Genomic DNA, 230,686 nt, shown 5'->3' with positions numbered 1-230,686 from the left:
GACGCAGCCTTGAAGGATTACATGTTCATAGGCGCTCTGAGCGGAATGCGTATCGATGAGATAGCGCGGCTGAAGGTGGCTGACTGCAAAGGCGGAGTATTCAACGTCGTTGACGCCAAAACTTCTTCAGGGATTCGCGCCGTCCCGATTCACTCGGCTCTACGCAAACTCGTCGCTCGTCGATCAAAGGACAAGACGTCGGGGGAGTGGCTCATCGAAGATGTTGACTTGGGTGGCGGCGGCCACAAGACGAAGCGCACAGGAAAACGCGGTGATAGGTCTATGCCGGTAAGCAAACGCTTCGGCCGCTTCCGTCAAAGTGTCGGCGTGCATGACCAACGCGAGGACGAGAGGCAATCGGCTGTCGACTTCCACTCATTCCGCCGTTGGTTCACGCAGCAAGCTAAGGACGCCGGGATTCCTGAGCACGTCACCGCCGCCGTGGTCGGACACAAATACGACAAGCTCACTTATGGCCTATATGCGAAGGACGAACTGATGGCGAAGTTGCGTGAGTGCGTAGAGTCCGCCTTATTGCCATCCAGGCCGCGTACTTCGCGCTGACTCCGAAGGCGCTCACTTAATTTAACTCTATTCTCAAAAGCCTTTTGGACAAATTCCACGCGTTTATTGTCCAAGCATGTATTGGCATTGATATCAAAACTCAACGCAATCAAATGCGTGAGCGATTGACCGTAAAACGTTTGGTGTTATCGCATCTTTTCCAAAGTCTTGTGCCGAATGCGAAGTGCTCCAATTATGCTGTCGCCGACGAAATGCGACGGGCATCAGGAGTGATAAATTTGAGCATCCGGGATAACAAAGAACCAACTTGCGCGAGGGGGAGTGGACGTCGAAAAGCCAAGGTCACCGAGACCAAGATGACGCCTGAGAGTGCGGTCAGAATGGAGGCCGTCAAAGAGCGCTTCGCAGGATATAAGCCAAGTTATGTCAACGAGAATGCGGAGCCGTTCTATCGGGAAGAATTTGACAACGGGGATCCGGCCGCCTGCAAAATCCTATCAGGTGAGCCCTGGCCGGGCGAGAGCAAGTTGCCCCGATACGTCTCCTTGAGTCGGTCTCACGCCGAAGAAATTGCCGGGATGCCCCAAAATTATTTCGGCCGCGATTGGGATTGGAGATGGCAAACCAATAACGGCAGCGACTATGTTCTAATTAAACGAACAGAAGCAGGTTCAGTGGGAAGGCATATCGCGGGGTTAATAAGAGGAAAAAAGCTCGTCGATAAGGAGGTGGTTTGGCTTCGCGATCGTAATGCCCTTAATCTCACCAAGTCGAACATTGAGGTGGTAACGAGGGCGATCGCGCGGGCGAGAGGCCGCTCCAGTCAATACGCGAAGCTAAGCGCTAGCAAGATGCCGTTGGACGGCACTGGCCTATATGCAAAAATGAAAAAGGCACAGCTTCGGGCTGAGTCCAATCCCGACAATGAAGGCAAGCCGATCAACCTTCGTGGCGAAATTCCGCTGTTGCCGTGGGTATACGAGCGTATGCCGGATGGTCGGGAGGTCGCGGCGAAGTTTGCAAGTGGCAAACGGCATGGCGAAACTGGTCTTCTGATGTATTTCGTCGTGGATGCTGTCGTCGCTCGTATGCTTGCAGCCGAAGAGAATGCGCGGTTTCGTTCGGATCCAAGAGAATTCAAGCCTACGTCCTGGTCGCTAAACTCGAGCGCTTCGCTGATGTTCGGGAGGACGTCTTGCATTTCCCTTGCTCGCCTCGTTTGGCAGGTTGCGTTTCCTGAAAAGCCTCTCGCGGCAGACGAGCGCGTCACGTGGCGGAATCGGAATCCGCTCGATATGCGCGAAACGAACCTCGTCAGCGAGCCATCGCCTTTCAAAGGTAAGCGGCGGTCCGGATAGGCTAGCGGCGGTCACTTTCTAAGGGCGGTCCCGCTCGCTCTCGCACATCGTTTCAACCAAGGATACATATCCGATGACCCTCTCGTCTCTCGACGAAGCGGCCAGACGCATGGCCCTGCTGTGCGGGGAACGAGCATTCGACGCTCGCAAGCGCTCTAGCGTACAGACCATCCAAGCGCGTAACGCATTTGCGCATAGCCATACTCACGCGTCGGCTGCGGCCGGGCCGTCCCGAGATGCCTGCACCAGCGACGACGACAAAGATGGTGCGCTCCAACAATTGTTTGGCAAGCCTGACCGGCCGAATACATTTTGGCGCGTCAAGCCGTCTGAGGCCGATCCCTATTATGACCAATGGTGCCGCGTCCACCCGAACACTGGGAGCGCTTCGTTAACGGCCATTGTACAGGAGCTGACCGCCGACATTCGCGCTCGGCGACAAGAAGACGGTAAGCCGCCCCGCAAGCGTAAGCCGGATGATCAGCTCACATATGACGTAATAGCCGAAGCCGTCACCGCCGCGCTTGTTCGACGTCACCTGACGCGGCCGGGAGCTTGGACTCGGATAACGTTAGGGCATTCGCGTTACAGTCCCAAAGTCCAACGGGAGCAACCCAAATCTCAGCTTCACAAGACGACCGGCGGTCGCCAATGCCGCTACCACTCTCGCGCAATCGCACCTGTGATGCGAAGAGTAGTGGACGCGCTTGAGGCCACTCGCTTCATCCATTTGCGGGTCGGGAAGATGGAAAAGAAGGAGCGCGAACCTTCGTACATGCGTGCAAGCAAACGGTTCGCCGCACTCATCGAAGAGTATCAAGCAGCACTAAATGACTTCTATCGCGATGCCAAAGAGCCAGTTCTCGTTCTGAAAGATCGCAGGCCGGAAGGCCGCGACGGGCGGGGCCGCGCCCTCCAAGCGCAGAGGGTGGATTATTGCGACACGGACGAGACGGATCGCATGAGTGCCGAACTTCGAGACATCAACGCGTGGCTCTCATCAGCGGACATAAAGTACTTATCCAATGAAGTGCGATTAGACTGCACCAATAATCGCTCCCTGCGGCGCATCTTCAACAACAACTCATTTGAGCAAGGTGGCCGTCTGTTCGGCGGCTTCTGGCAGCAGACGACAATGCGTTTAGCGAACGCAGTGGGCGGCAAGCCGTGGCGCGGTCATATCCGGATCGAAGGCGAACCCGTTGTGGTCATCGACTTCAGCTCTGTCCTCTTGCGATTGCTATACGTGGAAGCCGGGGTACAGCCTCCAGCTGGTGACCTCTATCTGGGATTCGATAATCTCGGCTCCGAGCACCGCGATGCTATCAAGCAGGTCGTCAGCGCAATGCTTTTCCGGACGAGCCCGCTGTCGAAGCTTCCACGCGGAACGGCCGTGCTGTTGCCGAAGGGCTGGGGCGCAAAAAGGATAGAGAAGGCGATACTGAAGCGCCATGCTCTGGTCGCAGATACCTTCTATGCGGCGCTGGATCGTCACTCTACACCGTTAGGTCATCGCCTCTTCTATCGAGAGAGCGAAATACTATTAGCGGCGCTTCGGCAATGCCAAGCAGAGGGCGTTGTCGCCCTGCCTGTCCATGACGCGATCATTGTCAAAGAGAGCAATGCCGAGCGTGCTAGTCGGATCATGCTCGATGCCTTTAAGGCCGCGACCGGATTCGAGGGCCAAGTCGGCGAGCCGAAGCGTCCTGGCGAGCCTGCTGCGCTTCCAGACACTGTGTTCGATGATAGCGGTGAGTTGCCCTCAGAAAAGGACAAGTCCGTTAGATGGCTGGAGCGGAACTATCCTCGTGAAGACGTCGTCCGCGCAGTTCTTGGGGACGCCCAAGCATCCGGAGATGGCTCCTACCCGCCTATCGGAACTGATGATCACGATATTTGGTAGAAGTCGTGGGGCAGCGCCTTTATGGGACGTGCGCCTCGCGGGCCTCCTAACGTTTCGCCGTAGGCCCGCACTGGATGTGACATAAGACCATGATATATATAGTTATATTACTTATGTAACTGCACTAGCCTTTCCCGGTGGCTCCCCTCCCGCGTTCACGGCTCGGGGTTATCCATCAAGAGTCATCACCCTTCCATCATCGTCAACCTACGCTAAGTCAAACTTGGGGGGAGAGAGCAGGAGAGCGGCAAGCTTTACGCTGTCGCGTCGGCTCTCGTAATCGGGCCGAGAACCACCTTGCTTCGTGCTCCCTTGATGCGCGCGCGTGAGACGAACCTCGTCCCGTCAACCTCGATAACCTCTATCCCCGTTCGTTCAAAGAGCGCCGCCATCTCCGCGCCGATCTCTCGGGCTGCATATGGCTCTTCTCCCAATGCCTCGCACCAATTGTGATAGGCGGAGTGCAGCTTCGCGAGGGGAGTGTCTGTAGCGGCGGGAGCGAGAACGTCGCGGCTAAAATGCAAGGCGTGCTCACGAGCTGTAGGCCTCTCAATGCTTTTCACGGAGACGAGCACCGTAGCGGAGGCTGTACTAGGAGAGGAAAGAGGGAGCGACTTGGCCTCCCGCGACGCTACCGCCCGTGGCCTCGCCCGTTTGCGTCTCGCTGTGCTGCCACCGCCATGCGCTCCAAACGCAATGAGAGCCCCGCCTAATCCGTTCACTGCGAGGCTGCGCAACACCGCTGCTAGGAGATCAAGCGAGCTGGCGTCAACGTGAAGCCGATCAGCGAGGGGCGTGGCGGAGCGTGGTGCGGGCATGGCGTTAAACGCAAGTCGAGCAGCATCAAGCTCACGCCGGGCGTCCGCTTTAGCTCCTTCCAAGAGTATCCGGCATTCGTGCCTACAGCCGGGCTTAGGAGCCTCGCTGATGGCAGCGGCGTCGGCACGTGCTTTGGCCTGCTCCGCGTTCGCGACGCGGCCCTGTGACTCAATGCGGGCCTTCTCGGCGGCTTCCAGTGGGGCGGCCGCAGCGTCACGCGTGGCGATCGTCGTCTCAGATGTGGTGATGATCGCATAGCCTTCGCCCGCCGCTAACGTCGCGATGATGAACGCAGCGAGAGGCCATCGGCGGTCGCGTTGGGCGGCCCCTACGCAGAGGCTCCCGACGCAGAGGCCGAGACCTACCGCGATAAAGAGCGGGGCCGTGGGAGCATCATAGCCGCCCGATGCTACGACTGCGACGTGAACCATCGCGCCGATGATCCCAAAGCCGGAGAGTAAGGCGAGTGCTCTAAGTAGCATCGCTCACCCTCTTGTAACCCTTCTGCTTCGCGAGCAACTCGACAGCCTGTTCGAGCATGTCAGCGATCGACACATCTTTGCCCGACTGTGCAGCCATGTGCCCCGATAGGCCCGTCGCGAGACGCTTCAAGCTTGGCGTGCAGCGAAAGTTCATTTGAATGGTGCGATTGCGGCTCTCGCCTTTTGAGCGCTGCTTGTCCGTCATCACAGCCCGCCGCTCCGCCTTCACTCGCGAAGCCGTCTTGCTTGCTGACTTGGGCGAGCCGTAATTGACCTTGCTGAAGGCGTTGGCGAACGCTGTCTCGTCTTCGTCATTCATCGTCACCATCTCAGGCACCCTTCCGCGCACGTGCCCGAGCAGCCTTCAACGTAGCGGCTTTGATCTCACGCCAAAGCGCATCGATCTCTTGCGAGGCCGCCGCGTCCCTCTCGGCTCCCGTCTTGCCGGAGGCCATTGCGGTGATAAACGGTGTGCGGAGCGTGACGGCTGTTTCGGCGAGCGGGACGTGTGCCTTGATCAATCCGGCGCGAGCATCGGTGAGCAACTTGTCTTTCCCCGAGCCGCCCTTGCATTGGTTGAACACAACGAGGTATGGCACATCCGCTGTCCGGCAGTAGCGCACTGCGTCTTCCGATGCGTCGAGATCGATGACGCTAGCCCGCATCGGGATGACGACTAGATCGCTTGCGCGTACCGCGTCTTCGGTCACGGGGAGAGCGCCGGGCGGCCCGTCAATGAATACCCACTCCCAACCCTCGCGTTGTAACGACTCCATAACGTCAGAAGCTCGCTCGGCTTGCTCTTCAAGTCCCGGGTTGTCGTTTTCACCCCTTCGCCGCCACCAATTGGAAAGGCTGAGTTGAGGGTCCAGGTCCATTATGCAGACGCGCTTGCCGTCAAGCGCCGCGCGAACCGCAACGGCTGCACATAAGGTGGATTTGCCGACTCCACCCTTGCTGTTGAGAAATCCCACTACGTTCATTGGCGCCCTTTTTCCCCGATGAATAGCGCGATGTTATGTATAGCAGCGATATATAAACTAGCATTAATAGCATAGCGTTACATGCTTCACATCTAAGGAATGGTTAGCGTTGCAAGGCATGAGAGTGCCATCACTCAACGAGTCGATGCAACTCGGGTTAGCGAAACGTGATGGCGGAGAGGCAACGAGGCCAGGCACTCCGATCCGGTGGGATGCGAACGCCGATAGGCCTCAACGAACACGCGCATCCGGCACGAAGTGATTGGGAACGCAAAGACTGATGATAGCGAGAGTGAGCCCCCGTTTAATCATCGTCGATCCCATCCGTACTCATGACGCTGTTATTCGCTTCATCGTATACGCCGCTCAATCACACATAGCGATTGCCTTATAGAGGCCGCTCTCTGCGCCCGACGCAGTAACTACGCGATCGATCGACTGGACGCGGGTCTAGCGAGTCGGAGCAAGCCGAGCCGCACCTTCGCGATCAACATGACTTACCCCTCGGCCACCGGCAGAACGTAAGTGACGTCGCACAATCTGGATCAGCGCAGGGCCAATGACATCTGACAGGCCGCTCGTATCATGTTGCATCATCCGAAGCGCGAGTTCAGCGTCACGCTTAGACACAGAGCTATCCTTATCTAGCGCCACAGCGTTCAGGTCGTGTAATGCCTCACCGACCGCTGCATCGAGATCAAAGGCACCCATCTTACGGGGGTCCATGGGCCAGAGCAGACGGAGTCTCTGCATCGCGCCATGGAGGCTCACTGTACGCTTCTTCAGCCTGTATTTTATCTTCGCTGTGTCGGTCATTCGCGTCCCTCCCATAGCCTGGGCAATAGGAGAATGCTCCCATAATTACAGCGGTCGAGCAAGCGAGTTAGGATGGAAAATTAAATGATTTCAATGGTTTGCGTGAAGATCGGTTACCATATCCGAGCCGAGATCGGTTTCTCTCTCCTAAGCCGCTGGCTTCGTTAGCCTCATCACTGTGCCGACGCCAACGCCCAACTCGCTAGCGATTCTCCTTATGCCGACGCCCTTCGCTCGCAGCGCGACAATCGCCGCCGCTTTCCTCGCTCCCTCTGTGTCGAGAGGCCTGCCGGACGCGTCGCGTTGCTCCAGCTTGCGACGCCCGAGCGTGACGCCTTCAGCCTTTGCTCTCGCCAATCCCGCATTGACGCGCTCGCGGATCATCGCCCGCTCGAACTCAGCAAAGACGCCGCACATCTGAAAGAGCGCCCGGCCTGATGGCGTCGAAGTGTCGAGTGCCTGCTGATGGAGATAGAGGTCTGTGCTTGTCGCATTGAGGTCGCCGAGTGTCTCCACCAAATGCTGTAGCGAGCGCCCCAGCCTATCGACGGACCATGCTGCGACGAGATCGAACTCCCGTCGCGTCACGCCTTTGAGCAGAGCGTCGAAGCCGGGTCGCTTATCGCGTCCCTTTGCGCCGCTCACGCCCTTGTCTTCAAAGCGAGCGACGATCTCCCAACCGTTGTGCTTCGCTACGGCCTCAAGCTCGTGCCTCTGGTTCGCCGTCGATTGCTCGCCAGTTGAGACGCGGAGATAGATCGCTACCCGCTTCCGGCCGCCGCTCGCGCGTCGCTTGCCACCGCTCTCTTGCTTCGCCATTGCCCGTCCTCAGTCCTCTCACAACTCGGATGTGGAGCGTTTCTACAGCAAATAGAGTGTTCTGTAAACAGGTATATTCGGAACACTTCGCGGCTAATGCGAGGGCTATTGATTTGACTCGCTTTTCTGGATCACTTTGCAGAGGGGTTTTCGGAACACCCTAAGAGGAGAACGGCGAAGAGAGACTACGTGACTAGCGAGATGCTTGACCATGCCTTCCGTCGTCTGAGCAACTCGATCCTATGGGCGTGGTTGTGCAAGGCGCAGGCATTTCGCAAGCGATGGCCGGGCTGTTTGCTCTTGTGTTGTGGTGCGTATATCCGGAAGCGAACCGCCGACGTGTGCTAGTGCGCGATGAGGCGAGGGCCCTCAGTGGGCAACCACAGCGCTCCACGGTGCGTGGTGGCACTGCGCGGGAAAAAGCGCGGCAGGCACACGGGGGGAAATCAAAACGGACGCCTTCCGGGGTAGGTGTTCAAAAGTGCGATCCTTAAATCGATCACGTTGATAGTCAGGTTAGATTGGCGTCGCAGTATTCCACACGGAAGTATAATGAGCGATTTTATCGCCCGCTATCTGCTGATCTGCGACCTGGATGATGGTGGCGGGCGATCGCTTGGCAAATGCGTTCAAAGACTGGGTGAGCATCCAGACTGTCGCGTTGTCCACAATTATGAATCTGTCGTGAAGTTTTCTTGGAGCTGTTAGCCGGGATTCTAAAGAACGGGATTGGGTGTACTGTGTTTTCCAGGTGGTAACCGCGGGTTTGAGGTCCGCATGAACATTCTTAGAATCTGCGAGCAATCGAATTGCTACTTGGTCAAGTGCGGTTACTGCGTAAGTGGTGAGTGCCTGCGAGTCCATGTAAGGGTCTATAATTAGTACGTCAGTTTGGGCTTGCTTTAAGAGCCTGCCAACCGCAGCGAAGGCATCATGTGCATTGCCAGCCGGGATAAATGCTCCTTGTTGGCCGACTGGCAATTGCAGCTCTAATTCATAAAATGTTCTCTGCAGGATGCCGTGGATAGCGCTGCCATCTACGAACATGGACCTAGTGCTCGCGCGGTCAGAGATTTCACGCGCGTTCTTCGTGTCGGTGCCGTCGCCTACCGCCTTAATTAGCGCCGCTGCTCTTTGTATCCAAACCCTCAATTCGGGTGGAAAGCCCTTCGTTGTGTCTGGAAACTGAGCCAAATGCTGGCCGATTTGGTTATATAAGACTTGAACATCAACGCCCATGGATATGGTCACGACTTCGAAACTGTTACAGAACACGAGGCGCTTCTATAGCGCTAGGGTCCCCGAGTAAATCTTCTTTGTCCTTGCCGCTCTGCACAATCCGCATTGCGCTCGGCTCGAAGCTCCTCGCCAACGCAACGCTTCGTCTGTCGATCCCGTAAGCCACGTCTCGAAGTCCCGCTCCTTGCTGAGCAACACGGCCATGCGATCGTGGTTTGATGCTGTCTGTAAGGGCACTCGGAGCGGTTGTCATGAACGAGTACATGTCAAGCTCAACCGTGGGGCCGTCCTTCTTCAAGCGACCTTTCCATCGCCGCCATATGCCGGGAAACGCATAAAGCCTTCGGTCCTCGTCATGCCCGGGCGTCACGTCCTCGCCGTTTACAGCGAACCAGAATCACTTGGCGGGCTTCTCGGCGTTGGGCTCGCAATAGGACGACGCGGGCACGAGGCAGCGTCGCGCGTCGAAGGATGGCCGCCAGAACTTGGACGTCAGAAACTTGTCGTCCCTCACGTTGGTGACGCGGCGTGGCAATTTCCCGTGTTGGAGAAGCACGAAGCCCCAACTCATCGTAACGAGTTCCCGCTCGCGGTCAGCGGCGCGGCGGATCACGGGGGAGTTGTAGCTGGGGAAAATTGAAGGCTGCGGATCGATGCGTGTTGCGCGGTTGTCGGAAACGCGAAGAGGCGGCGTATCGCTTCGACATTGCGGGTCTGGCTGTAGAGGTTACACACGCGCTGGCCCAACTCCTTGCGCCGTGTTCCAAAGGCTGATGGATTCGGCCTCAAGCTCTGCGATGGGCCGCTCGCCGATATCGCCAAAACGGCAGGCCGTCGAACGAGGCTAGTCATGTCACCCTATGATCCAGAACACTATCCCTCCGAAGCCGACATCGACCGGGCATATCGCCCGACGCCTAGAGATGATGCGTGCACGCGTGTCACGGTCCAGCACATTATCGATCGTGAGCGGCGATTGCGCCTTGGGTGCTGCGGCTGTCAGCGCTTCCAAATAGTTTCGCTGCGCGACCAGTATGCCGAGAAGCATGGCGTGCCGGTGGACATGCCGCTCCTAACCCTACAGTGCCGCATTCGCTGCCCCGCTTGCAACGCTCGCGTCATTCACATCACGCCGGAGTCGTATTCCATCGAGCATGACGTGCTCGGGAAGCCGAGGGATTGACCTCGCAATTGGGCTCCGACCCGCTTCAGATTTCAGAACCTAGGATAAGTGGAACAGATACCTATTTCGCCTTTGTAAGAGCAGAGGTATCACCTTACAAAAAGAGAAATCGTCAGGGCGGCTAAAGCACGCGCAATGTTTGAGAAGGCTCTAATCACACGGACTGGCAACACTGACCTGGCCGTAGACGCCGGGTTACTCGCCGAGACGCTGTTCTTTTATGGCTCCACTCAATTGCTTCTAAATCGCGGAGCGCTGATGGGCCTTTGTCAAACGCTTCCACGGGACGATTTGCTAGCGCTCCTGAAACATGAGCGCATGCAGTTATCATATCTGAACACCGCCTTCGTCACACTGTCCAGTGGTCCATTTGCTGCGATGCAATTCACAGCGATGCAAATGGCTAGTGCCGGGAAAGAAAAAAGAATTCCAAACTATCAAGAGGAAATCGAGGAAGTATTGGGAAGAGCTTTGGGAACGGGAGCCTCCACGAGGAATCTCACGAGGGCGCTCACGGACAAAGCAACACCGTTTCGGTTCGGCCAACGAACTCTTAAAATGGAGGAGATACTGGAGGCCGCCCGCGCCGACCTTGCCAACCGCGGTGATCTTGCGAAGGCCGTTCGCATCGCTCTCAACAAATTAGTTCCGACCGCGATACTCCCCCCAACTATACGATTTGAGATGGTTCCGATCAATAGCGGGGGTTTCCTTATCGATACGAATCTCGACTTCAAAATGTTAAACGTCGAGTACCACAAGCTTGTGCCGCCATCCCACAGTACCGTCACCACCGAATTCCTACTCTCCTTTATTCTTGATGCACGCTGCGAGAGCGCATTTGCGGCGAGCTACATGGCTGAGCTGGTCACTGCGCCGCTTTTTAGCGAACTAATCCGCGCAAAGCACTTTAGCTTTTTGAGGCCGCGCGAGGACATTTCGGCCGCCATCGATGAATTTCCTCAGATCGTGTTGCCTGGCTTTCCGACAATCCGAGAGACGATCAACTCTGGCGCCAAAACGATCGTCGATTTCCTGAAGCTCTTAGATCAAGCAGACCAATTCAAGTCGTGGCTTCAGACTGTCAATCCTGATCGCGGGTTAATCGCCGAATACGTCACGAAGGCAACCGAAAAGAGTTGGGCGGATAATTTGCCGACCAAGAGCGTGCGATTTGTAATAGCGAACGGGATCGGGCTAGCAGCCGAGGCGGTCGCGCCAAGCGGGCTGGGAGTTGCAGCGGGGTTAGGTTTTAGCGCGATCGATACCTTTTATTTGGACAAGTTATTGAACGGGTGGAAGCCGAACCACTTTATCGAAGGTCCATACCGGGAATTTGTTTCTCGGAGTTAGCCTTCGATGCAACACTTGCAACGCCCGCATCATTCACATCATGCCGGAGCCGTACTCGGTTGAGCACGATAGGCTTCGGACGCCGCGGGAGTGAGAAGTAGTCGGGCCCGTGGGACAACAGGGTGTGCAAAAGCGTGGCGAGAGCGCATCGCAAATATTGTAGGTCGTTGCGAACCTGTTATTCTCTTGCCATGCAATTTAATTTTTGAGGTTGTCTTTATTGTCTCTCATTTGATGGCCAGCTCCCTCCTCGAAAAGCTGAAGCAGTTGTCGCCGCGGGAGCGCTCAGGCGCCCTAGCGATACAGCGTCTCGACTATCAAATCCATTACACCATTCTTCGCATTGTGGAGATGCTCAAAACCGACCGTCCCTTTGTTATGGCTTTTGATTATTTCGACGATCTCATCACAGTCGACAGCTTAGACAATCCGAACACGATAGAATTCATTCAAGTTAAAACGAGGAACACCGGCAACTGGACCGTCAGGGCAATATCCCGGGAAGTGGGAAGGGCCCCACCAAGTTCCATCGTGTCGCGGATGTATGATCACGTAGTGAAGTTCCAGGGAGAAAATCTGAAGTGTTTCTTCGTCAGCAACGCGCTCTTCATCGTGAAGAATGCGAGTGGCGGTCAAGTGCGCTTCCACAAGTTTGATTTTGGCCAATCCGCCGTTCACGACTCCGAAATCGAACATCTGAACGCCGCCGTAGAAAAAGATTTTAAACCCCCATTGATCGACAATTGGGAAGCTTCAATAGCAGTCGAAAATTGCCCCATGGGCCTTGATGATCAGATAAATTCGACCCGCGGATGCTTGGAGGCCTACCTCGATGAGCTCGCGGATGGTGCGGCAATCAGAGTGAAACCGCTATACGAATCCTTGTTCAACACAATCCATGCAAAATCCGGTGACTGTGAGTGGACCAACGACAACCTACAAATGTTGAAAGATAGAAGCATCGGACGCGGCGAGTTGGAGGCTTTGTTTCGGACGGCGGTTAAATACGGGAAGCCCTCTTTTTTGCAATATTGGGGCGATATCCGTAGCGAACTCTCCAAAAGTATGGGGACGCTACGGCTTATGGAGCTGCATCGAGACGCTGTTGAGTTTCATGCTAAGCGGGTGGCTGGCCGCGCTGATGCACTGCAACTTTCGCTTGGGGTTCGACAAGCTTTTAAAAAGGTCTCGATAGACCCCTCTTTAGGCATCTTGGAATTAGTTCAACAGGTATCGCGCGTGGTTGAGACAGATGGCGTGCAGTCAGTCAATCATGTGAATGCTGCGTGTCTCGTCGAGATTTGCGAGGTGTTTAATGAGACGGAACTATTCGGGACTTCGGAGATTGCTCCGCAGCTTGAGGATGAGCGCGGATGAAACAACTTCGATTTTTGAGTCTCTGCCTACTCTCGCGGAAAGAAAAAGCCGGGTTCAAGATCAACTTAGACAGGCCGAAGACATTGCTCGTCGGAATAAACCACGGAGGAAAGTCCGCGGTCCTGAAAAGTTTGTATAGCACGCTCGGTGCAAAGCCCCACAAGATCGATGAAAAGTGGAGGTCCGCGAAAGTCATTTCGCTTTTGGAGTTTGAAATTGATGACGCGAAGTTTGCCATCATCCGAGACGGCAGTAGGTTCTCGTTATTTGATGCCGCGAAGCGTCGGATTTTCGACACCAAACATATCGTGAGTGAGCTAGGACCAGAGATTGCAAACCTGCTCGATTTTCGGCTGATCTTGAACAAGAGAGCAGGCGAACTCTTTGTACCTCCACCTGCCTTTGCCTTTGCGCCATACTATGTCGACCAGGATCAAGGTTGGTCGCGCCCGTGGGCATCTTTTGAAGATTTGCGGATGGTGAGTCGCGCAACCAAACCTTTAAGCGAGTATCACAGCGGCATACGGTCTAACGCATACTACATTGCCAAGGCTGATAAGGAGCGCTGGTCGGTAGAAAAGAATAAGGTTGCGAGCGATCGTAGAGTACTCGAAGCGGCGTTCCTGAAAGTAAAAAATGAAGTTGAAGCGATGCCCGTGACTCTCACTCTCGCAGACTTTGAGATTGAGATGGCCCAGCTTGTTTCTGAAATGGAAAAGCTTGAGAACGTGCAAGCGAGGTTTAAGCAAGTGATAGGGCGGCTTGCAGAGGAGCGCGCTATTTGGTCGGACGAAGTTAAAGTCCTCGATAGAGCAATCACAGAATTAGCGCAGGATATTGATGTCTCGCTCGTCCTTCCGTCTGCTGTCGACTGTCCGATGTGTGGGCAGCACTATGCGAATGATATCAGCAACCAATTTGAACTTGTTGCGGACCGTTACGACCTCGAAGAGGCTAGGAAAGCGGCCATTGCTCATCTCAGCCACATCAACAGCGAAATTTCAACGCAGAGGGTCGCTCTCGGCCAGACGTCCGATGCATTCTCTCGTATCGCTGAGATTTTGGCGGCTCGCAGAGAAGATGTGTCTGTCCAAGATATTGTTTCTGCGGCCGGGAGAACCGAGGCATTGCGCATTCTGGGCGAACGAATATCAGAGCACGACGACCGGTTGGCAGAGCTGAAGCGTTTGATGGCGGAAGCTGAAGACCGCATGGCGGCTACCGACGACCCCAACCGCGCCGCTAAGATTATGGAGTTTTACCACGCTGCCCTTAGGCAAAATGCCGATGATTTGGATATTTCCGTTGATGACGACACGAGCTTGCAGGGCATTGAGATAGGGCGCGGAAGCGCTGGGCCTCGCGGGCTTGCAGCTTACTATTACGCGTTTTGCGAAACGGCCCGGCACTTTCCAAACTCGGCGTTCTGTCCGCTGGTACTAGACGAACCAAATCAGCAAGGTCAGGATGAAAAGCACTTGCCAATGGTCGTTCGTTTTCTTTTTGACCGCGCCCCGCCCGGTGCCCAAGTGATAGTTGCCGCGGAAAAAGCCGTCCCCTCGTTAGAGGCGGAAGTTATCGATGTCTCATGGCAACGCGATAAGCTGCTACGTCCAGACAAGTATGAAGAGGTGTTGGAAATTATCGAAGGTTATTCTTCCGGTCCCCGGACCACTCCGGAAATTAGGAATTGAAAGCTGCCACACACGACTGCTACACACGCAGCGTCGGGCATTCAGAAAAACGTAATAAAATCAATGCTGAGCAGGGGGCTCGTTCGAATCCAGCCCTCTCCACCTATGCATCACGAAGTTACAAGTACCTATCCGCTATTCACCTAGAAGGCGCCGCACCCCAGCGACGACATGGGTCGCTTGCTCGTTAGTGGCGCGCGCGGGTGTGTGAACGACGCCATTGCGCAGGGCAATCCATTCCTGGACGATATCGCGATCTCTGGCATTAACAAGCCCGTGCCCGATCGCGCGGTCCACAAGCGATCGAAGGGACATAGGATTCGGAACCTCGTCCCATTGGAGTTTATCCAGTCGTTGCCGAAGTGTCGCCTCTAGATGCGCCATAGCTGCGATGACCGCGGCATTGTATTCGCCTTTGCCAATTAGGCGTTCGGCTTCATCCCCTCGGGACGGCTCGCCTTCCGGAACACCGCCTCGCAGCCGCTCGACCAGTTCGGTAACAAATGCATCGGGATTGTCTAACCAACGCGATTGGCGAAAAAGAATTTGGGATTCTCTAGCATCAGAAGCGAGCGGCTGACCCTCTTCGCGCACGATGATCAATTGGAACGGGCCTACGCGCTGCTTATATTCGTCGGTCCCCTTCAGCCGGGCTTGTGCGAGAAGCATTTCAGACACGGTGCCCGTGGTAGTGGGCTCAACCACGACCGCGGTTGCCCGCTCGATGAGTGCTTCCACCTTAGCGCTGACACTGTCGCCAGGCGATACAACGTCGTCCGCCGTAATAGGTACAAACCCCACCGCTTCGACAGAGGGAAATACCTTATCTCGATACTGGGATAAAAGCTCGATCGGTAGCGCGAAGAAGCAAAGTCGCGTGCCAGTATCGAACGGCATTCGCAATTCACGAAGCGGGCGTTCTTCTTTGACCGCGCTTACCTCAATGACGCCCGGAAGCCAATACTCGCGCAACTCCCTAAACGTAGCGGCCAGAATCTCGCCATATCGAGACTTCTGCCCTGGAAGGTTAACCACCCTGACGCCGCGTCGCTCAAACCGCGAAACCTCGGAAGCATTTGCACCGACCATCAACGCGTAGGCCGGACGACGTGCGCGGCCAAGGCGCTGCGTCACCACGTGCCAAATCTGTCGAAAGTCCGGATCATCGAGGCTGTAGCCAATCAACACCGCAGTCTTGGTAATGAGTTGGTTTGAAACGTAGGTTGCCAATAAAGGATACTTTGCGAGAAACCCATCGTAGTCAGCCTCAGTAGCAATCAAGCGCTCCGGATGGTGCATATCGCCGTGAAATTTGAGCAGAAGCGTTGCAGACTGCGGGGGAGTAAGGGACAGCTGGTCCTCGTTTACTACGGGATACATGGACCGGGGCGTCGCCTCGTATTGGCGCTCGAGAAGAAAATCAAAATTAGTCGTGCAGACGATAGAAAACGGTAGGGCGCAAAAACCCCTGTGGGCGTCACCAGGCATCGCATCTCGGATGAGGAGTAGCTCGAATAATCGCTCGACTAGCCGAGTACGGCCAAATTGGTGCTCATACGCGGAAATGGCATCGATCGGATTATTGGATGCGAAATTTTTCATGTCATCTTCGAGCACACGCGCGAGATCAGACCAGACCGGCATCTTCTTTCCGGGCGACGTCCGCGCATTAAGCGACATTCCGGCACCCACAATAGGCAGCCAGCGGCCGTGGACCAAATCGTCCAGCACAGGTTTTGGAAAATGCTTTAAATATGTCATTGTGGCCTCCACCTTCCAAGAGTATGAGCGGCGCCTGCGCAACCGTCGAATACCTGCAGGAGGTGAGTCGCAAATATCCCCATGAAAGTGAGTTCGGCGCCAAGGCCCCCCCGATGCCGGTTTGCCTCGCCGTTCTTGGGCTCTGGCAATAAGGCGTGGGTCTTTCTCGGCGTTGGATTTCGGCGGAGATGCTGCCCTGTCATCGTTACTGCCTCGGAGTTGGTAGGCATCTCCAAATCATCTTGGCTTACGTACTGCTCCGAGCAGCAGTCGTTCAAATTTCCGTCTGATGGGGCATTGATGAAGCGTCTGGATTTAAACGCCCAACAATTCGTTCAGTACGGAATCTCGTCCGAGTTGGCGGCACGCGCGGCAAGCGCGGGCCTTACCGTTTCGAAAGTACGCACACTTTCGCTGGACGATTTGGTCAGCAAATTCTCGCTCACAAGCTCGGAAGCGAAGGAGACAAAAAAAGCGGCCCAGCGGCAACCCGTCGATAAGGAGACCATGTTCACGCTGCTCGAACGCAGTAACTACACCTGCAACGTATGTCACGGCACGAAGGGTTCGTCGTTCATCATCCACCACATCAGACCCTACGCAAAAACACAGGACAACGATTACCGAAATCTGATTGTTCTTTGCCCGAACGATCACGACCTCGCCCACGGCGGCGGCCTTACAATGGGCATCCCGGCCGAAGGTCTGGAGCGCGCCAAGGAAAAATGGGAATTGCAGGTGGAGAAGGCGAATGCTTTGAAGGCAGCGCAGGCCGTAGAGGTCAATGAAAGTGCGATCGATTACATAAATGTTCGCCGGATTGAAGAACTCTGTCTCCAACTGTATGGCAAAATTCCGCTAACTCGCGCGACCGAAAGTCTAAAGGCAAAAGGCATCATCGACGCGCATGGCTCTTTTCAGCAGGCGTATATCCAGTCGCACCTTTCCGGCGGGAAATTCCTATTCGATTACATCAATTCGGGGGAGACGCTACACTACCGCGATTTGATGGCTTTAATCGCTAAGAAGGTCGAATTTGTCGATCTCTCCGAAGCCATAGATCACGGAAAGAAAAAGGTCGCCGCCGTGGAGGGCTGTTATGCATTCTTCATTGGCGGAGTTTACTCAAACCGTCCTGAAATTCCTATCACAGTTATCACGCCAGCGGTTGTGATGTACTACACGAAGAGAAAGATACGGGTGGAGTGGACGCTCGATCCCAACTTCCTATTCTCAATGTCTGCCATCGCACGGCAAGGTTCAAAGAACAGATATATCATTTACTGCCTTGTGCGGACGATGGACGCCGACTCCACGCCGGGAAAAGTCTTGCTGAAGGCCAGTCCTCTACTGATCGCACAACCTTCGACTTTCGCGAACCGCATTCCCGGAGTGGGCTGGACTGAGAGACACGATAAAATCAGCCACGACGAGCATTAGGATTCACTGAAGTGGATGCCCATGAAGCGATTATCCCGTCAAGCCGAGAAATTTGACGCGCTTGAACTCTACTCCGCTGTATCCCGCAAGCAGGGGTACAAGATCGGCGTCGTGCGCGACCTGCAAGACTTTCATAGCCGTATCGGCGTGTCTCTCAAGGCGTCGCTCGACAATCCGGCGATACTTTACGGCAAACGCGTGGAAGCCATGTTCGCGCACGTCCTTGGGGCGCTGGGGAGTTGCAGCCTGATCAAGCAAGAGGACGCTGGTACGATCTTTGCTGACTCGGCTGACATTCGGATCCCCGACTATCGGATCGTCACAGAGGCCGGCGACATCATCCTTATCGAGGTCAAGAACTTTCACATGAAATCACTCGATTCACGGCTTTACCTTCAGCGATCCTATTTGAAGAAACTGCGTGCCTATGCCGACATGAACGGTGCGTCGCTCAAAATAGCTGTGTACTTTTCGCGCATCAATAAGTGGGTTCTCTTGTCTCCAGAGGCATTCGTCGATGCCGGTAGGCGCGTATACATCGACTTAAGTTTCGCGATGGCAAAAAACGAACTGGCACTTCTTGGTGACCGAATGATTGCCACCCTGCCACCTCTAAGCATTGAGTTTCTGGGTGACCCGCACGACGAGAGGGCTATTGTGAAGGAGGACGGCAGCGCGGTCTTCACGATCCGGGAGTTGAGCATGAAGTGCGGGGGCAACACGATTGTTGCCGAGATTGAAAAGAACATCGCGTTCTATCTGATGCGCTACGGAAGCTGGAAAGAGGCCGAGATGCCCGCTCGAATTGTCAATGGGAGGCTAGTGGCATTCGAGGTCGTTTTCGCACCTGATGAGCCCGTCGACGAACAGCCTTTCCAGATTCTCGGCCACCTGAGTTCGATGATCAGCAATGCATTCCGTGAGCTGACCAGTGGAGACACAGGCGTCGTCTCGCTCGATGTGAAGCACGATCCGATGTCGTTTCAAGTGGATATCCCTAAAAAGTACAGAGGCTCTGCAATGCCGCTCTGGCAGTTCGTAATTCAGCCGAACTCGAACTTTCGGCCCTAGACTCTGGCGAGCTGAGGAGATGATTTCTGGGCAAATGACCCTAGGTTGTGAGTGCCCTGGGAGAAGGGCGCACGATGCCCAAATTCGAAATGGTCACCTCATGGTGAACGCCGAAATGATCGTCGATCAACAACTCCATTCTTGGGATAGTCGTAGGCGAGCTAATGTCGTAATTCACGCTCTAGTTATGAGCCGCTTGCCAAAGTGCTTGCCAAAATGCAATTCGAAATAGTCAGCGAAAACAGACACGTCCAGGAATTACAGAGGCTTAGGAGAGCGCGTCAGGGATTCCTGGCATCCCAGCCAATCTTTCAATGGCTTAGATCTCTTCAGGGTCGGCGCCTCCAGTCGCCCGCAAAAGCCGTTTGCATTCCCTTGCAAACCTCTCGACGTTGGAGCAGGGCCGTCGGCGCGGAGAACTGTTTCAGACCATGGCGAGTGATATCGAAACGGTTGTGATCGGCGCCGGCGTCGTCGGGCTCGCCATCGCAGCGGAGCTTGCGGAAGCGGGGCGGGACGTCCTCGTCATCGAGCGCCACCACACATTCGGCACCGAAACGTCGTCGCGGAATTCCGAGGTCATCCACGCCGGCATTTATTATCCGGAAGGATCGCTACGCGCGAAACTCTGCGTCGAAGGCCGCGACCGTCTCTACGCGTTCGCTAAGGCATATCATGTGCCGGTCCATCGCTGCGGAAAGCTTCTCGTCGCCACGACTGAAGCCGAGGTCGCCCACCTCGCGGCGATCGAAGCGAAAGCCGCGCGCAACGGCGTTACCGATCTCCGGCGCCTGACGTTGGCGGACGTCCACCGCCTCGAACCCGACGTTCGCTGCGTTGCCGCGACGCTTTCGCCGTCGACCGGCATCATCGACGGCCACGCGTTCATGGCGGCGCTCGAAGCGCGCGTTTTGAACTCGGGCGGCCAGATCGTATTCAATTCGGACGTCGTCGCCATCTCGGCCGACCCGAGCGCCGAGTTTCGACTCGCGATTTCATCCGGAGGCGACGTTTCCGATCTCTCGTGCGCGCGCCTTGTCAACTCCGCCGGGCTTGGCGCGTCGCGTATTGGCCATATGATCGAAGCCGGTACATCCGGTTATGTCGTGCCCGGCCTCTTTCCCGCCAAGGGACATTATTTTTCGCTGTCGGCGGGGGCGCCGTTCAAGCACCTTATCTATCCGATGCCGTCAGCCGACGCGCTCGGCGTCCACCTCACGCTCGACATGTCGGGCGCGGCGCGGTTCGGTCCGGATATTTATTGGCAAGACGATCTCGATTATGCGTTCGTCGATGCCGACCGGCGGCGCGAGGTTTTCGCCGCAGAGATCAAGCGGTATTGGCCGTCTCTCCCGGAAGACGCGCTGACGCCCGCCTACACCGGAATTCGTCCGAAAATTTACGGCAAGGGAATGCCGCCCGCCGATTTCGAAATTCACAGCGAAGCTCAGCACGGTATCAAGGATTTCGTCGCGCTTTACGGTATCGAAAGCCCCGGTTTGACGTCATCGCTGGCGATCGCAGCGCACGTCACCGGATTGCTCGACCGGTAGGTGTCTCGATTTAAAATGGATTAAGGGACTTTGGTCCCATAATGGTCGCCATGTCATGCTTGGTTCAAAGCAGGAGACGCCATGGAAGAGATCGAGAGACAGACTCGGGATTACCTGAGAGCGCTTTACGGCCTCGGAACGCCGTCCGTCGAAATTCTACCGGTTCAAAACTTGCCCGCCGTTCTGGCTTTTGCTCGCTTGCAGCGATGGATCGTTGAAGGTCCAGATGGCGGCCACGGGCTATCGCCGCTGGGTGTCAAAGAGATTGCGGATAACGCTCAAACGTCCTAGCCCGCGTTGCCACGGGCTAGGAAAAAAGGCGCTACGTTAGGCCCGCGAACTTTGCGCTCTATCGTTAGTGAGCTGCGACTTGGGCTTCGTTCGGTTCGGGCTGATACAAGCCGACCGGGTTGCCATCCGGATCCTGAATGATCGCGATGCGCCCGACGTTGTCGACATCGGCTGGAGCCTTCAGCACCTTGCCGCCCTTCTGCAACGCCTGAACCAAAGCGGCGTCAACGTCACCGACTTGGATGTAGTTCACCCAGCCGGGCTTCGGATCGTTCGGCTGTTTGGCGTCATACGTCGTGAGGCCGGCCTGCTCGGTGCCGTCCGCCGTGAAAAGCGTGTAATCGGACTCGCCCGGCGCCGGTGGCCGCGTGTTGTCATCGGCCGCAACGATCTTCGGCGTCCAGCCGACGACGCTTGCATAGAAATCGCGGCTCTTCTGCGGATTGGCGCTGACCAACTCGCTCCACCACACGCTACCTTTTTCGCTATTGGATGCTTGCGGCGACGGGCTCTCGGCCATGGCGGGAATTGCAGCACACGCCGCGAGGGCGACGGATAGGACCGCGGCTAAGCCGTGGCGGGACTGCGAGACAGTTCGGGACATTGCTTCACTCCTGGATCGGACGAAATCTGCTAGGTCCTAAGCAAGTGAAGTGCCAAGTCGCGGGTGCGGTCTATTTCGGGGCACATTGCAGAATGTACGTGAAGCCCCGAAAGCCGCTGTAATCCTTGCTCTTAATAAAGGGCGCGATCTTAACGCTCTCGCCGTCGCCCGGCGGATCGTTAAGGCCAAGCATATAGAGCGGATCGATCAGCGCGGCGGTCTCGTTCCACCAGTCGGCGGCGCCGTAGCGGTTGGTGCGCCAAGCGATTTTATCGTTATCGACTTCCCACACTTCCCAGTGAACTTCGGGCAGATAAGATTCATTTCCGCCGGGCCGGGTGACACGCGCGAGCCGCTCGCCGCGTTCCACCCGTTGTCCCACTTTGAAATGCTCGATCTCGTCGAAGTCGAGATGATCGAATTCGGAATAGTAATATTTCGGGCCGTTGGAGAGGTTGACGTCGCCACGGTCGTGCTTGATCAGCAGCGCGCCCTCGCGGCCCCACTTCCAGTCGGCTTTCCAGACGGCGCGGACCGTTCCGCCGGCAGGCGCCAAAATCCAATCGCCGAGCTGCCCGGCGTCGACACCGGTGTGGATCTCGTCGCGCCGCGTGCCGTCGACGTCGATCCACGTCGCGTAGGGTGACGTGATCGGCGAGCAATCGTATCCGGCCGGATAAATCGGCTTGAGACCGGTCGGCGTCGTGCCGTAGCCCTTTTTCATCGAGACCTGCATGTCATACGGCGGCGTTTGTGCATTCGCGAGGATCGAGAGCGCCAAACACGCGGCGGCAAGCGGTGCGATGGTTCGTAGAAATGAAAGCACGGCTTAGATCGCGCTCCGATATCCGGACGGCAAGGCCCCGGGCGCGTCTTCTTTGACCGCGATCGCGACGGGGACGAGGGGGCCGCGTCCGTTTACATTAATATCAGCAATTTGATCGGTCATTCCTTAGTGGTCCGTTAATGGGCTGATCTTTGCAGAACACGTCACTGCGTTTGCGCCAGAAAAGGCCAGCTCGGTGATTGGTTTCGAATTCGTTGCAAGTATTGCTCCAATTTTAGCGTTCCGCAGACTGAGCGGATGGCGCGATTCTGCGGGCGTTTCGGAAGCTCGCGTTCGCGAATGCTCCAATCCGGTGTCGGGGCTCGAAATTTCGCCGGGTGTCCGGATTTGGTACGTCCCGCACGGACCTTGGGACAGGAGAGCGGATCGTTGCGCGACATTCGTGGCGGAGGACGTCGCGGAATTTTCCGCGATCCGCGATATCGCCGTACGCCGTCGTTCGTTAACGACGCGCGCCGCGCTGCGCATCGCGCTGTCTCAAACCGTCGACGGCCGGGTCGCTCCGCAGGCATGGCGCTTTGGTCGGACCGAGACCGGCAAGCCGATGCTGATCGGTGGTCCGAAAGCTCTCCATTTCAGTTGTTCTCACACGGAATGGGCCTCTGTTATCGCCGTTTCCGCGAGCCGGGACGTCGGTATCGATATCGAAGCTTCGGTCTTTCCATCGACCGGCCAATGGCTGTCCGACACCTTCACCGCGTCCGAGCGGGCGGCGGTTAACACTTTGCCGAAAGGCGAGCGGGATCAGGCGGTTTCCCGCCTTTGGACGCTGAAGGAAGCCTACCTCAAGATGCTTGGCACTGGAATTGCTGACGCATTGTTAGTTGCGTTCGATCCCCGCAACGATCGCCTCGTGTCGGGACAGCAGGACCGCCGGGCGGCGACATCGTTTCAAACGTGGATCGTGAACTGCCAAGGGCAGCCTCTCTCTGTGGCCATCGCGATGAGCGACGCCACGACGAAAGGCGCCTTCTGGCGCCAGTCGATTGAGGAATGCCGTGTCCGTTTACGAGCCAGATTTGCTCCCACTCGCAATCGAGCGAACCCGGGAACCGCGCTTGTTGCATCACTATTTCGAGGTGCAGGCGCGGCGGCGGCCGGACCATCCAGCGGTTGAGTTCGCGGGCGAGACGGTAAGCTATGAAGAACTCGATCGGTCGGCAAATCGTATAGCCAACTATCTGGTCTCCAAGGGCGTCGGCCCCGATGCGCTCGTCGGCATCTACCTCAAGAAGTCGCCGCGCCTTTACGCGGCCATTCTCGGCATTCTGAAAGCCGGCGGCGCCTATGTCCCGATTGATCCGCGCGCGCCGTTGGAGCGCATCCGCGCGATTGCTGAAGACGGCAAACTGCACTCCATCATCACCGAGGAAGCACTCGCCGATCAGATCGAAGGTGAGCTCGAAACCCCGCTTCTGCGCCTCGACCGCGAGCAGCAGGCTCTTGCCGGGCAACCGGCCGAGCGTGTCCTGCGCATCGACGCAGAAATCAGCAACAAAGCGCTGAGCTACGTGATCTTCACCTCCGGTTCGACGGGGCGCCCCAAAGGCGTGATGATCGAGCACCGCAACGTCGTCGCCTTCGTCAAAACGCTGCAAACCGTTTATCGCGTCAATCTGAACGACCGCGTCTATCAGGGCTTCTCGACCGCGTTCGACGCTTCCGTTGAAGAAATCTGGGCCGCATTCTCGCGCGGCGGAACGCTCGTCGTCCCGACTGAAGACGTCGAACGGTCGCCGGTCGACGTCGCCCAGTTCATCGACGATATGGGCATCACGTATTATTCGACCGTGCCGACGATGCTGGCAATGATCGACCGCGATCTTCCGTCGGTCAAAACCCTCATTCTCGGCGGCGAAGCTTGCTCAAATGAACTCGTAACGCGCTGGGCGAAACCCGGCCGGCGGATGCTCAACACCTATGGCCCGACGGAAGCCACCGTCGTCGCCACCTGGTCGGAGTGCGTCAGCGGCGAACCCGTTGCGATCGGCCAACCGCTGCCCGGCTATTCCGCCTATGTGCTCGATGAAAATTCAAATCCCGTGCGGCCCGGCGAAAGCGGCGAGCTGTTCATCGGCGGCGCGGGCGTCGGCCGCGGCTACATGAATCTTGAAGCTCTCACCGATCAGCGCTTCATTGCCAATACGATCGAGCCAGAAAATAAAGATCGTCTTTACAGGACGTTTGATCATGTCCGCCTCGGCCTCGAAGGCGAACTATTCTTCCTTGGCCGCCTCGACGACCAGGTGAAAATTCGCGGCTTCCGCATCGAGCTGTCGGAGATCGAAGCGATCCTGATGGAGCATCCCGAGGTCAAGGCGGCGACGGTCGCTGTCATCGACCGGGACGACACCAAGGATCTCGCGGCATACGTCGTCACGAACGGCGGCGCGGACGCGCTCAATCGCACGGAAATCGATGCGCTCCTCAGGCGGCGGATGCCGGCCTACATGGTGCCGCAATATCTCGACGTCATCGACAGTCTCCCGATGATGCCGAGCGGCAAGGTCGACCGGAAAAATCTTCCCGCACCGTCTACGCTGCTGAAGGGGCAGAACGATATCGTCGAGCCCGCAACCGATCTCGAACGCCGAGTCGCGGCCGCTTGGAGCGAAGCCTTCCGCCTGGCAAGAGTTTCGGTCACGGACGATTTCTTCCTCGACCTCGGCGGCCACTCTCTCATGGCGTCTCGGTGCGCGAGCCTGCTGCGCGAGCAAATCATCGGCGTGCAGCTCTCGGTCCGTGATTTCTACGAGTACCGCACAGTCCGCCGTCTCGCCGCAATTCTTCAGAAGCGGATCGAGGCGTCCGGCCGAAACACCGTCGCGAACGACAATACGCAAGCGCAAGGCGTCTCGGGCGTTCATCCCCTGACGCGCTGGACGACGGTCACGCTCCAGGCGCTGAGCGTTTCGCTTTACTATGCCATCCTCGCAGCGCCGCTCGCTTATCTGGTGTTGACGACGACCGCCGTTATCGACGGCAAAATGGATTGGGTACAGGCCGCCGAAATCTCGACCTACATCGGCTTCGGGACTTGGCCGTGCATGCTGCTGTTCAGCATTGCCCTGAAATGGCTCGTCATCGGCCGCGTCAAACCGGGGCGTTATCCGCTCTGGGGCGCTTATTATTTCCGCTGGTGGCTGGTCACCCGGTTCCAGGCGTTGAGCTGGGCCGAGATGTTCACCGGCACGCCGTTGATGAGCCTCTATTGGCGCGCGATGGGTGCCAAGATCGGCCGCGACGTGACGCTATGTACGTCACTTTGCGGTGCGTTCGACGTCGTCTCGATCGGCAGCGGCACCAGCGTCGGACTGGAAACCCACATTCTCGGATATCGCGTCGAAGACGGACATCTCGTGATTGCGCCCGTCGAAATCGGAAACGACTGCTTCATCGGCATGCACTGTGCGCTCGGCCTCGATACCCGCATGGGCGACGGCGCCCGTCTTGACGATATGTCGTTGCTTCCCGATGGCACCGCCATGGTGAGCTACGAATGCCGTCGTGGATCGCCGGCGAAGCTCGCCGAGGTCGTTCTGCCCGAAGGCAAGCCTGTGCGTGCCCTGAGACTGAAGCGCTTTGTCTTTGGCGTGCTTCACCTCGCGCTGATTTACGTGATGGGCTATTTCCTGATCGCAACGATGATCCCGTCGATCGTCTTGATCGCGGGGGGGCTCTGGTATGCAGGCCCCATCGGCGGCATCATCGCGGCGTTCGTCGCCGTGCCGGTCGGTATTCTGAGCTACGCTTTCGGCGCGATCGACATGGTGCGCATCATCCGGCCGGTCGCGCCGGGGCGCATGTCGCAGTATAGCGTCAAGTATCTGCGCCATTGGTTCGAGAGCTACCTGCTTGAAAACACCAAGACGATTCTGCAGCCGGTCTATGCAACGATCTACTGCCCGGCCTTCCTGCGCGCGCTCGGAGCCAAGATCGGCGCAGGATCTGAAGTCTCGACGGTCGCGCACATCAATCCGCATCACCTCGAAGTCGGGGAGGGTAGCTTCCTTGCCGACGCCTGCCTTGTCGGCGGCCAGCGAGTGTACGGCGGCGGCGTCGAAATCGGCGCCGTCCGCGTCGGGTCTCGCAGCTTCATCGGCAACAGCGCGCTCGTGCCCGGCGGCTACTCCATTGGCGACGATGCCTTGATCGGTGTGGTCTCGACTCCTCCGGCGAACATGAAAAACGTTCCCGACAACACCCGTTGGCTCGGTTCGCCCGGCTTCGAGCTGCCGCATACTCAGCGCAACGTCTGCTTCAACAACGCCGAGATCTTTGCTCCGACGCGAAAAGCTGTCGTGGCGCGGACATTGACCGACACGGCTCGCATCCTGTTGCCAGGCTTCATCATGGCGGCCGAAGGCGTGGCGCTCGCGTCCTATCTCGTCGTCGGCTACCGCTCGTTGCCGCTTTGGATGGTCATCGCCGGCATCCCGCTGGTGGCGACGGCGCTGGCCGCCGCTTCAGTGCTGATCACGGCCCTCGTCAAGAAGCTGATCGTCGGTCGCATCACGCCGACCGTCAAACCGCTGTGGAGCCGGTTCATCTGGAATAACGAGCTCGTCAACGGTGTTTTCGAAATGAACGCGGCAACGGCGATGACGCCGCTGCTCGGCACGCCGTTCGTCGCGACCTGCCTGCGTCTGATGGGCTGCAAGATCGGCAAGGGGTGCTATCTCGAAACGACACTCTTCTCCGAGTTCGACCTCGTCGAGATCGGCGACCGCTCGTGCTTGAACCTCGGTTCGACCGTCCAGAACCATCTGTTCGAGGACCGCGTCTTCAAGGCGGACCGTATCAAGATCGGCAAGGATTGCTCCGTCGGCAATATGGGCGTGGTCCTCTACGGCACGGAAATGCATGACCGCTCCAGCCTCGGCGCGCTGTCGGTGCTGATGAAAGGCGAGGATCTTCCCCCCGCGACCCGCTGGCATGGAACGCCGTGCGAACCTCTGGCGGCACAGCCGGAGGCCGTCATTCCGATCGTCGGTTTGGCGACCGCTACAAGTTTGTGTGCACAACATTCCGGTCCGCGGCGTCAGATCAAGAAACGCCTGGAATTATTGCCGTTATCGGCGTGATTGCGGGCCGGGTTGTGGCTTTCGGGCAAATAAGTCCGGCCAAAGACTCTTGACTAACGACCTGAGCATCGACGGGTAAGCGCGAATCACGTTCCACTGTCCCCAAACAGAACGCAGCCAAACGGGACGTTAACCCTTTGGCTGCGAAATAGGCCGCGATCGCGGTCATACGCTCGGGGAATGTTGATGAAGAAGACTTTGGCGTTAGTTGCTTTCGGCGCGGCAATCCCCGCTTTGAGCGCATCCGCGTTGGCGGACGGCCCGTTTTCGCTGAAAGACACGCCTGTACAAGTCGAGGTTCCAAGTTGGACGGGCTTCTACTTCGGCGTCGGCGCCGGGTACGGCCACAACCATTCGAAGAACAATTATCACGACAACGCGGGTGATCCGGTGACGTCCAACTCGTCGGTCAATGAATCGGCCGACGGCGGTTTCATCTCGACGATGTTCGGCTACGACCGTCAGATCAACGACCGTTTCCTTGTCGGCGCTTTCGTCGATGTCTCGACCTCCGAGTTCACGCGCGGCAATGAAGATATTCACGACGGTCTCGTCATCGATCGCTCGTGGGCCATCGGCGGCCGTCTCGGCTACCTCGTCAACGATCGTACGATGATCTATGCGAACGCGGGCTATACGCAGGCTCACTTCTCGAACGATGGCTGGTGGGATATCGACGCCAACGGAGTCGGTCCGACGCTCGCAGGCAAGGGCGGCAACTGGTTCAGCGGCTATTTCGTCGGCGGCGGTTTCGAGCGCAAGCTGAACGACAACTTCTATCTTCGCGGTGAAGCGCGCTATTCGGACTTCGGCAGTGAGGTTACCAACACCGGAACCTTTGAGGGCACCCACTACGTCGACCGCGAGGCTCCCTCGATCGTCACCGGCGAGCTGGCGCTTGTTTATAAACTCGACCGTCCGAGGTTCTTAGGCGGGAACGCGACGCCCATCGATGAAAATCACGGGCCGCGCACGATCACCTATCAGGGCATCGATGCCGCGCCGGACTCAGTTTACTATTATGGCGGCACCGTATTCGGTCTGACGAACGACCTCTATCACAACGGCTTGCTCCTCAGAAGTGAGGGCGTCATTGCCGACTACAACTATCGCGAGTCACAGGCGCCGAATTCGAAGATCGACGTCGACGATCGCTCGCTGGATATTATGCTCGGCTATCAGTGGATCTGGGACAACTGGAGCGCGATTGGCTACGTCGGCTACGAGGTGCGCAACGCCCACTTGTCGCCTGACGATCCGAACAGCGACGTCAAGGGCGGCGCCGATGGCTTCAAGGTTGCGGCCGAGCTCGAGTCCGACGACGAACTTCCCTACTACGCCAGCCTTGAAGGTAGCTACTCGACGGCGTTCGACTCCTATTACGGCCAGGCCCGTATCGGCTGGAACAAGCAGACGATCGTCTTCGGTCCTGAAGCCGCGGTCTACGGCGATGGCGCCGATTACGCGCCTCGTGTCGGTGCCTTCGCGACCATCCCGTTCAAGATGTGGTGGATCAACGTGCCGGCCAAGATCACATTTGATATCGGCCAGCAGTTCGCGGGTAACGGCGATGGCGATACGCGCGCCGGCGGCGAAGGCGTCTACGGCGGCTCGATGCTCCGCCTCGATTTCTGATCAAGCGATTTCTAATGCCGACGGGGGACGAGATTTCGTCCCCCTTTTTTTGTATTTAATACCTCACGATCACGCGAACGCGCGTGCCCCGCGGCAGCTGCTGCGGCGAAAGTTATACTGGTATCGTCGGCCCCGGACCCGGACCGGCAGCACATAAATCATATACAACCAACTATTGCGCCAGCTCATGTGGCGCGCCCTTTGCTGATACGTCGCTGAAGCAGTCCAGCGAGTGTCCAACAATGAAACCTGCAAACCATCCGTCGGCCAGAAGGTCGAAGCTCTGCCATCAGAAGCACGTGAGCGATCGCGCCGTTCTAATCCGGGACATGGCCGACGCGCTCGGTATCACTGCGATCGAAATCGAGCTGTCAAATCTGCTTAAGAATACATTCCGCGTTCAATTCGGCGATTGCACCGGTCGAATGCAGACCCTCTTTATTTCAGCCGCCGCGACGCCGGCGAGGGTCAACCAAACCCTCAGATTTGTTTCGGGGCCACGTCTGAAGGCAAGTTGAAGATTCGTGTCATCTGGACGGTCGTCTCGTGGCCTGCCCTTCGGTTTCTACGCGGATGAAAGCGCGTCGCCGGGAATGCGACTGATTCTGCCTAAGCCGCCGAAATTTGCGTTTCTACCTCGATTGAATCCCTATACAAATTGATGCGAGAAGGCCAAATACAAAACAGGTTATCGCGAACTCTGCTCATGAACCATATGGCTCGTATTTCCGCGCAGGATCCGGTGCTCAGCGTCGAGGAAGTAACCGGCGAAGCGGGATTGCGCGACTTGGCCGCGGAGTGGGATTCGCTCCACGAGAAGATCTCGCCGCGGCTGCCCTTTGCGACACAATTGTGGACTTCGACCTGGTGGCAGCATTTCCAGCGCAACAATATTAGAGCGAAAGATACCCCGAGACTTTTTGCACTGCGCAACCAAGATGGGGAGTTGGTCGCGGTTGCGCCAATGGTATTGACCCGGCGGCCGGGCTTTGGACCGTTGACCGCCAAGGAGCTTCAATTTTACGGGGCGGATTCGAATGTCACCGAGCTTCGTGGCCCGCTTTGTCAACCTGAATACATTTCTGCGGTTGTTCGTTCGATTTCTGCATTGCTGGTGGACGCGAATGATGCCGACTGGGTCCAGTGGCGGGGTTTGCGAATGCAAGACCCATCTCAGATACTGCCAGCGCGAATTCGACCAACGCCGCAGTTAGATAAGACACTTCATATTCTCAAACTTCCATCCGACTGGAACGATTTTCGCTCGAACTTGTCCCGGAATATGAAGGAAGCCCTTAGAAAGTGCTATAATTCTCTCGCCCGCGATAACATCTCTTTTCATCTGCGTATCGTGGCCAAAGTAGAAGACACCCCCGCAGCTCTTGATCGGTTTTTTGCTCTTCACGCAACTCGTGCCAGACACGTCACCTCCGTCAAACATCCCGATGTCTTTGTCTCGAGCGTCAGCCGCTCGTTCCTGGTCCAGTACTGCACGGAACTCGCTCTACGTGGAGAACTGCGAATTTTTGAGCTCCTAATCGATGATCAGGTGGTGGCGAGTAGAATTGGCTTCAAATTCGGTGACGAAATATATTTGTATTATTCCGGCTACGATCCCCGATGGGGCCGTTACAGCATCATGACGACGGTCGTTGCCGAGGTTATTAAATGGGCAATCGATAACAAGCTTCACATAGTGAACCTGTCGAGCGGGACAGACATTTCAAAAACTCGCTGGCGGCCGGACATGATTACCTATTATGGAGGATTTGAGGTTCGCAGAAGATATAAGAGCCAAGCTTTATTCGACCTGATCTCCCTTTGCCGGCAGCGGTTGCTCCGGGGATTAACCCCATTTATGCTTGCCGCTTATCATGTGCCAGATAGTCTCCAATTGCTTCCGCTCTGATCGTGAAGGCTGAAGTGCTCCGATGTGCATCTACGTGAAGTATCGGCCAGGTGGCAAACAAATCGTCGCCCTCCGTAAGGCTGCACACACCGTCCGCTAATTTTCGTATCGTCTTTCGTGCTTGCCATTACCCCCGGAAGGCAAAACAAGTACCGAGGTGTGCTTGCAGGATTTGTAGATGACGCTGTCAAACACGACGGAATTTCTCGGCATCGCGTTCGACGGCGGTACGACCCAGTCCGCAATTGATGACATATTGAACAGCGTAGGACAGCCGTTCAGATATGTCGTTACGCCCAATGTGCAGCATGTCGTCGAGATTCACGAACAAGGGGACGCACTGCGTACCAAGTACGCCGCAGCATGGCGAATTTATTGCGACAGTCGTGTGCTCAGCAGATTGGCTCGATTGTGCGGATCGAAGCTCGACGTCGTAACCGGTAGCGATCTGACCGCCGCCCTTCTGTCGCGAGCATCCGGCCTCCGATTGAAAATCGCCATTGTCGGCCCAAGCGCCGCCGATTGTGCCATCCTCCAACGCCGCTTCCCAGGTCTCAACATCGTCTCGTACACGCCGCCGATGGGCTTCATCGCCTCCGATGAAGAGGTGCGGAAGTGCCTCGCGTTTGTATTGGCCAGCGGCGCGGACCTGACGTTCCTGGCCCTCGGAGCGCCGCAACAGGAAACATTGGCATACCGGATTCTGGCGCAACCGGAGGCGAGGGGAGTGGCTCTTTGTATCGGCGCATCGATCGACTTTCTGACCGGCAAGCAGCAACGCGCTCCACTCTGGATTCAGAATTCTGGATTGGAGTGGCTCCACCGCCTTGCGTCGAATCCCAAACGCCTCGCGAAGCGATACCTAGTCCACTGCCCGAAAATCTTCGGGTTGATCGTCACACATGCAATGGGCGCAAGGCTGCGCCCTTGATCGCCGCGAGATCATCTTGGCGCTGCGGTCGTTTGTCGTCCACGTGATACGGTGTTACGAGGGTCCTGTGATGTGAGAGGCCTCTCCCGGCAATCCGGCTCGACTTTGTGAATGAACGATTGATTTGATGGTGTCTCACGAAATGGTCGTTGCCACCGCTGCCGCGTTGATGTCGGGAACTCTAGGTGTGATTGCGTGCCTCCTATTCATTCCTGTTGTCGTCCTGCTGCTCGAAGTGTTGGCTGCGACTTTGCTTCCACAACGAAATTGGCAACGCCAAAGCGATTTCACACGACCCTCCCTGGCCGTCCTCGTACCGGCCCACAACGAGGGCGCAAATATTCTCCCCACATTGGCCGACGTATTGCGTCAGATTAATCCGCGCGATCGCCTGCTCGTAGTCGCTGACAATTGTTCGGATGATACGGCGAGCATTGCGCGCGCCGCGGGAGCGGAAGTTATAGAGCGCCATGACGACGAAAACCTCGGCAAAGGCCATGCTCTCGATTACGGCATTCGACACCTCTCGGGCGCGGCGCCCGAGGTCGTAATAATGGTCGATGCAGATTGTCGTCTCGAGGGCGGAGCCCTCGATTCTCTCGCCGAGCGCGCATTCTCGACGAAGCGGCCAGTACAGGCGCTTTATTTAATGCGCACCCCGGATGACTCGCCCGTTAACGATCAAGTCTCGGAATTCACCTGGCGCTTGAAGAACTGGGTGCGCCCACTCGGTCTTTTTAATTTCAACCTGTCTTGCCAGTTGGTGGGCACAGGAATGGCATTCCCGTGGAGCGTCCTGACCTCCGTAAATCTCGCGACGGGGGCGTTGACCGAAGATCTAAAGCTTGGGCTGGATCTGGCCCTAAAGGGCCACGCGCCGCTGTTTTGTCCTTCAGCGGTGGTAACAAGCCACTTTGCGTCCTCTGAGCAAGGACGGAAAACGCAACAACAGCGCTGGGAGCAGGGCCATCGGGAGCTGATTGTTTCAATGGTGCCGCGCGCTTTTTACTCGGCAATTGCCAACCGCAATTTGCGATTGCTGGCGATGGCATTGGACTTGGCCGTCCCGCCAATTTTTCTACTCGCCATGTTGCTCTTTGCGCTAACGGCCATCACTGGGTTGGCCGCGGCAGTCGGTCTGTCCGTATTTCCCTTCTATGTCATCTGCGCCGCCATCGTCGTTCTGTCCGGAACCATCGTGATCGCCTGGTCCAAGTATGGCCGCGATGCCTTGCCGCCAAGATCTTTGGCGTCCATTGTCCCTTACGTTATCTCAAAATTGCGCCACCACCTTCGCGTTCTCGCAGGCAGACGGGCGACGAGCTGGGTCCGGACAGACCGTAACTGACAGTCCTCGGCTCCGGGCGCGTCCGGAGAATTGAAACCTGAGTTGACAGCTCCTCGTGAGCTGGCCGGAGCCCACCGCCCGTGACGCGAGTCCCGGACAGAACCCCGGCCCGGCGAACTCGACAACGATGTGTTAACGAGTCGGCCCGCGATTTGTCATGAAAGCATAATTTACGTTTTTACGCTTTTTCCCGCGGCACTCACCGTTTCGCAAGTTATGTTGGCGCAACTTGGGGGCTCATTGCCACTAACGGTAAGTGCGCAGGGATCGGGAAGGCGTTGATCTCGGAACCGGAGAACTGCCGCGTATCGAAGGCCATTCGTAAGATCGTGGCACGGAGACCGAAATGAACGTCGCGACCAAAACCGAAACGAATCTATGCTGGCGATACGGCGCGATCATTGCGGGCGTTGCACTGGTCGCGGCATTGGCGATGATATTCGGCGTCTTTCGCGCTCAAAGCCTCGTCGCGAACACCGGCGATCCCTATCACTACGGAGAAATCGCCCGCGGGTTTGTTGAAAACGGTTTTACTAAACTGACCCGCCGCGCGGCCTCGCTCTATCCGGAAGCAATTGCGCTTGTGTACCGCTTCGGAGGCAGCGATTTAGTCGTCGTACTCCTTCAGAGTCTCTTGCACGTCGGCACGTGTTTGTTGGTATTTTCCCTGGGGCGGCACCTCTACAACGCACGAACGGGATTTTTGGCAGGGTTGTTCTGCGCCCTGCATCCTATGCTTCTGCGATACGTTGCGGACCTGCAAATGGAAACGCTGCTGACGTTCCTCTGCGTGCTGACGGTCTGGTTGACTGTGCGCTTCCATGAACGGCCAACGATCGTAAACGGCATCCTGCTTGGCGTTGTTGGAATGTGCGCGACGCTGACGAAAGGCGTGATGCTGCCGGTCGTGGTCGCGTTCGGAATCGTGAGTGCCGTTCTGGCTATCAAGCGGCACTCGATGAGAGGTTTCATCGCTGTTGCCGCCATGTTTGTGACGATGGCGGTCGTCCTGGCGCCTTGGACGTACCGAAACTACCAGGTCACGGGCGGTCGGTTTGTCCTTCTCACGCCGGGCGCCAGCGATTCCTTCCTGCGTGGATACATCTTCACGCGATACGAATTTGCCACGCTGCAAAAGCCGCCGTACACGGATGCTGAGAACGAATCCAATGAATGGTTCCGGAAAATCGCGCGCGACGCGGGCACGGAATGGGAGGCTGACGAAGTCGTTGACGAAGCGAACAACGCTCGCGTCGCGAAGCAATTGATTGTCACGCAACCCCTCGATACCGTTCGGAAGATCGTTGTCGGGTTGTTCACGTTCTGGTACGAAATGACGAGTTTAAAAAATTCTCTAGTTCCGGCTTCATTGGCGATCATTTGCTGGGCGCTAGCATTTATCGGCTTGAAGAGAGCGCACGAGGAGGGGCGGCCGTCTTGGCTGCTTTGGCTTCCTATCGTTGTCATGAATGTGTTCGTCGCAATCTTGATCCCCCTCGGCCGCTACTCGGTGCCCATCCTACCATTACTGATGATATTGGCAGCGTTCGGCGTCGACACGCTCTTGAAGCGGCGGAACGTCGGCGGTGCCATTCGAGAAACATTCGGGGCCGCGGCCTGACGTGACGGTCATTAACTTCTGCTGAGCACACAGGAAAGAGTTCAATCAATGGTATCGTCGGAAAGCGCTATGCCGGGTAACGCGGCCCATCGCGCCGGTTTCAAGGAATACCTTGCGATCGCCCGACTCGATCACAGCACTAAGCATATCTTTATAGTCCCGGGTATTGTTCTCGCTTACTTGTTGCGAGGAGTTCGCAGCGATCACCTTCTGTTATCGCTCGTGCTTGGGTTTGCCACCGCGATCTGTATTGCCTCGGCCAACTACGTCATCAACGAATGGCTGGATCGCGAATTCGATAAGCACCATCCCGCCAAGTCTCAGCGTTCCGCCGTGCAAAAGGTCATGAGCGGCAAGCTTATCGCGCTTGAATGGGCGCTTCTGGTCAGTGTGGGCCTCATCTGCGCGGCGCTGTCGAGTGAGCTCATGTTCATTATCGCTTGTCTCTTCGCTTTGCAGGGAATCGTCTACAACGTCGCTCCACTGAGAAGCAAAGATAAGGCCTATCTCGATGTGATTTCGGAATCGGTCAACAATCCAATTCGCCTGTTGATTGGTTGGGCGATCGTTGATCCCACATCATTGCCTCCAGCATCGATCATCCTATCCTATTGGTTTGGCGGAGCGTTCCTCATGGCCGCAAAACGCCTCTCCGAATATCGCGAGATCGTAGCGGCTCACGGTGTCGATCTCCTGGTGCGCTACCGAGCGAGCTTCGCCCGCTACACGGAAGTATCGCTGACCGCATCCTGCTTCGCTTATTCGCTGCTCTCGGTCTTCTTCCTCACTGTCTTCTTGGTAAAGTACCGCATCGAATTCGTTCTTCTCATTCCGATCGTCGTGCTTCTGTTCACGACCTATTTTTCGATGTCGACGCTCCCCGGATCGTCCGCTCAAAAGCCCGAAAAGCTTTTCCGCGAGTCCGGGCTCATCGCTATTGTTATGGCCTTGGCCGCGATGTTTCTCTTTACGAGCTTCGTCGACCTCCCGTTCCTGAACACTCTCGCGGCGCAACGCTACATTACAATTCAATGACGCCTGAATCCATCGATTGGGACACGGTGCGCCTCGTCGTTTTCGACGTGGACGGCACATTGTACGACCAGCGAGCGATGCGTTTACGCATGTTGAGCGAGATCGTAGGCGATGTGGCGCGAACTCGCAGCCTCGCGACGCTGCGGGTTTTGCGAACCTATCGCAAACTTCGCGAGAGGCTCGGTGACGCGGAGATCGACGGCTTTGACAACGTCCTCGTCGCACAAACGGCAATGGCGAACAAAATCGATCCGGATAAGGTACGCACGATTGTCGCCGAGTGGATGGAGAGACGTCCTCTCGCGCACATCCGCGCCTGCCGCTACCCGAACATTGCCGAGCTATTTTCGGCGCTGAAGCTCAAACGCAAGTCGATTGGTATATTCTCGGATTATCCAGCGCGCGATAAGCTGAGCGCCATGGAACTCGGGGCCGACTACGTAGTAGCTGCGTCTGATGCAAATGTCGGAATTCTGAAACCGCACCCTCGTGGGCTTCAGCTGCTTATGACGACAGCAGGGGTCACCCCCGACGAAACGATTCTTGTCGGGGACCGGATCGAGAGAGACGGCGAGGCGGCCCGCCGCGTCGGAGTAAGGGCTCTCATCCGTTCCGACAGGCCGCTCGATGGTTGGCTCCGCTTTTCGAAGTTCTCTGACGCGCTCTTCGCGCCGTTATTCGAACGATCGCCAGGATGATTTCCAAATTCGTCCGCTACATCGGAACGGGTGGTCTTGCAGCGATTGTCGACGTTTCCGGATTTCATGTCTTCCTGGCGGTGGGAATGCCCATCGCTCTCGCCGCTGGTCTGAGTTGGTTTGTTGCGGCGTTCGTGAATTACTACCTGACGAGCCGATTTGTCTTCAATCAAGCCGAAGGAAGAACTCGACTATCGCAATTTTTGCTTGGCGCTGCCTGCGGATTTTCCGTCAATGTCGGGGTTACGCTAATCTGCGCCTCTCTCATTGGCATATCGCCCACCCCCTCCAAAGTAATCGGCATTGGGATTGCCTTCGTCTTCAATTTTCTGATCAACCTCCTCTGGGTTTTCAGGATTCCACCTGTAGACCGAGGGCGGTGACGACACCGGCGCGCAGCTAGTATCTGGAAATACCAATGCGCTGCCACCGGCTCATGGAACGCCGATCCGGTTGGCCTCACGTCGCCTTCGTCATCTCGTTGCGGATCTTGCCCCTGAGACTGCTGAGGGAGCCCATGAGATTGAGCCCGGCAGACAAGATGCCCTTGGACAGCAGATCCGGACGAATCTCCACGCCGATATCCCCGAGGTGCTTGCGCTGGAATTCCCAAAATCCCTTCTTTTTCTCGCGGCGGACTTTGTCCTTGAGCCACTGCTCGCCGAGCCCGCGGTACATCTCCGAGGTGACTTCGTCATGGCGTATTCGGAATTCGTCCGGGGTCAGGAAATCACGGCCGTATTGCTCCACCATGAGGTAGTGCAACAACGGCCATGAATTGAAATGGCTGGCAGTATCCGTCACTGTGTCAGCTTGATAACGACTATAGGTCAAAACCTGATGCACGAACCCGAAATCGCCGTCCGCCAGCAATCGGAACGCGATATCCACGTCCATGAAGAACCGGTCTTCGGGAAAGAACTTCGGAGCCCGTTTGCGGATGGATTCAGCATTGTACATAACCGTGGACTGGCTTCCGAAAGGGAAGGCGGTGCCGAACAGCTGCCAACGGCAGGGCTCTTTTCCCGGAAACGAGGAGCGCTCCACAGGGACGCCAAAACAATCGGGCCTATCCCCGATCAAGCGGTATGCGCTCACTAGAACGATGCGAGGATTTGACTCTGCCACTTCGACCATCTGCTGGAGGCACTGAGGGTACATCCAGTCGTCCGAGAGCAGCATCTTGCAGTATTTCGCCCGGCTATCGATCTGTCGCAGCGCAAAGTTGAAGTTCTTGGCCTGAGGCACGAATTCCGGCGGGCTCACAACCCGGATACGCGGATCTCTGGCCGCATAGTCTGCCGCGATCTCGCCTGAGCGATCCTTGCTGTGATTGTTGCAAATGATGTACTCGAAATCCTGGTGCGACTGCGCCAGGACACTCTTGATGCACTCCTCAATATAGGGCTCGTCGTTATAGACGGGCGTAACCACACTCACGAAGGGCCCCGGCATTATTCACTCCTGAACTTGATGGATTGCCCAGCCTTTGTCGGGAGGCTGGCTCGAACGTGCGTGGACACGCGATAGTCGATGGTCATGACATATGATGTCGGACGAGGGATTACGCTGAACGACGCGAGCAGATATATCGCTGCAGAATGATTCATCGCACTCCCTTACGGATTAATCCGCAATCGGATTGGGAGACCGATCCAGCGAAGAATGCTTCGGAGCAGTTGTCGGCTGCCCGCGATGCTGTCCCGGACGGAACCGGCCAGCAGCGCCGTCCGCAGCTCCTCGCTCGCCTGGAGAATTACGACGAAGGAATCGAAACGAATTGCACTGCGCACTTTTCGGCGGGTATCGCGACCGAGTGGAGCATTCCACCACTTTCTATCTACAGCCAGCAACCCCTCATACAAGCTATTCTGGTGGGCGGTCGGCAACTGCCGATATTTGACTGTCGGGTTATCGAGGCGGTGAATCTCGCCGGTGAGCGCGAGCTGTATAGTCATGTCCTTATCTTCGGCGTGGAATGGTCGATGAGGCCTGCACAGGTAACTGTCCCAGCCAGTTGTTTTCCTGAACGCCGAACAGCGGATGAGAGACGAAGAGGGTATTGCCCGAAAACGCGACCAGATTGCCTCAAGCGGAGTTTCAAGTTCACTGTCCGCTATCTTCCGCCGGCCATACCTTGTCGATGCCCACCGAACTCGATCCTGGTCGATGCCCAACGACGTGCCGTCTTCGTCAATCAGCAATGGCACACTGTAGCACAGAGCCGCCACGGGGTGCTCATTCAAGTGCACGACCATCGTTTGCAACGCATCCGGCAATAGCACGTCGTCGGCATCCAAAAACAGCACGTACTCTGGTTTCGTCCGGCAAGCTTCGAACCCGAGGTTTCGCGCCCTACTCACGCCGCCATTCGAGAGACGTAGAAGCGTCACATCGGTTCCGAGCGTTGCCGACTGCACAATATCCCACGAACCATCGGTGCTTCCGTCATCGACCACCACAAGCTCTACGGGTGCGTAGGTCTGAGTCAGGACACTCTCGATGCAATCCCGCGCGTACGGAGCTTTGTTATAGACGGTGACGACAACCGCTACCGGGCTTGGTCTTGCACGCTCGCGGGAAGGGGGAATGATCATCGTGTGCAATCCGGGGGCGCGGTATCCTGCGGTGTGAAGCTTAAGCTGATGAAAACGTCTATTCGCGACAGTTTAGCGCCACGTGCCGGTGTCTTCGCAAAGCGGACCAGATACACAATATTCGCCGCTAATTAGCGCCTGATAACTGCCCGGACTATAGCTGGCGGAGCGCCGCTCGGGAAATACGTCGGCCGCACGAGTTGGTTACTCGGGCTGCTCCAAGCGCATCCGCGCTATTGCGCGTCTCACATCCCGCAGGCGTCGCCAAATGAGTTCCTAATCCCAGCAAAGCATGCAAACAGGCCACCACGTAACTCCACGCCACAATTAACTACGCCCTTATTATAGTCAGACGAATAAATGTAAAAATAGATAAAAGTTCGTATTATATTGCTGATACCGTAACATTCTTAAGAGGCAGCATCGTCCCACGAGAAGTTTGCTTCTTCGCCCTTACGGGAATATCCGGAACGCAGTTCAGGCGAATGCGAAAGTGCGGAAGTAGGTCGTAACAACAGAGTAGGCACTCCAGTGCAACTGAGTACTCATCGCCGTAGCTTCGTTGGTACGACAATCGCGGCGATCGTCATCTCCGTCGCCATGATCACCCTGGCCGGCGCGGTCCTTTATGTGCGTTGGCAAGCCGCTGGCCGGCATCATTTGCCCGAGTGGGGAATTCAGCTTTTAGTCGGATTGTTAGCTGTCGCACTGTTTGCGCTTTCCGCGGTTGCTGCGATCGTGGCCTTGGGTGGGCTGATCGTCATCGTTCGAGACATGTACGAAGAGCGCGGAGAGCCATATGTTTCAATTGGGCCTCGCGAGCGCATTTATGGTCCGACGTCGCTTGCAATCCGACGGTTCCTCAACCCCGGTGGGAATCTTCGGCCAGGTGAAATGGTCGAAGTCCGGAGTCTGCCTGAGATTCTCGCAACTCTTGATGAGCGAGGCTGTCTCGACGGGTTGCCGTTCATGCCAGAGATGGCAGCCTTCTGTGGACATTGCGTTGCAGTCCAGCGGCGCCTCGAAAAAGTGTGGGAGTATGCCCACGGCACCGGAATTCGGCGCGTCCGCGACGCAGTGCTGCTGCAGGGGTTGCGGTGCGATGGCAGGAGCCATGGGGGGTGTCAGGCAGCCTGCCAGTTGATCTGGAAAGAATCTTGGCTGAAGCGCCCGTCAACCGATGGCCCCCGTACCCTTCTCGCTCATGGCCAGCCGGTTCTTGACGCGAATACCCACGTCACGGTTGAAGGAGGGCCGCGCTATGTTTGCCAGATGACCGAGATCCAGAGCGCATCAAGTCAGCTAAACATGCGAGATGTCGGCCACTACTGGCGAGATCTCAGGGTGGGCAATCTCCGGCTACTTCCTCTCCTCGTTGCAATGAGCGTCCGATTGTTCAACGGGATACAGTGGCGGCTTGGACGTTCTATTTGGCCTATCATGGAGACCACGAAAAGCGGCCCCACCCCGTACCGGAGTATCGGCTTGCAACCCGGACAGATGGTGCGGGTAAAATCGAAGCATGCCATCGAAGAGACGCTGAATCCGAATTTCCGCAATCGCGGCCTTGAGTTCGGCAAGGACATGATCTTCTACTGTGGCGGCAGCTATCGTGTTGCCGCCAGCATCGACCGCATCGTGCATGAGGGCACAGGAGAGTTGCTCCATCTCAAGACGCCGAGCATTCTTCTTGAAGGCGTGACGGCCATAGGCGGAAGCATCCTGAACCCACAGAACGAGTTCTACTTCTGGCGCGAGACCTGGCTCGACCCGCAGCCATCCGCCACTGAAGTATCTCCCGATAGCCGCTCATCTGTCTCGGGCATCGCGATGGGCGCGGTCGAGGGGGCGATCGCTCTAGCTCCTGGCGCCAATTCCACAAAAGCAACAGCCGCCTGCTCGGCCGACGAACTCGAGCGCCCAGTTACGACGGTCTAAACCTTAATCGCTTTTGGCTGGATATCGAATTGTCATTGACCACAATGCCACGAGTCATCTTGTCTAAAATCATCTGGTGTAGTGCTATGCGAACTTAAACGCGTATGGAGTAGGGGCAATGTCGGCCATTTTGGTGGATCCACAACTTTCAGAAGGTGCGTGCCGAGACGCATTGTACTCAGGCAGCACAGTGATGCTGAAACCCCAAGTCGCGTCTAAGAAGCTTTGCGCGTTTGCATGGCAAATGATTCAAGATGCGTTTTACCCCCTTCATCCTGAGCAAGCGCAACACGAGTTGCCCGTGGAGAAATTTGCCGCGATCATAGCGGCGTTGAAGCCGAAATTTACTCATAGCCCAGAATCGAAGCAGTTCCTGAAGGAGTTATTCGAGGAACTCGGATGGGATCCAGCGAAGACCTATTTCGACGTGCCCAAGCTCCGTATTGTAACCCATAGCTCGTATCTGACTTCGGGGATGGGTTATGCCTACAAGGCACATAGAGACGTTTGGTATTCCGCTCCCCCCTGCCAGATCAATTGGTGGACGCCAATCAACGAAATACAAGAGCGAAGCGCGATGGTCATTCACCCGCGCTATTTTAATCGTGAGGTGCCGAACAATTCTTCTTCATTTGACGCTTACAAATGGAATGCCGAAGGCAGAAAGAATGCCTCGCTTTATGTAAACAATGACCCTCGTAATCATCCGCACCTTCAAGAAAATATTGATCTCGATTGGCAGGTACTTGTGGGGCGCCCTGGATCGCTCATGCTTTTCTCAGCGCAACAGCTGCATTCGACGGTGCCAAATGACTCTGGAAAAACAAGATTTAGCATAGATTTCCGGACCATCAACGAAGACGACATCTTGGCCCACAGAGGAGCCCGGATGGTCGACGCGTCATGCACCGGAACAACTCTTCCGGATTTCATCCGGAGCACGGACCATGCACGCTTTGCGGAAGATATTGTAAAGACATATGAGGTGGGTGGGCGCGCGGAAGATGGCGTACTCGTTTTTGATCCCGGGGCGTAACTGCCGGATCGTCCGTGGCATCCCTACAATCGCTTCCGCCTCCCGCAAGCTCCTCCCTAATTGTCGCCACGCCAGATCGGCGGGGTCACGGGCGCTACAACCAAGTTGTCTGAGACGGTGAGGTCTATGGGAACGCGCAAATTCCGAGAATTTATTGCGGCTGATAGCTCGGAACAGGAATGCCTGCAATCCGCTAGACAAAGTACCGGAATTAATGCATTTCCGTGGGCGTCAGATCTTTTTTGTTTTGCAGTGCACCGCTAGCACCCGGTTTCCGTTGAGAAAAATTTCATGATCGCCTTGGCAACTCGGGTTTTACTCTACTTGGGTTCTGCTTTAGGGTAATCGGAAAAAAAGTCTTGTCGGCGCGCAGCTTACTCGCGCGAATAATTATCGCCGCGAGTTTCACCAAATTTGGATGACGACCCGGTAAGGGAAATTGGGGCGGAAACCCACTCGGCCGCAGTTGAAGTTTGAGTGACCGGAATTGATCGGGAGCAGGGCGTTGAACCAACGCGGCGTGCAGCTAATTTCAGCACTCGTTTGCACATGCAATCGCGGTGAGTTGGTCGTAGACACCGTCTCTTCTATTTTGGCGAATTCCCACCCGAATTTCGAGCTGGTCGTCGTTGACCAAAGTAAAAATGATAAGACTGAGACGGCGCTGAAACAATTTAGCAGCGACCAACGATTTAAATATCTCAAAGTCTCATCGGTTGGCAAAGGTCGAGCACTGAATGCGGGTTTGAGCGCGACCAATGGTGAGATCATAGCAATCACTGATGATGATTGCGTTGTTCCTCCCCACTGGTTGGAGACGTTCGCCTCAGTCTTTGCTGCGTACCCTGATGTCGCGGTTTCGTTTTGCCGTGTAGAGGCTGGCGAACACGATTCAACCGCGGGTTTCATTCCAGAGTACATTCTCGACAGCGATCGAATGTTGACCACGATTCACGACGCGCGAGGCTTTCGCAGTCTTGGAGCTGGCATTGCTGTCCGGCGTAGGATGGTTGAGAATTTGGGGGGGTTCGACCCTATGCTCGGCCCGGGATCTAAGTTTCATGACTGCGACGACCGCGATATAGCCATGCGAGCCCTGCTCGCAAATTACCATGTCTATGAGACATCGGCGATTGGGGTGAAACATTTTGGCTTTCGGACTTGGCAGGATGGTCGCGAACTCGCTCGGAGAAACTTCCTTGGCATCGGCGCGGCGTATTCAAAATTCGTGAGATGCGGCCGTAAAGACGTAATATATATTCCGGCATACGAGTTTATTCGATTTGCGCTATGGCCCCCGCTTCGGGATTTATTTTGCCTGCGGCAACCGCGGGGAGTCGTGCGCATTACCGCCTTTCTAACGGGATTTACCGAGGGACTTCGCGCACCTCTTGATAAGGCGACGATGGTATTCGTTGATGACTAAGGCGTCCTGGACCTCCGATCCGCGCTTGCGATGAGTTTGATCGATCGCCGTTTCACTATTCGCTAGTCCGAACTCCCGGCCGGATAAGCAGCCGATACCGGCAGGACGATCGGTTGCGGCTGCACTCCATGCCGTCCTTGGCATTTCGGATTCTGACGGCGAAGTCCGTCAAATCCAAGAATTGTTCTCGACCGCTTCGAGGCGCGAACGTCCCGATAGGTAGCCGGAGATCTTTGGCGTGACCTCCGTCGAGCATCCCACCCTAACCAATTCTAGAAAAAGTTAGAGCGATCGAGGTCAGAAAGACTTAACCTTCGGAACAATCCGCACCATGAGAAAATCGGTCGATGAGACAGCGTTACCTGACCAAGTAACGCGGCGTGAATAAATCGGCCTTAGGTGTAGGACCAAAGCCCGGCAAAATTGGCACTGAATTTGCTTCGCTCCTGGATAGCTGCATTCTGATCTGGATTTCTGTATGAAAGTATTGCTCACCGGCCACCTGGGTTACATCGGTGTGGAGGCTGTATCAGTTCTTCGGCAGATAGGTCACGAGGTGGTTGGCCTCGATGCCGGCTTCTATAATGAGTGCGACTTCGCGGCCCTTCCTGACGAAATCCCGGCACTGGAAGTTCGCGATTTCCGCGATGTCACATCCGACGATCTTGCTGGGTTTGATGCCGTCGTTCATCTGGCGGCCCTTTCCAACGATCCGCTCGGAGATTTAAATCCAAGCCTTACATATGACATCAACTTGGAAGGTTCGCTCAGACTTGCGCGCGCCGCTAAGATGGCAGGTATTTCGCGGTTCCTGTTTTCGTCATCCTGCAGTTTGTACGGCGCCGGTTCAGACGAATTGCTTGACGAAAACGCGGCCTTCAATCCGGTTACGCCATATGGAGAATCGAAAATTCGCGTGGAGCAAGCTCTCTCGGAACTTGCCGACGAAACATTCTCCCCAACCTATTTCAGGAATGCAACAGCGTACGGACTTTCTCGCCGCCTCCGGGCCGACATAGTCGTAAACAATTTGGTGGGCCACGCGGTTACCACGGGAAAGGTTCTGCTCAAGAGCGACGGCACGCCATGGCGCCCCTTGGTGCACATTCGAGACATTATAGCTGCGCTAGCCGCAGCCCTCGCCGCGCCGCGCCAATCGATTCACGACCAAGCCTTTAATATCGGCAAGAGCGGCGAAAATTATCGGATCCGCGACATCGCGAATATGGTGGCCGAGATTGTTCCGGGATCCGAGGTCGCTTTCGCGGAAGGCGCTTCTCCCGACATCAGAGATTATCGCGTCGACTTCACCAAAGCCGAAAGCCAGCTTCCCGGCTTTGCTCCCGCTTGGACATTGCGAGCCGGAATCGAAGAACTTTACACAGCCTATAAAGAGACTGGGCTGACAGCCGAAGAGTTTCTCGGTCCGCGCTATTATCGTCTGAAGACGGTTCAAGGGCTTATCGATCGGGGCGCCCTGGATCGGCAGCTACGCTGGGTCGCATAACCAAGCCCACACTGCAAAAGAAACTTCGAGGATTTCAGGTTGAGGACGAAAGCATGAAGGCGGTAATTCTGGCCGGCGGTCGAGGTACGCGCATTAGCGAGGAATCGCTTCTTCGTCCCAAGCCGATGATCGAAATCGGCGGCAAGCCGATCCTGTGGCACATCATGAAGACCTACTCGGCAGCCGGCATCAACGACTTCGTCGTCTGTCTTGGCTACAAGGGTTATCAAATAAAAGAATATTTCGCGAATTACTTCCTCCATACCTCCGACGTCACGTTTGACGTCAAGGAAAACAAGATGGAAGTGCACGCGAAACACGCCGAGTCGTGGCGAGTAACACTCGTTGACACCGGCTTGGAAACCATGACCGGGGGACGCATCAAACGCGTGGCGCCTTATATCGGAGACGACGATTTTTGCATGACGTATGGCGACGGCGTCAGTGACATCGACATACCAAAATTGCTGGAATTTCATCGAACGCGCGGCCTCGCCGCGAGCGTGACAGTCGTCCAGCCGCAGGGCCGTTTCGGGTCTGTTTTCGTAGATGGAGAAGAGGGTCGCGTAACGAAGTTTGAGGAGAAGCCAGCGGGAGATGGCCGGTGGGTGAATGCTGGCTTCTTTGTCCTGTCGCCGAAGGTATTCGATTATATCGAAGGGGACTCCACAATTTGGGAGCGTGATCCGCTGGATGGTCTCGCGCGCGACGGTCAACTCGGCGCATTCAGGCATAGTGGCTTCTGGCAGGCGATGGATACTATGCGCGAGCGCGAGCACTTGGAGGAATTGTGGAGTTCCGGGAATGCACCATGGAAAACCTGGTCCACTTGAACAACGATCGGAGCGACTGGTGAAGCCTATCTGTAGACACTGCGGCAGTGAACTGAAAGTGACGTTCTGTGACCTGGGAATGTCGCCGTTAGCGAACTCCTATCTCGAGGCGAGCGACCTCGATAAAATGGAGTGCTTCTATCCGCTCCACGCCTACGTCTGCTCCGAATGCTTTCTTGTGCAGCTCCAGGTCTTTGAAGCGCCCGAGGCCATTTTCAAGGACTACGCCTACTTCTCCTCGTATTCCGATAGCTGGGTCGCTCACGCAAAATCCTACGTCGACAGCATGATTGAGAGATTTGGCTTCGATGCGGCGAGTCAAGTGATCGAGATTGCAAGCAATGACGGATATTTGCTGCAATTCTTCAAGGAAAAGGGTGTCGCCGTTTTGGGCATCGAGCCCGCTGCGAATGTCGCAGAGTTTGCCGAAGGCAAGGGAATTCCGACCCTGGTCAAATTTTTCAATTGCGATACGGCGTTATCGTTAGCGGGTGAGCGTAAGCAAGCGGACTTGCTGATCGGCAATAACGTCCTCGCGCATGTGCCCGCTCTGAACGAGTTTGTTCGCGGCTTGAAGATTGCGTTGAAGCCGCGCGGGATCATCACGATGGAGTTTCCGCACTTGCTCCGGCTCATGCGCGATAATCAGTTCGACACGATTTATCACGAGCATTTCTCTTACTTGTCACTGACCACTGTGGAGCGGGTTTTCGGTGAATTTGGCCTCAAGATCTTCGATGTCGAACAATTGCCGACGCATGGAGGCTCTCTGCGCATTTACGCGACGCACGTAGACAATGATGAACGCCCAACCACGGACGCTGTCCTCTCTCTTAAAGATGAGGAGGATGATGCGGGGCTTCGGGACCTTGGAACTTATGAAGCGTTTGCAGCCCGGGTGAAGACGACCAAACGCTCGCTTCTCCGGCTGCTGGTGAACGCACGTGACCAGGGCAAGACGGTGGTCGGTTACGGAGCGCCGGCAAAGGGAAATACTTTGCTCAACTACTGCGGTGTTCGCGAAGATTTGGTCGATTACACCGTCGATCGTAGCCCGCACAAGCAAGACCGGTTTCTGCCGGGCGTTCACATTCCTATTTACGATCCGGAAAAGATCCGCGAAACGAAGCCTGACTATGTTCTGATCTTGCCTTGGAACCTAAAGGACGAAATCATGCATCAAATGTCGTTTGTGCGTGACTGGGGTGGGAAGTTTGTCGTGCCGATCCCCGAGGCACAGATCCTTCCATGACTGAGCGCATCCCGATCGCGGGCCCCTGGATCACCGAGAAGGAAGTTGGTTGCGCAGCCGATGCCGCCGCCAACGGTTGGTACGAGCGGGCAGGCTACTACGTGCAGCGATTTGAAGACGCCTTCGCGAATTATCTTGGCGTCAAACACGCGATCGCAGTGCCTCACTGCACCTCCGCGATTCACCTTGCGCTCGCCGCGCTAGATATTCGAGAGGGGGATGAAATTATCGTCCCCGATATCACATGGATAGCGAGCGCCGCCCCGATCAACTACGTGCGCGCGACACCGGTATTTGCCGATATTGATCCGACCACGTGGTGTCTTTCCGCCGACTCCGTGCGCGCGTGTGTTACCGAGCGTACCAAGGTAATCATCCCTGTTGGACTCTATGGCCTGATGCCCGACATGGATGCCCTTCGCAAGGTTGCCGACGAGTACGGGCTTCACATCGTCGAGGACGCCGCGCAAACGATCGGAGCGAGATACAAAGGTCGATTGGCCGGGACATTCGGCGATGTCGGAGTGTTCAGCTTTCACGGTACAAAGACGCTGACGACTGGCGAGGGCGGTATGTTCGTCACCGATGACAGTCGCCTATTCGAGCGAGCACAAATACTTCGCGACCACGGCCGGACGAAAGCTAATTTTCAAAATTTCTACAACACGGAAGTCGCTTTTAAATACCGCATGAGCAGCGTCCAGGCAGCGCTTGGATGCGCACAGCTAGAGCGCATTGAGGAGCTTGTCGGGCGTAAACGACAACTCTTTGGATGGTACAAGGAGCGGTTGAGCGATATTCCGGGACTTCAGCTCAATGCGGAACCCGACGATTACTTCAACACATTTTGGATGACGACAATTGTCGTGAATCCTGATCTTGGATTGAACGCTCAACAGCTGATATCTGCGCTCAGCGAGAATGCCATCGATACGCGGCCGTTCTTTCACCCGCTGAGCAGCTTGCCCGCGTATTCGCATCTCCCACGAGTAGCAGAATCTAAAGCACGCAATACGACAGCTTATTCTATTAGCCCACGGGCGCTGAACTTGCCGTCGGCAATGAAGCTCACCGAAGCTCAAATCGACCGCGTGTGTGTGGTGCTGAGACAACTACTGGTCTAGAGCTCCTGCCCCCGGGCGGCGCCAGTATGAATTGCAATGGCCGTTGCGACAATCATCATAGGCGAGATGCTTGGGCCCGGAGGACGCGGTGAAAGTCGAGAGCAGCTAACGGCCCTCGCAAGGGCGGAAAGTCTGCTTAGCGGTCGATCGATCTAATAACTCTCGCAGGCTGTCCGGCAGCCAACGAGTAGGGAGGAATATCGCGGGTCACTACACTTCCCGCGGCGACCACACTATTCGCTCCGATCCTCACCCCACTTAGCACGATGACACGCGCGCCGAGCCAAACGTTCTCCTCCAGGACGACCGGTGCGGAGGACGGTCGCACCCATCGTTTGGCGGGATCGATCTGATGAAAATCATTGTCCATCATCAGTACATCCATACCGAGCTTGCAGTCGGGCCCGATACTGACGAGCTTGGTAGCTAGGATCGAGCACCCGTAATTCATGAAGGTGCGCGCACCTATTTCGAGCGTTCCGTCAGCCTCGGTGGTGAGTTGGATGGGGATGGCGGTCGAAAACAAGGTTACGCGCTGACCTATGATCAGGCTTCCGAGATTACGAATAACCGGCCGTCCCCACACTCGCGGGCGTTCGCCGACTGAAGTTGCACGCCGCAAATACCATCGCGCGCGCATCAGGGCGAGTCCGTCGTTCCATATTTGCGCCGGCGTTGCCCTTCCGACGCTCATAGCCCTCACCTCCGGAAACAGGCGTTCGAAGGGCGGAATCATGCGGAGTTCCTTTGCTCAACGGAAGATGCCGGGTCATAAACTCAGATTGGACTGACGCTTCGTCGCAACGCAAAGCTTTGGCGGTCGGTTACATCTACTTGAAATACGGAGGCACCGACTATACGCGGTAATGTCTCAGCTGGGACACTGGTTAACGGCGCGTCTAGCAAGAACCCTTAGCTGCTGCGGCTTCTCTGTTGCGAGAGTGTCCCATGATATCTCGGTGCCGAAAGGGTTTCACTTGGTCATGGTCGGGCGGGCGAAATGGACTCTCGCAGATGATCGCTCAGAGCGCGATCACTCCATTTTCGTTTTCGAAATCGCAAAGGCAAAAAATGTTGAATTCGCTTGCGAGTCTCGCGTTCGAACAAGCTCGTTCGGCGTCCGCTAAGGGGCGAATAAATTCCATTGTCCGTTTTCGTCGCCTGAAGTGCGGTTTGGCCGTTTTTCTATTCAGTCTCGCAGCGACGGCGGGAGAAGGCAAATCGCAGACCTTGCCGCCTCGGGATGTAGCGTCGAAGGCCAATCTCGTGCCTCCGACAGGCGCTCCAGGCGTTTGGGAAAATGTGACCTCTCCAGCTATGCCCGAGGCAGCTTTTACTGGTCCGGACGGCTTTGGTGTCGGTAACATCGTCGTTGATCCGGTTCGCCCAAGCGACCTTTACGTCGGCGGCTACGGCGCGATTTGGAAGTCGACCGACTTCGGCATAACCTGGACGAAATTGGCCAGCCGACCCAATCCACCGTACTTGCCGCTCGGCCACGTACTGGCCGTTGCCGGTACTTCACCTCCAACGCTTTGGATGGCCAACGGCTATGGAGATAGGAAAGTATTCAAGTCGAACGACGGCGGGTTGACGTTCAGGCTGACGGGTACGCTCCCGGAAAAGTTCGATCAGAGCTTCTATTCGATCGTTGTCGATCCTTACGACCCGACCCACTTAATTACGGGCTTCCATGAAGTTGACCGGCTCGCGGAATCAACGGACGGCGGCGAAACATGGCAGTTCGTGTCCGGTGGCGACTGGCCGAAGGGCGGTAAATCGTGGTTCGCGTTTTTCGTCGACACAGGCGACGCGGCCACAACGCGCAAAAGCTGGTTTGCTATCGCGCAGGATGGTGGCTCGGCAGTTATGACCAGAGACGGCGGCGCGAACTGGACGATTCCTAAAGGTATCGAGGGTCTCACGCACCCGCACGGCAACTCACAGCTTTACCAAATGGGCCAGACGCTTTTTATCGCCGGCTCCGGATCAACTGCAGGAAGCGGAATTTTCCGCAGCACAGATTTCGGCATGAACTGGACGCGCGTTACCGATGGCAATGCGGCGATCGTTTGGGGCTCCGCCAAGACCGTGTACGCCATGTGGGGCTGGGCGTGCGCGAGCTGTGGGGTCAACGAAGGCGGTCCTCAATGGCAGTCGGCGCCGCAACCTGGCGATATCGACACCTGGACCAAGAGGTCGAATCCGACCCCGGGACCCTCTTGGGGGCCCAACAGCGTCGCAGTGACGAAGGATGGTACCCACACGATCTTCGTCGGCTCGATGTGGTCAAAAGGACTATGGCGCTACGTCGAGCCGTAACGCGTGCGCGACCCAATTCGGCACTGCCGAAAGCCGCTTAAGACAAATGCAAAAATTTAACGTCATGCTTATCGAAACCGCGTTCACCATCCAGGAAAAGATGCTGCTCGTCGAAAATGAATACGTGATGAACGTTTTCTTACGCCGTCTATGAACGAGCCGCGCCGATATTGTTCACGTTAGCCCTGTGGCAAGTGTCGCAAGACAGACCCTTGCCTATCGTGAGAGAATGTCGAGATAAAATATTGAATGCCAGATTAAAATGTACGGTCGGTGAGCCTCGGGATATGTCAATCCGCGTACTCTTCCTCAATACTCGCGACCGGTGTGGCGCCGACGTCGCCGTACACCTCACGCTGATGGCCAACTTCGTCCCAGACGAAGCAGAGGTTTTCGTTGTCTCCAACAGCCAGGCGGCAGACGCAGATGAGATGCGGATCCGTTTAGCCGGCATGCCGAATGTGTCGAGCACGTTTCTCCCACTCGGAAGACCGGCTGAGGCGCTCGCAAATAAGAGTCTGCTGAGTAAGGCTCTCGCCTATGGTCCCAGCGTGGCTTCGTTGATCAAGGTCGCGGCGTTCATCCGTCGTAATCGCATACAGATCATTCACTCGACCGATCGCCCTCGTGATGCGAGTTACGTGAACTTGCTTGGACACATGACCGGCGCCGTCTCGATAGTCCATATGCATTCTCACCTCGGGGATTATCATACACTCCCGACGCTCTGGGGGATGCGCAACGCCACCGCGATATTCGCGATCTCAGACTACATAAGGGACGGGCTTGTCCGTATGGGGCTTAAGTTAGAAAAAATACATACGACTTATAATGCGGTCGATACCGATCATTTCGACCCTCAAAAAGAACTCGAATCGCGACAGAGCATTCGAAGGCAGTTCGGTATTCCCGAAAAGGCGCCGCTCGTTGGAATTGCGGCGAGAATGAACCCTTGGAAAGGCCAGATCGAACTCATAGAGGCGGCATCGCTCTTACGTCAGTCGCATGCCGATCTGCACGTGATCATACTCGGTTCGAACGTGCCTGAAGTTCGCGCGGACTTTGAAAAGAGAGCGCGAGAAGGTGGAGTCGCGGACCGTATTCATTTCGGCGGATTTCAGAATGATGTTCGACCGTTTCTTCAGGAATTCGATCTCTTCGTTCATCCCTCCTACGGCGAGCCCTTCGGCCTGGCGATCACTGAGGCGATGGCTATGCGGAAGCCAGTCATCGCCTGCGGGACGGGTGGCGTCCCCGAAATCATCACTCACGGCAAGGATGGATGGCTTGTGGAAGAGCGCTCGGCGAAGGCGGTTGCTGCGGCGATCACCAAATTACTCAACGATCCTGAACTTTGCCGGCAAATGGGCTACAATGCCCGCGAAACCGTCCGCACGCGCTTTTCTCCGCGCCAGCAATGCGCCGCCGTGGCCCAACAGTATAAAAGTCTGGTCGCAGAAGCCCGACGTAAACCGGTTGGATATATTTCTAGTCTATTGCGAACTGATGGAGGTCCGCGATGTTAACGAGCGACATAAATCCAGGCGGAGCAGGGTCGAAAAGCAATCCGCTTACGGAAAAAGAGATCGGCGTTCTGAAGGAGGCGTTTGACCGCGATGGCTACTTTGTCATTCGCAATGTTGTCTCGCCGGAGAGGTTAAGAGAACTGCACACAGCGCTCGAACAGGAATTCGATGCGGCGACAAAGTCCGGCGCTTTATTCTCGGGAGGCGGGGGACTGAGCGGCCATCTCAACTGTTTTCCCGGCGAACGCGCTCGGTTCGTCTACGACACTTTGCAAGAACGAGGAATTATAGACCTGATCAAGCAGCTGGATCCAAAGGTTGTTCGCATGCCGAATGTCGGTTGCAACTTCAATCTTCCCGGCAGCCACACTCAGCATTTCCACCTCGACCGCCCTTTCACGCGTGACTTCATGATCGCCAACGTTGCTGTCGTCGACACCAATATCGAGAACGGCGCGATGGAGGCGATTCCTGGCACGCACAAGCGATTTTACAAATACTCGCAGTTCGTCCTTGATCGCGTCGCGAGCAAGAGTGCGCGCGTCCTATTGAATCGTGGCGATGTGCTCGTTCGGACGTCGAATGTGTGGCACCGCGGGACGGCGAACAAAACGTCTGTCCCACGCCCGATGCTTGCCATGACGTGGGAGGATGGGGGCAACAACCTCGACGATCCGTTTGCGGCCGACGGCGGAAAGATCCGTTTTCTCCCGAACTGGTTCAAGCCGACTAGGGCGGGACGGCTACGGGAGCAGTTGTTCGTCAAGGTTCCGATCACCTATTCCGCACTCCGCTTTGCTCGTTCACTCGTGGATAAAGAGTATTAGGTAGAGCCCGAACGATGAGAGACGGGCTGCCGTGCGGTCGGGGGGGGGGCGTATCCTCTCGCGGATACGTGAACGTCAGGCTCTCTGTGAATATCAGGGATTGGGATACAACTTAATGGCTTGATCGAAAACCGCCGATACCTCGATTAAGGCTGAAACGATGCTCGAGTAATGAGCAATCGGACTCAGTTGCCTAACCATTGGCGTTTTGAATGAGCCTTGCGGATCCGTGACCAAACATCTCATGCCGCGATGACCCAAAAGAGCCAGAAATACCCCCCGTTTGCATCATTGTAACAGGCGCTTACGCATCAACAATTATATTCGTAAACCAACGTTACATGCTATTGTGGGTACCCTGGGGTTCAATCGCTAAAACATCGCGCAAATCCAACCGGGTTTCCCAGGTAGACCAACATCATGCTCGCAGCAGACGACAATTTTTCAGTTCCGGTGGAAGCTCGCCGATCCAGCGCCAATGACCTGAGCGCTTCGGATATCCGGTGGATCTTGCGACGGGGATGGCTGTGGCCGGTCGCCGGAACAATTGCCGGCTTAATCTTGGCCCTCACGGTCATCGGATTTATGCCGCAGCTGTACACGAGCAGCGCACGTATTCTCGTAGACCGAAGCATGAATCGGTTTTTACAGGACAATAAGATTGTCGACGAGCCATCGCTCGATGATGTCGATATGGCAGGCCAGTTTTACGTTCTGTCCTCGGACAGTATTATTGTGCCGGTCATCCGCTCCTTGCATTTGACCAGCGATCCCGAATTTGTTGGCCGGTCTTTAGCGAATGCCAGCGCCCGCGACGGCGATGTTGATCCTTGTTCAACGATTTTCTCTCGCTCGTGCTTTTTCTCCGGCGTCGGCAAAGCGACGGCCTTTGTAAAGTGGGCGATCGGACGGAAACCGCCCCCAGCGATTGATCCCAATACCTTGCTTGAGAGGACCGCCGTCGAAACGTTTCTCCGCCAGCTGAACGTCGAACGGGGAGACGTCAACAACGTCATCAATGTCAGCTTTAGTTCGGAAGACCCCAATAAAGCGGCAAAAATAGCAAACGCGGTCGCCGATACCTATGTCGCAACGGGCGGTGAACGTAGGCTAAAATCCAGTCAGCTCGTAACCCAATTACTTGAGGATAGGCTTGTCGACATCAAGCAACAATCCGTCAATGCCGATAGAGCTCTGCAAGAATTCAAAGCCGAGAACAATTTAAAAGGAGCGGCAATTCCGGATAACGGGCTGATTACGAGGCTACGATCAGAGTATGTCGATTTAGAAAGAAAGGCGAAGGAAATATCCGACGCCGTGGGGCCGGATCATTTAGCGGTAGTCAAAATTCGCAAGCAGATGGAGGGGTTGAATGCGGCGATGCGGAGCGAGGAAGACCGGCTTGCTGGCGCGGAAGGGCTAGGTTCGGCGACGGGCGGGGATGGTACTGACTTTGACCCAGGACAGATTGCCGCGGACAATAGCGAATTGTCCGCCAGTCTGTCCAAATTGGACGGCGATAAACTCGCCAAATACCGCGAGCTCGAAATATCCGCACGTACCCTGCAGACTCTCTACAATGTCGATCTGCGCAAGTTCAATGAACTGAATCAAAATCGGCCCGATACCCAAGATGCCCATATTATTACCCGGGCCGCTCCGCCTTTGCGCAAGAACGCCAATAAATCACTACTGGTGTTAGCGGGAGGCGTTATATTTGGGTTTTTATCTGGCTTGGGAGCTGCGATCGGGAAAGAATGGGTGGCTGGCGTCTATCGGACCTCGGAACAGGTTACGCGGGGCACCGGCATATATTGCGTTATCTTACCGAAAGTCGACATGCGCAAGAGTTCCGGCGGCCGCCTCGCTGACTACGTTTTAGACGCACCATTTTCGCGGTACACGGAAGCAATTCGCAAACTACGAGCGTCGATGCGTGCCTATCCCGGCCCAAATGGTGACAAGGTCATAGGTGTCGTTTCGGCGGTAGCTAATGAAGGCAAATCGACGGTTGTTCATAATTTTGCGGCTCTGCTGAGCGCATATTCCAAGTGCAGTACCCTAATTATCGATTGCGATCTCCACCGGCGAAATTTGACGGCAGAACTTACGCCCAACGCCAGCGTGGGACTGCTGGAAGCGCTGGAAGATCCCTCCAGGTTGTTGGAGTTCGTTTCTAAGCGCGAGCGCTCAGGAGTGGATGTCCTGCCCTGTGCTCTCTCCAAACGCAATCCGAACGTCGCTGAACTGCTCGGTTCGCCCCGGATGGCGAAGCTTCTGGATATTGCTCGCGAGAATTACGATTTTATCGTAATTGAGATCGCCCCAATCATGTCGGTCGTCGACATCAAGATGATTGAGCGTTTTGTCGATAAATTCATCTTCGTCGTGGAGTGGGGCAAGACGAAGCGCAGTCTTGTTGAAGATGCCCTGTCCGAAGCAGAAGTGATCGATGGGCGCATCGCGTGCATGGTCCTCAACAAAGCAGATACTGCCACTTTGCGAACCATTGAATCCTACAAGGGGCGGCGGATCGCGGAGTATTATGAAGAGTGAGGAGCTGCCGGAACCCAGCCGGTAGCGGAGACAAACAATCCGCATTGGAAAAGTACCCCCCGGGAAGGTGGGGAACGGCGTGTTTGATGGGGCTGTATCCGTCGGAATCCCGGCTCCCACGAAACCAGCGCGACGTCAGTTCAGCTCGCTTATTGGTGAGTACGTCGCGAAGACCGGCGCCGCCGAATTGCCAGAATCGACGTCTCAGAGCTTTGGCGCCCCCCGCTGGCGATAGAGTGACGTAGCCAAGCCACACCCGCGTTGCAATACGATACAGACGTGGACACTCCGTTGACGGAATCACTTATAGTGGTCACACGTCGAGGCTTGAATTCAGGGGGCTGATCTGTATTTTGCGTCGTAATCGCAATGGCTTAGTAAAGTGGGGGGCTATGATCTCAAATTGGCAAAAGCTCCTCGTTTCCCTGGGGACCATTTTGGCGACCGGTATTCTTTCCGCGTGCACGCAATTGCCCGTGAATGGACCCAGCTATCGCGACATACACACAGGAGCAACTTCGACGCTCTCGAACGGGCGCGATCCGATGCTGGTCTATACGAGCCGGGACGCCGTCGATTTTAATTATGCACTGATAGATATCAATCCATTCGTCGTTAGCGCGCTCGGCGGCATTGTTCCGGACTCATTCTACGGGAGTTTTGGTGCGCCGCGCGGCCCGGTTCCCGTGATTCGGGTTGGTGTCGGCGATGTGGTGCAGACTTCTATTTTTGAATCGTCAGCAGGCGGCCTTTTTGTTGCCGGAGACGCGACAGGCCGCGTTGGCAACTACATCACGCTTCCACCTCAAACGGTCGCCGGCAACGGGACGATTTCAATCCCGTACGCAGGTCAAGTTAAAGCGGCGGGACGGACAACCTACGAAATTCAGCATGATATCGAGGCAAAGCTCGCCACTCGCGCGATAGAGCCTCAGGTCATCATCAATATAACCGAGCAAAACGCAGATGCGGTTATCGTCATCGGCGACGCCGGACAAAGCAGAATTAAACTGACGGGCGCTGGCGAGCGCGTCTTGGACATGATTTCGAAAACGGAGGGCGGGGCGAATAGCGGGAAACTCGCGCCTTACGACCTCGAAATAACGCTGCAGCGGAAAAATCGGGTTGGAACGGTTCGTCTCTCGAATATCATCGATAACCCAAGAGAGAATATATACGTCACCGCCGGTGATGTCATTTACGTTCACCGAAAGCCAAGAACATTTGTAGCGTTCGGCGCGCTAGGAAATGCCACAGGCGGGACGACGGTCGGTGGTGGCGATGTTATCGGGTTGGACGGTATATTCCAGTTCGGTCAAGAGCGGCTGACGTTAAGCGAGGCAGTGGCTAAAGCTGGCGGTCTCGTGGATGAGCGCGCCAATCCATCTCAGATATTTATATATCGCGGCGAGCGCCGCCAGACGCTCGAAAAAATGAATGTCAATCTCACCAAGTTCGCACCAAATCAACAAACGATACCAACCGTTTACAGAGTGAACTTTCGTGACCCGTCCGCGTTCTTCATGGCGCAGAAGTTCCAGATGCGCGACAAAGACATCCTCTACGTCGCCAACGCGGATTCGATTGAGGTTGCGAAGGCGCTTAACTACATGACGCTTTGGACCTCGTCTGCTGCAGGTTACATGAGCAGTGCTGCGACCGTCCTGACGAGCGCCCAAATATTAGGTGGTAGTAGTAGTGCCGGGACTGCTCTTATCGTGGGGGGCGGCGGGACCATCCCCTGAGCCGGTTCCATCACCAAAGCGATTTTGGGCTCATCGATGAAGCGATCTAGCTGAGTACTTGAGCATTTGCGGCGGTCGAAACAGCGAGTTTTCGGGCGCCGCGATCTTGCTCTGCCGCAAAATACTAAGCCGACGCTAGCGGCGGACCGTCGCCGGCAAGCAACCCGGCGACCAGCGGCTACAATGCTTAGCTCCATAGCTAAGCGAACAAATCTTGCGGCGACGCCACTCGCTTCCTTTTTTGCGGATCATTGTGCAAAACCTTCGCGGTACGGATTGAGAATGGTCAATTCATAAATCGCACCAGCACATATCAAGTCAGCAAACTGCTCGCCAACGGCTATTCAGGACGTCGGGCTTGGGATCTTGCGGCATCAATTCACCCGGGCCCTCACAAGGTCGATTTTGATTGAGTTTGATTCTTCCGGGCTTGGATACAAGTCCGTGCTTCGCGGCCGCCACTGGGCAAAAGGCCGTACTTAAAGTCGGACACAATGGCTATTACACTGAGCATCGAAAGCGAAAGATACTGAGGAAGCTTATGGCCGATGATCGCCGCGTCGTTGTAGTTGGGAGTGGTCCGGCAGGCGCAATGGCCGCGCACGAACTGGTACGCCAAGGTATTCCCGTAACCCTGATTGAAGCCGGGGACGATATCCAACATGGTGCGCTGATTAGGTTGGGGGGAAGAAACCTCTATCGCCGCCTTCCGCCAATGCAACGGGCGGCTGGTTTCGTCGTAACCGGCGATCCGGAAACCAATCTCGAATACACTTACGCGTTGGGCGGCCTTTCTAATCAATGGACCGGAGCCGTGCCCCGCTTCTGCGCCGACGACTTTACGGCTGGTGAACAAGTTCACGAAAAATTCCGATGGCCGGTGAACTACGACGAACTTGCGCCTTTTTACGAGATCGCCGAAAGAACGATGCGCGTAACTGCGGACCCCAGGAACGTCCCAAGCTTGCCTGCTGGCTTTTGTGATTACCAACATCAAATTCCGAGTGATTGGCAATCCGTCGCCCGTTCAGCACTCAAGTATGGTCAAGGGCTCACGACAATGCCGCTTGCCGATGGACCGCCATTCCTGCTGCTTCGCCGCGGTACGGCCTTCAATAGTTTTTCCGTCCTGTTGGATCGGCATCTCAAAAATCCTGCCTTCAGCATTATCACCGGCGCGCGTGTGTTGAAGCTGGAATGGGACGGTGCAAAAAAAAGAATAGGGGCTGCCATCTACCATGACAGCAAGACCAAGTCTCAAAAGCGCATAAGCGCTAAAGCATTTGTGATCGCCTGCGGTCCCCTCAATTCGCCCAAACTTCTTTTCAACTCGGCCTGCAGCGATCACCCGAACGGCCTCGGGAACAATGGTGGGGTGCTCGGAAAATATCTTCACGATCACCCTCGCGAGTGGTGGGCCGTCGACATCGATAGGCCGATCACCTCATTATCACCCCCTGCCTATCTCACGCGTCGGCCGCATGCGACGTCCGATCCGCTCCTTGCGTGTTCCTGGACACTCGGAGCCTTCGACACGATCGGCAAGATCAAGAGTCGCTTTGGACAGAAGTCCAGTTCATTTGGGGTGCAGGTTTTCGGAACGATGATCCCCGACGAGAAATATTACGTCCGCCCTTCGATCAATCAAAAAGACGAGTTCGGGTATCCTACACTGGACGTTCACATCGAATTCGAGCCTAAGGTCCTCGCGAACGTCGTCGGCGCAAGGGAGCACCTGCTCCAACTCATGGACGATGCCGGCCACAGGGCGAAGATTCGTGACATCGTCCCGCAGCTTTTTCCTGGAACGGCCAAGCACTATGGCGGGGCGGCCCGCATGCATCTCTCGCCGAAGTACGGTGTGACGGATGGCTATAATCGCTTGCACGACGTTCCCAATGTTCTCGTGGTCGATGCAAGCTGCTTCACCACCGGGGCTGAGAAAAATCCTACACTGACCGTTATGGCGTTGGCGGCGCGATCTGCCGACCAACTCGCGCGAAATCTGAAAGCCATGTGACAGGAGCCAGCGTGCGTTATCGAGCATTTGGAAAAACCGATTGGAACGTGTCCGAAATCGGATTCGGAGGCGCGCGAATTGGGGGACTCCTCGCTCAAGACGGTGGCCGGGCAACATCACTCAGGACGCTCGCGGCGGCGTTGGACGCGGGAATCAATTTCTATGATACGGCAGACATGTATTCCCAGGGGGAGAGCGAGATCCTTATCGGAAATGCCTTTCGTAAGGCACGAGATAAGGTTCTCATCGCGACCAAGGGTGGCTATTGCATCCCTGCGGGAAAAAAAATCATTCAATTCGTGAAGCCGTTCGCGAAGCCGATTATCCGTGCGCTGAAAATTCGGCGAATGCCTGCCGCGTCGGGAATTGGAGGGTCGATACCGCAGAATTTCTCACCAGGTTATATTCGGAACGCGGCCGAGGCGTCGTTGCGGCGACTGCGGTCGGATTACATTGATCTCTACCAAATGCATAGTCCGTCGCGGGAAGTTTTGCGGAGCTCGCAATTCGAGGACACCCTCGGGGAACTGGGGAAACTTAAGTCGGAAGGAAAAATACGGCAGTACGGCATCGCGCTCGACTCGGTGCACGACGCGCCTCACTGCTTCGACTTGCAGGGAATATCGAGTCTGCAACTCCCGTTTGGCATTCTCGATATGGAAGCTCTCGACGGAGTTTTTGAAGAGACATCGAAACGCCAACTGGGAATTATTGCGCGCGGTTGCTTTGCCGGGGGAGCACTGAAAGGCTCTCTCACGGAGGCTGACCTTCAAGCCTCAGAACCCAAATGGGAGCGCGTGCTAAGGCTGCGACGCATCGCAGAAAAGTTGGGCCGGTCTCCGATCGAAATCGCGCTGCAGTTTTCGCTGCGGGAGCCTCGCATCGGTGTCAATATTATTGGTATGCGAACGCCGGCTCATCTTGCATCCAATTTCCAGCACTATTCTTCGCGGCCGCTCTCGGATGAAGAATTTCAAAAGTTGTTGACGGACGTCTCGGCCGTGGGGGTGTAGAGTGGGCGCTTCGCTGCGCGCGCCGCATCTCTCGCGACGCCGTCGAACGGAAAGCGAAGGGATCTCAGCGGAGAAAAGGCAGGGATTGGGCGTCGGCCATCTCGTCGCGAAGCCCCTTATAATATTGAAGATTAAATAGGGCGCTGTAAGCAACTCTCTCTATTTCATCGGCATGTAGCGAGGTGGCCGTGTTGGCAGCGAGTTTCAGGCTGGACATCGTGAGGGAAGTCAGCCGCTCGCGTCCCCTGCATGCGCGCACGAGCGCACGAATGAGAATGTGACGTTGCCGAAACTCGGTTTCGAGCGCCGAAAGCAGCCATTCCTGGTTGCGATCACGCGCGAAAATGACATCGTTGCGTCCATAGGTATACGCAGCATCGAGCCATGAGCTGAAGCTACGCTCGGCGAAATGCATGCCCGCAGCCTCCATTTTGAAGATGAAATCCAAACCCCTGTCGGCTAGCCGATAGGCCAGCTCGACATCTTCTGCGCGGCGAAAGTATTCATCAAAGCCACCAGCAGCAAGAAACTGAGTCCGTGGTAGCGACGCGTTCCCCGTATAAAATTGCCGGGCCGAGGGCTGCCAAACGCCGCCAATCAAGGCTCTGTACTGCTTCATGAGCATTTCTTGCTCCCAGCGGACCCAAGGCGTCATCACAAAGCCTTCTGGGGAAAGTAACGGACCTACGACGACCACATCACCACTTGCCTCGCGGTGCGCACGCACGTGTTCGGTCAAAAGTTGCGGCCGCGCCACGACGTCGTCATCCACAAAGACGATAAGCTCTCCTCTCGCCTCTTTGACGCCCGCGTTGCGCGCGGCGGCGGGACCTCGATTTTCTTGGGCGAACCATCGCAAGGTCCTCTCCGAGCGGTGGTCTTTCAAGAAGTCGTTCGTGCCGTCCGACGAACCATCGGACACGACGATGACCTCGTAATCTTCCGCGGGAAATTGCTGTTGTTCGAGAGCAGAGAGGACATGCTGCAATCTGCCGACGCGATTGTACGTCGGCACAACAACGCTAACTTCGGGGTGGCCTACCTCCACTGCGTCCTGTCCTGGGGATATGCGCTCGCCGGACCAATCTGTCAGCGAACAACGTTAAGCAACGAGACAAGTGGGCTGCACGGATCATCTTTCATCAATCTTGAATCTGCTACCATGAGATCTCGTGCTCTGTCAGGATTATGCAACGAGCGCGACACTTAATCCGACATTCAGAATTTGATGGAAGGCGATACAAACGTTAGTCCGCACGGCGTGGTGGTACAACCCAGGTAACATCAGAGATTAATCAACAACGCGAGCCAACGAAATCGAACAATGCTCGAGCATTCTGGCGTGCGTCGAAGCGAGCAAGTGCCGCCTGTCTGCCGAGCAGCCCCATCCGGTGGCGCGTTGCCGGATTCGTGACAAGCTCGAAAAGAGAGTCGCCAAGAGCGTCTGCGTCATCAACGTTTAGCAAATGCCCGGTCGCACCATCATCTACGATATCGGGAATACCGCCAACTTTCGTCGTCACCACGGGCAGCCCCGACGCTAAGGCCTCCATGCAAACGAGCGAGAAGCAGTCGGCTCGAGTTGGGAGCACGAATATGTCAGCTTCACGGTATAGCTTGAGGAGAGCGGGAGAATTCGGCGCCACATCGTTGTGAACTCGAACTCCGGGCTCTGCAGCGACGTCGCTCCGCGTCACCAAGTCGAGTGTCGCTTTGGTAAGGAAGCGCCGGCGAAATACCTTCAGCAATAAATCGCCGCCCTTGCGCTCGAAGTCACCGCCTACGAAAAGGATACGCGGCACCTCGTTATTTCGCTCCGGCATAACAAAACGGTCGACGTCAATTCCTGGCGGAATGACCGCGACGTCTTCCGCTCGACAGCCGTAGTCATCGACAAAGCTCTGCTTTGCCCAGTTCGACCATCCAACGAAGCCGCGGGCCCGTGCAAACACTTGGCGATTGAGCATGCGCTTACCCAGTTCTTGAGCGCGCCATTCCGGCCTCAACCCGTAGTCGCTGCGCATACTGCGTTTATTCATGGGTGTGCCGTCGGTCGACAGGACCGTCGGCTTGCGTCCGAAGCTATCTGCGTTCAGTAGCGCAAGTGTCAGCGTGTGGATGAAGACGCCATCCACGTCGTCTATGAGCGGTTTGAGTGCCCTCCGCGCGGCTAAGCCGCCGGTAACGGTCCACGGCAATGCGCTAGCGTTGAATTCCACCGGCAACCAGCATGGCGTGAAGTCCGGCGAAGCATCTTCATGGCGTCGCAGATTCAGATAGTGGGTGATGTTGCCCAGCGTTTGCTCCATCACGTAAGCGATCTTTCGATCATTCATGATGCCAGCCGTAGAGACAAATCTCAGTCATAAGCATCAACCATGAAACCAAATTCTAGCATCCTCTTTGATCAATGAGGAGGAACAGAAGGTGCGCGTTGGATCAGGGATTGAGGTGTGCTCTGGCAATGAGTTTTTCACTCGCGACGCCATCCATCAGGAACCTCTAAGCTTCGAATTGGCCGCGCCGGTGCCCCCGCCGCGACTGTCCGTGCCGGAATGTCGCTCGTGACGATTGACCCCGCCGCAATGACTGCGTGATCGCCAATGGTGACGCCAGGGAGGAGTATTGCAGAACGGCCGACCCAAACATTTACGCCCAGACGGACCGGGGCGACCCGGGTCGCCCGCGACGGCTCCATCTGATGATGATCCGTATCAAATATAGCTACGAAATCCCCTATAAGGCAGTCATCGCCGATTATTATGTTATGATTTGCTATAATAGTTGCCCCGGTATTGATAAAGACCCGTTCGCCGAGAACCAGGGACGCATTCTTGGCTGCGCCGATTTCGACCGGCACCGTCTTGCAGCGCAAAAACAAGCGGCCGCATGTAATCGATCCAGCGGTGAGGATGACCGGACGCATGCCGTCCACAGTTACCACGGCGGATCGGGCACCGGCACGGCGAAACTTGGCCGTGGCCCACAGGCTGAAGGGCACGTCGAGAAGCCTGATCACTGATGCACTGTCCCCTCAAGCGAGCGGAGTCTAATCGACACTTCCGAACAGCCTCCGAACACCGGGGGTAGACGCGATTTCTGGCATCGTCAAGACGCGCGTCGCGGGGAGCTTCGGCGAGAAGGCCGCGCGCGGAGCATCGCCACCCCCATGCGCATCCCGCTATCGTAAGGGGGGAGGGGCACCCAAATCCGCAGCAACTTTTTCGTGCCCAATCTACGTCGAACCCCAATTCCAAGGCCCGACGCAAACTGAAGAAAGTTGAAGGAAAGTTGACATCGTGCTCCCGACCACAGCACTATGAATTGGGAAAAAAACGCAATTTCGAACCCTGAGGGAGCTTCTGAATCTTCCCCGTTACGTCATCGCACGAAATGTTAACGGGAATTTCCGAAGCTGTGTTTTTCCGATCGACGGTGGCTCAGGAATGTTAAACGTCAATTCCAGTGCGGGGAAGTCCCAATTCTCCAGCAGGGAAGTTTTTGGCGGCGGTATTCTGGCATGTATGCCGGTATTCGTTTATTTTTATATTTTGCTTGTTCTTCCTTTTATGGCCGGCGGAGGAAAAGCACGACCAGAAAATATCCTATTTTGGCCTGTGATGGCCGCGGTGATATTCGCGCTCGTGCTGCAGAATTGGTCTAGGATAAATACTGCTTTCCTTCGATCCCTGCCCATCGCAAGTTTGATTGCGTATCTGGTTTTCGCTTCCGCAAGTGTGACTTGGGCTTACAGCCCGAACTACGCTTTCAGCCGGGCTGTCGTCACGATCCTGGCCGCTTTCATTATCGTAATGCCATATGCTTTGCCCATAAATACGAAGCATACGATTGCACGTTTGCACATCTGCTGTGCCGCCGCGCTAGCGATAAGCGCTGTCTATGTCTTGACCACTCCCTCGACGCCGATCGGCCATCCAGGATATTTTACACACAAGCAGGAACTGGGACTGCTCGCCGCTACCGGACTGATTTTAGCCAGTCATGAGCTGTTGTTTGGCAGTTGGTGGAGGCGGATTATCGCCTCTGTTTCGATCAGTTTGAGCTTCTGGCTCGTTTTCGCAAGTCAGTCAAAGAGCGCCTTGGCGTTTGCGTTGGCGGCCCTTGTGACCTCGGCAGTCGTGCTGGTTATTTGCAAGAAAATCCGGATCACCCCCGCGCATATTGTAGGCGCAGTCGTCATTGCCTCGTTGTTCGTGCATAATCCGATCGAACGAATAGGATACAGAATATACGGAGACTCCACACTTACTGGGCGCACGGGGATATGGGAATTCACGAATTACCAGATATCGCGCAGGCCTTGGCTCGGGTGGGGATTTCATTCGTATTACTTTGTCCCTAATTCCCCGCAGAATGAGGCAAAGGGGTACATCAAGGATATGCCATCGAGCCACAGCGGGTATTTGCAGCTGAAGCTTGAAACGGGACGCTTGGGTTATTGGATATTTTTGGTGTTTATTTATGCGTCCTTGTATTTCGTGGAGCTCGTAAGGCGCAGGGACCCAGTCAGAGCGTGGTTCATTCTCTCAATCGAAATTTTCGCGATATTAATTAATTTGACCGATACTGTGTGGTTAACACTCACGGACCTCTGGATATTGTACCTGATCGTTGTTGCGGACTCGGTGAATTACTCGCTTTCACCCCAACTTATGCGAGGCGTCCGCCAGATCTCCCGGAGTCGCATTGTTGGAAAGGTCGTGCGGACAGCGCGTCGTCCTCGGTTGTCCAACGCCTAAGTCGCCGCGACGGCTACCGTCTCCACGTTGATGTTCGGCCGAAACCCACACGCCCAGAGACTGAAGGTTCATGTTGCCTCCTGCCTCAAGCGCCTGACCACGCACATGCAACGTATTTGTGATGGCGATCGCTTTTAATTCTTGTAATGGTGTGAGGCGAAGTATTTCGCCAATCGGCTTAAAAAATAACGCCCGCCCAATAGCGTTGGCCGCTTTTAAAGAGTTTTTCATACGTCATTCTCTGACGCTAAATTTCCGCGGACGATTCGAAATAAGAAGTGGGGCGGGTTTGTCTCGTGCAACCATATTTCAAGCCCAGGCCGACTCCGAATTCAAATTTGCGTTAAGTTTACACAGGTATGGGATAAGCGTGGACAACACACCGTCTCGGTCTATTGAAATTCGAGCCGCTTGGTGCGGACATAGCACGCATTACCGGCATAAACTGAAGGCAAGAACTGAAAAGTGGCTCATCAAAAATCGATTCTGGTAACCGGCGGCGCTGGCTTCCTCGGCTCGCACCTTTGTGATCGCCTCATCGCCCAGGGACACGAGGTCATCTGCCTCGACAACTTCTTTACGGGCAACAAAAGGAATATCGAGCATCTAATCGGCAATCCGCGCTTTGAGTTTATACGTCACGACGTGACGTTTCCGCTCTATCTCGAGGTCGAGGAGATTTATAATCTCGCGTGTCCGGCATCGCCCGTGAACTACCAGCACGATCCCGTCCAGACGACGAAGACGAGCGTTCACGGTGCAATCAATATGCTGGGCCTCGCGAAGCGTCTCAGATGCCGCATCTTCCAGGCTTCTACTTCCGAAGTTTACGGCGATCCTTCTGTTCATCCGCAAACCGAGGGTTATTGGGGCAACGTCAACCCCATTGGGCCGCGCTCGTGCTACGATGAAGGCAAACGCTGCGCTGAAACCCTGTTTTTTGACTATCACCGCCAACACAATATCGAGATCAAGGTTGCGCGGATATTCAACACCTACGGTCCGCGCATGCACCCCAACGACGGCCGCGTCGTTTCCAACTTTGTAGTCCAGGCGCTCAAAGGCGATCCGATCACGATCTACGGGGAAGGAAAACAGACGCGTTCCTTCTGTTATGTCGACGACTTGATCGAGGGCTTCGTGCGTTTGATGAACAGCCCGAGCGACGTGACCGGGCCGATCAACCTTGGCAATCCGGGTGAATTCACGATCAAGGAGTTAGCGGAACTCGCTATCGAGATGACGGGGTCGAAATCGAAGCTGACTTATGTTGCCTTGCCCCAAGACGATCCCCAGCAGCGGCAGCCAGATATCTCACTCGCCAAGAAGACCTTAGGTTGGGAGCCGAACATCCCGCTTCGTGAAGGCCTGGCGCGAACGATAAGGTATTTCGATAAGCTCCTGTCGGAAAAGGATTAGCGCTACGATCGTCGCCATAGTCCGCAGTTCCGAAGAATCCGTTGTAGCTTGATAGGAATGTTCCGCTCGTCGCCGACGCGACAGCTTGTGCCGCGGTTGCGAACCGTTGAGCGGAACGTCTTCGCTGGGGAAAGTGGTCGCCCGTCTGGCTTTCTGGGATCCCGCCGTTGCGCAAGCACGGGTCTTATCCGCATTCACTTTGAAGGCGAAGGTTGAGAAATGTGATCGGTACGAAACAGGTATTGATAACGGTTTCTGGAACCATCCCAGAGGATATTTCAACGCGGATTGCCGACGGTCTGCGTCCCCGCGCAGACTATCTGGAACTCGCGCGCGGCCTGGATGCCGATGTTATCGATTATGCAGAGGCGCGAGTCGTTGCCGGACGTTTCACTCGCATTCTGGAGCGGATAGGAGGCGCCAACTTAGTCCTCGCGTATGTCTGCTGGAAATTGCGTGCGCAGTATAGATTGATCCTCACGGACGGCGAACAAGTTGGACTGCCTCTAGCATTATTATTGAAGTTCACACTCGGCCGTCGACCTCGTCATTTTATGATTACGCATGTCATCTCTGTTCCTAAGAAAAAAATTGTCCTCGACGTTTTAAAATTGCACACCCACATCGACGGCTTCATCGTATATAGCCGCTGGCAAAAGAATTTCATTCAACATCGGTGGCGCATAAAAGAAAGTCGGGTATTTTTCACGCCGTTTATGGTCGATGACCAGTTTTTTGCGCCCGATAAAATCGTGCCGAAGTCACTTGTCCGTCCCCTCATCTGTGCGGTTGGCCTCGAACGCCGTGACTATCCAACTTTACTCCAGGCGGTCGAGGGATTGGAACTCGATGTCGTGATTGCGGCAGCGTCGCCATGGTCAAAGCGCAAAGATTCTACGACAGGCGAACGGATACCTGACAACGTCACGGTAAGTAAATTCGATCAGTATGCGCTTCGGCAGCTTTACGCGGACGCCCAGTTCGTCGTCATGCCATTGGAGCCCGTCGATTTTCAGGCCGGAGTGACGGCTATTCTAGAGGCTATGGCTATGGGCAAAGCAGTGATTTGCTCGCGAGTTTCAGGTCAGACCGATGTTGTCGTCGACGGAGAGAACGGCCGTTACGTGCCTGTGGGTGATCCATCTGCACTGCGTGCCGAAATTTTAAATTTTTTAAATAGACCTGACGTTGCAGCTCGTTTCGGTGCGAACGGCCGCAAACTCGTTGAGCAGTCGATGAACCTCGAAAATTATGTAAATCGGTTGACTGGCTTTCTAAGCGAGACACGGAATTGAATGTTCATGCGCAGAAAACGCGGCCAAATGCGCGACAAACACCGCATAGGGGTGAGGACGCCGAGTCCCGCCTACGTGCTGGGAAAGCCGACCGCTTTCTGAGAGCGCAACTGCGCCCATTTGGCCTGCGATGCGCGATGAGCTTCACAATATGCGGAGCGCCGATATATGGTCCCTCGTGCAGCGATTTCTACCTCGACCGGAGTCGGCCGTGAAATCAAACACCACTAGGCTTCTGGTTCGTAACGTTTTCCACCTCGGAATCGGGCAGGTCGCATCGACAGCCCTCGGGGTGGCCCTAGCCGCGGTTCTAGGGCGCGCACTCGGTCCGACAGATTTCGGCATCCTCTATGCCATCTCGGCAATTTGCACATTTGTGTACGTCGGAATCGATTGGGGTCAGGGCACTTATCTCGTACGAGAAATGGCTCGCGGGCGAGACGACGAAGCCGGAATAATTGGAAGCGCCATTCTGTTCCGTCTCGCAACAACAGTAGCAGCCTCCGCTGTCGCTGTCGCCGTTGCGATGGCGCTGGGTTACAGCCGCGAGATCATCGAGTTGACGCTCCTCGCGGTGATCGTTGGCATTCCAGCGACAATATATGCCCCGTTCGGCTTTAAGTTTCGAGGCAAGGACCGGATGGACATCGACGCCTTTGCCAACATCGGCAATAAGGCGACGACGCTGGCAGGTACCGCCTTGGCTTTGCACTTGGGCGGCGGCCTCCTTTATGTGATTTTGATGCAGGGCCTCGGCGGGATTTTTGCGCTGATAGTCGGCGTTCTGTTCGCGCTGCGGCTGGGTTTCAAAGTCGCGGTTCCCAGCAGGAAGAATTTTAGTGAGCTTTTTCGGCAAGGGACGCCGATCGCCGCGTTTTCGCTCGTGGTCGCGTGGCAACCGTTTGTCGAAACGATGATGCTGTCCGCGTTTGCGGGGCCTGCTGTCGTCGGATGGTACGGCGCGTCCCGAACGATACTGGGCATAATCAACTCGCCCGCGATGATAACTTTGACCGCGTTTTTTCCGGAACTCTCGCGCGCATCCCTTTCGCTACCAGACTTCCGCCGCATGATCGATATAAGCGCGCGGGTTCTATTCCTTGCCGCAGCTTTTACATCGTCGGCGCTCTATGTTTTCTCGGATCTCATAGTCGCAACGATATATGGAAGCAGACACTTTGAACAAGCCGCAGCGATTTTGCGCGTGAACGCTATTTTCGTGCCTCTGCTCTTCTTCTCCGTTTTGCTGGCATCTGCCATGACGGCAGTTGGGAGAAATAGTATGATGGTGGCCATAAGCATCGTGAGAATTGCATTCTGTTCGATTATGGGTTGGGTCCTTCTTGGTTTTTGGCAGCAGCATTATGGTAATGCCGCGATCATACTGGTGATTATAGCCGGCGTAGCCGAAATACCTTTGGTCATTGCGTGTTTGTTCTTGCTTCCAAAGGGAGCGGTCGGGAAAACCACCATTCTAAATCTTGCGCGAGCGTACTTCGTCTCGGTCTGCACGGTCCTCCCGTTTTGGTTCTTGGGGCCGCTCAAAATTTGGTACCTCGCGCCGCTCTTTATGCTGATATTCGCAGTGGTGGCGCTGGCCACTCGGCTTATTGGGCAAGCTGATCTTGTGCTTGCTTTGGATATGGTTCGTAATGGACTGTCGGCATTTCGGGGAGCAAAAACCCCGATAACTCCGGCGTCAGGCGCTTGAAGTTTAACGCCGGTATGGCCTCGCGCAGATGCACCTGACGATGCCTCATTCCTCTAAATCGCCGAACAATTGCTGATCGATGTAGCTCGAAAAGATTCGATCGCGCTCCAACAGGATGGATAGCCGGAAATCTCTACGCGATGCCGTGCGTCGCGACGGTGATGTTGTTCAATTCACATAGGGTGACAGTGCCAAAATATAGGCCGCCTGATAGGCCGTGCTCGGCTCGGTAACGGCCCACGAATTTGCTGGCCAAGGGTCATTGAACTGGAGATAGGATTTGGCCGGCGGTTGATTGAGCGGCGGTATGAAACTGCGGCGGCACAGAGAAAAGGCAGCCGACATATAACATTTGAAGCCGGGCGCCCCGGAAGGAGCGAAGCAACAGGGATCGAGTCCATAGGATGGGTTTGGTCCCCCGACGAGATAACCCGGAGCGGGACCGGGGGTTGTTTCGGTCACTTTCGACCAAAGGCGTGAATCGTGCGTGAACCAAGCGTGGAACATCGTTGTCGCCGAGTTCTCGGCGCCCGCGGCTTTCATATTTGTCAGGTACACAAGTCCAAGCGGGTTTACGCCGTGGATGTAGTGTAGATATCCGAGCGCAGATGATTTTGCGAGTGTCGCCAAACTCGGGTCAGCGGCGAAAGATGCGTACAATTCGTACAATCTCGCCTGCGAAGCCTTGGAGAGATTGCTACCCCAAGTGAAATCTTTCATCGGCGCCCGATACGGATCCCTTTTGCCAATGACCATTGGCAGTTGGTCAGCATTTTGCGTCATCCGAACGACGAATTTCGAGATGATCGCCGATTTGACGGGATCGCTCGCACCGGGCAGCCGCGCATAATACAGTAAAGCCTCCTGGCCGACGGCATTCCACTGCGACGGACCCCAGTCAGGTACGATAGACGCGAAGTTTGCCTCGACGAACCGGCCGTAGTCTGCGCCGCTTGTGATCTCAAAGAGATACACCGCTGCTTCAAACCGGGCGACCAAACGTTGGGCGTCGTCCATCTCCTGTTGGCCCGCTGCGAGTCCCTGCGAACCAGGCTGCTTCCCATTGTCATTGTTGTAGTAAAGGACCGCAGGATTTTCTGATGCCCACGCCCAAGCTGCTTTGGCTCGTTTCGCCAAGTCCGCCGCGAATGCTTTGAGTTCCGGCTCGGGGCGAGCGGAAAACACCTTGGACGCATAGGCGAATACGGCCGCCCCCATCAGAGTGGCGCTGGTGGTTGGAGGACCGTAAAAGCTTGGGCCCTTCGCGGCCGACGGAGGGCTGGCTTCGGACAGCGATTGAACGCAGAGCACAGACCCGTCTGGGTTTTGCATGCGCACGACCCAATCCAAGCCCCATTTGACTTCGTCGAGAACATCCGGCACTCCGTTGCCGGATTCCGGAATTCCAAAGTCGTCTCCAAACGCTTTCGGGTTCTCATCGTACGCGCGCAGCAGAGATATGATGTTGCGCGCGGTCCAGCTTGTATATTTGTTGTAATCGCCGGCATCGAACCAGCCTCCTCTCAAGTCCTTCACCTGTGCGGGGTCATCTTTGAATATCCACGAGTGGGTGAAAGGATCTTGCCCAGGCCCTAGATGGTTCGCTCGGTCGGCCCAAGATGCGCCAGCGGTCTTCTCCGTCTTCTCGATTCCAGCACGCTGGTAGAAGAACATCCGAACAGCATGTTTGAGAACGCGTCGGTAAACGTGGTCGTCGATGTCGAACTCTACGGAACGTACATTCCGTTCGACGTCCTCGATCACGTACGTTCCTGGAGTCTCGACGTCCGAAAAGTCGAACCACCAAACCTGATCGCCTGAAATGGCGTCGGCCGCGCCGTTGTTCCACAGAGTTGGGGCAGCACTTTTTATGATTTTCCCTGTGCTGCGTTCGATCACCCGATATTCGCGACCGGGCATGAAAGACGCGCTTTTATCGTATCCCAGCTGAGGATTTCTGATGATGGCAACTTTGCTGCTTTTCGTCGGATAGCCAAATTGGTCGACGACAATGACGGGTATCACCCCGTTTGGGCCGAGCTTCAGCCCCTCGCTCCACGAGGTGTCAGTACTCGGTTTATCGGCCGACGTGTAAGTTGTGTTCTCCGCACCCTGATGGACAATATTTTCAGCGGCATCGGCATCCGTGACCGATGCATTCCAAATCGCTGCGCTTCCGACGGCGATAAACAATGCCGATCCATAAACCACAAGCTTGCGCATCGATCTCAAATTCATACCCACGTCCACCTTCTCGGCTTGGTTGCGCGCGGGAACCGCCCATAAAGGCATGACACCCCGCTTGCATGCATATATATGTGCCGTCGTTATCATTAGCGATTAACGCGGCGTGCCGACGCGCCCAACTGAAATCGTTCTTAACTCCGGGTTTGCGCAGTTTGCGAGAGCAAGAAGCATTCAAAGACAGCATCTCGACGTCGTAAGTACGACATCTGTCCTCGTCTTCGGTGTGCAACGTAATTTGCGAATTGCTTCGATGGAATTTCGGGCTTCAGACGCCCTGTGGCGGCGATCCGATAGCCCGAGGGTCAGTCGCCCCGGTCCGGTTTAACGGTGATATCTCGCGTTCGGAAGCCTACCGACCGCCAAGCGGGCGGAGCAGAAAATCGGTCGGATCAGTGCTCCGCAATCTAAAAGGCCCCGCGAAAAAGGACGAAAAAAGTCCGGACCATGATCTCGACGTCAAGCCATATCGACCAATTGTCGATGTAATATAAATCATGTTCCACGCGCTTGCGGATATCGAGAGTCGTCTTGGTCTCCCCGCGAAAGCCGTGAACCTGCGCCCATCCCGTGAGACCGGGACGAACACGGCGGCGAAGCGAAAAGCGATCGAGCTGCTGTTCGAACAGCTGGTCGTGAACCAGCGCATGCGGTCGAGGGCCGACAATCGACATATCTCCGGCTAAAACGTTTAGCAGTTGAGGGAGTTCGTCGAGACTCGTACGGCGCAGAAACCATCCAACTCTTGTCACTCTGGCATCGTTACGTTGAGCCTGTTTGACGTGTTGCCCGTCTTCAGTAACAAACATGGTACGGAATTTGAAAATTCGAAAAATGCGATTGTTGTGTCCGTACCGTCGCTGGCGGAAAAACACCGGTCCGGGGCTATCGATCTTAACGGCGAGGATAATAAGGCCGAGAAGCGGCGAAAGAAGGAAAAGGCCAACTGCGGCTAGGATGTAATCGAGCGTCCCCTTTAGAACTCGATTGCTTTCCGACAGCGGCACCAAATTGACGATGTCGGCGCGAAGAGTCCCGAAGTGACGGGCGCCGCGAACGATCAGGGGTTCGCGATCCAGCTTTGTGCACAAGAGAAGCTCTGTAGAATACGACGCCAGACCGCTAACAGCGGCTTTAATGCTCGCAATATCTTCCGCCGGAAAGCCGATGATAACCGCGTCGTAGCTCTTGCGCTCCACCGCGCGCTTGAGTTCATCGAGTCCGCCATCAAACAGAAGGTCCTCGCTGCGATCGCCTGTCGGCTCCGCATAAACCCCATCGACAGCGGCCAAGGAATCCGAGCTTTCGATGCGGGCGTTTAGGGCAGCGGCGAATTCGGGGCTTCCGAATATGGCAATACGCTGTCTAAGCCCGCCCTGCGCCACCATCCGGCGGATATAATGCATTCCGACGGCACGCGTCGTGCTCAGCAGAAAACTACTTATGCCAAACCACGTAAGGAACCATCCTCGCGAATACCAGTCAGCGAACTTGAGAACGTACAGAATCCCGAGAAGAAGGAGGAAGGACGTCAGCAACGCCCCGAAAATCCTTCCATAGGCGACGACAGGTTCGCCGAGAGCGTCAGTATCGTAGAGGCCCGCCCGCTTCAGGAAAAGGTAAAGCGTGACGGCCAGGACGGGCGCGAGAGCCAAATATGGCCACCACGGCTGCGATGGACCGATGAAAAGATCAATGTAAAGAAATTTGGCCGCGATCGCTGCCAAAATTACGGCAGAGGCCTCCACGACAGCGAATACGGAAACGCATGTCTCCACCTTCGACAAGTTGGATTTCCCGACGGTCGAAAGCTTAGAAAATTGCCGACTGTAAAGAGCACCAAAATCTACGCGGACACTGGTATTAACCATATACGCCACCGGCTAGATTAAAACATCATTCGAGAGCCGTTGGAGGGCTTGATGCGCCCCCTTTGATATTGACACCTGATCAATTTCTTCAAAATGCCGCTATTTTTTTTGGACGTTTTCTACAACGAGTTAAGAACTTGGCAAGTATTAGCGCTTGCGACGGTTAAAGCACTATGACAATTAGCCCCTTCGCGTCGATACAAATTTCATTAGGCGGGCGCCTCGTTTTGGATTACCGCACTCCGCGCCTTCGCAGGGGATCATTACGCATCCGCCGGTCCATGCTGACCAATGTTTCATCGCGAGCTGCAATCTGTACTTTTCAATAAATCGCTCGCCCTTCAAATTGAGGCAGCGAATTTGGCTCATTTAGAATTCCACATATGGTGTGTCGAGCGCTTTGACAGCCGTGTTCTCGGCACACACAGGTTTCTCGAAAGTCCCGCGAATGCGAATGGCATGGTCGAGACCTTCAACGACCGAGCGTAAAAAGTTATTCGAATTGCCTGTGTGAGTTAGATTCGCTTTCGCGAATAAGGAAATTATCGTGTCGTTGCAGATTGAAAATGCGACCGCAACGCTTGCCGGACCCGGAGCTCGGAATATCGCCGACGCGTTCAAGGGCGTTCGCGGGTTCGAACATCGGGCCACGAACGACGTCGTCGAAGATAACGGATGCTCGTTGATGGCGCCACAGATGTGCCTCCATCCCGAAGTCGGCACAGCATCCAATCTGATCATCGCCAACCCTCATCACCGTCCACCAATTCCCGGCTTCGCTGCGCGTGCTGCCACAACGCGAGAATTAACGTCGTGAGCCACTTCGCAGAGCTGCTCGATCCCAGAATTGCGATCGCTGAGGCGCCGCTGACGGGTGAGCCTCCAGACCTGCTGGCTGACGAAGCGCTCAGCGTTGCCGCTGCAGTTCCGCGCCGCCGTTTGGAATTTGCGATGGGCCGAGATTGCGCTCGGCGAGCCATGGTGGTCCTCGGTCACGCAAAGGCGCCTTTGCCTCGGGGACAGGATCGTATGCCGATCTGGCCGGACGATCTCGTCGGCAGCATCACGCATACGGACGCGTGGGCGGCAGCGGCCGTGGCGCGGCGTGACGAGGGCTTCGTCGCGATCGGGATCGACCTCGAACCGGCAGATGAACTGGCGCCAGATCTATGGGAAACGGTCTGTACGCCAGCAGAGCAGGCAACACTGGCTGCCGTTCTCGGAGTGACGCAAGGCGTCGCAGCTCATATCGTCTTCGGGATGAAGGAAGCCGCCTTCAAGTGCCAGTTTCCGATCAGTCGCACGATGCTGGAGTTCGCCGATCTCGCCATCGACGTCGACGTCGAAAGACGCACATTTACCGCCACGTATCAAAGGGCCGTACCTCAGTTCGAGGTCCATGATCGGCTCTTCGGACGTTTCGCCATATCGGCTGGCCATATCGCGGCGGCCGTCGTCGTGACGTCGAAGGCCCCGCGATGAAGCAGGCATGCACCGGCCGGCTGGGAGTCGTTCTCGCCGCCTTGATCACGGTCTCGGGCAATGGAGGCTTGGCCATGAGTGAAGAACAACGCGAAGCCGCGGGCACATCGGCCTGGGCGCCCAGGGATCGCGTTCGCGCCTTCTATTCCGGCCACAGCCTCAGCGAAGGTGTCCCGGAGGTCGTCGAGCAGATCGCCCGATCCATCGGACAACGCCTGGATTTCGAGGTGCAGGTTCTCGGCTATTCCCTTTTGCGCCAACGGACGAAAGGGGAGGTGCCGTCGGCTTCCGATTGGCCGGGCTATCGTGCCGGTCATAATCGAAGCGGCGCCGGCTTGGACGTCGCCGAGGAACTGCGGTTGCCCCGGCGCCTGGCGCCCGGCGACAAGTACGACGTGCTGGTCGTCACCGAGCGTCACGACTTACCGGGCATCGCCCGCAAAGAGCGCACGGCATTCTATCTGGCCGAGATGGCAAAGCAGCTGATAGCCGGCAATTCCGACGGCGAAGTTTTGCTCTATCACACTTGGCTCAACGTGGATCCCGACGCACCTTGGCCCTGGATCAACTACGAGCGCACGGCTTTGTCGATGTGGGAATGCATCGCCAGCAGCGCGAACCTCGACCTGCCCGCGCGCGGCGATGTTCCGCGCGTACGCGTGCTTCCGGGGGCAAGCGCGCTGGCGGAACTGGCTGCGGCCCTTTGGGACAGCAGAGTTCCTGGCGTCACGGCGACTTCTCCAGGCGCGCGCGTGCGCCTCCTCTTCGCCGACACCGTGCACATGAGCGACATCGGACGCTACTATATGGCGCTGATCCACTACGCCGTTCTCTTTGGCCGAAGCCCCGAGGGTGCAGCAGTTCCCGCGCCGATTTCCCCCGAAACAGGCCGGTACATGCAGACAGTCGCATGGCAGTATGCTGTCTCGTACGGCGATCGCACCAACGCCGCCGCGCGGCGCGACATGGCCGACTGTCGGACGCTGATGCAGGAGAAAATCTGCCCGGCATATGCGGCCTTTCGAAATGACTCGAGTATGCCGGTGCTGGGCGCAATCAAGCGCCACTTCGATACCAATTCCTGCCGGCGCGACTACGGCAGCGCGGAAGATCCTGAGAACCCGTTCGCTTCACCTTAGGATGATCGAGGCTGCGGCACTCGCGTGCGATCTAGCTCGCGATCGCTGTGGCCGGGCGGGGCAGTTCATCGGGCAGGCTGCACGCCTTTTCGAGAGCCTTGTTGAGGTGTCCCATCAGCTCTAGCGAATTGGGGCCGAGCAGGAGGGTGTTGTGATCGCCGGAAATTACCACGGTTTTAATGCCGCCCATGATCACCTTGTCCCAACCATAGGAGAGCCCCCCGCCGCTGAAGATATAATTCGCGCTTGCCGCCCGGAAAAGTATCGCTCGCCCAGACCACGGCTGCGGTGAGTATTGAAAAGCAGCGCGGCCGAAATTATCCGTTAGCTGACGGTCGCGCAGTTCGAAAGGAACGATTTTAGCTTGCCGCAGGCATTTTTCGATCTGCCGACGCTCGTACACCTCGCGAAGCCAATCGCGCCTAACTTTAGCAACGTGGCGGAGGTAACTGAGGCCTTCGTGGCGCAGGCGTGAAACCCGGCGGCGAAAATCTACGGATTGGATCGGCATTTGCGGGTGATAGGTATCGAAGAAGACGACGAGAGGTACGTCCTCGCCGAGTTCGGTCAACTGCCGCGCCATTTCAAACGCGACCACGCCCCCGCCCGAATATCCCGCCAGAAGATAGGGTCCACGGGGTTGCTGTATGCGGATCTCCTCAAGATAGACCTTGGCCATCTCCTCGATGGAGCCGTGCGGCCGGCTCGCTCCGTCGATGCCGCGGGCCTGGAGACCGAAGAATGGCTGTTCCTCATGCAGTGCCCGAGAAATATCGCGGAAGTTGAGGACATTGCCACCGGCACCATGCACGCAGAATAACCCCGGGCGATTTCCACCCTTGGTGATGTTGACCAAATACTGAAAGCGCGTCGGAGTGGCCGCAGTTCTGGCGCTGCCCTCGGTGGCCGCTCCCAACCCATTGATGCTTGCCACCGGGCTCGCAACCAACGGCACGTCGTCTCCAGCAGGCTGCGAAAGTCCTTCCGCTTCGGTCGATCTAAAAGGACCGCGCAGCAGTTCGGCGGTTGCGGCAATCGTCGGAGCTTGAAACAAGACGGACAGAGGCAACTCAACCTCGAAATGCTTGCAAATTCGATGGAGAAGACGGACTGCAATGAGCGATTGACCTCCGAGCTCGAAAAAGTCGTCCGTAATCGACATCTGCAATACGCCGAGCACCTCCATCCACATTGCAGCGAGTTGCCGCTCGACCGCGTCACGGGGCGCAATGATGCCGGCGCGGCCCGCGTCCAGCGCGGCGAGGGGAGCGGCCGTATTCGCGGCCGGTGCGTCGTGAGCATCGGTATCCAACCGGGAAAGCCAGAGTTCCGGGTCCAGCGTGGAAGCTACGATCTGCGGGGAGACGTCGTTGGCCAGGATGCGGTCGAGCGCTTCCAGCCCCTCCGAGGACGTCATGCCCTCGCGTAAATAGCTTTCCGCCGCGATCCCGGCGGCCCGCGACCTCGCCGGGGCGAGGGCGGCTGAGGGCGCGGCCTTGATCGCAGCGAACCTCTTCGATTGGCGCAAGATGTAGCGCTCGACGGAGATGAGCACGTTGCCATCCTCGTCCAGCAAGGTGGCATCAAAAATCGCGCTCTTGCCTTCAGCCGAGCGCAATCTCACGTGGCTGTAGAGTTTGGGCGTGAGGGGCCGTCGCATCAATACTCGGCCATAGGAAAACGGGACGTAGAAGTCCTCAAGGGCGTTGAAGCCAGGAAGCAGCATCTGCGCCGCGCCGGTCGCCATGTCCATCATGCCCGGATGCAGCGCGCACTCTGAAAGATCGGAACGGAAGGCATCCGGCAATGCGATGTCGATGAGCGCCTCGTCCTGCCCCAATCGGATCGACTGGATATTGGCCCAGCGTGGACCAAAGTCCATGAAATGCTGAACAAGTTGGCCATCCGAAACCTCGACGAGGCGGGAACAGCGTTGGCGGATGGCCGACACCGATTGCTGGGGTAATGCCGGTTCATCGACATACGCGACCTGCGCTGTCGCAAAAGGCTGCGCCTCGGAACCGTCAAACGCCGTGAAGGAATGATCGTCGTTGCGGCTCAGCGTGATGTTCAGCGTGCGCGTGTCGTTGGCGCCGACAGCGAAGGGCTGCAGGAAAGTGAGATCGCGGATTTCGATCGGTCGGTCTTCCGGTCGATGGGCCAAAGCCGCACGCGCAAGCTCCAGGTAGCCTGTGCCGGGTATCACCGCTTGCCCGCCTTTGACGACATGATCTCCAAGGAGCCAGTGCGTTTTCGGGCTCAGCACGGAGCGGAATCGTGTCTGTTCCGCGTCGTCGCTCACGCAATCGCCGAGTGGCGGACCGGCGCGGGCGATGGCCCCATTCTGCTGCGGCTCGCGAAGCAGCGTCGCAAGCATGCCGACGTCTTTCCACGCGTTCCAGTCGATGCTGATGGTGCGCGTGCGACAACCGCGTGCCGAGCGCGCTTTTGCGAGCGCATCGAGGAAGGCATTGGCGGCAGTATAGTCGACCTGTCCGGGGAGCCCGAGGATCGAACTGACGGACGAGAACAGCACCAGGATGTCTAGATCGCTGTTGGCAAACAGCGATTGTAACACCAGGGCACCCTTTGCCTTCACATCCAGAACCGCCGAGCGGGCCGTCGGCGGCCGCAGGGCGATCAACTGATCCTGCAGCAGGCCAGCACAATGGAAGACGCCGTTTATCTGGCCGAAGCACTGTCGCGCCTCGGAGACCACTCCGGCCATGGCCTTCCGATCCGTGACGTCGGCCGTGGCCAGCGTCACCTCGGCTCCCAAGGCGCGTAGCCCTTGGACGCCCCTGATTTTGCGCGAGGTATCGTCATCCTCGCTGTGCTCTTTCAGCCAGGAATCCCAGGCCGTTTCTTCAGGAAGCGCCGAGCGGCTTACGGAGATGAGGCGGGCTTTTCCATGCCGCGCCAGATGCCCCATGACTTCCAAACCAATGCCACCAAGCCCACCCGTGATCAAATAAACGCCGCGCTCTGGTAGCCAAGTACGCGGGCCTGATGCGGGTTCGAGCGGCAGCGGCTCGAAGCGTTGGACCCACCGTCCGTTCTTGCGCAGGACGACGAGAGGGCTGCGTTTGTTTCCGTGGACCTCGGCAAGCAGGCGATCCGCGAGTTGGGCCTCGGCGTCTGAGCCGGCCGGAGGAACCATCACATCGACAACAGAGCATGCGGCCTCGGGCATTTCGTGTGGCAAGACCCGGCAGACTCCAACCAAAGTTGCCTTTTCTGGATGCACCTCGCACTCGCCATCGAGTGCTTCTATCGCCGTACCGATCGCGGTCAGCCGGAAGCTTTCCGCCCCAAATGCAAACACTTGTGATAAATAAAACAGACTGTCGTAGTAGCGGCCGACGTCTCTATCCCAGGCGGCAAGATCGGCGTCGGGGGCGGACCTCAGGAGCCGCCACGGGCGCTGCGCCAAAGCCCAGAGGTGCACGAAATGCGCAGGGGTAGAGTCCTCCCCGCGTAACGCCGCTTTCAGGCTCGCATAATCTTCGGCATTCGACGGATCAATGCCGAACGCCAGTCCGCCGCGAGCGCTGAAGCGTTCCGCCGGCTCGACGGTCGCGACTTTCGCGCCTGACCTGCGGAGGCGTGTGACGAGCGCCTGGGCCAACGATGAGCCATCTGTAAATATCAGCCACGGTTTCTGCAGCTCTTCGGTCGAAAGCGAGGTCGCAGGTGCCGCGCGACGGAATGACGGCGCAGAGAACCATTGTGTCAGATCGCTCCTTCGCTTGAGCGTGGGCGAAGCGGCGGCAGGCTGGCCTTTTTCAATCCAATGCCGCTGACGTTCGAAGGGATACGTGGGAAGCGGTACCCGGTTTTGCGGACCGGACTTGAGCCGGCCGAGATCGATATCGCCACCTGCGACCCAGACCTTACCCACGGCTCCCACCAGAAACGCGACGTCGGAAACGTTCTCCTGCGGATGGCGCAACGTATTGGCGACTGCGGCGGCCTTCACCGGCTGCTGTCGGCAGAGGCTGGAAAGAGTGCGTCCCGGCCCCACCTCGATCAGCGCGCGGCTCCCGGTTTGCAGTAACGTTGCCGCGCCTTCGTCGAAGCGTACGGTATTGCGCAAGTGGCGAACCCAGTAAGTGGGGTCCATCGCCTCGGCGTCGGTGATCCAGGTGCCCGTCAAGTTGGAAACAAACGGGATGCGTGGTTTCTGGAAGGCAATCTGCCGGCAGTAGCGTTCGAACTCCGGCAGGATTGGGCCAAGCATCGCGGAATGCGCCGCCACATCGATGTGAATGCGAGAGTATTCGACCTGCGCTGCGGATAGCGTCTTCTCGATGTCCGCAATCGCCCGAACCGGGCCCGACGCGACGCAAAGCGCCGGACCGTTGATCGCGGCGATCGAGAGTTCAGGGCCGAGGATCTCACGTACGTCTTCCTCGGGAAGTGCAATAGACAGCATCGCGCCGCGAGGCAGCTTTTCGAAAAGTCTGCCGCGCATCGCCACGAGCGAAATCGCATCTCGCATCGAAAGAACGCCGGCGACGCATGCCGCCGCGTACTCGCCGGCGCTGTGGCCGATCAGAGCGGCAGGCGTCACGCCCAACGATCCCAGCAGCTTGGCTAATGCGTATTCGGTTGCGAAGAGGGCGGGCAGCGCAAGCGACGGTGCCTCGAGCCGCAGGTTGGAGATTTCAGCGGCGCTCGGCGGCACATACATCAGCGAGCGCAGATCGACACCAAGTTCTGGTTGGACGATGGCGAGGCATGCGTCGATGGCCTCGCGATATACGGGAAACTTTTCGTAGAGTTCTGCTCCCATCCCGGCGTATTGCGCGCCGCCGCCGGGGAAGAGGAACACCGTGGAGTGAGGCTCGCGCGCGGCCTTGCCCGTGAACACCCGGCGCGGGTCGTTCTCATCGAGCAACGTCGCAGCTGAAGCCGTGCTGTTGGCCACGATCGCGCGACGATGCTCGAAGGTCTCGCGTCCATTCGTCAGCGTGAAAGCGATATCGCCCAACCGCTGATGAGGATGCGTGCGTAGATGATAGGCGAGGTTTTTCGATGCCGCGTCCAGCGCCTTGTTGCTACGCGCCGAGAGCACCAGCAACTGCGGTTCGCTTTCACGACCATGGGTTGCCTGTCGCGGTGGCGCCTCTTCGAGCACAAGGTGAGCGTTTGTACCTCCAGCACCCAAGCCCGTGATGCCGGCGATCCTCCTCTTGCCGGGTCCCACGTCCCATGGCTGAAGACTGGCATTGACGAAGAACGGCGTATTCAACAGATCGGCCTGTGGGTTTGGCCTCTGGTAGTGAAGAGTTGCTGGAAGTTCCCGGTGCTCAAGCGAGCAGATCAGTTTGATAAGGCCGCAAATGCCGGCGGCCTCTCCAGCGTGCCCGATATTGGACTTGAGCGAGCCGATGGCGCACGACTGCTTCGGCACGTCGGGACCAAAGGCCTCGACAAGCGCAGCAATCTCGATCGGATCGCCCATCAGCGTGCCTGTGCCGTGCGCTTCAATATAAGATATTTCGGCGGGATCGACGCCGGCCAGATTGAGCGCTTCGGAGATCACCCGCACCTGACCGCTGACACTTGGAGCAAGGTAGCCGACCTTGTCGGAGCCATCGTTGTTGACGGCGGAAGCGCGTATCACCGCCCGAATGCAATCCCCGTCTTGGATGGCGTCCGAAAGTCGCTTCAGAAGAACGCAACCCGCAGCCGAAGCCATGACGGTGCCAGTGGCATCGGCGTCAAAGGGGCGGCAATGGCCGTCTGGAGAGAGGATCTCCCCCGGCCTGTAGAGATAGCCGGTTTGCTCCGGATAGATTGTTGAAGCGCCAGCCAGCGCCACATCGCATTCGCCGTTGAGCAGGCTCTGACATGCGATATGCACCGCAACGAGCGACGATGAGCAAGCCGTCTGCACGTTCATGCTCGGGCCATCGAGATTTAACTCGTAGGAAACGCGCGTGGAGAGAAAATTCGGGTCGTTACCGGTATGGCGCAGAAGCCACGCTCCGATCGTTTCCAGCACCTCGTGGTTGGTGACGAGATTATAAGTAAAATATTCGCTGGCGCCGGAGGCGGCAAAAACCCCGACCGGGCCATCAATCTTTGCGCCTACGTATCCCGCGTCCTCGAAAGCTTCCCAAGAGCATTCCAAAAACAAACGGTGCTGAGGGTCAAAGACGGCGGCGTCGCGCGGAGATAGTCCGAAGAAGGCCGCATCGAACTGCTCTATTCCATCCAAATAGCCACACGCTTTCACGTATGCCGGATCCCGGACGAGTTCTAGCGGAGCACCAGCGGCAAGCAATTCTTCTTCGCTGAATACGCGAATGGATTCGCGACCCTCTCGGAGGTTTTTCCAGAATGTGCCAACACTTCCTGCACCAGGGAACCTGCCCGATATGCCTATGACCGCTATCGCGCTATCTTCGTGGTCAGTTCGATCCTCCTTGCCCATGCTTCCTCCGAGTGTTTACCCCAAGCTAATTCCCGGATAGCAAATCTTCAGTTGATCTATTGGCAGAAGCGGCGCGTTAAAAAACAACTAACCTTAACCCGCTTCGGCCATGAATGGACGGCGGCCGCTATAAGCAACGAACAGACTTAAAATTAGTGTAAAGGATGTATGCCGCCTATCTTCGCGCGGTTAGCTTCCGGGTTCAAGTCCTCGGCCAAAAGGTATAGGCCGTCCAAAAAGTAACCGTTCGCCGTCTTTTTGGGTTTTGGGTGCGGCGCGAAATGTCAATTCGTTATCGCGCGCAATGCCATCGGAAGCTGGAGCCATGATCCAAGATTTCTACCCTCTTTCGCCCCTCCAGCAGGGGATGCTGTTCCACTACCTTGAGGCTCGGACCCCGGGCGTCGATGTGGAGCAACTCGAGATCGAGATCAACGAGCCGATCGATGCCGATCTCCTCGCGCGCGCCTGGGCCATTGTCGCTGCGCAGCATCCGATCCTGCGCACCCGCTTCAGCTGGAAAGATTTACAAAATCCAATCCAGGAAGTTCTGACCGAAATCAAAGTCCCCTTCGAAGTGCGGGATCTGGTGGCATTGTCGCCTGAGAAGCAGGTTGCGGCTGTAAGCGCCTTCCTGGCGCAAGATCGATCGACGGCCGTGGCTTTAGACCTTGCGCCGCTCTGGCGTGTAGCCCTTTTGCACCTAGGTGCAGACCGACACCAGCTTATCTTCACATACTCCCACGCGATCCTGGACTCGAGCTTCGCGTTTGTAATCCAGGATGTGTTCGACGCATACGCCGCGCTGAGGCGTGGTGATGAACCTTCCCTCTCGTACCGGCCACCATATCGCGAGCATATCGCGTGGCTAGGTGAGCATCTCACGACGAATGCGGATGCCGCCGAAAGCTACTGGCGGACCGCTCTTGCTGGGTTTCTTACGCCGACGAACTTGGAGGCTCTGCGTTTTCCGGGAGTTGCGACGCACTCATCCGGGCCTCACGCCACGCTCGACGTGGAACTGTCTCAGGCGCACACCGCGGAGCTTCACGCACTCTGCGATAGGGCCGGGTTACGAACGTCCACGGTCATAGAGGCGGCCTGGGCGCTCGTGCTGTCTGCGTTTTCCGGTCGCGACGACGTGACTTTTGGCGTTACGCGGACTTGTCGCCGGTCGTCAATTCAGGACGCCGATCGTATCGTCGGGCTTTTCATCAACACGCTACCCGTGCGGGCGAAGCTTCCCAGTGACCTCAGTGCGCTCGAACTCTGCCAGCAATTACGGCGCAATCAGGTGGAGATGCGCGGCTTCGAACATTCCCCGCTCCACGACGTTCTTCGCCACAGTGACCTGCCGCGCTCACAGTCCCTCTTTGACACCATCATCGTCTTCAACGCGCAGACCAACGACGCACGCTTTAAGTCGTTCGGACCCCAGTGGCAGCACCGGCATTTCAAACTTCACGACCAGACGAACTTTCCGTTCAACGTGATGGCGTACGACGGCCCTCAGGTAACGTTCAAGCTGTCCTACGATACTGGGTGCTTCTCCCGATCCGCAGCCGAGAGGATCGCCGACTTGCTGCAGTCGCTGCTTGAAGCGATTGTTGACAATCCGGACGCGAAGATTAGCGATCTGCCACGACTTCCATCGCAAGATGCCCGCTTGGTGCTGCGGACATGGAACGCGACCGGCAAGCCGTTGACAGGTCCGGACTGCGTTCACGAAGTCTTTGAGGCTCAGGTCGATCGTAGCCCGGATGCGATGGCGCTTATCGATGGCGGCAGGTCGATCACCTACCGCGAGTTAGATCGGCGCGCCAATCAGTTGGCCCACGAGATCCTTGCCCAAGGTGCCAGTCCGGATCAGATGGTCGGAATTTGCATCGAGCGCTCGATCGAAATGGTGGTCGCTGCGCTCGGCATTTTAAAAGCTGGCGCGGCTTATGTGCCGATGGATCCGTCTTACCCCGCCGAGCGCCTCGCGATCATGCTCGAAGACACGCGTGCGCGGGTCGTGGTGACAACGTCCGACCTGAGTAGCAAATTGCCCCCGGGGCTAAATCTTATCTTCGCAGATGCGGTCACGCGGCATGGCAATACGGAGCGGCCGCGCTCCGCCGTGACCGGTAACAATCTCGCGTACGTGATCTTCACGTCCGGCTCCACCGGACGGCCCAAAGGCGTGATGCTGGAGCACCGCAACGTCACCAGCTTCTTCGCCGGCATGGACCAGACCTTGGGAACGGCGCCCGGTGTGTGGCTGGCAACAACGAGCATCTCGTTCGACATTTCGGTGCTTGAGTTATTTTGGACGTTGGCGCGTGGATTTACTGTGGTGATCCAGCAAGAAGCCGAGCGCGTAGCACGTGCGGGCCAACGAGCAAGCAAAGCGCCGATCGATTTCAGCTTGTTCTATTTTGCCGCCGATTCAGATGAGGCTGCCGACAAGACCGGCGGCAGATACCGTCTTTTGCTTGAAGGCGCAAAATTTGCCGACGAGCATGACTTTTCCGCGATCTGGACGCCGGAACGTCACTTCCATCCATTTGGCGGTTTGTACCCAAACCCCGCGGTGACGGGTGCAGCGGTAGCCGCTGTCACCCGACGCGTCGGCATCCGCGCCGGCAGCGTTGTGCTCCCCTTGCACAGTCCCCTGCGTATCGCCGAAGAGTGGTCGGTCGTCGACAATCTGTCCAACGGCCGCGTCGGTCTGAGCTTCGCCTCGGGCTGGCACGTTCGTGATTTCGCTCTGCAGCCTCAAAACTACAAGGCCCGCCGCGAGATTTTTGCCAGTGGCATCGAAACCGTCAAAGCACTTTGGCGCGGCGAGGCCGTCGAGATGGTCGATGGCGACGGTCAGGCGGTTCAGGTGAAGGTCTTCCCGCCACCGGTGCAGCGAGAACCGAAATTATGGGTAACCGCCAGCTCCAACCCCGATACGTTTGCTCTTGCGGGGCGACAGGGGGCCAACGTTCTCACAAACCTCCTGGTGATGAAGCCCGAACAACTCGTCGAGAACGTCGCCGTTTATCGTAAAGCCTGGGCGGATGCCGGCCACGCAGCAGCGGGGACGGTAACGTTGATGCTGCACACCTTCGTGGGGACAAACGAGGAAGAGGTTCGACGCAAGGTTCGCGGCCCGTTCCTCGAATACCTCAAGACGTCCACCGATCTCGTTGCGAAAATGCGGTGGGAGTTGACCGCATTCGCTAAGGGCGATGACCGCAGCGGTTCGGACCCTCGTATGAGCCTGTCGGATCTACAGCCGGACGAACTCGACGCCATCATGGAGCACGCCTTCGGCCGCTACTTTGAGTCCGCGGGCCTATTCGGAACTCCGGCGTCTTGCGTCGCGAAGGTGGAGAGACTGAAGGGGTATGGCGTCGACGAAATCGCCTGCCTGATCGATTTCGGCATCTCGACCAATGACGTGCTGGCTCACCTTCCGCACCTCGATGAACTACGCCGGTTGGCCAATCCTTCCACCGATGATCTGAGCCAAGACATTCCCTCGCAAATCGTCAGCCACGGTGTGACGCACCTTCAGGCCACTCCGTCCCTTGCGGCCATTCTGGCTTCGGACGACGTTTCGCTCGGTGCATTGAGCAATCTGCGCATGCTGCTACTGGGTGGCGAGGCGCTTCCGCGTGAGCTGATCGAGCGATTGCGTTCAAGATACCAGGGGCCGATCCATAACATGTACGGCCCGACAGAAACCTGCATTTGGTCGATGACAGCGGCTATCGCCGCCGCCGACGACCCGATCACCATCGGCGGGCCGATCGCAAACACACGCGTCTACGTGGTCGATCAGTCCCTGCGTCCACTGCCCATTGGAGTGCCCGGTGAAATCCTCATCGGTGGCGCAGGAGTTGCGCGCGGATATCTGGAACGTCCTCAGCTGACCGAAGAGCGGTTTGTACCCGATCCGTTCGGCGAGAGCGATGATCGTCTCTACCGCACGGGCGATCTCGGGCGCTGGCTTCACGATGGTACGGTTGAGTACCTCGGCCGACTCGATCATCAGATTAAGATTCGCGGTCACAGGATAGAGCCTGGAGAGATCGAGTCGGTGCTATGTAGGCATCCCTCGGTGAAGCAAAGCGCTGTCGTCGCGCGGTCGGACGAAGCCAGCGGCGAGCAGCGCCTCATCGCCTATGTTGTGCCTGTATCCAAGGGTTGCGGCGCATCTGGCGCTCCGAGTACGGCGCACTGGGAAACGGTCTGGGACGAGACGTATCAGGACTCCGGCGGCGCGGTCTCTGAAACGGTGGGCTGGAAGAGCAGTTTCACCGGCGAGCAAATCCCCGAAGAGCAGATGCAGGATTGGATCGAGCGAACGGTCGAGCGGGTCCGGAGTCTCAGCCCGCGGCGGGTCCTCGAGATCGGCTGCGGAACGGGCATGATCCTTTCGCGCGTCGCACCTAACTGCGATCTCTACCACGGAATCGATCTTTCCGCGACGGCCCTCGCCCGCGTGAGGGCCGAGGCCGATCGCCGTGGTTTGGGCAATATTGTTCTCGATCAGCTAGCAGCGGACAAACTCGCCTCGATCGACGACGGACCGTTCGACACCATCGTAATAAATTCCGTGGCGCAGTACTTTCCAAGTGTCGATTACTTTGTCGATGTCCTCAAGCAAGGCCTTGAGAAGCTGGCGCCAGGCGGGGCGATCTTCGTTGGCGATGTGCGCAGTCGCGCCCTTCTAGAGGTCATGTTGGCTGAAATTGAATTGCTCAAGGCCTCGCCCGAGACGTCGGCGGATGAACTTCGTATGCGTCTGCGCAAGCGGCGCGAAGAAGAGGCAGAGTTGGTGCTCGACCCCGAACTGTTTCTATCGCTACCGGGGTTCATCCCCACGGTCGAAAGCATCGAGGCGGAACTGAAATCCGGGTGCGCCCCGAGCGAGATGACACGCTTCCGATACGACGTCGTCATCCGTAAGCGAGGTGGAACGTCGCTGCCCCTCCCGGTAACGACGATCAAGCAGGCGCCGCAACCATGCACGCTTGAAGCAATCGGTGACATTGTTCGATCCGCGCAATCTCCCATCCGCGTAACCGGAATCCCGAATGCCCGAGTGGCATCGGCGGTCGCGGCGCTTGATGCGCTGAACGCTCTATCACCTTCGGAGAAGCTGGGATCTCTCACCGGTCATGCCACCAACAACGGCCGTCTGCGCCCTGAGGGTATCGACCCTGAAGATGTGAAAGCGCTCGATGAAAATAGCAATGCGGCCATCGAGTGGTCAGCCGCCGGGCGCGGCTACTTCGATGCCGTCTTCCGTCCTCGGATCCCGGCAGTAACACGAACGAATAATTCGCCGGTCGGTATGGCACCCGCCGCTAATGGCTCTGCGCCGGATTGGTCTCAGTATGCCAATAGCCCGGTACTCCGGGAAGCTGAGGGAGCGTCTCTTGTTCCGGTCTTGCGCCAGCATCTTCGTGGGACGTTGCCGGATTTCATGCTGCCGTCGGCCTTTGTCTTGCTCGACGCGTTGCCTTTAACTCTCAATGGCAAACTCGATCGGCAGGCTCTGCCGGCGCCCGATCGAGCCCGTCACGAGACTGCTACAATCTTTGTTCCGCCAACGACGGACGTGGAACGCAGACTGGCGAGCATCTTCCAGGACGTTCTGGGATTGGCCGAGGTGGGTCTCGACGATAACTTCTTTGACCTTGGCGCCAGTTCCTTGACGATGGTCAGCGTAGTGGAGAAGATTCGTGCGGCGATGGGCACGAAAGTGTCGCTTGTGCGCCTTTTTCAGTTTCCCACCTTGCGAAGCTTGGCCGCGGCGCTGGCAGACCACGATCGTGAGACGGTAACGGTCGCGCCAGAGCAGAATCGCGCCAATGTTCGCAGGGACATGATGCAGCGTCGGCGCGAAGCCCGCGTTTCGCGAACACCCGATAGTTGAGCCTTCAGCGGGAACACTCCAACAACGGCTTGCGAAGTTTTCGTGTTGCAAGCCACTGGGTGGGTTCACGAGCCGGATAAGCCGCTGCCCACGCCGCACGGCTTCGAAGAAAGAAGCAATTTTAACTAATAATATCTTCGAGCCACTGAATATTTTCCGCTCGATCTATCTTATGAGCCGGCGATATTCAGTGCCGTGAATGTACGGCGCGCCTCGCCTGATAGTCGATTTATTCCAGCGGTCGAGAGGGATCGGAAAACATGAAGATTTGCATGATTGGCGCAGGCTATGTTGGGCTTGTCTCAGCCGCGTGCTTTTCGGATTTCGGCTGGACTGTGACTTGCGTCGATAAAGACCCAGATCGCCTGGCGGACTTGAGGGCCGGGCGCTCGCCGATATATGAACCGGGCCTCGATGCGCTCATGGAGCGCAATATCAAGGCGGGCCGCCTTCTGTTCACTGACGAACTCGGTCCCGCTGTCGCCGACGCCGATGTCGTCTTCGTGGCTGTTGGAACGCCGATGCGGCGCGGCGACGGTTATGCCGACCTTTCGTACGTATATACCGCCGTTGAAGAGGCGGCGCCGCATCTCAGAGGCTTTACTGTCGTCACCACCAAGTCGACGGTGCCGGTCGGTACGAGCCGCGAGATCGAGCGTCGGTTGAAGGCGAAGCGGCCGGATGCCGACGTTGCGGTCTGCTCCAATCCGGAATTCTTACGCGAAGGGTCCGCCATCCAGGACTTTACCCATCCCGATCGCGTTCTTGTCGGCACGGACGATGAGCGAGCACGCGAGGTGCTGGGGCGTCTATATAAGCCGCTTGCACTCCGCGGCTCGCCAGTGATGTTCGTCGAGCGTGAATCGGCGGAACTGGCGAAATACGCGGCGAATGCGTTTCTTGCGCTCAAGATTAGCTTCATCAACGAGATATCAGATCTTTGCGAGAGCCTTGGTGCCAATGTGCAGGAGGTCGCCTCCGCCATCGGCAAAGACCGGCGCATCGGCGATAAGTTCCTGCATCCGGGCCCCGGTTACGGCGGTTCGTGCTTCCCTAAAGACGTGTCGGCTCTCATCCGCACGGCGCGGGAAGCGAGATCGCCGGTGTCCATCATCGAACAGGTCGAACGCGTCAACCATGAGCGCAAGCTCGCGATGGCCATCCGGGTCGTAGAGGCGGCGGGCGGCTCCGTTCGCAACAAGACGATCGCCGTACTCGGTCTCACTTTCAAACCGAACACGGACGACATGCGCGATGCGCCGAGCCTCGTCATCGTGCCGATGCTGCAAGAGCGCGGCGCAATCATCCAGGCTTGCGATCCGCAGGGACGCCGTCAGGCGGAGCCCCTCCTTCCTGGCATCGTCTGGTGCGATGGCGCCAATGAAGCCGCTGATGGGGCGGACATGCTTGTCGTGATTACCGAGTGGAACGAGTTCCGGGCTCTCGATCTCGCGGCCATAAAGGCCCGCATGGCTGGAAAAACCATTGTCGATCTGCGAAACGTTTTCGACGCCGATATCGTGCGCGGACTAGGTTTCAGCTATTCGGGCATCGGCCGCGGCGACGCCGGCACCTCAATGGTCGGGCAGAAGCCTCCTCGTGACCAAACACAAAATCAATCCGGCAGTTCCGCAATAGCTCCTAGCGTGGCTTGATTGGTTCGGTTTAATCGGCTTCGCGTTTCGACCCTGCCGGATACCCAATCCGGCAAGGCGACCTGAATCAGTCGGCGGATCTCGCAGCGGCCGTCGACTACGGCGCGGGCGCCTATAAGTGATTTCTCTTTCCCAAGAGATGAGCATATCGCGGATGCGGTATGGCGGAATTCAACCAGCTGGTTAATACCACACTACGGCATGCTGGCCGAACCATCTGCGATAGGCGCAGAGGGAGGCTCGGTTTTCGATTGGCCGCCCTTCGTGGGAATCGGAGAAACACTTTCGTCGCTGCAGTGCTTAAGCGTGTGCGCTTCTTTAGCGGTAATTAATCAATCCCCTGACTTTGTGTTAATTCGGCTTCTGCCAGTCGCCGCAGAGCCTTTGATCGCGGCCGAGCCAAGATACCTCATCTAAAATCAATATTTTTTTTACGGATGGAATTTAACGATGGGGGTTCGTCTATACAATCTTATGCGTTTCGTTAGTTGCTTAGTTTTGGGGGACGCACCGGCGTTTGGACAGGTGAACAGATCGATCACCGCGGGAGCCGGCGGCCCAGAAGCTTGCCGCTCGATCCAAGCCGGGTGGACGTCAGGCACCCGCAAGCTTGAACGGCGGCAGTTCCGGCTTTGTAGGCGTCGCCTCGGATGCACAATGATAATCGCCAACGGCAGTCGCTTCGTCACGCTCGTCGGACAGTTAGAATGGGCGCCGCTCCGGCAACGAAGCATCGTCATGCGCCGATGAATACCGATCAGCCCGCGCCAAATGAAATGTTGCCGGACCACTGCGCGCAGGAATGCGGCGGTGTTGGAGAAATGCCGCTTTCTCAAGCGCAATTGAGTTTCTGGCTTGCCCAGATACTTGATCGCGACGACCCTGCATTCAATATCGGCGAATGCGTCGAGATCCATGGCGCGATCGATCCGCAACGATTTGAGCTGGCGTTACGCCAAGTCGTCGAGGAGAGCGACGCGCTTCATCTCCGAATTTTCGAGACCGACAATGGGCCTCGTCAATTTTTCAAATACGATCCAGATTGGGAATTGGCGCATCTCGACTTCAGCTCGGCGGCGAATCCCGTCGAGGTGGCGAACGCATGGATGCAAAAAGATATGGCCCGTACATTCCGGATGGATGACGGACCCCTTTATCGCTTCGCGCTGCTGAAGATTTCGCCCGATCGTTACTTCTGGTACGCGGTCAATCATCACATCATCAATGACGGCGTCGGCTGGCGGCTTGTAGTCCTCAGAGTGGCTTCCGCCTACACGGCGATGATGAAAGGAACACCCGTCGAAGACCAAACCGGCGGCTCGTGGCGAGAGCTGTTAGCCGAGGAACTGGCCTACAAAAGCTCGGATCATTATGGACGTGATAGAAAATACTGGACCGAGCTACTTGCCGATCTGCCACAACGCGTCACGCTATCGGGAAAGCCAGCGCGCAGACCGCTAGGATTCATCAAGCACGTAGGCTGGATTCCGCATTCGCTCGATTTGGACGCCGCCGGCCGGCGCCACGAGGCGAGTGCTGCTGCGGCTCTCGTGGCGGCTGCCGCGATCTATCTGCATCGCATGACCGGCGCCCGTGAGATGATGATCGCCACTCCGGTCGGCGCTCGGGTGGGGTCGAAGATGCGGTCGATCGTTGGAATGACGGCGAACGCTGTGCCATTGAGAATGGCGGTTTCCCCCGACGACCGAATTGCCGACGTCGTCGAGCGAGCCGCTCGAGGCGTGCGCGCGGCCTTGCGCCATCAGCGCTATCGATATGAGGACATGCGGCGTGATCTTGGTCTCGGGCCGCGGGACGGCGAGATCGCAGGCACCGCTGTCAATTTCACCCCGCACGACGACATCATGTTCGGCGATGCGGCGATTGTTCGAAACCCGCTTGGCAATTGGTGGGTGGAAGACCTTCAGATTGTGTTCTACGGAGGCGATCATCCCTTGGGATTGCGCATCGATTTAATTGCCAATCCCGCATGCTATCAGCCGGACGATCTCGCACAACATTGCGATCGCTTCATCGAACTCTTATCCCAAATCGCTGTTCTACCGGTGGACACGCCGATCGCTCGAGTGCAGGGTTTATCACCGGCCGAACGTCAGCGGGTCCTTTACGATTGGAATGCGACGGACGCCGATTACCCGTCGGATCGATGCATCCACGAACTCGTCGAAGAGCAGGTTACGAAGACCCCCGAAGCGGTCGCGGTTGTCTTCGAGGATGTGAAAGTCAGCTACTCCGAGTTGAACGCGAGAGCCAACCGACTGGCGCACTGGCTGATTGCCGAGGGAGTGAAGCCGGACGAGCGCGTGGCGATAGCGTTGATGCGTGGCGTCGAGATGGTGGTGGCACTTCTGGCGACACTGAAGGCTGGAGGCGCATATGTACCGCTCGACCCGGCATATCCGGTAGAGCGGCTCCAGTTCATGTTGCAGGATAGTGCACCGCGTGTGCTGCTGACGCAGGAGTCAGTGCTGCCTGGGCTGGGCGAGATACCGGCAGGTCTTTCCGTGCTTTCGATGGATGACGCAGAGGAGACATGGCAAGACTATTCCTCGTTAAACCCTGATCCGCGGGCCATGGGGCTGACGTCATCCAACCTCGCCTACGTGATCTATACCTCCGGCTCAACCGGGCAACCGAAAGGAGTAGACGGGCTGCATCGCGGATTGGTCAACCGATTGGCTTGGATGGCCACGACATTTCCTTTTGAAGATTCCGGTCCCGCACTTATCAAAACGTCGCCCGCATTTATTGACGGTATCACGGAATTGTTCAGTCCGCTGATTTGCGGAGTAACCGCCGTGCTTGCCGATCCTAAAGCCGGACGCAGTCCAGCCGCCATTGTCGAGATGGTGAAGCGCTATGCTATCGGCCGTTTGACCGTTGTTCCAAGCCTGCTCGCAACAATTTTGGAAGAGGGGGATCGCCCGCGGCTCGGGACTTGCAAATTCTGGATCACGAGCGGCGCGACTTTGCCGACATCATTGGCTCGTCGCTTCTATGAATTGCTTCCCAACGCACGCCTCTTGAATCTCTATGGCACCTCGGAAGCCAGCGGCGACAGCCTGTTTTCGGTTTGCACGCCCGACGACGTCCCCATTGGCCAGCCGATCTGGAACACCCAGGCCTACGTGCTGGACGAGGAAATGCAGCCGGTGCCGGTCGGCGCTGCCGGCCTCCTTTATCTTGCCGGCGTTGGCTTGGCCGCCGGCTACCATGGAAAACCAGATCTTACAGCCGACGTCTTTTCGTCGAATCCATTCGGTCCGCCAGCCAGCCGAATGTACAGGACCGGCGATCTCGCTCGCTGGCGGTCCAATGGCACACTCGAATTCCTCGGACGGAGGGACGATCAAGTCAAACTGAACGGCATACGCATCGAATTAGGCGAGATCGAAGAGGCGCTTCGCGCGCAAAGCGGAGTGAGCGATGTCGCCGTCGCGGTGCTCGAGGAGGGGCCAGACAGCAAGCGCCTCGTGGCTTTCATTGTGTGTGATCCATCCGGTTTGCCAGTGGAGAAGTCCGCGATCCGTGCAGGCCTTGCGAAGCGGTTGCCGAACGCCTTCATCCCGTCGGCTTTTATCGTGCTGCCAAAGCTGCCGCGGTTGCCTAACGGCAAGCTCGATCGTCGCACACTCGCTGAGTCAGATATCGCGTCCGGGGCCTATAAGCCGACCACCGCTCCTTTGCATACGCCGACCGAATTCGCTCTCGCGGAAATCTGGTCGGACATTCTGCGTCGGCCTGTGACCGACAGAGCTGCCGATTACTTTGAGCTTGGCGGCGATTCCCTGCGCGCCACGATCTTGCTGACTCGAATACAACGAGCCTTCGGCCTCGACCTTCCGCTCAAAGAGGTGTTCGAGACGCCGACGCTCGAGGCTCTCGCGAGTCGCGTCGATGCTGCAGCGAAAGAGAGCCGCTGCTCTTCGCCGGTGCCCGCCATTCAACGCTTTGCCGACGATCGTCCGGCCCCATTGTCATTCTCGCAACATCGCATGTGGCTGATCCAATCGCTCGATCCCGGCAATACCGCCTACAACATGGCAGGCGCAACGAAGCTCACCGGAACTCTTGACGCGGCTGCACTTTCTCGGGCCATCGACGAATTGCGCTACCGTCACGAAATTTTGCGGACAACATATGACGTGATTGACGACGAAGTTGTTCAGCGCGTTCAGCAATGGGAAAGCGAACCCCTCAAGATCGTCGATCTGACAGATGAACCTGACCCCGAAAAGGAGGCGGTCCGGCGGATAAGCGCTCTCGCACAAACGCCGGTTGATCTGGCGTCGGGGCCGGTGTTCAACTGTACTCTGATGCGCATCGGTCAGGATGAGCATATCCTTCAGACGACAGTACATCATATTGCGGGCGACCAATGGTCGTTCGGAGTGCTCGCGCGCGAGGTTGCTTCGCTTTACAACGCGGCACGAAGCCGGCGCCCCGCCGGTCTGCCGGCGGCGCAGATCCGATACCGCGACTTTGCGAGCTGGCAGAGGAATTGGCTCGAGAGCCCCGAAATGATGTCGCAGTTACAATACTGGCGTCGCACCCTCGACAGTGTGCCGCCCCTGAACTTGCCGACCGACCGACAGCGTCAGCGGCTTCCGACTCTCAGAGGAACGTATTGCCAGTCAAGCGTTCCCGCCACGCTACTCGAGAAACTCGAACAACTCGGACGCCGTGAGTCGACCACGTTGTTCATGACGATGTTCGCAGGCTTCGCGGTCCTGCTTCATCGCCTCGCCGGCCAGAACGACATCCCCATCGGCGTGCCATTCGCCAACCGCACGCACAGCGCGGTGGAAAACGTCGTCGGCACGTTCGTGAACACCCTGGTGCTGCGCGTCGATCTTTCCGGTGATCCCACATTCAGCGAGCTGCTCGGTCGGGTGCGGACAACCGCTTTGGATTCCTTCGCTCATCAAGACATGCCCTTCGACAAGCTTGTGCAGGAGATCTCCTATTCGCGTGACACGAGTAGGGCGCCATTGGTGCAAGTCCTGTTCAATATGCTGAACGCCCCCATGTACGGCATCGAGCTAGACGGAATCCAATGGGAACCTGTTTTGATCGATCGGGGTGGCGCGCAGTTCGAAATCAGCCTCTCGGTCGATCCTCAGGTCACTCACACTGTCACGGTCGAGTACAATATGGATCTGTTCGAGCGGGCCACGATCGAGCGCTTTATAGAGCGCTACCTTTGCCTGCTGGAAGGCGCCATAGCGGATCCCGGAAAAAGACTTTCCGAACTCGATATCCTGTCGCCCAGCGAGCGGCGATTGATGCTGCACACATGGAATGCCACGAGTGTACCGCCGCCGCCCCGGCCATTCATCGCGATGTTCGAGGAGCGCGCGGCGCAATTGAGCGATGCAGTAGCGGTGACGTTTGAGGGCAACTCGCTGACCTACGGAGAACTAAATTCGCGTGCCAGCGCCATGGCGCTGGAACTCAGGGCGTCGGGAGTCGGACGTGGATCGACTGTCGGCGTTTGCCTTGAGCGTTCGTTGGCCATGCTTGTCTCGCTTCTCGCGGTTCAGAAATCGGGGGGCGCCTATGTGCCACTCGACCCAAAGCTTCCTCCTCAGCGCCTGGAGTATATGGTCTCCGACAGCGGTCTTAGGCTGGTCGTCGCGACTGCGGAGACTACTCGAAAGCTTGATCTGCCACCGGACGTAAAGGTTATGGAGGTCGGGGCCTCGGCGGCGGAAGGGCTGGCCGACGCACCCGATTCCGGATATCTCCCTTCAGCGTCCGATCCCGCCTATATCATTTACACCTCTGGCTCGACCGGAAAACCTAAGGGCGTAGTTGTTTCGCATGGCTCGCTATCGAACTTCCTTTGCTCGATGCAAAAGGAACCCGGCCTCGCAGCGACGGATGTCTTGGCGGCGGTCACGACCATATCGTTCGATATCGCCGGTCTTGAGCTGTATCTTCCGCTCCTGACCGGAGCCCGCATAGAGCTCGTACCGTCGGCAACATCAAGCGACGGCTTTGCGCTGTCGCAACTGCTTCTCGCGAGCGGCGCTACCGTGATGCAGGCAACGCCGGCCACATGGCGGATGCTCTTGGACGCGGGATGGCAGGGTGGCGCCCATTTTCGCACTTTCTGCGGCGGCGAGGCACTATCACGGGAACTCGCCGATCCTCTGCTTGAGCGTGTCGGCGAACTCTGGAACCTCTATGGGCCAACCGAGACGACGATATGGTCGACGGCTTGTCGGATCAGTCCGGGCGACGCTCCGATCAGCGTCGGTAAGCCGATCGACAACACGCGCGTTTATGTGCTCGACGGCGATACTCCGGCGCCGATCGGTATCGCCGGAGAGATCTGCATTGGCGGCGATGGCGTTGCGGTGGGTTACCGCGGGCTGCCGGAACTGACCGCCGAACGGTTTCAGGCGGATCCGTTTATCAAGGACAGCTACGCTCGCATCTATCGCACGGGTGATCTCGGGCGCTGGGGCACGGATGGCCTGCTGTACCACATGGGCCGCATAGATCATCAGGTCAAGGTTCGCGGGTTTCGCATCGAGCCGGGTGAGATCGAGACGACGATCCACGCGCATCCTTCGGTCCGGGAGGCGGTGGTCGTTGCCCACGAGGCCGCGTCAGCCGACACGCGGCTCGTTGCATACGTGGCATATGAAAATGGCGCCGAGCCGACAGCCAGCGACATGCGCCGCCACCTTCGCCAGACCCTGCCGGATTACATGGTTCCCTCGCTAATTGTCGCGCTGGACAGCCTGCCGCTCACGCCGAACGGAAAGATCGACCGCAGTCAGCTCCCCGATCCTTTCGCGAGCACCTCCGAAGCATCTACCGTCGGCGAGGAGCCGGCACCTGGCATGGAAACGATTATCGCCGATCTGTGGCGCGAAATTCTTAAGCTCGACAGAGTAGGTGCGGAGGACAATTTTTTCGATCTGGGCGGTTATTCGCTCTTGGCCCTGCGCGTTGTTACACAGATCGAGAAGCGAACCGGAGCCCGCATGGACCCTCGAGTTTTATTTTTCCAGAACTTGCGCCAAATTGCGGCCGGGCTCGATGACATCAAGGTCCGCGACTCATGACACCGTTCCATTTCGGGAGCTTGGAAAGGCGCTTATTCGGTGTCTACGATCCCGCCCACAACGTCGGCCGCGCGTTGCGTGCGGCCGTGGTATGTTATCCTTCGGGCGATGAGCAGATCCACGCGCACCGAACTCTGAGGCAGCTTGCGACGCGAATGTCCCAGACAGGCATTCATGTTCTACGGTTCGACTATCACGGTACGGGTGATTCTTACGGCGAGACGAGCGATGGTGACACGGCCGGCTGGTGCAGCGATATCGAGACCGCCATTGCCGAGCTGAAGGACATGACGGGGGCGGCCAAAGTGTCATTGGTAGGACTGAGACTAGGAGCAAATTTGGCGGCACACGTCGCGGCAGCGCGCCCGGATGACATCGATAAACTCGTCCTCTGGGAGCCGCTCGACGTTGAAGAACATCTCCGCGCCGATGGCGAAAAGGATGCCGATTCGTGTCGCATCGATCTGTCGTCGGTCACCGTCGGCCTGCCGATGCGCACGTTGGTCATGCTGACTGAACGGGCCAGACGTCAGGCCGGATTCGGAGAGCTGCGCGTGGAAAAGCTCGTGAGCGTGTCGCCCTGGATCGAAGAACGCACGGTCACCGGGACAATCCCTGTGGACGCGATTCAACACATCGTGAATTGGCTGAACTGATGGCTAGCATCGCCGAGCAAGCTCTCCTGTTTGGCCGATCGAAGTCGCTCGTCGGCGTCCTTGCGCGCGCCTCGTCCGAGCCGCCGGCCAGCCGGCCTACAGTTGTCATTCTGAACAGCGGGATCGTTCATCGGGTCGGACATCACCGGATGTACGTAACGATGGCTCGGCAGCTCGCGGCCGCCGGCTATAACGTCTTGCGCTTCGATTTTTCCGGCATCGGTGACAGCCCTAGCCGGGGCGGCGACCTCAGTCCGATCGCCAACTTCCAGATGGATATTGCCGAGGCGCTCGATTGGCTTGAGGCTTCGTGCGGGGCGAGCAACTTTGTCCTCGTCGGCCTGTGTTCTGGGGCGGATACGGCTCTTCAGTATGGACACTCCGATAAACGTGTCGTCGGACTCGTGCTGCTGGACCCGACGATCCCGCCGACTGCGCGTTTCTATCTCCACTATATAGGCCAACGGTTGATCCGCCTGCGTAGCTGGCTCTCGTTCGCGCGCGGGCGCGGTCGGATCTGGCAGGACATGGTTGAGCGTATGAGTTTGGCCGTCGCGGGGAAACGCTCCGGAAGCCGAACGAGCCTGATTGACCCCGGGATGCGCGGCCAGCTTGAGCGAGTGTACGCGTCCTTGGGCGCACGCGGCGCTAGACTACTCGTCGTACTGACCGGCGACGCGTCACAGGGACGTCAAAGCTACCGTGAGCAATTGCTCGATGCATTTCCAAATGTTCCGTTCGAGGACAAATTGTGCCTGGAGCATTTCCGGAGTTCGGACCACACTTTCACTTCGGACGCCGACCGCGAGAGGCTGAACGAACTCGTGCTTACGTGGATCGGCGCGACGCCATTCGGTCTGTCAGCATCTTCCGCGAACGTCGGTGCTGGGGACACAAACGTCGCCTAGATCCGCGCAGGCCGTCTGATCATTCGCAGCTTCCACGCCGGGCTAGCGCCGGAAGAACGACAGCCGGACCAGAGCAGTGGCCGCTTGAACGAGTTCGCTCCAAAGCGAATGCCCAGTCGCGGAGAGCGCAATGATCCACCCCGCGCCGCCGAGCGCAACCGCAACGACTGCGCCGGCCAACGGCATATCGGACCGAAAGGCAAGAGACATGATGATCGGGCCAATGGCGGCAGCCAAGGTTACGACGCCGCTCCGCGCGAGGACGGCTCCGAGTTCGCTCCAGCGAAATTCGATCCTGCCGCGCACGGCTAACAGCGACATGCCCGCGTTTACCGGCATCGCCGCCAGCATGCTCAGCGCCGCCGCATGCAATCCGTATCCTGCCGTGAGCGCGAGTGCCGTGGTCGTTACGATGGTTTGCAGCACGAGCAGCCGCGGCAGGATATGAACGCCGCTCGCTGCAACAAGAATCGGAAATTGCAGAACAATGGGCACGGCAAGCATCAGCGCCGGACTGAGGATGCGAACCAGGGGGACTGCATCGAGCCATTGGCGTCCGAGCACCAGAGCGACGACCGGCTGCGCCAGCAGCGCAAGCATCACCATGATGGGCCAATACACGACTGTGATGGCAGATATTGCCGCGAGATAGGCACCCTTCAAATCGCCACCCTCGCGTGACTGTCGCGAAAGCTCGGGCAACGCGACCGCGCCGACCGCGGCCAAAACCAGTCGCTCTGGAAACATGCACAGAAGCACGGCACGATGCCCGATCGCCAATTCTGCTGCGCTGAGCAGTCTGCCGAAGATCAGCAGCGGCGCGGCTTCGGCGAGCATGCCGAGAATGGCCGACGTGCTGCTGTATGCCCCAAATCTGACGACGCTTCGCCAATCGCTGAGCGAGGGCTTGTAGATCGAAAAGTCACGATGAACGATAAAGCACAGCAATGTGCCGACGATGGCGGATGCGACGCCTGCCCAGGCGAAGCTATTCGCACCAAACCCCGCAAGGGCAAGAACGACGGCCACCGCCGCTCCAACAAAGGCCGAAGCGCAATTGACGACGGCTAGCCGGTCAAACGCCATGTTTCGGCTCATGAGCGCCTGCTGCGGATGAAAGAAAGGTCCGAGCAGAAAGCCGAGGATGGCAATGAACAGGAAGGGCGCGAGCGCCGGCATCTCGAAAAAATGGGCCAGCGGTTCTGCCAACAGAGCAAGCACGACAGCGACAGTGAATGTCACCAAGAAGTTAACGGTCGTCGTTGACCGGATTTTCCCATGCGTCAAATCGTGTTCGCGGATGAGGAAGGTGCCACCCGCCAGTTCTCTGATCGCCTCGGCCACACCCACAATCGCGCCGCTCAGCGCGGAGATTCCGTACTCGGCAGGCGTGAGCAAGCGCGCAAGTACTAACGTAGCCGTGAAGCCAATGGCAATGTTGAGGTATTGTGCGACCGATGCCCATGCGACCGCGCGGCGAAGGCTGCTCATTTCGTTCCTTAGCCTGGGTGGGCGCTAATCGGCTTACCATCTATAGCGGTGCAAAGTTGCCGCCCGCGCCTAGCGGCAATCAAGGTCGTAACTCAAGCGGGCTCGAGAGATCATGTCAGCGCTGTCTGAAAATTAGCTGAATGGCGGCGGCGGTGACACAGGTGCCACTCAGCCGAGGCCAGGACTTCAGCGGACGGATCAGCCGTGTTCCGCTGCCGGGACGGCCGATGTGCCCCTTCCGCCGCCGCGCGAAAACCTAACTTTGAGCTTCTCCAGCAGCAGATAAATGACCGGCGTCGTGTAGAGCGTCAGGATCTGTGACACGACGAGGCCACCGATGATGGTGATGCCGAGTGGCCGGCGCAACTCCGAACCCGGCCCGATTGCAACCGCGAGCGGGATCGCTCCGAGGAGCGCCGCAAGCGTCGTCATCAAAATGGGGCGGAACCGCTGCAGGCATGCGTCGTAGATCGCATCGTGCGGCGAGAGTCCAAGCTCGCGTTCGGCGTTGATCGCGAAATCGACGAGCATGATGCCGTTTTTCTTCACGATGCCGATCAGCAGAATGACGCCGATGAGCGCAATCAACGAAAGATCCATATGCGCTATCTGCAACGCGAGCAGCGCGCCGAGCCCCGCGGATGGCAGCGTCGAGATGATCGTCAGCGGATGCACGAGGCTTTCATAGAGAATGCCGAGCACGAGATAGATAGAAACGAGCGCGGCTACGATGAGCAGCGTTTGCGCGCGCGCTTGTTCCGCGAAGGCTTTGGCATCGCCAGCCGGTTCGGCGCGGATCGATTCCGGCATGTGCAACTTCTGAAGAGTCTGATCGATCGCCTGGAGACTCGTGTCGATGCTGACACCAGGCTTCAAGCTGTAGTTGATCGTAACCGCGGGAAACGGCCCCTGGTGATTGACGACGAGCGGCGCGATGCCCTGCGTGAGCGTGACGACGCTCGAAAGCGGGACCTGCCGCGTGCCGTCGATGGTCGGCACATAGATGCGCGACAAATCCTTCGGCTGGCCCTGTAGATTCGGATCGACCTCGATCACGACTTTGTACTGATTGCGGTCGGTATAGATTGTCGAGAACTGCGTTTGCGAAAAGGCATTCGATAGCGCGGTGTCGATATCGGCGATCGCAACGTTAAGGCGCGAAGCGACGTCCCTGTTGATGTCGACGTTGAGCTGAAGGCCACCCGCCTCTCGGTCTGAGCTGACGTCCACGACGCCCGGAATTGCCCGGACGGCTGAGAGCGCTTTCGGCGCCCAGTCGTAAAGGTCGTCGGCGTTGAGCGACCAGAGCGTATATTGATAGTCGGCTTTGCCCGAGCGCGCTCCCGCGCGGATATCGCGTGACGGCATCAGGCGCGTCGCGAGCCCGACGATTTTGTTGAGCGGCTTTCTCAGTCTGTCGATGACTTCCGCTGTCGCAACATTACCGCGCTCGCTGAGCGGCTTGAGACTGATGAACATGCGGCCTTGGTTTTGGGTCGGATTGAATCCGCCCGCCCCCATCGATGAGCCGACATTGTCGACGGCAGGATCGGCGAGGATCACCCTCAGCGACCGGTCTTGAAGCGTTTTCATTTCGGCGAACGAAACGTCCGGATTGGCTTCGGTCGCCGCGATGATCAGCCCGGTATCGTCATCCGGTAGAAAGCCCTTCGGCAACACAGCATAGAAATGGACCGTCAGAATGATCGTTGCGATGAAGACGCTTAGCATGACAAGTTGATTGCGCAGCGCGATCCGGAGCGTGAAGGCATAAGACCGCACGATGAGGCTCAGAGCGCCCTCAAAAATGCGGTCTGCGAGATTGCGATGCTCTTCGGCGCCGGCCTTGATAAAATGTGCGCAAATCATCGGCGTGACTGTCAGCGAGACGATGGCCGAAATGGCGATGGCGAATGTGAGCGTCATCGCGAATTCGTGCAACAGCCGTCCGGCAATGCCTGACATGAATAGTACAGGGATGAATGCGGCGATGAGAGAGACTGAGATGGAAAGGACCGTGAAGCCGATCTGGCGGGAGCCTTCGAGCGCGGCCGCCAGCGGTTTCATGCCCTTTTCCATATTGCGGTAAACGTTTTCGATCATCACGATTGCGTCGTCGACGACGAAGCCGACGGCGACCGCGAGTGCCATCAATGTGAGATTGTTGATGGAGTATCCGGCAATCCACATCGCCGCGCACGTCCCGGCAAGCGACAGAGGCACTGTTATGCCCGCGGCGATGGTCGGTGTTGCGCGTCTGAGGAAGACGAACACAACCGACATGACGAGCAGGATCGTCAATCCCAGGGTGAACTGCATATCGTGCACCGAAGCGCGGATCGTCGTCGTGCGGTCGGAGAGGATTGAGATGTCGATGCCAGCCGGAATCCATTCCTTAAGCTGGGGCAAAATGGCCTTCACGCGATCAACCGTGTCGATCACGTTTGCCTCAGGCGTCTTTGTGATGATGAGGAGCACCGCTGGCGCCGTGCCGAACCTCGCCAGTGAGCGCGCATTTCGCGTCCCATTGATCACCTTGGCAACATTGCCGACCTTAACGACATCGCCGTTCGGCATGTTCTTGACGACGATGTCCTCGTAATCCTCCGGTTCTGTCATTTGCGAGTTGGATTGCAGGATGATCGTCCTGTTCTCGGAGTCGATCGAGCCGATTGGCGACAAGTCGTTGGCAGCCGAGACGGCATTTTTGACATCGTCAAAACTGACGCCCATCTGCGAGACGAGCGTTGGGTCGACCTGGATACGTGTTGCGGGTTGGTCAGCGCCGCTCACATTGACGTCAGCGACGCCTTCCACCTGCGAAATGCGCTGCCCGAGGATCGTATCCGCCGTGTCATAGATGTCACTCGTCGTCATCGTCTTGGATGTCAGCGCCAGAATGAGGATTGGAGCCGCCGACGGATTATATTTGCGGTACGTCGGCACCTGCGGAAGATCACCCGGCAGATCGGCGGTCGCGCTGTTGAGGCCAGCCTGCACGTCCCGCGCCGCGCCATCGATGTTGCGATTGAGATCGAATTGCATCGTGATCGAAGCCGAACCGAGAGAACTGGTCGACGTCATTTCCGTTACGCCGGCGATTTCACCGAGGCGGCGCTCGAGCGGGGAGGCGACGCTGGCAGCCATCGTCGCCGGATCGGCACCCGGACGCGTCGCCATGATGCGTATCGTCGGAATTTCGATCGCAGGCATGCTGGCGACCGGTAGAACGACATAGGCCACCGCGCCGACGAGGAACAGGCCGACAGCGAGAAGCGCCGTGCCGATGGGTCTTTCGATGAAGATGCGAGAGACGTTCATCGGCCTACTCCGCAGCCTCGCGGTTGCCAGTCATCGGCCCCGGCTGCTGCGCGGCGGATTGGGTTATCGGCTCGCCGTTGGCATCGAGTGCCCGGCCGCCGCCGAGGCGCGCCCTGAGCCGTTCCATCGCGAGATAGATCACCGGCGTCGTGTAGAGTGTCAGCAGTTGGCTGAGCAGCAAACCGCCGACAATCGTAATGCCGAGCGGGTTCCTGAGTTCCGATCCTGTGCCGCTTTCGAGAGCCAGCGGCAGCGCGCCGAAGAGCGCGGCCAGCGTGGTCATCATGATCGGACGGAAGCGAAGAAGCGCCGCTTCCTTGATCGAATCCCTCGGCGAAAGTCCGCGCTCGCGCTCCGCTTCAAGTGCGAAGTCGATCATCATGATGGCGTTCTTCTTGACGATGCCCATCAACAGGATGATGCCGATCAGCGCGACGAACGACAGATCGTTGCCGGTGAGTTCCAGCGCGAGCGCCGCGCCGATGCCGGCGGAGGGCAGCGTCGTCAAAATCGTGAAGGGGTGGATGAGGCTTTCGTACAGCACTCCGAGCACGATATAGATGGTCACGATCGCCGCCAGGAGAAGCCACGGTTGATTCTGGAGCGACTTCGAAAATTCGGCCGCATCGCCGTAGAATGTCCCCGACACTGTCGGTGGAAGATCGATTGATGTTTTCGCAGCGTCGATCGCCGCCAACGCGTCACTCAATGATGCATTCGGCGCCAGGTTGAAGCTGATCGTGATGGCCGGGAACTGATCCTGGTGGCTGATCGCGAGCGGCGCAGTCTCGTACTTGACCGTTGCGACCGCCGTCAGCAACACGGGCGTCCCGGCCGTGGTTGAAGCGACATAAAGTCGGTTCAAGCGTGACGGATCGCTTCGATATTCGGGCGCGGCCTCAAGCACGACGCGATATTGGTTCGCCTGCTCGTAGATGGTCGAGACTTGCCGCTGACCGAAGGCATTGCTCAGGGCGTCGTTGACGGCCTGCATCGTTACCCCGAGACGGCCCGCCATCACGCGATCGACGTCGACGCGCGCAACAAGGCCGCCGTCGACTTCCTCGGTCGCGACGTCCCGCAGGAAATGCGACGACTCGAGCGCGCCGGCCATCTTCTTCGACCACTCGGCGACTTCGTCTCTGTCGGTGCTGGCGAGCGTATATTGATATCGCGCGCGGCTCGACTGCGTCGAAATTTGCACGTCCTGAACCGGCTGGAAGTAGACGATCGTCCCCGGAATCTCCTTCACAGCGTGCTTCAGGCGCTGGATCACCGCGATGACGTTCGACTTCCGTTCGTCGCGCGGCTTCAGCATGATCTTGAGGCTGCCCGCATTTTGCGTCGCGTTGAGCTGGCCGATGCCGACGATCGAGGCGACGCCGGAAACGTCGGGATCTTTCGCAACGATCGCCGCCACATCTTTCTGCATCCGCGTCATTTCGGTGAAGGAAATCTGCGGTGCCCCTTCGACGACGGCGGTGATGGCACCGGTATCTTGATCGGGCAGGAACCCTTTCGGCATAATCACGTAAAGCCAGATCGTGATCGCGAAAGTCATGAGCGCAACCAGCAGCGTCGCGCCCTGGTGCCGGAACACGAATTCGAGCGAACGCCCGTAGGCGCCAATCACGCGTTCGATGAAGCGGCCGATGAGTCCCGACTTTTCGTCATGACCCTCGCGCAAAAGTTTCGAGCACATCATCGGCGTCAGCGTCAGCGAGACAATGGCGGAAACGACGACGGCAATCGTCAGCGTCAGCGCGAATTCGCGGAACATGCGCCCGACGAGACCGGTCATGAAGAGCAGCGGGATGAACACGGCGATGAGCGACAGCGTCAACGAAATGACCGTGAAGCCGATCTCGCGGGCGCCATCGAGCGCTGCCTTCATCGGCTTCTCGCCCTTCTCGATGTGGCGCACGACGTTCTCGATCATGACGATCGCATCGTCGACCACGAAGCCGGTGCCGATCGTCAGCGCCATCAGTGACAGGTTGTCGAGACTGAAACCGCAGAAATACATGACGCCGAACGTGGCAATGAGCGAGACCGGCAGCGCCACGCCCGCGATGATCGTCGCGCGGATCGAGCGCAGAAACAGCAACACGACCATGACGACCAGCCCGACACTCAACACGAGCGTGAACTGCACATCGTGAACGGAGGCTTCGATGGTGCCGGTACGATCGCTCACGATCATCAGGTTGATGCCGGCGGGCATGGAGCGCTCGACGCGGGGCAACTCGTTTTTGATCCGGTCGACGGTATCTATGACGTTGGCGCCGGGCTGCCGCTGAACATCGACGATGACGGCCGGCTTGCCATTATACCAGCCGCCGACGCGGGTGTTCTCCAACCCCTCGCTGACCTTCGCGACGTCCTTGATCCGCACCGGCGCGTCGTTCCGGTAGGCAATGACGACGTCCTCGTAGATCTTCGGCTCGATGATCTGGTCGTTCGCTGCAATCGTAAAAGATTGCTTCACGCCATCGATCGAGCCTTTGGGGCCGGAGACATTGGCGGTGGCGATGGCGGCGCTGAGATCGGCCATGCTGAGGCCGTAGCTCGCAAGCCGCGAGACATCGGCATCAACGCGCACGGCCGGCTTGATGCCGCCTTCGATCGAGACGTGCCCGACGCCCGAGACGGATGACAGGCGCTGCGCCAGAAGGGTATCGGCAAGATCGGAAAGCGATCTGAGCGACTGCGTCTCGGACGTCAGCGCCAGCGTTATGATGGGTGTGTCGGCTGGATTGACCTTCGAATAGGTCGGCGGATAGGGCAGGTTCTTCGGCAGGGTCGAGCCGGCGGCATTGATCGCGGCCTGCACGTCCTGCGCGGCGGCGTCGATGTCTCGATCGAGGTTGAACTGCAGCGTGATGCGGCTCAAGCTGAACGAGCTCGTTGACGACATCGAAGCCAGCGACTGGATTTGCCCGAATTGGCGTTCGAGCGACGCCGTGACCAGCGTCGACATTGTGTCGGGGCTCGCGCCCGGCAGCTCAGTCGTGACCTCGACGGTCGGGAAATCGACCTGGGGTAACGACGAGATCGGCAGCGTAAAGTAGCCGAGCAGACCGCCGAGGATGGTGGCGACCGCGAGCAGGGATGTCGCGATCGGCCGCTCGATAAAGGGACCGGAAACGCTCATGGCGATGCGCCGTTATCCCGATTGTGATGGTGATGTTTACCTGTGCGCTTGACGTCTTCCGCGGTCGAGCCCGTAACCAGCGCGGCGGCTTCCGTTGCGCCCTGCGCGTTCTTGTCTAACGAGGTCGACTTTTTGCCTTCGGGCGAACTCTTGCGGTGAGGTTTTACGTCCGCGGGTGCGGAGGTGCCGTCGCTGACCGAGACCGTCGCGCCGTCCTTGAGGCGGCCGAACCCGCTCGTCACGACCTTCTCTCCGGCCGCCAAGCCATCGGCGATGACGGCATATTTATCGTCCTGCCGTGTAATCTTGACAGTCCGCATCTGCACGGTGTTGTCGGCGGCGACGATGAAGACGTAGGTTCCATCCGGCCCGCGCTGGACCGCTTCGGTGGGAGCCACGATGACGCCCTTGAGCGTATCGACGAGCAGCCGCACGTTGACGAACTGGCCTGGCCAAAGCTGGCGCTTGTCGTTCGGGAATTCAGCCTTGAGGCGGATTGTGCCTGTCTGCGCGTCGACCTGGTTGTCGATGACCTTCAACGTCCCGGCGTCGAGTTCGGTCTGGCTGTTGGTCGAAAGGGCCTGGGCCGAAAGCAAACCGCCCTCGAGCGCCTTTGTCAGCGTCGGCAATTCTTGCTGCGGCAGCGTGAAGAGCGCGGTGATGGGCTGCACCTGCGTGATGACGACGATGCCGCCGGTATCGCCCGCGTGCACGAGATTGCCTTCGTCTACCAGCCGGATGCCCGTCCGGCCATCGAACGGCGCGACGATCGTCGTATAGCCGAGGATGGCCTGAGCGTTCTCGATTGAAGCGACGTCGGACTTGACCTGAGCTTCCTGCTGTTTGATTAGCGCGACCTGCGTATCGATCTGCTGTTGGGAAATGGCGAGCGTTCCGACCTTCTGGAAGCGTTCGAGATCGTGCTTGGTATTGGCGAGCAGAGCTTCGTCGAGGGCTTTCTTGGCGATCGCCTGATCGAGCTGCGCCTGATAGGTCGCCGGATCGATTTTGGCGAGCAGATCGCCCCGTTTGACGTCCTGGCCTTCTTTGAAATTGACGCTCAGCAGGCGGCCATCGACCTGGGCGCGGATTGTTGCGGTATTCAGCGCTTTGACCGAGCCGACGCCTTCCAGATAGACGGGAACGTCAGCCGTTTCCGCGTCTTTCGCGATGACCGACACCGGCCCGCCGAAGCCGCCGTTTCGCGCACGCCGCCCTTCCGCCGCCCCATCAGGCGCGTTGCTGCCGTGCATCGTATAATAAACGCCGCCCGCTATCGCTCCGATAACGACGACCGTAGAAACCCACCGCAGCAGTGCCATCGTGTCTCTTTTCAGCTTTCGTCAGAACCCCAGATGCCTCCGCAACTCGTGGCGCGCCGAAGTTCAGTCCCAAACACACGCAGAAGGAAACGTACCGTTCTGCGAAATCCGTTGCCCTAGCAAGTGATGCTTCTGCACCAGCGAAGGCGCTTCGGATTAGCCGCCCGGAATGGCCGGAACATGCCATCCGGTCCGGCGCGCCGGGGGAGCAGCGCTTAAAATCCGAAATCGTGCGATATTATACTTAAAATAAGCATATGTGTCGTAAATCCACGCCTGGCCGCCAACGGAGACCGATGGCTGACCCCTCTAGTTCGAATGGCTAGCCAAAGCGTCACGAAAAACCACGCGCGGCGCATCGGATCGTTAACGGCTAGGGCTCTAATTTGGCCCGTCGCGACCGGCACTGAGGCGATAGAGTGAAATTATCGAACAACTACGGCGGCTGGAATTGGTCGTCCGCTCATAGAGATCAGCTCGCGAGCGTTGCCCGGGCCACACCCGCCGCAATGGCTGGGTATGCGATCAACGTAGCGTTGGCAACGATCGCCTTTCGCGATGCCATTCCGCTTTCCCAACTCGCCCTCTGGACGATCTGCTCGCTGGCTCTCTGTGGTTATGTCGGCATCCGCTCGCTCCGAAACCGTCGAGCCGTACCCGAAATACCTGCCGGCAAAAAAGCGCCCCTTCGGCCGGCGCGTAACGCCCTTCTGTTCAGCACCCTGCTGGCGCTTCCCTGGAGCATACTCGGAACGGCGTGGTCCGGCTCGGTCGGCGACAATGAAGTCATCCTGATTGCCCTTCTTGTCGGCATGGCCGCGAGCGGCAGCGTGCTCCTCGCCCCAATTCCCTCCGCCGCCACCCTCTACGCGGCGACGATCCTCGTTCCCTTGGTTTTCAAGTGCCTGTTCTTCTCGCCCGCCAATCATCTCATTCTCGGCGCGTTGGCCCTTAGCTACCTTGTGTTCCTCGTCGGTCTCATCGCCTCAAGCGCCCGGATTTTTGCCGAGCGCGTCGAGGCCGTCGAAAAGCTGAAGGAGACTGTCGACGCGTTGGTGTCTGCACGCGAAGAAACCGAACGCACTGCCATGACCGACGGCTTGACCGGCGTCGCCAACCGTCGCGCCTTCATGGCCCGGCTGGATATGCTAGGCCGCAGCAAGGTGCAGCCGCCGGAATATGGCGTCTTCTATATCGATCTCGACCGCTTCAAAGGCGTCAACGATGCTCTCGGCCACGCCGCTGGCGACGCCGTGCTTCGCATAGCAGCGTCACGCATCGCGACGACGGTACGGGAAGGAGACCTCGTCGCCCGGCTTGGCGGCGATGAATTCGCGGTTGTCGCCCACGATATTCCGGGCCGCGCCACGGCAAATGCGCTCGCGGAGCGGCTTGTTTCGGTCTTGTGCGAGCCGTTCTTCCTCGAAGGCCAACGCATCCAGGTCAGCGCCTGCGTCGGCGTATCGATAGCGTCCGAGAGCGACGCCGAGGGCGATCTGCTTTTGAAGCAGGCGGATCTCGCGATGTACGCGGGCAAGTCGGAAGGCCGCAATTCCCACCGCATCTTCGAAACCCAGATGCTGCGCTCCGCTGAAGAGCGGCAGGCCGTCGAACTCGGGTTGCGGAGCGCGATCGCGAAGAACGAGCTGGAGCTTCACTTCCAGCCGATCCGGCGGCTTCTCAAAGAGAGCATCACCGGGTTCGAGTGCCTCATCCGCTGGCATCATCCGCAGCGCGGCATGCTGCCTCCAGCGCAATTCTTGAGCGTTGCCGACGAGATCGGCATGGCCAACGAGATCGGCGGCTGGGTCATTGGCGAGGCCTGCGCCCAGGCTGCAAAGTGGCCGTCCGATATTACAGTCGGTATCAATCTTTCGCCGCTCCAGATCGCGTCCGACGACGTCGCTCATCGCGTCGAACTGGCGCTTCGCGCGTCGGGCCTCGAAGCCAACAGACTCGAAATCGAAATTACGGAAAGCAGCCTGCTACAGAACGACCCGATGACGCTCAATCAGCTCAGGAGGCTGAAGGAGCTCGGAGTCTCTATCGCACTCGATGATTTCGGAACGGGATTTTCCTCGTTGAGCTATCTCGTCAGTTTCCCGCTTGATCGCATCAAGATCGATCGCCTGTTCGTCAGCCAGCTCGGACGATCGCGGGAAAGCGACATCATCGTGCGTTCGATTTCGCAGCTTGCGAAAAACCTGAATTGCACGGTCGTCGCCGAAGGCATCGAGACGGACGAGCAACTCCAAAGGTTGCGCGCCCTGCATGTCGGCTATGGCCAAGGCTACCTGCTCGGCAGGCCACTTCCGGCCAACGAAGCGACCGAGCTTCTCGCTTCGGGCAAGAGATCAACTCTCGCCCAAAGCGCTTGAGATGGGCCGACCGTCAGATCACGCCACTTTAGGGGTGAACTTCAGCGCCACGCCGTTCATGCAATAGCGCAGCCCCGTGGGTTTCGGGCCATCTTCGAAGACGTGCCCGAGATGTCCGCCGCACCGGTGGCAATGAACTTCCGTGCGCGTCATGAAATAGCTGGTATCGGTCGTCGTGCCGATGGCGTTATCCAGCGGTTTCCAGAAGCTCGGCCAGCCGGTGCCGCTGTGATATTTTGTGTCGGACGAAAAGACCGCCAGCGAGCATCCGGCGCAAAGATATGTGCCTGCCGCATCGTTCGCATCGAGCGGCGAAGTGCCCGCGCGTTCCGTGCCTTGTTTGCGCAGAACATCGTACTGTTCCGGCGTCAGCTCTTTCTTCCACTCAGCGTCTGATTTCGTAACCTCGAACTTATCGGTCGCCGCTTCGGCCGCAAATCCGGTAGCCGACTTCAGCGCAGCCGCGCCGCCCGCCAGGGCAAGCCCCAGCCTCGAAAAATCGCGCCGTGAATACATGTGCCGTCACCTTAGGTTTCGTTTCCTTGCCGGCGCCCTAAACGCCGTCTGCAGGAGAGTACGTTGCCTCTCTCTTGTTCGTTTCAGCCGTTGACCGGCCGTCTCATTAAAGATCCGCAATCTCGATGCGGTTCGCAACCGTGATTTCTGTAGGGCTGAGTTGGCATTTATAGCAAAGCATTTCGACGCCTGCGGCGGCGGATTTCGCAAAAGCTGCGGCGTATGCCGGGTCTATGTCACCCGCGAGCCTGAAGCTCTCGGCGTCGCTGCGCTGCACAAGAAAAACCATGACGGCGCGATGACCTTCGCCGACCATGTTGGCAAGTTCGCGGAGATGTTTGGCGCCGCGTTCGGTCTTGCTGTCAGGGAATTCCGCGACGCCGCTTTCGCGCATCAGATGTACGTTCTTGACTTCGACATAGCAGTCGCGCTTGTCCCGCCCGCCCGACAAAAGCACGTCGATCCGGCTGTTGAGCCCGTATTTGACCTCGCGGCGAAGCGTTGAATATCCCGAAAGCTCCTCGATCGTCCCGCCCTCGATGGCCTCCGTCACGAGTGCATTGGGCCGTCCGCTATTGATGCCGACGAGATGCGGCCCAGTTCCAAGGTCGGCCTCGATCATTTCCCAGGTATGGCGATATTTGCGTGTCGGGCTGTCGCTTTCCGATAGCCACACCTTTGAACCGGGCATCGTCAGCCCGAGCATCGATCCGGTATTCGGGCAGCTTGCGGTAACGGTGACGCCGCCCGCGGTCGTAACGTCCGCGAGAAAGCGCTTGTAGCGCTGGATGAGAATGCCGGGAATGAGTGAATGAGCAAATTTCATGCGCAACGCCATATCGGCGTTCGGCGGCGCGCGGCAAGTATTTTCGTTGCGTGTCGGGCGGTGCTATGACAGCGCCGCAGCGAATTCAAACGGTGAGCGGAACCTTGACTGAAGAACGGATTGTGACGGCGGCTCTGCTGGTCATCGGCGACGAAATCCTGTCGGGACGGACGAAGGACCGGAACATCGGTACTGTCGCCGAGCACCTGACGAATATCGGCGTCCGTCTGAAGGAAGTGCGCGTCGTGCCTGACGAAGAGAGTGAGATTGTCTTGGCCGTCAATGCGCTGCGCGCACGCTTCACGTATGTATTCACGACGGGCGGCATCGGCCCGACCCACGACGACATCACGGCAGATAGCATCGGCAAGGCCTTCGGCATCCCGGTCGGCATCGATGCGCGGGCTGAAAAGATCCTTCGCGATTACTACGACGCCAAGGGCTTGGAGGTGACGCCAGCGCGTCTGCGTATGGCGCGGCTTCCGGCCGACGCCGAATTGATCGACAATCCGGTATCTGTGGCGCCTGGATTTCGCGTCGCCAATGTCATCGTTATGGCGGGCGTCCCGAACATCATGCAGGCGATGCTCGAAGGCGTCACGCCGAGCCTCGAAACCGGCGCCAAGCTTTTGTCGGTGACTATTCCTGTCGATCGTCCGGAAAGTGAGATCGCGGAAATCCTATCCGCGCATCAGCAGCGCTTTTCCGACGTGGCGATGGGAAGCTATCCGTTGCTGCGCAATGGCCGCCACGCATCCGATCTGGTATTGCGCTGCTCCGATCCCGCGCGCCTCGAAGAGGCGGCCCTCACGCTGAAAGCTGCGCTGTCTCTTTAGAGGCTGCGGCTGTTGCGCGGTTGCGGACGCCGCCGTCTTCCGACCGATCCCATCTGAGCGCAGAAATCGATGCAGCGTCCGGCGGCAACATTAGGAAATCACATGTGATTATCGAATCATTGTAACGGCAATTCTAAGATTGTCGTTGTGCGTTGCGATATCTATCGTGCCCCCATCATCGTTTTTGTTTTGTTCCATTTGGGATGGAACTCGCGGAGGCAGATGGCGCGTTGGCCCGCGTCAGTAATAACGGGAGCAGGGATAGTGTCGAGTAATCGTCAGCAGGCGCGCGTGCGCGATGCACTATGGACGTTAATGGGCGCCGCGGTGCTCGCTCTAACATCGGTGATGGTCCTCACCGCATCCGCCGAAGCGAAGACACCCGGAAAGACATACTGCTTCAACGGCGTTTGCCACCGCGTTCTGAGCATCCCCGAAATGGTCGCCATCGTCGGCCGGGACCAGAGCTTCCAAGCATCCTATTACGATGACTGCCGTCGCGATCGCTACAACCCGTGCGGCCTGACATCGTCCGGCGAAGCGTTCCGGCCGGATGAGGCCGACAGCGCTGCGAGCCCCGTATATCCGGACGGCACAATTTTGCTTATCCGCAATCCCGAGAATGGCAAAGCCGCCGTCGTCCGCGTCAACAACGCCGGTCCGTATTGGCGTCAGCGCAAACTCGACGTCTCGCGTGCGGCGGCCGTCAAACTTGGTTTCGCTGAACGCGGCGTAGCAACGCTTGAGGTGCGGGTTATGTCGGCGCCGTCGATTATCGACGCGACATACAAACGCCAACGCCGCTACGCTGCCGTTCCAGGGCCGATCGGCGCCTTCGCGTCGCTTGATCAGGCGCAGGGCGGCATGATGATGGCAATGGCGCTCGACGCCATGTCAACGTCCGTATTCGCGCCGGTCGCCGGCAAGATGCTGACGGCGGTGAAGACGCTGACACCGGCGCTCGCCAATGTGCTCCGCACTGACCCGACGCGCGTCGCCTCGGCAGATGGCACAGTGCCGCCGAGCATCGCCGCGAATTTCGAGAAGTCCGTTTCCGTGGCTGAAAAGCCGTCGGCACCCGAACGGCAGGCCGCTGTTGTAAAGAAGCGCGCGTCCGTCGCGTCATACACGATCAGACGGACGGCGGTCAGATCGGCCCGCGCTGCGAACCGGCAAAACCGCGTCGCGAACTTGCGAAAGCGCCCGCGCTGGGCCGCGTCCGCGGCACCCCGCTATCAGTTTAGGGAAACCCGCTCGCTCTCGTCGAGATCGAACCGGCGCGTTGTCGCGGCCACCGGCTCCCCTTCGACGAAGAGATCGTATTGGACGTCGAGAGCGTCCAAGAAGGCCGCCGCCATATCGAGAAGAGGCCCGAGAGCCATGCGCTTGGCGACCATGAAACTGTCGTCGATCGTGAGATCCGAGGCCATGCGGATGGCGGCAGCGTCCGGAGCGATGAGGCCGCGGCCGCGAACATAGGCGATGATCTCGTCGCCCGTGTCGAAATCCGTGCTGCGTGCGTCGCCGCTCTCCTCGACGGCGTCGAGCAGAATCGCGGTGCCGGAAGCGAAAAGCTTGCCGACCACCCGGAAGCGATCGTCATATTCGGCAAGCGCGAGCGCATGATTGCGCGCCTTCAGTATCCGCGCGACGAGCATCAATTCGAGGCCGCGGATCTCGTCGGCGACCTTGCGCTGGCGCGTCGCGAACTCGGCCGGATCGTCGGCTTTGTCCGCAAGCTCGCGCCAATAAATGCCGCGCGCCACGATATCCTCGCCGGCGGCAAGTGCGGCGTCGAGGTGATCGGCGAGCATGTAGACCGATAATGGCGCATGCGTTGCCTGCTGTTTCATCTCGAACTCCGCTTTGCTTCTCAGTCGCTTGGATACGGACCGAAGTGACCTGATTCGCACCGGCCGAACTAGCCTTTGCCGCCGAGCGCAAGGAGAATGGGGAGAGATGAGGATAAGGTGTGGAGGCGTTTCGCGGCGCCGCTCCGGGAGGGATGAAAAAACGCGAAAAACAGCGCGTTTTCAGAACATCGGAAGCGAATCGCTTTGGGTGCTAAACCGGCCGCTGGGGCCGAATCTCCAATCTTTTTGCAGGCTGATGTGGCCCGTTCGACATGGCCTTTCGGCTTAAAATCGAACGCTAGGAAGCGGGCGCGGACAGCACCCGGGAGACGCCGTGAGTCGCGCCGAGGATCTTCGTCCGAGCTTTCGTCGAGGCGAACGCGATAGCGTCGCCCGCTTTTCGACCGATACGGCGAGCCGGTGCTTTCTCAGGAACGCTTTTAGGCACGAGCACTCGCAACTCTTTTGCGGCTGCGGGCTCGGCGGGCTTGCGCGTCGTCTTTGGAGTCTGCCGGATTTTGCGATCGCTCGCTTCCCGAAGGCGAATGTCTAGACTGATCGCCTCTCCGCTGATCCAGCGATCGCGAAGCCGAACGGCTATCGGCGCGCGGGACTCCTGATGGACCGGCGCGTCGTCGGGCGTCGCAGGTTCAGAAGGCGCGGCCAAATCGGTAAGCGGCGGCGCGGGAACCACGGCCTCCGGCATCGTCACTACCTCTGGCGTCGGTGGCTCGACAGTCTCCGGTTCTGACCCCTCTCGCGATGATGTCTCCGATGGCGGTGTTTCCGCAGCGGCCGTCAGCGCGGCAGCGGCCGGAGGTGGATTGGGGGCGGCGGGCGGCAACGTCGCGACAATGCTCGGCTTCGGTTTTGGCAATGGCGGCAACGTCGCGGCGACGCTCGGAGCAAGAGCAGTCCGCACCGCCGCTGCCGCGATCCGCGCCGACATCACCGCGCTCGACGCGAGCGGATTTCTGGTGATTTCGGCGCGTAGCTCAGGAGCAGGAGGCGAGAGTTCAATGACGTTTTCGAGGGCCGCTTCAACTGTTGGCGTAGGCGCAAGTTCGACGCTCGCCTGAGGCGGCTGGGCAAGCGGAACGGTTGCGACCGCGGGCGCCGCGGCTGCGATCGGCACGACCGGCGGGGACGGATTTTCGACCGCGACGGCATCCGATACGCGAGAAACGGTCTGCGCCGGAGGCGGCTCGCGCAGTCGGTGGCCGACCCAAGCAAAAAATCGATAAACGATGCCAAAGGCGACAACGAAGAGCAGAGCCCAGGCGAGGACTTCCGGCTGCAAAGGGAACCTCCAACAACAACGCGCGGCGGCACAAGGTTGTCAAAACGCGGCGGCGCGTCAACAGCCGGCCGCGCATTTATTCGTTCGCGATCATATCTGCATCAGGGGCGGGAGGCAGCCGGTCGAAAACAAGAAAGGCGCGAGCCCAGGGGCGCGCGCCTTCCAAATTTGCAGAACCTGATGGGCGGCCCGCCGGAGCAGGCCTCGCAACTAGAAGATCTTTGCGAACAACACGTAGAGGCCGCCAGCGAGAAGGATCGAAACCGGCAGCGTCAGCACCCAAGCCAAGAGCAGGCTGCGAACGGTCGCCCACTGCAGGCCCGAGCCGTTGGCGGCCATCGTTCCGGCGACACCCGACGACAAGACGTGGGTTGTCGAAACCGGCAAGCCGTAGGCATCGGCCGCGCCGATCGTGGCCATGGCGACGAGTTCGGCCGAAGCACCCTGTGCGTAGGTCAGATGCGTCTTGCCGATCTTTTCGCCGACTGTCACGACGATCCGCTTCCAGCCGATCATTGTGCCGAGGCCGAGAGCAATCGCGACCGCCACCTTCACCCAGAGCGGGATAAAGCGCGTCGCGCCGTCGAGCGAACCCTTGAAGGCCTTGAGTTCGGTGACTTCACCGCTGCTGAGGTTGTTCGCCTTGTCCTTGAGAAGAAGACGCAGCGCTTCCGACGACAGGTACATGTCATTACGCACGTTCGAGACGGCAGCCGCCGGCACCTTGTCGAGCGAACCGTAGCCGTCGACCTGCTCAGAGATATTGCGAACGAGTGCCGCGAGGCTCGGATACGTGCCCTCATTAATCGTGCGTGCCGAGATGTAGCTCTCGACAGCCGGACGCGGGTCGCCGAGGACGTTATAGCCCGAAGCCTGCTTGTCGATGACCTTCGCCGCAGCTGCCGCAGTCATCTTGAACTCGGCGATGTGTGACGGACCGGGTGCCCGGTTCAGCGCATAGGCCATCGGCACGGTGCCGATCAGGATGAGCATGATGAGGCCCATGCCCTTTTGTCCATCGTTCGAACCGTGCGCGAACGAAACGCCCGTGCAGGTGAGGATCAGAAGGCCACGGATCCACCACGGCGGCGGTTGGTTGCCGACCGGCTCCTTATAGAGCGCAGGATTGCGGATGATGAACTTCAGGATCAGAAGCAGAGCCGCCGCGAAGAAGAAACCGACGAGCGGCGAGATGAGCAGCGACATGCCGATCTCCTGCGCTTTGCCCCAATCGACGCCCGAGGTGCCGTTGCCGCCACGCATCAGCGAGTTGGCGACGCCGACGCCTATGATCGAGCCGATCAGCGTATGCGAGGACGACGACGGAATGCCAAGCCACCAGGTTCCGAGGTTCCAGATGATGGCGGCGATCAGAAGCGCGAAGACCATCGCGAAGCCGGCGCTCGAGCCGACCTGCAGGATAAGTTCGACGGGAAGTAGCGAGATGATGCCGAAGGCGACGGCGCCGGTCGACAGCAGCACGCCGAGGAAGTTGAAGAAGCCCGACCACAGCACGGCGACGTTCGCGGGCATCGAGTGCGTGTAGATGACGGTCGCGACGGCGTTGGCCGTGTCATGGAAGCCGTTGACGAATTCGAAGCCGAGAGCGATCAGCAGGGCGACGCCCAGGAGGAGGAAGGGTAGCCAAGTCGTGACCGGCATCCCCGCGGCTGAGATATCCTGGTAGAGGCTGTAGGCGGTGAAGAATAGGCCACCTGCCAAAAGCGCCAGAAAAATCAGTGTCGTGATCAGGTTCGAGCCGTGATCAAGATTTGGCTTGCTACTAGGCGAGCTCGCTCCGCCAGGCAGTGCGCCACTCAACGCCACGTCAGACATGGTTTACCCCGCTCCCATTTTGAGTTTTTCGCGGGGACATAACGCTGTCCGTATTACAGTGTCGTGACAGTTTGCGGCGATGCAAAACGGCGCGTTTCGGGCGTTTTTTCGTTTTGGGAAGGTACTTTGCCTCTCAGCGCTCATATGCGCGACGGGCATCCGACTTTAGCCCAATAGAAAATTTTTCGTCGCCTCATGCGCAGCGGGACGGTGGGCTGCGTCCGACGACCCTGCCCCCGCAACGAAAAAAACCTTCGGAGCATTTGAATTCTTCTTCTTTCTCTTTCGTGGAACCGCCGCCTAGCGTCGCTCTCGCAGCCCGAGGCCGGCTGTGGCTATTCTTGGGAAGAAGAAAATGAAAATCGGACAGGTAATTTTGGTCGGAGCGTTCGTGCTTGGCGCGAGCGTGTCTGCGAACGCGGCGACATCGGCGCCGAGGCTGCATGCTCCCGGCGTCGCGACGCATACGGCCGCCGACCCCGCAAAGGAAAAGAAGAAGGTGTCGCACAAGGCGCACAAGCAAAAGACCACCCAGGCACACAAGGTCAAGAAAGTGAAGAAGGTCAAGAAGACTTAAGGACGGACCGCAAGCCGGGTGGGGGGATACTTCCGGCCTGCGTTTGTCCATTACCGCCGTGAGCCCTCCGTAGCGTCGCATCTCCGGAGCGCGCTCACGGCGGGTTTGTTTTCGGGACCGCGCCCTGACCGCAATTGATAGCGTCGCGACTCAAGCCGACACCGCACACCAAGAACGTCATCTCGGCGAAGGCCGGGGCTGCGGCTGGAACCGGGATTCCATCCTAGACTTTGGGGTCATCCCGGCGCAGGCCGGGATCCAGTCAGCCTGAAATAACGACACTTGCTCAGCGCCGTTCCCATCGTGCAATTTGCAATGCGGGGGAGATTTCGCGTGCGGATTAAATCGCCGACCGTCTATATCCTGGCAAGCCGTCAAAACGGCACGCTCTACATCGGCGGGACGAGCGCACTCCATGATCGCATGGCGCAGCATTCGCGAAAATTGATCCCCGGCTTTACCTCGCAACATAATGTGACGCTGCTCGTCTACTACGAGATGCACGAAACGTTCGATCGAGCCATCGCGCGTGAGAAGCAACTGAAAGAGTGGCGGCGCTTATGGAAGCTGCGTCTGATCGAACAAATGAACCCGCAATGGCTCAACCTCTTCGATCCGCAAACGGGCGAGATCGCTGCGGGGCCGTTCGATAAGTCGGAGCACTTCTTCGACGAGTGACATGCTCCCTGTTGTCTGGGTGCCGACCTCCGTCGGCATGACGGTGGGGAGGCGAGAAACACGTACATCCCATTCCCGTCATCCCGGCAAAAGTTTCATCTCCTGCGGCGAACTTCCGTCATCCCGGCGCAGGCCGGGATCCAGACAAGCCGAAGACGGACAAGGCGCCACTTGCGATGGCGCCTTGAGAAAAGTCGGTCGTCTTCGACGAGTCTAACGCTGATTTCCCGAACGCGCGTCGCTCCGCTCACGCGTTCGAGGATGACTGGGGCTGCCAACGCATCTCAACCAACACCAACGGTGGGTGGCTGTCGAGAATAGACCTGACTCCGCCCTCATTTCCCCAGTTTTGGTCGATCATAAACCGGTAGTGCGGACCATCTCCCTGCGATGGCGACCAAGTCAGGAAATAATCCTGTCCGCAGCACAGGCCTTCATTGCATTTCGCAAAAACACATATTGCGAGCGCACCCCAAATAATTCGATCCGGGAGTTGCAGCGTGCCGTCAGATAAAATGAAACTTGCTTCGCCCTGCGTCGAATTCTGCAACTCAAATTCGCAGGGCAAACTATCGCCGTGAACCAACGGGCAGCGAAAGACATGATATAAAACGTCGGCGATATCAGGAGCTGAAATTATCTTTTCGCGGCCTTTTATCTGCAGGTTCGTAAAAAGCGTTCGCTGTAGATCGATACCTCCGCCCATCATCATGTGAAGACACCAAACGTGGTCGCGAACCAACGCTTTGTAGTCTGATCTTTGCGAGGCATCCCTTTTAAAGTGACGCCTCGCCGTAGCATCAAGTGCGATGCATGCATGCATCATCGCCGAGACGCGATCACCCTTTTCAAAGGCGCCGATCGAGTCTGCGACCAATGAAGCGATGCGGTCCATATTGACCGTTCGCCGATCAACTGCACCCGCTCGTGCTGCCGCAGGTGTCGCACTTCAGGCACGTCCCGTTCCGGACCATCGTGAAGTTGTGGCACTCGCTGCACGAGACGCCTTCGTAGCCGCGCAATTTGGCTTCCGAGACGCGCTGCTTAAAGAGCTCCGACTTCGTCATGATGGGCGCCACCGAAACCGCCGCGTGCATCTCTTCGCTCGCAATCGACAAGGCATTGGCGCCGTGCGTTAGCGTCGATTCAACGTAACGCGATGTCACATCGTAGCTCGTGTTTTGCACGGCCGCCGCCCCAAGCGATGACGCTTTCGGCGACGACGTGGTCTGTGTCATGCGGCTCGCGAGACGAACGACCGGCGCGCCGCGTACGAGACCTTTCGAAACCATCTTCGTGACGCTCTCAGGCAGATCGAACGCCAGCTGCTCGTCGGTTTCCTCGTCAGAGGACCCAAGGCCCGTCTCGCCCACGATCTCGCGCGGATCGACGTGAGCGAGGTCGTTACGGCCGAGATACGACACCGCGAGTTCGCGGAAGATATAGTCGAGGATCGACGTCGCGTTCTTGATCGTCTCGTTACCCTGCACAAGGCCGGCCGGCTCGAAACGCGTGAACGTGAAGGCTTCCACGTACTCTTCCAGCGGCACGCCGTATTGCAGGCCGAGCGAGATCGCGATGGCGAAATTGTTCATCAGCGACCGGAAGGCAGCGCCCTCCTTGTGCATGTCGATGAAGATTTCACCGATCCGGCCGTCGTCGTATTCGCCGGTGCGCAGATACACTTTATGCCCGCCGACAGAGGCTTTCTGCGTGTAGCCCTTACGGCGGCCCGGCAACTTGTCGCGAGCCTGCGCTTTCTCCTTCTCGACGTAGATGACACGCTCGACGATCTTCTCGACCAATCTTTCCGTGATGGTCGCCGTGCGCGCCGCCATCGGCTGGCTCATCAGCGTTTCGGCAGCGTCCAGCGCCTCGTCCTCGTCATCGCCGAGAACCTGGCTGTTCAACGGCTGCGAAAGCTTCGAGCCGTCTCGATAGAGCGCGTTGGCCTTGAGGGCGAGATTCCACGACAGCATGTACGACTGTTTGCAGTCGTCGACCGTCGCGTCGTTCGGCATGTTGATCGTTTTCGAGATCGCGCCCGAGATGAACGGTTGCGATGCCGCCATCATCCGGATGTGACTCTCGACCGAGAGATACCGCTTGCCCTTCTTGCCGCACGGATTGGCGCAATCGAACACCGGCAGATGCTCGGCCTTCAGATGCGGCGCCCCTTCGAGCGTCATCGCTCCGCAGACGTGCTCATTCGCGGCGTCGATATCCTTCTTTGAGAAGCCGAGGTGGGCGAAAAGATCGAACGACGGATCGTTGAGCTTATCGGCTGGCACGCCGAGCTTGCCCGTCAGGAACTCGTCGCCGAGCGTCCAGCGGTTGAAGACGAACTTGATGTCGAACGCCGTGCCGAGGCCCTTTTCGATCTTGGCGAGCGCGTCGTCCGTGAAGCCCTTGGCTTTGAGCGTCGCCGTATTGATGGCGGGCGCCTGAGCGAGCGATGCATGCCCGACCGCGTAGACTTCCATCTCCGCGATTTGAGCTTCGCGATAACCGAGCGAGCGCAGCGCCTCCGGCACCGACTGGTTGATGATCTTGAAGTAGCCGCCGCCTGCGAGCTTCTTGAACTTCACGAGGGCGAAGTCGGGCTCGATGCCGGTCGTATCGCAGTCCATCACGAGGCCGATCGTGCCGGTCGGCGCGACGACGGTCGCTTGCGCGTTGCGATAGCCGTGCTCCTGGCCAAGCTCGAGAGCCCGGTCCCAGGCGCGCTTTGCGGCTTCCCCAAGTCGAGCGTCCTTGAGCGCTGCGTGGTCGAGCGGAACCGGCGCCGTCGCGAGTTTCTCGTAGAACTCGGCCTCGCCATGGGCCGCGCGGCGATGATTGCGCATGACGCGCAGCATGTCCTGAGCGTTCGGCGCATAGCCGGGGAAGGTGCCGAGCTCGGCCGCCATCTCCGCGCTCGTCGCGTAGGCAATGCCCGTCATGATCGCGGAAATCGCGCCGCAGATCGCGCGGCCTTCCTCCGAGTCATAGGGAATGCCCGACGACATCAGCAAGCCGCCGATGTTCGCGAAGCCAAGACCCAAGGTCCGGTAACGATAGCTAAGCTCCGCGATCTGCCGCGACGGGAACTGCGCCATCAGCACCGAGATTTCGAGCACGATCGTCCACAAGCGGCAGCCGTGCTCATAAGATTCGATATCGAATGACGCATCTTCGCGGCGGAAGCGCAGCAGGTTGAGCGACGCCAGATTGCACGCCGTATCGTCGAGGAACATGTATTCCGAACACGGATTCGATGCGCGGATCGGCCCTGACTGCGGGCAGGTGTGCCAGTCGTTGATGGTCGTGTGGAACTGGATGCCGGGATCGGCCGACGCCCATGCCGCGAAGCCAATCTGCTCCCAGAGATCCCGCGCCTTGAGCGTCTTCGTCACCTTGTTGCCGAGGCGCGAGCGAAGGTTCCAGTCCTTGTCCTCGGCGACCGCGTTCAGGAACTCGTCCGTCACGCGCACTGAGTTGTTCGAGTTCTGACCGGCGACCGTCAGATAGGCTTCGCTATCCCAATCGGTATCGTAGGTGTCGAATTCGATCTCTTTATAGCCCTGCTTGGCGAACTGGATGACGCGCAGGATGTAATTCTGCGGAACGCCGTCGCGCTTGGCTTCGCGCACCGCGATCTTGAGCTTCGGGTTCTTCGTCGGCTCGAAGCAGGCGTCGCCTTCAGCTTCGCAGTTGACGCACGCCTTCATCACGGCCTTGAGCCGCTTCTGGCAGATCTTGGAGCCGGTCACGAGAGCCGCAACCTTCTGCTCCTCGCGTACCTTCCAGCCGATGTATTCTTCGATATCCGGATGATCGACGTCGACGACGACCATCTTGGCCGCGCGCCGCGTCGTGCCGCCCGACTTGATGGCGCCGGCCGCGCGGTCACCGATCTTGAGGAAGCTCATCAGGCCAGACGAGCGTCCGCCGCCCGACAGCTTTTCGTTGGCGCCGCGCAGCGACGAGAAGTTCGAGCCCGTGCCCGAACCGTATTTAAAGAGGCGCGCTTCGCGAACCCAGAGGTCCATGATGCCGCCGTCGCTGACGAGGTCATCGGCGACCGACTGGATGAAGCAGGCGTGCGGCTGCGGATGCTCATAGGCCGATGTCGATTGGACGAGTTCGCCCGTCTGATAATCGACATACATGTGGCCTTGGCCGGGGCCGTCGATGCCGTAGGCCCAGTGCAGGCCGGTGTTGAACCACTGCGGCGAGTTCGGCGCCGCCATCTGCATCGCGAACATGTAGCGAAGCTCGTCGAAGAACGCCTGCGCGTCTTCTTCCGACGAGAAGTAGCCGCCCTTCCAGCCCCAATAGGTCCAGGTGCCGGCGAGACGGTCGAAGACCTGCCGCGCGTCGGATTCGCCACCGAAGCGCTCTTTTTCGGGAAGTTCGGCGAGAGCGGCGTCATCCGGGGTAGAGCGCCACAGCCACGACGGAACCTGCGTTTCTTCGCACCGCTTCAAGCGCCGCGCGACGCCGGCTTTGCGGAAGTATTTCTGCGCCAGGATATCAGCTGCAACCTGGCTGAACTGCTCGGGGACGTCGAAGCCGTCAAGGCGGAAAACGATAGAGCCGTCGGGGTTCTTGATTTCGGACGTCGCACGCCGGAACGGAATCGAAGCGTAGGGAGAAAGGCCGGCTTTCGTGAAACGCCGTGTGATCTTCATGTGGAAGTGCCCCCGAATTGCGCGGCAAACGGCTCTCTAGCCGGACGCCGTATGTGATTTGGATGCCTATGCTCCGGAGCCCTGCAACGCCGGCGCATTTGGCAGTTCGAAACGCAATACAAACGCACGTCGGAACATGTCCGCTCGGCACAAGCTTTCCCCGCATCCGCAAAAGCGGTCATTGACCGCGATCCGCAGACGTTTTGCCGACCAGAACTGTCTGATGGCGACGAGGTGCTCGTGCGCTACGCGAACTGGAAAAGGTTGCTCTCAGTGCTGCAAATCGCTGGTCCACAACCCCGATCGGGACCGTCGCACGATTGCCTCACAACGACCAAGGTAGGCGATTCGAACTGGCTGTCATAGATAGATATTGTGGTAGCAGGCGCAACTGACACTACATCTAGTAGTGTGGGCAACTTTTGGCGGGAGCCCGGTTTTGGCCCGATTTGATTGGATTTCTTGGAGGTCGGCGCCTTCCGCACGGTGTGGATGGCGCTGTATGAGCCGTTTTCGACCCTGCCTGACGCTACTTTAGTGCGATTCCGCGTCATGGCTGTTGCGCGTCTGCATCTGCGCTCTGGCGTCTGGACATCAGTACCGAAGAACAGCTAATTCGTAGCCCTGGGATGGCGGCGGAAAAGGAAGCACGGACATGAGCTTGTTCAGCGAGATCTTCTGCTGGTGGGGCGGCAATACCTGGGGAACACGTTTATTCACGTGGCGGAAGGGTAAGTTCGTCGGCGAGGATCAGTCCGGCAATCGCTATTTCGTACAACGAAGCGGCGTCGGCCCCTTGGGCGTCCCTGCCCGCTGGGTCATCTATCCCAAGCTGTCTGAAGCAAGCCAAGTGCCGCCGGAATGGCACGGCTGGCTGCATTACACCGTTGATACCCCGCCGACCGAAGAGCGCTATCATCCCCGCCCGTGGCAGAAGCCGCATCAGATGAATATGACAGGCACCGCCCGAGCCTACCGCCCGAAGGGATCAATCCTCGGCAAGGGTGAGCGCGCGAAGTCGTCGAGCGATTACAAGGCGTGGAAGCCGAATTAATCTCGATTAATCCGGCCGAACGAAAAATCGCCCGCTTTGCCGGGCAATCCGGCGAGGCGTCACGGCACGCCTCTGGGGAATGGATTTGCATTTGAGACAGACGTTCTTGCGCCATGCAGCGCACCGCACGAAGGCGCGCCGCCGTGCGCGACTATTCGCGTCTGTGGCGCTGCTATCCGGTGCGGCGAGTGCGATGACCACATCGCCCGTTGAGGCTGACCGCATTGAAAATCAAGTCGCCGTTTTCTCTGCGCTCGATAAGGTGACGGCGCACATCTCGAAGATCGAAATTCCTGTCAACCAAACGTCGACGTTCGGCGCCCTCAAGATTACGCCGCGCGCTTGCTATTCGCGCCCGCCGACTGACGAGCCGAAGACGACGACGTTCGTCGAAATCGACGAGACGCAGGTGGACGGTTCCGAGAAGCGAATTTTTACGGGTTGGATGTTTGCGGAAAGTCCCGGCATCTATGGCCTCGAACACCCGACCTACGATGTCTGGCTGACGGAATGCCAGAAGCCGAGCCGCACGATCGCCGAGGATAACCCCAATCCCACTACGCAGGCGCCATCGGATCAACCGGGGCAAGCTGATGGAAGTGGCGGAGCCGCGACAGGTAACCCGCCCGCCGCCGATGCGTATTCGCCCGACCAGGACTTCCGCCGCCGCGTGAGGCGCTAGAAACGCGCGTCGCCGTCATGGCCGCGCAAACGGTCGTCAACGACATGACCGCCTCGATACTGCCCGTAGGCATCATTGTCTGGGTGCCGACCTTCGTCGGCATGACGATGCGGAGAGTTTTCGAGACAGCCACAAATACCGTCATCCCTGCGAAGGCCGGGATCCAGGCAAGCGAGTGGATAACAACGAACTCTACTCCGCGAGCAACTTCGCCACTTTCGGTGCGAAGTACGTAAGCACGCCCGACGCACCCGCACGCTTGAACGCGAGCAGGCTCTCGACCATCGTCTTGTCGGCGTCGAGCCAGCCGCGTTCGAATGCGCCCGCCAGCATCGCGTATTCGCCCGACACCTGATACGCGAACGTCGGTACGCCGAACGTCTCCGAAACGCGCTGCACGACATCGAGGTAAGGCATGCCTGGCTTTACCATGATCATATCGGCGCCTTCGTCGAGATCGAGCGCGACCTCACGCAGCGCTTCTTCCGTGTTCGCCGGGTCCATCTGATAGGTGCGCTTGTCGCCCTTCAGAAGTCCGGTGGAACCGACGGCATCGCGGAATGGCCCATAGAACGCGCTCGCGTACTTCGCGGCATACGACATGATCTGCGTATTCTTGAAGCCCGCCGTTTCGAGTGCGGCGCGAATGATCCCAATGCGCCCATCCATCATGTCCGACGGCGCGAGCACATCGGCGCCGGCTTCCGCCTGCACGAGCGCTTGCTTGACGAGCGCTGCATTCGTCTCGTCGTTGGCGATCTCGTCGCCGATGATCAGCCCGTCGTGGCCGTGGCTCGTATAGGGATCGAGCGCAACATCGAGAATAACGCCGATATCGAGCTTCGCCGCCTTGATCGCGCGCGTCGCCCGGCACACGAGATTGTCGGCGTTGAAAGCTTCAAGCGCAACGTCGCTACGTTTCTTCGGATCGGTGAACGGAAAGAGTGCAAGCGCCGGTATGCCGAGGCGCTCCGCTTCTTTTGCCGCTTCGACGATAAGGTCGACGCTCAACCGCTCGACACCCGGCATCGACGCGACTGGCACGCGCTGGGCCTCGCCGTCGATGACGAACATGGGCCAGATCAGATCGCTCGCCGACAGTCTGTGTTCGGCGATCAGCCGACGCGACCACGGGCTCTTCCGGTTACGGCGCATGCGGGTTGCGGGAAAGCCACTGGAAAGGGCATCTGCGGGTGCGCCGGTTTCTGCGGCGCGATCCCCGGAGCGGGCGCGAGAAGACATGTCGAAAATCCTGTGAATGTCGGTTCGTTTCGGGCATTCAAACTCGGCGGACAATGGGCACGGCCGGAGCCGCCTTGCAAGCCGCCCGATGCAGACCAGGAATGCCGAACCTCGGTCTTAGATCGTCTAGTCGCAGATCTTGGTGAATTTCCGCGGCGCCATATCGACGTGAAAATGGTTGCGATGATCGGCATTGGCCTCCGGCCCAAGCGTCGTGCCGAAGATCTGGCAGGCTGTCTCGTGCGCTTCGTGCAGGAACGCCCGCATTTGCGGATCGGGATTGTCGTATGCCTTGGTCTCGAAAAACGTCGCCGGGCGGACGTTAGGAGCCGGTTTCGCGAGCTTCGGCGTAGGGCCGCCGAGACGGTTCGCGTCGCCGATCGGCGGCAATGACGCGGCGACGCTTGTTTCCGGCATGCCCTCGACGATGGTCGATCGCACGAGTCCGGCTGCGGCCGCCCCGGCCGTCGAGGGGAGGGCAGACGGCAGCGCGCCCTGCGCGGGATTGCCCGCGATCCCCGCTTGCGCCGTCTTGGCGGCTGCGTCCTCTGCTGCCTGTTTTTGCGCCTCGGCTTCGGCGACGATCTCGCGCTGCGGCTTGCCCCAGTCGTCGAGCACTTCGGCAGTCTTCGCCGACGCCGTGATGAAGCCACCGATGTCGAGCGCGTTCGCCAGGCCGTGCTCGCTGAGTCTGGTCGTCTTGCGCCCATAGGCGTTCCGGCACGAATACGAACTCATCGTTTCAATTCGGATGATCGGGGATTTGAAATGCTTGAGCGCGAGTGGTTGCACGTCTTTTTCAAACCAGTTGGCAAGTTGCTCGACGAGATCGCAACGCACGATCGCGGGCGGCGACAACGCCACCTCTGGATTTTGCCCGATGCTGATCAACTCGACCGGCGCCGGCGCCCCGCATGCGCCTTCGCGGATCGGTGCGTGCGGCAGCGCCACGGCATGGATTCGCTGCAAAACGACGGCGCAGTGCGCTCGCGCGTCGGCAATTTCGGCGTCTGACCACCTCTCCGCATGCGTATTCGTGGTCTGCGTGACGGGTTTGGCGGGGTCGGAGGAAACAGGCGCCACCCCGGCGGGGGCTGCCTTGGCCGGAGGCGCCGTCGCGGTCGCATCGCCCGTTGGCGCAGCCGCCTGCTCAGCCGAGTCGTGATGTTTCTTTTGTTTCGCTTCCGCTTGCGTCGTGATGAAGCCCGGGGCTGCGAAAGCAATAATTGCGGCCGCAAATGTGGCGCCTCGCCAGGGCTTCCTTTTGGCCGAGTTGCTATCGGACGATGGCGAAGTCATTGTATCTGCACAGCCCTTGCACTCCGCGGAGCGCGAAACAAACGGAAGCCGACGAAAAGCCGAGGCGTGACGTGATGCCCCCACGCCGTCACGCGAGAAATATTATCGCAGAGTTCGCCGGATCGGCCAAGCCGCTGGCGTTGTTGCTCCGAAACAAAGTCTGCGGCAAACGTCGGAACTCTGTGAATGAATGCGCTTTATCGCCGCAAAATCTAGCGGCGTCGGCGGAAAGGGCGCATAGCATCCGAACTTGGAATCAAATCGGCGGTTATCAATCGGGTTTGCAGTGAACGAGCACAATAGTGACATTAGAACCGCCGCGCCGACGCAGCCATTGAAGGTCGTAGCCGCCCAGACGCGGGCCCTGCAGACATTCACGCTCAACCGGCCGCTGTCGCTGAATGCGCTGGACAACGAAATGTGCCGCGCGTTGAGCAGCGCCATCCCGCGCGTCGCGCGAAACCCGGACATCTACATCGTCGCGCTGGTTTCAAGCAGTCCGAAGGCGTTCTGCTCTGGCGGCGACGTACTGGCACTCTCCGCCGCCGCAAAGAACGATCTCGCGACCGCGAAAAGCTACCTGAGGGACGAGTATTCGCTGAACTGGCTGCTCGAATGCTTTTCCAAGCCCACCGTCTCCCTCATTGACGGGCTGTGCATGGGCTCGGGCGCCGGCCTCACCGCTTTCAATACGCATCGCGTCGCTGGCGAGAATTATAAATGGGCGATGCCTGAGACGAAGCTTGGACTTTTTCCGGATGTCGGCATCGCCCGCGTTCTTGCAAAGATGCCTTGGCCGGTCGGACTTTATCTCGGCCTCACGGGGCGTTCGATCGGCCGCGCCGACGCGCAATGGCTGCGGCTCGTCACCCACTGCATTTCCTCGTCTCACTTTGAAGCCATTCTCTCTGGGTTGGCCGACGCCCAACCGGTCGATCCGCTGCTCGACGGCTTGAATGAAAAGCTGGAGCCGGGCGATGTGCAGAAAGATCTCGGCCACATCAACGAGCATTTCTCCGAACCGACGCTTGATGGAATATTTCGCTCGCTGGCTCGCGCCGATGCAAAGGGATCCGAGTGGGCGAAACGCACGCTGGCGGGTCTCAGACGCTGCTCGCCCATTTCGCTCGCGATTACGCTCCGCCATATTCAAGCGGCGCTCTGCTTCGATATTCGCCAGACGCTAATTCAGGATTATCGCCTCGCGGTGCGTTGCCTTGAAAATCATGATTTCCATGAGGGCGTGCGCGCGATTTTACGAGAGAAAGACGGCAATCCCGTTTGGAAACCGGAGCGTTACGAGGATCTCGTGACCGATGTCATCGACGAATATTTTACGCCGTTGCCCGATGGTGATCTTGAATTGCCGCAGAGGAATGAAATGCAGGCGGCGCGCGTTTAATCATGGTCTGCAGAATTGATGGCAATTGTGATCCAGTGTGATCCAGGCGTTAAAACATATATCACCAAGATCTCAATTCGTTTCCAATTCTAGTTAAAAAACCATTCGAAACCGGGCCTGGTACTATTCTTTTACTATATCTATTTAGGCGAAATTCAGTCCTCCAAGTTATCTTTTTGTCAAAACCCGGGGCAAACCGGGCGGCGTAGAAAACATGTGAGGCAGGTAATGAGTTTAGCGTTTGAAGTAGCGCGTCATCGCGCTCCGGTTCAAGAAGAAGGCTTTCGCGGCGAATATCTGCAGGCGCTCCGCCTGATCGAACGCCTTCACCGCCTTCTACTTGATGTCATCAAAGACGAATTCGATCGTCAGGGCGGCGCCGAACTCAATAGCGTTCAGGCTTTGCTCCTTTACAATATCGGCGAAAGCGAATTGACCGCCGGCGAATTGAAGACCCGCGGCTATTACCTCGGCTCGAACGTCTCCTACAATCTGAAGAAGCTCGTCGATATGGGCTACATTCATTACAAGCGGTCGGACACTGATCGCCGCTCAGTGCGCGTCAGCCTCACCGACAAGGGCCTCGAAGCCCGTGACGTCGTGAGCAAGCTCTATCTCCGCCAGCTCGGATCGGTTCAGACAGTCGGCGAAGTCTCGGGCGATGACGTCAAGAGCCTCAACAAGGCCCTGGTTCGCCTTGAACGCTTCTGGTCGGACCAGATCCGCTACCGCCTCTAATACGGCCGCTCGGGCCATCTCCGGTTTGCCATGCTGTTGTCCCGCAGCATAAAAAGGGCCGTCCTGTGAAAAGCAGGGCGGTCCTTTTTCATTTCCGGCAATTCAGTTAGACTGAACCCGTTCGAAAGCGCGAATTGCGAACGATCGGGGAGGGGACATGCCCGTGGGACAGCCGAAATACGGGGCAGCCGGCCGTACGGGCCGAAAAATCGCATCGCTTGTGGTCGGTATTGGTTTTGTCGCCTTGTCGGCGGCGGGCTGGGCCGGGCAGGGAGGAGCGGCCGCCCAAAGCTTCGGCTGGATCAATTTCGGCCCCGTCGGCAATGACGCGCCCGGCTCGTCGCTCTCGACCAATCCGACCGATCCGGATTTCGTGCGGGAATGGGAGGCGAACCCTCCGAAGGGCTTCGCGACGCTTGCGAAAGCTAACATTGAAGCCACGAAAATGGCTGTCCGCCAGTACCTCATGATTGTTAGTCGGGGCGGTTGGCCGACAATTCCTGAACCGCCGAACAAGACCCCGCGCGATAGCCTGATGCAATACGGGACGACCGACCCGAGCGTCGCAGTTCTTCGCGCCCGCCTCACCGCGTCCGGCGATCTCAGAAGCGGCAACACCACGTCGACCTATTTCGATAACGACCTCGACAAAGCGCTGAAGCGGTTCCAGGCGTCGAACGGCCTGACCCCGACGGGCATCGCCGACAAGCGCACCATCGTCGCGCTGAATGTTCCCGCCGACGTCCGTCTCAAGCAATTGAAAGTCAATCTGGCGCGCCTGCAGGAGGCCATTCCGACGACCTCGAAGAAATACGTCGTCGTGAACATTCCTGCTGCCCACATCGAAGCGGTGGAAAACGGCCAGATCGTTGCCCGCTATGCCGGCGTCGTCGGCAAGGCGGACCGGCCGACACCGCTGCTCCACACGCCGATCACCGATTTGAGCTTCAACCCCACATGGCGCCTGCCGCCGACGGTAATCTCGGAAGATTTGATCCCGCGCGGTCAGCAAATGCAGTCGAAGGGGCAGAACGTCCTTCTGAAGTTCGGCATCGACGCCTACGACGGCACCGGCAAGAAGGTCGATCCGGCGAAGATCAATTGGGACAAGGTCACGCCTGGCACTTACCGTTACAGCCAGAAACCCGGCAAGGAGAACCCGCTCGGTTTCCTAAAGATCAATTTCGACAGCGCCCACTCTGTCTACATGCACGACACCCCGTCCGACCGCATTTTCGGCCGCAACTTCCGGTCGGAAAGTTCCGGCTGCATCCGGGTCCACAACATCGAAAATCTGGCGGCTTGGTTGCTTGCTGGACAAAGCGGCTGGGACGCTGAAAGAATCGCGCAAATGAGGGAAACGGGTAAGCCCCTCGACGTCCGGTTGAAGAAGCCCGTCCAACTGCTCTTCGTTTATATCAGCGCCTGGGCCACGGAGGACGGGGTCGTCCAGTTCCGCCGCGACATCTATCAGAAGGACGGCGTCGGGGAGATCGCGGCCTCCTATTAATTTAATCGCCCCCGTCTCTTACATACCTTGGTATGCTTTGACGCGCCTCAAGGTCGATTGCGGCGCCCCGGCATAGTTGGGAAGGTCTAATTCTGGTCCCTTTGTCATTGAAGAATGTGCTTGCATCTGACTAAAATTTCATTCTTCTGCGCGACGAAACGGCACTGGTCCTTTATGAGTCACAGGTCCATAAAGGCAAAAAAATGAACGTCGTGCTTTTGGGAGCGGAAACCAGAAGATGAATTACGAGCAGAAGCTCTCTGATGCCCTCGCGACCGTCAAAAAAGAGGGCCGTTACCGGGTTTTCGCCGATGTGAAGCGCCGCCGAGGTGACTTCCCGAAAGCAGACGTCCTCAAGGGCGAAGCGGCAAAGCCGATCACCGTTTGGTGCTCCAACGATTATCTCGGCATGGGTCAGCATCCCGATGTGCTCGCCGCCATGCACGAAGCCATCGATCTCGTCGGCGCCGGTTCTGGCGGAACGCGAAATATCGCTGGCACGACTCACTATCACGTCGAGCTTGAGAATGAGCTTGCCGACCTTCACAACAAGGAAGCCGCGCTCGTATTCACGTCCGCCTTCGTTGCCAATGAAGCGGCGCTGTCGACGCTCGCAACTCTCTTTCCGGGCTGCGTGATCTTTTCCGATGAGAAGAACCACGCCTCGATGATCGCAGGCATCCGCAATGGCCGCGGTCCCAAGCAGATCTTTCTTCACAACGACATCGCCGATCTCGAAGCCAAGCTGAAGTCGGTGCCGCGCGAGACGCCGAAAATCATCGCTTTCGAGAGCGTTTATTCAATGGATGGTCACGTCGCGCCGATCGGCGCCATCTGCGACCTCGCGAAAAAGTACAACGCGCTGACCTATCTCGACGAAGTGCACGCGGTCGGCCTTTACGGCCGTCGCGGCGGCGGAGTCGCTGAGCGTGACGGCGTGATGGATCGCGTCGACATCATCAACGGCACGCTGGCCAAGGGCTTCGGCGTCATGGGCGGCTACGTCGCTGCCTCGAAAACCCTCTGCGACGCCATCCGTTCCTACGCGCCGGGCTTCATCTTCACGACGTCGCTGGCCCCGGCCATCGCCGCCGGCGCGCTGGCATCAATTCGCCACCTGAAGACGAGCAGCGTCGAGCGTGAGCAGCATCAGGAGCGGGCTCGCACGTTGAAGCGGAAGCTGGCAGCTGCCGATCTTCCAGTCATCCCTGGCCCAAGCCACATCGTGCCTGTGCTCGTCGCCGACCCGGTCCGTTGCAAGGCGTTGACCGACGTCCTGCTCGATCGCTTCGGAATCTATGTCCAGCCGATTAACTACCCTACTGTCCCCCGCGGCACCGAGCGGCTGCGTCTGACGCCGTCGCCCCATCATACCGATGCCGACATGGATCATTTGGTTGGCGCGCTCTCTGAGCTTTGGTCTCAGTGCCCGTTCGCCCTCATGGAAAGCCTCGCCGAAGCGGCGGAGTAAAGCGGTGTCCGGGAGTAGGTCCGGGGAGTAGGGTAAGACTGTCCCTTTGGGCCGAAAGTCCCATCCGCGCCTATATTACGCGGGCGTTTGAGGTGTTGAGCGCTGGCGCCTAAGCCCTTACTATGATTGAAACCGCGTCCGGCCGGGCTTGCCCACGGGCTCCCGCCAACGCTACAAAAACATTTCCAAAATCAGAGGAAAGCCCATGTCGACTGCCCCGGCCGCAGCAACTTCGCAGACGTCGCGCTTCTTCAAGGCGCACCTTTCGGAGACCGACCCAGAAGTCTTCTCCGCGATCCAAAAAGAATTCGGGCGCCAACAGCACGAAATTGAGCTCATCGCGTCCGAGAACATCGTCTCCCAGGCCGTGCTCGATGCTGCGGGCTCGGTCCTGACAAACAAGTACGCCGAAGGTTACCCCGGCAAGCGCTACTACGGTGGCTGCCAGTACGTCGACATCGCTGAAGAACTGGCGATCGATCGGGCCAAGAAGCTTTTCAATTGCGGTTTCGCCAACGTGCAGCCGAACTCTGGATCGCAGGCGAACCAGGGCGTCTTCAATGCGCTCGCGAAGCCGGGCGATACCATCCTCGGCCTCTCGCTCGCAGCTGGCGGACACTTGACGCACGGCGCGTCGGTCAACCAGTCGGGCAAGTGGTTCAACGCCGTGCATTACATGGTGAAGCCCGACACCAACCTCATCGACATGGATGAGGTGAAGAAGCTGGCGCATGAGCACAAGCCGCGCATCATCATCGCGGGCGGCTCTGCCTATCCCCGCAAGATCGATTTCGCGGCGTTCCGCGCCATCGCGGATGAAGTCGGCGCTACGTTCCTTGTCGACATGGCCCACTTCGCCGGTCTCGTTGCGGCCGGACTCATCCCAAGCCCGTTCCCGCACGCTCACGTCGTCACGACGACGACGCACAAGACGTTGCGCGGTCCGCGTGGCGGCATGATCCTGACGAACGACGAAGCCATTGCGAAGAAGATCAACTCGGCGATCTTCCCGGGGATTCAGGGCGGTCCGCTCATGCACGTCATCGCCGCGAAGGCCGTTGCCTTCGGCGAGGCGCTGCGGCCCGACTACAAGGTCTACATTAAGAACGTCATGGACAACGCCAAGGCGCTTGGCGAGGTCATGGTGCAGAACGGTTTCGCGCTTGTCTCCGGCGGTACCGACACGCACCTCATCCTCGTTGACCTTCGTCCGAAGAAGATCACCGGCAACAAGGCTGAAAAGTCCTTGGAGCGGGCGCACATCACCTGCAACAAGAACGGCATCCCGTTCGACCCTGAGAAGCCGATGGTGACGTCGGGCATTCGCTTGGGTTCGCCCGCCGGTACGACGCGCGGCTTCGGTGTCGCCGAGTTCCAGGAGATCGGCCGTCTCATCTCGGAAGTTCTCGACGGTCTCGCGAAGAATGGCGAAGAGGGCAACGCTGCCGTCGAAGCCGCCGTCAAAGCCAAGGCGACGGCGCTCTGCGATCGGTTCCCGATCTACGCCTGAACAGAACTTTGAGTTCAAACATTCGAGGGCGCCGGATCATTCCGGCGCTCTTTTCTTTTGGATTTACCCGTTACCGGCTGTAATCGCAGCCAAAGCCGAGGTTTGCTGCGCCATCCAGTGCTCGACGCCTTTGTCGTCCGAGACGGCGGCAAAAACGCTATATGTAAAAATGAAGCTCGCGATCGTCGCCACGGCGAAATAAGGAAATGTTTTCATCTTGAGGCTTTCTCATTGTTGAAAACTTCCCGACGACCATGTCGGGTATGTGTGTTGGCGCTGGAATCTGGCTTGTGGTTAAGAAGAAATCTGTCCCTCAGGAAACAACGGTGCGTCGCGCCGGCGTGGGTCGGCGGGTGATGGAAAGGGATTGAAGGATGCGCTGTCCGTTCTGCGGAAGCGAGGATAGCCAGGTCAAGGATAGCCGGCCGTCGGACGAAAACGCCGCGATCCGCCGTCGGCGTATCTGCGCCGATTGCGGCGGCCGTTTCACGACGTTCGAGCGTGTGCAGCTTCGGGAGCTGACGGTCGTCAAGCGTTCCGGCCGGAAGGTTCTGTTCGATCGCGACAAGCTTTCGAAGTCGATCTCTGTTGCAATGCGCAAACGCCCAATCGAGCCCGAGCGTATCGATCGCTTGGTTTCGGGGCTCGTCCGCCAGCTCGAAAGCTCGGGCGAATCGGAGATCACCTCGGCCGAGATCGGCGAACTCGTCATGGCGGCCTTGCGCGGCCTCGATCCTGTCGCTTATGTACGCTTCGCATCCGTCTATCGCGATTTCCGCGACGCGGCGGACTTTCACGCAGTTCTCCGCGAGCTCGCGAGCGATACCCAGAATCCGCTGGATCTCAACGAGCGGTTCGGAACCCCCGTCATCGACGAGCTTGCGGGCGAGAAAAAGCACTAAGCCGTATGTCGAGTAACAAAAGTCATGCGTTTGACGCCGAGATGATGGCGATCGCGCTTCGCATGGCCGAGCGCGGGCTCGGCGCCACGGCGCCCAATCCGTCAGTCGGCGCTGTGATTGTCGATGAAGCGACGGGCGAAGTTGTCTCGCGCGGCACCACGGCGCGAGGCGGCCGTCCCCATGCCGAGACGCAAGCGATCGCGCTGGCCGGAGACAACGCGCGCGGCAAAACAATCTACGTCACGCTTGAACCATGCTCCCATTACGGCCGCACGCCGCCGTGTGCCGACGCCATCGTCGCTGCCGGTTTGAAGCGCGTCGTCGTCGCCATCGAAGATCCCGATCCCCGCGTCGCGGGCCGCGGTCTCAATCGGTTGCGCCAAGCGGGCATCGAGGTCGTGCGCGGTGTCGGCGCGGCTGAAGCCCGCTGGATCACGCGCGGCCACATCGTGCGCATCACCGAGCGCCGCCCGCTCGTAACATTGAAGCTCGCACTTGACGCCAACGGAGATATCGCGCGCGGCTCGGGATCGGCTCCAATATGGGTCACGGGTGAGCTTGCCCGTCTTCATGGTATGCTCCTGCGCAAGGAGTTCGACGCCATCCTCGTCGGCAGCGCGACCGTCAGAGACGACGATCCCGAACTGACATGCCGGCTGCCGGGTCTTCTTGATCGTTCGCCCGTGCGCGTCGTGCTCTCGCGGTCTCTCGATCTCTCCGTCGGCGCCAAGATTTTCCGCAGCGCGCGGACGGTTCCCGTTTGGCTGATGACTTCGGCCGATAGCGATGCAGCGAAGAAAAGCGCTATAGCCGAAGGCGGTACCGAAATTGTCGATGTCGGCGTCGTCGGCAACGCGCTCTGGCTGCCGTCGATCATGGAAGCTCTGGTGGCGCGCGGCATCACGCGACTGCTCGTTGAGGGCGGCCCGGCGATTTGGCGCAGCTTCGCCGGCGCAGCGCTGGCAGACGAGATCATGCTCTATATGGCTGGAAGCCCATCGGACAGCGACGCCGACACGGCCGTCACGAGATGGCTGGGCAACCTTGGAATGACCGCCGTCGAACGCCGAACAATCGGCGCCGATACGATGTGGCGGTATCGCCGCCTCGCGAATAAAGAAGGACGCTGATCAGATGTTTACCGGATTGATCACCGATGTCGGCGAGGTGGTGGCGCGTTCGCCGGGGCACTTCACGCTCCGGACCGCCTATCGCCTGAAGCCGGAAGAAACTGGCCTTTCAATTTGCTGCGACGGCGTTTGCCTCACCGCGACGGCCATCAAACCGATCCCGGCCGGTGCCGAATTTAACGTCGACGTCTCAAACGAAACGCTGGCCAAAACCACCCTCGGCGCCTGGAAGCCGGGCCACCGCGTCAATTTGGAGCGATCGTTGCGGGCCGGAGACGAACTTGGCGGGCATATCGTCTCGGGGCACGTCGACGGCGTCGCGAAAATCATCTCGATCACGCCCGACGGCGACAGCCGGCGCTTTCTTTTGGAAGCGCCCGAGCATCTTTCCCGCTATATTGCACCTAAGGGCTCGGTTGCGCTGGACGGAACCTCGTTGACCGTCAACGAGGTTGCGGAATCCCGTTTCGGGGTCAATCTCATTCCTCACAGCTTGACGGTGACAACCTGGGGCGCGAAAACCCCCGGCGATCTGGTCAATCTGGAAGTGGACGTTTTCGCGCGCTACGTCGCGCGGCTCATGGAGTTTCGCCCCTGATGTCGGGCTCATCGAATCTACAAGCCGCTTCGAGCGGCAGCGTATTGTCGCCGATCGAAGAGATCATCGAAGAGATGCAGAATGGCCGAATGGTCATTCTCGTCGATGCCGAAGATCGCGAGAACGAAGGCGATCTCATCGTCCCGGCGCAAATGGCGACTCCGGACGCCATCAACTTCATGGCCAAGTATGGCCGCGGGCTCGTCTGCCTTTCGCTGACGCAGGCGCGCGCCAACGAACTCAATCTCGATTTCATGGTCCGGCACAACGGCTCGCGCAACCGCACCGCCTTCACGGCGTCGATTGAGGCCCGCGAAGGGATCTCGACAGGCATCTCGGCATTCGATCGCGCGCGCACCATCGCGACCGCCATCGATCCGACGAAGGGTGCCAACGACATCGTCTCGCCCGGTCACGTCTTCCCGTTGATTGCGCGTGAAGGCGGCGTCCTTGTCCGCGCCGGTCACACCGAAGCCTCGATCGACCTCGCGAAGCTCGCGGGCCTCAATCCGTCGGCCGTCATCTGCGAGGTGATGAACGAAGACGGCACGATGGCGCGCATGGCTGATCTCGCGGCGTTCGCCCAATTCCACAACCTCAAGATCGGCGCGATCGAAGATCTCATCGCCTATCGCCTGAAGAACGATCGCATCGTCAAGCGCGTCGCTCAGGCGCCGGTTCAGACGACGGCAGGTGATTTCAATCTCTACGTCTACGACACGACGGTCGAGCCGGGAGAGCATCTGGCGCTCGTCAAAGGCGATGTCTCCAAGGGCGGCCCGGTGCTTGTCCGCGTTCATGCCGTGAATGTTCTCTCCGACGTTCTCGGCGTCGATCAAACCTGCGAAGATGGGAGTGCCATCGCGCAGGCGATGCGCGCCGTCGAAGCTGACGGCCGCGGTGTCATCGTCTTGATCCGCGATCTCCGTCCGAAGTCGGTATCAGAATGGGTCTCGCGGCGGACGACGCCGGGAAGCGCTGAGGATTCGAGCAAAGAGCGCCGTCAGGTCGAAATTGGCGTCGGCTCGCAGATCCTGGCCGATCTCGGCGTCAAGGACATGGTGCTTTTGACCACTTCCCCGCAACATGTGTACGTGGGCCTCGAAGCGTTCGGGCTGCGCGTCACCGGAACCCGGAAAATCGAGTAGCCTGAGCCATGGTCCAGAAAACTCCAGGAGCGCCTCAGGACGATAAAGGCGCGGCTCCGATTCGCGCGCACGTTCTTTTCATCGAAGCGCGCTTCTACGAAGACATCGCCGATCTGCTGATCGAAGGCGCCGTCGCCGAATGCGCCAAGCGCGGCGTCACCTTTGAACGCATTTCCGTTCCCGGCGCGCTGGAAATTCCCCAGGTGCTCGCGGCCGCTGCCGAAGCGCGCGCGGCCGGACGCGCGATGTTCGATGGCGCTCTTGCGTTGGGCTGCGTCATTCGCGGTGAAACGGCTCATTATGATATCGTCTGCAACAACGCCAACCACTGGCTGATGGATGTCGCAATGCATCAAAGCATTCCGGTCGGTAACGCGATCCTCACCGTCGATACCCGCGCCCAGGCTCTTGCGCGCGCCGAAGGCGGCATCAACGGCAAGGGCGGCGATGCCGCTCGCGCCTGCCTCCGCCTTATCGAGACGAAGCGCGCTTTCTGGGGCGCGCAGGCATGACCGCCAAGGGCAAACCGAGGGTTGGGGAAATCACGCAACGCACGGCAGCGCGCATCGCGGCCGTGCAGGCGCTCTATCAAATGGACATGGCTGGCACTGACGTGAATGACGTCATTGCCGAGTTCATCGAGCAGCACTTCGAAGGAGAAAACCGCAACGAGACGCTGGCGACCGCCGACCGCGTTTTCTTCGCCGATGTCTTGCGCGCCGTCGTGCGCCGCCAGCGCGAAATCGACCCGATGATCGACGAGCAACTCGCAACCGGATGGCGGCTCGTGCGCGTCGATTCGATCCTGCGCGCCATTCTCCGCGCTGGTGTCGCTGAAATTCTCGACCGCGCAGACGTTCCCGCTCGGGTGGCGATCAACGAATACGTGAACGTCGCGCACACCTTCTTCGACGAGGAAGAGCCGCGCGTGGTGAACGGCGTCCTCGACAAGCTCGCGCGGCGACATCGCGGTCACGAATTCGTTTCAAAGCGCGTAACGCCGTCCTGACGGCGTCGGAGCGTCGGGGTCTGAACCATGCCGCCAGCGCCATTCAACGATAGACCCGGCTCGGGCGATCGGATCGCCAACGAAACCGATCTGATCCAGACCTATCTCGCACCGCTCACGCGCGGCGCTCCAGGTGCGTTCGGACTGCGCGACGACGCAGCCCTGCTGTCTCCGGAACCCGGAACCGATCTCGTCTTCACAAGCGACCCCATCATAGCGGGCGTGCATTTTTTCGCTGCTGATAGACCCGCCGACATCGCCTGGAAAGCGCTCGCCGTCAACGCCTCCGATCTCGCCGCGAAAGGCGCGCGCCCGCTCGCGTATATGCTCAACCTCGCCCTTCCCGAAGCGCCGGATAGAGATTGGATGAGCGCGTTTGCCGAAGGCCTCAAGTCGGCACAGGAAAGCTTCGGTTGCCATCTGATTGGCGGGGACACCGATCTGACGCCGGGTCCGCTTTCAATCGGCGTGACGATTGTCGGCGCGGTGCCTCAGGGCGAATTCGTCCGCCGCCAGGGGGCAGCGATCGGTGACCATGTCTTCGTGACAGGCACGATCGGCGATTCCGCGCTGGGGCTCCTGGTTCACGGCGATCCGTCGGCCTTGCCCGCTCTCACTGCGGAGGAGCGCGCGTTCCTTGCGGGCCGCTATCTCCGGCCGATGCCACGTCTGGCGCTCGGCCCACCGCTCCGCGCTTATGCGTCAGCCGCGCTCGACATCTCCGACGGGCTGCTGAAGGATCTGGCGCGACTCGCTGGCCCTCTCGGATTGACGCTCGACTTCGGCTTAATTCCGGTATCGCGGGCGGCAGCGTCCGTCCTGGCCCAAGATCCCACTCTAACGCAGGCCGTCTTGGGCGGCGGCGACGATTACGAACTGCTGATGGCCGTGCCCCCGGCATCCGTCGCAGCATTTCAGCGGGGAGCGGAGACGGCCGGCATCCCGGTACATGACCTCGGCGCACTTCAAGAGAATATTCCGTTGCGCGTACTCGATTCCGACGGAACTCCGATCGAGGTTTCGCGGTTCGGATACGATCACTTCTCGCGATAAGCGTGCTTTCGGCGTGCTGCGGAATGAGCGCGGCACGTGGGCCACATTGCATCGTATTTCGTACGCTGAGCCGACGGGATCGGCTTGGTAAAGCGTCACTCTTTAGCCATATGCGTGATGCCAGTTCAGTGGCTGAAAAAGCACGTTAGCAGTGCAACACGGGGTTGCGACAATATTCGAAGCCTCGCTCGCGTGGATTTATTTATGGTGCGCCTCATTGAGGAAAGAGCCGAGAAAGCTGGATGAAGGACGTGACTTCTACAACGCGGTTTGGAACGCCAGTTCTTAAAGCATCCGCGCTAGGTCTACTCATTGCGATTGCCCAGTTTCTCCCGCAGTTCGTTACGCGGGGCGATGCTCAAAGTTTCTGGGATCAGCTTCAGCGAAATTACGGCTCAGACACGAGCACGAACAGCGCGCCCGTCGAGCGGCGGCCTGAGAAGCTCGACGACCTGCGCCCCGATTCGACGCCGTGGCGCAGCGACGTCATGTTGAGCGCCGTCGCGGCCGCGATTGAGCGTTATCAGAATATTGTCAATGCCGGGGGTTGGCCTGTCGTTCCGCCGGGTCGCATGATGCGCGAAGGCGACGACGACGAACGCATTCCGATTCTGAGAAAGCGTCTGCGGATCACCGGCGATCTGTCGGCGAAGAGTTCCTATTACGACTCGACCACATTCGATTCCGAATTGACCGAGGGCGTGAAGCATTTTCAGAGGCGCAACGGCCTGCGCGAGACGGGGCGAATCGAGCGTTCTGTTTATCCGGTTTTGAACATCCCCGCCGATCAGCGGGTCGCCGAACTCAAGCTCAATTATGATCGCATCAAAGGTCTGATGCAAAACGTCGAGGATCGCTACGTCCTCGTGAACATTCCCGCATTTCAGGCCGAGGCCGTCTCGAAATTCGAAGTGCAGTTGCGGTTCCGGACCATTGTCGGCCGCCCAGAGCGCGAAACGCCCGAAGTTGCTGCGATGATCAGGAACATCAACTTCTATCCGTATTGGCACGTGCCGCAGAGCATCGCGACCTTGGATCTCATTCCGCGCCTTCGGAAAGAGCCGGGATATCTCAGCCAGGAAGGCATCCGCGTCTTCACCGCGAACGGCCAGGAGCTCGATCCCACTAAGGTCGACTGGTCGTCGCCGCAAACGTCGACCTATCGCTTTAAGCAGGACCCCGGCGCGAAGAACGCGCTGGGCTTGCTGCGCCTCGATATGACGAACCAATACGGCGTCTACATGCACGATACGCCGATGAAGACCCTATTCGATCAGCGCAGCCGCCCCTTCAGCGCCGGATGCGTGCGCGTGCAGAACGTATTCGATCTCGCTGACTGGATTGCCTACAACGAGCCGGGCTGGGGCGGGCCGGGCAGTGTCGGCAAACAACTTGCGACGGGCCAGCCGATGGAGTTGAAGCTGACCCACCCGGTGCCGGTGCACTTCGTCTACATCACGGCGTGGGCCGAGCCTTCGAACGGCGAGGTCCAATTCCGTCAGGATATTTATGGCCGCGATGGCTCGGCGTTGCATGCCGGCTACGAGCGCGATGCCGACGACGCACCGAACGCCAGTTCGGCAGCGGCCCTCGCGCCTTAATCCTTGGCGCAGGTGCCTCTCCTTCGTCGAGACGGCCGCCTGCGCAAAACAAAAGCTCTCAACGCAGCAAGCTCGATGCCGGCAGGGATCTGCTCGCGACCTCCCGCAGCACGAAGCTGGAGTGCAGCCGCGCGACGCCCGGAAGCCGCGAAAGTTGCTGCTTATGGATACGCTCGAAATCCGCGAGATCACGCGCCAGCACCGTGATCAGATAGTCGTCCTGCCCCGACATCATGTAGCAAGACACGATTGAGGGCGCTGCCGCAGCCGCCTTCTCGAAGGCATCGAGCAACTCTTCACTCTGGCTTTCGAGGCTGATCTGCACCACGGCCATCATCGTCAGGCCGAGGGCCTTGCGGTTGATCCTGGCCTGATACCCATCGATCACGCCGGACTGTTCCAGCGTCCGGATACGCCGCGCGATGGCCGTCGGCGACAGCGGCACCTGCTCGGCCAAGTCCACCTGGCTCTGGCGACCGTCGGTGATCAGAGCCGCCAGAATGGCCTTATCCAGCGCATCTAAGGATATTTCCGCCATTTTTCTGCGCCTAACCACTATTTTACGAAGACTTTCCGCGAAAAATGATCTGAGCACAACCAAATTTGCCGACTAACGAACCCGGACGTGTGGCAATCTACACCGTAGAAGACAGGCACAAGCGCTTTACAGGAGCGAACTATGCGGATCGGCGTCCCAACTGAAATCAAGAGTGACGAGTTTCGCGTCGGTCTTGTCCCAGGCTCCGTTCGCGAGCTCGCGGCGCGTGGCCATGAAGTGATCGTCCAGTCCGGCGCCGGTGCGGGCATCTTTGCCGATGACGCAGCCTATGAGAAGGCGGGCGCCCGTATCGTAAAGACGGCCGACGAAGTCTTCTTCGACGCCCAGATGATCGTGAAGGTCAAGGAGCCCCAGCAGGTCGAGTGGAAGCGCCTGAAGTCGAACCAGATCCTGTTCACGTATTTGCACCTAGCTCCCGACGCCCCCCAGGCGATCGGCTTGATGGAATCCGGCGCCACGGCGATCGCTTATGAAACCGTGACTGACGCGAATGGCGGCTTGCCGCTTCTCGCGCCGATGAGCGAAGTCGCTGGCCGTCTTTCCATCGAAGCTGCCGCTGTTGCTCTGCGTCGCCCGACGGGCGGTCGCGGCGTTCTCATGGGCGGCGTGCCCGGTGTTAAGCCTGCAAAGGTCGTTGTACTCGGCGGCGGGGTCGTCGGTACGCATGCGGCGCGGATGGCGGCCGGTCTCGGTGCCGATGTTTCGATCATCGACCGGTCGCTTCCGCGCTTGCGCCAACTCGACGAGCTTTTCGAAGGCCGCGTCAGGACGCTCGCATCGACGATGGATACGATCGAGAACGAAGTGCTCGCCGCCGACGTCGTGATCGGAGCCGTGCTCGTTGCGGGTGCCAGCGCGCCGAAGCTCGTCAACCGCGCGATGCTGAAAGAGATGAAGAGGGGCGCCGTGCTCGTCGACGTTTCTATCGATCAGGGCGGATGCTTCGAGACGTCAAAGGCGACGACTCACGCGCATCCGACATTCGAAGTCGACGGCGTCATTCACTACTGCGTCGCGAACATGCCCGGCGCCGTGCCCGTCACGTCGGCTCAGGCTCTCAACAACGCAACGCTACCATTCGTCATAAAGCTTGCGGAAAAGGGACTTGCAGCCTTCGACCGCGATCCCCATCTCGCAGCAGGATTGAACGTCAAGGATGGACGCATCGCGCACGCAGCTGTTGCTGCTTCGCTTGGCTTCGACAACATCGAGAGCAGCCGGAACCTTCGTCACGCTGCTGAGTAGTATAATTTCGAACCCCCGTGCCGCTGGATCCCTCACCAGTGGCCACCGCCGGTCGCTCCTCCCCCCGGAGCGGCCGGCTTTTTTTTTGCCTTTTATGGTTCACCGGAGATTCATCGGCGGGAGCGTCTAATGACTCATCGCCTTCGAAATGTCGCGAAGCTGATTCATGATCTTGGCAACGAATCATCAAGACTTGTGATCGTTTTGGGGCAAGCGACGGATCTAGTCCGTTGGTAGCGTTTGGCGGGACAGGCACATCGTTTCGGTGGGAACGTAACAATGACGAAACTGAAAAAGATTATCGCTTCTTCTCTGGTTGCCGTCAGCATGACGGCGACTTTTGCTGCAACTGAGCAAGCTGCGGCAGCGCCATTCGGCGCTGGCGTTCCGACGCTTGCGAAAGACGCAGGTGTCGTGACGCACGTCGGTTGGCGTCATGGCGGCTGGGGCTGGGGACCAGGCGCTTTGATCGGCGGCATCGTCGGTGGCGCGCTGATCGCTTCGGCCGTTGCGGAACATCGCGCCGATCGCAACGACATGGATCGTTGCGCCCGTGATTTCCCAGACTTCAGCTATCGCACGGGCACCTTCATCGATCGCCGCGGCGTCGAGCGCGTCTGCCCGTATCTCCGCTAAATCAGCTTTCGACGTCGATGCCGAAATAGCGACTGCGTGCTTTCCGCAAGGAAGGCGCGCAGCGCGAGATTTTGCGTGCCCGTCGCCCAAGCGATTGGAGAAAACTCTCCTGGTGCTTCCCGATGTTTTTGCGCCGGATGCGCGAGCTAGGCGCGTTAAACGCAGAGTAACCTTCACCAAGGAGCTGATATGAAATTTGCAATCGTGCTTGCCGCCGCCCTCGCGTTGGGATCGGCCGCCTCTTTCGCTGCCGACAGTGCGGCGCCGGCATCCGATGCCGCAGGTCCGGCGGGCGGAAAAGGCGCATGCAAGGCTGACGTTCAAAAATTCTGTGCCGGCGTCGAGCATGCCAAGGGTAAGATTCGCGAGTGCTTGACGCAGCACTCCGCCGATCTCTCCGACAGCTGCAAGCAGCGGGTAGCCGCCCACGCTGCGAAGCCGGCAACGCCCGCTAACTAAGTTTCCTCGTCGTCATCCCCGGCCGAGCGCGCAGAGCGCGTGCCGATGGTCGGGGATCGAGCACAAGACTTGCCGAAGGCTCAGCGCAACAACGTGCCTTCGGCTCTCCTCACGCGAAAAAACTATTTCAAGCTCGGGAAGTTGAACTCGGCGCCCTTGCGGATCCCGGCCGGCCAGCGCGCCGTGACGGTCTTGAGCCGCGTATAGAAGTGCACGCCTTCCGGCCCATAAATCGCGTGATCGCCGAACAGCGACCGCTTCCAGCCGCCGAACGAGTGATAGGCGACCGGAACCGGCAGCGGTACATTGATGCCGACCATGCCGACTTCGATCTTGTCCGCAAATGCTCGCGCCGTATCACCGTCCCGCGTGAAGATCGCGGTGCCGTTGCCGTACTCGTGCGTATTGATGAGATCGGCGGCTTCGTCGTAGCTCTTTGCACGCACCACCGCGAGTACCGGCCCGAAAATCTCCTCGCGATAGATCGTCATGTCGCGCGTGACGTTGTCGAACAGCGTGCCGCCGAGAAAGTATCCGTTTTCGTAGCCCTGCAACGTCAACCCACGTCCGTCGACGACGAGCTTCGCGCCTTCCGCGACGCCCTTGTCGATCAGCGAGGTGATCTTTCGCTTGGCGTCCGCCGTGACGACGGGGCCCATCTCGGACTCAGGGTCCGTCGCCGGGCCGACCTTCAGGCTGCGCACCCGTGGTGCGAGCGCTTCGACCAGCTTGTCGGCAGTCTTTTCGCCGACTGGAACCGCGACCGAAATCGCCATGCAGCGCTCGCCCGCCGAACCGTAGCCCGCGCCCATGAGCGCATCGACGGCCTGATCCATGTCGGCATCGGGCATCACGATCATGTGGTTCTTGGCGCCGCCGAGTGCCTGAACGCGTTTACCGTTCGCAGTGCCGCGGCCGTAGATGTATTGCGCCACCGGCGTCGAGCCGACGAACGATATCGCCGCGATGTCCGGGTGATCGAGAATGCCATCGACGATCGTCTTGTCGCCATGCACGACGTTGAACACGCCAGCCGGCAGTCCGGCCTGCTGGAACAGTTCCCAGATCAGCATCGGCGCCGACGGATCGCGTTCGGACGGCTTCAGAATGAATGTGTTGCCGCATGCGATGGCGACGGGAAACATCCACATCGGGACCATGGCCGGGAAGTTGAATGGCGTGATGCCGGCGACGACGCCGAGCGGTTGCCGGTCCGACCAGCTGTCGATGTCTGGCCCGACGTTGCGGCTGAACTCGCCCTTCAGCAGATGCGGAATGCCACAGGCGAAATCGACGACATCGATACCGCGCGCCAACTCGCCGAGCGCGTCGGCGTGCGTCTTGCCGTGTTCGAGCGAAATGGCGCGCGCGATTTCGTCGGCGTTCTTCTCAAGAAGCTCCTTGAACTTGAACATCGGCCGCACGCGCTTCATCGGCGGCGTCGAGCCCCAGGAAACCGCGGCCTTCTTCGCCGCCGCGACGGCTGCGTTGAGATCCTCGACGCTCGAGAGCGGAAGTCGTGCGACCTCTTCGCCGGTCGCTGGATTAAAGACGGCCTGCGTGCGAGCGGCGTGAACCGCAGTCTTACGCCCGTCGATGGCGTTCTCGATCATGTGCATTTGGAAGTAACCTCGCCTTGTATTGTTTATTCGTCATCCTCGAACGTGAGAGCGCAGCGCTCGCGTTCGGGGATCCAGCGTAAGAAGCGCCGTAGGCTCGTTATTGCGTCTTCGACGAAGTCTTGCGCTGGATCCCCGACCTTCGACGCAGCTTCGCTGCGCTCGGTCGAGGATGACGGTTCAGTTCGTCGACTTCAGCACCTTCGTGAAGGTGTCGAACAACTCGTCGATCTCGGATTTTGAAATGATGAGCGGCGGCGACAGCGCGATGATGTCGCCCGTCTGCCGCACAAGAATGCCGGCTTCGAACGCCTTGACGAAGCGCTCATACGCGCGTTTTCCCGCCCTCTCCGGATCGGGCGCGAATTCGATCGCGCCGATGAGGCCGATGTTGCGAATGTCGATGACGTGCGGAAGCTCTTTGAGCGCATGCATGCGCTCTTCCCAATAGGGCGCAAGCTCAGCCGCACGCGTCAGCAGGCCTTCCTCCGCATACGTGTCGAGCGTGCCGATGGCCGCCGCGCAGGCAACTGGATGCCCCGAATACGTATAGCCGTGGAAGAAGTCGATCATCCACTCGGGGCCGTTCATGAAGGCATCGTGGATATGCGATTTGACGAACACCGCGCCCATCGGGATCGTGCCGTTCGTCACGCCCTTGGCCGTCGTAATGATGTCCGGCGAGAAGCCGAAGTAGTCCGAGCCGAATGGCACGCCGAGGCGCCCGAACGCTGTGATGACTTCATCGGCGATCAGCACGATGTCGTGCTTCTTTGCGATTGTCTCGAGACGCTTCAGATATCCCTTCGGCGGGATCAGGACGCCGGTCGAGCAGGCAACCGGCTCGACGATGACGGCCGCGATCGTAGAAGCATCATGCAGGGCGACGAGCCGTTCGAGATCGTCCGCGAGGTCGGCGCCGTGCTCCGGTTCGCCGCGCGTGAAAGCATTCTTCGCAAGGTCGTGCGTATGTCGCAAATGATCGACACCGGCGACGAGCGCGCCGAACATCTTGCGGTTCGGACCGATGCCGCCGACCGACATGCCGCCGAAGTTGACGCCGTGATAGCCGCGCTCGCGCCCGATCAAGCGCACCTTCGTGCCGTTGCCTTTGGCGCGATGATAGGCGATCGCCATCTTGAGGGCCGTCTCGACCGACTCCGATCCGGAGTTCGTAAAGAAGACGTTGTTGAAACCTTCCGGCGCCAAATCAACGAGACGGTTCGCGGCTTCGAAAGCGCGCGTATGGCCCATCTGGAAGGTGCCCGCGAAATCGAGCGTCTCGACCTGCTGCTTGATGGCTTCGGCGATCTTCGGGCGGCAGTGACCGGCATTGACGCACCAGAGGCCGGACGTGCCGTCGAGCACCTTGCGGCCGTCGTTGGTGACGTAGTGCATGTCCTTGGCGCCGACGAAAAGGCGCGGATTGGCCTTGAACTCTTTGTTCGCCGTAAACGGCATCCAGAACGCCGCGAGGTCATTAGGTTTGATTTGGACGTTCATGGGCTAGTCCTTTGTTGGCTCCCAGCAACGCCCCGCAGGGAAACGGCCGCCGGGAGCGATTCCAAATATCAAGCTACTTTAGCCATCGCGTCGGTCAGCGAGGCTTCGAAGACGTCCATGCCTTCGCGAACCAGTTCGTCGTTAGCGGTCAGCGGCACCAGAAAGCGGATGACGTTTCCATACGTGCCGCACGACAACAGGATCAGGCCGCGCTCGCTGGCGGCTTTGAGCAGCGCCGACGTCAACTCTGGCGCCGGCTCGCCGCTAGCCTTGTCCTTGACGAGCTCGACCGCGCACATTGCGCCAAGGCCGCGCACGTCGCCGATGCAGTTGAGATTCGAATTCTCCTGCAGAGCCGAGCAGCGATCCATAATGATCTTGCCGATGGCATTCGCACGGTCGCACAGCTTTTCGTCTGCGATGACGTCCAGCACCGCATGCGACGCCGCGCACGCGATTGGATTGCCGGCATACGTGCCGCCGAGGCCGCCGGGGTTCGACGCGTCCATAACGTCGGCGCGCCCGACGATGGCCGAGAGCGGTAAGCCGCCCGCAAGGCCCTTCGCCAACGTGACCACATCGGCCTTGACGCCGAAATGCTCCATCGCGAACAGCTTGCCCGTGCGCGCGAAGCCGGTCTGGATTTCGTCGGCGATGAGAAGAATGCCATTGTCGTCGCACAGTTTCCGAAGCGCGACCATGAAGTCCTTCGGGACGACGTTGAAGCCGCCTTCGCCCTGCACCGGCTCGATGATGATGCCCGCGATCGTTGACGGATCAGCTGTATGCTTGAACAGCGACTTGAGGCTCTGAATGCTCTTCTCGGTGCTGCCGCCGTGATAGAGGTTCGGAAACTCGACGTTATAGATCTCTGGCGGAAACGGCCCATAGCCCTTCTTGTAGGGCACGACCTTGCCCGTCAGCGCCATGCCCATGAGCGTGCGGCCGTGAAATCCGCCGGCAAATGAAATGATGCCGGAGCGTCCGGTGAATGCCCGCGCAACCTTTACGGCGTTCTCGACGGCTTCGGCGCCGGTCGACGCCAGCATCGTCTTCGCCGGACCGGCGATCGGCGCGATGGCATTCAAGCGCTCGGCGAGGCTCACATAGTTTTCATATGGCGTAACCTGGAAGCAGACGTGACTGAAGGCCTTGAGCTGCTCTTCGATTGCCTTGACGAGACGCGGATGTTGATGCCCGGTATTGACGACCGCGATGCCCGCGCCGAAGTCGATGTAGCGCTTTCCGTCCTCGCTCCAGATTTCGGCGTTCTTCGCGGTCTTGGCGAAGATCTGCGTCACGTTTCCGACGCCGCGCGGAATGGCGGCGACGCGACGGGCCTGAAGCTCGGCTGAGGTAGCCATGGGACATCCTTCGTTGTTCGAGAGCGGGCAAGGCGTTCAAAGCTTCTTCGGCGGAGCATTAATCGAAATGCCCCGCCGAAACTTGACTGCTAGGCGTTAATGCCGCCAAGGCAGATGAATTTTGTTTCGAGATATTCCTCGAGACCGTCGTGTGCGCCTTCGCGACCGAGACCCGATTGCTTGACACCACCAAACGGCGCGACTTCGTTCGAGAACACGCCTTCGTTAACGCCGATCATGCCGGCTTCGAGGGCTTCGGCGACGCGCCAAGCCCGCGAGATGTTCTGGCTGAACAGGTAAGCGGCAAGGCCGAACGGCGTGCTGTTGGCGATGCGGATCGCATCCGCTTCCGTCTCAAACCGGATGAGCGAGGCAACCGGCCCGAAGATCTCCTCGTTCGCGATTGTCATATCGGCGGTAACGCCCGTGACGACCGTCGGCTCGAAGAACAACGCGCCGTGATTGTCCGGCTTGCCACCCATCTCGACCTTGGCGCCGTGCGCGACCGCATCGGCCAAAAGCGTTTTCACCTTGTCGATGGCTTCCGCGTTGATCAGCGGACCGACCGTCGACTTGGCATCGCGGCCGGGCGCCACGACGAGCTTTCCGGCCGCGTCCTTAAGAGCCGCGACGAATGTATCGAAGATGCCTGCCTGAACGAGGATGCGGTTCGCGCAGACACACGTCTGACCGGCGTTGCGGAACTTCGAGGCCATCGCCCCGGCAACAGCCTGCTTCAAGTCGGCGTCGTCGAAGATGATCAGCGGCGCGTTGCCGCCGAGTTCGAGCGTCAGCTTTTTGATCGTGTCGGCCGACTGGCGATAAAGAATGCGGCCGACTTCCGTCGAACCCGTGAACGTCAGCTTGCGGACACGATCGTCCGCCGTCAGCACCTTGCCGACGCCGGGGCCATCAAGCGTCGTGATGACGTTGATCACACCGGCCGGAACGCCAGCGTCCATGGCAAGCTTGGCAAGCGCAAGAGCCGAAAGCGGCGTTTCTTCCGAAGGCTTGACGACGATCGTGCATCCGGCTGCCAGCGCGCAGCCAACTTTGCGCGTGATCATCGCGATCGGGAAGTTCCACGGCGTGATCGCCGCGCAAACGCCGATCGGTTGCTTGATTGTGATATAGCGGCGCGACGCCACGGTCGTTGGGATCGTGTGCCCGTAGGCGCGCTTTCCTTCTTCCGCGAACCATTCGATGAAGGACGCGCCGTAAGCGACTTCGCCACGCGCTTCCGTCAGTGGCTTACCCTGTTCGGCCGTCATCAGCTGCGCAAGCGATTCCGTCTCGGCGGTGATGAGATCGAACCAGCGGCGCAGGATGATGGCGCGCTCCTTCGCGGGCTTCGCGGCCCAAGCGGGAAACGCCTTATGCGCGGCATCGATGGCGCGCTTGGTATCATCCGGCGTCAGGTCCGGCACATCGACGAGTTTCTCGCCGGTCGCCGGATCGAAGACGGGGAACGTCTTTTTCGAGGTGATCCATTCGCCGTCGATCAGGGCGGCGGTGGGGAAGGGGGTCGAGGGCTTGATGTTCATTTCACTGCCTCCGGGGGCGTTCAGAGTGTGATCGAGACCGACTTCAGGTCGGCATACTTATGTAGTGCGTGCAGCGAGCGGTCGCGGCCGAAACCGGACTGCTTGAAACCGCCGAACGGCATCGTGATGTCGCAGCTGTCCCAGCCGTTGATCCAGACGAGGCCGGCACGGATCTCGCGCGCGGCTCGATGCGCAAGAGTGATGTCCTTCGTCCAAAGACCGGCGGCGAGGCCGAAGTTCGTATCGTTCGCGATGCGGATGGCGTCGTCCGGCTGTCCGAAACGCGTGACGGCGAGCACCGGTCCAAAAACCTCTTCGCGCGCCAGCGTGTTCTCGGGCAGGACGCCGTCGAATACGGTCGGCTCGACGTAGAAGCCGCCGCTCGCTTCGAGCGCACGATGACCACCGAGCGCCAGTGAGCCGCCCTCGCGTTTCGCCGTTTCGATGTAGCGGAGCGCCGTCTTCATCTGTTCTTCGCTAACCATAGCGCCCGAGGTCGTCGCCGGTTCGAGTGGATCCCCAGCGACGATTTTTCGAGCAACCGTTATGAGCCGATTGGTGAAATCATCGGCTATCGCGTCCTGCACCAAGAGGCGAGATCCGGCGGTGCATACCTGCCCTGAATTATAGAAGATGCCCCACGCTGCTTCCGTTGCGGCGCGGTCGAGATCGGGGCAATCGGCGAAGATGATATGCGGAGACTTGCCGCCGAGTTCCAGGCTGACGCGCTTAAGATTGCTTTGTCCGGAATACTGCATCAGCAGCCGGCCGACGCCACCCGAACCTGTGAAAGCGATCATGTCGACGTCGTTGTGCAGTGCGAGCGCCTTGCCTGCTTCACCGCCGAAGCCCGGAACGATGTTGAGCACGCCCGCCGGAATTCCAGCTTCGAGTGCCAATTCGCCGAGTTTTAGGGCCGTCAGAGGCGATTGCTCCGCAGGCTTCAGAATGACCGAGTTGCCCATCGCCAGCGCAGGCGCCACTTTCCACATCGCCATGTGAAGCGGGAAGTTCCACGGCACGATGGCGCCGATGATGCCCAAGGGCTCGTGCAAGACGAACGAGAACCGATCCGGCGCCCCCGGCCCGACTTCGCCGTAAATCTTGTCGAGCGCCTCGGCGTAATAACGCAGCGTACGGATCGCGTTGGGAACATCGCCACCGAGCGCGTTCGAGATCGGCTTGCCGACATCGAGGCTTTCGAGCACGGCAAGCGTTTCGAGGTCACGCTCCATCAAGTCCGCGAGTTTAAACAGAACGCGCTTCTTCTCGCGATAATGCAGCTTGCGCCACGATCCTTCCTCGAAAGCGCGGCGCGCGCTTTTGACAGCCAGATCGACATCTTCCGGACCGCATTGGGCCACTTGGTTCAGGACGCGCCCGTTGCGCGGAGAGACGTTGGCGAACGTCTTGCCGGATACGCTGGCGACGAGCTTGCCATCGATTACGGCTTCGCCCGGAATTTTGATCGAACCGGCGACGGCTTCAAAGTGTGCGAGCGATGTCATGATCGTTAAGCCTTATGCAACTTGAGCGTACCACTCATAATCGAGAGACGTGACGATACGTTCGAAACTGATCCGTTCGGTCTCTTTCAGGCGATAGTAGATATCTTGGAAAGTCGCGCCGAATGCATCCCGCACGATGTCCGATGTCTTGAATTTTTCGAGCGCGTTGACCCAAGCCGTCGGCAACTCCGGCCCGTCGAGTTCTTCGGCATCGCCCTCGGCATGCTGGCCCGGATCGACGCCGTTGACGATACCGTGGCGGACGCCAGCCAGAATCGCGGCGACGACCAGGAATGGGTTGGCATCCGCTCCCGAAACGCGATGCTCGATGCGTGTCGCCGGACCCGAGCCACATGGAACGCGAAGCGCGACCGTGCGATTGTTGAAACCCCACTGCGCCATCGTCGGCACATAGGATTCGGGTACATAGCGGCGGAAGGCATTGGCCGACTGCGCCCAGACCGCCATGAAGTCCGGCATGGACGTGCGAAGTCCGCCGATCGCATGACGGAACATCGGCGTCATCGGCTCACCCGCGAACAAGTTCTTCCCCTGCGGATCGACCAGACTGACGTGGATGTGCATCCCTGAGCCCGTCCAATCGTGATGCGGCTTCGCCATGAACGTCGCTTCGAGATCGTGGGCGCGGGCCGCAGCCTTCACCGCGCGCTTCAGCAAGACGCCATCGAGCGCCGCCGTCATCGCATCGGAATGCTTCAGGTTGATCTCGAACTGCCCAGGACCCGATTCCTGCATCACCGCATCGACCGGCAGGCCCTGTGCCTCGGCAATACGATAAACGTCGTCGATGAACGGCCCGAGCGTGTCCATCTCCTCGAAGCCGAATGTCATCGGCTGTTCAGGATCGGCGGAGAGACCGGGCGGCGTGACGAGAGCGAACTTCCCATCGGGCGTGCGCCGCGTAACATAGAATTCGAGTTCGACCGCAACGATTGGCTTTTGTCCGGCCGCCGCTAATCGATCGACCTGGGTCTTGAGAATGCCGCGCGGATCCATATCGCAACCATCGACCGGAACCATCACCGCTTGTCCGTGCGTTCCTTTGCCGACCGATACCGGCTTCAACGTGCCGGTGAGAATGCGGAACGGAATGTCGTGATCGCCCGTCTCCCATAAGCGCCCGGTTTCAGCGATCGAGTTTCCACGCGGATCAAGGACGTAGACGGAGGCAGGAAGAAGAAGACCGCTCCTGGCAGCACCGACGAGATCGCCGCGGCGGACGCGCTTTCCGCGCGGCATGCCGTTCATATCGAACAACAAGATGTCGATCCAGGAAACGCTCGGATTGGCATCGAGGAATGCGGTGGTCTCTTCTACGGTTAGGAACGTGTCGGTCATGCGGCCTGGCCTTTCGCGATCATACCTCTCGCGGCGTCGCCGAAGCGGCGGAACAGCGCCAGGGATACTGGGTTAGAGTGAAGCTGCCATTCGGGATGCCATTGCACCCCGAGGGAAAATGTGTTGCCGGCGGCGACACGGACTGCTTCGACCAAGCCGTCCTCGGCGAATGCCTCGGCGACGAGTGGTTTGGCGAGGTCCTTGATGCCTTGCCCGTGAAGCGAGTTGACCATGATTTCGTCTTGGCCGATCCACTTTTTGAGTTCGCCCGTGAGCTTGATCGGGTGGCGGACGGCGAACATCACATCGAAGTCTGTGACCTTGGGCTCGCGATGGTCGGCGTAACCGTCAACGGCATGGACGGCCTGATGCAGCGTTCCGCCAAGAGCCACGTTGAGTTCCTGAAAGCCACGGCAGATCGCCATGATCGGCACCTTGCGTTCGATCGCGGCGCGAATGAGCGGCAGCGTCACCGCATCCCGGTCGCGATCGATCGCATCCGGCAGCAGAGGTTCCTCATTGCCGTAGTTGTCCGGATGGACGTTCGCAATCGCACCGGTCAGAAGAATTCCCGAAGCGACATCGAGAACCGAGCCGATGTCGGCCAGGCCCTTGCCGACAGGCAAAAGCAGCGGCTGGCATTCGGCGCCCTCGGTCACGGCGGCGGAATATTTCCGCCCAGCCGTGTCCGATGTTAGGCCGCTCACCGTTTCCGTACTGCAAGGAATAACGACGATAGGCCGCTTCATGCCGCCATTTCTCCACTGACGGCCATGAGCGTCTGGTCGAGCGCCTTCTGGATCACCTTGCCGGCCTCTTCGAACTGCTCTTCCGTCCAGATCAGCGGAGGTGCACAGACCATCGTGTCCCAGACGGCGCGCATGATGAAGCCCTCGCGGAAGAAGTGGTCGCGGCAGATGAGGCCGACGCGGCCGGGATTGTCGAAGCGCCGCCGCGTTTTCTTATCCGCGACGAGTTCGATGGCGCCGAGCATGCCGACGGAGCGAACCTCCCCGACGAGTGGGTGATCCTTGAAGCGCGCCAAGAGCTTCGCCAGCGCCGGTCCGGTCGTTTCCTTGACTTTCGGCACCAGCCGCTCGCGCTCCATGATTTCGATGTTCTTCAGCGCAACGGCGCACGCGACGGGGTGGCCCGAGAACGTGTAGCCGTGGTTGAAGTCGTCGTCCTTCGACATCAGCGCTTCGACGATTTTGTCATCGACGAGCACGCCGGAAAGCGGGATGTAGCCCGACGTCGCCGCCTTCGCGAACGTGATGAGGTTCGGCCGGATGCCATAGAAATCCGAGGCAAACCACGTCCCAACACGTCCAAAGCCGGTAATGACTTCGTCGGCGAGGAGCAGGATGCCGTACTTGTCGACGATCCGCTGCACTTCCGGCCAATAGGTCGAAGGCGCGATCTTAACGCCGCCCGCGCCCTGCACCGGTTCGCCCGCGAACGCCGCGACGTGCTCCGGTCCGCAACGAAGGATCTCTTCTTCGACGGCGCGTGCCGCGCGAAGACCGAACGCTTCCGGCGTCTCGCCCGGGAAAGAGTCCCCGTACCAGTAGGGGTCCATCACATGGCGGAATCCCTCGTATACGGGATAGCTGTGCTGATGCATGTGGCTCATGCCGCCCATAGAGCCCGCCGCGATCGTCGAGCCGTGGTAAGCCGTCTTGCGGCTGATGATGATACGCCGCTTCGGCTCGCCCTTGAGCGCCCAATAGTGGCGGATGAGACGGATCGCGGTATCGTTCGATTCAGACCCTGAAGAGCCGAAGAAAACCTGGTTGAGGTGCGGCGGCGCGATCTCCGCGAGCTTGCGCGAGAGTTCGACGACCGGCGGATGGGTGGTCTTGAAGAACGTATTGTAGAACGGCAGCTCGACCATCTGATCGTAGGCGGCCTGCGCCAGCTCTTTGTTGCCGTAGCCGATGTTCGTCGTCCAAAGACCGGCCATGCCGTCGAGGATGCGATTGCCCTCGCTGTCGATGACGTAAGGGCCTTCACCCTTGACGATGACGCGAACGGCCTGACTGCCCCTCAGCGACTGATGGTCGGTGAAGGGATGCAGGTGGTGCTGCGCGTCAAGTTGTTGGATTTGCTTGGTCTGAAAACGGTTGGACACAGGTCTAGCCTCCAGCAGAAAAAGGAAAAAAAGGCAGGGCAGTTAGGCCCGCACAGCAAAAAAGCTGGAAGACGGTCAGTGCGGCGTATAGCCGATGCGCGCACAGAGCTTCAGAAGCTCAAGCTTTGGATGCGGGATGCTGCTCATGGAGCGCTGGCCCTCGGGGCGGTGAACGATATCACCCCCATCGTAATAAGCCGGCAACCCGATATGCAACAGTGCCATCACGCGACGTTCTCCGGGCGAGCCAGCCTTGGAGAGCTAGCTGCGACACTCAAGCGCTGACGCGAGTCTGGCTTGCTTCCTGGGACGATCTGGTTTTAAACTCTACAGTGTAGAAGTCAAGAGGCTGGGCGGATGACTGAGGCAAAATCCAGGGCACGGCGGGGAGTTGAGAGATCCGAGATCCTGCAGGCGGCGTTCGATCTGTTCGCCGAAGTTGGAGAGATTTCGTTCTCGATCCGTAAGCTCGCCGGTATCGTCGGTGTCGACCCCATGACGGTTTTGCATCACTTCGGTTCGAAGGCTGAGTTGCTGCGAGCGATCGCCGATCACGGCCTTCGCAGCGTCGAGATGCCGTCGTCGACGCCGAATTGGCGCAATGACTTGAAGGCCGTCGGGAATGCTTACAGGACGCTCGCCCACCATCACCCGCGCGTCTTTCCGCTGCATTTTCGCTACAACGCGACGGGGCCGGCGGACCATATCTCCAGCGAGATCGTCTATTGCGCTCTCCGGCGGGCGGGTCTGACCGATTCCGCGGCGGCGGGGCTCGGCTTGGCGTTTTACGCATTCGTTCTCGGCTTTGCTCTCGCTGAAGCGGAGGGCCTCTTGCGGGCCATCGGGCCGAGCGAAGAAGCGGAATTGAGTGCGCTCGACCCTCAGACCTATCGGGCAACTCAGGATCTCATTCCTGCGTTGAAGACACTCGATCCTGACGCGGCGTTTGAGGATTCGATGGATGTTTTCATTGCGGGCATAGCCGACCTTGCCAAAACCAGACCGCGCCCGACTCCGGTCCCGAACGGCGCCGCGCAGCTCGTCGCCTGACCGCGTGCCCTTCAATTGAGCGGTCGCATGACACGAATTGAAGCTTGCGCGCGGCCGATTGAAGGACATTATTGCGCGAGCAACCGGCAAGATCTGGAGACAAGCCATGTATCGGGTGCACGCAGGCGGAACGACCTACACGTTCTCCTCCTTGAAAGAGCTTTTGGCGAAGGCGACGCCGCCACGCTCGGGGGACGTGCTAGCGGGCGTCGCGGCGAAATCGGCTGCTGAGAACGTCGCCGCGAAAATGGCCCTTGCGGATGTGCCGCTGAAGCAGTTTCTGAACGAAGCCATCATCCCCTACGAACAGGACGACGTAACCCGACTCATCATCGACACCCACGACGCGGCGGCTTTTGCGTCCATTTCGCATATGACGGTCGGCGAGTTCCGCGACTGGCTCTTGTCGGAGAAGGCGACGCCCGAGAAAGTCTCGGCCATCGGTCCCGGGTTGACGCCCGAGATGGTCGCGGCGGTTTCGAAGATCATGCGCAATCAGGATCTCGTGCTTGGCGCCAAGAAGGCGCATGTCGTCACCAAGTTCCGCGACACTATCGGATTGCCGGGCCGCATGTCTGTGCGCCTGCAACCCAATCATCCGACTGACGACATGAAGGGCATCGCCGCGTCCATGGTCGATGGCTTGATGTACGGCAGTGGCGATGCCGTCATCGGCATCAACCCCGCGAGCGACAATCTCACGGCGATTACCGATCTCCTGGTGATGATGGACGACGTCATTCGCCGTTTCGAAATCCCGACTCAGAGCTGCGTCCTGACGCATGTCACGACGAGTATAGACGCCATCTCCAAGGGCGCGCCCGTTGACCTCGTGTTTCAGTCGATCGGCGGCACGGAAGGCGTCAACTCGTCGTTCGGCGTGACGCTCGCGCACCTGAAGGAAGGGCACGAAGCCGCTCTCAGCCTGAAGCGCGGAACGGTCGGCGACAACTGCATGTATTTCGAAACGGGGCAGGGATCGGCGCTGTCCGCCGATGCACATCACGGCTGCGATCAGCAGACAATTGAAACGCGGGCCTATGCCGTCGCCCGCCAGTTCAAGCCGCTGCTCGTCAATACCGTCGTCGGTTTCATCGGCCCGGAATATCTCTACAACGGCAAGGAGATCATTCGCGCCGGTCTTGAGGACCACTTCTGCGGCAAGCTTCTCGGCCTGCCGATGGGCTGCGATATCTGCTACACGAACCACGCCGAAGCCGATCAGGACGACATGGACATCCTGCTGATGATGCTTGGCGCCGCTGGCGTCAACTTCATCATGGGCATCCCCGGCGCCGACGACATTATGCTGAATTACCAGTCAACTTCGTTCCACGATGCGCTTTACGTCCGCGAGGCGCTGGGATTGAAGCACGCGCCCGAGTTCGAGGCTTGGCTCGCGAAAATCGGCGTCACGGATTCGACCGGGCACCTCGCTCCGCATGGCCCCGGCAATCCGATCCTGACACACGCCCGGGGGTTGGCAGCGTGACAACGTCCGAAGATCCCTGGGTAAATCTCAAACGGTTCACCGACGCACGCATCGGCCTCGGCCGTTCGGGTTCCGCCATGCCGACGCGCGAAGTTTTAAATTTCGCCTTATCGCACGCGATGGCGCGAGACGCCGTCACGACGCCGATCGACTGGACGCCAATTGAAAAAGGTCTTTCCGGTCTCGGTCTTTCCACTCTCAGGATATCGAGCGCAACGAGCGATCGCTCGGAATATCTGCGCCGCCCCGATCTTGGCCGGAAGCTTTCGGATGCGTCCCGCGAGGCGCTGGTTCGCGCGTCCGAAATGGAAGCCGCCAAGCCCGATCTCGTCGTGCTTGTCGGCGACGGGCTTTCCTCGATGGGCGTTGCCGTCAATACCGTACCGTTTCTGAATGCGTTCCTGCCCTATGCCGCGCAGGGCGGCTGGACCTTGTCGCCGGTCCTGCTCGCCGACGATGCCCGCGTGGCGCTGGGAGATGAAGCCGGTGAAATTCTCGCCGGCAAGGCCGTTCTAATGCTGATCGGCGAGCGCCCCGGCCTATCATCCCCCGATAGCCTCGGCATCTACCTCACGCTGTCGCCGCGCGTCGGCCTCAAGGACGCCGACCGCAACTGCATTTCAAACATTCGCCAGCGCGGGCTGTCTTACGAAGAGGGCGCTTTCAAAGCTGCGTGGCTCCTGCGCGAAGCCTTCCGTCGCGGATTGACGGGCGTCAGCCTGAAAGACGAATCCCAGTTCCTGATCGAAGGCCAGAAAGGCCCCGAGCTGATCGGGTAGCTTATCATCGTCATCCTCGGCCGAACGCGCAGCCGGCGCGTCGATGGCCGGGCCCAGCGTGAAACTCGCCGAAAGCACGCGTCTTCGACTAGTCTTGCGCTGGATTCCCGAACGCGATCGCTGTGCTCACGCGTTCGAGAATGACGCGAAGCCTCAAACCGCCGTAAAGCAGTTGTCGACGAAGATGGATGCGCCGTTGACGAAGCTCGCTTCATCACTCGCCAGAAACAGCGCCGCCTGTGCTACTTCTTCCGGTTTGCAAAGGCGGCCCTGCTGAACCGAAAGCGCGGCCTCGGAGGCGTCCACGCCGAGCTTTTGAAGCTCGGCGACTTCCCGTAGCCCGTGCGGCGTCGCAACGAACCCAGGGGCGACGGCGTTGCAGCGAATGCCCTTGTCGCGATACTCGACCGCGATCGAGCGGGCGAACATGTGGCAGGCGGCTTTCGACGTATTGTAGGCCGTCTCGAGCGGCGTCGCGGCAATGGCCGAGATCGACGAAGTGCACACGATGGAGCCGCCGCCGATCTCGATCATGCCGGGCAGCACGGCCTTCGTCATGAGGAACATGCTGGTCACGTTGATTCCCATCAGCCATTCCCATTCTTTCAGCGTCATCTCGAGGAACGGCTTGATGATGATCGTGCCGGCATGATTGAAGAGCACGTTCGCTTGGCCAAGGGCGGATGTAACCTTCGCGACCGCGTCGTTGACCTGGCCTTCGTCCGCAACATCGGCGGCGAAAAAAACGGCCTTGCCGCCCTTGCCGTTGATCTCGTCGACAACGGCTTGCCCTTCTTTTTCCCGGCGGTCGATAACGCCGACCGCAGCGCCTTCGGCCGCAAACAGAAGCGACGATGCTCCGCCCATGCCGGTCGATCCGCCTGAAATGATCGCAATCTTGCCCTTGAGCCGGTCCGCCATTTTTGCACTCCTTATCGTAGCCGTTTGGCGGGATGGTGTAACAGAAACGGGCCGGATCGTTTGATCCGGCCCGCATGATTTCTTGACATCTGATGAGGTGCCGCGCCCTTCGGGCCTATTGCGGCGATTTCGCTCTGGCGACCTGGTCGGTCAACGGTTCGATCCGGTAAAGTGCCGCCTCGCTGTTGTCTTGCAACAGGTAAACGTAGCCGTCGGGCGCGACGGCGACATCGCGGATGCGCCCGATCGTATGATGCAGATAGCGCTCTTCTTTCACGACGTGGCCCGAGTCCATACGCAACCGGATCAGAGCTTCGCCGGCCAGCGAGCCGACAAGGAAATCACCCCTCCAGTCGTCCGGCATGACATTGCCATAGTAGGAAACGAGGCTGCCGGTTGCGAGCGAGGGCACCCAATAATGAACTGGGTCGACAAGGTCCGGCGCCGACGTTTTATCGGAGATGATAGTGCCATCGTAGTTGGTGCCGTAGGTGACGAGTGGCCAGCCGTAGTTGCTGCCCGCGGTAACGAGGTTGAGTTCGTCCCCACCTTTCGGTCCCTGTTCGACCGCCCATAGCTGGCCATCGCCGACGTTGCCGATCAGACCCTGCGGATTGCGGTGGCCGTAGCTGAAGATTTCCGGAAGGGCATCGCTTCGACCGACGAATGGATTGTCGTCCGGGATCGATCCATCGGTGTTGATTCGGATGATCTTGCCGCCGTCATCGAGCAGGTTTTGCGCGCGCTCCATCTGGAAGCGGTCGCCGATCGTGAGATACAGCGCGTGATCAGGTCCGAAGGCAAGGCGGCCGCCGATCTGATCGAGGCCATTGGCGGCCGGACGGCTTTCGAAAATAACGCGCTTATCGATAAGCTCGTTGCCCTCCAGAACGGCGCTCGAAATTCGAATCGTTCCAGCTTCTGGCGTGCCGTGCATATAGCTCAGGAATATCCGGTGATTATCCGAGAAATGCGGATCGACCAGAACATCGAGCAATCCCGAATGGCTGCAGCACAGAACGCTCGGCACGCCGGATACAGGCTCCGGCTGCAACTGATCGCCGATGATGACGCGCAAACGGCCGGGCCGCTCGGTGACGAGGATGCGACCGTCCGGCAGGAATGCCAGGGACCACGGGCTTTCAAGCTTGTCGGCTACCTTGCGCAATTCATAGGGAAAATCACTATCGGGAACATCGCGGGGATCTTCGGGAGGCTGGGCTGTATCGAGGTGCGGCTCGTCCGAACCGATCTCCGCGCGGCTGACGTCCGGCGTGCCCAGAAGACAGGCGGCGAACATCGCGGTCGCGAAACCCGATCGAATGCTCAAGCTCCTCCCAAGCGATAAAATTCTATTTTCCAATTTGCCCCAATCCCTCGATGCCCGGCGCCGCGGCCGAATTTGTGATATAAATAAGACTATGCAGAATATTGGCGCGAGCAAGCCCAAAAAATGAACGTTCGCTCACCTGCTTGGCTTAGGTGAGTTCGTGTATCTTGTGTGCTTGCTAACCTGCCCTACTACAAGCCGGCAGGCCTTAAAGTTCCTCGATCGCAGAGGTAGGCATGTAGGGAAGAGTGCCGCGCCTTGGGCTGTGTCCGAGTGCGTCCGGTCCGACGCTTCCGCCCGGAGGCCGTCGCTAACGTCCAGTGGCGGATCATCCTATTCATGAATGCCGGACCGAAACGTCTCCAGCTTGCTCTTCTCATCGCCGCGGCGCTGTTGGCTAGTTGCGTCGCGCTCCGCATTGCCGACCCCGAGCCCGTCGCCCGCCTCAGGCTGTCGGTCTTCGATTCCTTCCTGCGAAGTGCCCCGCGCGCTGTCGACCCGTCGTTTCCGGTGCGGATCGTCGCCATCGATGAAGCGTCATTGGCGCGCGTCGGCCAATGGCCCTGGCCGCGCGATCGGCTCGCCGAGATCGTAAAAAAGCTGGTAGCCGCCGGGGCCGCATCGATCACCTTCGACATGGTCTTCGCCGAACCGGACCGGCTGTCGCCCGACGAACTGGCGCGATCCTTGGCGGGTCGTCCGGGGCAGTCGACTCTCGCCGCGGAGCTTGCCACGCTCCCATCGAACGACGCCCAATTTGCAGCAGCCATCGCTGCCGCGCCGGTGGCCCTCGGAGTGGCGGGAAGCGAAAGCGGAGCCCATGAGGTTGCACGGTATCCCGGCGCCATCTCCTTCGCAGGCGACGACCCCGCCGGTTTCGTCCACGCCTTTGCGCGCGGGGTCGAGAATATACCGGCGTTGACGAAGTCCGCGCATGGCATAGGCGCCGTCAACTGGTTGCCCGAAAGCGATCAGGTCGTTCGGCGCATCCCGCTCGTCGTGTCGGTGGCGGGAGTGCTTTATCCGTCGCTCGCGCTCGAAGCCTTTCGCGTCGGAACCGGGCAATCGACAATTTTTATCAAGTCGTCGGGAGGCAGCGGTCTCTCGGCTTTCGGGCAGAAGACGGGCATCGAAAGCATTCGTGTCGGCGAGACGATCCTGCCGTCGGACGGTCACGGCGAGCTTTGGCTCAAGTTCGCGCGCAGCGATCCCCGCCGCACGATCTCTGCCCTGAGCGTGCTTGATGGCACCTTCGACGCAGCTGAAATCAAATCGCGTCACGTCATTATTGGCGCGACGGCGACGGGCTTGCTCGATTTGAGAGCGACGCCGCTCGAAGCCGCCGTCCCAGGCGTCGAAGTTCATGCGCAAGCTTTGGAACAAATCCTTGCAGGCGTTCATCTCGTGCGGCCCGCCTACGCAGCCGGCGCCGAGATCGCGTTCCTCTTGGCGGTCGGAGCACTCGTCGCGTGGCTGATTGGACGCTCAGGCGCTCTTGTTGCTGCAGGCGTTGGCTTGGCGGCGATCGCGCTGGTCGTCGCCGGTTCCTGGTTTGCGTACAGAGAGAGCGGCCTGCTGTTCGATCCTGTTTACCCATCGCTCTCGATCGCGTTGCTCTATCTCGGTGTTTCGCTGACGAGTTATCTGAAGTCCGAAATCGAACGTGCCGAGATCCGCTCGGCGTTCGGCCATTACGTCTCTGCACCCCTTGTCGAGGAACTCGCGCGAAATCGCGATAAGCTGAAGCTCGGCGGTGAAATGCGCGAGGTCACGCTGCTGTTCGCCGACGTCCGCGGCTTCTCGAAAATCTCGGAAGGCATGCGCGCCGAAGAGCTGATTGGCTTCGTCAACCGCCTGTTCACGCCTTTGACGGATGAGATCCTCAACCATCGCGGTACGATCGACAAGTTCATGGGCGATGCCGTGATGGCGTTCTGGAACGCGCCGCTTCCTGATCCCGCGCACGCTGCCAACGCCTGCCGCACCGCTCTTGCAATGCTCGACGCCCTCGCGCGTCTCAACGCGGTGCTTGAGGCCGAAAGCCGGACTGCGGGAAAATCCTGTATCCCGGTTCGCATGGGCATCGGCTTGAACACCGGCGAATGCGTCGTCGGCAACGTCGGCTCGCCGCAGCGTTTTGATTATTCCGTCCTTGGCGATGTCGTGAACGTCGCCGCGCGCTTCGAGGAAGCAACGAAGACATATTCCGCCGACGTCATCGTCGGTGAGCGGACTGCGGCCGAAGCCCCGGAATTCGCGATGCTTGAGCTTGGCACCGTAACGCCGCGCGGCAAGGACCGCCCCGAAATTATTCTTGCGCTTCTGGGCGATGAAACATACGCGGCGCAGGAGCATTTTCGTGGCTGGGAAAAAGCGCACGCGGCGTTCCTTTCGGCGCGCAACGAGCACGATATCGGCCGGATCGAGCAGGCGATTGGCGATTGCCTCCGCTTCGCGACGGGCGGCATGGCCGACTATTATCGCAAGAGCGCCGTCGGATTGACATCGCGCACCTGACGCGCCAGGCGCACGATGTCGGAATTCAGATCAACGCGCACGACCGCCGCCATAGCCCCCACCATCGCCGCCACGATGGCCGCCGCCTCCGAAACCGCCCATGCCCCCACCGATGGCGATGCCCATTCCGGTCACGCAGCCCGGGCAGTCGTCGCCGTAGCCACCGTCGCCGCTCTTGGGCTTACGTGTCGCGACCTTCTTCTTCTGCGGCGTCTTTTTCGGCGCCTGGGCTTTCTTCATCTTGACTGGCGGCTGCGGTATGATCTGCGGATGCGGATTGATGCAGTCCTTGCTCGGCTCGTCCGTGAAATTCGCTTCGATGATCTGCGTCCGCGTCAAAAGCGGATTGGGATCGATCGTCGGCGTGTTGATTACGAACGGAAACGCGGTATCGAACGCCACCGCCGCATTGTCGGGAAGCTTCGACCAATTGAACGGCCCCGTGACGGACCCATCCTTTTCGATGCGCATCATCTGTCCCGGCCGGTCGAGAACGCGGCAGACGTTCTTCTTGCCGGTCGCTTCAAGCGCGCCTTCGTGCAACAACACCCACACCGATTTGTCGGGCAGCACGTAAACGTCGAAAATGGTTCCGCGAACGGTGATTGAAGCGTTCGGCGTGTTGATCACATACGTCGATTTCGTCGCCACGCCAGTGATAAAGCGAAATGCGCCCTTCGCCATCTCCATGACGATTGAACCGGCTTTCTTGTCGCTGTCATAGACGAACTTATCGAGCATGAGCCGAGAGCCGGGGCCGAGCGCGAGTTTCGTGTCATCGTCGAGCTTGAACTCCCCCTGCGCGTCGGTATTGACCTCGATGATGTCGTCCTGGCGGACGTTGTCTCCGCGCGCGAGCTTGCGTTCCTCCTTGGCGAAATCCGCCATGACGATATTGGTGATCACGACCGCATCGCCGATGCGATCACCCGACGCCGCCAATGATGGACCGGAGAGGGCGGAGAGTAAGGCTCCGCTCGTAGTCGCAAGAGCTAAGGCGAACGTCGGCAGAGAAGATTGCGGCATGTCACGGCTCCAGATGTCCGAAACGCTATGCGCATATAGAATACCACAGTTGCGCGTCATAGGCTCGTCTAGCGGAAACGTCGGCCGGTCGCTGTGCCGAGCGTGACACTCGGACCTCCGCCGCGCGCGGCGAGGCGCCTTTTTGGCGATGGATTCGAGATAGTTGATGGACTATAACGACGGGCGGTGGCGGGAAGATCTGAACGCGGTTATCGGAGGAACGTATGCACATCGACGTGCAGGATCTTACGGAATTCGACATCGAAAGCGATGGCCGCAGCGTAACTCTGCATGTCGTTGATACGAAGGGCTCCCCCGTCGAACTCAATCTTCAGGTCGCACAGCTCGGCATGCTGGCCATGACCCTGCCGAACCTCATCGACGCCGCGATCCGCCGCCAGTACGGAGATTCCGGATGCCGTTTCACGTATCCGCTGGAATCCCGGGTGGTCGAGCAGTCCATCGATCCGTCCCTTGTGATCCTGACGCTTCGGACGACCGATGGCTTCGGCGTCAGTTTCTCATTGCCGCGCAAGAAGGCCGATGAACTCTCCGAATCGATTGCGATCGCCGTTGAAAAAGAAATCGAATTGATCACGCACTGATGGATCTTCGCGTTGTGTCTCGCGTTGAGCAAAGGCCGCGCCCGAATATGATACGTTTTCGTCCTTCATACGCTCATTATATGTCGTGTATAATTTAAAATATACTTCAAAAAAGTGCGGTTCCGAATGGGACCCCATGGCGGCAACGGGAGGAACCATGATGAAGTCGAAACATAAGGGCTGGGCAACGGCAATTGCTGTTGGCTGCGCGCTCGCGTTCGCCACCCAGGCGACGGCAGACGAACTGAAGCCGATCGAGATTCCGGGCGATCAAGCCTATCCGGAGAGCATGTCGGCGGCGTCCGACGGCACGATTTACATCAGCAGCGTCGGGTCAGGCGGTGTCGCGCGCGTCAAGCCCGGCGCATCGAAAGCCGAGATGTGGATCAAGCCCGGCGCTTTCGATACGCGCAACACGTTTGGCGTTCTGGTGGATGAGAAAACCAATACTTTGTGGGTGTGTTCGAACGACATATCCGGCATGGGTATTCCCGGTCCGAGTTCCGTTCCCGGCGCTCACCTGAAAGGCTTCGATCTCGCCACGGGTGAAGGAAAATTCAGCGCGGCGTTTCCGGGCAACGCTCATGTCTGCAACGACATGGTGATCGCTCCCGACGGAACGACGTACGTGACCAACACGGCAGCACCTCAAATTCTGCGCTTGAAGCCGGGCGCCAAGGACCTCGAGATCTGGTTCGAAAATGATTTGCTCGCACCCAAGAATGGCGCTGGCCTCGACGGCATTGCGCTCGGCGACGACGGCAATCTTTACGTCAATACCTACGGCGGCAACGAGTTCATCCGGATCACGTTGAAGGATGGCGTGCCCGGCGCCGTCACGAAGCTTGAAACGTCGAGACCTATTAAGTACCCCGACGCCCTGCGTCAGCTTACCGGCAATACATTCTTGATGGCCGAAGGCGGCGGTACGGTCGATCGCGTGACGGTGAATGGTGATAAAGTCGATATCGAATCCTTGAAGGATGGCCTTAACGGTCCGACATCCGTTGCGAAGGTGGGTAATACGATTTGGGTCGGCGAGGGGCAACTTGGCCACCTTTTCGCTGCCAAGCAAAGCGGACCGCCCACGCTTCCCTTCCAAGCCGTGCCGATATCTCTCGGCAACTGAATTGGGTTTCGGGGTCCTTGTATGGACCCCGACTCCGAAGTCCGACTTCCAGGAGAATGATCATGCAACTTGCTGCAACGATGCGCACGCTGGCGTCCGCGGCACCGCTAGCACTTACGCTCGCGTTTGTGACGCAATTCACCGGAGCGACATCATCGCTTGCTGCCGAATGTCCAGGAGACAACGGCGGCCTAAGTTTGCCCAAAGGCTTCTGCGCTACGATTTTCGCGGACAAAATCGGTCACGCCCGGCAGATGGCGGTCGCGCCGGACGGCACCGTCTACGTCAATACGTGGAGCGGCGTTTACTACAAGAACAACGATCTGCCCGCTGGCGGTTTCGTTGTCGCCCTGAAAGATACGAAGGGCGCCGGAATAGCCGACGTCGTCAAACGCTTCGGCGAGACGCCGGCCGAGGGCGGCAAAGGCGGCACCGGCATCTATCTCTACAAGAATTTCGTCTACGCCGAGATCAACGACCGCATCGTGCGTTATCCGTTGAAGGCTGGCGAGATCGCGCCCGAAGGGAAGGGCGAGACGGTGCTGTCTGGTATCCCGATCACCGGCGACCACCCGATGCATCCTTTCATAATCGACACGATTGGCAATCTATTCGTCAGCATGGGTTCGGCTACCAACACCTGCGAAATCAAGAACCGCATGCCGCATTCGAAAGGCAATGACCCTTGCGTCGAGCAAGAGACGCGCGCGGGTGTCTGGAAATACGACGCCAACAAGCTCGATCAGAAATTTTCTGCCGCTGAGCGCTACGCGACAGGCATCCGTAACGGCGAAGGCTTCGACTTCGATACGGCGGGCAAGCTCTACCTGACCCAGCACGGCCGCGATCAGTTGCACGAGGATTGGCCCGAGCAATACACCGCCCAGCAGGGCTTCGACCTCCCGGCGGAAGAAGTCGTCGAACTGAAAGCCGGCGGTGATTACGGCTGGCCGCACTGTTATTACGATGGCATGCAGCAAAAGCTCGTTCTCGCGCCGGAATACGGCGGTGATGGCGGCAAGAAAATCGGCGTGTGCGGCGATAAGCTCGGCCCCGTCGCGATCTTCCCCGCGCATTGGGCGCCGAACGACATGAAGATCTACAAGGCAACCGCTTTCCCTGAGTCTTATCGCGGCGGCATGTTCATCGCCTTCCACGGCTCATGGAATCGCGCGCCGGGTCCGCAGGGTGGGTACAACGTCGTCTATCAGCCGTTCGCGGACGGCAAGACGACGGGCAAGTTTATCGTTTTCGCCGATGGCTTCGCCGGAACACACAAGGATCCCGGCAGCGCTCCGCATCGCCCATCTGGCCTTGCCGTCTCGTCGGACGGTTCGCTTTGCGTCTCGGACGACACCGCGGGCCGCATCTGGCGCATCACTTACGTCGGCGATCCGAACTCTAAAGAACTCGACGCCGCGCCCGAAGTTCAGGTCCAGGCATCGGGTGACAAAAACGTCCTGCCACCCGAAGGCGTCCATCCCGATGCCGGCGCGACGGCTGCGCTCCCCGTTCCTCCCGGTTCGACCGCAGACGAGGTCGCGCTCGGTAAGAAAATCTTCGACGGCGATGTGGCGGGCGCGACGTGCGCCGGATGTCACGGTGCGGGTGGCGTCGGTAGCCCCGTCGGTGCCGATCTGACCGCCGGAACTTGGCTGTGGAGCGATGGTAGCATCGCTGGGCTCACCAAGACGATCATGGAAGGCGTCGAGACGCCGAAGGCGCACGCAGGCGCGATGCCGCCGCTGGGTGGCGTTGACCTGACCCGCGACCAAGTGAAAGCCGTCGCCGCCTACGTCTGGGCCATCGGCCACGTGAAGAAATAATTGACGCTCGTCATCCTCGGCCGAGCGCGCCATTGGCGCGTCGACGGCCGGGGATCCAGCGTAAGACCCGCCGAAGGCGCAAATGAATTTGCGTTCAAACTCTTAGAAAAGTCGCGCGCCGTTTGGGACTTTGATGTCCGGCGCGAACATGACGACTTCGCCGTTCTCATCGGGAAAGCCAAGCGTCAGAACTTCCGACATGAACTTTCCGATTTGCCGCGGTGGAAAATTCACGACCGCCGCAACCTGTCGTCCAACGAGTGTGGCCCAATCGTAGTGCCGCGTGATCTGCGCGCTCGATTGCTTGACGCCGATGCCACCTCCGAAATCAATCCTGAGCTTCAGCGCGGGCTTCTTCGCTTCCGGGTACGGTTCCGCCGCGACGATGGTGCCGACGCGGATATCGACAGCGAGGAACTTATCGAAACTGATCGCCGGTGAGGGCGGAGCATTCGCGTCTTGCACCAGATGCATCTTGAATTCCTTAATTCGGTTTGCCGTCGAGCTTGCCGGTCAGAGGTATGATCGAAAATTATGCGGAAACGTCGACGACGAGACGGCCACGGATCTTGCCGGCGATCAGGTCGCGCGCCGCGTCGATGGCCTGTGATAGCGGGATCGTCCGCGTCATGCCGTCGAGCTTCGCGAAGTCGATTTCGCGTACAAGGCGTCCCCACGCTTCGACGCGGTCGGTAAGCGGACGGTAAACCGAATTGATGCCGACAAGGATCACGCCGCGCAGAATGAAAGGCGCGACGCTTGCTGGAAAATCGAGGCCTTGAGCAAGTCCGCATGCGGTGACGACGCCGTCGTCCTGCATTTGCGCGCAGACGTTCGCGAGCGTGTGGCTGCCGACGCTGTCGACCGCTCCTGCCCATCTCGCCTTCTGCAACGGTCGGCCCGCCGCCGAAAGCTCTTTGCGTTCGATGATCGCCTTCGCGCCAAGCCCTTTAAGGTAGTCGGCTTCTTCGGGGCGTCCCGTCGAAGCCGCAACGTCATAACCAAGATGCGACAGCAGAAGGACCGCAACCCCGCCGACGCCGCCGCCTGCGCCTGTCACGATGATCTCGCCTTTGCCGGGCGTGACGCCCTGCTTTTCGAGCGCCATGACGCATAGCATCGCCGTATAACCTGCAGTGCCGAGCGCCATCGCTCGCGCCGGGCTCATGCCTTCAGGAAGTGGGATCAGCCAATCGCCTTTGACGCGCGCATATTCCGCAAGGCCGCCCCAGTGGCCTTCGCCAACGCCGAAGCCGTTGAGCACCACCGCGTCGCCCGCCATGAAGCGCGGGTCCGTGCTCTCTTCGACGACGCCCGCGAAATCGACGCCGGGCACCATCGGGAACGAGCGCACGACCGGAACCTTGCCCGTGATCGCGAGACCATCCTTGTAGTTGAGCGTCGAATGGCTGATGCGAACCGTAACGTCGCCGTCGGGCAGCGCCGACTTATCGAGTTCCGCAACGCGAGGACCGGACCGTTCGCTGCTTCTTTCGATCAGGATCGCTTTGAACATCTGCGTCTCCGTCGCGGCTGCCGCATGGGGGGTCTGGCGCGTTTACCCCTCGGACACACCCGATGCAACACTGGCCGCAAACAAAAATCGCGGCCGAGAGGCTCCTCGGCCGCGATTTGCATGATAGTCATGCGCCGCTTACATCCGGACGCGCTCTTTCTTCGGGTCGTAGAACGGGAATGGCACAACTGTCCCCTTGAAACGCTTCTGCAATCCGTCGAGGCGTCCGATTTCCAGCGCTGTACCGTTTTCCGAATGTACGGCCTCGACGCGCGCGAATGCCAAGGTCTTTTTCAGTAGCGGCGACCGCATCGCACTCGTCACGATGCCAACCTGCGCCCTGCCGACGTAAACCGGATCTCCATGCGACGGCTTTTCGTTGCCGGCAATTTCGAGCCCGACGAGTTTGCGCATGGGATGGGCGCGGCGGTTCTCGATGGCCGCCTTGCCGATGTAGTCCTCTTCCTTCTTGGTCGGCACCGTGAAGCTGATGCCGGCTTCGAGTGGATCGGTCGTGGAATCGAAGTCGTGGCCGCCGAAAACGAGCCCCGCTTCGATACGCACCATATCGAGCGCGTCAAAGCCGAACGGTTGGATCTTGAACGGCGCGCCGGCCGTCATGATCGCATCCCACACGGCAGGCCCATCTTTCGGATGACAGAAGACCTCGAACCCAAGTTCGCCGGTATATCCCGTGCGAGACACGAGAACAGGAATGCCCGCAACGCCGCCTATACGTCCGACAGTGAAGCGGAAAACGCCGAGTTCTTGCATCGTCGGCCGGCCCGGCGGCGTCTCGATGATCTGCTGCAGGATCTCGCGCGACTTCGGCCCCTGAACGGCGACGTTGTTGAGTTCGGACGTTGCCGTCTTGAGTGTCACTTTATAGTTGGTCTTCGCCAGCTGCTCTTTCAGCCAGATGAGGCTCGCGTCATCGCCGCCGATCCAGCGGAAGTTGTTTTCGCCCAGTCGGAATAGCGTGCCGTCGTCGACCATGCCGCCGTGCTCGTAGCACATCGGCGTATAGTAGATCTGACCCACAGACAGTTTGCGAACGTCGCGTGTGATGATGCCTTGCAGGAACTGCTCGGAATCAGGCCCGAGCACTTCCATCTTCCGAAGCGGCGATAGATCCATGATGACGGCCCGCTCGCGGCACGCCCAATATTCTTCGATTGCACCCGCGTTCGCATAGCAATGCGGAACCCAGAAACCGCGATAGTCGCCGAAGTTACGGGTGAGAGCCGACGTGCGCGGGTGAAATCCCGATTCTCTTGTCAGCTGAAGTGGAGCATCCGATGCCATTCTGTATCCGATCGCGCGCTTGAACGGGGTATCCTTCGGGTAGACCCGAACGTGTATTTCAGTGAGATTCCAGCCGTTCGACGCATCGATATCGGCGGGGCAAGCAGAGGTGCCGCAGACGAGATCCGTCAGCGCGCGCATCATCACGTAGTCGCCGGGACGCGACCACGGCTCGTCGGACCATATGTTGTTATGGCTATCGACGTTGGTGTTGAAAAAGAAGTTGATCGCCGGCCAGCCTTTGTAGCTTCCGATCGGGTAGTCCTTCAGCGCATCGTTGAAATTGTCCGTGCAGTTCGGATGGCCGAAGTAGCCCATGTCCTCGTAGTAGCGCGTCGTGCAGGCGAGATTGAACGTGTCGTGCCGCCCAACTGTATCCTGAACGACTTCGACGAGCGGATTGCGATCCCTGTCGAAGAACTTGGAAAAGAGACCAGGTTTCGGATAGGCGGTGCCGATCATCGACCGCGTCGTGGTGGAATCGAGGCCAAGCACGTTGCCTTTATCGAGTTCCTTGCGGTTGAAAGCGAGGAAGTCCGAGCATTGCCGGCCCTGGACGTCGATGATCTGAATGTATTCTCCGGCGTGAACTTCGAAGCTCTCCGCACTCGCAATGTTGATACGGATGTCGAGGCGAGGTTCCGCGATCGGATCGGGAAGCTTCGCTTCGTTGAGAAGCTTCGGATTAGCACGCTGAATGAAAACAAGGACATCGGTCGCGGGCGTCTGGTCCCAGACAATCATCGGCTCAGCGGGCGCTCCGATAACGACGAGAACCGATTTCTCGGCCTGCAGCGAAACGACGTCGCCGGGAACGGAATCAGGGCCAAGCACGCGTGCGGCCTTCACCCGTCCGATATCGAGCCCGCGCCGGAAAAGCCCGAAGCGAACGCGCTGAGCGTCCTCGCTGTCGGCTTCGAGCGACTTCTGAATTCCTACGGGCTTGTCCTTGCCCTTGAGACCGAGTGCGCCGAGATCGCTCTTGCCGCCCGGCGCGAACGCCGCGATTTCGACGGTCTGCCCACCCTCCAGCGGAGTGATCTCGACTCGGTCGCCCTTATCGAGTTCGTATACGGCTGTGCCGCCGCCCTTCAAAACATAGCGCTCGACTCCGGGCTCCAGCGAAGACTGGCCCGGAACGAAAAGCTTGGGTCGTGCGGGGGACGTCAGAACACTGTCGCTCATGTTGTCCTCATCTCGCTGAAGCGATAGTGAACCGACGGTCAGAAAGCCATCGGTCCACGATCGGTTGTTGAAGTATCGAAGGCGGCTATTCTGCAGCCACCTTGGTTCCTGGCTGGTTGAGGAAGGCTTCCATGGAATCATCAGCCGCCTTCATCCAGGGGGTATGATGGATCGGCGCCTGCGTACCGGTCAGCACCGACTTATGCGAGCGGTCACGGTACGTCAGGATGTCTTCCATCTTGTGATGTTCCCACTCCTTGAACATCTTCGCGACGGCGTCGACATCGAGGCGGGGATAGTCGGTCGGCGCCAATAGATCGCGCATGTATTCCGTCTGGAAGTCGATCGCACCCTCGGCGTCCGGAATGGCCTCTTCCATTTCCGTCCACTTCTGGATGTCCTCGAACATATCCGATTTCGACGGCAATTTGATGCGGCCGAGAACGACATCGCGCGCATACCACGCCTGCGCGTCGAACATGTTGAATGTGTAGAACTGGTCCTGCATGCCGATGTACATCAGCTTCGGATTGTCGATCCAGAAAATGCCCTTGTAGAGATTCGGCGGATAGAGGCGGTTGCGCGATTTGAGGCGCAGCGAGTCATCCATGAACGGGTGATGATGCAGGTAGCCCGTGCACAGAACGATCGCGTCCACGTCTTTCGTCGTGCCGTCCTTGAAGAATGCGGTCTTGCCTTCGACCTTTTCAAGCAAAGGCACTTCGTCCATGCGTGCCGGCCATTTGAATCCCATCGCGCGTGTGCGGAACGAGAACGTGACGGACTTGGCACCGTACTTGTAGCACTGAATGCCGATGTCTTCCGACGAATAGCTGGCGCCCACGCAAAGAACATCTTTCCCAGCGAACTCGTCCGCCGAGCGGAAGTCATGCGAGTGCAGTGTGCGTCCGAGAAACTTTGTGAGGCCCGGAAATTCAGGAATGTTCGGCGTCGAGAAGTGGCCACTGCCGCAGAAGACGTAGTCGAATTCCGAAGACGTGAGCGTGTCGGCCACGAGGTCCTTGACCGTGACCGTGAACTTGCCCGTCTCGTCGTTATAGGTCACGCCGCGCACGGTGTGGCTCATCTTGATGTAGTGCATGATGCCGCTGCGCTCGATGCGGCCCTTGATGTAGTCGTGCAGCACAGCGCGCGGCGGGAACGATGGGATCGGCCGGCCGAAGTGTTCCTCGAATGAGTAGTCCGCGAATTCGAGCGCTTCTTTCGGGCCGTTCGACCAGAGATATCGATACATGCTGGCGTGAACGGGCTCGCCGAATTCATCCGTGCCAGTGCGCCAAGTGTAGTTCCAGATGCCGCCGCAGTCGGCCTGCCGCTCGTAGCAGACCATCTCGGGGATCTCCGCGCCGTTCTTCCGGGCGCTTTCGAATGCGCGCAAAACCGCCATGCCGCTCGGGCCGGCGCCGATAATCGCTATGCGTTCTGCCATTTCGTGTCCTTCCGACAATGTCCGTGTTTATGTTTCTGAATTGAGAAAAATGCGATCAGCTTCCGTCACGCGGGTGCGTGCGAAGCCGAAGCGGATCGTAGAACGGCATCTTCACCACGGTCGCTGCGAAATCACCCTTGTCGTGAATAACGAGCGGCGTCCCGAGCTTGGTGTAGGCCGGATCGATTTGCGCCATCGCCAGGGATTTCATGAGGTACTTGCTATAGGTCGTGCTGGTGACGACGCCGACGTCCTTGCCATCGGCGGTGATCTTCGCGCCAGGTTCGATGGCGCGGTCCGTGTCGACCTCGAGGCCCGTAACGAACGAGCGTTCCTTGCCCTTCTTCTCCGCGAGCGCCGCCTTGCCGATGAAATCCGGCTTCGACATATCGACGGTCCAGTCGGCCTTGACTTCCCAAGGCGTCGTGTCGCCGTGCGGCATCTCGTAGGGGAAGAACAGGAGACCGCCTTCGACCCGCACGATGTCGAGGCAAGCCCACGACACAGGTATGACGCCTTTGTCCTTGCCCGCTTCCAGGATGGAATCCCACATCTTGTGAGCGTCTTTGGCGGTGCAGAAAACTTCGTAGCCGCGCTCCGCCGAATAGCCGCCACGCGCAAGGCGAACGGGCGTACCGAAAAGCGTCGTCGCTCCGTGCTTGAAATAGCCGAGCTTGGCGAGGTCCATCGGCGTATGCGGCGCGAGAATCTCGAGCGACAGCGGCCCCTGGAACGCCAGGATATGCGTATCGTCGTCCTTCTCGACCTTGACGTCGTACTTGGGCGCGAGCGCGAAAATCGCCGCTTCGAGCGTCCCCGCCCCATGAGACAATCGATACTCGGTCGGGCTGTCGACGTAGATGAGAACGTCGTCGATCAAGCCGCCGTTCTCATCGACGATATTCGAAATATGCGAATCGCCGGGCTTGGCCTTCGACACGTCAGAGGTCAGCAGATGGTTCAGAAGCTTTGTGGCTTCTGGTCCGGAAACATTGATCATCTGCAGCGACGAGACGTCGAACAGTCCCGCGGTGTTTCGAACGGCGGCGACCTCGTCGTTCGGGTCGGTCTTGTAGGTCTGCGGCAACGGCATGTTGTTCCATGACACCGAATTGAGGTCGGCGCCGTTCGCCAGGTGGCGATCGTTCAGGATGGATTGCCGGGGCAGGTGGGCTAAGGACATGAGCATTACCTCTTGGATTGGGTCTTGACTGGTTGTGGTTGACGTTTTTTATCGATACGCGCTCAGTCGGGTCCGCCGCCGGGCGATGTGGGGGCGCCGTCGTCGTATTTTGACAGCCAATCGATCGCAGTCGCGCGATACCGGCCGAGAGCCTTGTAATCGACGAGCTCCGGCGGCAGCGTCGCGAGGACGCGTGGAAGTCGACGGCCCCACTTCGGCACGGTGACGATCTGTTCGAGGCTCATCAGATAGCCGCGGATCGAGAACATGATCGCGTTCGAGCGCGGAAGCCGGAAAAGACCTTGCAGCTCGACGCGCAGATGCAGCTTTTTGCCGACGTTCTCCGGCGTGATCGTTGTCCGGTCTTTGCCCCACTTGTGATAATTTTCGGGGCTCGTATCGAGGCGCGGATTGATCGTCATCGTCCAGTTGAGGCGGCGAACGGGACTGCCGATCTGCAAGTTGAGAAGAAACTTCAACGCCCGTTCGAAGACGCCAGCCTCGTGTGCCAGCGGCACGGGGCCGTGCCATTCAAAGAAGTTCATGCCGACATCGAAATCGAGCGACCAATCGGCCTGCGATGTGATGATGCCGGCGTCCATCCAGAGCTGGTTGTCGCGCTGATCTTGGAGCGAGAAGTCGCCCTGCGTCTGGCGGCCAATGTATTCCATCGGTTCATAGGGGAGGGTATTCACCTCACCGAACGTGAATTTCTGATCGATGCCGAGCGGACGATTGATCCAGTGCCAGTGCGCGCCGTCACGTTCGAGCGTGAAGAGGTCGGGATAATCCCGTGCGAGCGACGTCATGATGAGTTCGAGCATGTCCCATTGCGCTGGCATCATGTGCGCCAATGCTTGGCAACGGCCCGGATCGGCGTCGAGAACCATCGCCCGGTCGCGCATCTCCGAAACATAATGCTCGTCGATATCGAAGGCGTACTCGTAGACCGAACCTTTCGGCCCCGGCGTATGCGGCTCGATGTTCACCGAGTATCTGTATTTGTCTTCGATGAACGGAAACGGAAACCGCCGTATCGTGGACGGACTGTTCGAATAGGTGAAATCGTCTCGAAACGTCTCGTCTTTGAACGTCAGCGTCATGCCGTGGTCTCCTGAAAAACCTGAATTGAAAGATGCCGGTCAAAGGTCGAGCGTTATCGATCCGGTTTGAATGCGGGACATGCAGATCATGATTTTCTTGCCGCCGACCCTTTCCGGTTCGGTCAGGAAGTGATCGTTGTGCTGGATGTAGCCATCGCACGCGATGACGCCCGTTTCGCATTGGCCGCACGCGCCGCCACGGCACAGGAACGGCGCGTCGACGCCGTGCTCTTCGACCGCTTCGAGAATGCTTTGATGTCCCTTAACAGGAATCTCGCGCCCCGATTTCGCGAGTTTGACGACAAACGGATTGCCGAGCGGCGGCGCGCTGAATTGCTCGGAATGAACGTTCTCAGCGGGCCAGCCGAGAAGCTCCGCCGTCTGTAGTGCCCAATCGATCATCGGCTTCGGACCGCAGACGTACATATGCGTGCCGAGACGCTGATCGCCGAGAATGCTCTCAAGCGGAATCACCTGACCCATATCTTGGCGATATATGTTGATCCGCGAGCCATACCGCGATTGCAGATATTTACAGTACGCGCCTTCGTCGAGCGACCGGACGCCATAATGCATCTCGAAGTCGGCATGGAGCCCGTCAAGTTCGTTCATCATCGACATGAACGGCGTGATGCCGATGCCGCCCGCGACAAAAACATGCCTCTTTGCGAGCTTGACCGGGGGGAACAGATTAAGCGGCTCGCTGATCTCGAGTTCCGTGCCGACCGCGACGTTCTCGTGCATGAACTTCGAACCGCCACGCGAGTCGTCGCCGCAATGGAGAACGCTGATTTGATAGCTCGATGTATCGATCGGCGAACTCATCAGCGAATAGGGATTTCGCATCAGCCTGTCGCCCGAATGCATGACGACGGAAATATGCGAGCCGCCCGAAAATACCGAAAGCGGCGCATTATCGATATCGACGAAGCGAAAGCGCTTGATGCGATTGGCGACGCGCTCGACCTCGGCAACGCGAACCCGGCGTAGAAGAGATCCGCTCATTGATAAATCGCCTCCGTTTCTGGAACATCGCCGGGAACTTCGGCGTCGATACATACGCCCTGGAATGCCGCGAGCCGTCGCGAATAGTGATCACGCACCATGAGTGTCAGGCCGCAGTGCGAACAGGTCACGGGATTGGTTGTGACGTTCTCAGTAAATCCTTTGCAATGCACGCATTGCACGCGGCGCATCAGCGAGCCGCGATGCTCGGTTTTGATTGAGAGATGATCGATCGAATAATCGGCGCCGGCCTGCACCACCGAGCCGATCAGTGGTTCGGTGCCAGCCGCGTAAAGCCGCACGCCCATGGGGGCCGCGTCGAGGATTTCGCGTAAGCGCGCAATGGCGGCTGAGAGCGTCGGCAGAAATTCGATCGCAGCCGGCGCGATATCCGTCGCGAGCGTTGTCATGTCGCCGTCGCTCAGCGTATCGGCGACGAAGACGGTTGTGCGTTTCGCGAAGGTGGCGTCGGCGCGTGCCAACAATTCCGAGACGGCGGCGGCTCCCGCCTTGTCGCAAACGATGAGATTGCTTCGGGCGTTGAGATCCGGACTGAGGCCCGGATAGATCGGACGGCTTTTATTCGTGCTGATCGTCATCAAGTGCTCCCTAGTTCCGATGGGCTTTCTGACGGAAGCCCGCGGAAATCCATTTGAGCAGACCGGAGCGGCTGTGAAAACCGCCCCGGTTTGCTCTTTCTCTATGCAGGCAGTTGGAAGAACCAATTGGAAACGAGCACGATGACGAGCCCTAGGAGAAGCGCCAAGTATGGCAGCACGCCGGCCTTGCGCACGCCGAGATCCTGCCCCGTCAAGCCGATGTCCTCGAGGGCGCCGGCCGGGAAATGGCCTTTGTCCTGCACATAGTGGCGGAAGGCGAAGACCGGGATGATGAGCGCTGCAAAGCCAAAGCCGACCCAGAGCGCGTTCGAATAGCCCCAGACCTTGGCGCCGGCGCCCATGAACAGCGCGTTGACGAAGGCCAGGATCGTATTCAATCCGATCAGCCAGCTCGGCGCCCGATAGGGACGCTCGATATGGCCGCTGTCGACGCGATGCATCCATCCGGCGTTGAGGTTCAGGAAGTTGAAGATGATGTAGCCGACGTTGGACACGGCGAGAATGAAGAAGTAGCCGGCCGAGTCGGAGGCGATCGCGAGCAGGAAGAGATTGAAGACCAGGTCGGTCCACATGGCGCGGGTCGGCGCGCCGTGCGAGTTGGTGTAGCTCAGATAGCGCGGCAGCCAGCCGTCGACCGAACCCTGGTAAAGGGTGCGCGAGGAACCCGCCATCGCCGTCATGATGGCGAGGACGAGAGCCAGGATCATCAGGCCGACGAAGATCTCCTTAATGATCAGATTGCCGCCAGCGACCATGTTGGCCATGGCGTCGGCAACGCCGGTGCCGGCGACGATGCCGGGGTCCTTCATGCCGTCCACGCCAAGGACGCCCTGGAAGGTGAAGGGCACCAGGATGTAAAGCAGCAGGCAAAGCAGGCCCGAGTAGAAGATGGCCTTGAAGGTGTCGGTCTTCGGATTGCGGAATTCGCTCGTATAGCAAACGGCCGTTTCGAAGCCGTAGGTCGACCAGGCGGCGATAAACATGGCGCCTAGAAACATCGTCCAGCCGACGTTGTCACCGACACCGGGCAAATAGGGACCGGCGACGTTGGCCGCATGGAAGCCGCCGTTGAACAGCGGCACGATGCCGACGATCAACATCGGAATGATGACGAGAAGGCCGATATACTTCTGGGCGCTCGCCGTTCCGAGAATACCGCGGTGCTGAATGGCGAAGACGATCAGCATCAGCAAGGCGCCAATGAAGAACGACGAGTTGAAGTTCAGCGTGCCGAGGCCCGGGATTGCCACGCTATAGGCATTGAAGGCCTGAATCGCGGGCGTATGCAGCGTAGTGACGGCGGTGATGGCATCAGCTGCCACTTTGCCGGCGTGGGTCGGATCGGCAAGCCAGGAGACGACCTCCGGTGATTTATCGGTAAAGACCGGAATGGGCGCGACGGCATTCAGAATATAACCGGCGGCAATGGCGCAACCGAGCGAAAGAACCGGCGACCAGGCGAACCAGTTGCACCAGACCGAGAGCGGCGCGATCAGTTTCGAATAGCGAAGCCAAGCGGTGGCACCGTAGATCGAGGCGCCGCCGGACTTGTTCGGAAAGAGACCGGCGATCTCGGCATAGGTAAACGACTGGAGGAACCCCATGATCATGGAGACCGTCCAGACGACGAAGGCGAGCTTGCCCGCGGTTCCGGCTATGCCACCGATCGAAAACAAGACGAGCGCCGGAACGCCGCTGGCGACCCAAAAAGCTCCCTTCCAGTCAATGGCTCTAACAAGTTGACCGGACGAGGCGCTTTGCCCGTCCGCAGTAAGCGTTCCAGTTTCTATCGCCATAGTCGCTCCCGACTGTTGCTGTCCGGTGATGCATTTTCGAGCAACTTCCGGTCTCGGCGCTGGAACAACAGGGTGCCCAACGATCGATGGCGAAAGTGCTGCGAAGCTCCGTCGGGCAGTGCTTTGGTCAAAGGCAACCGGATGAAAGTATGCCGGAAACCAATTTAAACCAGAAATTACCGCAATCACCCAACGCCGGCCATGGTAGGGGATCGCGAGTGACCTGCAAGTCAAAAAAATCACCATCAGGAAACGCGGTTTGACTATTTCGCAGGCACAAAACGCATATTCTATCGCGATGGGTGGGGCTTATAGCACATATCGCAATTGCGAACCTAAATTGGAGCGAATTGGTTTAACCCGGTTGCTTTTTGGTCCCGGACAAGCAACCATTGGAGCCGGTGAGTAAGATCGAGAGAGATTTTCGCAATCGCGATGCAGAGCGTAACGGCAAGCAAGGCTCAGAATTTATGGATGGAATCGAGCGTGCGCGGGATCGAGCGCGTGTCTCGCGCGCGCTTCGGCGAGGCGGCGCGCTGCTGGCTCGAAGCCGATGCTGCCCTACCCATCGGCGGCCGTGAGTTCGATCCCTTAAGCGCCGCGAGTCGCTCGAATGCCGGCGCGGCGCGCCTGCTTCTCGGTCATGAGCATGAAGCGGAGCAGTGCTTCGATGCCGCCGAGCGGTCCTGGCAAAAAGTTATCGCGGCGATCGCGACGCTCGATGTGCCGATGACCGGTGCAAGCTCGTCGTTCCACCTTCGCCTTGCGGCGACCGTTCCCGAGGCTTTGATCAATGCGCGCAGAGAGCGATATCGCCGCCTCGCCGAATCCGCTCTCGCGATAGTGCAATTCAATCGCGCACTGGTCGATATGCAGAACAGTGCGCCCGAAACCGTTGCCCGTCTCGCGGTCGCATTGCGCGTCACGCTTGCCGAAGTTTTGGGGGCGACCTCGCCCGAGGCCCGTCAGCTTTCATTATCCGCTGGATCGGCCGGGGGCGCCGGCATTCTTGCGATTTATGCCGACAAGCTCGCGGAAATCTCCACCCGCCGGCAGACCTTTGCCGCTGCTCTTTCGGAAGAGTGCGCGCAATTGGAGAGCGCCGTAACGCTGACGGTTCTCCTGGGGCCCCAGATGATCAATTCCGCTGGTTTCCTTGGCAAAGACCAGACGAACACCTCTGCCAGTTCGCGCCATCAACTTGAGTTCGAATGATGTTAGAAACCTATGATCTTGAAGCGCCGCCTTGGATTGATGACGTCTCGCGCCATCCCCTTGTTACGCCGCGCGTGAAAGAGATCGCGACGCGCCTCTTCGCCCGTATCGCGTCCGGAGAATTTCCCTTTGGAACGCGCATTCCCGCCGAGCGCGATTTGGCCGACGCCTTTGGCGACAGCCGCGCGACGGTTCGCCAAGCGCTTGAGTTTCTGTCGGTCTACGACATCATTGCGCGCCGACCCGGCAGCGGCACGTTCGTCTCCTATCAGCGCAAACCAGCAATAAATGGAAACGCGGCGCTTGGCCCGTCATCCTATCTCAACATCGACCAGCTTGCGGAAACGGCGTCTCCGTTTGCCATGAACATCGCCGGTTCGATCCTTGCACCTGAAATGACCCGCTTGGCGACGATCTATATGTCGACGCGCGATGTCGCCGACCTCCACGCTCAGTTGCAGCGCATCGAAGCCATCGTGACGGAATCCGATACGTTTGCGATGCTCGAAGAAGAATTCATGATGACGATCGCGCGCGGCACGCACAATTCGCTCATCGTCGCGATGTATGCGATTTTGCACGATGTGCGCCGCCATCCCCAATGGGCGGCCGCTCGCCGCCAAGTGCTGACGCCCGCCAAGATCAAGGGAATTCAGCTTCTTTTTAGATCGCTTTATGATGCGATCGAGCGGCGCAATCTTGAGACGGCTGTCGAGATCATGAAGCTGTACGTGGCGAATGCCCATGAAGACATGATCTACGAGTCCTGAGCGGTCAGGCGTTCGAGCGTCTCGGCGGACGCCGCGAGATGCTCTCGCTGATCCCACATCAGGTTCAGCGCGCGCATGTGCTTGACGAGGGTCGATCTGTGCGTCGACCACCAGTCCGCAATCGAGCCGAACTCTTGAATCCGTGCCTTGCCGTTGACGATGGCGACGACCGGCCAGTCGCCGACCAGCGCGTTGTCGATGCCGAAAAGATCCTTGCCCCACCACCGCGCTTCCCCAAAGGCGTGCTGGCCGATGCCGCCGATTTTCATGGCGGAGAGAACCGAGAAAGGCTCGAACGAACGCGCGCGCTGCACGGCTGATTTCCATAGTTCGAGCGTCGAGGCGTATTCCCACGACACCGCGCTCCACGTGCCCGGATAGCGCCGGCAGAACTCGTCGTAGAAAGCCCCAGGATCTTCGAAGTTGATGTGTCCCTCGTTAAGGCGGGGATCGTCGAAGTCAGGAAATTGGAACACGAACCCTTCCATGAACTCCGGGCTCGTGCGCCGGATCAGCTCTTGGTAGTTGTCGCACGTGCACGACAGCAGTCGCCCGCGGAAGCCGCGCTTGTAGGCTTCAATCGTCAGGGCGTGGACGAACGGCTCGTAGGCTGTATCCCAGCAGAGGATGTCCGGCTCTTTTGCCATCAACTCTTCGACGATCGGCGCGAAATCGCTGGTATCCGGTTCGAACAGTCGCTCGGCGACCAACTCGATGCCTGCCGCTTCGAATGCGGCCCGGTACGTCGCGACGGAGGGCAAGCCGAGAAGGTCGCGCTGGGCACACAGCGCCGCCGTCCTGATGGCGGGTTGGGTCTTCTTCAGCCACTCGACGCCGGTGACGTTATAGATCGGATGGACTTCGCTGGGCGCGACGAGCGTCGGCGCGTCCGGTGACAGGTCGCTCGGCAGAAGCGTCGCGACGAGCATCCGATGTTGCTGGATCAGCCGTCGAACGTCGGTCGTGAGATCGTTACCGCCGATCATCAGGATGAGCTTTACGCCATCCTCCATGATCAGCTTCTTGGCGCCCTGGAGGGCCCGCTCCGGGTCATACATGGAGTCATGCTGGACGAGTTCGAGCATATAACGGCGGCTGCCGACTTTCAGTCCGCCAGCCGCGTTGACGCGCTCGATCCATATGAGGCTGCCGTTGAGACCGGGGAGGGCCCAGGCCTTGAGCGGGCCGGTGAGGGGAGCAAGAAAGCCGATCCTGAGGACGGTCGATGACCCCAGTCCAAAGTCCCTCATTGCGACCGCTAAAGCCGACGCAACCGGACTTCGTGGTCTAGCGGCCATGGCCTGATTTTACCGCACTTGAAATTTCTCGCCGCACCTGGATCAATTTCACCGCATTCCGTATGGCCTACACGCGTTGCGCTGGCCGAAAATTTTCTCTCGCACGAACCGAGCGTTACGCTAAATCCAGGGGCGTGTCTTGTCGATAGCGCCAGATCAATGTCGGCGCGCTGCTTTTCGCGGACGGACGAGTAAGAGATCGCTAGCGCGTCGCGCCGGTTGTGGCCATCGCCGATGTTTCAAGGCTCGTCGCCGGTTGGTCTGAGCGCTCCGTCGCGACCTGTACCTGGCTGCCGCGGACCTTCGTCAGGAAGCGGTCGAGGCTCGGTCCCCAGATATCCCAGCCTTGACGGTCGTCGGCAATGGTGTGCCCGTCAGCGCCATAGGCGGGAAGGATGTGTTCTTCGACCGTGCCGCCGCCGCTGCTCCAGGCACCCGCAAGCGTCTGCGCTAGAGCGGGACCGAAATAGCTGTCGTTGCGAGCATAGAACCAGATGGTCGGTTCCCGCGCCGTCTTGCCATAGAGGTGCGCCGCCGACAGAAGATCGCTCTCTCCGCAGATCGCATTCGCCTGCCCATAGGCATGGCCGCCGCGCCCGCCCGCGAAATTCACAATTGCTTGGACCTGCGGAAGATTGCGCGCCGCGATCGCAAGGGACGCCCATCCGCCGGTGGAAATACCCGCGACGATCGCACCGCCCTTGGCAATGAAGGGCTGCGCCGTCATGTATTTGATCGTAGCTGCGATATCATCGGCAGCGATATTTCCGGATTCAAAGTGGTTGGGGTTTGCGCATGTGCCAATCGCCTCGGACAACGTGCCGCCCGTCGCGCCGTGGCCGCGGCGCTGGGGAAGAACGACGGCATAGCCGCGTTCGACGAACCAGCGCGACAGCCAATAATACACCGGCATCGAGACTGCGAGGCGGGTCGATTCATCCGTTCCATGATTGATCACGACGAGCGGAAATTGCTTTCCGGGCGACTTGGGGTCTTCGTCGGGCCGAAAGAGCGTCGCGCGCAGCGACCGTCCATTTTCGCCGCTCGGCAGGATCCAAAGTTGTTCGCGCATGCGCTGGCCCTCGGGCCCGAAGCCGCCGAAATCGCGCTCCCCAGCGATAACGGCTCCGCCAAGCGCCGCGAACCACATCGCGGCCGCGAGAAGGACCCCCACGCGTCGGACCGCACTCCGCGCGCCGGCCATAGCGTCGCCGGAGACGAAATTTCCCTTCGAGAAAGCCATTAAAAGTTCCCCGTGTCGCGCAATTCTGCGCTGCAGCATTGGAATTGGCTTGAGGGTCGTCGTCAAGACCCGCGACGAAGATCGTTGAAATGCGATTTTAGCCCAGAATTACTGGACATTTCGGCGGTGCCACACACGACAGCGTTAGCGGCAAGCCTTCAAATTTCCGCATTTCGAATGGCCGAGCTTCGCTGCGTCAACGCGCTCTTGACGCGAAAACGCCGGGACACTGGCCCCGGCGCTGTTCGATCCTGTCGTCAGATGCAATCACCACCAGCACAAGCCGATGCAATAGCCCGGCCGCGCCGCGTTGGGCCGATAATACGGCCGCTTGTAGGAATTGTAGTAGTAGTGACGGCGATATGGATAGTCTTCACTGCCATAGTAGCGTTGGCGCCAATTGCGGTTGCGCCAGGCCTGACGCTGACGCCATCCGTAGCCGTAGTGACGTCGGTAGCCGTAGTGACGCCCGTAATAGCGATGGCGCCAGCCGTGCCGATAACCGCAGCGGCGATATCCATTGCGCCACCAGCAGCGATACCGTGCTTTTTCTATGAGGTTGCCCTGGTCGGCTTTTAGCGCCAGGACGCTGTTCGTAAGCGCGCCAGCACGCGCTCCGGGCGCGTAGACGCCAAATGCCATGGCCATCGCGCAGCTGAGCGCGATGAGCGAAAGCAGCTTTCTCATTGCTTTGTGCCCCTTCTCGGTCGTGCCCGTCCCGATAAGGCGTTCTGCCTATTCTCAGTTCGGGTCCCGCCGATACTGCATCTGAGCCATGTCAGTACAACCCCAATATGCCCGATTACGGTGCGCCAAAGCCGTCTTGTGGCAAGAGTGTGGCAAGTGCGCGCCACCATAGCCTCGGAGGAGCGGGATGGCTGTCTGAAATTTGGACTAAAGAGCAATCCCAGGGCGAGCGGTGCTGCGCATAAGCATTACGAGTCCTTATCGTCTGCGCATCGCCGCCGATAAGCTGAGCGCAGTTCAGTTTCCGAAGATCTCTCGCTGCCGGGCTTCGAGTTCTTGGCGATAGCGGCGAAGCGCGAATGCTTCCGTGATGTATCCCAACGCGTGCTTCGACGTCTCGTTGTCGACGATGATGAGACGTTCCGTCTCCCGCTGTTCGAAGAGATGCACGAGTTGGTCGAAGCGTGTCGACGCCATCACCCAGTCGTTGCTGTGCTGCAGCGCTGGCTTCAGCTGTTCCAAGGTGACATCGGGATTTTCGCTCGGAAGATCGGCATGGAGCGCGGCAATGTCCACGAGACCGGCATAAGCCGCGTCTTGATCGGCGACCGCGACGAATTTGGTCGATCCGATGGGGAAGCGCGAACAAAAATCGGCAAGCCTCATCGTAATCGGCACCGTGTTCAAATCCCGGCGCATCAGGTCGCGCGCCGTCGTCTGCCGGACCCAGCCGACGTCTTCGCCGCCGAGGATGGCTTCGCCACGAAGATGAAAACGCCACGTCGAGAACGAATATCCAAACACATGCCGGACGGTCATCGTCGCGGCGAGAATGCCGAGCAAGACCGGCTGGACGACCGTCAAGTCGCCGGTGACTTCAAGCGCCAAGAGGGCCATCGCCATCGGTGCGCCGACCACCGCGGCGCCGAAGCTCGCCATTCCGACGAGGCTCATGATCGCCACGTCGTGCGGAGCGACTACTCCTGCGTCGACGCCGAGGTTTCCGACAATTGCGCCGGTCGCCGCGCCAAGAAAGAGCGACGTCGAGAAAAGGCCGCCGCGGAATCCCGAACCCAAGGATAAGGCAGACGCGATGATCTTTCCGACAAGCACCACGCACAGCAACGGAAGCGGCCAGCCGTTCTGCAAGATGAAAGCCATGGCGTCGTGACCGGAACCGAGCAGATGGGGAACGAAGATCGCCATTGCGCCGACCAGGAGTCCGCCGAAGCATGGACGAAAGACGTCGCGGATTCCGCTCTGGCGAAACAGGCGCTCGACCCACGTCACGCCCCTCATCAATCCGACTGACAGGAGCCCGCACGCGACGCCCATAAAAAGCGCCAGAAACACGTATCCGTCGCCGCCAAATCCATCCGGAGTGATTGGGATATGATAGGAATGTCCGACTAGGAGGCGCGCCGCGAGATGCCCGGCGACGGCGGCCGCAACGACCGGCGAGAGCGTTGCAACGGTATAGCTTCCGACAATGAGTTCGAAGCCGTAAGCTGCACCGGCAAACGGGGCAGCGAACGCGCCCGCAATGCCGCCCGCAGCCCCCGCGCCGACGAGCATTCGCACGTCGTGCCGGCGTCGGTTCAAGAGCCGCCCGACTTTCGAGCCAATGGCGCCGGCGGCTTGCGTGAAGCCGCCCTCGATCCCGAGCGACAGGCCGAAGCCGCTCGATAGAAGCGACTGGAAGGCAACGAACGCGCTGTCCTTGAGCGACATGCGCCCGCCGTAAAGAGCGTTGGCCTCGATCGGATCGACGATCGCATGCCGCAGCCGTGACTGATACCAGTACGTCGCTCCGACGAAAACGCCACCCAGGGTGACGACAAACAACACCTGCACGAAAGGCAATTGCGTCGCCGAACTCAGCCGCTCACCGGGCGCAAGGCGAAACAGGAACGTGTGCCCAGTTTCGGCAATGACAATCATCAGCGAGGCAACCGCTCCGCTCACGGCTCCCACGCAGGCGGCTGCCAAGACGAGGACAAAGGTATTGTCGCGAAGCAGCCGCCGCAGAGAGCTTCGGTAGACGCGAATGGCGGCGACGGCCCACCTGAGCGGCTTTCGTTTACGGCCAAGAGCGAAGAAGCGCATGCGGGAATTTGAGCGGTGAGGGGGCTGGGACTTAGCGGGACGTAGCACAAGCCGAGCGCCTCTGTCATCGCGGACAATGTCCACCGCCCGCGTTCCCGAAGCGCGAAAAATGAGGAACGATTCTGCATCATAGGCAATAAACCGACTAAGCATGTTTGTACGCGGGCGACATCGGCATTCGCACGGCCATCGTCGTCGTGTAGCGATTGCGCTCTTATCGGCAGAAATCCACAGCTAATGATAAAAATAGCTCGACAGCTATTTCGAGTCGTTGCACCCTGACATTCTCTATGCAGACCTTTGAGGGCCTCGGCCAAATTCCCAAACTTAGGGCCGGGGCCTTTCTCTGCGACGAGAGCAAGGGTTCACTCTTCCGCGAAGCCAACCTCCGGAATGCCTTGCACGTTGCCGTAGTATTTATACGGCAGAAACTTTCCCGACATCGTGATGCGAACGCGGTCGCCCTTAGCGTTCGGCTGCCGTTCGATGTCCATGTCGAAGTCGATGGCCGACATGATGCCGTCGCCGAATTCCTCTTCGATCAACGCTTTCCAAGCTGGGCCGTTGACCATGACGAGTTCGTAGAAGCGATAGAGCAGCGGGTCGGTCGGCGGCATCGTCGTCCCTCGATACGGCACCTCGTTCAACATCCGCTCTTCGACGTCGGATAGCTCGAACAGCGCGGCGGCCTTCTTCCCCAACGGCTTTACGAGCTTCATCTGGCCGAGCAGCGCGCCGACGACGAGAACCGGGGACATGCCGCCGATCTCTGAGGTGATGTGCTTCCACGTCCAGCCCTTCGCCCGCTTGATGTCGAGGATCTTTTCCGTCAGCTCTTCCCTGCGCATTGCGATCTCCGTCGTCTGAAAGGAAATCGGAAGCGCCGCGATGGCGGCGCTTCCGCATCTTCAGCTTAGACCTTTTTGAACTTTGCAGCTTCTTCCGAGCCGCCGGTCGCGTTGCCGGCGCTGTAGGAATGCGCGCCGACGCCAGCGAGCTTGCCGCCCTGCACGATAAGGTATTCGTCCCGGATTGGCTTGTTTTCGAAGTAGCATTCGAGAATTTCACGCGTACCGGCAGCGTAACGTGTCTGTGCCGAAAGCGACGTGCCCGAAATGTGCGGGGTCATGCCGTGATGCGGCATCGTCCGCCACGGATGATCCTGCGGTGGTGGCTGCGGGAACCAGACGTCTCCCGCGTAACCGGCAAGCTGCCCGCTTTCGAGTGCGCGGACGATGGCATCGCGGTCGCAGAGCTTTCCACGAGCCGTGTTGATCAAGTAAGCGCCGCGCTTGAAGTTCTTGAGTGACGTGTCGTTGATCATGTGCTCCGTTTCCGGATGCAGCGGGCAGTTCAATGTCACGACATCGCAAGCCTTGGTGAGGCTCTCGACCGTGGTGTGATGCGTGAGATTAAGCTCTTTCTCGACCGCATCGGGAAGCTTGTGGCGGTCCATGTAATGGAGGTGCACGTCATAAGGCTTTAACAGGCGCAGGACGCGCAGACCGATACGGCCTGCGGCGACCGTGCCGATATGCATGCCTTCGAGATCGTAAGAGCGCGAGACGCAGTCGGCGATGTTCCAGCCGCCCTTGATGACCCAGTTATAGGACGGAATGTAGTTGCGCACCTGCGAGAGGATCATCATCACCACATGCTCGGCAACGCTGTTGCTGTTGCAGTACGTGACTTCGGCGACCGTGATGCCGCGATCCATCGCCGCCTGCAGATCTGTGTGATCCGAGCCGATGCCGGCCGTCACGATCATCTTCAGCTTCGGCGCTTTCGCGATCCGCTCCGCCGTCATGTACGCTGGCCAGAATGGCTGCGAAATGACGATCTCGGCGTCGGGCAGTTCCTGATCGAGCTTCGAGTTGGCGCCATCCTTGTCGGACGTCACGACGAGGGTATGGCCGTTGCTTTCAAGGTATTTGCGAAGGCCAAGCTCGCCCGAAACGCTGCCGAGCAGTTGGCCCGGAATGAAGTCGATGGCGTGCGGCGTCGGCGTCGTCTGGCCGTCCGGATACTTCGTGATCTTGGGGATGTCGTCGCGAGCGTACGACTTGGGATATCCGGTTACGGGATCATCGTAGAGCACACATACGATCTTTGCCATTTCGAACTCCATCATGAATGAGGCCATGAGGGCGCGTTTCGTCCGGAGGTGTCCGAACGACTGACAAATGTGTCGGTGAGGTGAGATGGGGGCAGCTCTCATGAGCCGCCGGCATCGCTCCTCTCGCGCTTCCTCGCCCGGGCGTCGGCCATTGAAAGCTCTTTCCTCGCCCGGGCGCGCGAGTTCTCGTGCTTTGCAGGCCAGACAGTCAAACGAAGGAGATTTCTCGGCTCATCGACGCCGTCGATCAGTGCGCGATCGGCGCCGGAGAAAACAGATCGTCCTGGTTGAGGCGCGCGGCGCAGCGGACAAGCGCATGGGCCATGGGAGAAAGGGGATCGCGGTCCGACACGACCAAGCCGATGGCCTGACTGTGCTTCGGCTCGACCAGTTCGATGAGGGCAAGCTCCCGGCAACCGCGGAAAATATAGGAGAATGTGTGTGGAATAATGCTCGACCATTCTCCGGTGCAGACGTGCGAGCAAATGGCGAGATAGGAATTCGATGTCACCGAAGGTGTGAGCGTCAGTCCGAGCGATTGAGCAAGCTTATTGAGAACGCGTCTATTCTGCATGCTCTCGTTCAAGAGGCAGAGATTTTCTGCAACAGCTTCGTTCCAGGAAATCGCATCGGATTGGGCGAGTGGGCTATCGACATGAGTCACCAGCAAGTACCGTTCGCGATAGAGCTGCGTCTTGCGCACGTTGCTTAAGGGCTCGTTTTCCAAGTACGTGAGACCGGCATCAAGCTCGAACTTGTCGATACCGCTTTGAATCTCAGCCGATGTCATCGAGAAAACGTCGACCGTGATGCCCGGGTGCTTGGCGCAAAATGGCGACGTCAGCTTCGCCACGGCTGGCATCGCCGCCGGAATGACGCCGAGGCGCAGCTTACCCTTCAAGCCTTTGCGAAGACCCGCCACGTCCTGTTTGAGATTCTCATAATCGGAAATGATTTGCGATGCCCACGCCACGACCCGCTCGCCCTCGGGCGTCAGATCGATGAAACGCGGTCCGCGCAAGACGAGGCGCATGTCGAGTTCGCGTTCGAGAGCCTTGAGGCCGGCCGAAAGCGTCGACTGCGTGACGTGGCATTTCTCGGCAGCTCGCGTAAAATGCTTTTCACGCGCAAGGGCAACCAGATAGCTCATCTGACGTACGAACATTGAAAAACTCGGGGGGTTGCCGAAATCGATATAGCCCTGCGAATATAACGATCGCTATCCCCGTGGGGAAGCGCCTTTTATTGCGTGCTATCGCGTCCGGAACCGGTGGTCGCCCAGGACCTCCTTATTGATCGCGGCTAACCTTGAACGTGGCGCGATGGACCACGCCATCTGCCGTCCAGTGTATTATGTACTTTATTAGTAATCAATCGATGCCGCACCGTTCGACGTTACGAAAGGGTGTGAAAAGGGACGATGCCCTCAGCTCGTCGAGTTGTTCTCTTCCGTGAACGCGCCAACGGTTTGGGTCGTAATACGTGAATGCCAACTAAGACCGGGCAACGCCGGTCTCACGTCGACATTTTTATATCGCTGCCGTGCGTTTCTCTACAAACCTTGCGGAATGGGGAGCTGCGGCGTCTGTGGTCTAACTGTGCACGGAACGCTGCTCTTTGGTATGGAGTAGCATGGTCTATATTCGGCCGATGCCGATTGGGCGGCGCTGGCGGATACCATGATGCTAAGTGTGAGCGCTGTCGAAATTAATTTAAACATGGTTGTTACTCCCGAGGCTAAAATGTTCTTTGCTGCTCGTGAAGGCTCAGTTGATCGGGCACGTGAGAGCATTCGCCTCGTGCGAACGGGCTCAACTCTGCACGTGACGACCACCCGCGATTAAAATTTGGCAGACCGCACGTCCCCTTCGTAGTGTGTTACCGTATGCAACTGCCGCAAACGCTGGCTCGGCCGTCGCCATTTCGGTGCACGATGACGGTCACGCCAGGGATTTGCGCGAGCGGTGCTGATGAGAATGCCGTTCACGAGCAGCAAAAACGTATGCTGAGGAGCGGTCCGTTCGTGCAACCGCGACGGCGGCGGTTGCTGAATCGATTGTCAACGAAACTCTCGGTGGGGTGCGGCGCAGTCTTATGCGGCGCATAATTGATTTCAAAAGCGCGTCAGTTGCTTCTCCAAAACATGATGGCGATCAGGAAAATCAAGGCGAACCCCAGACAGCTGACGGCTGTATCCGGCCAGGACCCCCAGAAGAAAAGCCAAGACGGACTTGGCGGAACATAGGCGACAGCGATGCTCATTGAGCAGCCAACGTGTAATTTGCTGTGGTTCCCTGCCCGATAAGCCGCCGCACTTCAGCGATTGCCTGTTTTGTCCCACGGCGAGCCATCGTCACCAACACGCGGTTTCCGCCGTCATCAAACGCGGAACACCTGTCCAACTCGGCGAGTTCGCTCAGGAGTCGCTCTAGCTCTTGTTGTAACTCGCCCATCGAACTGATCTCCGCGAAAAATGTCCCAACTTTCGATGGCGGAGGATAGCGGCTTTTAATCGACCCGCCTGTTCCGTTGGGCACGCTTTCACGCACATATCGTGGCAGAAGCCGCCCCGCTGGTCAGAGACGCGGCTCGTATACAAAAAGACCAACATCGGTGTGACGTACGTAACGTGGGCGCTCTTCAGCGTTGAGGACATGCGTTTCGCACCGGAGGAACCACTTAAGACGAGCTTTTTGCGATCGGACGCTGCTTCTTCAGGTCTTCATCGTCCGGCTCCCGAGCGTGTGAAAACAACACACCGAATAACGCGTGGATCGCGACCAGAAAAGCGACGGGCAATATCCAGGCAAGGGCAACAAGACTGTGCATGATGTGATCTGGAGATTTAAAGAACGATCGCGGTGCGTTTTGCTGAGCAACCCACTGGAGCACGCATCCGCCCCTGACGTCGCTTCGGCTATCAGCTCTAGATCGCGCGACGTATTGATGCGGATTCCGACCTCCGAAGCGTGGCGAGACACGGTTGGAGTGCTCCAACTCTGCGGCACTGCAGCAAAAGTCGTGATCACTCTGGGTTTGAACAGCATCCACTGAGAGCGTGGCAAAATCGCAATACGCGAGTCATCACTATTTTCCCGAAATCGCCCGACTTACTTCCCGCTATTTCGTACTCACCGTTTGCGGGTTGCTGCAATTCCCTGCGAAATTCAGCCGTTTCCTCGACAAATTGACATGCGGAAGAAATGCTGTTGCAAGCTTGTCGAACGGCTGCGAAACGGTGGCATATTCGCCCTGCTCAGCTTTACTCCCACCGTCCGGGCCGATACTTTTTATTATTGGAGGCGGTCGGCGGGGGCTCTGGAATGTCGGTAGGGACCACAATCAACCAGAGTTTTCGGCAACAGACGCTAAGCTCTCAGCGCTTGGCGACGATCGCCGTTCTTGTCGTTCTATCTCTCTTAAGCATCACGCTTTTCCACGCGAGCTTGAGACTGTACTTCATCAAAGCCGCCCCTCACAGCGCTCCAATAGCTTTCGCTCCGCTTCTCGTCAGCGCACTGGCATGCCTGTTTTTACACCTGAATTATTCGACCTTGGTCCCGGTGATGCGAATTGCATTGCGGTCATCGAGCCTTGGATTGCTGACGTATCTCCTCGTCGAGCCCCCCGATCTCACTCTCGCGGCGACCGCTTTCGCCGGGGACGCTCAGTACATTTCCGTTGGATATTATTTCGCGGTCGCTTGTGGCATCGCAAGCATTTTCTCCCCTGCACTCAATATCCCTGTGGCCATCTACATCCTGTCGAGTCGTCTCATGATGCAGGGGATCGCCGGGATGTCGACGTCGCTCCTCGACATTCGATACATGGTCGACATGACGATCTACCTGACGGTCTTTTCCATGATCGTCACACGCTGGGGAAGCATCATCCTTCCGCAGTGGGATCAGCAGGAATTACAGGAAGACGTAACTTTCATCGCTTTCGGCCTGCATCTCGGCAATTACTTCTGGTCTGCTATCGCCAAGGCTGCTGCTGGGCCGCATCTCTGGACATGGATAGTCGAAAATCAGACGCAGAATTTGATCCCGTACGCCTTCGACAAAGGGGCGCTGCCGATTGCGCAATGGCCGTCGCTCGTACAAGCGGTATATGACGGGATGCACGCTCTCGCGGTTCCGCTGAATCTCGTCATTTTCGGCTTTCAGCTCTTCGCTATTTGTTGCGTTTGGCGGTTGAGTTGGCTGAAAGTTGCGACGGTATTTTATGACATGTTCCATATCGGAATATTTGTCATGGGCGGACTCTTTTTCTGGCCGTGGATATGGAATAATTTCACCGTCTTGCTCGCAGCATATTCGCTCAAGCAAATTTCCAACTCCGCAAAGCTTGCATGCTTTCTGACGATCGCATTGGGAATTCCCGCGCTCCATCTCTACAAACCTGCCCGGTTGGGCTGGTTCGACGTCGCCGATGCGCGGCAATCCTATTTCGAGGCTGTGACCGATACGGGGAAGGCTCGAGTACCGGCCTCTTTTTTCCTGAGCCAATCGTTCGGCGTGTCTCTGGGTTACATGGATACGGCCAGCCATGCGGGACAGTATGATTACACCCCGTGGAACGCCGCCCGGGCCTATAGTCGACAACTGACGTCGGGATACTGCCCACCTCCAGAACCGGCTGTACCAGCGAGCATAGAGAGCGACGACGCAAAGGCCAAAAGATTGGAACGGATCGGACGGTTCGTGCGCGCCCATCACGCCGAAATGCTGCAAAGGGAAGCAACGCTTGGGAGATATAACTACTTGCTGAGGGTTCACCATCAGCCGAGCAATCCCTATCTGTATAGGGAATTTACGCAAATCCCTCTCAAAGACGTGCGAGCTTACAACCTCGTGGTCGAGTCTGTGTGTTACAAGCTTGAGGATGGTCAACTGAAGAGAACGGTCGTTGGGCATACGGCCGATAGGATCGATGTTCGATAAGCAAAACACCTATATCGTTTACGACGGTGATTGCCCGTTCTGCAGCAGGTATGTGGGCCTGCTGCGGTTGCGCGATGCTATCGGCAAAGTCGAGTTGGTCGACGCAAGAAGCTCGCATCCTGCGGTCGGCTATGTCGAAGCCGCGGGAGTTCAACTTGACAACGAAATGGCGCTCATGTTCGGCGGTAATATTTATTCCGGCGCCGACTGCATCAATCGGCTCGCGTTGATGACGACGCCGTCCGGGCTCATCAACAGACTTAATGCTCTCGTATTTTCTTCGCCTCAAATCTCTCGAGCGGCCTACCCGGTCCTCCGGTTCGGCCGCAACGTGACCCTCCGTATGTTGGGCCGCCTTCCGATACGTTCTGCCTAGATCCGGTCACCGGTCGGCGTCCGGGATCAGAAGCGGATGAGCTGATTTATCCGCAATAGCGGCCCCGACGAGATTGTGCAGAATTTGATGAAGAGACATCGTTTCCTACTTGCGGTCCTTGATATACCAAGCATCGCCGTTAGAGACATTCGCCAAGACTCGCTTGTAGCCGAATGGATTTAGAATCGAATCGAACTTTTCAACTCGACCGGGCACTAGATTATGCTCGATCGTCATGACCGAAACGTCCCATTTCGAAAAATCGAATGCCTCAAGGATAAGGGTTTCAGAGCCTTCGGTGTCCATCGATATAAAGTCGATCTCCCTCGGCGCGCCGTGCTCTGTCAGGAGATCATTCAGCGAAACGGTCTTTACTTCGACCTCTTCACCCCACCGGCTGTGGCGATCAGACTCAGTGAAGTCGGCGATCGTCGAGAGCAATCCGTAAATTCCCGGTACGCAAAGGAAGCGCACCGTGTCGCCGGAGCGAGAGTAGCAGGCGCGCGTGTCGAGTATCGACGATCGCGCTTCTCTGATCGAATTTGCGTAGTTTGGGTTGGGCTCGCAAAGAATTCCACGCCAGCCGAATTTTTGTTCCAGTAGAAAAGTATTCGAGTAGGCGACCCCTGTACCGACGCCGATTTCCAAGAAAAAGCCATTCCGCTTGAAGTTTAAAGTTTCCAGAGCAAACAGCTCCTGCTGATGCTGGGAAAAGGAAAACACACCCGATGTGCTCACCGGCAGGTACGGCTGGATATGCGCCATGCGGTCACGAAGCCGTTGCGCGGACGCCAGATCATACTCTTCGGTCCCGGCTGCTCCGGAGCGGTTAGACAAATTTGCCCGTAGTTCTTCATTCTCGCTCTGCAGAACGCTAATGCGTTGATTGAGCCTGGCAATTTTCGTAGACGAAGTCACCGCTTTCCCTGTCAGCCTTGAAAAGGCATGTCCGAGCGCGCTCATCGCCGGTTTCTCCTCTGTCTTTCTTGGAGCCGATGCTCCGTCCGGCATGTTCAATCCGAAAACATAATCCGCTAGGAGCGGCTGATCTTGAGTTCAGCCGATGTAGCAGTCGTCCTCAGACTAAAGCAGCAGTGATAATACCTGCCACTCAAGCTCCAGGGAAAATGCGAGCCCACTCCGTCGTTTATCCCCGCAAGCGCAGTCATTCAAGTCCGCGCAAAATATAATCCGCATGTCCCCCCAACGTTAGTGACGACGTGCTCGCCGGCATTGCAGGAGGCAGTAACGTCCGGCAACGTTCGATCTAAGCCGCTAGTTGACGTGAGCTATCTCGACCCTTGGACCGTAGTGCCGCTCAGCAGATGGCTCGCTTCAAGGAGCCCATGCCCGTTGGACCAAAGCTCCGGGTTCATTTTCTAGCTCCATCATCGATGGCCGATAGCGCTAGGCAAGGATGCTCCAAGAGCGGATGTTCAGCGCGGAGCGCGAATGGCTTCGACAATGGTCCGCTGGGCTTCCGCCAAGCGAAATCTGCGGACACTAGGCGCGAGCTATCTGATTGATTTTCTGGCTCCGCGGGTAGGAGTGCGGTGATTCGGTGTCGCATTGAATTTGCTGAGCTTTTCGACGCTCTGTGTTACAATTTGTGTGACAGAATGTGTGACAGGGATTCAGATCATGACCTCGTTCCGGAATTGAATGTCGTCGACGTAACTAGCTGTTATCCGCAGCTGAGAATAAAAACCGTGATCCGGCGATTCGTCATAAGCGACGAGCAACGATTTGAGAAGTTTGAAGACGTCGATTGATGCTATTTCTGCGTACTTCATCGCACGCACAGCCTTCGCCAATTTGATGGCATTCTCAGGAGTGACCCGGGGCATTTCCCCTGCGAGCAGCTTCGTAATTATTTCCTCGTAGTTCTTTCTGCTTTCCGTTGGGAGCTGAAGACCTAGAACGCGCGCAGAAATTTTGTTGGCTGTGTATTTGCTGACGTCGCGCTCTTCCTCGATCAACTTGATAAGCGTGTCTTTCTTCAATGCAGCGTTGGCCGCAAAGAAGAATAGCGGCAAAAGCTTGTACTGTAGGTGAAGCTGCAAACGAATGTATTGCTTTGGATCGTCTGTTGGTCGTTGCTGTATAAAGTTGCGAACAATGTCATGCTCAGACAGTGCGTGACCTCGCACAACAATGGTAGTCGGCTTGGGAGTTTCAATTGGCTCCACTTCACCAATCAGGCGCAGCGTTGGGGCTCCAGTCGTTTCAGAAAATTCACCCTCCTTTACGAACCGCAGCTTTGGAAGAAGGTCCTCATCGATTAGAAAAGTGCCGTGCGTACCTTCCACACGCCCGGTATCAACATCTAGAAGGCCAATATTTTCCACTCCGATATTAGACACCCGGGAAATCAGACGCGAAAAATCTTCCCCGGCCCGACGGTCGCGAGATCCCAAAATCTCATTGAGTTCCGCTGAGCGAACGTCGCGTGTTGAACCGACGTAGCGATAATAAATCGCACCGTCTCTAAGGCCTTCCGTGTCCATCCTAGAAATAATCGGCTTTCGAGTTGCGGTGTAGACATAAATTACTCCCACCACCTTGCCAGCTACCACGAAGCTCGTGCGATCCCAGCGAATGGCTGGCGCTAGGAGCTGGTCAAACCTCATCGTCAAATCTGCTTTATCGGTGCTCGCGAACCGACCATCGGGAAGCCCGACAATTTCGAGTGTTTCGTCTTTAACTCCGAATACAATGTACCCGCCCCCCGCGTTCGCAAGGCCCGCTGCGGTCTTGGCGTACTTTGCGAACTGAGCACCTCGTGTATGAAACGTTTCCTTTGCTTCGTACAAATCGCTTTCGTCTTTTAACAGACGATCTGGTCTGGCCGGATCGACCTTCAGCAAATCAGTAAGGGTTTCCGCCGAAAGGGGATCGACCTCCGTCGGCGTTCGCAAAGGTGCTTTACCGAAATCCCTGACAAAAATTTCGAGTTCTTCCTCAGACGCCCGCTCAATGTCCCGGCCAATCCTCCCCGACTCAATATTGTGGATCCGACCGTAGTTGACGGTCCGATCGGGTCGCGAAAAATAGGATTGAATGCGGTCTTTCGAAAAGTCTCCTCGCCCGAGCATTGCTTTGATGAGAGCGATTTCCTGCCGAGAGACCCGAGGCTGTCTAGGCATACATTCCCGCTCGCTAATCTCGATCGAGGCCCCTCAACAGAACAAAAATGCCGGCCTAAAAAGGTAACAAAATGTGTGACAATTTGTGTGACAAATTCAAAATTGCATTTTTTCGTTCTAAAAATATTTATATTTTTCAATAAGTTATAGCGTTTTGTTCTGGCTCCGCGGGTAGGATTCGAACCTACGACCATCCGATTAACAGTCGAGGTATTTGAAGATAAAACATAGCAAAATCAATAGCCTATTGATCATTCAGGAGTTTGAACGGGGGACCAGAGCGGAAAAAGTTTGAATGGTGCCGAACTCCAATCTCCGCATAGCAATGTCTGCGGTGCGCCCATCCAAACTTCACCGGCTCATTCGTCACCATCCACATCAAGACTATCCATCATCGCTCGGCGCTTTCTGACCGCCGCCAGCCGCTGCCGCTCGGTCCGCTTGATGTATTTGCGCGCTGCCTCAGGCGACCGGTGTCCCGACGCTGCCATGATCTGTGCTTCCGTGGCGTCCGCGTCGCCCAATTCCGTCATGCCGCCGTGCCGGCAAGTATCGAAGTTGACATAAGCCGGCAGCTTCGCCGCGATCCGTGCTTCCTTTGCCCTCCGGCAGGCATATTCATGGCTATAGGGATGTCTCGCACCGCGCACGCCAGGTGTCACGACCACCACGTCACCGATCTTCTCGAGCTCCGCCAGATAGGCTTCAATTTCGGGAAACAGAAGCACGACCTTACCGTCGACTTTGTCTTCCAGCGGCATCCACACCTCTTCGCCGGTCTTGGTATGCTCGATACGCACAGCGGTAGGCCGTTCCTCAGGGCGCCAATCCGACCATTTGAACGATCCGGCAAGCACGTTCTCCGGCCGCTGATGCCATTCGTAACAGATCAGGGGCACGACCCCGAGATGGGGATGGCCAGATTCCTTGATCGCCGCCGACAAAGCATAAGCCTGGGCCCTGCTCGCTGCTTTCTTTGACTTATATTTTTTGCGTGGCTCCAGATCTGTCCACGGATTTTCGATCGGAAATTCTTGCCGATATTGCCGCCTGACAAGCTTCCATGCTCGCTTGATGACGGTGATCGAATAGTTGGCAACCCGGACGGCTTCGCCTCCGTCCGCACCCTCCAGCATGCGCTGATAGATGCGATCAGCCGCCAAGGGGGTCAGCGCTTTAAGACGATATTCCGCAAGCGGTCGCCCCTCTTTGCTTTTAAGTTTCAATGTCCGGTTGATGACCAACTCGTAGCCCTGCTTCGTTCTCTCCCGTAACGCTTTGAACGCCGTCGTTTCGAAGTAGCGATCAAACAGCCACTTGATCGTCCCCGTCTTCTCGCCGACCAATTCTTCGCTTGTCGAAATGCCGAGCCTGAAAGCAGCCAGCGCGGTGTTAAGCTCGTTGGCACGCGCCTGCGCAGCCGCATAGTCACCGCCCAATGCCATCGACGCGATTTTAAAACCCTTCTTCACGTCGCGTGGCGGCGGCTGCCAATAATACCCGACACCACCCGTTTTGAGCGGGCGGTCGTGCATATAAGCGGGCCACCCCGCCGGCCGGCGCAAGCCATTCTTCAGAATATGTCGGCGAGGTCCGAGCGGTGCTCGGGCTTTGTCGTCAGCGCCTCGATTGCCAAATCCAGGTCGTCTTTCAGCCATCGCTCGTGTTTGCCTTTGATCTTGAGCGGCCGGGGCCACAGCTGGCCAACGGAATCGCGGAACGCTTCCACGGAAACTTCATCGCAGTACGCGGCAGCCGTAACCGCCGACATCAATCGCGGCCAGCCGGCAATCGCTCGCGGACTACGCATGTCACCAAACTCCAAAGCCAACGGGAACGAAATTCTAGAATCTGTCAAGGTATGGAGGCGGGACTTTCGAGCGAGTATTCGCGAAGAAAGCGAAGCAGACACCCGCACCCGATGCGCCGCTCATGCATCCGATATGCATATCTTCTAGTCGGGCCCCTGCCCCGGCCGCGTCGATTACTTGCCATGACTGGAAAACTCTTGATTGAGCCCCGCGCCATGCAGCGCCATCAACATGCCAGCGTACGCCACACGGGCTGCCTCGTAAGCAATGAGAAACTCATCCCAACTGGCATTTGTTGGCAAGACGACGCGAGGACCGCGCTTATTCGGACGGTAATAGATGCGCGGCTTACCGTGACGATCAAGAAAGCGTTCGACACCCTTCAAGACCCGACGCGCCATGACGCCACCGCCTATACTCTAGCCGCGAACGGGAAATGAGCCCTGCCCGCGAGTGCCACACTACTAAGCACGTACGAAAAACCGTGCCCAAGGCCGAGAGTACGGCAGTAAAAAATTGCCGACAAGAAAATAGGAATCGAAAATCTAGAATTTTAAAGAATTGTTAAGCCGCGCCTGGTCGGACTTATGTTTTACCACCAGCACTGCTTAATCATCACCTCGAAGAGATTGAAATCATGCCTGACGCGCCCGACAAAAGCTCGTTTGCTCGCCGCGCCGACGTCATGTTGTGCGGGCGCTTTCCCGAACTCGAAACGCAGATTTTCGAAGTGACGCCTCGAAACTACGTCATTGTATTTGATCGGGACCAACAGTTGGCCGAAACAATTGCTGCCGAATTGATAAATCCATCCGCCCCGCCACGCTTCCGATATCGCTCTCAAATGATGTTCCAGCACAATACCTTCGTCGTCTCGATCCGATCGGCGATGCCAATATCGCCAAAGACTTCGAAGGCGCGTCGTTCACGATCTTCGACATCAGAAATTATCTCGCTTCTCGATTTCCTCAGTTGCCGCCTTTGCTCGCCATTGGTGACCGGACCTGTCCGCGCTTATCGGTGACCTTTCCCCGTTCGCTGGCACCGGACCCATCGTCAAGTCGGAGCTCGACGCTCTCATGCCGGGATGGATTCCGGATCTGAATGTCGGGGCGCCACCCACCGAAGCGAACCCTAAACAGCCAGCCAACCCCCTGCGCATCGTGGCAGCAAACCTTCGCCCGATAGCCCCGAGCTTCGTCCGCCACGACCAAATGCAACCTTGATCGCGCACTCGCATGGGCTCGCAGGCTGGCAAACCATACAAGAGGCCTTGGCGCAACGGCTCAACTTTTACCGGAATTTCAACGACCGCATCGCGGTCGATTGGCCATCAGTGAGCGGCGCAAATTTCAGAAGCTCGAGAGCATCGCGACCTGAGGATTTCTACTCAATGCGCTGCCCCCCACGAACAGCGCTGCTAGAACCCGTGTCGCGGACAAACCAAATCAGACCGCTGCCGCGAGCAGGACCATAACTATGACAATGCCAATCTCAGCGTATTCCGTCTTTCTGTTATGGTCACAATCGGCTCGCCCGGAGCCTCAAAGCATTCCCAATCACCGACACTGAACTCAGAGACATCGCGAGCGCTGCGACGACCGGACTGAGCAGGATCCCGAAATTCGGATAGAGCACGCCAGCCGCGATCGGAATGCCGATAGCGTTATAAGCGAATGCGAACACCAGATTTTCCCGGATATTACCCATGGTCATCCGGCTGAGGGCCCTTGCGCGTGCGATGCCCGCGAGATCTCCCTTCACCAAGGTGACCCCGGCGCTTTGCATGGCGACTTCGGTGCCCGTGCCCATGGCAATGCCCACGTCGGCTTCGGCCAGGGCTGGCGCGTCGTTCACACCGTCGCCCGCCATAGCAACAACCTTGCCTGCCGCGCGCAGTTTCTTGACAATACGGTTCTTGTCTTCGGGTAAAACTTCCGCCTGGACGTCATCGATACCAAGTTGGCGGCCGACTGCTTCAGCCGTAGTTTTGTTGTCGCCCGTCAGCATGACAATGTGGATGCCATCTGCGCGCAGGCTCTCGAGCGCCGACCGTGTCGTAGACTTTATCGGATCGGCAATAGCAATGACCCCGCCTGGCTTGCCATCCACACCGACGAAGAGTGCGGTAGCTCCAGAAGCTCGCAGTTCGTCCGCCTTTCCAGCAAGGTCACCCAGCTCGATGCCGTTGTCGTTCATGAGCTTTTTGTTGCCGAGCGCGACAACACGGTTGCCAACTTTTCCGGTCACACCTTTGCCGGTGACGGATTGGAAATTGGTCGGCTCCTCGTTGGCGATATTCCTTTCTTTGGCGGCGGCGAGGACGGCCATGGCGAGCGGATGTTCGCTCGATCGCTCGAGACTTGCCGCCAACTGGAGCAAGTCGCTGTCCTTCACTCCAGGTGCGCACACCACGGCTGTCACCTTGGGTTTGCCCTCGGTCAGCGTTCCGGTTTTATCGACGACAAGGGTGTCGACCTTCTCCATCCGTTCCAGGGATTCTGCCGACTTGATCAAGACGCCGGCTCCAGCGCCTTTGCCGACGGCGACCATAATCGACATGGGAGTAGCAAGTCCCAAAGCGCATGGGCAGGCGATGATGACGACCGACACGGCTGCAATCATAGCGTAAGCGAGTGCCGGTGCAGGCCCCCATATCGCCCATGCGATAAAGGCAATGACGGCGATGCCAAGCACGACCGGAACGAAATAACCGGATACCGTATCCGCCATGCGCTGGATTGGCGCCCGGCTGCGCTGCGCCTCGCTAACCATGGCGACGATGCGCGCGAGAACGGTGCCAGCGCCTATTGTGTCGGCGCGCATGACGATCGAGCCGTTGCCATTGATAGTGCCGCCGATCAACTTGTCACCCGAAATCTTTGGGGCCGGCATAGACTCGCCAGTGACCATCGACTCATCGACAGCACTCTTGCCCTCCACCACGACACCGTCGACGGGCACACCATCGCCGGGGCGAACACGTAAGCGGTCTCCGACCTGAACCTGCTCCACGGGGATTTCTTCGTCGTCGGTGCCATCCCGCAAGCGTCGCGCGTATTTTGGCGACAGGTTGAGCAGCGCGCGAATGGCCCCGCCGGTCTGGTCGCGTGCACGCAACTCCAACACCTGTCCGAGCAGTACGAGAACGGTGATCACCGCGGAGGCTTCATAATAGACGGCGACCGTACCGCCCATGCCCCGGAACCCCGCTGGGAACATCCCCGGCACGAAGGTTGCGGCGAGGCTGTAAAGGTAGTCAGTCCCGGTGCCGAGCGCGATCAACGTGAACATGTTCAAGTGGCCCGAGCGTACAGATGCCCAGCCCCGCACGAAAAATGGCCAGCCGGCCCACAGCACGACAGGCGTCGCCAGCACAAACTGAATCCAGACCGAGCCCTGCGGTGACACAAGGTCATGCAGACCGAGGCGTGAGACGTGACCTCCCATCTCAAGGATGAAAACCGGCAAGGTCAAGACGAGACCAACCCAGAAGCGCCGCATCATATCGTGTAGTTCGACGTTCGGTTCTGCCTCTGCGGTTACTTTCACCGGCTCAAGCGTCATGCCGCAGATTGGGCAATTCCCGGGGCCGACTTGCCTGATTTGCGGATGCATCGGGCATGTATAAATCACGTCAGACGGCACCGGTTTCATTGTCGGCTTTGGCTGCACATACGAGGTTGGCGCAGCGTCGAACTTCGTTTTGCATGTCGTCGAGCAAAAATAATACCAATGGCCGCCGTATTCGGAGCGTTGCTTTGCGTTGCTCGGATCGACGGACATCCCGCAGACGGGATCGCGGATCTTCCCTGCATCGACCTCTGGAGAAGCGTGATCGTCGTCACCTTGGAATTTTTCTAGGACGGTCATCGTGATTTGTACTTTCTGAGCGACGTCTTGATCGGGTGCGCGCTATTCCAGCCGCGACATACACCGCGCTAGCCGGGAATTTGAAGGTTCGCCGGTCAGCCGGATCGGCATTTTTCGCGCACGCAATCGCTCTAGGCCAAGGCATCACGAAAAAATTATACAACGTTCCGAAGATCATACCAGCGCCATGCGAAGCTCTCCACGAGTCCAAATACAAAGCTCAGTCTCAGCAACTCGAATTCCACGTAGAAAGAGCGCCAGCATAGCGTCGCTGATGGAAAGGCCCGTTGCCCAACTGCTTGGCGCTGGCCATCCGCGCCCGCCTAGGCAGCAAGCCAAGGACGTCAAAAGGAATCACATCAGCCGGCGAATAACTCAAACGAGTGCTTTGCGGCGAGTTTCGTATTCCTCGCGTTCGATTTCGCCTTAGGGGAAGCGCGCATCGAGAATTTCTCGAGGTGTTCCACGCTCCGACTCTCGACTATCGGGACCGCTGCTCTGTCGCCGAAACATACTAATCGCAACCACGAAGACGACGAGGAGGAGTCCGATCCAGAACAATGAACCAAACCACATACCGCCGCCTCCCCAGCCCATGTCCCATCCATTCATCACGACTAGACTCCGAATCCGAGTGCACATAGGTGATTCTAGGCGATCGCAAGCGAAGCAGGCAGTCTCGGAATGTACTCAGTCTCGCTGGCGATGTCCGGAGCTGTAAAGATTCAGAATTCGTATGCTGCATGCGATCCCGGCAACTAGATTGTCGTGCGCGACGCGGGCGCCAAACTCGGACAGCTTCGAAGCGCAGCTCAGCCGTCTAAATTCTCGTTTCCGAACCGCTGCGGAAATTAATTTCAAATTTTCGCATCACGGGCCACATCAATAACCATCATCAGGCCGCCGCCACCCTCCTGCTCGGCATTATTATTCGTGGTATGGTGTGAGATGTGGCAGTGAATCAACCATTTGCCCGCCTTTAGCGCGGTCCAGAGCACGTCGTAGCGTTGCCCGGGCCCGACATTGATGGTGTCGGCTTTATAGCGAGCCGTCGGCGTAAGTGCCTCGCCATCACGAGCAACCACAAGGAGCGGACCGCCATGGACGTGCATGGGATGAATGAATCCGCTGCTGGAGCCGATGAAGCGAATCTTGAGTGTTTCTCCGACCTTCATCTTGATGGTGTCGGTTGAAGGGTAGGCGCGACCATTGATGGTGAAATAGTTCGGCATGCCCCCTTCCATCGGCATCGCTGGATAGGTCAGGCCGTCCCGCACCAGCCACTCTTGCAATTGGATGGTGTAATCGTGGTCTGCAGCAATCTCGTCGGCGGGATTTGCCGGGTCGATAATGAGTGCGCCGTAAAGTCCCAAGGATTGCTGTCGGTCGACGTGATCATGCGAATGATAAAAATAGGTTCCGGACTGTGCAGCTGTAAACTCGTAACTGTACGTCTGTCCTTTTTCGATGGGCGCTTGCGTTACATGAGCCGGGCCGTCCATGACGTTGGGCAGGATCAGTCCGTGCCAGTGCACGGTGGTCGAATCCGGTAGCCGGTTGGTCACGTTAATTCGCACGCGGTCGCCTTGACGAAAGCGTAACGTAGGTCCTGGTACTTGACCGTTGTAGGCATAGGCGTCGACGAAGATCGAAGGCAGTATTTGCCAGCGGATGACGGATGTTTCCAAATCAAAGATTTTTACGCCGCTTTCGATGCGAGGCGCCAGCGTTTGCGCTCCGCGTTTGTCCAAACCATAGCTAGCGGTCACTTGGCGAGGATCCACGGCTGCCATGTCGAGCATCGCGGCGGCCGATGTCTCCTGAGTCATAATCATACCTGGCGGCATGATGGTCCCGCCGACCTCTTCTGCGGTCAGTCGCAAATTGAAAAAGGCTGATGGCAAGGTCATCCCCGCGAGCAACATCAGCAATGAGAACACGGTGACGGCGACCAATTGGGGGCGCGTCGCAGCATTCTGCATGTCATGCGTTGGATTGGTTGTAGGATGGTTGTGATGCATGGCTGCGACGATCGAGATCTGGCCTTGCGGGCCCTGATGGCGCGATTGCGCCCCAACTGCCGCTGGCTCGGCCATCTGCATGCCATGTTTCGTGCCGCCGGTGTCGCCCACAGATTTTCCATCATGGTCGCCGTGTGAGTCTTCGCGCACGGTCATGAGCCCGTGCTTCATTCCGCGCGACACCATCCATACGTTGACCGGATACGCCACCGCGAAACCGGCGGTGATACCAAGCGACATCACCACCCAAAACAGCGGCTCTCCGGGCAACATTGCGCGCATGTCACGCCCCATCATGAGATAAATCATGACGGGCGCCATTCCGGCCATCATGCAGTTCATCGAGATGAGTTCGGGGAGAAAACTTCGGCGAACGTTTTCGACGTAGCTGCCTCCCATGATTTTGCGCATGAACAGCGCCTGAAAGATGAGAAGGCCGAACAGGAACCCGGCAGTGTATTCGACGATCAAATCCAACCACATCGGCAGTCCGATCAAGGCGGTAATGACGGCAGCAACCACAATGCCGGTGGCATCTCCGGCAACACAATGGACTGTCGATCCCACACCCTGCTTCCAAAGCGGTTTGATGAACTCTTCGTGGCCTCCCGGTTGGGGTTCTTTGTCCGCCATAACATACAGCAGCAAGCCAATAGGACCCATATAGAGGGTTATTAAAACAAAGCCCCACTTCATGACGGCCGGTTCGGGGTTTGCAGTGAATTGGTCCCACGCCACATACGCAGCCGACAGCCCCGCCACGATCAGCCAAGCGTAGACGAAGATGTCGATCGGTTGAATCAGCATCGGTTTTTCTCTGTCAAATCGCCGTGTTGCGGCGGACTATGATAGCGTATTAAGCAACGCAGGGCGTTTGGTTTTGGCTATTCGGTGCCAGGGTACCGATGTTTCACGAAGGTGGCTTGGTGCAAAAGCGCTCGGCTCTATCAACAAGCTCTATCATGTGGACGGCCGCTTGGCTTGTCAAAGGATGAAGGGTGAAGCCAGGCCGGGGCGAAATATATTTCGCCATTTCGCGGGCGGCTTGGAGCTGTCGATCAGACGCTCCAGCGAGCAATGCGATTACCAAGTTCTCCAGCGCGATCACGCGAATGCGAATAAGCGCCAATTCGGCATTTGTGGGCTCGATATACGCATACCGCAGATTGTCGAAAATTGAGAACTCTTCCGGGCCAAGAAGCTTTTCGCCAACCTCGCCGCCACCGCTTGCAAGCGTATCGTCGTTCTTTGACACGATCTTTCTCCTGGGGATTCTAAAAATTTGCGCGGTTACATTAGAGCCACAAGAAGAAGGGCGTCACACTCGGAATCTACTCACGTCCGCTCCGCTGCGCCCGCTCTTGGCACTGCGGGACGATCTTTTAGGATTGTCCGATGAAATTGGTGGTACGTTTCCGTGACGTGACTGGTCGACGTAGTGCTCAAAAATAGCTGCTCCGCACAAGCATCGACAACACTTAAGGAGCGTGCATGAACGCGGAAGCGGCGCACAATATCGAACGGCTCAATACCGACTGTGCCTGCGTCACGCTGGATATTGCGGCTCTGCGGCAAGCGGCCGAAGGAGTCGTGAACGATCCCGCATTTTTCCGTGAGCTTTCAGAAACGCGCCCTTATTTGCTCGCGGCGCAACCGTTGTTCTTGTCTACGGCTCACGCCGAACAAATGCAGACGATCATACGCGGCATCGAGATGGTTGCCGGTCTTCCATCCTACCAATCCGCCGTCTTGGACCATGCGCCTAATATTGCGCGCTTCCGGCCTGGACCCATCGGGGTCTTCATGGGCTATGATTTCCATTTGGGTGCGGATGGGCCAAAACTTATAGAGATTAACACCAACGCGGGTGGCGCTCTCATCAATGCTTACCTGTTGCAGGCTCAGCGGGCCTGTTGCAATCAGATAGGCACCTCAGCCGCCACGCTTTTCGATCTGCACGCGCTTCTAGACCAGTTTATGGCAAGCTTTGAAAGTGAATGGCGCCGTCAAGGTCGCACGAGCCAGCTGCGGTCAATCGCGATTGTGGATCACTCGCCTAAGGAGCAATATCTCTACCCGGAATTCGTCCTGTTCCAGCGGATGTTTGAAGCCCGCGGCATAACGGCATTCATTTCCACGCCGGACGCGTTGTCACTTCGTGATGGCGCGTTGTGGCATGCCGGGCAGCGTGTTGATCTGGTCTATAACCGTCTTACTGATTTCGGCTTGGCCCGACCGGAGAGCCAGCCCCTTCGGGAGGCCTATCTGACTGGCGAAGTGGTCATAACCCCCAATCCGCACGCGCACGCCCTATTCGCCAACAAGAAGAATTTAGCCATCCTTAGCGACGATAAAATCCTGAGGGCGTGGGGCGTCGCGGAGGAAGTGATCGCCGAACTGGTTACCGGTATACCGCGCACTGAGCTGGTGAAGCTCGCAGATCCGAAGGAATTATGGAGGCGACGCAACTCGCTATTCTTCAAGCCAAGTTCGGGCTTTGGGGGTAAGGCGGTTTATCGAGGCGACAAGGTCACTCGCAAGGTATGGGATGAGATTTTGACCTCAGACTATGTGGCCCAGGCGATTGTACCGCCCAGCACGCGGACAATCTCGATAGATGGCCAAATCCAGAGCATGAAGGCAGACCTGCGAAATTACACCTACGCCGGCAAGGTCCAGTTGATCGCTGCACGAATTTACGAGGGACAAACCACCAATTTCCGGACCCCCGGCGGCGGTTTTGCGCCGGTCTTCGTCAGCGAGGTATCACAGCCTCACACATGCTCGAAGCCGATGTCCCGATGAGAGGGATCAAACTCCTCGGCTTAGGCGCAATGCAGCACTCGTTTTAACTCCATGGCAAATCTTCCCCCGCTCAAAGGTTTCGGCTCCGGGCGCTCGGCTTCAGTGTGCCGGGGCCAGGTCTTTGGCGTCCGGCGGCGTCGGATTGCGCTCGAGGTCAGAGATCAAGGCCTTCATCTCGCCTATCTCACGCACCTGCGCCTCTATGATTCCATCCGCGAGCTTGCGGACGCGGGGATCGCGAATGTGCGCTCGCTCGCTTGTCATGATTGCGATCGAATGGTGCGGGATCATCGCTTCCATGTAGCTGACGTCGCTCACTGTCTCCTGGCTGCGGACGAGCCACAATGCGCCCGCAAAGACGACAACACTTACGGCTATAATCGCAGCATTAATGCGCGCGTCTTTGTACATCGACCACATGAAGACGAGCATCAAAATCGCCATCACTGCGCCCATCACCGCTGCCATCCACATGCGCGTCTGGCTGTAGAAAACATGGTCAAGGGCGTAGGTGTTTAGATACATCAATCCAAACATCACGACGGTCGCGGTGGCGATCATTGCTGCAAAACGCGCATACGACATTAGAGACTCCTCATTTTCATAAATACGTAGATCGTTTTTATTTCAAAAGGTGGTCGGAGGCTTGAAATGTAACCTCGCGGACGATGCGCCGTTCCCGATAAATTCGCCGTAGGATTTTCTCGCAATCTTGTTCGCTTTTCTTGAGAATTTGAGGAATGTCGACGAAGTCAACTCAGCGCATGCCGGTCGAAATCCCCAATTTGCGGATGGCGTCCAAAGCACCTTGATGGTGGGGATTCAATTTGAGCGTCTGTCGAATGTCCGCCAGGGCCTCTCTTGGATGCCCGAGCCGGAGATACACGATGGCCCGGTTATAGTACGCTGGCGCATATGCTTGGCTGAGGTGCACAGCGGCGGTAAGATCCTGCAAAGCCAGAGCAAGTTTCCCTTCACGGCTATAAACGTTGCCTCGGTTGAAGTAGGCTCCGGCAAAATTTGGATCCCGTTGGATCGCCTCGCCATAGTCGGCCAAAGCCTTGTCGTCATTTCCGGACGCGAGGTAAACATTGCCGCGATTGCTATACAGGCCAGCCTGGTTTGGGTTCAACTGAATGGCCATGTCGAGGTCTGCGAGGGCACCGATATGGTTGCCCACCGCTTCCGAAGCGTTGGCGCGGTATGCATATGCATCGGCCAAATTCATCGGCGCGGGTGCGCCGCTCTCGATCACGATACTGCAGCCTTGCATCGCCCGGACGGCATTTCCTGATCTGCAATCCGTCACCACGTCGGCGAGCGAAATCCCGGCACCGGCTGACACCGCGAGCACAGCGATAGAAGCTCGAACAAAGGGGCGATGGTGTCGGTTCATGGCCGTCTATCGCGATGCGCGAGACGATGCCGGTGCAGTGCGCCGGTTTCCGGAGACGGGTTCTGATCGCGCGTGCCTCCGCTCCCCGGGGGCGCCGCATCCTTCTGCCCGAATTTGCGCGTATAACACTCGACGAATCGCCTTCCGTTATGGCAGTGCCGATAGGTGCGATTGTCGACCAGATTCATCCGAAGTCTTTGATGGGCGCCCGCAGTTTGCAAAGTCGGAAAAGCCGCCGCGTCGACGGCACTTCCCGCCAGAACACCAATGATGAGCGCCATCCCCCTCGATAGACGCGTGAATGATTTCGTCGTTTGCGACGGTTGCATATTTAATCCTGCCGCTGAAACAGCCTGTTTGAAAGTTGTACGAATTGCGGGCGACCGACGGGGGTACGGCGGCCGCCCGCCTTCGGTCACTTGGCCTTTTGAACCATCATGACCGTGATCTGACCGTTGACCTTGTCCGCGCTGAACTTGATCTTGTCGCCGGGCTTTACTTCCTTGAGCATCGCCGGGTCGTTGGCTTTGAACACCATCGTCATGGCGCCCATGTCGAGGTTGGTGATGGCGTCGTGCTTGATCGTGATCTTGCCGGTGCTCTCATCGATCTTCTTCACTTGACCGTTGATCATCGGCAAAGTCATCGCGTCCGCCGCCCATGCCATAGACCCGGTTGAAAATAGCGACGCGAAGGCGCCCAGAAACATTGCAGTTCTAAATCGCTTCATCGAACAAACTCCTTGTGATGGTCGGAAGGTGTGGGCGTTCGCCCTCTCGGTCGCTCATTTTACGACGACCTTTCCGTGCATCCCGGCTTCGTAGTGGCCGGGAATGAGACAGGCGAATTCGAACTCGCCCGGTTTTGAGAACCGCCAGAGAATTTCCTTCTCCTTGTCCGGCTCGACGGATTGCGCGTTAGGATCGTCGTGTTCCATTTCCGGATTTTTTTGCATTTCGATTCGGTGGCTTGCGTTTTGCTGTATCGAAGCTAGATGGAATTCGTGCCTGAGCGCGCCGACGTTATGAATGACGAACTTGACCTGCTCGCCGATTTTCACATCGACTTCGGCGGGTGAATAAATCATCGCCCCTTCTCGCTCGGACATCGTGACTTCGACGACGCGAAACGGCTTCTTCGCATCTCCGGGTTCGCCGGCGGCAAAGTCATCGTCGTCTTCGCCCTCGTGCGCAATCGCGTGGGCAAGCATCAAGGGGGGAACGCCGAACTGCATTGCGCTACCGAGGATCAGAACGGCAACGAAAATTTGAGCCTTGCGCGACATAGATATCTCTCCGTTTGCGATTAGTGGTTCATCGGACCCGATGGCTTCACCACTCGAAGTTGCACATCATCGGGACTGCGGTCGGCTGTCGGCGCTGTCTCCGCTTCGGCGAGTTCGCCACTCCACTCGCGCGCGACGGATCCCTCGGGATAATTGAACCAACCGGGATCTTTGTAATTGTTGCGGTCAAGGCCTTCACGAATCTTCACCACCGTAAACATGCCCCCCATTTCGATCGGACCGAATTGCCCGTAGCCGGTCATCATCGGCAGCGTGTTATCGGGAAGCGGCATTTCCATCGCGGCCATGTCCGCGCCGCCCGCCTCTCCCATCGGCATGTAGCCGCCGGGGATGACCTTCGAGATCTTTTGCTGCAAGCTTTTGAGGTCGACGCCGACGTAGGTTTTCACGTCATGCCCCATGGCGTTCATCGTGTGATGCGACTTGTGGCAGTGAAACGCCCAGTCGCCCGGGTGACTTGCGATGAACTCAACCGCGCGCATCTGTCCGACGGCGCAATCGACCGTCACCTCCGGCCAACGCGATTCTGGCCTGGTCCAGCCGCCGTCCGTGCAGGTGACTTCGAACTCGTGACCATGCAAATGCATGGGATGATTGGTCATGGTAAGATTGCCGAAGCGAATGCGCACCCGATCGTCTTTGCGCACCACCAAGTGATCGATGCCGGGAAACGCCCGACTGTTCATGGTCCACAAGTTGAAATCGAGCATAGTGTTGACCTTAGGCACGTAGGCGCCCGGCTCGATGTCGTAGGCATTTAGGAGGAACACGAAGTCACGGTCGACACGATGCTGAGTGGCGTCCTTCGGATGCACCACAAACGAGCCCATCATACCCATCGCCATCTGCAGCATCTCGTCCGCATGCGGGTGGTACATGAAGGTACCCGAGCGGCGGATCTCGAACTCGTAGACGAAGGTCTGCCCGGGCTTGATCTGCGGCTGTGTCAGCCCCCCAACGCCGTCCATGCCGTTCGGCACCGGCATGCCGTGCCAGTGGATGGTCGTGTGCTCCGGCAGCTTGTTAGTGACAAAGATTCGGACCCTATCGCCTTCAACGGCTTCGATGGTGGGGCCCGGCGATTGGCCGTTATATCCCCAGAGATGGGCCTTCATGCCCGGCGCGATTTCGCGAACGACTGGCTCGGCGACGAGATGGAATTCCTTCCAGTCGCCGTTCTGCCGCCAAGGAAGCGTCCAGCCATTAAGGGTGACCACCGGCTGGTATTCGGGGCCGCTCGAAGGATACAACGGTGGCTGCATCAGAGGGGACGGCTGGGTGGGCGCTTCAGGAATCGACGCGGCGGCAACGCGGCCGGTCACCTGCGTAACGCCCGCGAGCGCGAGCCCGGAGGTTGCGAGGAAGTTGCGACGCGAAAAGGTCATGGGGTTTCGTTCCTTCATTAATTGTTCTGCGCTGTGGTTTGCTGCATTTGGCTCGCACCGCCGGAACTCGTGCTTCCTCCACCGATGATCGCGGCATGCAGATCCACGTCGGCAAGCCAGAAGTCGCGCTTGGCGTCGATGGCCTGCACGTTGGCGTTGATCCGATCGCGCGCGTCGGTCAAAAGGCCAAAGAGATCGGAAAGCATGCCATTGTAGTTGAGAAGCGTCTGCTCTGAGATCGTCTCGCGCAGCGGCAGGATCGTCTTGTCGTAGTAGCGCGCGATATCGTAGGCGCCGCGATAGGCCTGATAGGCTTGGCGCGCGTCTGCCCGTACGTTCACCGCTTTGTCCACGAGCATGTTTACGGCGCGGAGATATGTTTGTTCGGCGCGCTTAGTCTTGACCTCCCCAAAATCGTAGATCGGAATCTCGAAATTTAGCTGGTAACCGTTACGGGGAGTCCGCTCGCCGCTCTTGATTTCGTTTCGGCTCACGCCGCTGGCTTCAAGCACGTCGATGAACCGTGTCGCATGCGCAAGACCGTACTCCTTGGCGAGAGCGGCCAATTCCATTCGCGAGGTCTGGAGATCAATGCGCGATGTGACCGCCTCCGTTTCAACATCCGCCGTCGTGCGCGGCATCGCCGGTAGGGCGCGGAGTTTGACGGGCAAGCGATATGCGAGTTCGGCCCCCCAAAGCCCGAGCACGCGGTTAAGTTTCTCGCGTTCGCCGCGTTGCTTCAAACGCGCGACGGCAAGCTGCCCGCTCACTTCGGCGTAGAAAGCGTGTTCGCGCGCCTGATCGAGCTTCGGCATGGCGCCGGTCTCGCCCAACTTCTTCGCCAGTTCCGACACCGCGTCGGCGGACGTGCGGGATTGCTCGAGGAACTTTACCGTCTCCGCTGCTGCCACTGCCCGATAATAGGCCCGCCGTGCTTCAGCAGCTGTCGCCAGGGTCGCCTCGATAGCTTGAGCTTGGGCAACCTTGAACCTGTCCTGCGCGATTTCACGGCGACGTGGCAGGGTCAGCAGGGCGAGAATGTTTTGCGTGATTTGCCGCTCGATCTCGAGTTCGGCGCCTGTGAGATGGGTGAATGAAAACGACGGCGCGGGCGGAAGACTCGCCTCAATCATGTCTGCTTCGGAGACGCCCAGATCATTGTAGGCCGCCTGAAGTGCGCGGTTGTTGAGTAGCGCTACATTCACGGCGGCATCCGTTGTAAGAGGATTGGCCAAAAGCGATTTGACGCGCGACTGCGCTGCGGCAGCATCAGCCTCATTGCTTATTTTCACCGCCGGCGCACCGAGAACACTGCCAGTCTGATCTGCGACGAGAGACATCCCGCCATCCTTCGAAAAATGCGCGCACCCTCCGAGCGTCAGCCCGGCCGCCGCGATCATAAAAACGGAAACAGCGCCCCCGCGCCGGACCGTTCGGTTTCCCCCACACATGTGGTCCCCTCTTTTCCAACACGCAGCCGCTAATGGGCGTCGTGGTCCATTGGCTTGGATTTGGCATCAGGTTGCTTGGGCGTTACGCGGCGATTGGCGTCGCCCCACGGCATCGGCTCAACCGGCTCATAGTTCTTGGTCCCGGCGCCGACCGGCGCATAGGACTGCTCACGTACGGGGACCGGCCGGTCGGGCATCGGCCCCTTCATTGGCCACGGAGGCTCGTCGCCCCAACCGGCGAGCGCCGGCAACAACAGGGCGGCCACGAAACCACGGATAATCATTCCAGACCTCGGTGAATGAGGTGAAGGTCCCCCGACGACGTGCTGCTCTGGCGATTGCCAAGCCCGAAGCGGAAGCGAAGCAGTTTTTGTAAGTCGCGCGAATGAGTGGCGAAGGTTTCGCGCAGGGCAACGGCCCGCGTCACATTGGACGCACTTAGCCTCGAGGAGGTCGTTCGAAGCCGAATTTACGATCGAGAGCCTTTGAAATAGCCTCATACCTGACGTCGATAAGCAGTGACGTAGGCTCGAATGCAAACCCTAAACCCGATCCCTGAACTGCAGACGCCGACGGTCCGCAGGGCGCACAATGAGATGGGCCCTGGCAGCAGCACGCCCCTGTGCAAGGATTACTTGTGACAAACTCGCTTGCTTCGAAATAAAACTGATTAGCTGGGGTCGCCGCATTAGCGCCAGCACCCATCGATGGTGACGAACGGCTGAGCATCCCGTCATCATGCGCGCTCGCCGGTCCCGCCGAACCGAGGATCGCCATCAAAACAGCAATGAATGCAAGCCACGTTCGCAAGTGAATCGAAGTCCCTAGCTATACTGCATCGGTTATTTGCTTATTTGACCTGCCTCAAGAGCTAAGCTTCGTCCGCGTTGATTTCAAGGAGTTATGATGTTGCCCGGCAACGCCCGGATTGAGAGGCGAGCACTTATCCTACAGAGCAGCTATAGGCTCCATTGTTTTTTGATTTGGCAGGCAGATTGTAACGTTCAGCCCACCTGCATCACGATTTCGCAGGGTGATATCCCCGCCGAGTCCGCGCACGAGGCTGCGCGCAACGGTCAAACCCAACCCCGTGCCATCGACGGCGTCGTCGCCAAACTGCCTTAGACGCCGGAAAGGCTCAAAGACTTCGGTTTGCAGCGTCTCGGGAATACCTGGTCCTGTATCGTCGACCGAGATTTCGATCGATTCATTGAGCGTCATCACCGCAACACTCGCACACTTGCCATATTTGACGGCGTTTTCGATGACGTTCGACATGACACGATGTAATGCGATGGGCTTTGTTCGGATAACGACGTGCGGTGGACCATTGACCGAGACGTCGTCGCCGACATCTATGAGATCATCACAGACGCGCTGTACCAGCGACATCACATCTACGGCTTCCGCGGCCTCTGCTGAAAAATCGAGACGCGCAAATCTCAGTGTGGCCTTGATCATCCGGCGCATCTGATTGAGGTCGGCAAGGATTGGTTCCCGCATCGATGCATCCGAAATGTCTTCTGCCCGCAAGTGCAGGCGCGTGATCGGCGTGCCGAGATCATGGGCAATAGCTGCCGCAAAGGCGACGCGGTCTTGTACGAGGCGGCGGATGCGATCTTGCATCAGATTAAATGCGCGTGCAGCTGTACGAACTTCAAGCGGGCCTTTCTCTATCAAGGGCGGGGTGTGGATGTCTGTGCCGAGCCTCTGGGCGGCGGAAGCGAAATAAGTTAGGGGCTGCGTCCACCGGTGGAGAACCCATGCAGCAACAGCGAGTACGGAAGCAAGCATGGCAGCGAGCGGCATCCCGATCTTCCAAGGCGAGAAAGCCTGGACGCTGAGCAACGGCGAGACCGCCTTGAGCCAGGTACCGTCGCTGAGTTTAATCTCCGTCGCTACCGCGCCGATAGGATGAATTTCCGCCAACGGCTTTGCCGGCAGATGGTCGATCTCGGCATGAGCAGAACCGTTGACGGCCGCAAGAAGTCCCGTCAATCCATCGTTGTTTTCTGACGCAAAATAAGCGATGCGAATGTTGTCATGTGTTGGCCGATTGAGAAATACGCTTAACAGATGTTCGAACACGTGCTGCCTTGAGCCTTCTGGAAGTATCTCGCCAAGCGCTGCTTCCGACGGTTGTGAAAAACGAACGAGAGGACCGCTGACAAGGTTAAGAAGACCGCGCCGGTCCAAAGGGGGTGTCTTCTCGACAAGTCTTGAGATTACAGCCACTCGCTCGGCAAGCAGAGCGTCATGCAGAAGCGTAGTTGCGGCTTCACTGCGCTGAGCGTAGAGCCACAGTCCGACTAAATGTGACAACGATAGAAAAATGAGGAGGATGAGAACTATTCTTCCTTTGACGCTATCGAGGACCTGTTTCATGCAGCTTCTCCGGCGACGTCCGGAATAAAGACGTATCCCTTGTTACGTACCGTTTTGATCAGCTCAGGTTCGTCGGGATCGGTTTCAATCTTGCGTCTTAGCCGCGTGACCTGCATGTCGATGCTGCGGTCGTAGGCGATGGCCGAACGGCCGCGGGCGAGATCAAGAAGCTGTTCGCGCGACAGCACGACCTGAGAATGTTCGGCAAAGGCGACGAGCAAATCAAACTCGCCGTCAGTAAGCACCACGGAGACCCCTGTCGGCGAGATCAGGCGACGCCGGGTGCGATCGAGATTCCAGCCATTGAAGCGCAAAACGCCCGCTTGCTGCAAATTGTTTTGTAACGGCAGATCGTTGGCGCGCCGGAGAACGGCTCTGATGCGCGCCAGGAGTTCGTGTGGATTGAACGGCTTCGACACGTAGTCATCGGCACCCATTTCGAGCCCGACAATGCGATCGGTATCCGATCCGAGAAGCGTCAGCATAATCACAGGCACGCGGCTCTGGGCTCGAAGGTCGCGGCAGAGCGTCAAACCGTCTTCACCGGGCATGACGCGATCGAGCACCACAAGATCGACTTTCGATTCGTCTAGGCGGCGTTTCATGTCGCGGCCATCGGCCGCCACATCGACACGCAATCCGTTTTTGCGTAGAAATCGAGACAGCAGTTCGCGAATGTCGCGATCGTCATCGACAACAAGAATATGCGGCTCGGTCTCCATCACCTGCCCCAAATCAACCAGCTTTTCCCCTCTGTAACATAGTGGGCACGAAGTCTCCATCTACGCGTAAATTGGTAACAAAGTGTAACATGGGCCCGTCGCGTGACCGCGAGTTACGCGAGTACAAACTTTTGGGTAGCGATTGGCAGTAGCATTTTCTCCGACATGGTCGAACTGACAATATTGGCCGAACAGGAGATCAATAATGGCGGCGCTCATAACGCTAACGGCGGTTGTCCTGACCGGGATTTCTGCGCCTATTAAGCCCATTCAAAAAGACTCTGCGCTTTATGCGATGCGGGACTTGCTCGTATTCGTCGACGCGCATTCCTATCGCCATTGCCACAACATCCACACGCGCACCTATTGCCACAAGCGTGATCGCCTGCCGACCAATTGGCCGCCCCTTTCCGACACGCCGCACCAAGGCCGCTAGGTCATGCGTCGCGCGCTAGATTGTCCCGTTTCGATCATCGGGCGAAGCGTCGCAGTCATGTCTAGTCACGATCTCGCGATTTGTTCAAAACTGTAAATAAGAACGAGCATACCAATGTCAAAGCTCTGACCATGCTGACCGCCGCGGCAGGTCTCGCCGCGCTTGCGACGACATTCCCTTCCGCCGCAAGGCGACTGTGTCAGCGCTGCTAGCCAATTGAATCCCGATTGCGGACACGACTGCATTTTCGCTTCGCGCGCTGAGGAAGCAGTCATTCGCATCGTCCCGCTCATCGGATACCACATGACAATCGCCGCTGCTGCGAGGTCGCTTTCGTCAATCAGTATTAAGGCAAATGTTCTCCGCCAAAAGGCGGCCGGCACCGGACCCATCCCCGCCGTATGCCCTAACGGATCGATCCGCGAGCACTTCCGAGCCACGTAGGCAACTTTACCGATGAAACAGTGACGACGTTAGCTGGCTCATAAGGCGCCTGTTGCAATCTGTTACCAAATTTCCCAAGCCAGCGGCCTCGCTTGAGGTAATTCGGCCCCGCAATCGAGCGTACAGTTTCGCGTCTCCGGGCTTAGGCTGTCGGAATTCTTGACGTGTGGGAACAACTGAGAGAGCTTTGATGCGATTCAATCTATGGCTTGCGGCGTTACTATGCCTGGCGTCTTTCACGGCGGCATTACCGGCTGTGGCCCACGAGGGGCACGATGACGGATCGCCGGCGGTCGCAAGCCCGATATCGGCGCATCCGCGAGCTGTTGCCACGAGCGAGAGCTACGAGATCGTCGCCGTTCCCAATGGCTCTGAGCTGTCTGTCTTCGTCGATCGGTTCTTGGACAATACTCCAGTCACCGATGCAAAGTTGACGATCTCCATCGACGGCGTTGAGTTCCCGCCGCAATCGGCTCCTGGTGGCGTTTTCAAGCTAAAAAGCGAGGCGCTCCTCCAGACGCCGGGTGAGCACGAATTCATTTTCTCGGTGCAAGAGAGCGATAAACGCGACCTCCTGATCGCCGGTCTCAGTATTCCTGTGCCAAGTGAGGTAAAGGCTACCGCGCCGGCATCAGCATTTGGATGGCTGGAAGCCGCAATACCGCAATCAACTACGATTCTAGCGAGCCTTGGTGCCATTGGCATATTGGGATTGGCCTTGGCGGCTGCATTCAAGCGACGCCTCCGGAGGAAGGTCGACCAACAATCGATGGTCCCCGAAGCTGAAATGCCAATAACAGCGTCTGATACATCGACCGTTCAACGGCTTCGGCCAAAATCGGCGGGGACTGCCGCCGCTGCTGTGCTCTTCATTATTCTGGCCGTACCTCCCCCAGGCGCCTTCGCGCACGGAGACGAGGATCATGGCGATGCAAAGCAGCCGACGTTCGTTGCTGGAGACTCTCCGCGCCGGTTGCCCGACGCCAGTGTCTACCTTCCAAAACTTTCGCAACGCTTACTGGACGTAAGGACGGTCCGGGCTGCTGAAACCACGGCCAAACCCAGTCTCTCATTGGTCGGGCGTATCATCGCAAATCCAAACCGCAGCGGGCTTGTACAAAGCACGCTGGGCGGGCGCTTTACGTTGGCTGAGAACGGTCTTCCGGTACTCGGTCAGGCCGTCAAGGCCGGAGATGTGCTGGGCTATATTACGCCTTACATCGCCGCAATCGACAAGTCCGATGCGACTCAAACAGCTGGCAACCTCGATCAAGAAATCGCGCTAGCCGAGACCCGGCTCGAACGTGCCAAGCGTCTATTTGCGGTGAACGCCGGCACGCGAGTCCAGGTTGAGGACACCGAAATTCAGCTCAACGGTCTTCAGGCGCGGCGAGCCGCCTTAAACGTGAGCCAGACAAAGCCTGAGCCTCTCATAGCACCCATTGACGGCGTCATCGCCAGCGCCAAGGTTGTCGCCGGTCAAGTCGTCGGCACGGCAGACGTCCTGTTTCAGCTCGTCAACCCTTCGAGCTTATGGGTCGAAGCTTTCTTATTTGACCCATCGACGCCCAACACCTTCACCGATGCGACTGCTCTCGCTCAAGGGGGGACAAATCTCTCTTTGTCTTTCATCGGTCAGAGCCGGACGCTGCAACAGCAATCGACGGTCTTGAACTTCGAGATCAAGGATCCGCCGGCTTCGCTCAACGTGGGCATGCCGGTGACGGTGATGGTTCGTCTTGGGAAGCCGGTGCAAGCGATTATATTGCCGAAGGCAGCGGTCGTGCGTGCTTCCAATGGCGAGAATATCGTCTGGCTTCACACCGAGCCAGAACGCTTCGTCGCGCGATCAGTGCGTATCAATCCGTTTGACGGAGATAGGGTCCTCGTCGCGGCTGGTCTTGAGACGGGCCAACGCGTCGTTGTTCAGGGCGCCGAACTCGTCAACCAGGTGCGCTAGGGTAGCTGGTCGATGTTCAACTTTCTTGTTCGCACCAGCCTTAAGAACCGGCTGTTTGTCCTAGCGGCGGCCTTGCTGCTCATCGGTTACGGCAGCTACGTGTTGCCGCGCTTGCCTGTCGATGTATTTCCGGACCTCAACAAGCCAGCTGTCACGCTGATCACGGAAGCAGAGGGCCTAGCCCCTCAGGAGGTTGAGCAACTCGTTACCTATCCGATTGAGACGGCGATGAACGGCATGCCTGGGGTGACGCGGGTTCGCTCTGTATCGGGCGTCGGGCTTTCCATCGTCTACGTTGAGTACGACTGGGGCAGCGACATCTATCGCAACCGTCAGCAAATTGCCGAGCGCATGTCCTTAGTCCAGGCTCAGCTACCACAAGGAACGATTCCTCAAATGGGGCCGATCTCGTCCATTATGGGCGAGATCATGCTCATCGCGGTAGCCAGCGACGGTGTCGGCCCGATGGACGTGCGCGAGATTGCCGATTTCGTGCTCCGCCCGCAATTGCTGACGATCCCCGGCGTTTCGCAGGTCATTCCGATTGGCGGCGAAGTGCGACAATACCGCGTCACGCCCAACCTCGTGGCGATGCAAACGCTGGAGATCACACCGGAAGCTGTCGAGACTGCCATCAAGCGCTTTGGGTCCAATACCGGTGGCGGGTTCGTCGATCAGTACAGCCGCGAATATCTGATCCGAAACATCGGCCTTACGAACAAACTTGAAGATTTGCGAAACGTCGTCGTGGCATATCGCCAAGGCCAATCTATTGTTCTTAGCCAAGTGGCCAGCGTTGATTTCGGCGCCCGCGTCAAGCGAGGAGACGCGGGCTATCGAGGGAAGCCGGCCGTGATCGTTTCTGTGCAAAAGCAGCCAGGCGCCGATACAGTCAAGCTCACCAAAGCCATAGAGTCGACGCTATCGCAATTGCAAAAAACCCTGCCAAAGGGGATCTCAGCGACCAACATCCAATTCCGGCAGGCGACCTTCATTGAAACATCGATCGGAAACGTAGAGAAAGTTTTGGTCGAAGCGGCCGGCATTGTCGCGATCATTCTCATCCTTTTTCTACTTAACTGGCGGGCAACGGTCATATCGCTAACGGCTATTCCGCTTTCTATTCTCATCACGGTCGTTGTCTTTCAGGTCTTTGGATTGACCATCAACACAATGACCCTCGGTGGTCTTGCGATCGCGATCGGCGAACTCGTCGATGATGCAGTCGTCGGCGTTGAAAATGTCCTGAGACGGCTCAAGGAAAATCGGGCGCTGAGGCTGCCCGAGCCGGTGCTCGATGTCATAGCGCGGGCCTCTCAGGAGGTGCGTTCCGGCATCTTCTACGCCACGATCATCATCGTGCTCGTTTTCGTCCCGCTTTTTGCGCTTTCGGGAATTGAAGGCCGGCTGTTTTCGCCGCTTGGCGTCGCCTATATCGTGTCCATTCTGGGGAGTTTGATCACGTCGATCACTGTCACGCCGGTTCTCGCCTATTATCTGCTGGGCAAGACGCGTCAAGGTCACGAACGAGATAGTTTCGTGGTTCGCATCCTCAAGTCTGGAAATCGAAAAGCGCTCGAGTTTTTCTTCAAACACCCCTTGCCGCTTGTGACAGCGATCGTGCTAGGCGTCATGGCGTCGGCGTATGCGGCAACACTTTTGCCGCGGTCTTTCTTGCCGCCTTTCAACGAAGGCACGCTAACGATCTCCGCGCTCTACAATCCCGGAATTTCGTTGGCCGAATCCAATCGTCTCGGCCTCCTAGCCGAGAAACTAATCTTGGAAGTGCCCGAAGTGACTTCTGTTGGCCGGCGCACTGGCCGCGCAGAACTCGACGAACACGCCGAAGGCGTTCATTCCAGCGAGATTGACGTCGATCTCAGACGTTCCAATCGGTCAAAAGAAGAGATTTTGGCTGAGGTTCGTGCGCGACTTTCGGCGCTGCCTGTCTCTGTCAACATCGGTCAGCCGATCTCACACCGTCTCGACCATCTCCTATCGGGAGTGCGCGCGCAGATAGCGCTTAAAATTTATGGCGAGGATCTTGATACGCTCCGCACAGTTGCCGAGACGTTTCGTGCCGACCTGGGCGCCATCCCGGGCGTCATAGACCTGCAAGTCGAAAAACAGGTGCGCATCCCGCAGCTTCGGGTTGCAGTCGAGCACGATCGTCTCGCGCTTTACGGCCTGACTCCCTCGGCCGTAACAGAAGCACTCGACAGTCTCTCGAATGGCCGGGTCGTCTCACAAATTTTGCAGGGCAATCGTCGCTTTGATGTCGTGATCCGTTTATCAGAAGCTGACCGCTCGACAAAAGGTCTGAGCGAGCTCCTGATACCAACGCCCTCGGGGCACATTCCGCTGCGCCTCGTTGCCGATGTGCAGGAGGACGACGGACCCAACCAGATTCTGCGCGAAAACGGCCAGCGCCGCATTGTCGTATTGGCGAATACAGACGGCAAACGCGATATGACCCAGATCGTCTCCGACATCCGAAAGGTCGTAGCCGACGCGCGCTTGCCGAGTGGCTACCGTACGAGCTTGGAGGGCACGTTCCAAGCGCAAGAAGAGGCGACTCTACTGATCGGCGGCCTGTCGCTGATCTCTTTGAGCCTCATCTTCCTCGTACTTTACGCGCGCTATCAATCGGTGGCTTTGACGCTGATCATCATGGGCAATGTTCCGTTGGCACTGATCGGCAGCATTCTTGCTTTGTGGATTGCCGGTCAGCCACTTTCGGTTGCGAGTATGATCGGCTTCATAACGTTGACCGGCATCAGCGCCCGAAACGGAATTCTCAAGATCAGCCACTACATCAATTTGGCGCTTTACGAGGGTGAAAGTTTCGGTCGTGACCTCATCACCCGCGGCAGCCTTGAACGATTGACGCCTGTTCTCATGACGGCTCTTTCGGCTGGGCTCGCTTTGTTGCCTCTGCTTTACGGGGCCGACGAGCCGGGGCGGGAGATCCTGCATCCTGTGGCGGTCACGATTTTCGGAGGGCTGGTCAGCGCGACCCTTCTCGACACCTTCCTCACGCCGGTTTTGTTCCTGATGTTGGGGCGAAAGCCGCTCGAGCGGATCCTGACTGGCAGGGAAACGGCCCTCACACCCGCGGAAGCATTTTGACCTGAAACAAGGAGACGACAATGCGCTTAAGCCCATTTCTCATCGCTGCTTTGTTCTTCGCAAGCCCTGTCGTCGCATTGGCGCATGACGAAGCAAACGGTCCCAATGGCGGACAGGTCACCGAGGTTGCGGGCCACCACGTGGAGTTCACGACCAAGGACAAAGAGATTGTGCTGTATCTGACCGACGGCAGCGGTAAGCCGATCGAGTCCAAGGGGGCCTCGGGTCGCGTCATCATCCAGAACGGGGCCAAGCAACTCACCGCTGACCTATCCCCGACCGATCCAAATCAGCTTTCGGCTAAGCTTGATGCCCCGCTTGCAGCTGGAGCGAAGGTCGTTGTGTCCGCGAAGCTCGGCGATGGTCACGGCTTGCAAGCGCGTTTCATCGCAAAGTGAAAGATTTGGGAATATCGCGTCAAGGTTCCTTGAGGCTTTTGTTGGCTCCACGATGGCTCGCCCATCATTTGCGGCGTGCCGATAGTCGAAACGCCCGGACGTATAGGTGGCGCGAATTCTTGATGCTGGCGCACGTCACAGCAAGCTGCGCGTCGCCGTCCAATTTTGGGAGCACGGCAGATGTTACTCGGTTCGCAAATGGGGGGCGTGACTTTTGCCCATGCTAAAGCTTTCTGGTTCGGAGTTGGAGCGGTCACTATTGGGGTTGTCGCGCACATTCCAATGTATTTAATGGCCCGCGAGAGTGGATATCGACTATCTGGCATGCCCACGGATCCGGTAATGTTCTTTGGAATGTTGTCGATTGCAGTCGGCTTGCTTGCAAGCCTTTACGGGCTCCTTCCGCGTTCCGCGGCCACACTTGCGAAGCGAGCCTCCCAACTTCAAGTCACAACGCTCGATGACGCGAAGATCAACCGGGCCCATGTGGGTTTGATGATCACGATGGCAATTGCTGTGACCATCGATGTCATGAAGCCAACGACTCTGGCGTTCGTCATGCCGGGCATGGCACTGGAATACAATTTATCGTCACCCCTTAACCCAGGAGGAACTACTCCAGTCGCGTACATAGCTCTTTTTGCTATCGTCGGGACAGTGCTGGGTTCGTTTTTGTGGGGTTGGCTCGGCGACCGAATTGGTCGGAGGGCATCGATTCTCTATGCGGGCATCGGTTTCATTGCCACTGCGATTTGCGGCGCTATGCCAGACTTCTCGTGGAACCTCGCAATGTGTTTCCTAATGGGGATGACAGTCGGCGGAATGCTCCCCATTTGTTACACGCTGCTTGCTGAAACAATTCCGGCAAGGCACCGCGGCGCGTTAATGGTGCTTATAGGCGCGGATGTTGCTGGAGCGTATATTCTTACCAGTTGGCTCGCGACAGTGCTCGTCCCAACCTATAGCTGGCGAATCCTGTGGCTGATTGGATTGCCCACTGGCTTGGCGCTGATCGGACTAAACCGATGGATTCCCGAGTCCCCGCGCTTTCTCATCGCGACCGGTAAAAACTCTGAAGCAGCTGAGGTAATGGCGCGCTTTGGAGCGCGTGTGACCGATCCAGCCCTCATAGACACCATGGCCGGAGACGCCAAAACAAGCCACTGGTCAGAGTTGTTTAACCCTGCGCTTCTAAAGCATACTCTGGTAATAGCTTTCCTTGGTTTCGGTTCAGGTTTGGTGCTGTTCGGATTCAATCTTTGGATGCCGACCAACTTGCGTCAACTCGGGTTCGCAGATGCGGACGCAATTCTTCGGAATGCAGCACTTTTGGGTTTTCCTTTGGCGCTGCTCGTCGCTTGGCTTTATGGTTTCTGGAGTAGTCGCAAGACGATGATACTCCTATCGTCAGCTATGGCGGCGGCACTCTTTGGATTTGTCATTGTCGGAGACGCAATCGCTGGCAAACGGTTCTTGCTCTATATCCTAATGACAATGCCAATCTGCGGCATGAGCTCGGTGGTGGCGGTCGTGTCTGTTTACAGCTCTGAAGTCTACCCGACCCGCATACGCTCAAGGGGAACCGGACTGGCCGCCGGCGTCAGCAAACTCGGCGGAGTTGCCGTCATCGCTATGGTTGTCTATGGGAAAGCTACGCCTTCAATCACAGCCGTGGCGCTGATCGGAGCCGTTGCAATGACCTTGGCCGCAGCGTTAGCAATGAGCCTCGCGGTCGAGACTCGGAACCGACGGCTTGAAGAAATAGGTAGCCAAGAAGTTTGCGCGTCGAAGTCGTAAACTGCAGAGCGCATAGCGGAAGTGATTTATGGCCCAACCATTGCGCAGCATCACGATCGTTGGCGGTGGCACGGCCGGCTGGCTTACAGCCGCCTTTCTCAACCGCTTTTGCAAAGCAAAGGATGCCAAGCACGATGTTGAGATAACGCTGATCGAATCGCCAAACATTCCGATAATCGGGGTCGGCGAAGCTAGCCTGCCGAGCATGGTCATATTGCTCCATCAGCTCGGCATATCGGAAACCGAATTCTTCAAGGCCACCGATGCGACCTTCAAGGTTGCCGCCCATTTCATTAACTGGCACCACGACGACAACGGCCAACCCGTCGAGTTCTTGAACGTCCTCAATGCTCCACCTTCAATCGATACGCGCCAGCTCGCGGACTACTTCGTGGCTTTCGATTCGCAGCGCGCCGCGTCGGTGGCAGGCATGGCCTACGTGCGTGCCTATTCGCCAGTCGTTGACATCGTTCGCGGCAATCTCGCGCCGCGACGCCCGGGCCAGCCCGATTTCAGCGGCGAGGTCGGCTATACCTATCATTTCGACGCCACCAAGCTTGCCTCTATGCTGAAGGACATTGCGACGAGTCGCGGCGTGAGGCACATTTTGGACGATGTTGATGCCGTCAATCTTGACGACCGCGGTTTCGTCAAATCGCTGAACCTACGCCGCCAGGACGAGCACCCCATCGAACTCGTCATTGATTGCACCGGCTTTAGGGGCTCAATCCTTCAGCAGGCGCTTGGCGAACCTTTCGAATCCTATAGCGACTATCTCCTAAACGACCGCGCAGCTGTTGTGCAGATTCCCCACAAGGATCCCCGCGTAATAGCGCCGACGACGCGGGCAACCGCTTTCTCAGCTGGCTGGAATTTCAACATCCCGCTAACGTCGCGCATCGGCACTGGCTATGTCTTCTCAAGCCAGTTCATCTCCGACGACAAGGCCATCGAAGAACTTCTCGCTTTTTATGGCGACCAGGCTAAGGGCTGCGAACCGCGGATCATCCCAATTCGGACGGGGCGCGTGCGCAATGCCTGGGTAAAGAATTGCGTCGCTCTAGGTCTTTCGAGCGGCTTCATCGAGCCTCTCGAGGCAACGGCAATCTTCATGTCGGATGTGGGGGTGCGCTGGCTCTACCACTACATGCCTACGCTGGATTTCGAGCCCGAACTCGCCGCCGCATATAATCGCCAGATAAGGCGTCTCTACGAGGAGGTGCGCAATTTCGTGCAGCTCCATTATCATCTCAACAATCGTCAGGACTGCGAGTATTGGAAGGCGGCCCGCGAGGGTGTGAAACTGTCCGACCGTTTCCGGGAGAACCTCAAAATTTGGCGCCACGCCACGCCCGAGGATGTGGACTTGGAAAGCACTTTCCTATTCGGCGGTCCTGTTTACACTCTCGTCCTGATCGCGAAGGGCTTCTACAAAGATGCTCATCTGGCGACTGCGGGTTGTCTGAGTCGCTCGAACTATGAGCGATACCGGCACGCCGTGCGCGAGAGCCGGCCGGAGCAGCTGAAGGGTCTGATCGGCCACGCCGAGTTTCTAAGAACCGGAGGCAAGGCGCCGACCGGCCCATTTGCGGTCCCTCACCCTGCCAACTTAACGGACTTCGGCCCGGGTAATATGAAGATCAAGCTCCCGGCCTATCCCCAATTTCCCAAGCGCAGATGATCGCTTTTGCGCAGCCATGGATTTGTGCCAGCATTGGCCGGCTGATATCTGCCGGCTGGCAATAACATGATGCCACGGCGGCTTGTTGCTTCTGTAGCGCTGCACCGGACAATGCGCCGCCCGTCATGGCTTAAATCTGCATGACCATGCAGCTCCATGTCTACTGCAAATGGTGCATCCGCTGAATTGCTGTGCTGCGCCGGGTCCGGCGGGCCTGCAGAGCACGTGCATGGATCGCGACGCGATCTCCTGACAATGTCGTGTAGCAAGCAACCCTTGGCGGGAGGTTGTGACAGACGCGATAGCCGCGCGTGTCAACAGGAACCGTTTGGGCAGGGACAAATCGTAATTCCATCGGATAGGCATCGGCTCGCGGTGCGAACGCGGCGGCGGATAACCCAATGGCGATCCATGCGAATGAGGTTGAGACAAACAAAACGAGAATGAGCCCTGTACCCTTGAGTTTTCTCCCTAAATTGGCGGGGACGGCACAGCCGTCCTCCGCGTTGGTCGACTTGTCGCTATTTCGCTTTTTTAATCGACAGCACGGTTAGCTGACCGTTGACCTTGTTGGCGGTAAACATGATCTTGTCGCCGATTTTAACGACTTTGAGCATCGCGGGATCACTCGCTTTAAAGACCATCGTCATGGCCTCCATGTTGAGGTTGATGATCGCGCCATGCTTTATGGTCATCTTGCCCGAAGCCTCGTCGACCTTTTGGATTTCCCCGGCAACTATCGGCAAGCTGGTAGAGGCAGAGGCGGCCGGGTGTTCCTCGCCCTCATGGGCAAGAGCCAGTGGCACGCCTAACAGGCTAAAGCTGCATATCGCCACGGCGGCATTTAAGAACATCATTCTCCGCATTCGTCTTCTCCATGTTGAAGGTGGTAGGCTATTTGCGACCGCAAGTCCGTGTATCCTGCCTTTGGAGTGGCAAGGGCCAGCCCTGCAAATCGACGGTTGTAACGTTCCAAAGGTGTCGCCAGAATTTTTCTGGATTCGTAGCTGGGAGGTAATCCCGCGGGAATCCGCCCGGCACCATTTCGGGGATTTCTTCATTGCGATCGTATGATCACTGCTGCGGCCATCTTATTCGCCGCCCTTTTCGCATTTCTTGTTTCCTTGTTGTTGCGGTTTTTCTCGCTCGTGAAGCGGGTGCGCCCGCGTGCATATCCGCAGGACTGGATGTGGCGCCGAAATGCGCCAAAAAACCTAAGTTAGCCGTCGGTTTTTGATAACGATAACCAGAACACGGCGAACGACTATCTTTGTCGGTGTGGAACTAAGCTCTCAGGCGCGATCCGGCCAGCTCTTCGTTCGCGCCTGCCATCTATCTATCTAAAGTCGGCCGTTCTCTAACTGCCTAGCCGCGTAGCCGATCAGCTACTGACCCAAATGCACATGATGCACATGAAATCGTTTCACTCCGTGCAGCGTTCGCTTCGCCTCGACTTCGCTGCCAGCGGCATACCGAGAGGTTGACGTAACTCGGGGTTCTTCGTGCGGAACAGAGTACGGAACGCCACTCTTGGGCAGCCACCGTATGATAGTGTGGGCCTGCGCTTGGCTGGCAAACGAAGCAAGCGCAAATGCGAATGCCACGATGGTGGTTCTTGAGATCGTTTTCATGGATGTTGTCCTTCTCAATCGAGAGTGTCGGGAGACGTCATGGCGAGGATTTGCGTGGGCCAGTCGCGCTCAGTGCCGCGGGTCGTGAACTCGGTTCGCAAGACGTCGGTTAGAGCTGAATTCAAGGTGCGCGGTCGGCGCACGCAACCAGTCAACCAAAAATTGGTCGGCAGGATTTGCGTTGTGTCGCAATGTGCGACAATTAAACCATCACGATCGAGGAGGAGGAGAGGGGGGCTCAATTGACGAAGAGGACAGTTGTGTGTCGGCAAATGTTGGAAACGCGTCGTGATCTGGCCGAATTGTTTCGAACGCCACCGGAACGACGCCCCACGCTGAAAAGCATGGGCTGGTGCAACCGTGAGCGCTTCCGCATACTTTCTTCGCTTCACAATTTTGCGTGCAGCTACGGCAAAGACAATCATTGGACGGCGCTACGTTTGTTTGTGCAGCTACGCTGCTCGACTTTGCCATAGCCATTCCGACCGTGGGTGCGAAAGCCACTGTCATCGACAACATGAGGGCGAATATGATGTGGTGCATGGCCATAAAGAACACTCACTTTGCAATCGACAGATTGCTCTCGGTCACTGCAAAATCAAGTGAACTCTCGACAGCTATAGCGTCGTATTTGTAACGCCGCGTAACGCCCGACTGGCCTTGACCTTTTTCGTGCGCGCAGCGAATTTGTTTTGCTCCGATGATAATGAAGCCGCCCAACCACGACGATCCAGAGGAATCGTCTCCACAGCAATTAAACCGCTGCTGCGTCGTTCACGTCCGATGGCTGAACGGTTACGGCATTGCCTGTTAGATCTAACCTAAGTGCTACGTACCGGCTCGAGATCCGATACATTTCGCTAAGCACAGGGTTAGTATTCAAATAGAAACGACCGCTGACCAATTGAAGGCGTGCTTGATGCGGTGCTTGTGCTCTGCTTAAGTGTCGGACGTGCCATCACGATGCTGTCGGAGCGACCGCAGCCCTTATTCTGCGTAACATTTTGAGCTGCTGACGGGCCATCGTTGAAGGGGTCATTGTGCTCTGCATCTGGCAGCCAAGCTGATCACCGCTATTGGCATGTATACGGGTTGTTTGGGTTCGTCGGATATGGTGCCGCTTCACACGACATTACGGCGGCAGCGTTCGCCAAATAGCGACAAATCTTAAAACGTCATCAAGCATTTTGCATTGCCCCAACACAGCCAGTCATCACGAGGGATAAGTTCTGCTTCGTAAGCGCCAAAAAAAAATGAGTAGTCGCCATGTTTGAACGATTGCCCGGCCGTCGCATCCTCCTAAGCGATATCTTGAAGCCGGAGGTCAATAGTTTCGGCGTCGTCCGGTTGGCTGGCCGTCGCCGTGCTGGTGTCACCTGCTTACTGGTCCACTGCCGGGCGCGGCGGAACTGAACCACTTTACGCGCGGACTGGGCATTCGCTCGGAGAACATGCCGTGTTTTTCATTTTGAGCGGCGTTCTTGTCACGACCAGTTTGCTGCGATCGCAAAGTGTAAATTTTGCCTGCGGCCGCGCACTCAGCATATTCCCAGGTCTCATTGTCTGCGTTTTGCTGACCGCGCTCTTGCTTGGACCTTTTGGTCAGCACACTCCAGGTGAGGGAATATTTCAGCGACCGCGCGCTGCCGTCATACATCATCAATACAATTCTGCTGACGACCCGAGACTTTTTCGATGTGTGAACGGCATTGTTTTTAGCGCGCAACCTCTCCCTGCATTGCGGAAGAAGGCCCTTGGACAAGGGCGCTTTCAAAAAATCTCCGGACCGCATCCCTCGTCTGCAGCGCAGGACGTTCCACCATGCGCCACGAGACCGATACAACAGCCAGTGCAAGCGGGAGTACGCAAGCTTTCAAGTTGAAGGCGGAGATTCCCGGCATTGCATTGATGAGCGCCTGCTGAATTGGACCGGCGTAAATGTACACCCCGAACGACAAATCGTTTGCGTGTGCCAACCGCCAAGGGCTCCAAAATTATATGATCCGATCACGAGCGTCGCATAGCCAAGGAACAGCGCCGAGGTGACTTCGGCAAAACGCGTTCCAATCGCCAGCGCGAAGGGCAAAGCCAGTGGAGGTAACGCCATACTGGTCAACGGCAAACGGTCTACATCTACGAGACGGTGGGCCAGTTTAAGTGTTTGGATCGACATCCATCATCAAACAACCGCCACCCTGTTGCTCGGCGTTGTTAATGGTCGTGTGGTGCGAGATGTGGCGATGGATTATCCATTTGCCGGCTTTGAGCGCCGTCCAGATCACGTCGTAACGTTGTCCGGGACCGACATTAGATGCTGTCGGCCTTGAATCGTGCCGCCGGCGCCAGGGTCTCGCCGTCGCGAGCGACCACCATGAACGGACCGCCATGGATGTGCATGGGATGGATGAAGCCGGTGCTGGAGCCGATGAAGCGAATCTTGAGCGTTTCGCCGATCTTCATCTTGATGGTGTCGGTTGAAGGGTAGGCGCGACCATTGATGGTGAAATAGTTCGGCATGCCCCCTTCCATCGGCATCGCTGGATAGGTCAGGCCGTCCCGCACCAGCCACTCTTG

The 230,686-nt window shown here is 58.3% G+C and carries 169 protein-coding genes and 4 pseudogenes (1 of these 173 cut by a window edge); 90 read left to right on the top strand and 83 right to left on the bottom strand.

Annotation, left to right across the window (positions count from 1 at the left end):
* Positions 1-564, top strand: the 3' portion of a protein-coding gene (locus WC811_RS06165; RefSeq protein WP_372642095.1) for a DUF6538 domain-containing protein. It extends 831 nt beyond the left edge of the window; the window shows 564 of its 1,395 coding nt (coding positions 832-1,395); the start codon falls outside the window, past its left edge; its stop codon occupies positions 562-564.
* A 44-nt stretch (positions 565-608) separates the two neighbouring features.
* Complete coding sequence (locus WC811_RS06160; protein WP_372642093.1) at positions 609-1,883, top strand: hypothetical protein; 1,275 nt, start codon at positions 609-611, stop codon at positions 1,881-1,883.
* 391 nt (positions 1,884-2,274) lie between these two features.
* Here the strand turns inward: WC811_RS06160 and WC811_RS06155 are convergent, their stop codons facing one another.
* Positions 2,275-2,421 (bottom strand): hypothetical protein, encoded by a 147-nt coding sequence (locus WC811_RS06155; protein ID WP_372642091.1) that lies wholly within the window; start codon positions 2,419-2,421, stop codon positions 2,275-2,277.
* Between the two features lie 159 nt (positions 2,422-2,580).
* Between WC811_RS06155 and WC811_RS06150 the strand changes: the two genes are divergently transcribed.
* Positions 2,581-3,786 carry a hypothetical protein gene (locus WC811_RS06150; protein WP_372642089.1) on the top strand — a complete coding sequence of 402 codons (1,206 nt, stop codon included), beginning with the start codon at positions 2,581-2,583 and terminating at the stop codon, positions 3,784-3,786.
* A gap of 254 nt (positions 3,787-4,040) precedes the next feature.
* On the opposite strand, the gene WC811_RS06145 is transcribed toward WC811_RS06150, so the two are convergent.
* The 6 genes and pseudogenes from WC811_RS06145 to WC811_RS06120 all read right to left on the bottom strand — a co-directional run.
* Positions 4,041-5,087 (bottom strand): hypothetical protein, encoded by a 1,047-nt coding sequence (locus WC811_RS06145; protein ID WP_372642087.1) that lies wholly within the window; start codon positions 5,085-5,087, stop codon positions 4,041-4,043.
* Positions 5,077-5,406: a hypothetical protein gene (locus WC811_RS06140; RefSeq protein ID WP_372642085.1), complete on the bottom strand. Its 330-nt coding sequence runs from the start codon at positions 5,404-5,406 to the stop codon at positions 5,077-5,079. The genes WC811_RS06145 and WC811_RS06140 overlap by 11 nt, the downstream gene beginning before the upstream one ends.
* Positions 5,407-5,416: 10 nt before the next feature.
* Entirely contained in the window at positions 5,417-6,070 is a 654-nt protein-coding gene (locus WC811_RS06135) for an AAA family ATPase (RefSeq protein WP_372642083.1), read from the bottom strand.
* A 963-nt stretch (positions 6,071-7,033) separates the two neighbouring features.
* Positions 7,034-7,705, bottom strand: a complete 672-nt coding sequence (locus WC811_RS06130; protein WP_372642081.1) for a recombinase family protein — start codon at positions 7,703-7,705, stop codon at positions 7,034-7,036.
* A gap of 516 nt (positions 7,706-8,221) precedes the next feature.
* Entirely contained in the window at positions 8,222-8,980 is a 759-nt protein-coding gene (locus WC811_RS06125) for a hypothetical protein (RefSeq protein WP_372642079.1), read from the bottom strand.
* A gap of 361 nt (positions 8,981-9,341) precedes the next feature.
* Positions 9,342-9,602, bottom strand: a pseudogene (locus WC811_RS06120) (SOS response-associated peptidase family protein); the annotation flags it as partial.
* Positions 9,603-9,794: 192 nt separating this feature from the next.
* Between WC811_RS06120 and WC811_RS06115 the strand changes: the two are divergent.
* The 4 genes from WC811_RS06115 to WC811_RS06100 all read left to right on the top strand — a co-directional run bounded on the left by WC811_RS06115 (position 9,795) and on the right by WC811_RS06100 (position 14,551).
* On the top strand, positions 9,795-10,127 hold the full coding sequence (locus WC811_RS06115) for a hypothetical protein (RefSeq protein ID WP_372642077.1): 333 nt from the start codon (positions 9,795-9,797) through the stop codon (positions 10,125-10,127).
* A gap of 135 nt (positions 10,128-10,262) precedes the next feature.
* Positions 10,263-11,480: a hypothetical protein gene (locus tag WC811_RS06110; protein ID WP_372642075.1), complete on the top strand. Its 1,218-nt coding sequence runs from the start codon at positions 10,263-10,265 to the stop codon at positions 11,478-11,480.
* Between the two features lie 90 nt (positions 11,481-11,570).
* Positions 11,571-12,857, top strand: a complete 1,287-nt coding sequence (locus WC811_RS06105) for a dsDNA nuclease domain-containing protein (RefSeq protein WP_372642073.1) — start codon at positions 11,571-11,573, stop codon at positions 12,855-12,857.
* The gene (locus WC811_RS06100) at positions 12,854-14,551 is read left to right on the top strand and encodes a hypothetical protein (protein ID WP_372642071.1); all 1,698 of its coding nucleotides are present in this window, start codon (positions 12,854-12,856) and stop codon (positions 14,549-14,551) included. Before WC811_RS06105 ends, WC811_RS06100 begins: the two co-directional genes overlap by 4 nt.
* 135 nt (positions 14,552-14,686) lie before the next feature.
* Here the strand turns inward: WC811_RS06100 and WC811_RS06095 are convergent, their stop codons facing one another.
* A complete protein-coding gene (locus WC811_RS06095) occupies positions 14,687-16,312 on the bottom strand; it encodes an SIR2 family protein (RefSeq protein WP_372642069.1) in 1,626 nt (541 codons plus the stop codon).
* Positions 16,313-16,612: 300 nt separating this feature from the next.
* Here WC811_RS06095 and WC811_RS06090 point away from each other — a divergent pair, with 300 nt between their 5' ends.
* The 4 genes from WC811_RS06090 to WC811_RS06075 all read left to right on the top strand — a co-directional run bounded on the left by WC811_RS06090 (position 16,613) and on the right by WC811_RS06075 (position 20,667).
* Entirely contained in the window at positions 16,613-17,752 is a 1,140-nt protein-coding gene (locus tag WC811_RS06090; RefSeq protein WP_372642067.1) for an HNH endonuclease signature motif containing protein, read from the top strand.
* A gap of 15 nt (positions 17,753-17,767) precedes the next feature.
* Entirely contained in the window at positions 17,768-18,823 is a 1,056-nt protein-coding gene (locus tag WC811_RS06085; RefSeq protein ID WP_372642065.1) for a hypothetical protein, read from the top strand.
* Positions 18,824-19,254: 431 nt separating this feature from the next.
* The gene (locus WC811_RS06080; protein WP_372642063.1) at positions 19,255-20,376 is read left to right on the top strand and encodes an NAD(P)/FAD-dependent oxidoreductase; all 1,122 of its coding nucleotides are present in this window, start codon (positions 19,255-19,257) and stop codon (positions 20,374-20,376) included.
* Between the two features lie 81 nt (positions 20,377-20,457).
* Complete coding sequence (locus WC811_RS06075; protein WP_372642061.1) at positions 20,458-20,667, top strand: hypothetical protein; 210 nt, start codon at positions 20,458-20,460, stop codon at positions 20,665-20,667.
* 64 nt (positions 20,668-20,731) lie between these two features.
* Here the strand turns inward: WC811_RS06075 and WC811_RS06070 are convergent, their stop codons facing one another.
* Together WC811_RS06070 and WC811_RS06065 are read right to left on the bottom strand one after the other, a co-directional pair.
* On the bottom strand, positions 20,732-21,271 hold the full coding sequence (locus WC811_RS06070; RefSeq protein ID WP_372642059.1) for a VOC family protein: 540 nt from the start codon (positions 21,269-21,271) through the stop codon (positions 20,732-20,734).
* A gap of 70 nt (positions 21,272-21,341) precedes the next feature.
* A complete protein-coding gene (locus tag WC811_RS06065; RefSeq protein ID WP_372642057.1) occupies positions 21,342-22,097 on the bottom strand; it encodes a M23 family metallopeptidase in 756 nt (251 codons plus the stop codon).
* A gap of 196 nt (positions 22,098-22,293) precedes the next feature.
* Here WC811_RS06065 and WC811_RS06060 point away from each other — a divergent pair, with 196 nt between their 5' ends.
* The 10 genes from WC811_RS06060 (at position 22,294) to WC811_RS06015 (ending at position 36,762) form a co-directional block, all read left to right on the top strand.
* The gene (locus tag WC811_RS06060) at positions 22,294-23,235 is read left to right on the top strand and encodes a 4'-phosphopantetheinyl transferase superfamily protein (RefSeq protein ID WP_372642055.1); all 942 of its coding nucleotides are present in this window, start codon (positions 22,294-22,296) and stop codon (positions 23,233-23,235) included.
* Positions 23,180-27,202 carry a Pls/PosA family non-ribosomal peptide synthetase gene (locus WC811_RS06055; protein ID WP_372642053.1) on the top strand — a complete coding sequence of 1,341 codons (4,023 nt, stop codon included), beginning with the start codon at positions 23,180-23,182 and terminating at the stop codon, positions 27,200-27,202. Before WC811_RS06060 ends, WC811_RS06055 begins: the two co-directional genes overlap by 56 nt.
* Positions 27,203-27,388: 186 nt before the next feature.
* Positions 27,389-28,837: a cellulose biosynthesis protein BcsS gene (gene bcsS / locus WC811_RS06050; RefSeq protein ID WP_372642051.1), complete on the top strand. Its 1,449-nt coding sequence runs from the start codon at positions 27,389-27,391 to the stop codon at positions 28,835-28,837.
* 706 nt (positions 28,838-29,543) lie between these two features.
* Complete coding sequence (locus WC811_RS06045; protein WP_372642049.1) at positions 29,544-30,746, top strand: GNAT family N-acetyltransferase; 1,203 nt, start codon at positions 29,544-29,546, stop codon at positions 30,744-30,746.
* A gap of 178 nt (positions 30,747-30,924) precedes the next feature.
* Complete coding sequence (locus WC811_RS06040) at positions 30,925-31,677, top strand: WecB/TagA/CpsF family glycosyltransferase (RefSeq protein ID WP_372642047.1); 753 nt, start codon at positions 30,925-30,927, stop codon at positions 31,675-31,677.
* A gap of 127 nt (positions 31,678-31,804) precedes the next feature.
* Positions 31,805-33,025 (top strand): glycosyltransferase family 2 protein, encoded by a 1,221-nt coding sequence (locus WC811_RS06035; protein ID WP_372642045.1) that lies wholly within the window; start codon positions 31,805-31,807, stop codon positions 33,023-33,025.
* Positions 33,026-33,371: 346 nt separating this feature from the next.
* The gene (locus tag WC811_RS06030; RefSeq protein ID WP_372642043.1) at positions 33,372-34,646 is read left to right on the top strand and encodes an ArnT family glycosyltransferase; all 1,275 of its coding nucleotides are present in this window, start codon (positions 33,372-33,374) and stop codon (positions 34,644-34,646) included.
* Positions 34,647-34,715: 69 nt separating this feature from the next.
* The gene (locus tag WC811_RS06025; protein WP_372642041.1) at positions 34,716-35,681 is read left to right on the top strand and encodes a UbiA family prenyltransferase; all 966 of its coding nucleotides are present in this window, start codon (positions 34,716-34,718) and stop codon (positions 35,679-35,681) included.
* Entirely contained in the window at positions 35,678-36,379 is a 702-nt protein-coding gene (locus tag WC811_RS06020; RefSeq protein ID WP_372642039.1) for an HAD family hydrolase, read from the top strand. Before WC811_RS06025 ends, WC811_RS06020 begins: the two co-directional genes overlap by 4 nt.
* A complete protein-coding gene (locus WC811_RS06015; RefSeq protein WP_372642037.1) occupies positions 36,376-36,762 on the top strand; it encodes a GtrA family protein in 387 nt (128 codons plus the stop codon). The genes WC811_RS06020 and WC811_RS06015 overlap by 4 nt, the downstream gene beginning before the upstream one ends.
* 76 nt (positions 36,763-36,838) lie before the next feature.
* Here WC811_RS06015 and WC811_RS06010 read toward each other — a convergent pair whose 3' ends face one another.
* Together WC811_RS06010 and WC811_RS06005 are read right to left on the bottom strand one after the other, a co-directional pair.
* Complete coding sequence (locus WC811_RS06010) at positions 36,839-37,834, bottom strand: glycosyltransferase family 2 protein (protein ID WP_372642035.1); 996 nt, start codon at positions 37,832-37,834, stop codon at positions 36,839-36,841.
* A 164-nt stretch (positions 37,835-37,998) separates the two neighbouring features.
* Positions 37,999-38,976 (bottom strand): glycosyltransferase family A protein, encoded by a 978-nt coding sequence (locus WC811_RS06005; protein ID WP_372643680.1) that lies wholly within the window; start codon positions 38,974-38,976, stop codon positions 37,999-38,001.
* Positions 38,977-39,576: 600 nt separating this feature from the next.
* Between WC811_RS06005 and WC811_RS06000 the strand changes: the two genes are divergently transcribed.
* The 7 genes from WC811_RS06000 (at position 39,577) to WC811_RS05970 (ending at position 48,092) form a co-directional block, all read left to right on the top strand.
* Entirely contained in the window at positions 39,577-40,914 is a 1,338-nt protein-coding gene (locus WC811_RS06000; protein ID WP_372642033.1) for a hypothetical protein, read from the top strand.
* A gap of 118 nt (positions 40,915-41,032) precedes the next feature.
* Positions 41,033-41,950 carry a hypothetical protein gene (locus WC811_RS05995; RefSeq protein WP_372642031.1) on the top strand — a complete coding sequence of 306 codons (918 nt, stop codon included), beginning with the start codon at positions 41,033-41,035 and terminating at the stop codon, positions 41,948-41,950.
* A gap of 505 nt (positions 41,951-42,455) precedes the next feature.
* Entirely contained in the window at positions 42,456-43,376 is a 921-nt protein-coding gene (locus tag WC811_RS05990) for a glycosyltransferase family 2 protein (protein WP_372642029.1), read from the top strand.
* Between the two features lie 478 nt (positions 43,377-43,854).
* On the top strand, positions 43,855-44,883 hold the full coding sequence (locus tag WC811_RS05985; RefSeq protein ID WP_372642027.1) for an NAD-dependent epimerase/dehydratase family protein: 1,029 nt from the start codon (positions 43,855-43,857) through the stop codon (positions 44,881-44,883).
* Positions 44,884-44,936: 53 nt separating this feature from the next.
* Positions 44,937-45,716 carry a glucose-1-phosphate cytidylyltransferase gene (rfbF, locus tag WC811_RS05980; protein ID WP_372642025.1) on the top strand — a complete coding sequence of 260 codons (780 nt, stop codon included), beginning with the start codon at positions 44,937-44,939 and terminating at the stop codon, positions 45,714-45,716.
* Positions 45,688-46,968 (top strand): methyltransferase domain-containing protein, encoded by a 1,281-nt coding sequence (locus tag WC811_RS05975; protein WP_372642023.1) that lies wholly within the window; start codon positions 45,688-45,690, stop codon positions 46,966-46,968. Before rfbF ends, WC811_RS05975 begins: the two co-directional genes overlap by 29 nt.
* The gene (locus WC811_RS05970) at positions 46,965-48,092 is read left to right on the top strand and encodes a DegT/DnrJ/EryC1/StrS family aminotransferase (RefSeq protein ID WP_372642021.1); all 1,128 of its coding nucleotides are present in this window, start codon (positions 46,965-46,967) and stop codon (positions 48,090-48,092) included. The genes WC811_RS05975 and WC811_RS05970 overlap by 4 nt, the downstream gene beginning before the upstream one ends.
* A gap of 136 nt (positions 48,093-48,228) precedes the next feature.
* Here WC811_RS05970 and WC811_RS05965 read toward each other — a convergent pair whose 3' ends face one another.
* Positions 48,229-48,828, bottom strand: coding sequence for an acyltransferase (locus tag WC811_RS05965; protein ID WP_372642019.1), 600 nt, complete (start codon positions 48,826-48,828; stop codon positions 48,229-48,231).
* Between the two features lie 437 nt (positions 48,829-49,265).
* Between WC811_RS05965 and WC811_RS05960 the strand changes: the two genes are divergently transcribed.
* The 8 genes and pseudogenes from WC811_RS05960 to WC811_RS05925 all read left to right on the top strand — a co-directional run bounded on the left by WC811_RS05960 (position 49,266) and on the right by WC811_RS05925 (position 60,101).
* Complete coding sequence (locus tag WC811_RS05960) at positions 49,266-50,414, top strand: WD40/YVTN/BNR-like repeat-containing protein (RefSeq protein WP_372642017.1); 1,149 nt, start codon at positions 49,266-49,268, stop codon at positions 50,412-50,414.
* Between the two features lie 359 nt (positions 50,415-50,773).
* Positions 50,774-51,940 carry a glycosyltransferase family 4 protein gene (locus WC811_RS05955; RefSeq protein WP_372642015.1) on the top strand — a complete coding sequence of 389 codons (1,167 nt, stop codon included), beginning with the start codon at positions 50,774-50,776 and terminating at the stop codon, positions 51,938-51,940.
* Positions 51,934-52,767 (top strand): phytanoyl-CoA dioxygenase family protein, encoded by an 834-nt coding sequence (locus WC811_RS05950; protein ID WP_372642013.1) that lies wholly within the window; start codon positions 51,934-51,936, stop codon positions 52,765-52,767. Before WC811_RS05955 ends, WC811_RS05950 begins: the two co-directional genes overlap by 7 nt.
* Before the next feature lie 420 nt (positions 52,768-53,187).
* On the top strand, positions 53,188-55,323 hold the full coding sequence (locus tag WC811_RS05945) for a GumC family protein (protein ID WP_372642011.1): 2,136 nt from the start codon (positions 53,188-53,190) through the stop codon (positions 55,321-55,323).
* A gap of 437 nt (positions 55,324-55,760) precedes the next feature.
* Positions 55,761-57,068 carry a polysaccharide biosynthesis/export family protein gene (locus WC811_RS05940; RefSeq protein WP_372642009.1) on the top strand — a complete coding sequence of 436 codons (1,308 nt, stop codon included), beginning with the start codon at positions 55,761-55,763 and terminating at the stop codon, positions 57,066-57,068.
* Between the two features lie 541 nt (positions 57,069-57,609).
* A pseudogene (locus WC811_RS05935) lies at positions 57,610-58,413 on the top strand (FAD-dependent oxidoreductase); the annotation flags it as partial.
* Between the two features lie 30 nt (positions 58,414-58,443).
* Entirely contained in the window at positions 58,444-59,088 is a 645-nt protein-coding gene (locus WC811_RS05930; RefSeq protein WP_372643677.1) for a GMC oxidoreductase, read from the top strand.
* Complete coding sequence (locus WC811_RS05925) at positions 59,085-60,101, top strand: aldo/keto reductase (RefSeq protein ID WP_372642007.1); 1,017 nt, start codon at positions 59,085-59,087, stop codon at positions 60,099-60,101. Before WC811_RS05930 ends, WC811_RS05925 begins: the two co-directional genes overlap by 4 nt.
* 64 nt (positions 60,102-60,165) lie before the next feature.
* Here WC811_RS05925 and WC811_RS05920 read toward each other — a convergent pair whose 3' ends face one another.
* The 3 genes from WC811_RS05920 to WC811_RS05910 all read right to left on the bottom strand — a co-directional run bounded on the left by WC811_RS05920 (position 60,166) and on the right by WC811_RS05910 (position 62,799).
* Positions 60,166-61,149: a glycosyltransferase family 2 protein gene (locus WC811_RS05920; protein ID WP_372642005.1), complete on the bottom strand. Its 984-nt coding sequence runs from the start codon at positions 61,147-61,149 to the stop codon at positions 60,166-60,168.
* A 247-nt stretch (positions 61,150-61,396) separates the two neighbouring features.
* A complete protein-coding gene (locus tag WC811_RS05915) occupies positions 61,397-62,410 on the bottom strand; it encodes a glycosyltransferase family 4 protein (RefSeq protein ID WP_372643674.1) in 1,014 nt (337 codons plus the stop codon).
* Between the two features lie 164 nt (positions 62,411-62,574).
* Positions 62,575-62,799, bottom strand: a complete 225-nt coding sequence (locus WC811_RS05910; protein WP_372642003.1) for a DapH/DapD/GlmU-related protein — start codon at positions 62,797-62,799, stop codon at positions 62,575-62,577.
* A gap of 3 nt (positions 62,800-62,802) precedes the next feature.
* Between WC811_RS05910 and WC811_RS05905 the strand changes: the two genes are divergently transcribed.
* The 5 genes from WC811_RS05905 to WC811_RS05885 all read left to right on the top strand — a co-directional run bounded on the left by WC811_RS05905 (position 62,803) and on the right by WC811_RS05885 (position 69,286).
* Entirely contained in the window at positions 62,803-63,123 is a 321-nt protein-coding gene (locus WC811_RS05905) for a hypothetical protein (RefSeq protein WP_372642001.1), read from the top strand.
* Positions 63,124-63,547: 424 nt separating this feature from the next.
* Positions 63,548-64,861, top strand: coding sequence for an O-antigen ligase family protein (locus WC811_RS05900; protein ID WP_372641999.1), 1,314 nt, complete (start codon positions 63,548-63,550; stop codon positions 64,859-64,861).
* A gap of 465 nt (positions 64,862-65,326) precedes the next feature.
* On the top strand, positions 65,327-66,280 hold the full coding sequence (locus tag WC811_RS05895; RefSeq protein ID WP_372641997.1) for a UDP-glucuronic acid decarboxylase family protein: 954 nt from the start codon (positions 65,327-65,329) through the stop codon (positions 66,278-66,280).
* 221 nt (positions 66,281-66,501) lie between these two features.
* Positions 66,502-67,575 carry a glycosyltransferase family 4 protein gene (locus WC811_RS05890; RefSeq protein ID WP_372641995.1) on the top strand — a complete coding sequence of 358 codons (1,074 nt, stop codon included), beginning with the start codon at positions 66,502-66,504 and terminating at the stop codon, positions 67,573-67,575.
* A gap of 130 nt (positions 67,576-67,705) precedes the next feature.
* Entirely contained in the window at positions 67,706-69,286 is a 1,581-nt protein-coding gene (locus WC811_RS05885) for an oligosaccharide flippase family protein (RefSeq protein ID WP_372641993.1), read from the top strand.
* A 168-nt stretch (positions 69,287-69,454) separates the two neighbouring features.
* Here WC811_RS05885 and WC811_RS05880 read toward each other — a convergent pair whose 3' ends face one another.
* Together WC811_RS05880 and WC811_RS05875 are read right to left on the bottom strand one after the other, a co-directional pair.
* Positions 69,455-71,524: a glycoside hydrolase family 9 protein gene (locus tag WC811_RS05880; RefSeq protein WP_372641991.1), complete on the bottom strand. Its 2,070-nt coding sequence runs from the start codon at positions 71,522-71,524 to the stop codon at positions 69,455-69,457.
* Positions 71,525-71,937: 413 nt separating this feature from the next.
* Complete coding sequence (locus tag WC811_RS05875) at positions 71,938-73,308, bottom strand: undecaprenyl-phosphate glucose phosphotransferase (protein WP_372643671.1); 1,371 nt, start codon at positions 73,306-73,308, stop codon at positions 71,938-71,940.
* A 640-nt stretch (positions 73,309-73,948) separates the two neighbouring features.
* On the opposite strand from WC811_RS05875, the gene WC811_RS05870 reads away from it, so the two are divergent.
* The 3 genes from WC811_RS05870 (at position 73,949) to WC811_RS05860 (ending at position 76,022) form a co-directional block, all read left to right on the top strand.
* Positions 73,949-74,218, top strand: coding sequence for a hypothetical protein (locus tag WC811_RS05870; RefSeq protein WP_372641989.1), 270 nt, complete (start codon positions 73,949-73,951; stop codon positions 74,216-74,218).
* The gene (locus tag WC811_RS05865; protein ID WP_372641987.1) at positions 74,215-74,883 is read left to right on the top strand and encodes a 4'-phosphopantetheinyl transferase; all 669 of its coding nucleotides are present in this window, start codon (positions 74,215-74,217) and stop codon (positions 74,881-74,883) included. Before WC811_RS05870 ends, WC811_RS05865 begins: the two co-directional genes overlap by 4 nt.
* A gap of 74 nt (positions 74,884-74,957) precedes the next feature.
* The gene (locus WC811_RS05860; protein ID WP_372641985.1) at positions 74,958-76,022 is read left to right on the top strand and encodes a hypothetical protein; all 1,065 of its coding nucleotides are present in this window, start codon (positions 74,958-74,960) and stop codon (positions 76,020-76,022) included.
* A 31-nt stretch (positions 76,023-76,053) separates the two neighbouring features.
* On the opposite strand, the gene WC811_RS05855 is transcribed toward WC811_RS05860, so the two are convergent.
* Positions 76,054-82,464, bottom strand: coding sequence for an SDR family NAD(P)-dependent oxidoreductase (locus WC811_RS05855; protein ID WP_372641983.1), 6,411 nt, complete (start codon positions 82,462-82,464; stop codon positions 76,054-76,056).
* A gap of 325 nt (positions 82,465-82,789) precedes the next feature.
* Here WC811_RS05855 and WC811_RS05850 point away from each other — a divergent pair, with 325 nt between their 5' ends.
* From WC811_RS05850 to WC811_RS05830, 5 genes are all read left to right on the top strand, one after another.
* A complete protein-coding gene (locus tag WC811_RS05850; protein WP_372641981.1) occupies positions 82,790-88,384 on the top strand; it encodes a MupA/Atu3671 family FMN-dependent luciferase-like monooxygenase in 5,595 nt (1,864 codons plus the stop codon).
* 260 nt (positions 88,385-88,644) lie between these two features.
* Positions 88,645-90,039 carry a UDP-glucose/GDP-mannose dehydrogenase family protein gene (locus WC811_RS05845; RefSeq protein WP_372641979.1) on the top strand — a complete coding sequence of 465 codons (1,395 nt, stop codon included), beginning with the start codon at positions 88,645-88,647 and terminating at the stop codon, positions 90,037-90,039.
* A gap of 821 nt (positions 90,040-90,860) precedes the next feature.
* Complete coding sequence (locus WC811_RS05840; RefSeq protein WP_372641977.1) at positions 90,861-97,139, top strand: amino acid adenylation domain-containing protein; 6,279 nt, start codon at positions 90,861-90,863, stop codon at positions 97,137-97,139.
* A complete protein-coding gene (locus tag WC811_RS05835; protein ID WP_372641975.1) occupies positions 97,136-97,795 on the top strand; it encodes a serine aminopeptidase domain-containing protein in 660 nt (219 codons plus the stop codon). The genes WC811_RS05840 and WC811_RS05835 overlap by 4 nt, the downstream gene beginning before the upstream one ends.
* Positions 97,795-98,703: an alpha/beta fold hydrolase gene (locus tag WC811_RS05830; protein ID WP_372641973.1), complete on the top strand. Its 909-nt coding sequence runs from the start codon at positions 97,795-97,797 to the stop codon at positions 98,701-98,703. The genes WC811_RS05835 and WC811_RS05830 overlap by 1 nt, the downstream gene beginning before the upstream one ends.
* A 42-nt stretch (positions 98,704-98,745) precedes the next feature.
* Here the strand turns inward: WC811_RS05830 and WC811_RS05825 are convergent, their stop codons facing one another.
* From WC811_RS05825 to WC811_RS05810, 4 genes are all read right to left on the bottom strand, one after another.
* A complete protein-coding gene (locus tag WC811_RS05825) occupies positions 98,746-100,194 on the bottom strand; it encodes an oligosaccharide flippase family protein (protein ID WP_372641971.1) in 1,449 nt (482 codons plus the stop codon).
* A 198-nt stretch (positions 100,195-100,392) separates the two neighbouring features.
* Positions 100,393-103,515, bottom strand: a complete 3,123-nt coding sequence (locus WC811_RS05820; RefSeq protein WP_372641969.1) for an efflux RND transporter permease subunit — start codon at positions 103,513-103,515, stop codon at positions 100,393-100,395.
* A 4-nt stretch (positions 103,516-103,519) separates the two neighbouring features.
* Complete coding sequence (locus tag WC811_RS05815; protein ID WP_372641967.1) at positions 103,520-106,669, bottom strand: efflux RND transporter permease subunit; 3,150 nt, start codon at positions 106,667-106,669, stop codon at positions 103,520-103,522.
* The gene (locus tag WC811_RS05810; RefSeq protein ID WP_372641965.1) at positions 106,666-107,991 is read right to left on the bottom strand and encodes an efflux RND transporter periplasmic adaptor subunit; all 1,326 of its coding nucleotides are present in this window, start codon (positions 107,989-107,991) and stop codon (positions 106,666-106,668) included. Before WC811_RS05810 ends, WC811_RS05815 begins: the two co-directional genes overlap by 4 nt.
* A gap of 419 nt (positions 107,992-108,410) precedes the next feature.
* Here WC811_RS05810 and WC811_RS05805 point away from each other — a divergent pair, with 419 nt between their 5' ends.
* Positions 108,411-110,369 (top strand): putative bifunctional diguanylate cyclase/phosphodiesterase, encoded by a 1,959-nt coding sequence (locus WC811_RS05805; RefSeq protein WP_372641964.1) that lies wholly within the window; start codon positions 108,411-108,413, stop codon positions 110,367-110,369.
* Positions 110,370-110,387: 18 nt separating this feature from the next.
* On the opposite strand, the gene msrB is transcribed toward WC811_RS05805, so the two are convergent.
* Together msrB and sfsA are read right to left on the bottom strand one after the other, a co-directional pair.
* Entirely contained in the window at positions 110,388-110,885 is a 498-nt protein-coding gene (gene msrB / locus WC811_RS05800) for a peptide-methionine (R)-S-oxide reductase MsrB (RefSeq protein WP_372641962.1), read from the bottom strand.
* A 106-nt stretch (positions 110,886-110,991) separates the two neighbouring features.
* Complete coding sequence (gene sfsA, locus WC811_RS05795; RefSeq protein ID WP_372641960.1) at positions 110,992-111,711, bottom strand: DNA/RNA nuclease SfsA; 720 nt, start codon at positions 111,709-111,711, stop codon at positions 110,992-110,994.
* 104 nt (positions 111,712-111,815) lie between these two features.
* On the opposite strand from sfsA, the gene WC811_RS05790 reads away from it, so the two are divergent.
* Positions 111,816-112,547, top strand: a complete 732-nt coding sequence (locus WC811_RS05790; RefSeq protein ID WP_372641958.1) for a competence/damage-inducible protein A — start codon at positions 111,816-111,818, stop codon at positions 112,545-112,547.
* 222 nt (positions 112,548-112,769) lie between these two features.
* A pseudogene (locus WC811_RS05785) lies at positions 112,770-113,279 on the top strand (septal ring lytic transglycosylase RlpA family protein); the annotation flags it as partial.
* Between the two features lie 116 nt (positions 113,280-113,395).
* Here the strand turns inward: WC811_RS05785 and WC811_RS05780 are convergent.
* The 4 genes from WC811_RS05780 to WC811_RS05765 form a co-directional block, all read right to left on the bottom strand.
* A complete protein-coding gene (locus WC811_RS05780; RefSeq protein WP_372643738.1) occupies positions 113,396-113,677 on the bottom strand; it encodes a hypothetical protein in 282 nt (93 codons plus the stop codon).
* A gap of 105 nt (positions 113,678-113,782) precedes the next feature.
* Positions 113,783-114,400 carry a hypothetical protein gene (locus WC811_RS05775; protein WP_372641956.1) on the bottom strand — a complete coding sequence of 206 codons (618 nt, stop codon included), beginning with the start codon at positions 114,398-114,400 and terminating at the stop codon, positions 113,783-113,785.
* Between the two features lie 298 nt (positions 114,401-114,698).
* Positions 114,699-115,700 (bottom strand): hypothetical protein, encoded by a 1,002-nt coding sequence (locus WC811_RS05770; protein WP_372641954.1) that lies wholly within the window; start codon positions 115,698-115,700, stop codon positions 114,699-114,701.
* Positions 115,701-115,910: 210 nt separating this feature from the next.
* Entirely contained in the window at positions 115,911-117,536 is a 1,626-nt protein-coding gene (locus WC811_RS05765) for an inorganic phosphate transporter (protein WP_372641952.1), read from the bottom strand.
* 355 nt (positions 117,537-117,891) lie between these two features.
* Between WC811_RS05765 and WC811_RS05760 the strand changes: the two genes are divergently transcribed.
* Both WC811_RS05760 and WC811_RS05755 read left to right on the top strand, forming a co-directional pair.
* Positions 117,892-118,113, top strand: coding sequence for a hypothetical protein (locus WC811_RS05760; RefSeq protein ID WP_372641950.1), 222 nt, complete (start codon positions 117,892-117,894; stop codon positions 118,111-118,113).
* Between the two features lie 333 nt (positions 118,114-118,446).
* Entirely contained in the window at positions 118,447-118,791 is a 345-nt protein-coding gene (locus WC811_RS05755; protein WP_372641948.1) for a GIY-YIG nuclease family protein, read from the top strand.
* A gap of 247 nt (positions 118,792-119,038) precedes the next feature.
* On the opposite strand, the gene WC811_RS05750 is transcribed toward WC811_RS05755, so the two are convergent.
* Together WC811_RS05750 and WC811_RS05745 are read right to left on the bottom strand one after the other, a co-directional pair.
* Entirely contained in the window at positions 119,039-119,686 is a 648-nt protein-coding gene (locus WC811_RS05750; protein ID WP_372641946.1) for a hypothetical protein, read from the bottom strand.
* A gap of 16 nt (positions 119,687-119,702) precedes the next feature.
* Complete coding sequence (locus WC811_RS05745; RefSeq protein ID WP_372641944.1) at positions 119,703-123,464, bottom strand: vitamin B12-dependent ribonucleotide reductase; 3,762 nt, start codon at positions 123,462-123,464, stop codon at positions 119,703-119,705.
* 655 nt (positions 123,465-124,119) lie between these two features.
* Between WC811_RS05745 and WC811_RS05740 the strand changes: the two genes are divergently transcribed.
* Complete coding sequence (locus WC811_RS05740; protein ID WP_372641942.1) at positions 124,120-124,518, top strand: NADH:ubiquinone oxidoreductase subunit NDUFA12; 399 nt, start codon at positions 124,120-124,122, stop codon at positions 124,516-124,518.
* A gap of 193 nt (positions 124,519-124,711) precedes the next feature.
* The gene (locus WC811_RS05735) at positions 124,712-125,200 is read left to right on the top strand and encodes a DUF2155 domain-containing protein (RefSeq protein WP_372641940.1); all 489 of its coding nucleotides are present in this window, start codon (positions 124,712-124,714) and stop codon (positions 125,198-125,200) included.
* A gap of 192 nt (positions 125,201-125,392) precedes the next feature.
* Here WC811_RS05735 and hemB read toward each other — a convergent pair whose 3' ends face one another.
* The gene (gene hemB / locus WC811_RS05730; RefSeq protein ID WP_372641938.1) at positions 125,393-126,442 is read right to left on the bottom strand and encodes a porphobilinogen synthase; all 1,050 of its coding nucleotides are present in this window, start codon (positions 126,440-126,442) and stop codon (positions 125,393-125,395) included.
* 126 nt (positions 126,443-126,568) lie between these two features.
* The gene (locus tag WC811_RS05725) at positions 126,569-127,741 is read right to left on the bottom strand and encodes an extensin family protein (RefSeq protein WP_372641936.1); all 1,173 of its coding nucleotides are present in this window, start codon (positions 127,739-127,741) and stop codon (positions 126,569-126,571) included.
* A 286-nt stretch (positions 127,742-128,027) separates the two neighbouring features.
* On the opposite strand from WC811_RS05725, the gene WC811_RS05720 reads away from it, so the two are divergent.
* From WC811_RS05720 to glyA, 5 genes are all read left to right on the top strand, one after another.
* Entirely contained in the window at positions 128,028-129,143 is a 1,116-nt protein-coding gene (locus WC811_RS05720; RefSeq protein WP_372641934.1) for an enoyl-CoA hydratase/isomerase family protein, read from the top strand.
* Between the two features lie 228 nt (positions 129,144-129,371).
* Positions 129,372-129,881, top strand: a complete 510-nt coding sequence (ldtR, locus tag WC811_RS05715; protein WP_372641932.1) for a transcriptional regulator LdtR — start codon at positions 129,372-129,374, stop codon at positions 129,879-129,881.
* Positions 129,882-130,038: 157 nt separating this feature from the next.
* Positions 130,039-131,391: a murein L,D-transpeptidase gene (locus WC811_RS05710; protein ID WP_372641930.1), complete on the top strand. Its 1,353-nt coding sequence runs from the start codon at positions 130,039-130,041 to the stop codon at positions 131,389-131,391.
* A 238-nt stretch (positions 131,392-131,629) separates the two neighbouring features.
* Positions 131,630-132,862, top strand: a complete 1,233-nt coding sequence (hemA, locus tag WC811_RS05705; RefSeq protein ID WP_372641928.1) for a 5-aminolevulinate synthase — start codon at positions 131,630-131,632, stop codon at positions 132,860-132,862.
* Positions 132,863-133,067: 205 nt separating this feature from the next.
* Positions 133,068-134,372, top strand: coding sequence for a serine hydroxymethyltransferase (gene glyA / locus WC811_RS05700; RefSeq protein WP_372641926.1), 1,305 nt, complete (start codon positions 133,068-133,070; stop codon positions 134,370-134,372).
* A 63-nt stretch (positions 134,373-134,435) separates the two neighbouring features.
* On the opposite strand, the gene WC811_RS05695 is transcribed toward glyA, so the two are convergent.
* The gene (locus WC811_RS05695) at positions 134,436-134,588 is read right to left on the bottom strand and encodes a hypothetical protein (protein WP_372641924.1); all 153 of its coding nucleotides are present in this window, start codon (positions 134,586-134,588) and stop codon (positions 134,436-134,438) included.
* 158 nt (positions 134,589-134,746) lie between these two features.
* Between WC811_RS05695 and nrdR the strand changes: the two genes are divergently transcribed.
* The 8 genes from nrdR to WC811_RS05655 all read left to right on the top strand — a co-directional run bounded on the left by nrdR (position 134,747) and on the right by WC811_RS05655 (position 141,813).
* Positions 134,747-135,274 (top strand): transcriptional regulator NrdR, encoded by a 528-nt coding sequence (gene nrdR / locus WC811_RS05690; protein ID WP_372641922.1) that lies wholly within the window; start codon positions 134,747-134,749, stop codon positions 135,272-135,274.
* A 5-nt stretch (positions 135,275-135,279) separates the two neighbouring features.
* On the top strand, positions 135,280-136,404 hold the full coding sequence (gene ribD / locus WC811_RS05685; protein ID WP_372641920.1) for a bifunctional diaminohydroxyphosphoribosylaminopyrimidine deaminase/5-amino-6-(5-phosphoribosylamino)uracil reductase RibD: 1,125 nt from the start codon (positions 135,280-135,282) through the stop codon (positions 136,402-136,404).
* 4 nt (positions 136,405-136,408) lie between these two features.
* Complete coding sequence (locus WC811_RS05680) at positions 136,409-137,002, top strand: riboflavin synthase (RefSeq protein WP_372641918.1); 594 nt, start codon at positions 136,409-136,411, stop codon at positions 137,000-137,002.
* Positions 137,002-138,150: a 3,4-dihydroxy-2-butanone-4-phosphate synthase gene (gene ribB, locus WC811_RS05675; RefSeq protein WP_372641916.1), complete on the top strand. Its 1,149-nt coding sequence runs from the start codon at positions 137,002-137,004 to the stop codon at positions 138,148-138,150. The genes WC811_RS05680 and ribB overlap by 1 nt, the downstream gene beginning before the upstream one ends.
* A gap of 8 nt (positions 138,151-138,158) precedes the next feature.
* Positions 138,159-138,662 (top strand): 6,7-dimethyl-8-ribityllumazine synthase, encoded by a 504-nt coding sequence (ribH, locus tag WC811_RS05670; protein ID WP_372641914.1) that lies wholly within the window; start codon positions 138,159-138,161, stop codon positions 138,660-138,662.
* A complete protein-coding gene (gene nusB / locus WC811_RS05665) occupies positions 138,659-139,159 on the top strand; it encodes a transcription antitermination factor NusB (protein WP_372641912.1) in 501 nt (166 codons plus the stop codon). Before ribH ends, nusB begins: the two co-directional genes overlap by 4 nt.
* Before the next feature lie 27 nt (positions 139,160-139,186).
* Positions 139,187-140,212: a thiamine-phosphate kinase gene (gene thiL / locus WC811_RS05660; protein ID WP_372641910.1), complete on the top strand. Its 1,026-nt coding sequence runs from the start codon at positions 139,187-139,189 to the stop codon at positions 140,210-140,212.
* 242 nt (positions 140,213-140,454) lie between these two features.
* Positions 140,455-141,813, top strand: a complete 1,359-nt coding sequence (locus WC811_RS05655) for a murein L,D-transpeptidase (RefSeq protein WP_372641908.1) — start codon at positions 140,455-140,457, stop codon at positions 141,811-141,813.
* 58 nt (positions 141,814-141,871) lie between these two features.
* Here WC811_RS05655 and WC811_RS05650 read toward each other — a convergent pair whose 3' ends face one another.
* Positions 141,872-142,351 (bottom strand): Lrp/AsnC family transcriptional regulator, encoded by a 480-nt coding sequence (locus tag WC811_RS05650; protein WP_372641906.1) that lies wholly within the window; start codon positions 142,349-142,351, stop codon positions 141,872-141,874.
* A gap of 141 nt (positions 142,352-142,492) precedes the next feature.
* Between WC811_RS05650 and ald the strand changes: the two genes are divergently transcribed.
* The 3 genes from ald (at position 142,493) to WC811_RS05635 (ending at position 144,712) form a co-directional block, all read left to right on the top strand.
* A complete protein-coding gene (gene ald / locus WC811_RS05645) occupies positions 142,493-143,617 on the top strand; it encodes an alanine dehydrogenase (RefSeq protein WP_372641904.1) in 1,125 nt (374 codons plus the stop codon).
* A 279-nt stretch (positions 143,618-143,896) separates the two neighbouring features.
* Entirely contained in the window at positions 143,897-144,253 is a 357-nt protein-coding gene (locus WC811_RS05640; protein ID WP_372641902.1) for a hypothetical protein, read from the top strand.
* A 189-nt stretch (positions 144,254-144,442) separates the two neighbouring features.
* Complete coding sequence (locus WC811_RS05635) at positions 144,443-144,712, top strand: cysteine rich repeat-containing protein (RefSeq protein ID WP_372641900.1); 270 nt, start codon at positions 144,443-144,445, stop codon at positions 144,710-144,712.
* A 122-nt stretch (positions 144,713-144,834) separates the two neighbouring features.
* Here the strand turns inward: WC811_RS05635 and WC811_RS05630 are convergent, their stop codons facing one another.
* The 9 genes from WC811_RS05630 to WC811_RS05590 form a co-directional block, all read right to left on the bottom strand.
* Complete coding sequence (locus WC811_RS05630; RefSeq protein ID WP_372641898.1) at positions 144,835-146,331, bottom strand: CoA-acylating methylmalonate-semialdehyde dehydrogenase; 1,497 nt, start codon at positions 146,329-146,331, stop codon at positions 144,835-144,837.
* A 180-nt stretch (positions 146,332-146,511) separates the two neighbouring features.
* Positions 146,512-147,834 (bottom strand): aspartate aminotransferase family protein, encoded by a 1,323-nt coding sequence (locus tag WC811_RS05625; protein ID WP_372641896.1) that lies wholly within the window; start codon positions 147,832-147,834, stop codon positions 146,512-146,514.
* Positions 147,835-147,902: 68 nt separating this feature from the next.
* Positions 147,903-149,198: a 4-aminobutyrate--2-oxoglutarate transaminase gene (gene gabT / locus WC811_RS05620; RefSeq protein WP_372641894.1), complete on the bottom strand. Its 1,296-nt coding sequence runs from the start codon at positions 149,196-149,198 to the stop codon at positions 147,903-147,905.
* Positions 149,199-149,287: 89 nt separating this feature from the next.
* Entirely contained in the window at positions 149,288-150,742 is a 1,455-nt protein-coding gene (locus WC811_RS05615; RefSeq protein ID WP_372641892.1) for an NAD-dependent succinate-semialdehyde dehydrogenase, read from the bottom strand.
* Between the two features lie 20 nt (positions 150,743-150,762).
* Positions 150,763-152,250, bottom strand: a complete 1,488-nt coding sequence (locus WC811_RS05610) for an aldehyde dehydrogenase (protein ID WP_372641890.1) — start codon at positions 152,248-152,250, stop codon at positions 150,763-150,765.
* 12 nt (positions 152,251-152,262) lie between these two features.
* On the bottom strand, positions 152,263-153,609 hold the full coding sequence (locus tag WC811_RS05605; protein ID WP_372641888.1) for a glutamine synthetase family protein: 1,347 nt from the start codon (positions 153,607-153,609) through the stop codon (positions 152,263-152,265).
* Positions 153,606-154,358 carry a gamma-glutamyl-gamma-aminobutyrate hydrolase family protein gene (locus tag WC811_RS05600; protein WP_372641886.1) on the bottom strand — a complete coding sequence of 251 codons (753 nt, stop codon included), beginning with the start codon at positions 154,356-154,358 and terminating at the stop codon, positions 153,606-153,608. Before WC811_RS05600 ends, WC811_RS05605 begins: the two co-directional genes overlap by 4 nt.
* Positions 154,355-155,740 carry an aspartate aminotransferase family protein gene (locus WC811_RS05595; RefSeq protein WP_372641884.1) on the bottom strand — a complete coding sequence of 462 codons (1,386 nt, stop codon included), beginning with the start codon at positions 155,738-155,740 and terminating at the stop codon, positions 154,355-154,357. Before WC811_RS05595 ends, WC811_RS05600 begins: the two co-directional genes overlap by 4 nt.
* Before the next feature lie 75 nt (positions 155,741-155,815).
* On the bottom strand, positions 155,816-155,965 hold the full coding sequence (locus WC811_RS05590; RefSeq protein ID WP_372641882.1) for a hypothetical protein: 150 nt from the start codon (positions 155,963-155,965) through the stop codon (positions 155,816-155,818).
* A gap of 132 nt (positions 155,966-156,097) precedes the next feature.
* Between WC811_RS05590 and WC811_RS05585 the strand changes: the two genes are divergently transcribed.
* The 3 genes from WC811_RS05585 to eutC all read left to right on the top strand — a co-directional run bounded on the left by WC811_RS05585 (position 156,098) and on the right by eutC (position 159,061).
* Positions 156,098-156,790, top strand: coding sequence for a TetR/AcrR family transcriptional regulator (locus WC811_RS05585; RefSeq protein WP_372641880.1), 693 nt, complete (start codon positions 156,098-156,100; stop codon positions 156,788-156,790).
* A 106-nt stretch (positions 156,791-156,896) separates the two neighbouring features.
* Positions 156,897-158,282, top strand: a complete 1,386-nt coding sequence (locus WC811_RS05580) for an ethanolamine ammonia-lyase subunit EutB (protein ID WP_372641878.1) — start codon at positions 156,897-156,899, stop codon at positions 158,280-158,282.
* The gene (gene eutC, locus WC811_RS05575; RefSeq protein ID WP_372641876.1) at positions 158,279-159,061 is read left to right on the top strand and encodes an ethanolamine ammonia-lyase subunit EutC; all 783 of its coding nucleotides are present in this window, start codon (positions 158,279-158,281) and stop codon (positions 159,059-159,061) included. Before WC811_RS05580 ends, eutC begins: the two co-directional genes overlap by 4 nt.
* Before the next feature lie 153 nt (positions 159,062-159,214).
* Here eutC and WC811_RS05570 read toward each other — a convergent pair whose 3' ends face one another.
* Together WC811_RS05570 and WC811_RS05565 are read right to left on the bottom strand one after the other, a co-directional pair.
* Positions 159,215-159,982: an SDR family NAD(P)-dependent oxidoreductase gene (locus tag WC811_RS05570; protein WP_372641874.1), complete on the bottom strand. Its 768-nt coding sequence runs from the start codon at positions 159,980-159,982 to the stop codon at positions 159,215-159,217.
* Positions 159,983-160,097: 115 nt separating this feature from the next.
* Positions 160,098-161,312 (bottom strand): PQQ-dependent sugar dehydrogenase, encoded by a 1,215-nt coding sequence (locus WC811_RS05565; RefSeq protein WP_372641872.1) that lies wholly within the window; start codon positions 161,310-161,312, stop codon positions 160,098-160,100.
* A gap of 339 nt (positions 161,313-161,651) precedes the next feature.
* On the opposite strand from WC811_RS05565, the gene WC811_RS05560 reads away from it, so the two are divergent.
* Positions 161,652-163,829: a CHASE2 domain-containing protein gene (locus WC811_RS05560; RefSeq protein WP_372641870.1), complete on the top strand. Its 2,178-nt coding sequence runs from the start codon at positions 161,652-161,654 to the stop codon at positions 163,827-163,829.
* A gap of 30 nt (positions 163,830-163,859) precedes the next feature.
* On the opposite strand, the gene WC811_RS05555 is transcribed toward WC811_RS05560, so the two are convergent.
* On the bottom strand, positions 163,860-164,855 hold the full coding sequence (locus WC811_RS05555) for a FecR domain-containing protein (protein ID WP_372641868.1): 996 nt from the start codon (positions 164,853-164,855) through the stop codon (positions 163,860-163,862).
* 224 nt (positions 164,856-165,079) lie between these two features.
* On the opposite strand from WC811_RS05555, the gene WC811_RS05550 reads away from it, so the two are divergent.
* The 3 genes from WC811_RS05550 (at position 165,080) to WC811_RS05540 (ending at position 168,415) form a co-directional block, all read left to right on the top strand.
* Positions 165,080-165,460, top strand: a complete 381-nt coding sequence (locus tag WC811_RS05550) for a hypothetical protein (protein ID WP_372641866.1) — start codon at positions 165,080-165,082, stop codon at positions 165,458-165,460.
* A 157-nt stretch (positions 165,461-165,617) separates the two neighbouring features.
* On the top strand, positions 165,618-166,589 hold the full coding sequence (locus WC811_RS05545) for a hypothetical protein (protein ID WP_372641864.1): 972 nt from the start codon (positions 165,618-165,620) through the stop codon (positions 166,587-166,589).
* A gap of 62 nt (positions 166,590-166,651) precedes the next feature.
* Complete coding sequence (locus WC811_RS05540) at positions 166,652-168,415, top strand: c-type cytochrome (RefSeq protein ID WP_372641862.1); 1,764 nt, start codon at positions 166,652-166,654, stop codon at positions 168,413-168,415.
* A 102-nt stretch (positions 168,416-168,517) separates the two neighbouring features.
* On the opposite strand, the gene WC811_RS05535 is transcribed toward WC811_RS05540, so the two are convergent.
* The 9 genes from WC811_RS05535 to WC811_RS05495 all read right to left on the bottom strand — a co-directional run bounded on the left by WC811_RS05535 (position 168,518) and on the right by WC811_RS05495 (position 179,578).
* On the bottom strand, positions 168,518-168,889 hold the full coding sequence (locus WC811_RS05535; protein ID WP_372641860.1) for a tRNA-binding protein: 372 nt from the start codon (positions 168,887-168,889) through the stop codon (positions 168,518-168,520).
* 58 nt (positions 168,890-168,947) lie between these two features.
* Positions 168,948-169,931, bottom strand: coding sequence for an MDR family oxidoreductase (locus tag WC811_RS05530; protein ID WP_372641858.1), 984 nt, complete (start codon positions 169,929-169,931; stop codon positions 168,948-168,950).
* 138 nt (positions 169,932-170,069) lie between these two features.
* The gene (locus WC811_RS05525; protein WP_372641856.1) at positions 170,070-172,421 is read right to left on the bottom strand and encodes a DUF1989 domain-containing protein; all 2,352 of its coding nucleotides are present in this window, start codon (positions 172,419-172,421) and stop codon (positions 170,070-170,072) included.
* Between the two features lie 85 nt (positions 172,422-172,506).
* Entirely contained in the window at positions 172,507-173,871 is a 1,365-nt protein-coding gene (locus WC811_RS05520) for an NAD(P)-binding domain-containing protein (protein WP_372641854.1), read from the bottom strand.
* Positions 173,872-173,926: 55 nt separating this feature from the next.
* Positions 173,927-175,054 (bottom strand): aminomethyltransferase family protein, encoded by a 1,128-nt coding sequence (locus WC811_RS05515; protein ID WP_372641852.1) that lies wholly within the window; start codon positions 175,052-175,054, stop codon positions 173,927-173,929.
* Positions 175,055-175,116: 62 nt separating this feature from the next.
* Positions 175,117-176,157, bottom strand: a complete 1,041-nt coding sequence (locus tag WC811_RS05510; protein WP_372641850.1) for a DUF3445 domain-containing protein — start codon at positions 176,155-176,157, stop codon at positions 175,117-175,119.
* Between the two features lie 39 nt (positions 176,158-176,196).
* Entirely contained in the window at positions 176,197-177,162 is a 966-nt protein-coding gene (locus WC811_RS05505; protein ID WP_372641848.1) for a 2Fe-2S iron-sulfur cluster-binding protein, read from the bottom strand.
* Positions 177,159-177,761 (bottom strand): dimethylamine monooxygenase subunit DmmA family protein, encoded by a 603-nt coding sequence (locus WC811_RS05500; RefSeq protein ID WP_372641846.1) that lies wholly within the window; start codon positions 177,759-177,761, stop codon positions 177,159-177,161. Before WC811_RS05500 ends, WC811_RS05505 begins: the two co-directional genes overlap by 4 nt.
* A gap of 101 nt (positions 177,762-177,862) precedes the next feature.
* Complete coding sequence (locus tag WC811_RS05495; protein ID WP_372641844.1) at positions 177,863-179,578, bottom strand: APC family permease; 1,716 nt, start codon at positions 179,576-179,578, stop codon at positions 177,863-177,865.
* A 474-nt stretch (positions 179,579-180,052) separates the two neighbouring features.
* Between WC811_RS05495 and WC811_RS05490 the strand changes: the two genes are divergently transcribed.
* Positions 180,053-180,793: a hypothetical protein gene (locus WC811_RS05490; RefSeq protein WP_372641842.1), complete on the top strand. Its 741-nt coding sequence runs from the start codon at positions 180,053-180,055 to the stop codon at positions 180,791-180,793.
* Positions 180,790-181,563, top strand: coding sequence for a FadR/GntR family transcriptional regulator (locus tag WC811_RS05485; RefSeq protein ID WP_372641840.1), 774 nt, complete (start codon positions 180,790-180,792; stop codon positions 181,561-181,563). The genes WC811_RS05490 and WC811_RS05485 overlap by 4 nt, the downstream gene beginning before the upstream one ends.
* Here the strand turns inward: WC811_RS05485 and WC811_RS05480 are convergent.
* The 7 genes from WC811_RS05480 to WC811_RS05450 all read right to left on the bottom strand — a co-directional run bounded on the left by WC811_RS05480 (position 181,551) and on the right by WC811_RS05450 (position 190,178).
* A complete protein-coding gene (locus WC811_RS05480; RefSeq protein ID WP_372641838.1) occupies positions 181,551-182,813 on the bottom strand; it encodes an ABC transporter substrate-binding protein in 1,263 nt (420 codons plus the stop codon). The two genes, WC811_RS05485 and WC811_RS05480, sit on opposite strands and share 13 nt — an antisense overlap.
* Before the next feature lie 250 nt (positions 182,814-183,063).
* Positions 183,064-184,104 (bottom strand): dienelactone hydrolase family protein, encoded by a 1,041-nt coding sequence (locus tag WC811_RS05475; RefSeq protein WP_372641836.1) that lies wholly within the window; start codon positions 184,102-184,104, stop codon positions 183,064-183,066.
* A 267-nt stretch (positions 184,105-184,371) separates the two neighbouring features.
* Entirely contained in the window at positions 184,372-184,791 is a 420-nt protein-coding gene (locus tag WC811_RS05470; RefSeq protein WP_372641834.1) for a hypothetical protein, read from the bottom strand.
* A 297-nt stretch (positions 184,792-185,088) separates the two neighbouring features.
* Complete coding sequence (locus WC811_RS05465; RefSeq protein WP_372641832.1) at positions 185,089-186,897, bottom strand: chloride channel protein; 1,809 nt, start codon at positions 186,895-186,897, stop codon at positions 185,089-185,091.
* 365 nt (positions 186,898-187,262) lie between these two features.
* Entirely contained in the window at positions 187,263-187,745 is a 483-nt protein-coding gene (gene cynS / locus WC811_RS05460; protein ID WP_372641830.1) for a cyanase, read from the bottom strand.
* 65 nt (positions 187,746-187,810) lie between these two features.
* Complete coding sequence (locus WC811_RS05455; protein ID WP_372641828.1) at positions 187,811-189,013, bottom strand: NAD-dependent formate dehydrogenase; 1,203 nt, start codon at positions 189,011-189,013, stop codon at positions 187,811-187,813.
* Between the two features lie 247 nt (positions 189,014-189,260).
* Positions 189,261-190,178 carry a LysR family transcriptional regulator gene (locus WC811_RS05450; RefSeq protein WP_372641826.1) on the bottom strand — a complete coding sequence of 306 codons (918 nt, stop codon included), beginning with the start codon at positions 190,176-190,178 and terminating at the stop codon, positions 189,261-189,263.
* 2,158 nt (positions 190,179-192,336) lie between these two features.
* Between WC811_RS05450 and WC811_RS05445 the strand changes: the two genes are divergently transcribed.
* Together WC811_RS05445 and WC811_RS05440 are read left to right on the top strand one after the other, a co-directional pair.
* Positions 192,337-193,959: a hypothetical protein gene (locus tag WC811_RS05445; protein ID WP_372641824.1), complete on the top strand. Its 1,623-nt coding sequence runs from the start codon at positions 192,337-192,339 to the stop codon at positions 193,957-193,959.
* Positions 193,949-194,335 (top strand): DCC1-like thiol-disulfide oxidoreductase family protein, encoded by a 387-nt coding sequence (locus WC811_RS05440; protein ID WP_372641822.1) that lies wholly within the window; start codon positions 193,949-193,951, stop codon positions 194,333-194,335. The genes WC811_RS05445 and WC811_RS05440 overlap by 11 nt, the downstream gene beginning before the upstream one ends.
* A 105-nt stretch (positions 194,336-194,440) precedes the next feature.
* Here WC811_RS05440 and WC811_RS05435 read toward each other — a convergent pair whose 3' ends face one another.
* The 8 genes from WC811_RS05435 to WC811_RS05400 form a co-directional block, all read right to left on the bottom strand.
* Entirely contained in the window at positions 194,441-195,298 is an 858-nt protein-coding gene (locus WC811_RS05435; protein ID WP_372641820.1) for an FkbM family methyltransferase, read from the bottom strand.
* 671 nt (positions 195,299-195,969) lie between these two features.
* A complete protein-coding gene (locus WC811_RS05430; protein ID WP_372641818.1) occupies positions 195,970-197,481 on the bottom strand; it encodes an ATP-binding protein in 1,512 nt (503 codons plus the stop codon).
* A 359-nt stretch (positions 197,482-197,840) separates the two neighbouring features.
* Positions 197,841-199,016 (bottom strand): hypothetical protein, encoded by a 1,176-nt coding sequence (locus tag WC811_RS05425; protein ID WP_372641816.1) that lies wholly within the window; start codon positions 199,014-199,016, stop codon positions 197,841-197,843.
* 38 nt (positions 199,017-199,054) lie between these two features.
* Positions 199,055-199,291, bottom strand: coding sequence for a hypothetical protein (locus tag WC811_RS05420; RefSeq protein ID WP_372641814.1), 237 nt, complete (start codon positions 199,289-199,291; stop codon positions 199,055-199,057).
* A gap of 174 nt (positions 199,292-199,465) precedes the next feature.
* Entirely contained in the window at positions 199,466-199,693 is a 228-nt protein-coding gene (locus WC811_RS05415; protein WP_372641812.1) for a hypothetical protein, read from the bottom strand.
* A gap of 1,120 nt (positions 199,694-200,813) precedes the next feature.
* On the bottom strand, positions 200,814-203,165 hold the full coding sequence (locus WC811_RS05410; RefSeq protein ID WP_372641810.1) for a heavy metal translocating P-type ATPase: 2,352 nt from the start codon (positions 203,163-203,165) through the stop codon (positions 200,814-200,816).
* Between the two features lie 857 nt (positions 203,166-204,022).
* The gene (locus tag WC811_RS05405) at positions 204,023-205,993 is read right to left on the bottom strand and encodes a DUF4396 domain-containing protein (protein ID WP_372641807.1); all 1,971 of its coding nucleotides are present in this window, start codon (positions 205,991-205,993) and stop codon (positions 204,023-204,025) included.
* Between the two features lie 103 nt (positions 205,994-206,096).
* A complete protein-coding gene (locus WC811_RS05400) occupies positions 206,097-206,441 on the bottom strand; it encodes a hypothetical protein (RefSeq protein WP_372641805.1) in 345 nt (114 codons plus the stop codon).
* Positions 206,442-206,677: 236 nt separating this feature from the next.
* Here WC811_RS05400 and WC811_RS05395 point away from each other — a divergent pair, with 236 nt between their 5' ends.
* On the top strand, positions 206,678-207,991 hold the full coding sequence (locus tag WC811_RS05395) for a hypothetical protein (RefSeq protein ID WP_372641803.1): 1,314 nt from the start codon (positions 206,678-206,680) through the stop codon (positions 207,989-207,991).
* A 99-nt stretch (positions 207,992-208,090) separates the two neighbouring features.
* Here the strand turns inward: WC811_RS05395 and WC811_RS05390 are convergent, their stop codons facing one another.
* The 9 genes from WC811_RS05390 to WC811_RS05350 form a co-directional block, all read right to left on the bottom strand.
* Complete coding sequence (locus WC811_RS05390) at positions 208,091-208,576, bottom strand: DUF305 domain-containing protein (RefSeq protein WP_372641801.1); 486 nt, start codon at positions 208,574-208,576, stop codon at positions 208,091-208,093.
* A gap of 172 nt (positions 208,577-208,748) precedes the next feature.
* A complete protein-coding gene (locus tag WC811_RS05385) occupies positions 208,749-209,336 on the bottom strand; it encodes a tetratricopeptide repeat protein (protein WP_372641799.1) in 588 nt (195 codons plus the stop codon).
* 466 nt (positions 209,337-209,802) lie between these two features.
* Positions 209,803-210,117 (bottom strand): copper-binding protein, encoded by a 315-nt coding sequence (locus WC811_RS05380; protein ID WP_372641797.1) that lies wholly within the window; start codon positions 210,115-210,117, stop codon positions 209,803-209,805.
* Between the two features lie 54 nt (positions 210,118-210,171).
* Positions 210,172-210,672 carry a plastocyanin/azurin family copper-binding protein gene (locus tag WC811_RS05375; protein ID WP_372641795.1) on the bottom strand — a complete coding sequence of 167 codons (501 nt, stop codon included), beginning with the start codon at positions 210,670-210,672 and terminating at the stop codon, positions 210,172-210,174.
* 20 nt (positions 210,673-210,692) lie between these two features.
* Positions 210,693-212,078 (bottom strand): multicopper oxidase family protein, encoded by a 1,386-nt coding sequence (locus WC811_RS05370; RefSeq protein WP_372641793.1) that lies wholly within the window; start codon positions 212,076-212,078, stop codon positions 210,693-210,695.
* A gap of 17 nt (positions 212,079-212,095) precedes the next feature.
* Positions 212,096-213,418 (bottom strand): TolC family protein, encoded by a 1,323-nt coding sequence (locus tag WC811_RS05365; protein WP_372641791.1) that lies wholly within the window; start codon positions 213,416-213,418, stop codon positions 212,096-212,098.
* Between the two features lie 140 nt (positions 213,419-213,558).
* Positions 213,559-213,813, bottom strand: a complete 255-nt coding sequence (locus WC811_RS05360; RefSeq protein WP_372641789.1) for a hypothetical protein — start codon at positions 213,811-213,813, stop codon at positions 213,559-213,561.
* A gap of 664 nt (positions 213,814-214,477) precedes the next feature.
* Positions 214,478-215,914 carry an ATP-binding protein gene (locus WC811_RS05355; protein WP_372641787.1) on the bottom strand — a complete coding sequence of 479 codons (1,437 nt, stop codon included), beginning with the start codon at positions 215,912-215,914 and terminating at the stop codon, positions 214,478-214,480.
* A complete protein-coding gene (locus WC811_RS05350; protein ID WP_372641785.1) occupies positions 215,911-216,636 on the bottom strand; it encodes a response regulator in 726 nt (241 codons plus the stop codon). The genes WC811_RS05355 and WC811_RS05350 overlap by 4 nt, the downstream gene beginning before the upstream one ends.
* A 205-nt stretch (positions 216,637-216,841) precedes the next feature.
* On the opposite strand from WC811_RS05350, the gene WC811_RS05345 reads away from it, so the two are divergent.
* The 6 genes from WC811_RS05345 (at position 216,842) to WC811_RS05320 (ending at position 226,481) form a co-directional block, all read left to right on the top strand.
* Positions 216,842-217,072: a hypothetical protein gene (locus tag WC811_RS05345; protein WP_372641783.1), complete on the top strand. Its 231-nt coding sequence runs from the start codon at positions 216,842-216,844 to the stop codon at positions 217,070-217,072.
* 634 nt (positions 217,073-217,706) lie between these two features.
* Positions 217,707-219,476 carry an efflux RND transporter periplasmic adaptor subunit gene (locus tag WC811_RS05340; protein ID WP_372641781.1) on the top strand — a complete coding sequence of 590 codons (1,770 nt, stop codon included), beginning with the start codon at positions 217,707-217,709 and terminating at the stop codon, positions 219,474-219,476.
* Positions 219,477-219,488: 12 nt separating this feature from the next.
* The gene (locus WC811_RS05335; RefSeq protein WP_372641779.1) at positions 219,489-222,605 is read left to right on the top strand and encodes an efflux RND transporter permease subunit; all 3,117 of its coding nucleotides are present in this window, start codon (positions 219,489-219,491) and stop codon (positions 222,603-222,605) included.
* A 20-nt stretch (positions 222,606-222,625) separates the two neighbouring features.
* The gene (locus tag WC811_RS05330; RefSeq protein WP_372641777.1) at positions 222,626-223,003 is read left to right on the top strand and encodes a hypothetical protein; all 378 of its coding nucleotides are present in this window, start codon (positions 222,626-222,628) and stop codon (positions 223,001-223,003) included.
* A gap of 180 nt (positions 223,004-223,183) precedes the next feature.
* Entirely contained in the window at positions 223,184-224,800 is a 1,617-nt protein-coding gene (locus WC811_RS05325; protein ID WP_372641775.1) for an MFS transporter, read from the top strand.
* A gap of 28 nt (positions 224,801-224,828) precedes the next feature.
* Entirely contained in the window at positions 224,829-226,481 is a 1,653-nt protein-coding gene (locus WC811_RS05320) for a tryptophan halogenase family protein (RefSeq protein WP_372641773.1), read from the top strand.
* Between the two features lie 521 nt (positions 226,482-227,002).
* Here WC811_RS05320 and WC811_RS05315 read toward each other — a convergent pair.
* From WC811_RS05315 to WC811_RS05305, 3 genes and pseudogenes are all read right to left on the bottom strand, one after another.
* Positions 227,003-227,347, bottom strand: coding sequence for a copper-binding protein (locus tag WC811_RS05315; RefSeq protein WP_372641771.1), 345 nt, complete (start codon positions 227,345-227,347; stop codon positions 227,003-227,005).
* A gap of 2,137 nt (positions 227,348-229,484) precedes the next feature.
* Positions 229,485-229,886 carry a hypothetical protein gene (locus tag WC811_RS05310; protein ID WP_372641769.1) on the bottom strand — a complete coding sequence of 134 codons (402 nt, stop codon included), beginning with the start codon at positions 229,884-229,886 and terminating at the stop codon, positions 229,485-229,487.
* Between the two features lie 379 nt (positions 229,887-230,265).
* A pseudogene (locus WC811_RS05305) lies at positions 230,266-230,686 on the bottom strand (multicopper oxidase domain-containing protein); the annotation flags it as partial.

The sequence above is a fragment of the Hyphomicrobium sp. genome (assembly GCF_041659645.1).
Lineage (GTDB): Bacteria > Pseudomonadota > Alphaproteobacteria > Rhizobiales > Hyphomicrobiaceae > Hyphomicrobium_B.
The sequence above is the reverse complement of the archived record's forward strand: the minus strand, read 5'-3'. Positions and strand labels throughout refer to the sequence as shown.

Bases quoted from the DNA above. Each gene is read 5' to 3' on its own strand.
- WC811_RS06145 (WP_372642087.1), bottom strand. From the start codon at position 5,087: ATGCTACTTAGAGCACTCGCCTTACTCTCCGGCTTTGGGATCATCGGC.
- WC811_RS06140 (WP_372642085.1), bottom strand. From the start codon at position 5,406: ATGAATGACGAAGACGAGACAGCGTTCGCCAACGCCTTCAGCAAGGTC.
- WC811_RS06135 (WP_372642083.1), bottom strand. From the start codon at position 6,070: ATGAACGTAGTGGGATTTCTCAACAGCAAGGGTGGAGTCGGCAAATCC.
- WC811_RS06130 (WP_372642081.1), bottom strand. From the start codon at position 7,705: ATGGCGAAGCAAGAGAGCGGTGGCAAGCGACGCGCGAGCGGCGGCCGG.
- WC811_RS06115 (WP_372642077.1), top strand. From the start codon at position 9,795: ATGTCACCCTATGATCCAGAACACTATCCCTCCGAAGCCGACATCGAC.
- WC811_RS06110 (WP_372642075.1), top strand. From the start codon at position 10,263: ATGTTTGAGAAGGCTCTAATCACACGGACTGGCAACACTGACCTGGCC.
- WC811_RS06100 (WP_372642071.1), top strand. From the start codon at position 12,854: ATGAAACAACTTCGATTTTTGAGTCTCTGCCTACTCTCGCGGAAAGAA.
- WC811_RS06095 (WP_372642069.1), bottom strand. From the start codon at position 16,312: ATGACATATTTAAAGCATTTTCCAAAACCTGTGCTGGACGATTTGGTC.
- WC811_RS06090 (WP_372642067.1), top strand. From the start codon at position 16,613: ATGAAGCGTCTGGATTTAAACGCCCAACAATTCGTTCAGTACGGAATC.
- WC811_RS06085 (WP_372642065.1), top strand. From the start codon at position 17,768: ATGCCCATGAAGCGATTATCCCGTCAAGCCGAGAAATTTGACGCGCTT.
- WC811_RS06080 (WP_372642063.1), top strand. From the start codon at position 19,255: ATGGCGAGTGATATCGAAACGGTTGTGATCGGCGCCGGCGTCGTCGGG.
- WC811_RS06075 (WP_372642061.1), top strand. From the start codon at position 20,458: ATGGAAGAGATCGAGAGACAGACTCGGGATTACCTGAGAGCGCTTTAC.
- WC811_RS06070 (WP_372642059.1), bottom strand. From the start codon at position 21,271: ATGTCCCGAACTGTCTCGCAGTCCCGCCACGGCTTAGCCGCGGTCCTA.
- bcsS (WP_372642051.1), top strand. From the start codon at position 27,389: ATGAAGAAGACTTTGGCGTTAGTTGCTTTCGGCGCGGCAATCCCCGCT.
- WC811_RS06045 (WP_372642049.1), top strand. From the start codon at position 29,544: ATGAACCATATGGCTCGTATTTCCGCGCAGGATCCGGTGCTCAGCGTC.
- WC811_RS06040 (WP_372642047.1), top strand. From the start codon at position 30,925: ATGACGCTGTCAAACACGACGGAATTTCTCGGCATCGCGTTCGACGGC.
- WC811_RS06035 (WP_372642045.1), top strand. From the start codon at position 31,805: ATGGTGTCTCACGAAATGGTCGTTGCCACCGCTGCCGCGTTGATGTCG.
- WC811_RS06030 (WP_372642043.1), top strand. From the start codon at position 33,372: ATGAACGTCGCGACCAAAACCGAAACGAATCTATGCTGGCGATACGGC.
- WC811_RS06025 (WP_372642041.1), top strand. From the start codon at position 34,716: ATGCCGGGTAACGCGGCCCATCGCGCCGGTTTCAAGGAATACCTTGCG.
- WC811_RS06020 (WP_372642039.1), top strand. From the start codon at position 35,678: ATGACGCCTGAATCCATCGATTGGGACACGGTGCGCCTCGTCGTTTTC.
- WC811_RS06015 (WP_372642037.1), top strand. From the start codon at position 36,376: ATGATTTCCAAATTCGTCCGCTACATCGGAACGGGTGGTCTTGCAGCG.
- WC811_RS06010 (WP_372642035.1), bottom strand. From the start codon at position 37,834: ATGCCGGGGCCCTTCGTGAGTGTGGTTACGCCCGTCTATAACGACGAG.
- WC811_RS06005 (WP_372643680.1), bottom strand. From the start codon at position 38,976: ATGATCATTCCCCCTTCCCGCGAGCGTGCAAGACCAAGCCCGGTAGCG.
- WC811_RS06000 (WP_372642033.1), top strand. From the start codon at position 39,577: ATGATCACCCTGGCCGGCGCGGTCCTTTATGTGCGTTGGCAAGCCGCT.
- WC811_RS05995 (WP_372642031.1), top strand. From the start codon at position 41,033: ATGTCGGCCATTTTGGTGGATCCACAACTTTCAGAAGGTGCGTGCCGA.
- WC811_RS05985 (WP_372642027.1), top strand. From the start codon at position 43,855: ATGAAAGTATTGCTCACCGGCCACCTGGGTTACATCGGTGTGGAGGCT.
- rfbF (WP_372642025.1), top strand. From the start codon at position 44,937: ATGAAGGCGGTAATTCTGGCCGGCGGTCGAGGTACGCGCATTAGCGAG.
- WC811_RS05975 (WP_372642023.1), top strand. From the start codon at position 45,688: ATGCACCATGGAAAACCTGGTCCACTTGAACAACGATCGGAGCGACTG.
- WC811_RS05970 (WP_372642021.1), top strand. From the start codon at position 46,965: ATGACTGAGCGCATCCCGATCGCGGGCCCCTGGATCACCGAGAAGGAA.
- WC811_RS05965 (WP_372642019.1), bottom strand. From the start codon at position 48,828: ATGATTCCGCCCTTCGAACGCCTGTTTCCGGAGGTGAGGGCTATGAGC.
- WC811_RS05955 (WP_372642015.1), top strand. From the start codon at position 50,774: ATGGCCAACTTCGTCCCAGACGAAGCAGAGGTTTTCGTTGTCTCCAAC.
- WC811_RS05950 (WP_372642013.1), top strand. From the start codon at position 51,934: ATGTTAACGAGCGACATAAATCCAGGCGGAGCAGGGTCGAAAAGCAAT.
- WC811_RS05945 (WP_372642011.1), top strand. From the start codon at position 53,188: ATGCTCGCAGCAGACGACAATTTTTCAGTTCCGGTGGAAGCTCGCCGA.
- WC811_RS05915 (WP_372643674.1), bottom strand. From the start codon at position 62,410: ATGGAGCAAACGCTGGGCAACATCACCCACTATCTGAATCTGCGACGC.
- WC811_RS05910 (WP_372642003.1), bottom strand. From the start codon at position 62,799: ATGGAGCCGTCGCGGGCGACCCGGGTCGCCCCGGTCCGTCTGGGCGTA.
- WC811_RS05905 (WP_372642001.1), top strand. From the start codon at position 62,803: ATGATGATCCGTATCAAATATAGCTACGAAATCCCCTATAAGGCAGTC.
- WC811_RS05900 (WP_372641999.1), top strand. From the start codon at position 63,548: ATGTTAAACGTCAATTCCAGTGCGGGGAAGTCCCAATTCTCCAGCAGG.
- WC811_RS05885 (WP_372641993.1), top strand. From the start codon at position 67,706: ATGCGCGATGAGCTTCACAATATGCGGAGCGCCGATATATGGTCCCTC.
- WC811_RS05880 (WP_372641991.1), bottom strand. From the start codon at position 71,524: ATGAATTTGAGATCGATGCGCAAGCTTGTGGTTTATGGATCGGCATTG.
- WC811_RS05860 (WP_372641985.1), top strand. From the start codon at position 74,958: ATGAGTGAAGAACAACGCGAAGCCGCGGGCACATCGGCCTGGGCGCCC.
- WC811_RS05855 (WP_372641983.1), bottom strand. From the start codon at position 82,464: ATGGGCAAGGAGGATCGAACTGACCACGAAGATAGCGCGATAGCGGTC.
- WC811_RS05850 (WP_372641981.1), top strand. From the start codon at position 82,790: ATGATCCAAGATTTCTACCCTCTTTCGCCCCTCCAGCAGGGGATGCTG.
- WC811_RS05845 (WP_372641979.1), top strand. From the start codon at position 88,645: ATGAAGATTTGCATGATTGGCGCAGGCTATGTTGGGCTTGTCTCAGCC.
- WC811_RS05840 (WP_372641977.1), top strand. From the start codon at position 90,861: ATGCCGCTTTCTCAAGCGCAATTGAGTTTCTGGCTTGCCCAGATACTT.
- WC811_RS05835 (WP_372641975.1), top strand. From the start codon at position 97,136: ATGACACCGTTCCATTTCGGGAGCTTGGAAAGGCGCTTATTCGGTGTC.
- WC811_RS05830 (WP_372641973.1), top strand. From the start codon at position 97,795: ATGGCTAGCATCGCCGAGCAAGCTCTCCTGTTTGGCCGATCGAAGTCG.
- WC811_RS05825 (WP_372641971.1), bottom strand. From the start codon at position 100,194: ATGAGCAGCCTTCGCCGCGCGGTCGCATGGGCATCGGTCGCACAATAC.
- WC811_RS05820 (WP_372641969.1), bottom strand. From the start codon at position 103,515: ATGAACGTCTCTCGCATCTTCATCGAAAGACCCATCGGCACGGCGCTT.
- WC811_RS05815 (WP_372641967.1), bottom strand. From the start codon at position 106,669: ATGAGCGTTTCCGGTCCCTTTATCGAGCGGCCGATCGCGACATCCCTG.
- WC811_RS05810 (WP_372641965.1), bottom strand. From the start codon at position 107,991: ATGGCACTGCTGCGGTGGGTTTCTACGGTCGTCGTTATCGGAGCGATA.
- msrB (WP_372641962.1), bottom strand. From the start codon at position 110,885: ATGTATTCACGGCGCGATTTTTCGAGGCTGGGGCTTGCCCTGGCGGGC.
- sfsA (WP_372641960.1), bottom strand. From the start codon at position 111,711: ATGAAATTTGCTCATTCACTCATTCCCGGCATTCTCATCCAGCGCTAC.
- WC811_RS05775 (WP_372641956.1), bottom strand. From the start codon at position 114,400: ATGAAACAGCAGGCAACGCATGCGCCATTATCGGTCTACATGCTCGCC.
- WC811_RS05765 (WP_372641952.1), bottom strand. From the start codon at position 117,536: ATGTCTGACGTGGCGTTGAGTGGCGCACTGCCTGGCGGAGCGAGCTCG.
- WC811_RS05760 (WP_372641950.1), top strand. From the start codon at position 117,892: ATGAAAATCGGACAGGTAATTTTGGTCGGAGCGTTCGTGCTTGGCGCG.
- WC811_RS05750 (WP_372641946.1), bottom strand. From the start codon at position 119,686: ATGGACCGCATCGCTTCATTGGTCGCAGACTCGATCGGCGCCTTTGAA.
- WC811_RS05745 (WP_372641944.1), bottom strand. From the start codon at position 123,464: ATGAAGATCACACGGCGTTTCACGAAAGCCGGCCTTTCTCCCTACGCT.
- WC811_RS05740 (WP_372641942.1), top strand. From the start codon at position 124,120: ATGAGCTTGTTCAGCGAGATCTTCTGCTGGTGGGGCGGCAATACCTGG.
- WC811_RS05735 (WP_372641940.1), top strand. From the start codon at position 124,712: ATGACCACATCGCCCGTTGAGGCTGACCGCATTGAAAATCAAGTCGCC.
- hemB (WP_372641938.1), bottom strand. From the start codon at position 126,442: ATGTCTTCTCGCGCCCGCTCCGGGGATCGCGCCGCAGAAACCGGCGCA.
- WC811_RS05725 (WP_372641936.1), bottom strand. From the start codon at position 127,741: ATGACTTCGCCATCGTCCGATAGCAACTCGGCCAAAAGGAAGCCCTGG.
- ldtR (WP_372641932.1), top strand. From the start codon at position 129,372: ATGAGTTTAGCGTTTGAAGTAGCGCGTCATCGCGCTCCGGTTCAAGAA.
- WC811_RS05710 (WP_372641930.1), top strand. From the start codon at position 130,039: ATGCCCGTGGGACAGCCGAAATACGGGGCAGCCGGCCGTACGGGCCGA.
- hemA (WP_372641928.1), top strand. From the start codon at position 131,630: ATGAATTACGAGCAGAAGCTCTCTGATGCCCTCGCGACCGTCAAAAAA.
- glyA (WP_372641926.1), top strand. From the start codon at position 133,068: ATGTCGACTGCCCCGGCCGCAGCAACTTCGCAGACGTCGCGCTTCTTC.
- WC811_RS05695 (WP_372641924.1), bottom strand. From the start codon at position 134,588: ATGAAAACATTTCCTTATTTCGCCGTGGCGACGATCGCGAGCTTCATT.
- nrdR (WP_372641922.1), top strand. From the start codon at position 134,747: ATGCGCTGTCCGTTCTGCGGAAGCGAGGATAGCCAGGTCAAGGATAGC.
- ribD (WP_372641920.1), top strand. From the start codon at position 135,280: ATGTCGAGTAACAAAAGTCATGCGTTTGACGCCGAGATGATGGCGATC.
- WC811_RS05680 (WP_372641918.1), top strand. From the start codon at position 136,409: ATGTTTACCGGATTGATCACCGATGTCGGCGAGGTGGTGGCGCGTTCG.
- ribB (WP_372641916.1), top strand. From the start codon at position 137,002: ATGTCGGGCTCATCGAATCTACAAGCCGCTTCGAGCGGCAGCGTATTG.
- ribH (WP_372641914.1), top strand. From the start codon at position 138,159: ATGGTCCAGAAAACTCCAGGAGCGCCTCAGGACGATAAAGGCGCGGCT.
- nusB (WP_372641912.1), top strand. From the start codon at position 138,659: ATGACCGCCAAGGGCAAACCGAGGGTTGGGGAAATCACGCAACGCACG.
- thiL (WP_372641910.1), top strand. From the start codon at position 139,187: ATGCCGCCAGCGCCATTCAACGATAGACCCGGCTCGGGCGATCGGATC.
- WC811_RS05655 (WP_372641908.1), top strand. From the start codon at position 140,455: ATGAAGGACGTGACTTCTACAACGCGGTTTGGAACGCCAGTTCTTAAA.
- WC811_RS05650 (WP_372641906.1), bottom strand. From the start codon at position 142,351: ATGGCGGAAATATCCTTAGATGCGCTGGATAAGGCCATTCTGGCGGCT.
- ald (WP_372641904.1), top strand. From the start codon at position 142,493: ATGCGGATCGGCGTCCCAACTGAAATCAAGAGTGACGAGTTTCGCGTC.
- WC811_RS05640 (WP_372641902.1), top strand. From the start codon at position 143,897: ATGACGAAACTGAAAAAGATTATCGCTTCTTCTCTGGTTGCCGTCAGC.
- WC811_RS05635 (WP_372641900.1), top strand. From the start codon at position 144,443: ATGAAATTTGCAATCGTGCTTGCCGCCGCCCTCGCGTTGGGATCGGCC.
- WC811_RS05630 (WP_372641898.1), bottom strand. From the start codon at position 146,331: ATGCACATGATCGAGAACGCCATCGACGGGCGTAAGACTGCGGTTCAC.
- WC811_RS05625 (WP_372641896.1), bottom strand. From the start codon at position 147,834: ATGAACGTCCAAATCAAACCTAATGACCTCGCGGCGTTCTGGATGCCG.
- gabT (WP_372641894.1), bottom strand. From the start codon at position 149,198: ATGGCTACCTCAGCCGAGCTTCAGGCCCGTCGCGTCGCCGCCATTCCG.
- WC811_RS05615 (WP_372641892.1), bottom strand. From the start codon at position 150,742: ATGAACATCAAGCCCTCGACCCCCTTCCCCACCGCCGCCCTGATCGAC.
- WC811_RS05610 (WP_372641890.1), bottom strand. From the start codon at position 152,250: ATGACATCGCTCGCACACTTTGAAGCCGTCGCCGGTTCGATCAAAATT.
- WC811_RS05605 (WP_372641888.1), bottom strand. From the start codon at position 153,609: ATGACCGACACGTTCCTAACCGTAGAAGAGACCACCGCATTCCTCGAT.
- WC811_RS05600 (WP_372641886.1), bottom strand. From the start codon at position 154,358: ATGAAGCGGCCTATCGTCGTTATTCCTTGCAGTACGGAAACGGTGAGC.
- WC811_RS05590 (WP_372641882.1), bottom strand. From the start codon at position 155,965: ATGGCACTGTTGCATATCGGGTTGCCGGCTTATTACGATGGGGGTGAT.
- WC811_RS05585 (WP_372641880.1), top strand. From the start codon at position 156,098: ATGACTGAGGCAAAATCCAGGGCACGGCGGGGAGTTGAGAGATCCGAG.
- WC811_RS05580 (WP_372641878.1), top strand. From the start codon at position 156,897: ATGTATCGGGTGCACGCAGGCGGAACGACCTACACGTTCTCCTCCTTG.
- WC811_RS05570 (WP_372641874.1), bottom strand. From the start codon at position 159,982: ATGGCGGACCGGCTCAAGGGCAAGATTGCGATCATTTCAGGCGGATCG.
- WC811_RS05560 (WP_372641870.1), top strand. From the start codon at position 161,652: ATGAATGCCGGACCGAAACGTCTCCAGCTTGCTCTTCTCATCGCCGCG.
- WC811_RS05555 (WP_372641868.1), bottom strand. From the start codon at position 164,855: ATGCCGCAATCTTCTCTGCCGACGTTCGCCTTAGCTCTTGCGACTACG.
- WC811_RS05550 (WP_372641866.1), top strand. From the start codon at position 165,080: ATGCACATCGACGTGCAGGATCTTACGGAATTCGACATCGAAAGCGAT.
- WC811_RS05545 (WP_372641864.1), top strand. From the start codon at position 165,618: ATGATGAAGTCGAAACATAAGGGCTGGGCAACGGCAATTGCTGTTGGC.
- WC811_RS05540 (WP_372641862.1), top strand. From the start codon at position 166,652: ATGCAACTTGCTGCAACGATGCGCACGCTGGCGTCCGCGGCACCGCTA.
- WC811_RS05535 (WP_372641860.1), bottom strand. From the start codon at position 168,889: ATGCATCTGGTGCAAGACGCGAATGCTCCGCCCTCACCGGCGATCAGT.
- WC811_RS05530 (WP_372641858.1), bottom strand. From the start codon at position 169,931: ATGTTCAAAGCGATCCTGATCGAAAGAAGCAGCGAACGGTCCGGTCCT.
- WC811_RS05525 (WP_372641856.1), bottom strand. From the start codon at position 172,421: ATGAGCGACAGTGTTCTGACGTCCCCCGCACGACCCAAGCTTTTCGTT.
- WC811_RS05520 (WP_372641854.1), bottom strand. From the start codon at position 173,871: ATGGCAGAACGCATAGCGATTATCGGCGCCGGCCCGAGCGGCATGGCG.
- WC811_RS05515 (WP_372641852.1), bottom strand. From the start codon at position 175,054: ATGTCCTTAGCCCACCTGCCCCGGCAATCCATCCTGAACGATCGCCAC.
- WC811_RS05510 (WP_372641850.1), bottom strand. From the start codon at position 176,157: ATGACGCTGACGTTCAAAGACGAGACGTTTCGAGACGATTTCACCTAT.
- WC811_RS05505 (WP_372641848.1), bottom strand. From the start codon at position 177,162: ATGAGCGGATCTCTTCTACGCCGGGTTCGCGTTGCCGAGGTCGAGCGC.
- WC811_RS05500 (WP_372641846.1), bottom strand. From the start codon at position 177,761: ATGACGATCAGCACGAATAAAAGCCGTCCGATCTATCCGGGCCTCAGT.
- WC811_RS05495 (WP_372641844.1), bottom strand. From the start codon at position 179,578: ATGGCGATAGAAACTGGAACGCTTACTGCGGACGGGCAAAGCGCCTCG.
- WC811_RS05490 (WP_372641842.1), top strand. From the start codon at position 180,053: ATGGAATCGAGCGTGCGCGGGATCGAGCGCGTGTCTCGCGCGCGCTTC.
- WC811_RS05485 (WP_372641840.1), top strand. From the start codon at position 180,790: ATGATGTTAGAAACCTATGATCTTGAAGCGCCGCCTTGGATTGATGAC.
- WC811_RS05480 (WP_372641838.1), bottom strand. From the start codon at position 182,813: ATGAGGGACTTTGGACTGGGGTCATCGACCGTCCTCAGGATCGGCTTT.
- WC811_RS05475 (WP_372641836.1), bottom strand. From the start codon at position 184,104: ATGGCTTTCTCGAAGGGAAATTTCGTCTCCGGCGACGCTATGGCCGGC.
- WC811_RS05470 (WP_372641834.1), bottom strand. From the start codon at position 184,791: ATGAGAAAGCTGCTTTCGCTCATCGCGCTCAGCTGCGCGATGGCCATG.
- WC811_RS05465 (WP_372641832.1), bottom strand. From the start codon at position 186,897: ATGCGCTTCTTCGCTCTTGGCCGTAAACGAAAGCCGCTCAGGTGGGCC.
- cynS (WP_372641830.1), bottom strand. From the start codon at position 187,745: ATGCGCAGGGAAGAGCTGACGGAAAAGATCCTCGACATCAAGCGGGCG.
- WC811_RS05455 (WP_372641828.1), bottom strand. From the start codon at position 189,013: ATGGCAAAGATCGTATGTGTGCTCTACGATGATCCCGTAACCGGATAT.
- WC811_RS05450 (WP_372641826.1), bottom strand. From the start codon at position 190,178: ATGTTCGTACGTCAGATGAGCTATCTGGTTGCCCTTGCGCGTGAAAAG.
- WC811_RS05445 (WP_372641824.1), top strand. From the start codon at position 192,337: ATGTCGGTAGGGACCACAATCAACCAGAGTTTTCGGCAACAGACGCTA.
- WC811_RS05440 (WP_372641822.1), top strand. From the start codon at position 193,949: ATGTTCGATAAGCAAAACACCTATATCGTTTACGACGGTGATTGCCCG.
- WC811_RS05435 (WP_372641820.1), bottom strand. From the start codon at position 195,298: ATGAGCGCGCTCGGACATGCCTTTTCAAGGCTGACAGGGAAAGCGGTG.
- WC811_RS05430 (WP_372641818.1), bottom strand. From the start codon at position 197,481: ATGCCTAGACAGCCTCGGGTCTCTCGGCAGGAAATCGCTCTCATCAAA.
- WC811_RS05425 (WP_372641816.1), bottom strand. From the start codon at position 199,016: ATGCACGACCGCCCGCTCAAAACGGGTGGTGTCGGGTATTATTGGCAG.
- WC811_RS05420 (WP_372641814.1), bottom strand. From the start codon at position 199,291: ATGCGTAGTCCGCGAGCGATTGCCGGCTGGCCGCGATTGATGTCGGCG.
- WC811_RS05415 (WP_372641812.1), bottom strand. From the start codon at position 199,693: ATGGCGCGTCGGGTCTTGAAGGGTGTCGAACGCTTTCTTGATCGTCAC.
- WC811_RS05410 (WP_372641810.1), bottom strand. From the start codon at position 203,165: ATGACCGTCCTAGAAAAATTCCAAGGTGACGACGATCACGCTTCTCCA.
- WC811_RS05405 (WP_372641807.1), bottom strand. From the start codon at position 205,993: ATGCTGATTCAACCGATCGACATCTTCGTCTACGCTTGGCTGATCGTG.
- WC811_RS05395 (WP_372641803.1), top strand. From the start codon at position 206,678: ATGAACGCGGAAGCGGCGCACAATATCGAACGGCTCAATACCGACTGT.
- WC811_RS05390 (WP_372641801.1), bottom strand. From the start codon at position 208,576: ATGTCGTATGCGCGTTTTGCAGCAATGATCGCCACCGCGACCGTCGTG.
- WC811_RS05380 (WP_372641797.1), bottom strand. From the start codon at position 210,117: ATGAAGCGATTTAGAACTGCAATGTTTCTGGGCGCCTTCGCGTCGCTA.
- WC811_RS05375 (WP_372641795.1), bottom strand. From the start codon at position 210,672: ATGTCGCGCAAGGCTCAAATTTTCGTTGCCGTTCTGATCCTCGGTAGC.
- WC811_RS05370 (WP_372641793.1), bottom strand. From the start codon at position 212,078: ATGACCTTTTCGCGTCGCAACTTCCTCGCAACCTCCGGGCTCGCGCTC.
- WC811_RS05365 (WP_372641791.1), bottom strand. From the start codon at position 213,418: ATGTCTCTCGTCGCAGATCAGACTGGCAGTGTTCTCGGTGCGCCGGCG.
- WC811_RS05360 (WP_372641789.1), bottom strand. From the start codon at position 213,813: ATGATTATCCGTGGTTTCGTGGCCGCCCTGTTGTTGCCGGCGCTCGCC.
- WC811_RS05355 (WP_372641787.1), bottom strand. From the start codon at position 215,914: ATGAAACAGGTCCTCGATAGCGTCAAAGGAAGAATAGTTCTCATCCTC.
- WC811_RS05350 (WP_372641785.1), bottom strand. From the start codon at position 216,636: ATGGAGACCGAGCCGCATATTCTTGTTGTCGATGACGATCGCGACATT.
- WC811_RS05345 (WP_372641783.1), top strand. From the start codon at position 216,842: ATGGCGGCGCTCATAACGCTAACGGCGGTTGTCCTGACCGGGATTTCT.
- WC811_RS05340 (WP_372641781.1), top strand. From the start codon at position 217,707: ATGCGATTCAATCTATGGCTTGCGGCGTTACTATGCCTGGCGTCTTTC.
- WC811_RS05335 (WP_372641779.1), top strand. From the start codon at position 219,489: ATGTTCAACTTTCTTGTTCGCACCAGCCTTAAGAACCGGCTGTTTGTC.
- WC811_RS05330 (WP_372641777.1), top strand. From the start codon at position 222,626: ATGCGCTTAAGCCCATTTCTCATCGCTGCTTTGTTCTTCGCAAGCCCT.
- WC811_RS05325 (WP_372641775.1), top strand. From the start codon at position 223,184: ATGTTACTCGGTTCGCAAATGGGGGGCGTGACTTTTGCCCATGCTAAA.
- WC811_RS05320 (WP_372641773.1), top strand. From the start codon at position 224,829: ATGGCCCAACCATTGCGCAGCATCACGATCGTTGGCGGTGGCACGGCC.
- WC811_RS05315 (WP_372641771.1), bottom strand. From the start codon at position 227,347: ATGCGGAGAATGATGTTCTTAAATGCCGCCGTGGCGATATGCAGCTTT.